Genomic DNA, 212,966 nt, shown 5'->3' on the forward strand with positions numbered 1-212,966 from the left:
CCCCCCAAGGATCGCTCCCCTATCAAAGGACCCTGCCATGCTCGTGCGCTACGCCAAGATCATCATGACCCTCGCGGTCGCCGCCTTCGCCCTGTTGGTGGCCTACAACAACATCAGCGACTACGGTTCCAACTTCGCCTTCGTCCAGCACGTGCTGAGCATGGACAGCGTCTTCCCCGGCAACAGCGCCACCGGCCGGGCCATCACCCAACCATTGCTGTGGAATGCCGGCTATTGGCTGATCATCGCCGGCGAAGCCGCGACCGGCGTGCTGCTGGTGCTCGGCGGCGCCCGCCTGTGGCGCGCCCGCCACGGCAAAGCCTGCGACTTCAATCGCGCCAAGCATTGGGCCATTGCCGGCTTCTGCCTGGGCTTCTGCGTCTGGTTCTTCGGTTTCATGGTGGTGGGCGGGGAATGGTTCATGATGTGGCAGTCCGCCACCTGGAACGGCCAGGAAGCGGCGTTCAAGTTCTACATGGCGATCCTTGGCGTGCTGATCTTCCTCAACCAGCCCGACGCTGAGCTGCACTGAGCCAAGCCCGCCACGGCCACCCTTCTCTACGTTCGCTCGCAGCCTGCTGCGGCTTCAGAAGGCGAAAAAAACGGCCCGCTGCGTCACCGCAGCGGGCCGTTTTCATTGTGTCCCCGAAAAAACAGGGGCCGGATCAGGCACTCAGTGGTTGAGCTTGAAATCCTTCTCGGCGGCTTCGAAGCGCTGGACCATGCCGGCACTCGGAGCGCCCAGCTTGCTCACCAGGACGATGGCCAGGCTGGCGAAGATGAAGCCCGGGATGATTTCGTACAGGCCCAGCAGGGCGAAGTGCTTCCACAGGATCACGGTCAGGGCACCGACCACGATACCGGCCAGTGCGCCGTTGCGGGTCATGCCTTTCCACAGTACCGAGATCAGTACCACAGGACCGAAGGCCGCGCCGAAACCAGCCCAGGCATAGCTCACCAGGCCCAGTACGCGGTTTTCCGGGTTGGCGGCCATGGCGATGGCGACCAGCGCCACCACCAGCACCATGGCCCGGCCGACCCATACCAGCTCCAGCTGGGACGCGCCCTTGCGCAGGAAAGCCTTGTAGAAGTCTTCGGTCAGGGCGCTGGAGCACACCAGCAGCTGGCAGCTCAAGGTACTCATGACCGCCGCCAGGATGGCCGACAGCAGTACACCGGCGATCCATGGGTTGAACAGCAGCTTGGCCAGTTCGATGAACACCCGCTCAGGGTTCTCGGTCACAGGACCGGCCACGTCGGGATGCGCCGAGAAGTAAGCGATGCCGAAGAAGCCCACGGCCACGGTGCCGCCCAGGCACAGGATCATCCAGGTCATGGAGATGCGACGGGCGTTGGCGATCGACTTGACCGAATCAGCGGCCATGAAGCGCGCCAGGATGTGCGGTTGGCCGAAGTAGCCCAGGCCCCAGCCCATCAGCGAGATGATGCCGATGAAGGTGGTGTTCTTGAGCATGTCGAAGCTGGTGGGATCCTTGGCCTCGATGGCCAGGAAGGTGGTATCGACGCCACCGGTGGCCAGCAGCACGATGATCGGCGTGAGGATCAGGGCGAAGATCATCAGCGTGGCTTGCACGGTATCGGTCCAGCTCACCGCCAGGAAGCCACCGACGAAGGTGTAGGCGATGGTCGCCGCCGCACCGGCCCACAGCGCTGTCTCGTAGGACATGCCGAAGGTGCTTTCGAACAGGCGGGCGCCGGCGACGATGCCGGAAGCGCAGTAGATAGTGAAGAACACCAGGATCACCACCGCGGAGATGATCCGCAGCAGGCCGCTCTTGTCTTCGAAGCGGCTGGAGAAGTAGTCCGGCAGGGTCAGTGCGTCACCGTTGTGCTCGGTCTGTACCCGCAGGCGACCGGCCACGAACAGCCAGTTCAGGTAGGCACCGGCGATCAGGCCGATGGCGATCCAGCTCTCGGACAGGCCGGACATGTAGATGGCGCCCGGCAGGCCCATCAGCAACCAGCCACTCATGTCGGAAGCGCCGGCGGAAAGCGCGGTCACCACGCTGCCCAGGCTGCGGCCACCAAGAATGTAGTCGGAAAGGTTGTTGGTGGAGCGATAGGCCATGAAGCCGATCAGCACCATTGCCGCGATGTAGATCACGAACGTGATCAGGGTTGGATTGCTTGCACTCATGAGTAACGCCCTGGCTTTGTTTTTATGGTGCGGCGGTCACTGCCCCACGCCGCCAAACGATAACGATTGGGAGACGTTCAAGCGTGCCGCGCATTTATGACTGATGTTTCCCCAGGAAAGCCATCAGCCGATGCCCCAGTCATGAAGACGGTTGCACCTTGGGCGCGAATCCTATGCAACAAAATGAACAAGGTGCAACCGATTTGACGTGAATCAGTTGCACCTTGTCGATAAATCGGCGGTTGGTGACGTTTTTGCTCCTTTTTGGAGCAAGGAAAATCTTTTTCAGAAGCGAATGCACCAGATCGATTCCCTACTTTGCGTAGCGGAATTTTATTCCTGACAAGCTGCGGTTTTTTCCCGGTAAAAATGGGTTGCACCCGGTTGCACCTATTTCGGCTCGCGGATAATCTTGCCGCCAGCTGATGCCACACTCGCGTGGCAAACATGAGGATAAAAATATGGCTACCACCACCCTCGGGGTCAAACTCGACGACCCTACCCGCGAACGTCTCAAGGCGGCCGCGGCCTCGATTGATCGGACTCCGCACTGGCTGATCAAGCAGGCGATCTTCAATTACCTGGAGAAACTCGAGGGTGGTGCAACCCTGACCGAGCTGAGCAACGCCATCGCCCGCGACGGCGACGACGCCGGTGACGTGATCACCGACCATGCTCACCAATGCTTCCTCGAATTCGCCGAGAGCATCCTGCCGCAATCGGTACTGCGCGCCTCCATCACCGCGGCCTATCGCCGACCGGAACCGGAAGTGGTGCCGATGCTGCTGGAGCAGGCGCGCCTACCGGCCGCCACCGCCGAGGCCGCGAACAAGCTGGCCGCCTCCATCGCCGAAAAACTGCGCAACCAGAAGAGCGCCGGTGGCCGGGCCGGTATCGTCCAGGGCCTGCTGCAGGAGTTCTCCCTGTCGTCCCAGGAAGGCGTGGCGCTGATGTGCCTGGCCGAAGCCCTGCTGCGCATCCCCGACAAAGGCACCCGCGACGCGCTGATCCGCGACAAGATCAGCACCGGCAACTGGCAGCCGCACCTGGGCAACAGCCCGTCGCTGTTCGTCAACGCCGCCACCTGGGGCCTGCTGCTCACCGGCAAGCTGGTGTCGACCCACAACGAAGCGGGCCTGACCTCTTCCCTGAGCCGCATCATCGGCAAGAGCGGCGAGCCGATGATCCGCAAGGGCGTGGACATGGCCATGCGCCTGATGGGCGAGCAGTTCGTCACCGGCGAGACCATCGCCGAAGCCCTGGCCAACGCCAGCAAGTTCGAAGCCAAGGGCTTCCGCTACTCCTACGACATGCTCGGTGAAGCGGCACTGACCGAGCACGACGCGCAGAAATACCTGGCGTCCTACGAGCAGGCCATCCACTCGATCGGCAAGGCCTCCCACGGTCGCGGCATCTACGAAGGCCCGGGCATCTCGATCAAGCTCTCGGCCCTGCACCCGCGCTACAGCCGCGCCCAGTACGAGCGCGTGATGGAAGAGCTGTACCCACGCCTGCTGTCCCTGACCCTGCTGGCCAAGCAGTACGACATCGGCCTGAACATCGACGCCGAGGAAGCCGACCGCCTGGAGCTGTCGCTGGACCTACTCGAGCGCCTGTGCTTCGAGCCGCAACTGGCCGGCTGGAACGGTATCGGCTTCGTGATCCAGGCTTACCAGAAGCGCTGCCCGTACGTGATCGACTACGTCATCGACCTGGCGCGCCGCAGCCGCCACCGCCTGATGATCCGCCTGGTGAAGGGCGCCTACTGGGACAGCGAGATCAAGCGCGCCCAGGTCGAGGGCCTGGAAGGCTACCCGGTCTATACCCGCAAGGTTTACACCGACGTTTCCTATATCGCTTGCGCGCGCAAGCTGCTGTCGGTACCGGAAGTCATCTACCCGCAATTCGCCACGCACAACGCCCATACCCTGTCCGCGATCTACCATATCGCCGGCCAGAACTACTACCCCGGCCAGTACGAGTTCCAGTGCCTGCACGGCATGGGTGAGCCGCTGTACGAACAAGTGGTGGGCAAGGTCGCCGACGGCAAGCTGAACCGCCCATGCCGCGTCTACGCTCCGGTGGGCACCCACGAGACCCTGCTGGCCTACCTGGTTCGCCGCCTGCTGGAAAACGGCGCCAACACCTCGTTCGTCAACCGTATCGCCGACCAGTCGATCTCGATCCAGGAACTGGTGGCCGACCCGGTCAGCCAGATCGAACAGATGGCCACCCTGGAAGGCGGCGTCGGCCTGCCACACCCGCGCATCCCGCTGCCGCGCGACCTGTACGGCGCCGACCGCGCCAACTCGGCCGGCATCGACATGGCCAACGAGCATCGCCTGGCATCGCTGTCCTGCGCGCTGCTGGCCACTGCCCATAACGACTGGAAAGCCGCGCCGCTACTCGGCTGCCCGGCCAGCGAAGAAACCCCGGCGCCGGTACTCAACCCGTCCGACCACCGCGACGTGGTGGGCCATGTCCAGGAGGCCACCGTCGCCGACGTCGACAACGCCATCCAGTGCGCCCTCAACGCCGCACCGATCTGGCAGGCGACCCCGCCGGCCGAACGCGCGGCGATCCTGGAACGCGCCGCCGACCTGATGGAAGGCGAGATCCAGCCGCTGATGGGCCTGCTGGTCCGCGAGGCCGGCAAGACCTTCGCCAACGCCATCGCCGAGGTGCGCGAGGCCGTGGACTTCCTGCGCTACTACGCGGTGCAGGCCCGCAACGATTTCAGCAACGACGCCCACCGCCCACTGGGCCCGGTGGTATGCATCAGCCCGTGGAACTTCCCGCTGGCGATCTTCTCCGGCCAGGTGGCCGCAGCCCTGGCCGCCGGCAACCCGGTACTGGCCAAGCCTGCCGAGCAGACCCCGCTGGTAGCCGCCCAGGCCGTGCGCCTGATGCTGGAAGCCGGCATCCCCGAAGGCGTGCTGCAACTGCTGCCAGGCCGTGGCGAGACCGTCGGCGCCGGCCTGGTCGGCGACGAGCGGGTCAAGGGCGTGATGTTCACCGGCTCCACCGAAGTCGCCCGCCTGCTGCAACGCAACATCGCCGGGCGCCTGGACAACCAGGGCCGGCCAATCCCGCTGATCGCCGAGACCGGTGGCCAGAACGCGATGATCGTCGACTCCTCGGCCCTGACCGAGCAGGTGGTGATCGACGTGGTGTCCTCGGCCTTCGACAGCGCCGGCCAGCGTTGCTCGGCCCTGCGCGTACTGTGCCTGCAGGAAGACTCCGCCGACCGCGTGATCGAAATGCTCAAGGGCGCCATGGCCGAAAGCCCCCTGGGCAACCCCGAGCGCCTGGCCGTGGACATCGGCCCGGTGATCGACGCCGAAGCCAAGGCCGGGATCGAGAAACACATCCAGGGCATGCGCGACAAAGGCCGTACCGTGTATCAGGTGGCCATTGCCGAAAGCGAGGAAATCAAGCGCGGCACCTTCGTCATGCCGACCCTGATCGAGCTGGAAAGCTTCGACGAACTGCAGCGCGAGATCTTCGGCCCGGTGCTGCACGTAGTGCGCTACAAGCGCAAGGACATCGACCAGCTGATCGCCCAGATCAACGCTTCCGGCTACGGCCTGACCCTGGGCGTGCATACCCGGATCGACGAGACCATCGCCAAGGTGGTGGACAACGTCAACGCCGGCAACATGTACGTCAACCGCAACATCGTCGGTGCCGTGGTCGGCGTGCAGCCATTCGGTGGCGAAGGCCTGTCGGGCACCGGCCCGAAAGCCGGCGGCCCGCTGTACCTGTACCGCCTGCTGTCGACCCGTCCGGTGGACGCCATCGAGCAGTCCTTCGTCCGTGCCGACGCCATCAGCGCCCCGGACCTGCGCCTGCGCGAGTCGCTGCTCAAGCCGCTGTCGGCCCTGCAAGCCTGGGCTGACAGCGCCAAGCTGGCGGAACTCTCGGCCCTGTGCAAACAGTTCGCCGGGCGGTCGCAGAGCGGGATCACCCGGCAGCTGGCCGGCCCGACCGGCGAGCGCAACAGCTACGCCATCCTGCCCCGTGAGCACGTGCTGTGCCTGGCGGAAATCGAAGGCGACCTGCTGACGCAACTGGCGGCGGTACTGGCCGTCGGCGGCTCGGCAGTCTGGCCGGAAAACGCCGTGTCCAAGGCTCTGTTCGGCCGCCTGCCCCGGGAAATCCAGGTACGCATCAAGCGCGTGGCCGACTGGACCAAGGATGAGGCCGTGTTCGACGCGGTCCTGCACCACGGCGACTCCGACCAGTTGCGCGGCGTCTGCCAGCAGGTGGCCCAGCGCGCCGGTGCCATCATCGGCGTCCAGGGCCTGTCCCAGGGCGAAACGACGATCGCCCTGGAACGCCTGGTGATCGAACGCGCCCTGAGCGTCAACACCGCTGCGGCCGGCGGCAACGCCAGCCTGATGACCATCGGTTAAGAGCAGCGGCAAGCTACAAGCGGCAAGCAGGGGCAACAGCCTTTGCTTGCCGTTTTTGCTTCTGGCTCTGGCTTGTAGCTTGGTTTCTCCTGCTTCATCACGCCTATCAATCTTCCTATCCGACCTTCATTCACAGGTCTAGACTCGGCTCATTTCCTCAATCAACAGGTAAGCCGCCATGTCCGAGACCTTGCTCAGTTCCCGCAATCTGGCTTTTGAACTGTATGAGGTGCTCGATGCCGAGGGCCTGACCCAGCGCGAACGGTTTGCCGAACACAATCGCGAAACCTTCGACGCCGCCCTGGGCACCGCCCGCAGCATCGCCGAGAAATATTTCGCCCCGCACAACCGCAAGGGCGACGAGCACGAACCGCGCTATGAAAACGGCCAGGCGATATTGATCCCCGAGGTGAAACCGGCGGTGGACGCCTTTCTCGAGGCCGGCTTCCTCAACGCCACCCGCGACTTCGAGGCCGGCGGCATGCAGTTGCCGACCCTGCTGTCCCAGGCCTGCTTCGCCCACTTCCAGGCGGCCAACGTCGGCAGCTCCGCCTACCCCTTCCTGACCATGGGCGCAGCCAACCTGATCGAGAGCTTCGGTAGCCAGGAGCAGAAACAGCGCTTTTTGCAGCCGATGATCGACGGTCGCTTCTTCGGCACCATGGCCTTGACCGAGCCCCACGCCGGCTCCTCGCTGGCGGATATCCGCACCCGTGCGGAACCGGCCGGCGACGGCAGCTACCGGATCAAGGGCAACAAGATCTTCATCTCCGGTGGCGACCACTCGCTGGCGCAGAACATCGTGCACATGGTGCTGGCCAAGCTGCCGGATGCGCCCCCCGGCGTGAAGGGCATCTCGCTGTTCATCGTGCCCAAGTTCCTGGTCAACGCCGACGGCTCGCTGGGCCAGCGCAACGACGTGCTGCTGGCCGGCCTGTTCCACAAGATGGGCTATCGCGGCACCACTTCGACTGCGCTGAACTTCGGCGATAACGGTGAATGCGTCGGCTATCTGGTGGGTAAGCCCCATGCGGGCCTGTCCTACATGTTCCAGATGATGAACGAGGCGCGCATCGGCGTCGGCATGGGTGCGGTGATGCTCGGCTATGCCGGCTACCTGTACTCCCTGGAGTACGCTCGTGAACGCCCGCAGGGACGCCTGCCAGATGGCAAGGACCCGAGCGCGCCCCAGGTGGCGATCATCCAGCACGCCGACGTGCGCCGGATGCTGCTGACCCAGAAGGCCTATGTCGAAGGCGCATTCGACCTAGGCCTGTACGCGGCCCGGTTATTCGACGACACCACCACCCTGGACGATGAAGCCGGACGCCAGCAGGCCCACGAGTTGCTGGACCTGCTGACCCCGATCGTCAAGTCCTGGCCTTCACAGTTCTGCCTCAAGGCCAACGAGCTGGCGATCCAGATCCTCGGCGGCCATGGCTACACCCGCGAGTATCCGGTGGAGCAGTACTACCGCGACAACCGCCTGAACCCGATCCATGAGGGCACCCACGGCATCCAGTCCCTGGACTTGCTGGGACGCAAGCTGGCACAGAATGGCGGCGCGGGGCTCAAGCGCCTGATCCGCCTGATCATCGAGACCTGCGGGCGCTCCCAGGCCCACTCCAGCCTGGACGCCTTGCGCCAGCCCTTGGAACAACTGGTGGCGCGCCTGCAAACCGTGACCCTGGGGCTACTGGGCGACCTGGCCACTGGCAAGGTCACCGCGACCCTGGCCAACTCGGCGCTCTATCTGAAAGCCTTCGGCCATGCGGTGATTGGCTGGCGCTGGCTGGAGCAGGCGATCCGCGCCGAGGAAGGCCTGGCCCGGGGAGATGCGGCGGATCGGGATTTCTACCTGGGCAAGCGGCAGGCTGCGCGCTACTTCCTCACCTGGGAAGTACCGGGCTGCGAGCATGAGCTGAGGCTCCTGGAGGCCCGGGACGATACTTGCCTGGCAATGCGCGACGAGTGGTTCTGAGCGCCACGGGCCCCGGCAAGCGCGTCGGGGCCATTGCGTGACTCCAGCCGCAACGGGCTGAGGCGGCTCAGCGGGATCAGTTCTGCTGGATGGTCTTGGCGATCACGTCGACCGTGGCGCTTACCTGTTCCTGGTAGCGCTCGAGCTCCTGCTCGTGGCGCTTCTGCATCTCCAGCTGCTGCGAGCACAGGTTCATCGCCGCCAGTACCAGCAGGCGCTCGCCGATCAGGGTCGGGAACTTCTTCTTGGTATCGGCCAGGGCGGCCTGGAGCATCTGCACCGCATCCATCAGGACCTGCTCCTGTCCGGCCGGCGCCTTGAGCGAATAGTCCTCGCCGAGGATCGAGACCACTCTCACTCCATCGCTGTGATGTCTCATGGATTGGCCGGGCTCGCAGTGACGCGCTCAACCAGGGCCTGGATGCGGGCAGCGGTGGCGCCGTGCTTCTCTTCCTGCTCCATCAGGTTTAGCTGCAGGCTTTCGTTCTCGTCCCTGGCCTGGGCCAGTTGTGCCTTGAGGGCTTCGTTAGTGCCGAGCAGCTCCTGGTTCTGTACCACCAGGTCACTGACCAGCTGCTCCAATTGGCTGAGGGATGCTTCCAACATTTTGATCTTCCGGGCTTTTTGCAAAGGGCGCGTACGATAAAGAAAAGTCACCCTGGATGCCAGGGTTATCCAGGCGCAAAGCCTTGATTTTGCTGGCGATGACCCTTCCGCGAGAGCTGCTAGAGACTGCCATTCTCCCCTGGGGTTCCTGACCCCCGGTCGGAGGCTAGGACTTTTCTCGAAAAATCGGACAAGCCAATGGAAATTTCCGAAACCGCTTTTGGCGATTCAAGAAGCATTTTCCCCACGCGATAGCCAGGGACTCATCCATTTTCCCAAAGCGCCAACCGCGCTTCACACAGGTGAAAACAATGTCCCTGCGCACTATGAACATCGCCCCGCGGGCCTTTCTCGGGTTCGCCCTGATCGGCTGCCTGATGCTGTTTCTCGGCATCTTTGCGCTGAACCGGATGGGCAAGATCCATGCGGCCACCGAGCTCATCACCCAAGACACCCTCCCCAGCATCAAGAGCGTCGATGACTTCACCCAGTTGAGCCTGCGCCTGCGGGTCAATGCCTATCGCCTGCTGGTCAATCGCGACGCCGAAGCCCAGCAAAGGGCACTGGAGACCATCGTCAAGCGCAACCAGGAGATCGACGATATCCGCCCACTCTACGAAGCGCTGATCAGCCTCCCCGAAGAGCGTGCCGCCTACGCCGAATACATCAAGGCGCTGACCCATCATCGCCAACTGGAGAGCCAGTTGATCGAACTGTCGCGCAACGGCCAGCTGGAGGCCATGCAAGCGTTGCTCAACGAGCAATTGATGGACAGCGCCGAGGCGATCAACAGCACCCTCAACCGCCTGGTGCAGATCAATACCCGCTACTCCACCGCCGCCGCCGAGGAGGCTGCCAGGCAGTACCACAACGCCTTCGACCTGGTGGTGGCGCTGCTGGTGCTGGCCAGCGGCCTGACCTTGCTGTTCGCCTGGCTGCTGACCCGCAGCATCACCCAGCCGATCGCCAAGGCCCTGGAAGCCGCCGAGGAGATCGCCGAGGGTAACCTGGCCTGCCCGGTCCAGGTCGATGGCAACGATGAGGCCGGCCGCCTGTTGCGGGCCATGGCCAAGATGCAGGAGAACCTGCGCACTACCCTGCAACGCATTTCCGGTTCCGCCACTCAACTGGCCTCCGCCGCCGAGGAACTCAACAGCGTCACCGAGGAAAGCGCCCGTGGCCTGACCCAGCAGAACAACGAGATCGAACAGGCCGCCACCGCGGTCAACGAAATGACCAGTGCCGTGGAAGAAGTGGCGCGCAACGCCGCCAGCACTTGCGAGGCCTCGAAGAACGCCACCGCTTCGGCCGGCGACGGCCGCGACCTGGTGCAGGAAACCCTGGCCGCCATCGAACGCATGAGCGGCGACGTGCAAGACACCGCCAGCCTGATCGGCGACCTGGCCAACGAATCCCGCGACATCGGCAAGGTCCTGGACGTGATCCGTGGCCTGGCCGACCAGACCAACCTGCTGGCCCTCAACGCCGCCATCGAGGCCGCCCGTGCCGGCGAGGCCGGACGTGGTTTTGCCGTGGTCGCCGACGAGGTCCGCGCCCTGGCTCATCGCACCCAGCAGTCCACCAGTGAAATCGAACGCATGATCGGCAGCATCCAGAACGGCACCGAACAGGCCGTGGACTCCATGCGCAACAGCACCGAGCGCGCCGAATCGACCCTGAACATCGCCCGGGGCGCCGGCCTGTCCCTGGACACCATCAACAGCGCGATCATCCAGATCAACGAGCGCAACCTGGTGATCGCCAGCGCCGCCGAAGAACAGGCCCAGGTAGCCCGGGAAGTGGATTGCAACCTGGTGAACATCCGTGATCTGTCGGTGCAGTCGGCCACCGGCGCCCACCAGACCAGCGCCGCCAGCAATGAACTGGCCAGCCTGGCCGTGGACCTGAACGGCCTGGTGGCGCGCTTCCGCCTCTGATCCGACGCCCTCGGCCCCGCCCCTGTTTGCAGGCTGGGGCCGGAATGAACGACCAGCGCAAGAGCCATCCGCGACACCCGCGCGAGACTGAAATCCACGACAGGACTCAAGACTTTAGTCGTACGACCGATAAGTCACGGTAGATCAGTCTCAAGCCCCGCATGGATGCGCTCTTCCTGGTACCTATCATGTCCCTTCGTAATATGAATATCGCTCCGCGGGCCTTCCTCGGTTTTGCCATGATCGGCGGCTTGATGCTGATCCTCGGGGTTTTCGCCCTGAACCAGATGAGCAAGATCCGTGGCGCCGCCGAAGACATCACCCTGAGCAGCGTGCCGAGCATCCAGAGCCTCGACGAGTTCACCCAGCTGACCCTGCGCCTGCGGGTGCTGTCCTATCGCCTGCTGGTGAACCGCGAGCCGGATGTGCAGCAAAAGACCATGGAACTGCTGGATATGCGCAACCAGCAGATCCGCACGGCCCAGGCCACCTATGAAAAGCTCATCACCGGCCCGGCGGAAAAAGCCGCCTATGACCAGTACATCCAGCTGCTGGGCCAGTACCGGCAGATCGAAGAGCGGATGAAGAGCCTGTCGCGCAACAACCAGGTGGATGAGTTGCGCAACCTGCTCAACACCGAGTTGCTGAACAACTCCGAGGCGATCAACGCCGTGCTCAACCGCCTGATGGAGATCAACACCCAGCAGACGGTGGACACCAACCGCCAGGCCGCCGAGCAGTATTCGGCCGCGTTCAAGCTGGTGGTGGTCCTGCTGCTCCTGGCCACTGGCCTGACCCTGCTGTTCGCCTGGCTGCTGACCCGCAGCATCACCCAGCCGATCGCCAAGGCCCTGGAAGCCGCCGAGGAGATCGCCGAGGGCAACCTGACCCGCCCGGTCCAGGCCGACGGTAGCGACGAAGCCGGCCGCTTGCTGCGGGCCATGGCCAAGATGCAGGAAAAACTGCGCGACACCTTGCAGCGCATCTCCGGCTCCGCCACCCAACTGGCCTCCGCCGCCGAGGAACTCAACAGCGTCACCGAGGAAAGCGCTCGCGGCCTGACCCAGCAGAACAACGAAATCGAGCAGGCCGCCACTGCGGTCAACGAAATGACCAGCGCCGTGGAAGAAGTGGCACGCAATGCCGTCAGCACTTCCGAGGCCTCGAAGAATGCCACCGCCTCGGCCGGTGACGGCCGCGACCTGGTACAGGAAACCGTGGCCGCCATCGAACGCATGAGCGGCGACGTGCAAGACACCGCCAGCCTGATCGGCGACCTGGCCAACGAATCCCGCGACATCGGCAAGGTCCTGGACGTGATCCGTGGCCTGGCCGACCAGACCAACCTGCTGGCCCTCAACGCCGCCATCGAGGCCGCCCGTGCCGGCGAGGCCGGACGTGGTTTTGCCGTGGTCGCCGACGAGGTCCGCGCCCTGGCTCATCGCACCCAGCAGTCCACCAGTGAAATCGAACGCATGATCGGCAGCATCCAGAATGGCACCGAACAGGCCGTGGACTCCATGCGCAACAGCACCGAGCGCGCCGAGTCGACCCTGAACATCGCCCGGGGCGCAGGCCTGTCCCTGGACACCATCAACAGCGCGATCATCGAAATCAACGAGCGCAACCTGGTGATCGCCAGCGCCGCCGAGGAGCAGGCCCAGGTAGCCCGGGAAGTGGACCGCAACCTGGTGAACATCCGCGACTTGTCGGTGCAATCGGCCACTGGTGCCAACCAGACCAGTGCAGCCAGCAACGAGCTGTCGCGCCTGGCCGTGGACCTCAACAGCATGGTCGCCCGCTTCAACCTCTGAAGGCCTTCGCAAATCCGGCCAAAGCCCCGACGGATACCGTCCGCCGGGGCCTGCGTCGCTGCCATGAAAAGCTTTTGACAGCGGCACATTTCAGCAGGTTAGAATCGATGGCACGCAGACTGCATGGTCAGTTCGCGCCCGCCTTTTCCGCTCTGGAGTACTGCCTTTGAATGCGACGACCATCAACAGCCTGTTCTTGATCGGCTCGTTGCTGGTAGGTGCGAGCATCCTGGTCAGTTCCCTCTCTTCCCGCCTGGGCATCCCGATCCTGGTGATCATCCTTGCCGTGGGCATGACCGCCGGCGTCGACGGCGGCGGGATCATCTTCGACAACTATCCGACCGCCTACCTGGTGGGCAACCTGGCCCTGGCAGTGATCCTCCTGGACGGCGGCTTGCGCACCCGGGTCGCGAGCTTTCGCGTGGCCCTGTGGCCGGCGCTGTCACTGGCCACGGTAGGAGTGCTGATCACCACCGGGCTGACCGGCATGGCCGCGGCCTGGCTGTTCGACCTCAACCTGATCCAGGGCTTGCTGATCGGCGCCATCGTCGGTTCCACCGACGCCGCGGCGGTGTTCTCGCTATTGGGAGGCAAGGGCCTCAACGAGCGGGTGACCGCGAGCCTGGAGATCGAGTCCGGCAGCAACGATCCGATGGCGGTGTTCCTCACCGTGACCCTGATCGACATGCTCGCCAATGGCCATACCGGCTTGCACTTCAGCCTGCTGGTGGAACTGGTCCGCGAATTCGGCATCGGCGCGGTGATCGGCCTCGGCGGCGGCTGGCTGATGCTGCAACTGGTCAACCGCATCCACCTGGCCAATGGCCTGTACCCGATCCTGGTGATCGCCGGCGGGCTGGTGGTGTTCGCCCTGACCAACGCCCTGCATGGCAGCGGTTTCCTCGCGGTGTACTTGTGCGGCCTGGTGATCGGCAACCGCCCGGTACGCAGCCGCCACGGCATCCTGCACATGCTCGACGGCATGGCCTGGCTGGCGCAGATCGGCATGTTCCTGGTGCTGGGACTGCTGGTCACTCCCCACGACCTGCTGCCCATCGCCCTGCCGGCCCTGGGCCTGGCACTGTGGATGATCCTCTTCGCCCGGCCGTTGTCGGTGCTGGTGGGGCTGCTGCCATTCCGGGCCTTCCATGGCCGGGAAAAGGCCTTCATCTCCTGGGTCGGGCTGCGGGGCGCGGTACCGATCATTCTCGCGGTGTTCCCGCTGATGGCCGGCCTGCCCAACGCCCAGCTGTACTTCAACCTGGCGTTCTTCATCGTGCTGATCTCCCTGCTGCTGCAAGGCACCAGCCTGCCGTGGGTGGCCAAGTGGCTGAAGGTCACGGTCCCACCGGAGCCGGCACCGATTTCCCGGGCCGCCCTGGAAGTCCATGTCACCAGCGAGTGGGAGCTGTTCGTCTACCGCCTGGGCGCGGAGAAGTGGTGCATCGGCGCGGCCCTGCGGGAATTGAAGATGCCCGAAGGCACGCGCATCGCCGCCCTGTTTCGCGGCCAGCAATTGCTCCACCCCTCGGGTAGCACGGTGCTGGAGGCCGACGACCTGCTATGCGTGATCGGCCATGAACACAACCTCCCGGCCCTGGGCAAACTTTTCAGCCAAGCCCCGGAACGCGGCCTGGACCTGCGCTTCTTCGGCGATTTCGTCCTCGAAGGCGATGCCCAGCTGGGCGCGGTCTCGGCGCTCTACGGACTCAAGCTCGACGGCCAGGATGCGGACATGCCGCTGGCGGCATTCATCGCCCAGAAGGTCGGCGGTGCACCGGTGGTCGGCGACCAGGTGGAGTGGAACAACACCACCTGGACCGTCGCGGTGATGGACGGGAACAAGATCGGCAAAGTCGGCGTCAGATTCCCCGAAGGAAGTCGCCCCGGCCCCGGACTCTTCCTCTAAACTCGGAAACGCGCCAGATTCTTGCCGTCGCATTCCCCCTATTCCTACTTGCTTGCTCGATCGATCCCTATGCCGACCCTGCGTAAAATTTTCGCCATTGCCCTGCTGGGCCTGAGTCTCTCTGTCGGCGCCGCACAGGGCGGCGATCCGCCCAGTGCCGAGGCGGTCCAGCAAAGCCTGGACAAGATCGCCGAGCGCAAGCTGTCGGAAGTCGATCAGAAGGCCCTGCAGACCGTCTTGCAGAACACCCTGAACCAACTGGCCAACCTGCAGGACTACGAACAGCGCCTGCCGGAGCTCAAGCAGCAGTTGGCCAACGCTCCACGCCAGACCCTGGAAAACCAGCGCGAGCTGGCACGCCTCAAGGCCAGCAAGGTGGTGCCGGTGACCCAGCGCTATGCCACGCTGAGCGTGACGCAGCTGGAGCAACTGCTGGCCGAGCGCACCACCGCCCAGGGTGAACTGCAAAAAGCCCTGGCCCAGGCCAACAGCCTGACCATCAGCGCCCAGACCCGCCCCGAACGGGCCCAGGCCGAGATCAGCAACGGCCAGACCCGGATCCTGCAGATCAACACCATCCTCAAGGCGGGCAAGGACAACGGCAAGCTGCTGAGCAGCGACCAGCGCAACCTGCTCAATGCCGAGCTCGCGGCGATCAATGCCTTGATCCCGCTGCGCCGCCAGGAACTGGCAGGCAACAGCCAGCTGCAAGACCTGGGCAGCAGCCAGCACGACCTGCTGGTGGAAAAGATCGCGCGCCTGGAACAGGAAACCCAGGACCTGCAGACCCTGATCAACCAGAAGCGCCTGGCCCAGTCCCAGGAGACGGTTACCCAGCAGTCCATCGAAGCACAGAAAGCCGGCGGCAGCAGCCTGCTGGCCACCGAGAGCGCCATCAATCTCGAAGCCTCAGACTATCTCCTGCACTTCACCGACCAACTCAACGAACAGACCCAGCGCAACCTGCAGACCAAGCAGCAACTGGACAACGTAACCCAGGTCGCCGCGGCGCTGGACGAGCAGATCAGCGTGCTCAAGGGCAGCCTGTTGCTGTCCAAGATCCTCTACAAGCAGAAACAGGCCCTGCCGCGGCTCAAGGTCGACCGCGACCTGGCGAACAATATCGCCGATATCCGCCTCTACCAGTTCGAGGTCAGCCAGCAGCGCGAGCTGCTCAGCAGCCCCACCGCCTACGTCGACAACCTGCTCAAGAACCAGCCGCCCGAGCAGGTCACCCCGCAATTGCGCAAGACCCTGCTGGAACTGGCCAATACCCGGGTCGACCTGCTGGACCGCCTGAACCGCGAGTTGAGCGCGCTGCTCAATGAATCCATCACCCTGCAGCTGAACCAGAAGCAGCTGCTCAGCACCACCCAGACCCTGCGGGCGACCCTCGACGAGCAGATGTTCTGGATCCCCAGCAACAAGCCACTGGACACTGCATGGCTGCGCCAGGTGCCCGATCGCTTGCAGTACCAGGTCACCACCTTGCCCTGGGCCTCGAGCTTCAGCGAGCTGATCGACGCGCTGGTGCAGCAGCCCTTGCTGTTCCTGCCCCTGCTGCTGTTGATCGGCGCCCTGCTGTGGCGACGCAAGAGCCTGTATGCGCGCCTGAGCAAGGTGCACAAGGATATCGGCCACTTCAAACGTGATAGTCAGTGGCACACGCCCCTGGCGATCCTGGTCAACGTCCTGCTGGCGATGCCCCTGGCCCTGGGCCTGGCGCTGTGCGGCTATGCCCTGCAGATCGATGCCCGGGGACAGAACGCCACCCTGGGCGCAGCGCTGCTGCAGATCGCCCAGGCCTGGCTGGTGTTCTACACCGCCTATCGGATCCTGGCCCCCGGCGGCGTGGCCGAACTGCACTTTCGCTGGGAGAAACCCCAGGTGGAGTTCCTGCGTGGGTGGATCCGCCGCCTGGGCCTGGTAGTCCTGGCCCTGGTGGCCGTGGTCACGGTGGCCGAGTTGCAACCCGCGGCCCTGGCCGAGGATGTACTGGGCATCGCCGTGGTGCTGACCTGCTATGCCCTGATGGCCTGGCTGCTCAGTCGCCTGCTGCTCAGCAGCCCGACCCACGAGAACGCCTCGCTGTTCCGCAAGGCCGTGGGCTTGCTGTTCACCCTGCTGCCGATCGCCTTGTTCATCGCCGTGTGCTTCGGCTTCTACTACACCGCCCTGAAGCTCAGCGATCGCCTGATCAACACCCTGTACCTCTTGATGCTGTGGCTGGTGGTCGAGGCTACCTTCGTGCGCGGCCTGGCCGTCGCGGCGCGGCGCCTGGCCTACCAGCGCGCCTTGAGCAAGCGCCAGGCGGCCAAGGAGGCCGGGGAAAGCGGCGAAGCGGTGGTCGAAGAGCCGACCATGGATATCGAGAAGGTCAACGAACAGTCCCTGCGCCTGATCCGCCTGGCCCTGCTGGGAGGCTTCATGGTGGCCCTGTACTGGGTCTGGGCCGACCTGATCTCGGTGTTCTCCTACCTGGACCGGGTGACCCTCTACGAGTACACCAGCGGCACCGGCGCCAACATGAGCATGGTGCCCATCAGCATCGGCGACTTGCTCGGCGCGCTGATCATCGTCGGCATCACCTTCGCCCTGGCGCGCAACTTGCCGGGCCTGCTGGAAGTATTGGTGCTGTCCAAGCTGAACCTGGCCCAGGGCAGCGCCTACGCCACCACCACCTTGCTCTCCTATGCCATCGCCGGGGTCGGCTTCGTCACCACCCTGTCGACTCTCGGCGTCAGCTGGGACAAGCTGCAATGGCTGGTGGCCGCGCTATCGGTAGGCCTGGGCTTCGGCATGCAGGCGATCTTCGCCAACTTCATTTCCGGCATCATCATCCTGTTCGAGCGCCCGGTGCGGATCGGCGACACCATCACCATCGGCAACCTGTCGGGCACCGTGAGCCGGATCCGCATCCGTGCCACCACCATCACCGACTTCGACCGCAAGGACATCATCGTCCCGAACCAGACCTTCATCACCGGACAACTGATCAACTGGTCGCTGACCGACACCATCACCCGCGTGACCCTGAAACTCGGCGTCGACTACGGTTCGGACCTGGACCTGGTCAAGGAACTGCTGCTCAAGGCCGCCCGGGAGAACCCACGGGTACTCAAGGAACCGGAACCCCAGGTGTACTTCCTCAGTTTCGGCGAGAGCACCCTGGACCACGAACTGCGCATGCACGTGCGCGAGCTGGGCGACCGCAACCCGGTGATCGACGAGGTCAACCGCTTCATCAGCCGCGAGTTCAAGAAGCAGCACATCAACATCTCGTTCCGGCAGATGGAGGTCTACCTCAAGAACCTCCAAGGCCAGGAGTACAAGATGGTGCCCATCGGCCCGGAGAAACCCCAGGACCCGCCAGCGCCGGAAAAGCCAGCCCCCTAACGCCCGGCGAACTCGACGCGAACGGCTTTGCCCAGCAGAATACTCGGACATTCTGCTGGGAGATGGCCGTTGAAAGCCCTCGACGAACTGACCTTCGACAATCGTTTCGCCCGCCTGGGCGACGCCTTCTCGACCCATGTGCTGCCCGAGCCCCTGGACAACCCGCGCCTGGTGGTGGCCAGCCCGGCAGCCATGGCCCTGCTGGACCTGGACCCCGCCGTCGCCGAAAGCCCGGTATTCGCCGAGCTGTTCGGCGGGCACAAGCTGTGGTCCGAGGCCGAACCCCGGGCGATGGTCTATTCCGGGCACCAGTTCGGCTCCTACAACCCCCAGCTGGGAGATGGTCGCGGCTTGCTGCTAGGGGAAGTGCGCAACGATGCCGGCCAATACTGGGACCTGCACCTGAAGGGCGCCGGCCAGACGCCTTACTCGCGCATGGGCGATGGCCGCGCAGTGCTGCGCTCGTCGATCCGCGAGTTCCTCGCCTCCGAGGCCCTGCATGCCCTGGGCATTCCCAGTAGCCGGGCGCTGTGCGTGATCGGCTCGGACACCCCGGTGTGGCGCGAGAAGCAGGAGCGCGGCGCCATGGTCCTGCGCCTGGCGCCCAGTCATGTTCGCTTCGGGCATTTCGAATACTTCTACTACACGCGCAAGTCCGAGCAGCACACCCAGCTGGCGGAGCACGTACTGGCCCAGCACTTTCCCGACTACCGGGACCAGCCCCAGCCCTACCTGGCGATGTTCCGCGAGATCGTCGAGCGCAATGCCGAGCTGATCGCCAAATGGCAAGCCTATGGCTTCTGCCACGGCGTGATGAACACCGACAACATGTCGATCCTGGGCATCACCTTCGACTTCGGCCCCTTCGCCTTCCTCGACGACTTCGACGCCCACTTCATCTGCAACCACTCCGATGACCAGGGTCGCTACTCCTTCAGCAACCAGGTGCCCATCGGCCAATGGAACCTCAGCGCCCTGGCCCAGGCCCTGACCCCACTGATTGCGGTCGAGGACCTGCGTGAAACGCTGGGCCTGTTCCTGCCGTTGTACCAGGCCCACTACCTGGACCTGATGCGCCGGCGCCTGGGCCTGACCCATGCCGAGGACGCCGACCAGCAACTGGTGGAACGGCTGCTGCAACTGATGCAGGGCAGCGCCGTGGACTACAGCCTGTTCTTGCGCCGCCTGGGGGACACGGCGCCGGAGCAGGCCGTGGCGCAGCTGCGTGACGACTTCGTCGATCTCAAGGGCTTCGATGCCTGGGCCGAGTCGTACGTGGCGCGGGTGGCCCGCGATCCGCAGCAGGGCCAGGAGCACCGCCGCACGCGCATGCACGCGGTCAACCCGCTGTACATCCTGCGCAACTACCTGGCGCAACAGGCCATCGAGGCCGCGGAATCGGGCGACTACAGCGAAGTGCGGCGCCTGCACCAGGTGCTGAGCCGGCCGTTCGAGGAGCAGGCTGGCATGGACCGCTACGCCAAGCGGCCGCCGGACTGGGGCAAGCACCTGGAAATCAGCTGTTCGTCCTGAGTCAGGCGAACACTTCCATCGCCACCTTGAAGCGCTCGGACAGCCAGCGCACCTGCCGCAGGTTGAGCTGGCGCTTGCCACTCAGCACTTCGGAAACCACCGATTGCGCCCCGACCCCGGGCAGGTCGCTCTGGGTCAGGCCGTGCTCGCGCATCAAGTAACGCAGTACATCGATGCCACTAGCCTTGGGGATAGGCCGGTGTTCGAGGTCATACGCCTCGATCCAGTCACCAATGATCTCCAGCAGGCTGTTCAGAGGATGAGCCTCATCATCCCCCGCAAGGTCCAGCAACTCATCCAGAGCCTGGACCAGTCGATCATAGTCTTCTTCGGTCCGAGGCTTGCGTAGCAATGGCGCAACGAATTGCCAGTGCTCGGCCGCCTGCTTGATCAACACACTCATTGTCATCCCTCCTTCCATTGCCCTCGGTCGTACTCACGGTGGTTCAATATGTACCTGATATAGAGTTTCTGGGTGGTGTAGCGCAGGACGGCAATCAACCTCAGCTTGTTGCCACCCACATCGAAGACATGCAATGGACCGACCTTGTCCACAGCCGGGAACATGGCCTTAATTGCCGAGAAATCGGCAAAGCTATTGCTCTTGATCAGTCGGTACCAATCATCCAGCGCCTTGGCTGACTGCGGCCATTTCTCCTTGGCCTCCCATATACGTTTTGCAGTGATCACTCGCATGCAATGTCCCTATCGCATATTGCTATGAAAGCTAGCCAGAAAGCCGGTCAATCGCAAGTTGCGATAATGATGAATAGACCAGCGGTCGATGCCCTCCCAATCCTGAGAGATAGGAGGCCAGGGACAGGGCTCCAATATGTGAGCGGATGCATCCACCGCCCCGCGGCTTGATAAATCCGCGCCACGACTCCAGATAGATGCCATTGGCCACTGACCCGGAGCTTCCATGACCGACCCACTGCTGATCCCCTGCCCGCACTGCAACGGCCTCAACCGCATCCCCGCCGAGCGCCTGGGCGACCATCCCAGGTGTGGGCGCTGCAAGGCCGAGGTGTTGCTGGACAAACCCTTTGACTTGCAACAGGGCGCTTACGCCAGCCAGGTCAAGGGCGACCTGCCGTTGCTAGTGGATGTGTGGGCAGACTGGTGCGGGCCGTGCAAATCCTTTGCACCGACCTTCCAGCAGGCCGCCGCGCAACTGAGCGGCAAATGCCGCCTGGCCAAGCTCGACAGCGAAGCCAACCAGCAGCTTTCGGCACAGTTGGGCATTCGCTCGATTCCAAGCCTGATCCTGTTCAGGAATGGCCGGGAAGTGGCCCGGCAAAGCGGCGCCCTGCCCTTGCCGCAGTTGATCGGCTGGTTGCGTAGCCAGGGGATTTGAGATGACGCCATGAAGCGCAGGTCACGCCCTGCGCCCATGGCAACTTGAAACTCAGGCGTTTTCCAGCAGGTTGTGCAGGTCGACGAACTGCTGGGTCAGCTTGTGCCGTGGGTCGAGATGGATCAGCGGCAGGCTGGCCTGGTGGGACTCACGCATGCGCACCGAGCTGGCCAGGTACACCGGCAGCACCGGCAGGCCTTCGCCAATCAGCTCGTCGAGCATTTGTTGCGGCAGGCTGGCCCGGGCCTGGAACTGGTTGACCACGATACCCTCGACCTCGAGCTCTTCGTTGTGGTCCTCCTTCAACTCCTCGATCTCGGCCAGCAGGCCGTACAGGGCCTGGCGGGAAAAACTGTCGCAATCGAAGGGAATCAGCACACGATCGGCCGCGATCAGCGCCGATACCGCATAGAAGTTCAGGGCTGGCGGGGTATCGAGGTAGATCCGCTCGTAATCCTCGGACAACTCGTCGAGCAATTTACGCAGCTTGTTGATCTTGTGCTTGGCCTCCAGCTTGGGCTGCAGGTCCGCCAGCTCCGCCGTGGCGGTCACCACATGCAGGTTGTCGAACGGCGTCTCGTAGATGTCCACCTGGTTCTTCCTGGAGAACGGCCCGGAAGACAGGGTCTGCTTGAAGAAGTCGGCGATGCCCATGGGAATGTCCTCGCCGGTCAGGCCGGTAAGGTATTGGGTCGAGTTGGCCTGGGCATCGAGGTCCACCAGCAAGGTGCGATACCCCTCGCTGGCGCTGACCGCCGCCAGATTGCAGGCAATGCTCGACTTGCCCACGCCACCTTTCTGATTGAACACCACGCGCCGCATAGCTAGACCTCCGTGTATCAAAGATCACCGAGTGTAGTAGCCGACGCCGCCCCTTAGCTACCTCGGCAACGCAAGTTCGGCCGGCTATCCCGGGACCGGTCGGCTACTGCGCCAGCCCCGCTGCCAGGCGCCTGCACAAGGCCTTGGCAGCCGGTGGTGGCGAAGGGACTTTCGCTCCACGGCAGATTCATCTCATTTGCGACCAGCAGTCCATCCGCTATTTGCTACATGACTGTTGCACCGGGATAATGCGCGCCACTGGCGCTTAAGCGTCATCCTGGCCAGGCGCCACCCCCAGCGCCGCACCACGTCAAGAAAGCCCGCAGGGGCGGGATGAAACCAAGTGATCAAGTTCAATATCGCTCAATGGCGTGCGTGGGCCCCTGGGCTCGAGGGCGTGGACGCCTGGCAGGCCTGGTGCCAGCAGCCGGCCCTGCCGGCCAGCAGCGATAGCGCTCCGGACGTTTCCTTCCTGCCCGCCATGCAGCGCCGTCGCCTCAGTCGCCTGGCCCGCATGGCCTTCAGCGTTGGCTGGCCCCTGGCCGAGGGCCTCGAGCGCCTGCCCCTGGTGTTCATTTCCCGCCATGGCGAAACCCCGCGAACCCTGGAGATCCTCAGCGACCTGGCCGCCGAGCAACCGTTGTCGCCCACCCAGTTCAGTCTCTCGGTGCACAACGCGGTGATCGGCCTGTGGTCCATCATGCGGGGCGAGACCAGCGAGATGACCGCCCTGGCTGCGGCCGGGGACGGCCTGGAGCACGGCATGCTGGAAGCTGCGGCGCTGTTGGCCGACGGCGCGTCCCACGTACTGCTGGTGATCACCGAGGAGCAGCCACCCCAGGCCTACGCCGACTGGATCGACGATGTGCCCTTTCCCTATGCCCTGGGCCTGCTGCTGACCCCCGGCGCGGATTGGCAGCTGTCCCTGGATGGCACCGGCGGCCGGCCCCAGGCTCCAGCCCAGTGGCCCCACGCCCTGAACCTGTTGCGTACCCTGCTTGGGCCGCAACCTTATTGCCAACATGCCTGGATGAATCGCACATGGACCTGGCAACGCAACCAGTGAAGACCAAGGGGCGCGATGCCTATTACTGGCGCCTGGTGGCCACGGCGCTGAGCTTTGCAGTGTTCGGAATAGGTGGTTTGTGCCTGCGCCTGGTGATCTTCCCGCTGCTGGCCTGCCTGCCCGGGGATGCCCCGGACCAGCGGTTGCGGGCGCGCAAGACCATCAGCCGGCTGTTCTGGCTGTTCATCCGCTGGATGGCCAGGTGCGGCGTACTCACCTACGAGGTCCAGGGCGCCGGGCAACTGGGGCGCCCGGGCCAGATGATCATCGCCAACCACCCGTCGCTGATCGACGTGGTGTTCCTGATCGACCTGGTGCGCGACGCCAACTGCGTGGTCAAGGAGAGCCTGTGGAACAACCCCTTCACCCGTGGCCCGGTGCGCGCGGCCCAGTACATCAGCAACGACGGCAGCCTGGAGATGCTCGAGAACGCCTGCGGGGCTCTGCACGAAGGCCAGACGCTGATCGTCTTTCCCGAGGGCACCCGCACCCTTCCTGGCGCAGCGCCGGCCTTTCATCGGGGAGCCGCGGCGATCGCCCTGCGCGGTGCCAAGCTCATCACTCCAGTGGTGATCCGGGTCAGCCCCAGCACGCTGACCAAGGCCGAGCCCTGGTACCGGATCCCGCAACGCCGGGTGCACTTCAGTTTTCACGTCGGTGCCGATATAGACCCACAGACCTTTGCCGCCCAGGGCCCGGCGCCCCAGGCTTCGCGCAAGCTCAATGAGCACTTGCACAACTATTTCACCAAGGAGCTCGCCAAAGATGAGCGATACGCACCCGGACCTGATGCTTGAAATCAAACTGCTGATCATCGATGCCCTGGGCCTGGAAGACATCAGCGCCCAGGACATCGGCGACCAGCAGACACTGTTCGGCGAAGGCCTCGGCCTGGACTCGGTGGACGCCCTGGAACTGGGCCTGGCGATCCAGAAGAAGTACGGCATCAAGATCGACGCCGACGCCAAGGACACCCGCAATCACTTCAGCAACGTGGCGAGCCTCGCGGCCTTCGTCAGCGCAAAACAGGCAGCTTGAGAACCGACCATGCAAACCCGTGACGACATCTTCAATACCCTGCGCGATGCCCTGGTCGAACTCTTCGAAGTGGAACCGTCGAACATCAGCCTGGACTCCAACCTGTACCAGGACCTGGAAATCGACAGCATCGATGCCGTCGACCTGATCGACCACATCAAGCGCCAGACCGGCAAGAAAATCGCCGCCGAGGAGTTCAAGTCGGTGCGTACCGTCAACGACGTGGTCGAGGCGGTCTATCGTCTGGTCCAGCCGGCCGCATGAACCGCCTGATCGGCCTGGGCTTGTTGCTGGCCGGCCTGCTTTATCCCTTCGCCGTGTACTTGGGCATGGAGCACTTCGCGCCATGGCAATTCGGCCTGTTGCTGGGCAGCCTGTGGCTGGTCCGGGCACTGACCGGTGAGCGCCGTCCCGGCAGCCTGTGGATGGCCGGTGCCGCGCTCGTCTTCTGCCTGTTGCTGGCCTGGTTCGACCGCCCGGGGCTGCTGCGCTGGTACCCGGTGCTGATCAGCGCCTGCATGCTGGGGGTGTTCGGCCTGAGCCTCAAGTACGGCCCGCCAGTGGCCGAGCGCCTGGCCCGCCTCAGCGAGCCGGAGCTGCCGCCACAGGCCATACGCTACACCCGCCAGGTGACTATCGCCTGGAGTCTGTTCTTCCTCTGCAATGGCCTGGTCGCCGCCGCGCTGACACTCTGGGCGCCGCTGGACTGGTGGATGCTGTACAACGGCCTGATCGCCTATGGGCTGATGGGCTTGCTGTTCGCCATCGAATGGCTGTTGCGCCAACGGGTAAGAGGCCGTAGATGAACTGGATTCCCCTTGAGCAGCTCTTGCTCGAGACACAAGGGCCACGGTTGGCCGCCGCCCATCCCGATATCGACCTTGCGGCCCTGCAGGCCCGGGCCCTTGGCCTGGCCGCGACCCTCCGGGAGCTGCACGTCGAGCGCGTGGCGATCCACCTGGAAGATGCAGTGGAGCTGGCGGTGGCCCTGCTCGGAGCCTGGCGTGCCGGGGCCAGCGTGCTGCTGCCCGCCGATCTGCAAGCCCAGACCCGCCAGCGCTGGGCGACGGAGGTCGACTTATGGCTGACCGACCAGGACCCGCCACTGCCGGCAACCGCGACCGGCCCCCTGGCGGCGGCCGACCTGGACCTGGACACCTGTCGCCTGAGCCTGTGCACCTCCGGTTCCAGCGGCGAACCCAAGCGCATCGACAAGCGACTGCGCCAGCTGGCCAATGAAGTACAGGCCCTGGAGCAGCTCTGGGGCCACGACCTGGGCCCGGCCTGGATCATCGGCAGCGTCGCCACCCAGCACATCTATGGCCTGCTGTTCCGGGTGCTCTGGCCGCTGTGCGCCGGTCGCCCGTTCCTGCGGCGCCAACTGGCGTTCCCCGAAGACCTGCAACGGGCCAGCCGCGAATGCCCGGCATTCGCCTGGGTGGCCAGCCCGGCACTGCTCAAGCGCATGGGCGACAACCTCGACTGGCCGGCCCTGAGCCAGGTCCGGCGGGTATTTTCTTCCGGCGGCGCCTTGCCCGCGCCCGCCGCCGCGAGCTTGCAGCAGCGCCTGGGGCAATGGCCCACGGAGATCCTCGGCAGCTCCGAGACCGGCGGGATCGCCTGGCGCCAGGGCGCGACACTGTGGCAACCCTTCGCCGATGTGCAACTGGGCCAGGATGCCGACGGTGCGCTGTTGATCGCCTCGCCCTACCTGCCGGCCGGACACGTGGAACACAGTGCCGATGCCGCGCGGATCGCCACCGACGGTCGCTTCGAACTGCTGGGGCGCCTGGACCGCATCGTCAAGCTGGAAGAAAAACGCATCTCCCTGCCCATGCTGGAGCAGGCCCTGGAAAGCCACGCCTGGGTCGCCGAGGCCCGCCTTGGGGTGATCGAGGAGAACCGTGCCTACCTGGGCGCCCTGCTGGTGCTCGACGAAGCCGGCCTGCATGTACTGCGCAACCAGGGCCGGCGCCACCTGGTCCAGGCCCTGCGCCAGCACCTGGCCCAGCACTGCGAGGCCCTGGCCCTGCCCCGGCGCTGGCGCCTGCTGCGCCAGTTGCCGCTCACCGCCCAGGGCAAGCTGCCCCAGGCCCAGGTCCAGGCCCTGCTCCAGGCACCGCGCCCGCGGGAGCCGGAAGTCCTGGCCCAATTGCAGCAGGACGACGAGTGGCAGCTGCAACTGGCGATCCCCCCGGACCTGGCCTATTTCAGCGGGCACTTTCCCCAGGCGCCGATCCTTCCCGGGGTGGTGCAGGTGGACTGGGCCCTGGCCCTCGGCCAGCGCCTGCTGGAACTGCCGGGCCGTTTCGCCGGGATGGAAGTGCTGAAGTTCCAGCAACTGATACGCCCCGGCGATCGCATCCAGTTGAACCTGCGCTTCGACACCCAGCGCCAGAAGCTGTACTTCGCCTACCTCAATGCCGGGGCTGCCTGTTCCAGCGGCCGTATCCTGCTGGAGGACAGCTGTGGATAAGTTGCCCAGCCAGGCGCCTGTGCATAACCCTTGCGCGGTGATCCCGGTCTACAACCACGAAGGCGCCGTGCCGGCGGTGGTCGACGCCCTGCGGGAACAGGGCCTGCCCTGCATCCTGGTGGACGACGCCAGCAGCCCCGGATGCGCCAGTGTGCTGCAACGCCTGGCCGAGCGCGAGCAAGTGTTCCTGGTGCGCCTGGCGGTCAACCAGGGCAAGGGCGGCGCGGTCATGGCCGGCCTGCGGGAGGCCGCACGCCTGGGCTTCAGCCATGCCCTGCAAGTGGACGCCGACGGCCAGCACGACCTGAGCGCTGTGGATAACTTCATCCACTGTTCGCGCCAGTCGCCCCAGGCCCTGGTCTGCGGTTATCCACAGTACGACGCCAGCGTGCCCAAGGGCCGCCTCTATGCCCGCTACCTGACCCACGTCTGGGTGTGGATCAACAGCCTGTCGTTGCAGATCCCGGACTCCATGTGCGGTTTCCGGGTCTATCCCCTGGCACCGACCCTGGCCCTGGTCGATTCAGTGGCCCTGGGCCGGCGCATGGACTTCGACCCGGAAATCCTCGTGCGCCTGTCCTGGCGCAACCAGGCCATGCTCTGGCTGCCGACCCGGGTCCACTATCCCCAGGACGGCCTGTCGCACTTTCGCCTGTGGCACGACAACGCCCTGATTTCCAGGATGCACGCCAAGCTGTTCTTCGGCATGCTCGCGCGCCTGCCTCTGATTCTCTGGCGGCGGTGGCGCACATGAACCGCGAGCCCTCCTCCAACAGGCATTGGGCCGAGCGCCGCGAGCGCGGCAGCTTCTGGCTGATGAAACTCACCGCCTTCGGCGTACGGACCCTGGGCCGCAGGGTGCTGAGCCCGCTGCTGTACGCCATCGTCCTGTACTTCTTCCTGTTTGGCCGCAGCGCCCGCCGCAGCATCTGGCAATACCAGCTGCGCCTGGCCCGCTTCCACCAGCGCGAAGACCTGCTGCCCAGCCAGCGCCGGGTATTCGGCCAGTTCATGGCCTTCGCCGAGGCCCTGCTGGACAAGCTCGATGTGTGGAACGGCAAGCTGCGCCTGGAACAGATCGAGATCCTCGACCCGGCTGGCCTGCGCCAGCAACTGCGCGGCGAACGCGGGCAACTGCTGGTGGGCGCCCACCTGGGCAACCTGGAAGTCTGCCGGGCCCTGGCCGAACTCGGCGAGCAGGTGACCATGAACGTGCTGGTGCATACCCGGCACGCCGAACGCTTCAACCGCCTGCTGGGCGAGGCCGGGGCCAGCAACCTGAGGCTGGTCCAGGTCAGTGAGCTGGACCCGGCGATCATGCTGCAACTGAGCCAGCGCCTGGAGCGCGGCGAGTGGCTGGCGATCGCCGGCGACCGAGTGCCGCTGCATGGCGGGCGCAACGTGCAGGTGGATTTCCTCGGCCAGCCGGCGGCCTTTCCCCAGGGACCCTGGCTGCTGGCCGGGCTGCTCAAGTGCCCGGTCAACCTGTTGCTCTGCCTCAAGCAGCAGGGGCGCTACCGAGTGATCCTCGAACCTTTCGCCGAGGCCGTGCAGTGGAAGCGCAGCGACCGCCAGCAAGTGATCGCCCAATGGGCCACGCGCTATGCCGAGCGCCTGGGCCATTACTGCCTGCAAGCCCCGCAACAGTGGTTCAACTTCTACCCATTCTGGAAAACCGATGACAACCTCGACCCATGAGCCGGTCACCTTCGGCGAACATCCCTTGCGCATCGAGGACGTGCTGGCCCTGGCCAACCGCCAGGCGCCAGCGCGCCTGCAAGCCGATGCGGCCTGGCGCCAGCGTATCGCCAAGGGCGCGCAGTTCCTCGACTCCCTGCTGGACAAGGAAGGGGTGATCTACGGCGTGACCACAGGTTACGGCGACTCCTGCGTGGTGGCGGTGCCACTGGAGCATGTCGAGGCGCTGCCCCGGCACCTGTACACCTTCCACGGCTGCGGCCTGGGCCAGTTGCTCGAACCCCAGGCGACCCGGGCGGTGCTCGCGGCGCGCTTGCAGTCGCTGTGCCACGGCATGTCCGGAGTGCGCGTGGAGTTGCTGGAACGCCTGCAAGCCTTCCTCGACCTGGACATCCTGCCGCTGATCCCCCAGGAAGGCTCGGTGGGCGCCAGTGGCGACCTGACGCCGCTGTCCTACGTGGCCGCCACCCTGTCCGGGGAGCGCCAGGTGCTGTTCCGTGGCGAACGCCGCGAGTCGGCCGACGTACACCGCGAGCTGGGTTGGCAGCCCCTGGTGCTACGGCCCAAGGAGGCCCTGGCGTTGATGAACGGCACCGCGGTAATGACTGGCCTGGCCTGCCTGGCCTTCGCCCGCGCCGACTACCTGCTGCGCCTGGCGACGCGGATCACGGCCCTGAACGTGGTGGCCCTGCAAGGCAACCCTGAGCACTTCGACGAACGCCTGTTCGCCGCCAAGCCCCATCCAGGCCAGACCCAGGTTGCCGCCTGGCTGCGCCAGGACCTGGCGATCGACGCCCCCACCGCGCCCCTGCATCGTCTCCAGGACCGCTACTCCCTGCGCTGCGCGCCCCATGTACTGGGGGTGCTGGCCGACAGCCTGGGCTGGTTGCGCTCGTTCATCGAAACCGAGCTCAACAGCGCCAACGACAACCCGATCATCGACGCCGAGGCCGAGCGGGTGCTCCACGGCGGGCACTTCTATGGCGGGCACATCGCCTTCGCCATGGACAGCCTGAAGAACCTGGTGGCCAACGTCGCCGACCTGCTGGACCGGCAACTGGCACTGCTGGTGGACGTGCGCTACAACCACGGCCTGCCGAGCAACCTGTCCGCCGCGACGGCTGAACGGGCAATGCTCAACCATGGCTTCAAGGCGGTGCAGATCGGCGCCAGCGCCTGGACCGCCGAAGCCTTGAAGAACACCCTGCCGGCCAGCGTGTTCTCGCGCTCCACCGAGTGCCACAACCAGGACAAGGTGAGCATGGGCACCATTGCCGCCCGCGATGCGCTGCGCGTGCTGGAGCTCACCGAACAAGTGGCCGCCGCGACCCTGCTGGCCGCCAACCAGGGCGTCTGGCTGCGCAGCCGCGAAGCCGATGCCCGAGCCTTGCCGGCGGCCCTGGCGGCCATGCGCGCGCAGCTGGCCGAGGATTTTCCACCGGTGATCGAGGACCGCGCCCTGGAGGGCGAACTGCGCCTGTGCCTGCAACGTATCGCCGAACAACACTGGAGGTTGCATGCGTAGCCAGGGAGCGATCTACGTCGATACCCAGATCCTGGTGCCGTTCTTCGATGTCGACACCATGCACGTGGTCTGGCACGGACATTACGTCAAGTACCTGGAGGTCGCCCGCTGCGCGCTGCTCGACAGGCTTGGCCACAACTATGAGCAAATGCGCGACTCCGGCTACGCCTGGCCGGTGATCGACCTGCAACTGCGCTATGTACGTGGCGCGGTGTTCGGCCAGACCCTGAACGTGCGCGCCAGCCTGGTGGAATGGGAGAACCGCCTGAAGATCAACTACCTGATCACCGACCTGGCCACGGGCGAGCGCCTGACCCGCGCCAGCTCGGTACAAGTGGCCGTGGCAATCGCCAGCCGCGAAATGCAGCTGGCCTCGCCCAAGATCTTCACCGACGCCGTGGAGCGCCTGTTGCCATGACCCTCTGTAAACACTTGCTGCTGGCCTGCCTGCTCCTGCTGGCCGTGCCGCCCATGACCCAGGCCCAGGACTTCGACCTGCAGCGATTGAGCGAGCAACTGTCGCGCCCCGAGGTGATCCATGGTCGTTTCATCCAGGAAAAACACCTGCGGGCCCTGCCCCAGCCACTGACCAGCAAGGGCCAGTTCGTCCTGGCCCGCCAGCATGGCCTGCTGTGGCTGTTGCAGACCCCGTTGCAACAGGACTACCGCATCACGCCCAAGGGCATCGCCCGCCGCGATGCCGAGGGCTGGCAGATGCTGCCGGGCAAGAGCGCCGGCGCCGAGCACAACCGCCTGTTCCTGGCCGTGCTGCAAGGCGACAGCAGCGGCCTGCAGCGGGACTTCGAACTGCGCCTGCAAGGCACCGCGCAAGACTGGCACCTGCAACTGCTGCCGCGTTCACTGCTGCTCCAGCAGATCTTCACCCGGATCGACATCGACGGCGGCGCCCTGGTGCAACGCATCGAGCTGCTGGAAACCCAGGGCGACCGCACGTTGTTGATCATGCAGGACAGCACCAGCAACCAACCCCTGAGCGACCTGGAACGCCATGACTTTGCCGAGTGAGCGCTGGTTGCCACGCCTCTTCCTGATCCTGCTGGCCCTGGTCCTGGCCACTGCCGCCTGGCAGTGGCGCCACGGCGCGCCCTTGTCGGCCGACCTCATGGAACTGGTGCCAGGCACGGCCCCGGACGCCCTGGAGTTGCAGGCCGAACAGCGCATGCAGGAACCGTTGAACCGCGAGATCCTGGTCCTGGTGGGCCACGCCCAACGCCAGCAGGCGCTGGACCTGGCTCGCGAGCTGGCCGGGCAGTGGCAGGCCAGCGGCCTGTTCGACAAGGTCCAGTGGACCCTGCAGGCCGACCTGCCGGCCTTGCGCAAGCAACTGTTGCAGGGTCGCCTGGCGATGCTCTCGGCCAAGGATCGCCAGCAGTTGCTCGAACAGCCCCGGGCCTTCATCCAGCAACGAGTGCAGAGCCTGTTCGATCCCTTTGCCGGCTTCACCCTGGTGCCCAGCCAGGATGACTGGCTGGGGCTGACCGGGCGGATCCAGGCCAACCAGCCACAACACGCCAGCGTGCAACTGGACATCGGCAGCGGCGCGCTGCTGGCCGAGGCCGACGGCAAGCACTGGGTGCTGCTGCGGGCCCATAGCGCCGGCAATGCCTTCGACCTGCAATTGCCGTTGCAGGTGGCCGGGCTGCTGCAGCACAGCCGCGAACACGCCACTCAACAGCAAGGACAGCTACTGGCGGCCAGTGGCTTGCTGTATGCCGCCAGCGGCCAGCAACAGGCCTCCCGGGAGATCTCCTGGGTCGGCGGAGGCGCGACCCTGGGCATCCTGGCGCTGCTGCTCCTGGCCTTTCGCCGCTGGCACGCCTTGCTGGCCTTCGTCCCGGTGCTGGTGGGCATGCTGTTCGGTGCCGTGGCCTGCGTCGCCCTGTTCGGGCACATGCACGTCATGACCCTGGTGCTGGGCTCGAGCCTGATCGGCGTGGCCGTGGACTATCCGCTGCACTACCTGTCCAAGAGCTGGAGCCTCAGGCCCTGGCGCAGCTGGCCGGCCCTGCGCCTGACCCTGCCGGGCCTGAGCCTGAGCCTGGCCACCAGCTGCATCGGCTACCTGGCCCTGGCCTGGACGCCATTCCCGGCCCTGACCCAGATCGCCGTGTTCTCCGCCGCCGGCCTGCTGGGCGCCTACCTGGCGGCCGTGTGCCTGCTGCCGGCGCTGCTGCGCAAGGTCGAGCTGCGTCCGGCGCAGTGGCCGCTGCGGGTCGCCGCCAGCTTGCTGCGGCTGCGCAGCGCCCTGCTGGCACGGGTGTCGAGCCCGGTGCTACTGGGGCTGCTGGGACTGTTTTGCGCGGCGGGCCTGTGGCAGCTCGACAGCAAGAACGATATCCGCCAGTGGGTCGGCGCACCGCCCCAGTTGCTGCAAGAGGCCCAGGCCATCGCCCGGATCACCGGCTACCAGCCCACCAGCCAGTTCTTCCTGGTGCGCGCAGCCGACCAGCAACAGCTGCTGGAACGCCTCGACCTCCTGGACGAGCGCCTGCAACCCCTGGTGGGCCTGGGCAAGCTCAAGGGCTATCTGTCGCTCAACCAGTTGCTCAGCCAGCCGGCGCAGCAACGCCAGGTCCGCGCGGCCCTCGAGCGCCTGCCCGAATACTGGCAGCCACTGCTGGCGCTGGGCGTGCCCGAGCAGGCGCTGCAGGCCGAACTCAAGCAATTGCAGGAGTTGCCCCTGGCAGACATCGACAGCGCGCTGGCAGGGCCGCTGGCCGAACCCTTCCGGCCACTCTGGCTCGGGGCCAATGCCCAGGGCGTGGCCGCCCTGGTCAGCTTGCAGGGCCTGAACGACGCGGCCTTGCTGCGGGTCCAGTCCGGCGACCTGCCGGGCATCCAGCTGGTGGATCGCCTGGGCGAGCTGAACCAGGTCTTCGCCGCCACCCAGGTCAGCGCCGCCGAGCTCAAGCTGGCCTCCTGCGTGTTGATCGTGCTGGTGCTGATCCTGCCCTTCGGTCTCGGCGGGGCCTTGCGCCTGGTGGCCCTGCCGCTGCTGGCGGCCCTGTGCAGCCTGGCCAGCCTCGGTTGGCTGGGGCAGCCGCTGACGCTGTTCAGCCTGTTCGGCCTGCTGCTGGTGACCGCCATCAGCGTCGACTACGCAATCCTCATGCGCGAGCGGATCGGCGGTGCGGCCGTGAGCCTGCTGGGCACCCTGCTGGCGGCGCTGACCACCTGGCTGTCGTTCGGCCTGCTGGCCATCTCCAGCACCCCGGCGGTAAGCAATTTCGGCCTGGCCGTCAGCCTCGGCCTGGCTTTCAGTTTCATCCTCGCCCCCTGGGCCGGCCATGAACCGCACCCCGCTGCGCCAGCGGAGCCAGCACCGTGAGCCGGCCGTCGGCCAGCATGGCCTACCCGAACCAGAATCCCGCCGCAGCGGCAAGGAGCCCCAATGCCAACAACTGAAATGGAATGCCGCCTGCTGGCGCAAAGCGCCAGCGTCCCTCCGGCAGCCGATGCGAGGGTTCGCCCATGACCGGCCAGGCCTCGCCCTACCTGAGCGACAGCTACGTCGAAGAAACCCGCTTCGGCTTCTGGTTCCTGCGCAGCCATACCTGGCAGCACCATGTGTTGCGAGTGGCGATCAACGATTTGCGTTCGCTGTTCGACGACGAGCCGCCGCAGGCTCCGGTACTGCTGGACGCCGGCTGCGGCCAGGGCAAGTCGTTCCAGCACTTGCGCCAGGTGTTCGCTCCCCAGCGCCTGATCGGCATCGATGCCGATCCCCACAGCCTCACGCTCAGCGCCGAGGAAGCCCGGCGCCAGCAATGGGAGGTGGAGCTGATCGGCAGCGACTGCGCGACCCTGAAGCTGGACGACGCCAGCGTCGACCTGTTGTTCTGCCACCAGACCTTCCATCACCTGGTGGAACAGGAAAAAGCCCTCGCCGAGTTCTATCGTGTGCTCAAGCCCGGCGGCTACCTGATGTTCGCCGAATCCACCCAGGCCTATATCGATACCTGGGTGATCCGCTGGCTGTTCCGCCACCCCATGCACGTGCAGAAAAGCGCCACCGAGTATTTGCAGATGATTCGCCAGCAAGGCTTCGAGTTCTCCGAGGACAATGTGTCATATCCGTACCTGTGGTGGAGCCGCGCCAAGGACTTCGGCCTGCTGGAGCGCCTTGGCCTGCGTCAACCGCCACCGGTGGGCCAGCGCGAGGAAACCCTGGTCAACGTGGTGGCTCGCAAGCCCCTCGCGGCGCCGGGTACCGGGCAAGGTCGAGCCTCATGATCCGTGCCCTGCTGCTCGGTTGTGTCCTGCTGCTGAGCGCCTGCGCCAGCCAGGCGCCACTGCCGCAACGCGCGCCCGCGCTGGACCTGCCGCTGCAACTGCATATCCAGCGCCAAAGCCAGGGCCAGCGCCAGGATTGGCTGCTGGTGCTGCAGGCCGAAGGTCCGGGACTGCGCTGGTCGCTGATGGATCCCCTGGGCATTCCCCAGGCCCGCCAGCGCCTGGTGGATGGCCAATGGCAAGCCGATGGCCTGCTGCCGCCCAATCCCGAGGCCAGGGAGCTGTTCGCCGCCCTGCTGTTCGCCTTGACCCCGGCGGCCCAATTGCCAGCCAGCTACCCCGGCGCTCAAACCCAAGACCAGCGCCGGGCCCTTGGCCAACGCTGGCAGGTCACTTATCGACAAACACTGGATTTCACCGTGCAACTGCCCCAAGGCCCGCACTATCACGTCACGGCGCTGACCACCGAGGCCACTCCATGACCGCCTACCTCAACGCCCTCGGGCTGATCTGCGCCCTGGGCCGCAATCGCCCGGAAGTCGCCCGCAGCCTGTTTGCCGGCGACTGCTCGGGCATGCGCGCAGAAAGCGGCTGGGTACCCGAACGCACGTTGCCGGTGGCCGCGGTGCGCGGGCCCCTGGCCAGCCTGCCACCGGACCAGCAGCTCCATGGCAGCCGCAACAACCAGCTGCTGCTGGAGGCCACGCTGCAGATCGAGGACGACATCCACCGGGCCATCGAGCGCTACGGCCATGGCCGGGTCGGCGTGGTCCTGGGCACCAGCACCTCGGGGATCGACGAGGCCAGCCGCGGCCTCGCCGGCTACCTGCGGGACCGGCAGTTCCCGGCGGACTACAACTATCGCCAGCAGGAGCTCGGCGCCCCGGCCAACTTCCTCGCCCAGTGGCTGCAATTGAGCGGGCCGGCCTACGTGATCTCCACCGCCTGTACCTCCAGCGCCCGGGCCCTGCTCAGCGCCCGACGCCTGCTGGACCTGGGGATCTGCGACGCGGTGCTGTGCGGTGGGGTCGACAGCCTGTGCAAGCTGACTCTCAATGGTTTCTCGGCCCTGGAGGCGGTCTCCGGCCAGCGTTGCAATCCGTTTTCGCGCAATCGCGACGGCATCAATATCGGCGAAGCCGCGGTGCTGTTCCTGATGACCCGGGAGCCCGGCACCGGCCCTTCCATCGCCCTGCTCGGCGGTGGCGCCAGTTCCGATGCCTACCATATATCCGCGCCGGCCCCCGACGGCCGTGGCGCCCTGCAAGCCATGGAGCTGGCGTTGCGCAGCGCCCGGCTGCAAGCCCGGCAGATCGCCTACCTGAACCTGCACGGCACCGCCACCCAGCACAACGACGCCATGGAAAGCCTGGCGGTGGCCGGGCTGTTCCCCGAGGGCGTGCCCTGCTCCTCGACCAAGCCCATGAGTGGCCATACCCTGGGCGCCGCCGGAGCCCTGGAAGCAGCGTTCTGCTGGCTGGCCCTGGGTGCCGACAACCCGGGTGGAGCCTTGCCGCCCCATGTCTGGGATGGCCAGGCCGATCCAGCGCTGCCAGGGCTGCACTGGGTCACCGCCGCCGACCGCCTGGAGCCCCGTTCACCCCGCCGCCTGATGAGCAATTCCTTCGCCTTCGGCGGCAACAACGTCAGCCTGATTATCGGAGACGCCCCATGATTGACTGGCCGCTCGCCGAACTGCTGCCCCACGCCGGCGACATGATCCTCATCGACCAGGTCCTGGCCTTCGATGAAGAGCAAGTGCGCACCCGCCTCCAGGTTCGCCCCGGCGGCCTGTTCAATCGGCCCGACGGCAGCCTGCCAGCCTGGGTCGGCGTCGAGCTGATGGCCCAGAGCGTCGCCGCCTACGCCGGTTGCCGTGCCCGCCAGCAAGGCCAGCCAGCGGAGCTGGGCTTCTTGCTGGGCACTCGCAAGTTCCAATGCAATGTCGAGTGCTTCCCCGCCGGCAGCGTGCTGGAAATCCATGCGCTGCGCTCCCTGGAGGACGACAACGGCATGGGCGTGTTCGAGTGCCACCTGAGCGGCCCGGGCATCGCCGCCAGTGCACGCCTGAACGTCTATCGCCCGCCCCGGGCCGCCGACTACCTGCATGAAACCGCCGATTCTTCCAAAGGAACCCCGTCATGACTGACTCCGTACTGGTCACTGGCTCCAGCCGTGGCATCGGCCGCGCCATCGCCCTGCGCCTGGCCCAGGCCGGTTATGACCTGGTGCTGCATTGCCGCACCGGCCGTACCGAAGCCGAAGCCGTCCGGGCCGAGGTCCAGGCCCTGGGCCGTACCGCCCGCATCCTGCAATTCGATGTCGCCGACCGCGCGGCCTGCAAGGCGGCCCTGGAAGCCGATGTCCAAACCCATGGTGCCTACTATGGCGTGGTGCTCAATGCCGGCCTGACCCGCGACGGCGCCTTCCCGGCCCTGGGCGAGGAAGACTGGGACCAGGTGCTGCGCACCAACCTCGACGGTTTCTACAACGTCCTGCATCCCGTGATGATGCCGATGATCCGGCGCCGCGCAGCAGGGCGAATCATCTGTATCACCTCGGTCTCGGGGCTGATCGGCAACCGTGGCCAGGTCAACTACAGTGCCTCCAAGGCCGGCCTGATCGGCGCTGCCAAGGCCCTGGCCATCGAGTTGGGCAAGCGCAAGATCACCGTCAACTGCGTGGCCCCGGGCCTGATCGACACCGCCATGCTGGATGAGGACGTGCCAGTGGAAGAACTGCTGAAGATGATTCCGGCGCAGCGCATGGGCACTCCCGAGGAGGTCGCCAGCGCGGTGAATTTCCTGATGTCCGCCGAAGCCGCCTACATCACCCGCCAGGTGCTGGCGGTCAACGGGGGCTTGTGCTGATGAAGCGCGTGGTCGTCACCGGCATGACCGGCATCACCGCCCTGGGCAACGACTGGGACAGCCTGGTCGAGCGCTTCGCGGCCAATCGCAGCGGCATCCGGCGGATGGACGAGTGGGACAGGTTCAGCGAGCTCAACACCCGCCTGGCCGGCCCCATCGACGATTTCCAGGTGCCCGGGCACTGGACCCGCAAGCAGCTGCGCAGCATGGGCCGGGTCTCGCGGCTGGCGGTCGCGGCCGCCGAACAGGCCCTGGCCGACGCCGGGCTGCTGGGCGATCCCTCGATCAAGGATGGGCGCATGGGCGTGGCCTGCGGCTCGTCCACCGGCAGCACCGAGGAGATCAAGGCCTTCGGCAACATGCTGCTGAACTCGGTGGCCGAAGGGCTCAACGCCAACTCCTACGTGCGCATGATGCCCCATACCACCGCGGCCAATATCAGCATCTTCTTCGGCCTCACCGGGCGCCTGATCCCCACCTCCAGCGCCTGTACCAGCGGTAGCCAGGGCGTCGGTTATGCCTATGAGGCGATCAAGTTCGGCCGCCTGCCGATGATGCTCGCCGGGGGCGCCGAGGAGCTGTGCCCCACCGAAGCCATGGTGTTCGATGCGCTGTATGCCACCAGCTTGAAGAACGACGCGCCCCACAGCAGCCCGCGGCCCTACGATTGCGATCGCGACGGCCTGGTGATCGGCGAAGGCGGCGGCATGCTGGTCCTGGAAGAGCTGGAGCACGCCCTGGCCCGGGGTGCGCGGATCCACGCGGAAATCGTCGGTTTCGGCAGCAACGCCGACGGCCAGCACACCACCCGTCCCGAGCAGGCCACCATGCGCCGGGCCATGGAGCTGGCGCTGGAAGACGCGGCCCTGGCGCCCGCCGCCATCGGCTACGTCAACGGCCATGGCACCGCCACCGAACAGGGCGACATCGCCGAGACCCAGGCCACCAGCAGCCTGTTCGGCAACCGCATGCCCATCAGCTCGCAAAAGAGTTTCCTCGGCCACACCCTGGGCGCCTGCGGGGCCCTGGAGTCCTGGTTCAGCATCGAGATGCTCAAGCGCGACCTCTACGTGCACACCTGCAACCTGGACCGGGTCGACCCTCGCTGCGGCGAGCTGGACTACCTGCAAGGCGGCTTGCGTGCCATGAGCCACGAATACGTGATGAACAACAACTTCGCCTTCGGCGGCGTCAACACCTCGTTGATCTTCCGCCGCTGGTCCTGACCCTTGCCCCCTCCTGGAGAAAATGGAATGTCCTCCCTGCTTCGCGCCACCTTGATCGTCCTCGTCTTGCTGGGCACCGCGGCCTGCACCAGCAAGCCGATGTACACCCCCAACCGCATCATCCCGGCCACCATCCAGACCGACCACGAGCAGGTTAAGCAAGCGATCCTGAAGAACCTGGTGGCCCGCCAGTGGACCGTGCGGCAAATCGGCCCCGAGCTGATCCAGGCGGATATCACCGTGCGCGAGCAGTTCTACGCGAAGATCGATATCCAGTACTCGGCCAACCACTACAAGATCGTCTATCGCGACAGCCGCGCCCTGGACTACCAGGACGGCAAGATCCACAAGAACTACATCCGCTGGGTACGCCTGCTGGACAAGGGCATCCTGCGTGACCTGCGCGACGGCCAGAACCAGCGCACCGCGCAGCAGTTGTCGGACTCGGCCAAGGCCTTTCCCGCAGCCCAATGACCCCTGTGGCCGCAGGCGAACGCCGGTGAGGCGACGGCTACAAGATCGATCAGCGTCTACACTCGCAACAGCGGGCCGACGCGCCATGACGGCTTGCCTTTCACATCCGTCAAGGAGCCGACCATGCAAGTGAAAGCGCTGATTGCCCTGGCCCTGCTGTCCGTCTTCAGCCCTGACAGCCGGGCCACCAACCTGATGTACATGCCCTTCGACAGCGTGGTGTCCGATGCCCTGCGCGCCGGGCGCCTGGACGGCAGCGTGAAGTTCTACCTGGCGGGCAACCCCCACCCGGCGGTACTCCAGGTCAAGGTCACCGAGCTGGCCACCAACAAGAAGACCAACGCCTTCAACAAGAGCGATATCGCCGCCTGCGAATGGGCCCTGCAATCGGCCCTGATCACCCTGCAGGCCGCAGCCAAGCGGGTCGGCGCCAATGCCGTGACCAACATCGTCAGCTACTACAAGCAGCGCGTGCGCAAGGACCTCAACACCTACGAGTGTCGCGCCGGGGTGTTGATGGCCGGCGTGGCGTTGCGCGGCGACCTGGTGTTCCTGCAAACGCCGCCCCGCCCCAACAGCCCTTCAGCACGCGGCCCCGGTCTTGCGCGTCAGTAGCTCGACGAAGGCCTTGGCCATGGGCGAGCACTGGTCCTTGCGCTGCACCAGCCACACCGCCGTCATGGCTTGCGGGTCCAGCAGCCGGCGATAGACCACGCCGTCGATACGCATGCGCTGGTAGGACGCCGGCAACACCGAGACCCCAAGGCCCGCGGCCACCAGGCCGATGATGGTCATGGCCTCCGAGGCCTCCTGGGCGAAATGCGGGGTGAACCCGGCATCCCGCGACAGGTTCAGCAACTGGGCGTACAAGCCGCTGCCATAGCTGCGGGGAAAGAACACGAAGGGCTCGTGGGCCAGCTCGGACAGGTACAGGCCTTCTTCGCGACCTTCGGCCAGCGGGTGCTTGGAGCTGAGCACCGCCACCAGTGGCTCGCGCAACAGCTCCACCACCGACAGCGAATCCGGCAGCGGCAAGGGCCGCATGATGCCGACCTGGATGGCCTGGTCCACCAGCGCCTCGGCCACCTGGGTGCTGCTCATTTCCTTGAGCTTGAGGTGCACGGCGGCAAAGCGTTGGCGAAAGGCGAAGATCGCCTGGGGAATCGTCGAGTTGAAGGGCGCCGACGAGGTGAAGCCGATCTTCAACTCGCCCAGTTCGCCCAACTGCGCGCGACGGGCCACATCGGCGGCCTTGTCCACCTGGGCCAGCGCCAGGCGAGCCTCTTCGAGGAACAGCCGGCCGGCCTCGCTGAGTTCGACCCGACGATTGGTCCGCTCGAACAAACGCGCGCCGATCTCTTGCTCCAGGGCCTGGATCTGCTGGCTCAGAGGCGGCTGGGAAATTCCCAGGGCCTGGGCCGCGCGGCCAAAGTGCAGCTCCTCGGCCACGGCGATGAAGTAACGCAGGTGACGCAATTCCATGGAAACCCCATTGAGTCGTAGAACCTATCAAACAGGTCGAACAATATATTGGAATGAATTATTAGCCGGCTATATGCTTTTTTCATTGCCTGCCTGGCTGCGTTCCCCCCGAGGTCCCCGTGAAAACCGCTGTCGCCCCGCTTGCCCACGAAATTCCCTCTACGCCCCTGGACGAGGTAGTCGCCCAACTCAACGACGCCTATATCGAGAAAGGCACGCCGCTGTTCATGCGCACGGTGCTGGCCCTGTTCTCCGGCGGCTTCGCCACCTTCGCCCTGCTGTACTGCGTACAACCGATGATGCCGCTGCTGTCCCTGGAGTTCTCCATCAACGCCGCCCAGAGCAGCCTGGTGCTGTCGGTCTCCACTGCCTTGCTGGCCGTGGGCCTGCTGGTCACCGGGCCGATTTCCGATCGGATCGGTCGCAAGCCGGTGATGGTGGCGGCCCTCTTGGCCGCGGCCCTGTGCACCATCGCCAGCGCCCTGATGCCCAGCTGGCATGGCGTGCTGGTGATGCGCGCGCTGGTTGGGTTGTCCCTGAGCGGGCTGGCGGCGGTGGCCATGACCTACCTCAGCGAAGAGATCCACCCCCAGCACATCGGCCTGGCCATGGGCCTGTACATCGGCGGCAACGCCATCGGCGGCATGAGTGGGCGATTGATCACCGGGGTGCTGATCGATTTCGTCAGCTGGCACACGGCGATGCTGGTGATCGGCGCTCTGGCGCTGATCGCCGCGGCGGTGTTCTGGCGCATCCTGCCCGAGTCGCGCAACTTCCGCCCACGCTCGCTGCACCCACGCAGCCTGCTGGACGGCTTCACCATGCACTTTCGCGATGCCGGCCTGCCGCTGCTGTTCCTCGAGGCCTTCATGCTGATGGGGGCCTTCGTGACCCTGTTCAACTACATCGGCTATCGCCTGCTGGCCGCGCCGTACCACATGGACCAGGCGTTCGTCGGCCTGCTGTCGGTGGTGTACCTGTCGGGGATCTACAGCTCGGCGAAAGTCGGCGCCCTGGCCGATCGCCTGGGGCGGCGCAAGATGCTCTGGGCCACCATCGTGCTGATGCTCGCCGGCCTGGCCCTGACCCTGCTGGAGCCGCTGCCGGTGGTGATCATCGGCATGCTGGTGTTCACCTTCGGCTTCTTCGGGGCGCACTCGGTGGCCAGCAGCTGGATCGGTCGCCGCGCCACCAGGGCCAAGGGCCAGGCCTCGTCGCTGTACCTGTTCAGCTACTACGCCGGCTCGAGCATCGCCGGCACCGCGGGCGGGGTGTTCTGGCACCTGGCGGGCTGGAACGGCATCGGCCTGTTCATCGGCGCCCTGCTGCTGGTGGCGTTGCTGGCGGCCTTGAAGCTGGCCAAGCTGCAACCCCTGGCAGCGCCCTGAGCCCAGGACGAGCATGCCGGCGCCCGACTCTCGCAAGGCATCTGCAAGGTCGGGCGCCGGCATCGGTATCGCCTGGGATGAGCGAGCGGCTTACTTGAGGATCTCCACCAAGTCGACGTCGATCTCGCGCTTCATCAAGCCCTTCTCCACCTCGCCGGTCAGCTTGACCAGGGTCTTCTCGTTGAAGGGCACCGGTGGCAGGTTCTCGTCGTCGATCTCGACGGTGATGGTGCCGCTGGAATCCTTGAATTCGTACTTGTCGTCGTTGTCCAGCTTCTTGGTGACATAACCCTGGAGCACCACCGGGGTATCGTCCGAGGCATCCTTGGCGGCGGCAACGGTAGTGACCGCCTGGGCCCCGGGGCCGGTATAGCCGGTAGCCAGGGCAGCGGTGCTGAACAGCGGGGCGAGCAACAGGGCGAGGTAACGGGTTTTCATGGCAGTGATCCATTCTGGGTTTCGATGCCGACAAGGTTAACCACCCAGGCTGAATTGAAACTTAATCGGCGCCCTTGCCTTTTCACCCGCAAGAAAAAGCCCGGCCAAGGCCGGGCTCGATCGCAGCAGGTGCGGTTACTCGTGGTACTGCGCCGACAGCTCGTGCACCGCCCGCAGGAAGGCGCCGGCGTGTTCCGGGTTCACTTCCGGGGTGATGCCATGGCCCAGGTTGAACACGTGGCCGCTGCCCTTGCCGTAGCTGGCGAGGATGCGCGCGACTTCAGCGCGGATCGCCTCCGGGTTGGCGTAGAGCACGGTGGGGTCCATGTTGCCTTGCAGCGACACCTTGGCACCGACCCGGCGCCGGGCTTCGCCGATATCGCAGGTCCAGTCCAGGCCCAGGCTGTCCGCGCCGGCATCGGCAATGCTTTCCAGCCACAGGCCGCCGCCCTTGGTGAACAGGATCACCGGCACCTTGCGTCCTTCATGCTCGCGGATCAGGCCGCTGACGATCTTGCGCATGTAGGCCAGGGAGAACTCCTGGTAGGCCGCCGCCGAGAGGCTGCCACCCCAGCTGTCGAAGATCTGCACCGCCTGGGCGCCTGCACGGATCTGCCCGTTCAGGTAGGCGGTGACCGACTGTGCCAGCTTGTCCAGCAGCAGGTGCATGGCTTGTGGGTTGTCGTAGAGCATGGCCTTGGACTTGCGGAAGTCCTTGGACGAACCGCCCTCGACCATGTAGGTCGCCAGGGTCCAGGGGCTGCCGGAGAAACCGATCAGCGGCACGCGGCCGTTGAGTTCGCGGCGGATGGTGCTGACCGCGTCCATCACGTAGCCCAGGTCCTTGTGCGGATCGGGGATCGGCAAGGCCTCGATGTCGGCCAGGGTGCTGACCACTTTCTTGAAGCGCGGGCCTTCGCCGGTCTCGAAGTACAGGCCTTGGCCCATGGCATCGGGGATGGTCAGGATGTCGGAGAAGAGGATCGCCGCATCCAGCTGTGGATAACGGTCCAGGGGCTGCAGGGTGACTTCGCAGGCGAACGCTGGATTCATGCACAGGCTCATGAAATCACCGGCGCTGGCGCGGCTGGCGCGATATTCAGGCAGGTAGCGCCCGGCCTGACGCATCATCCACACCGGGGTGACGTCTACGGGTTGCTTGAGCAGGGCACGGAGGAAACGGTCGTTCTTCAGGGCAGTCATGTCGGCATCCGGAAAAAAAGTGGGGGCATTTTCTCAGAGCGCGACATAAAAGGCACGGCAAGAGCCGTGCCTTTTATGTATCGGGTCAATTTGTCGCGGACTACAAGCAGCTATTTAAGCGTCGCGAGCGAAGGCAAGGCAAGGCGAAAACAGACGAGGAAGCGGAGTTGACTGCTGTCAATGAGCATTCCGAGTCTGTTTTCAACGCAGCATTTCCGAGCGCAGCAGCTTAAACGCCCAGGTAGTCGAGGATGCCTTCGGCGGCGTTGCGCCCTTCGAAGATCGCCGTCACCACCAGGTCGGAACCGCGCACCATGTCGCCACCGGCGAAGATCTTCGGGTTGCTGGTCTGGTGCTTGTACTGGCCCTGCTCCGGCGCCACCACGCGGCCCTGGCTGTCGGTCTGGATCTGGAACTGCTCGAACCAGGGCGCCGGGCTCGGACGGAAGCCGAAGGCGATGACCACGGCATCGGCCGGGATGATCTCCTCGGAACCCGGGATCGGCTCGGGGCTGCGCCGGCCACGGGCGTCCGGTTCGCCGAGACGGGTCTCGACCACCTTCACGCCTTCGACCTTGTCTTCACCGACGATGGCGATGGGCTGGCGGTTGTAGAGGAACTTCACGCCCTCTTCCTTGGCGTTCTTCACCTCTTTGCGCGAGCCGGGCATGTTGGCCTCGTCGCGGCGATAGGCACAGGTCACCGACTTGGCGCCCTGGCGGATGGACGTGCGGTTGCAGTCCATCGCCGTGTCGCCACCGCCGAGCACCACGACCTTCTTGCCGTTCATGTCGACGAAATCTTCCGGCGACTTCTCGAAACCCAGGTTGCGGTTGACGTTGGCCACCAGGAAGTCCAGCGCGTCGTACACGCCCGGCAGGTCCTCGCCGGCAAAACCGCCCTTCATGTAGGTGTAGGTGCCCATGCCCATGAACACCGCATCGAACTCGGCGAGCAGTTGCTCCATGGTCACGTCCTTGCCCACCTCGGTGTTGAGGCGGAACTCGATGCCCATGCCGCTGAAGACTTCCCGGCGATTGCTCAGCACGGTCTTTTCCAGCTTGAACTCGGGGATGCCGAAGGTCAGCAGGCCACCGATCTCCGGGTTCCTGTCGAATACCACCGGCGTCACGCCACCACGTACCAGCACGTCGGCACAGCCCAGGCCCGCCGGGCCGGCACCGATGATCGCCACGCGCTTGCCGGTGGGCTTGACCTTGGACATGTCCGGGCGCCAGCCCATGGCGAAGGCGGTGTCGGTGATGTACTTCTCCACCGAGCCGATGGTCACTGCGCCGAAACCGTCGTTGAGGGTGCAGGCGCCCTCGCACAGGCGGTCCTGCGGGCATACGCGGCCGCAGACTTCCGGCAGGGTGTTGGTCTGGTGCGACAGCTCGGCGGCGGCCAGGATGTTGCCCTCGGCCACCAGCTTGAGCCAGTTGGGAATGAAGTTGTGCACCGGGCACTTCCATTCGCAGTAGGGGTTGCCACAACCCAGGCAGCGATGGGCCTGTTCGACCGATTGCTGGGGTTTGAAGGGCTCGTAGATTTCCACGAACTCTTTCTTGCGCTGACGCAACAGTTTCTTCTTCGGATCCTTGCGCCCGACATCGATGAACTGGAAGTCGTTATTCAGACGTTCAGCCATTTTTCAAAACCTCTATACAGCAGCTGCAAGCTATGAGCTGCAAGCCGCAAGTCGATCACTAATGCCCGGCAAACCTCGTACTGCTTCGCTTGCAGCTTGAGGCTCGCCACTTGCAGCTGCTTTATTGCGGGTTGGCCCGGGTGCTGGAGAGCAGGTTCTTCAGGTTCGCCGCCTTCGGCTTGACCAGCCAGAAGCGACGCGCATAGTCGTCCAGGTTTTCCCAGAGCTCACGACCCCATTCACTACCGGTTTCCTCGACGTACTCGCCCAGCACGCGCGAAAGATGGCTGCGATAAGCCTCCATCGCCTCGCCGGTGATCCGCTGGATCTCCACCAGTTCATGGTTCAGCTTGTCGACGAAGCTGTTGTCCATGTCCAGCACGTAGGCGAAGCCGCCCGTCATGCCTGAGCCGAAGTTGTAGCCGGTCTTGCCCAGGACGCAGACAAAACCACCGGTCATGTATTCGCAGCAGTGATCGCCGGTGCCTTCCACCACGGTATGGGCACCGGAGTTGCGTACGGCGAAACGCTCGCCCGCGGTGCCGGCGGCGAACAGCTTGCCGCCCGTGGCGCCGTACAGGCAGGTGTTGCCGACAATGGCACTATCCTGGGTCTTGTAGGCGCTGCCCTGGGGCGGGACGATCACCAGCTTGCCGCCGGTCATGCCCTTGCCCACGTAGTCGTTGGCGTCGCCTTCCAGGTAGAGGTTCAGGCCGCCGGCGTTCCACACGCCGAAGCTCTGGCCAGCAGTGCCCTTGAAGCGGAAAGTGATCGGCGCCTGGGCCATGCCCTGGTTGCCGTGGACCTTGGCGATCTCGCCGGAAATCCGCGCGCCGATGGACCGGTCGCAGTTGCAGATATCCAGTTCGAACTCGGCACCGCTCTTGTCGTTGATGGCTGCGCGCGCCATCTCGACCATCTTCTCGGCCAGCAGGCCCTGGTCGAACGGCGGGTTGCGGTCCACCTGGCAGAACTGCGGCTTGTCCGCCGGTACGTGGTCGCTGCCCAGCAACGGGGTCAGGTCCAGGTGGTGCTGCTTGGCGGTCTGGCCTTCGAGCACCTGGAGCAGGTCGGTACGGCCGATCAGCTCTTGCAGCGAACGCACGCCCAGCCTGGCCAGCCACTCGCGGGTTTCCTCGGCCACGTAGGTGAAGAAGTTCACCACCATGTCGACGGTGCCGATGTAGTGGTCCTTGCGCAGCTTGTCGTTCTGGGTGGCGACGCCGGTGGCGCAGTTGTTCAGGTGGCAGATGCGCAGGTACTTGCAGCCCAGGGCGATCATCGGCGCAGTGCCGAAGCCGAAGCTCTCGGCGCCGAGGATGGCCGCCTTGATCACGTCCAGGCCGGTCTTGAGGCCGCCGTCGGTCTGCACCCGGACCTTGCCGCGCAGGTCGTTGCCGCGCAGGGTCTGGTGGGTTTCGGCCAGGCCCAGTTCCCATGGGGCGCCGGCGTACTTGATCGAGGTCAGCGGCGAGGCGCCGGTGCCACCGTCATAGCCGGAGATGGTGATCAGGTCGGCATAGGCCTTGGCCACGCCGGCGGCGATGGTGCCGACCCCGGCCTCGGCCACCAGCTTCACCGAAACCAGTGCCTGGGGGTTGACCTGCTTGAGGTCGAAAATCAGCTGCGACAAGTCTTCGATCGAGTAGATGTCGTGGTGCGGCGGAGGCGAGATCAGGGTCACACCCGGAACCGCGTAGCGCAGCCTGGCGATCAGGCCGTTGACCTTGCCGCCGGGCAGTTGGCCGCCCTCGCCGGGCTTGGCGCCCTGGGCCACCTTGATCTGCAGCACTTCGGCGTTGACCAGGTATTCCGGGGTCACGCCGAAACGGCCAGTGGCCACTTGCTTGATCTTCGAGCTCTTGATGGTGCCGTAGCGGGCCGGATCTTCACCGCCCTCACCGGAGTTGGAGCGCGCGCCCAGGCGGTTCATCGCCTCGGCCAGGGCCTCGTGGGCCTCCGGCGACAGCGCACCGAGGGAGATGCCGGCAGAGTCGAAACGCTTGAGGATCGCTTCCAGGGGCTCGACTTCGCCCAGGTCCAGCGGCTGCTCCAGGGTCTTGACCTGGAACAGGTCGCGAATCATCGACACCGGGCGGTTGTCCACCAGCGCGGTGTACTCCTTGAACTTGGCGTAGTCGCCCTGTTGCACCGCGGCTTGCAGGGTGTTGACCACATCCGGGTTGTAGGCGTGGTATTCGCCGCCATGGACGAACTTCAAGAGGCCGCCTTGCTGGATCGGCTTGCGCGGGCTCCAGGCTTCGGCGGCCAGGGCCTTCTGCTCGGCCTCGATATCGACGAAACGCGCACCCTTGATCCGGCTCGGTACCCCACGGAAGCTCAGGTCGCAGACCTCTTCGGACAGGCCGATGGCTTCGAACAACTGCGCACCACGGTAGGACGTGATGGTGGAGATGCCCATCTTCGACAGGATCTTCAGCAGGCCCTTGGTAATGCCCTTGCGGTAGTTCTTGAACACCTCGTAGAGGTCGCCCAGCACCTCGCCGGTACGGATCAGGTCGCCCAGCACTTCGTAGGCCAGGAACGGATAGACCGCCGAGGCGCCAAAGCCGATCAGCACCGCGAAGTGATGCGGATCGCGGGCAGTGGCGGTTTCCACCAGGATGTTGGAGTCGCAGCGCAGGCCCTTCTCGGTCAGGCGGTGATGCACCGCGCCGGTGGCCAGGGACGCATGGATCGGCAGCTTGCCCGGGGCGATATGGCGGTCGCTCAGGACGATCTGGGTGCGGCCGGCCCGGGCGGCTTCCTCAGCCTGGTCGGCGACATTGCGGATCGCCGCTTCCAGGCCGACGCTCTCGTCATAGTTGAGGTCGATGATCTGGCGCTCGAAACCCGGGCGCTCCAGGTTCATCAGCGAACGCCACTTGGCCGGGGAGATCACCGGCGAGCTGAGGATTACCCGCGAGGCATGCTCGGGGGATTCCTGGAAGATGTTGCGCTCGGCACCGAGGCAGATCTCCAGGGACATGACGATGGCTTCGCGCAGCGGGTCGATCGGCGGGTTGGTGACCTGGGCGAACTGCTGGCGGAAGTAGTCGTAGGGGGTGCGCACGCGCTGGGACAGCACGGCCATCGGCGTGTCGTCGCCCATGGAGCCTACCGCCTCGTAGCCCTGCTCGCCCAACGGCCGCAGCACCTGGTCACGCTCTTCGAAGGTGACCTGGTACATCTTCATGTACTGCTTGAGCTGGTCGACGTCGTAGAAGGCCGAGCCGTGGTCGTTGTCTTCCATGGTGGCCTGGATGCGCAGGGCATTCTTGCGCAGCCATTGCTTGTACGGATGACGGGACTTGAGACGGTTGTCGATGGCGTCGGTGTCGAGGATCTGCCCGGTCTCGGTGTCCACGGCGAAGATCTGCCCCGGACCGACCCGGCCCTTGGCGATCACGTCCTCGGGCTGGTAGTTCCAGACGCCGATTTCCGAGGCCAGGGTGATGAAGCCGTTCCTGGTGGTGACCCAACGCGCCGGGCGCAGGCCGTTGCGGTCCAGCAGGCAGACGGCATGGCGACCATCGGTCATGACCACGCCGGCCGGGCCGTCCCAGGGCTCCATGTGCATGGAGTTGTATTCGTAGAAGGCGCGCAGGTCGGCGTCCATGGTCTCGACGTTCTGCCAGGCCGGCGGAATGATCATGCGCACGCCACGGAACAGGTCGATACCACCGGTGACCATCAGCTCCAGCATGTTGTCCATGCTCGAGGAGTCGGAACCCACGCGGTTGACCAGCGGCCCCAGCTCTTCCAGGTCGGGGATCAGGTCGTTGGCGAACTTGGTACGCCGCGCCACCGCCCAGTTACGGTTGCCGGTGATGGTGTTGATCTCGCCGTTGTGGGCGAGGAAGCGGAAGGGCTGCGCCAGCGGCCACTTCGGCAGGGTGTTGGTGGAGAAGCGCTGGTGGAACACGCAAATCGCGGTCTGCAGGCGCGGATCGCCCAGGTCTGGATAGAAGGCGGCGAGGTCCGCCGGCATCATCAGGCCTTTATAGATGATGGTCTTGTGGGAAAAGCTGCAGATGTAGTGGTCGGTGTCGGCGGCGTTGGCCACCGAGGAACGACGGCGAGAGCTGAACAGCTTGATGGCGAAGTCCTGGTCGCTCAGGCCTTCACCGCCGATGAATACTTGCTCGATGTGCGGCAGGCGCTCAAGGGCCAGGCGCCCGAGCACACTGGTGTCGATCGGCACCTTGCGCCAGCCCAGCAGTTGCAGGCCGGCGGCCAGGATCTCGCGGTTCATGTTTTCCCGCGCAGCTTCGGCCTTGGCCGGATCCTGGTTGAAGAACACCATGCCCACGGCGTACTGCTTGGGCAGGTCGGTCCCGAAGTGCTCCTTGGCGACAGCGCGCAGGAACAGGTCGGGTTTTTGTATCAGCAGACCGCAACCGTCGCCGGTCTTGCCGTCCGCGTTGATCCCACCGCGGTGGGTCATACAGGTCAGGGCCTCGATGGCCGTTTTCAACAGGGTATGACTGGGTTCGCCCTGCATATGGGCGATCAGGCCGAAACCACAGTTATCCTTAAATTCATCGGGTTGGTACAGACCTGCTTTCATAGACACTTTCTCACCAGGCTGCCTCTCTTCGAGACAAATTTCTTTTCAATTCAACCTGTTACCTTCCACGTCGAACGTACGCCGACTTTGCAGGGGCAAAAGGGAGGTCATTGTACACACCGACACATAACCCCACAAATTTAACGACGATCTGCCGCAAATTCATGTCGCATTTATGAACGTTTTAAAGCGATACGCTGTGCTAGTCAAAAAGTTTTGTCTTTGACTGCAGCGACTCAAAAACTACTGTGACGCAGACACCACAAAGCACGCGGCCTGTAGGGCAGCATGCTGATGCGGAAATTTGAGGTTGCCTGGAGAGGCGGCCTGGGTAAGGCCGCCGAATCTTCAGCGGGCTGTTGCGAGTTCTTGTTGAACGCTGGCGACAGTGCGAGGCCAAGGTTTACCAGCCTGAACCTTCGCTGGCAAGGATTTGATAGCGCTGACCGCTGCATCGCGGCTTGCGAAGTTGCCGTAGGTGATCACATACAGCGGCTTGCCGTTGAGGACTTTCTTGAAGTAGCGGTACTCGCCGCCCTGTTCCTTGACGAAGTTCTGCGCGGTGGCTTCCGAGCTGGTACCCAGGATCTGCACCACGTAGTTGCCAGGCGCCTGGCCGGCGTACCAGCTGCCACCGGTGGCAGCCTTGGCCACGGTGAGTGGTTTATCGGCCGGCTTGGCGGCCGGAGCAGGCTTGGCGGCCACAGGCTTCTCCACAGGCTTGGGCGCTGGGGCTGGCTTGGCGGCGGCCACCTGGGTCGGTGCTGGAGCTGGAGTAGGACGTGGCGCCGGAGTGGCGGCCGGGCCAGCCGGTACGCCAGCCGGCGGTGCAGTCGTCGTTACCGTTGGTGGAACGGCGCTCGAACCCGGCACAGGCACCCCATCGTCGCCTTCGGTGATGCCACCTGCGGCTTCGGCCAGAGGCCCACGCATGACCGGTTGCGACTGGCCGACCAGCGGCAGTGGCATCGGTTGCGACGAACCGGCGAACTCTACAGCCGGGCCGCCATTGGCATTGGACGCCTGTCCCAGCGGCAGTTGCGCCTGCTCGTTGGCCGGCGTGCCGGTTGCAGGCGCCTTGCCGCGCCCAGGCATCAGCCAGGCTGCCGCTACGGCCACAACCACTACCGCGGAAATGGCCAATACGTGTTTCTTAGGCATGTTGAACCCCATACTTGGACGCTTTATCGCAGAGCGGCTGGCGATCATTGCTTCGATCATCGCATCCCTGGCGACCTGGTTGATGTTGCCCGGCCAGCCATCGGAGCTTTCGTGAATATCACTGATCTGATCTGCGGAGAAAAGTTCGATGCCCTGCCCCGCGCCCTCGAGGCGCTGCGCCAGGTATTCCCGGGTTTCTTCCTCGGTGTAGGGCTGCAGTTCGATGACGTGGAAGCGCTCCTGGTCGGTGCTGAACTGGTCCAGCGCCGCGATCAGCGACGACTCGCCGAACAGGAAGACATGGGGACGACCTTCCGGGGCGCCCGCCGCCAGCGCCAGCAGCGCCTCGAGCGCGGACTCGTCGAGCTGCTCGGCATCGTCCACCAGCAGGTAGACCTCCTGGCCGGTCAGGGCCAGTTGCACCACCTGGGCCAGGATCGCGCCGATCTCGGCCTGGGCCACGTTCAGCGCCTGGGCCACCTGGCGCAGTACACCGGCGGCATCGCCGGCGCCACGGGCGGAAACCACCACGCTCTGAACCGATTGCTTGTTGGTGCTGGCGACCAGCGCCTGGCGCAACAGGGTCTTGCCGCTGCCCTGGGGGCCGGTGACCACCAGCAGCAGCTGGCTGTAGCGGGCCAGATGGTGCAGTTGCCCCAGCACGGGCTTGCGCTGGGCAGGGAAGAACTTGAAGCCGGGGACCCGAGGAGCGAAGGGGTCGTGACTCAACTGGTAATGGCCGAGGAATGCCTCGTCCGCATGCAAACTAGTCATCGGAATCTATCAACCTTTAAGCTGAGCCAGGGCGCGGTAGTCCGCTCCCAGCGTGGCCTGTAGAACCTCTTTCGGATAGTCGTCGGTCACTACGGCTTCGCCCATGCGGCGCAGCAGTACCAGGCGCAAACGACCATCGATCACTTTCTTGTCTATTGCCATGTGTTCGAGAAAATCGGCCTCGGTCATCTCCTCGGGCGGAATGACCGGGAGGCCGGCGCGCTGGAACAGGGCGATGCCGCGATCACGCTCCTGCGCGCTGATCCAGCCCAGGCGCGACGACATCTCCAGGGCCATCACGGTGCCAGCCGCCACGGCCTCGCCGTGCAACCACACGCCATAGCCCATGTGGGTCTCGATGGCATGGCCGAAGGTGTGGCCGAGATTGAGGGTGGCGCGCACGCCCGACTCGCGTTCATCGGCACCCACCACTGCGGCCTTGGCCGCGCAGGAGCGTTCGATGGCGTAGGTCAGTGCCTGCGGATCCAGGGCCCGCAGGCGATCGACGTTTTCTTCCAGCCAGGTGAGGAACGGCTCGTCGCAGATCAGGCCGTACTTGATCACCTCCGCCAGGCCCGCCGACAGCTCGCGGCTCGGCAGGGTCTTGAGGCTGGTGGTATCGATCAGCACCACGTTCGGCTGGTAGAAGGCGCCGACCATGTTCTTGCCCAGCGGGTGGTTGATGCCAGTCTTGCCACCCACCGAGGAGTCGACCTGGGACAGCAAGGTGGTAGGGATCTGGATGAAGTCGACACCACGCTGGTAGCAGGCTGCGGCAAACCCGGCCATGTCGCCGATCACTCCGCCACCGAGGGCGATGACGGTGGTACGGCGGTCGTGGCGTGCAGTCAGCAGGCCATCGAAGATCAACTGCAGGGTTTCCCAGTTCTTGTAGGCCTCGCCATCGGGCAAGACCACCGAGATCACCGAAAACTGCGCCAGGGCACGGGTCAGACGCTCAAGGTACAGCGGCGCGACGGTTTCATTGGAAATGATCGCCACTTGCCGCCCGGCGATGTGCGGCACCAGCAGCTCGGGCCGGTCCAACAATCCTTCACCGATGTGGATCGGGTAGCTGCGCTCGCCTAGATCGACCTTAAGTGTCTGCATGTGTCCCCACAGAGAAGATGGAAGCAGGCATTGTGCCTTGCATTGACGATGGGCCTCGCCTGGTCATCTGACGCGGCCCGATAGCTCTGCGCCACACCTTGGCGGTCTGGCGCGACGCCGAGAATAGCGCATTTCATCCGGCGTATTAACGGGGAGGCAGCTGCTGCAGGCGCTCGAGGATGTCCAGCACCACCAATCGCGGTGGCCGCTCATCGGTTTCTACCACCAGGTCGGCGATTTCCCGATAAAGCGGATCGCGGATCTCCAGCAGGTCGCGCAGCGTCTTGGCCGGATCGGCGGTACGCAACAAGGGGCGATTGCGATCCCGGGCGGTCCGTCCGACCTGTTGCTCCACCGAAGCATGCAGGTACACCACTCGTCCGCCGGCATGCAACGCCCGACGATTGGCATCGCGCATCACAGCACCACCACCAGTGGCCAGTACTACGCCATCGGTGCTGCACAACTCGGCGATCATCGCCTGCTCACGGTCGCGAAAACCCGGCTCGCCTTCCTTGTCGAAGATCCACGGGATATTCGCGCCTGTGCGCAGTTCAATTTCCTTATCGGAATCTTTGAATGGCAGGCGCAACTCTTTGGCCAGCAAGCGGCCGATGGTGCTTTTTCCAGCCCCCATTGGCCCAACAAGAATCAAATTTCGCACAGAATCAATGACTCGCAGCAATCGCCTGGTTGTTCATGATACGCGGAGTGAGAAACACCAGCAGCTCGGATTTCTTCTCTGACACCACGTCTCGCCGGAAAAGGCGGCCAAGATACGGCACATCGCCCAGAAATGGCACTTTATCTACAACCTTGCTCTGCGTATTGGAAAAAACGCCGCCGATGACAATGGTTTGCCCGTCACGCACCAGAACCTTGGCATTGACTTCATTCTTGCGGATAGGCGGAACGTCCTGGACCTTGTTCAAGTAGTCCGGCTCATCCTTGGTGACCTTGACCTCCATGACCACCCGGTCGTCCGGGGTGATCTGCGGCGTAACCTCCAAGGACAGCGAAGCCTCCTTGAACGAAACCGAAGTCGCACCGCTGGAACTGGCCTCCTGATAGGGAATCTCGGTGCCCTTGAGGATCCTGGCGGTCTCTTTGTCGGAAGTGACCACTTTTGGCTGGGAGATGATTTCGCCGTTGCCGCTCTTCTCCATCGCCGTCAGCTCCAGATCCAGCAGCAGGTTGTCGGAGATATAGGCGATGCCCATGCCGGAAGTCCGGCCGACGACACCCAGGTCGACGAACGGCGAGTCGCTGCCACCGCCAAGACCGCTGGTCGGAGAGCCGCCGGCACCGGGCAGTTTCCAGCTCCCTCGGTTCTGCAACGAACCGCCCCAGCGCGTACCCAGGCCCTTGTCATAGTCGACGTTGGCCTCGACGATGCGCGCCTCGATCATCACCTGGCGTACCGGAACGTCCAGTTGGGTGACGATGCGCCGCAACTCGTCGAGGCGCTCCTGGTTCTGGTAGGCAATGATGTTGTTGGTGCGCTCATCGACACTGATGGACCCACGCTCGCCAATCCGCTCCTCGCTGCCGGTCACCGACTGGAACAGCCTGGCGATGTCGGCGGCCCTGGCGTAGTTGACCTGCAACAGCTCCCGACGCAAGGGCGTCAGGTCCTCCAACTGCTTTTGCGATTCCAGCTCCTGCAACTCACGGGCGGCGATCTCTTCAGCCGGAGCCACCAACAACACGTTGCCGACCCGGCGCTGATCCAAGCCCTTGGTCTTGAGCACCAGGTCCAGGGCCTGGTCCCAGGGCACGCCTTTCAGGCGCAGGGTGATACTGCCCTGCACCGTATCGCTGGCCACCAGGTTGAGCCCCGTGAAATCGGCGATCAACTGCAGCACCGATCGCACCTCGATATCCTGGAAATTCAAAGACAGCTTGTCGCCACCGTAGGCCGGGCTCCCGGTCGCAGGCCTGGCACCGACCACCTGGCGTCCATCGGCAGGCCTTGGCTCACCTGCACTCACCCATGGCGCCAGCAACGTTATCCACAGCACTACACCACAGGCAGGCACAGCCCTGTTCATCATCCTGACTCCATTCAAGAATGGGGCTTCAGCGCCAGGGTCCGTGGTCGGTCCAACCAGCCTCCCGAACCGTCGGGCACGATTTCCAGCACCTTCACCCATGATTCGTCGATGGCCACGATCCGTCCCTGATCGCGCCCCAGGTAGTCACCTATCCGCAGCCGATGTACCGCATCGCCTGCGCGCAGCAGGACGAAGCTCCCGGCATTACCGGACAAGGTCCCGACCATTTGCAGTTGCTCGAGATCGAAGGCCTCGAGCGGTCCGCGAACCCGCCCAGGATCGGACCAACCGCCTACCGCACCCCGGCCGGCAAGCGAGGTGGCCAACGGCGCCTGGAATGGACTGCGCAGCGCACCGGCACCGTAGCCAAGCGTCGGGAAGGCGCGAATGGTGGAGGCCGGTTCGATCCGGTTCGCAGCCTGCCCCCGCAGGGTTTCCAGGTAGGCATCCAGATCGGGAAATCCAGCCTCTGGCCCACATCCCGGCAGGCTCACCCAGATCACACCAGGCAGCAGCCAGCGAGTGCCCCTCACGAACTCGCCTGCGGGCCTGAATATTTGTAGGCCCGCGCCTCCAGCCGCATTCTCAAGCGCACCGGGTCGGCGGCATCCAGCGGCGCGATCCGGATATCGTGCACAGTGAGGACCCGTGGCAGGGCCGCAAGACCGCCGACGAAAATCGCCAGGTCGTGATAAGCACCGGTAACCGTGAGCTGAATCGGCAACTGCACCAGGAACTGCCAGGGTTGCTCCGGCTGCGGCCGGATCTCCTCGAAATCCAGGCCGACATCCAGCCCCACTCGACTGATGTCTTCCAGCAAGCCCGGAGCCTCTGCGCTAGCGGGAAACAGTTGCAGCCAACGCTGAAACTCGCCCTGCATGAGCAACAGCTGCTGGCGATAAGCCTCCAGGCCAGCCCCCTCGCGGACTTTGCCCGCGACCTGCTCCTTGAGCCGGGCTTCCTTGTGCCGCAACTGCTCCACCCGCTCCAACCCTGCTGCCAGATAAAAGCCGCGGCCCGCCAGCAACACCGCCAAGAGGAGCAGAATCGCCAGCAACGCCCTGAACGCCCCCGGCCAATCGCCGGGGCTATCGGATGCCAGCGCCCGCAGATCGGTATAGCGCACACGATCCCACCATGACCAACGACTCACGGCCCCGAATCCAGCGATGACACCGGTACTTGCTGCACCTTGAGCCGAAACCGGTTGGACAAGCCCGGCTCCCCATCTGCGGCATGCCGGACCTCACCCAGCTCAGGGACAGTAAAACCCTCGGCGAACTGCAGGTTGCGCAGCAATTCGGAAACCCGCTCGTTGGATTCGGCTGCGCCGCTGATATCCAGGCTCCGCCCCCGTTGCTCGACATCGGTGAGATAAACGCCATCAGGCAAGCTACGGGCCAGTTGCTCGAATATCTGCACTCCGGACGAACGGTTGCCCTGCAACTCCTCGATGTTCTTCATGCGCTCGAGAAGCTCCTGGCGCTGCGACTTGAGCTCGTGAAGGCTGGCGATACGATCGTCCTGACTTGCCACCACCTGCTGCAGATACTGGTTGCGCAGATGCAGCCGCTCGACCACCCGGGAGATATAGGCGTCCGCCAGCAGGATCACCGCGCCCCCCAACACCACCATCGCCGCCAGCACCTGGAAGAACCGCCGACGACGCAGTTCCCGCGAAGCTTCACGCCAGGGCAGCAGGTTGATCCGGGACATCAGTGCACTCCTCTCAAGGCCAGGCCGCAGGCGAGCAGCAAGCTCGGCGCCTGGTCGGCGAGCGCCCGGGCATCCACCCTGGCACCGCTGGACATGTCACGAAAAGGATTGGCGATACAGGTAGCCACAGCCAGGGACTGCTCCACGCAAAGCGCCAGGCCATGGAGGCGACTGGCGCTCCCCGCCAGCAGCAACAAGTCAACCTGGCGTCGCTGGGGTGAACCGGCGAACTGTTGTAACGAACGGGTCGCCTGATGCACAAGTTCCCCCTCGAAAGCACGCAGCACCTCGCCAATGCAGTCTTGGGGCAAACACTCCTGGCGTTGGGCCAGCAATGCCTCGTCCAGCGTCAACCCATGCCCTTGCAGGTCATCCAACAGTTGTCGGCTACCGAACGGCTGCTCGTGGCCATGGATGACTCGTTGCCCTTGCATCACCTTGAAGGTGCTGCGATCCAGGCCGATATCGAACAGGGCCAGGGTCGCTGCAAGGGGTTGGCTGCTGCCCAGCAGCGCCAGGCAACGCTCCAGGGCCAGGGGCTGGGTTTCCACCACCTGGACCCTGAGATCAACCAGGGCCAGTGCCGAGACCAGGGATTCGACATGCTCGTTGTGGCATGCCACCAGCAGCACATGGTTGCGCGGTGAGTTGCCAGGCACAGGCCCTCGCACTTCGAAATCGATGGCTACGTCTTCCAACGGGTAGGGGATGTACTGCTCGGCCTCCAGGGCGACCTGGCTTTCCAGCTCCTGCTCCGATAGCCCGGCCGGCATCTCGATCAGCTTGCTGATCACCACTTCACCAGGTAGCGCCACCGCAACGTTGCGCAGGTCGGTAGCACTTTTTAGCCAAACACGGGATAGGGCCTCGGCCAGGGCCTCGGGGTCGACGATCAAGGGTTCCTGCACCACCCCAGGCGGCAGGGGTTCCCGGGCATAGGCCTCGACCCGGTAGCCCGGGCCCTGGCGACTCAAGGCCAGGAGCATCACCGCCGTCGACTGGATATCGATTCCCACCAGGGAACCCGGCTTTCTGCTGAATAGTCCAAGCACGACCAATTCCTTATGACTATCCGTAACTTACGGATTCCTTGGGCCGCAGTGCGCTCGATCGTCGCATCTTGACAGACGGTCAAATGACGCTCTGGGCGGAAAATGCTTATAATGCCCGCGTTTTTTTCCGCGGTTACCCGCTGCGTGGGTCGGTCCTGATGACCGTAGATACCCCGACGCCTAATTCATTCCTTTCTCTGGAAATCCAAAAGCCTTGATTCGTCTGCTGAAGTTTTTCGGGTGGTCCATCGTAGCGGTATTCTGCGGGCTGCTCCTCGCCCTCTCCGGTGCGTTTCTCTATCTTAGTCCTGGCTTGCCTTCGGTAGAGGCCCTGAGAAGCATCCAGTTGCAGATTCCCCTGCGGGTGTACAGCAGCGACGGCAAGTTGATCGCGGAATTCGGCGAGATGCGCCGTACTCCTATCCGTTTCGCCGAAATTCCGCCTAACTTCATCAATGCGTTACTAAGTGCTGAAGACGACAACTTCGCTAACCATTACGGAGTTGATCCCAGCAGCCTGATGCGGGCCGCGACCCAATTGGTCAAGAGCGGACATATCCAGTCCGGCGGCAGCACCATCACCATGCAGGTAGCGAAGAACTTCTTCCTCACCAGCGAACGCAGCTTCTCGCGCAAGACCACGGAAATCCTCCTGGCCTTGCAGATCGAGCGACAGTTGACCAAGGACGAGATCCTCGAGCTCTACGTCAACAAGATCTACCTGGGCAACCGCGCCTACGGCATCGAGGCGGCAGCCCAGGTGTACTACGGCAAATCCATCCGGGAAGTGAGCCTGGCGCAGATGGCGATGATCGCCGGCCTGCCCAAGGCGCCTTCACGCTTCAACCCCCTGGCCAACCCGGCGCGCAGCAAGGAGCGCCGCGACTGGATCCTGGGGCGCATGTACAAGCTGGGCAAGATCAGCGAAGCGGACTACACCGAGGCGGTCAACGAACCGCTCAACGCTAGCTATCACGTTCCGACTCCGGAGGTTAACGCCCCCTACATCGCGGAAATGGCCCGGGCCGAAATGGTCGGACGCTATGGCAGCGACGCCTATACCGAGGGTTTCCGGGTCACCACCACGGTGCCCAGCGACCTGCAGGAAATGGCCAACACCGCCGTTCATGAAGGGTTGATGACCTATGACCAGCGCCACGGCTACCGCGGACCGGAATCGCGCCTGCCCGGCAAGACCCAGGCCGCCTGGGCCAACGAGCTGACCAAGCAGCGGACCATCAGCGGCCTGGAGCCGGCGATCGTTACCCAGGTCGAGAAGAACGGCATCCAGGTGCTGACGCGCAACGGCCAGGAACATGTGGCTTGGGACACCATGAAATGGGCCCGGCCGTTCCTCAATACCAATAGCATGGGCGCCGTTCCGCGCCAGCCGGCGGACGTAGCCCAGGTCGGCGACCTGGTACGGGTACAGCGCCAGGCGGACGACTCGCTGAAGTTCAGCCAGATCCCGGTCGCCCAGGGCGCCCTGGTGACCCTGGACCCGCAGAACGGGGCGATTCGCGCCCTGGTCGGCGGCTTCGCCTTCGAGCAGAGCAACTACAACCGTGCGATGCAGGCCAAGCGCCAGCCCGGCTCCAGCTTCAAGCCTTTCATCTACAGCGCTGCCCTGGACAATGGCTACACCCCCGCCAGCCTGGTGAACGACGCACCGATCGTGTTCGTCGACGAGTACCTGGACAAGGTCTGGCGGCCGAAGAACGACACCAATACCTTCCTCGGCCCGATCCGCATGCGTGAAGCGCTGTACAAGTCGCGCAACCTGGTGTCGATCCGCCTGCTGCAAAGCATGGGCGTGGACCGCACCATCGACTACATCAGCAAGTTCGGCTTCAACAAGCAGGACCTGCCGCGCAACCTGTCCCTGGCCCTGGGCACCGCGACCCTGACGCCGATGGAGATCGCTACCGGCTGGAGCACCTTTGCCAACGGCGGCTACAAGATCGCGCCCTATATCATCGACAAGATCGAAAGCCGCAACGGCGAGTTGCTGTTCAGCGCCAACCCGCCCAGCGTCCCCAATGGCGACTCCACCAGCAGCGGCATCGCCGCGCCGGAGCACAACTTCACGATCAATACCGTGGCCGGCGAGAATCCACAGCAACCGGCAGTGCAAGCCCCGGCCGTGGCCGAACGGGTAATCGACGGACGCACCGCCTACATCCTCAACAGCATGCTCGAGGACGTGATCAAGCTGGGCACCGGCCGCCGCGCCCTGGCCCTGGGCCGTTCGGACCTGGCCGGCAAGACCGGTACCACCAACGAATCCAAGGATGCCTGGTTCTCCGGCTACAACGCCGACTACGTGACCACCGTCTGGACCGGCTTCGATCAACCCGAGAGCCTGGGACGTCGCGAGTACGGCGGCACCGTGGCCCTGCCGATCTGGATGAACTTCATGGGCGCGGCCCTCAAGGGCAAGCCGCCGCATACCCTGGCCGAGCCGGAAGGCATCCTCAGCCTGCGGGTCGACCCGGTCAGCGGCCGTGCAGCCGCTCCGGGCACGCCGAACGCCTACTTCGAGCTGTTCAAGAGCGAGGACACCCCGCCCTCGGTCAACGAACTGGGCAATGGCGTCGCTCCTGGCAGCCCGTTGCCTGCGGACGAGGCGGCACCGATCGACCTGTTCTAGAACAGCGGCGCAAGCTACGAGCCTCAAGCGACAAGGAACCCTTGCAGCTTGAGGCTTGAAACTTCCCCATAAAAAAACCCGGCTCGATGGCCGGGTTTTTTATGGGCTGCAATTAGCCGTTGAACACGTCGTTCACGCTTTTCAGCGGGTAGTTCTTCGGATATGGCAGGGTAGCTACGCCAGTCTCGATGGCGGCCTTGGCCACGGCATCGGAGATCACGGTGATCAGGCGGGCATCCATAGGCTTCGGAATGATGTATTCACGGCCGTATTCCAGCTTGATGCCGCCGTAGGCGTCGCAGACTTCCTGTGGCACCGGCAGCTTGGCCAGTTCGCGCAGGGCGTTGGCGGCGGCGATCTTCATCTCTTCGTTGATGCGCTTGGCGCGAACGTCCAGGGCGCCACGGAAGATGAACGGGAAGCCCAGTACGTTGTTCACCTGGTTCGGGTAGTCCGAACGGCCGGTAGCCATGATCACGTCGTCACGGGTGGCACGGGCCAGTTCCGGGGCGATCTCTGGATCAGGGTTGGAGCAGGCGAACACGATCGGGTTCGGCGCCATGGACTTCAGGCCTTCAGGGCTCAGCAGGTTCGGGCCGGACAGGCCCACGAACACGTCGGCACCTTGCAGGGCGTCAGTCAGGGTGCGCTTGTCGGTAGCGTGGGCGAACACCGCCTTGTACTGGTTCAGGTCGTCACGGCCGGAGTGGATCACACCGGTACGGTCGACCATGAAGATGTTCTCGATCTGCGCGCCCATGCTTACCAGCAGCTTCATGCAGGAGATGGCGGCAGCGCCGGCGCCCAGGCAGACGATCTTGGCTTCGGCCAGGGTCTTGCCGGCGATTTCCAGGGCATTGATCATGCCGGCCGCGGTCACGATGGCGGTACCGTGCTGGTCATCATGGAATACCGGGATATCGCACTGTTCGATCAGGGCGCGCTCGATCTCGAAGCACTCCGGCGCCTTGATGTCTTCCAGGTTGATACCGCCGAAGGTGATGGAGATGCGCTTGACGGTGTCGATGAAGGCTTGCGGGCTTTCGGCATCGACTTCGATGTCGAACACGTCGATGCCGGCGAAACGCTTGAACAGCACGCCCTTGCCTTCCATCACCGGCTTGGAGGCCAGCGGGCCGAGGTTACCCAGGCCGAGAATAGCGGTGCCATCGGAAATGACGGCAACCAGGTTGCCTTTGCCGGTGTACTTGTAGGCCAGTTCCGGATCGCGAGCGATCTCACGTACCGGTTCGGCTACGCCAGGGCTGTAGGCCAGCGCCAGGTCGCGAGCGGTAGCAGTGGCCTTGGTGAGCTCGACACTCAGCTTCCCTGGGCGAGGATTGGCATGATATTCGAGAGCGGCAGTTTTCAAATCAGACATGTGGGCATTCCGCTTTTACTGTTGGACAGACGGACCGCCGAGGATACCCGTGTCGCATAGTCCCCACAAGACTGCCCAGTCACCCCTGTCAAGGCCCGTAGCCTACGACTTTGGGCCAAGAACCGCAGCCCACAAGGCTTTCGACTGTTCACAATTCAATTGAAAAATGTCTACAATTTTCTCGGTTTCAGGGAATCCTGAGCATCGAGGGGTCCTTCAGCGAGATCATCCAGCGCGCGCCGACAGACCGGGAAGCGCCCTGGCGGCGCCGCTCCACCACCCAGCCACGAGCCTCGACCCGCCGTCCTGCAAGGCGCTTGAGCCGCCCAGGGGCGAAGCCGTCCCGGATATTGGGGGCAATGCGCAATACAACCGAGCCGTGCAATGTGATCCAAACCCCACTGCGATTGTGCTCGACCTTGCTCACCCGCCCAGAGAGCAAGGCAAACCCCGGGGCACGGATCTGCTCCGCTTTCAGTACAGGTGATTGCCGCCATAATCCAAGCCGGGCCCGGCGCGCGTGGTCTTCGGCGGCCTGCTGGCAGGCGACCAGTGCGACATTCGGCGCCAGGGCAATGCGATAGGCGAGCCCCTCGGCGATCAACCGGGACTCGAAATTGAGGCCGCTGGCTCCATAGACGTGAGCCAGGGTCCGGCCATAGCGATCATGCCGCTCGCGCCCGAGGACCAGGCCGACCCGACCACCGCTCTGCGCCACCAGTTGCTCCAGGCGCCGGCGCGCCGCTATCGCCAGCGGCTCGGCCTTGCGCCCGCCCCTGGCCAGTTCCGGCGCGTTGAGACCGATCATGCGTACGCTGCGGCCGTCCTTGAGGCGCAAGGTGTCGCCATCCACCACCCGCAGCACGCTCGCAGGAACCACGGTCGCCGGCACGGGTGCCGGGCAGAATGCCTGGGCAGCTGTCAGCCAAATCGCAGGCACAAAAAAGGCGCCCACCAGGGACGCCTTTTTCATCAGCGAGGAAAGTCGGTATCGGCTTTCCAGAACGATCAGCCTCAGGCCTTTTTCGTTGCGCCGAAAGCACCGAAGCGCGACTTGAACTTGTCGACACGACCGCCAACGTCCAGAGTCTTCTGCTTACCGGTGTAGAACGGGTGGCACTCGTTGCACACGTCCAGGCTCAGAGGCTTGGCCAGGGTGGAGCGAGTTTCGATGACGTTACCGCAGCTGCAAGTAGCGGTAATGGCTTCGTATACTGGATGGATATCGGCTTTCATGATGAATTCCTCAGGCTAGCGTGCCGCCACCCAACACTATTGTTGAATACCGCACGAATTAGGGCGCGGATTCTACCAGACCCAAGCAATCGCGCAAGGGATCCGCATAACCCCCCATCAGAAAAAATCCTCGTGAGCTTGACAGGCCAGCCCTCGCCCTGGCTGGCCCTCCACGGCCCGCCCATACGCTTGTGCAGGACACTCCACCGCTCCTCTGTTAGGCTCCGGCCCCTATCCATCGCCTGTCTGTGAGACTCCCCCGCGTGCCCGACGCCATCCTGCGCCTCGCCCTGCCCTCGCCCCTGCGCCGCCTGTTCGACTATCGTGCCCCGGCCGGCGTGCTGCGCGCGCAACTGCAGCCGGGCATGCGCCTGCGGGTGCCGTTCGGCCGTCGCGAGATGATCGGCATCCTGGTCCAGGTGGCCGATCACAGTGAGGTGCCGGCGGACAAGCTCAAGCCGGCCCTGGCCCTGCTCGACCCCACGCCGCCGCTGCCGGCGGCCTTGTTCAAGCTGTGCCTGTGGACCGCCCAGTACTACCAGCACAGCCTGGGGGATACCCTGAGCTGGGCGCTGCCGGTGCTGCTGCGCCAGGGCGAACCGGCCGAGGCCCGCCAGGAGCGCTTCTGGTCGATAGCCCCCGGCGCCCGCCTTGACGATCCGCGCATCGCCCGTGCCCCACGCCAGCGCGACGCCCTGACGACCCTGGCCCAGCACCCTCACGGCGTCCCCCACGGGTTGCTGAGCAAGTTGATGTTGAGCAAGGACAGCCTGGACCTGCTGCTGGCCAAGGAGCTGGTCCAGGTGGAAGTGCGCAGGCATGCCCCCGGGGCCCGCCACGAACACTGGCTGGCCCAGCCGGAACTGCCACTCAACAGCGAACAACGTGCCGCCTACGAGGCCATCCGCGCCGGATTCGACAGCTACCATGCCTTTCTCCTGGCAGGGGTCACCGGCAGCGGCAAGACCGAGGTCTACCTGCAGCTGATCCGCGAAACCCTCGAAGCTGGCAAGCAGGCCCTGGTGCTGATTCCGGAGATCAACCTCGGCCCCCAGACCCTGGCGCGCTTCGAACAGCGTTTCAATGCGCGCATCGCCCTGCTGCACTCGGCGGTCAACGACCGCGAACGCCTGGACGCCTGGCTGGCCGCCCGGGACGGCGAGGCCGACATCATCATCGGCACCCGTTCCGCGCTGTTCACGCCGATGAAGAATCCCGGCCTGATCATCATCGACGAGGAGCACGACGGCTCCTATAAACAGCAGGAGGGCCTGCGCTACCACGCCCGGGACCTGGCCCTGGTCCGCGCCCGCCAGGAAGACATCCCGATCGTCCTGGGTTCGGCCACCCCTTCCCTGGAAAGCCTGCACAACGCCTACACCGGCCGCTATGGCCTGCTGCGCATGAACGAACGGGCCGGCGGCGCCAAGCCGCCGCGCTTCCTGCGCCTGGACGTCAAGAGCCGGCCGCTGGACAGCGGCATCTCCGGCCCCATGCAGCAGGCTATCGGCCAGACCCTGGCCGCCGGGCAACAGGTCCTGGTGTTCCTCAATCGCCGCGGCTTCGCCCCGACCCTGCTGTGCCATGACTGCGGCTGGATGTCCGAATGCGAGCGCTGCGACGCCCGCATGACGGTACACCAACGCTCGGGCGAGCTGCGTTGCCACCATTGCGGCCATGTGGAGCGAGTGCCGCGGCATTGCCCGCAGTGCGGCAAGGTCGATCTGCGGCCGGTGGGCGCCGGCACCGAACGGGCGGAAGAGCGCCTGGGCATCCTGTTCCCCGACTACCCGGTCCTGCGGGTGGACCGCGACAGCACCTCGCGCAAGGACGCGATGAACCAGCTGTTCGCCACCATCCAGAAGGGCCAGCCGTGCATCCTGGTGGGCACGCAGATGCTCGCCAAGGGGCATCACTTCCCCAGGGTGACCCTGGTGGCGATCCTGGATGCCGACGGCGGCCTGTTTTCCGGGGACTTTCGCGCCAGCGAACGCATGGCGCAATTGATCGTCCAGGTGGCCGGCCGCGCAGGCCGCGCCGAGGAACCGGGCAAGGTGATCATCCAGACGCACTTGGCCGATCACCCGCTGCTGGTGCAGCTGACCGAGCAAGGCTACTTCGCCTTCGCCGAGCAAGCCCTGAGCGAACGCCGCGCCGCCGGCCTGCCGCCCTTCGCCCACTTGGCGCTGCTGCGGGCCGAAGCCCACAAGCCGGGCCAGGCCGAGGCCTTCCTCGACGAAGCTTGCAGCGAGGCCGAGCGCCTGCTGGCCGAACAGCAGTCGGCAGGGATCGAATTGCTCGGACCGGTGCCCGCGCCCATGGAGCGCCGGGCCGGGCGCTATCGAGCGCAATTGCTGCTGCAGGCCAATGCCCGGGCACCGCTGCACCGCCTGCTCGGCAGCTGGCTGCTGGTGCTGGAGCAGATGCCCGGCGGCCGGCAGGTTCGCTGGTCACTGGATGTGGACCCGGTCGACCTGTACTGAGCCGCCGCCCCAGTTGCTCCAAGCTGTAATAAGCAGCCTGCGACCGGCTCGCTTGCCGCTCACCCCCCAAAGGTTGGCAACCTGCCCCCGGCAACGGATAATGCCCAGTTTTTCCACCTGCGCACCGAAGCGCCGCCGCGCCAGCGGTCGAAAGAGAAGACCATGAAAGACACCATTCGCCAGCTCATCCAGCAAGCCATCACCCAACTCGTCGCCGAAGGTGTGTTGCCCGAAGGCCTGGCGCCGGCGATCCAGGTCGAGAACACCCGCGACAAGACCCATGGCGACTTCGCCAGCAACATCGCCATGATGCTGGCCAAGCCGGCCGGCATGAAACCGCGCGACCTGGCGGAAAAGATCATCGCCGCCCTGCCGGCCGACGAGAACCTGAGCAAGGCGCAAATCGCCGGCCCGGGCTTCATCAACTTCTTCCAGAACACCCAGGCCCTGGCTGCCCGCCTGGACGCCGCGCTCGACGACGCCCACCTGAACGTGCGCAAGGCCGGCCCGGCGCAACGCACCGTGATCGACATGTCGGCGCCCAACCTGGCCAAGGAAATGCACGTTGGCCACCTGCGCTCCACCATCATCGGCGACGGCGTGGCGCGGGTCCTGGAGTTCCTCGGCGACACCGTGATCCGCCAGAACCACGTGGGCGACTGGGGTACCCAGTTCGGCATGCTGATGGCCTACCTGGAAGAGAACCCCATCACCAGCGACGAGCTGTCGGACCTGGAGAATTTCTACCGCGCCGCCAAGCAACGCTTCGACGAGTCCGAGGCCTTCGCCGACCGCGCCCGGAGCCTGGTGGTCAAGCTGCAGGCCGGCGACCCGGACTGCCTGGCCCTGTGGACCAAGTTCAAGGACATCTCCCTGTCCCACTGCCAGAAGATCTACGAGCTGCTCAACGTCAAGCTGACCATGGCCGACGTGATGGGCGAGAGCGCCTACAACGATGACCTGATCAACGTGGTCAACGACCTCAAGGCCCAGGGCATGCTGGTGGAGAGCAATGGCGCTCAGTGCGTGTTCCTCGACGAGTTCAAGAACGCCGAGGGCGAGCCGCTGCCAGTGATCATCGTCAAGGCCGGCGGCGGATACCTGTACGCCACCACCGACCTGGCCGCCGTGCGCTACCGCAGCGGCAAGCTCAAGGCCGACCGCGCCCTGTACTTCGTCGACCAGCGCCAGGCCCTGCACTTCCAGCAAGTGTTCGCGGTGGCCCACAAGGCCGGCTTCGTCACCCATCCGATGGACATGGAGCACATGGGCTTTGGCACCATGAACGGCGCCGACGGCCGTCCGTTCAAGACCCGTGACGGCGGCACCGTGAAGCTGATCGACCTGCTGACCGAAGCCGAGGAACGGGCCTACGCCCTGGTGAAGGAAAAGAACCCGCAACTGCCGGAAGCCGACCTGCGGCGCATCGCCAAGGTGGTGGGCATCGACTCGGTGAAGTACGCCGACCTGTCCAAGCACCGCACCAGCGACTACAGCTTCAACTTCGACCTGATGCTCAACTTCGAAGGCAATACCGCGCCCTACCTGCTGTACGCCTACACCCGCGCTGCAGGCGTATTCCGCAAGCTGGGCAAGGACTTCAGCCAGGTCCAGGGCAAGATCGAACTGCACGCCGCCCAGGAGCTGGAGCTGGCAGCGCGCCTGGCGCAGTTTGGCGAGATCCTCAACAACGTTGCCGAAAAAGGCACCCCACACGTGCTGTGCAGCTACCTGTACGATGTGGCCGGGCTGTTCTCCAGCTTCTACGAAAACTGCCCGATCCTGGCAGCCGAGACTCCCGAGCAGATGAATAGCCGCCTGCGCCTGACCGAGCTGACCCGGCGTACCCTCAAGCAAGGTCTGGAACTGCTGGGCCTCGAAGTCCTGGAGCAAATGTAAGTTGGCTGCCAAGAAAAAACCTGCACCCAAGCGTGGCGCCAGTCGTTACCAGCCCCCGGCCAAGAAGCCGATCCCGGGCTGGCTGTGGCTGGCCATCGGCCTGACCATCGGCGCCTTCATCGTGTTCCTGATGAAGCTCGAGCCAGGCAAGGGCGGCGACAGCGTCAAGCGCGAGAAGATCGAGCAGCAGAAGGCCAGCAAGATCGCCGAGGCCAACAAGACCCCACCCAGCCCGCAGCAGCCGGTGAAGCCCAAGTACGACTTCTACACCCTGCTGCCGGAATCGGAGGTCATTGTGCCGCCGGAAGCCGTGCCGGAAAAAACCCTGCCGACGCCACAAGTACCGCCGGTGCCGACCACTCCGGTGACACCAGCGGAAGCTGCGAAGATCGACACCGCCCGGGCCCAGGCGGCCCTGGCCGGCATCACCCCGCCACCTGCGCCACCGGTGGCCAAGGCCGCGCCGGTGACCAAGTTCTTCCTCCAGGCCGGATCGTTCCGCAAGGAAGCCGATGCCGACAAGGTTCGTGCGCAGATCATCCTGCTGGGCCAGTCGGTGTCGGTCGAATCCGGCACGGTGAAGGACGAGACCTGGTACCGGGTACTGGTCGGCCCGTTCAGCAATCGCGAGCAACTGACCGTGGCTCAAAAACAGCTCGCTGGCGCCGGCTTCAGCAACCTGCTGTTGCAACAACGCCAGAACCGCTGACGCCCTCGCCCTGTCCGGGCAATCCTGCCCTCTTTTGTGCGCTTATCGCGCCAAAAGAGGGCGCGCCCTCTCTCCCGCCGTCACCAAGCCACTCGTCTCTCTGCCATCCCGGCAGTTGAAAAAGCTCTCGCCACCCCCATATGAGTTTCCATCTGGGCACTTTCGCCCCGCTGCGTGGAGACTTTCCCTTGACCACCATCGTTTCAGTCCGCCGCCACGGCAAAGTCGTCATGGGCGGCGACGGCCAGGTTTCCCTTGGCAACACCGTGATGAAAGGCAATGCGAAAAAAGTTCGCCGCCTGTACCACGGCCAGGTCATTGCCGGCTTCGCCGGGGCCACTGCCGACGCCTTCACCCTGTTCGAACGCTTCGAAGGCCAGCTGGAAAAACACCAGGGCCACCTGATCCGTGCCGCCGTCGAGCTGGCCAAGGAGTGGCGTACCGATCGTTCCCTGAGCCGCCTGGAGGCCATGCTGGCCGTGGCCAACAAGGATGCCTCGCTGATCATCACCGGCAACGGCGACGTGGTCGAACCCGAGGACGGCCTGATCGCCATGGGTTCCGGTGGCGCCTACGCCCAGGCCGCGGCCAGCGCATTGCTGAAGAAGACCGACCTGTCGGCTCGCGAGATCGTCGAGACCGCCCTGGGCATCGCCGGCGATATCTGTGTATTCACCAACCACACTCAAACCATCGAGGAGCAGGATCTCGCGGAATGAGCCTGCTCCGGCCCGGACCTGCCGCCAGGCGGCAGGCTCCCCTGCCACGGCATTCATTCCTGCTTGAGAACCGCCAACTACTATGTCCATGACCCCCCGCGAAATCGTCCACGAACTCAATCGCCATATCATCGGCCAGGACGACGCCAAGCGCGCCGTGGCCATCGCCCTGCGCAACCGCTGGCGGCGCATGCAGCTGCCGGCCGAGCTGCGTGCCGAGGTCACGCCCAAGAACATCCTGATGATCGGCCCGACCGGCGTGGGCAAGACCGAGATCGCCCGGCGCCTGGCCAAGCTGGCCAACGCCCCCTTCATCAAGGTCGAAGCGACCAAGTTCACCGAAGTCGGTTATGTCGGCCGCGACGTCGAGTCGATCATCCGCGACCTGGCCGACGCCGCGCTGAAGATGCTCCGCGAGCAGGAGATCGTCCGTGTGCGCCACCGCGCCGAAGACGCCGCCGAGGACCGTATCCTCGACGCCCTGCTGCCCCAGGCCCGGGTCAGCAGCTTCGCCGAGGAAGCCGCGCAGACCAGCAGCGACTCCAACACTCGCCAGCTGTTCCGCAAGCGCCTGCGCGAAGGCCAGCTGGACGACAAGGAAATCGAGATCGAAGTCGCCGAGAACATGGGCGTCGAGATCGCCGCGCCACCCGGCATGGAAGAGATGACCAACCAGCTGCAAAGCCTGTTCGCCAACATGGGCAAGGGCAAGCGCAAGACCCGCAAGCTCAAGGTCAAGGAAGCGCTGAAGATGGTTCGCGATGAAGAAGCGAGCCGCCTGGTCAACGAGGAAGAGCTCAAGGCCAAGGCCCTGGAAGCGGTAGAGCAGCACGGCATCGTGTTCATCGACGAGATCGACAAGGTGGCCAAGCGTGGCAACGTCGGCGGTGCCGATGTCTCCCGCGAGGGCGTGCAGCGCGACCTGCTGCCGCTGATCGAGGGCTGCACCGTCAACACCAAGCTGGGCATGGTCAAGACCGACCACATCCTGTTCATCGCTTCCGGCGCGTTCCACCTGAGCAAGCCAAGCGACCTGGTGCCCGAGCTGCAAGGCCGGCTGCCGATCCGGGTCGAACTCAAGGCCCTGACCCCGGAAGACTTCGAGCGCATCCTCAAGGAGCCGCATGCCTCGCTGACCGAACAGTACTGCGCGCTGCTCAAGACCGAAGGCCTGGGCATCGAGTTCGCCGACGAGGGCATCAAGCGCCTGGCCGAGATCGCCTACCAGGTCAACGAGAAGACCGAGAACATCGGTGCCCGCCGCCTGCACACCCTGCTCGAGCGCCTGCTCGAAGAGGTGTCGTTCAGCGCCGGCGACCTGGCCAGCGCCCACAGCGAAGAGCCGATCCGCATCGACGCGGCCTACGTCAACAGCCACCTGGGCGAACTGGCGCAGAACGAAGACCTGTCGCGCTACATCCTGTAAGCGCCAGGCTGCGAGCTGCAAGCGACAGACCGATTCGCGTCGCTTGCAGCAACCCTTCCCTGCTGTTTTATCCGCGATGGCTTGAATCTCCCTTCTTGTGGCTTGAAGCTTAGGGCTTGAAGCTCAAGAGAGAACGTCCATGGCTCGCCTGCCCACCGGCATCAACCTGCACAAAGCCTCCAAGACCCTGACCCTGACCTACGGGCCGGACGAGGTCTACCACCTGCCTGCGGAGTTCCTGCGGGTCCACTCCCCCTCCGCCGAGGTCCAGGGCCACGGCAACCCCATCCTGCAGTTCGGCAAGCTCGGCGTCGGCCTGGACAAGATCGAGCCCGCCGGCCAGTACGCACTGAAATTGACCTTCGACGACGGCCATGACAGCGGCTTGTTCACCTGGGACTACCTGTACCAGTTGGCGCTGCGCCAGGAAGAGTTGTGGAGCGACTATCTGCAGCAACTCGAGGCCGCCGGCAAATCCCGCGATCCGAGCGAGTCCGTGGTCAAGCTGATGCTCTAGCTCAAGGCTCCGGCTGTTTAGAGGGCATTTTCTAATTTCATCTGTTTGAATGCAGGGCTGCATGGCCAATGAATGGCCTGCTTGCGAAAAAAAATAAACTCGGGTAACCAATGGATCTGGCAAGTTCCCTGCAGAGTTCTGCAAAGTAACCGCAGCAGTGGCAATCAACGGTCACCCGAGTAGTAGTGCCTGGCCTCGTGCTGTGTAACTACACAGCAGGTCCGGTACTCGTCTCAGGACAATGGAGCGTCGTAGATGAGTAACAAGAACAACGATGACCTGAAACGCCAAGCCTCGGAGAACACCCTGGGGCTCAATCCAGTCATCGGCTTGCGTAGAAAGGATCTGCTTACCTCTGCTCGCATGGTGCTCGCCCAGGCCATCAAACAACCCATCCACAGCGTCAAGCACGTCGCGCACTTCGGCCTCGAACTGAAGAACGTGTTGCTCGGCAAGTCGCCCTTGCAGCCCGACGGTGACGACCGTCGCTTCATCGACCCGGCCTGGAGCCAGAACCCGCTCTACCGGCGCTACCTGCAAACCTACCTGGCGTGGCGCAAGGAGCTCCACGACTGGATCGGCAGCAGCAGCCTGTCCGAACAGGACATCAGCCGCGGGCATTTCGTGATCAACCTCCTGACCGAGGCCATGGCCCCGACCAACAGCGCGGCCAACCCCGCCGCGGTCAAGCGGTTCTTCGAGACCGGCGGCAAGAGCCTGCTGGACGGCCTGTCACACTTGGCCAAGGACCTGGTGCACAACGGCGGCATGCCCAGCCAGGTCAACATGGATGCCTTCGAAGTGGGCAAGAACCTGGGCACCAGCGAAGGTGCCGTGGTGTTCCGCAACGATGTGCTGGAGCTGATCCAGTACCGGCCGATCACCGAGCAGGTGCATGAGCGACCACTGCTGGTGGTACCGCCGCAGATCAACAAGTTCTACGTCTTCGACCTCAGCCCGGACAAGAGCCTGGCGCGCTTCTGCCTGCGCAACAACGTGCAGACCTTCATCGTCAGCTGGCGCAACCCCACCAAGGCCCAGCGCGAATGGGGCCTGTCCACCTACATCGAGGCCTTGAAGGAAGCGGTCGACGTGGTCACCGCCATCACTGGCAGCGACGACGTGAACATGCTCGGCGCCTGCTCCGGCGGCATTACCTGCACCGCGCTGCTGGGGCACTACGCGGCCTTGGGGCAGAAGAAGGTCAACGCCCTGACCCTGCTGGTCAGCGTGCTCGATACCACCGTGGATACCCAGGTGGCGCTGTTCGTCGACGAGCAGACCCTGGAGGCGGCCAAGCGCCACTCCTACCAGGCCGGTGTCCTCGAAGGCCGGGACATGGCCAAGGTCTTCGCCTGGATGCGCCCCAACGACCTGATCTGGAACTACTGGGTCAACAACTACCTGCTGGGCAACGAACCACCGGTATTCGACATCCTGTTCTGGAACAACGACACCACGCGCCTGCCCGCCGCCTTCCATGGCGACCTGATCGAAATGTTCAAGAACAACCCACTGACCCGGGCCAATGCCCTGGAAGTGTGCGGCACGCCAATCGACTTGAAGCAGGTGACCGCCGACATCTTCTCCCTGGCCGGCACCAACGACCACATCACGCCCTGGAAGTCCTGCTACAAGTCGGCGCAACTGTTCGGCGGCCATGTGGAGTTCGTGCTGTCCAGCAGCGGCCATATCCAGAGCATCCTCAACCCGCCGGGCAACCCCAAGGCGCGCTACATGACCAGCTCCGAGATCCCGGAGTGTCCCGACCAGTGGCAGGAGAACTCGGTCAAGCACACCGATTCCTGGTGGCTGTACTGGCAGGCCTGGCAAGCAGAGCGTTCGGGGGAGCTGAAGCCGGCGCCAAGCGGGCTGGGCAGCAAGAAATACGTGGCCGGCGAGGCCTCGCCGGGCACCTATGTGCACGAACGCTAAACAGGCATCAACGGCGGCTACCCAAGGTGCCGCCACGCCCTATTCTTGATACGAGGCCTGGCCTCAGGAAATCCGGAGGTGGCCGGACCGGCGCCTCCAAAGGTTCAACACACAGGGCTACGGCATGCCACATTCCTTCATCTTCCGCACCGTCGACCTGGATGGCCAGACCATCCGCACCGCGGTTCGCCCCGGCAAGCCGCACTTGACGCCGCTGCTGATCTTCAACGGCATCGGCGCCAACCTGGAGCTGGTGTTCCCCTTCGTCCAGGCCCTGGACCCGGATTTGGAGGTCATCGCCTTCGATGTCCCGGGCGTGGGCGGCTCATCGACCCCGAGCCGGCCCTACCGCTTTCCAGGGCTGGCCAAGCTCACCGCGCGGATGCTCGACTACCTCGACTATGGCCAGGTCAACGCCGTGGGCGTGTCCTGGGGCGGGGCCCTGGCCCAGCAGTTCGCCTACGACTATCCCGAGCGCTGCAAGAAGCTGGTGCTGGCCGCCACGGCCGCCGGCGCCTTCATGGTCCCCGGCAAGCCCAAGGTGTTGTGGATGATGGCCAGCCCACGGCGCTACGTGCAGCCGTCCCACGTCATGCGGATCGCCCCGCTGATCTACGGCGGTGCCTTTCGCCGCGACCCGAACCTGGCGGCCGAGCACGCGGCGAAAGTGCGCTCGGCGGGCAAGCTGGGCTACTACTGGCAGTTGTTCGCCGGAGTGGGCTGGACCAGCATCCACTGGCTGCACAAGATCCACCAGCCGACCCTGGTCCTGGCCGGCGACGACGACCCGCTGATCCCCCTGATCAACATGCGCATGCTGGCCTGGCGCATCCCCAACGCCCAGCTGCACATCATCGATGACGGCCACCTGTTCCTCATCACCCGGGCCGAAGCTGTCGCCCCGATCATCATGAAGTTCCTCCAGGAGGAACGGCAACGCGCCGTGATGCACCCGCATCCGCTACCCGCGCAGCCCACCAAGTAAAACATCCCCGTCGACAGGACCGTCGCGCGCAAGAAGGGCCAGGACCGACTAAGGTATTTGTCTTGAATTGGTCTGCTTGTTAGTGGTTTGACGAAGGAGTGTTGACTCATGCAAGACAAGCCTGCACAGGGCTCGCTGCCCGCCCCTGCGACCTATATCACAGCGCAGAGCGCGATCACTGGCCTGCGGGGGCGGGACTTGCTCTCCACCCTGCGCAGCCTGGCCGCCCACAGCCTGCGCAACCCGCTGCACAGCGTTCGCCACACCCTGGCCCTGGGCAACCAGCTGGGCCGGGTGCTGCTGGGCGAGACGCTGCACAAGCCCAATCCCAAGGACAATCGCTTCGCCGACCCGGCCTGGAGCCTCAATCCCTTCTACAAGCGAGGCCTGCAGGCCTACCTGAGCTGGCAGAAGCAGGTGCGGGACTGGATCGACCACAGCGGCATGGAGGATGACGACCGGGCTCGCGCGCACTTCGCCTTCTCCCTGCTCAACGACGCGGTATCGCCGTCCAACACCCTGCTCAATCCGCTGGCGGTCAAGGAGCTCTTCAACACCGGCGGCAACAGCGTAGTGCGTGGCATCGGCAACCTGGTGGACGACCTGCTGCACAACAACGGCCTGCCCAGCCAGGTCACCAAGCACGCCTTCGAGGTCGGCAGGAACCTGGCCGTCACCCCGGGCTCGGTGGTGTTTCGCAACGAGCAGCTGGAGCTGATCCAGTACAGTCCCATGAGCGAGAAGCAGTACGCCAAGCCCCTGCTGATCGTGCCGCCCCAGGTCAACAAGTACTACATCTTCGACCTCAGCCCGGCCAACAGCTTCGTCCAGTACTGCCTGAAGAACGGCCTCCAGGTGTTCATGGTCAGCTGGCGCAATCCGGATGTGCGCCATCGCGAATGGGGTCTGTCGAGCTATGTCGAGGCCGTCGAAGAGGCCATGAACGTCACTCGCTCCATCACCGGCAGTCGTGATGTGAACCTGATGGGCGCCTGCGCTGGCGGCCTGACCATCGCCGCCCTGCAAGGCCACCTGCAAGCCAAGCGACAACTGCGCCGGGTCTCCAGCGCCACCTACCTGGTGAGCCTGCTGGACAGTCAACTGGATAGCCCGGCCACCCTGTTCGCCGACGAAAAGACCCTGGAAGCGGCCAAGCGCCGTTCCTACCAGCAAGGCGTGCTGGACGGTCGCGACATGGCCAGGGTGTTCGCCTGGATGCGGCCCAACGACCTGATCTGGAACTACTGGGTCAACAACTATTTGCTGGGCAAGGAGCCGCCGGTCTTCGACATTCTCTACTGGAACAACGACAGCACCCGGCTACCGGCGGCCCTGCACGGCGACCTGCTGGACTTCTTCAAGCACAACCCCATGAGCCACGTCGGTGGCCTGGAGGTATGCGGCACGCCAATCGACCTGCAGAAGGTCACGGTGGACAGCTTCAGCGTGGCCGGGATCAACGACCACATCACCCCGTGGGACGCGGTGTACCGCTCGACCCTGCTGCTGGGTGGCGAGCGCCGTTTCGTATTGTCCAACAGCGGGCATGTCCAGAGCATCCTCAACCCGCCAGGCAATCCCAAGGCGAACTACGTGGAGAGCCCCAAGCTCAGCAGCGACCCCCGGGCCTGGTACTACGATGCCAAGCATGTCGATGGCAGTTGGTGGAGCCAGTGGCTGGCCTGGATCCAGGAACGCTCGGGAGCGCAACGGGACACCCTGGCCGTCCTCGGCAGCCAGAAATATCCACCGATGGAGGCCGCGCCGGGCACCTATGTGCGCGTGCGCTGAATACCCCTTGCCCTGCGGCGCTCATCGCCGCGCCCTCAATGGACCGACAAGAAGTCAGGATGAAGACCCGCGACCGGATACTCGAATGTGCCCTGCAGTTGTTCAACCAGAAGGGCGAGCCCAATGTCTCCACCATGGAGGTGGCCAATGAAATGGGAATCAGCCCCGGCAACCTCTATTACCATTTCCATGGCAAGGAGCCGTTGGTCCTCGGTCTTTTCGAGCGTTTCCAGAACGAATTGACGCCGCTTTTGGACCCACCCTCCGATGCCCAGTTGGCACCGGAAGACTATTGGCTGTTCCTGCACCTGATCGTCGAGCGCCTGGCCCACTACCGCTTCCTGTTCCAGGACCTGTCCAACCTGGCCGGCCGCCTGCCGAAGCTGGCCAAGGGCATTCGCAACCTGCTCAACGCCCTCAAGCGCACGCTCGCGGCGCTGCTGGCGCGACTCAAGACCATGGGGCAACTGGTCAGCGGCACCCAGGCCCTGGGGCAATTGGTGGAACAGATCACCATGACCTTGCTGTTCTCCCTGGATTACCAGCGGATTCTCGATCGTGAAGGGGAAGTGCGCCTGGTGGTCTACCAGATCATGATGCTGGTGGCACCGCACTTGCTGCCGCCCGCCAAGCTGGCCACCGAACAAATGGCCCTGCGCTACCTGGACGAACATCCGTAGCAGGGCTGCCGGGCGCCCATGAAAAACGCCCGGTCTTCACAGGCCGGGCGTTTTCGTCTGCCTGATGGAATCAGGACTGGCTGCTTGGCGCCGCCGGGGTCGAGGTAGCGGCCGGGCTGGAAGCCGGGGCCGGCGCTGCGACGGAGTTCGCAGAGCTGGCCGAGGCTGCCGGGGCTGCGGTTGCAGGCTTGGCCGCGACGGCAGGTTTGGCTGCCGGCTTGGCCGCGGGCTTCTTGGCGGCTGGCTTCTTCGCCACGGCCGGCTTCGCTGCAGGCTTGGCGGCTGCGGTTTTCGCCGCAGGCTTGGCGGCCGGCTTGGCCGCTGCGGTTTTCGCCGCAGGCTTGGCGGCCGGCTTGGCCGCGGGTTTGGCCGCGACTGGCTTGGCTGCCGGTTTGGCCGCAGGCTTGGCAGCTGCGGTCTTGGCAGCGGGCTTGGCGGCCGGTTTCGCAGCGGCCTTGGCGGCTGGCTTGGCGGCTGGCTTGGCCAGGGGCTTGGCCGCTGCGGTCTTGGCCGCGACCGGCGCAACCTTGGCACCAGTGAGTTTCTCGATCTGCTTGGTCAGGGTATCGACCTTGTCGTGCAGCGCCTTCACTTCATTGCGGCTCGGTACGCCCAGGCGCGAAATGGCACTGTTCAGGCGCTTGTCGAAAGCTCCTTCCAGCTCATCCCACTTGCCCAGCGCGCGGTCCTTGACGTCGCTGATGCGCGACTTGGCCGAGTTCGCGGAGTCTTTGGCGGCGTCGACTTTCTTGCCGACTACATTCTTGGTCAGCTTCTCGGCTTTCTCGCCATCCTTGACCAAGGATTCGAAAAGCTTGCTGCCGTCAGAGTCGATTTTCGAGTACACGCCTAAACCAGCAAGCCAAATTTTACGGGAGTACTCTTCGACTTTCCCGATCCACGAGCTGCCTTCTTTTTCAGTATTCTTTTTACCAGCCATCCCGTTCTCCTTAATGTTTACGCGCGACACGTTCGAGCAGTGCGGTCAGCTCATCGAGCTTAGCAGAGAGTGTCTCAACGTCATGTTTAGACGGAATGCCGATACGATTCAAGGCACTGGCGACGCGCGTATCAAAAGCCTTCTCGACTTTATCCAGTTGCACTTCGACCCGACCTTTAAGAGTAGTGACATCCCCCTTGACGCTATCGATCTGACTGTTGGCCGCCTCAAGTTGTTCAGTCACAACTTTTTTGCCTTTCTTTTCAACGGATTGACCAGCCTTGATCAACTCCTGGAAGTAGTCGCTACCTTCCTGGCCGACTTTGGCATAGGCGCCCAGGCCAGCTAACCAGATCTTGCGAGCATAGGATTTGACTTCGCTCAGAGCAGTCGATTGAGCATCAACTTTTTTCTTCAGGATTACTTTGGCCATGGTGCACCTCATGCGCAGAAGGTTTGAGGAACTGTCCTCGGAAAGAGGACTTGAGGCACAACCTAGAGAGAAAAATTAGAATCGGCACCCTAACGAATGCAATAAAACAATGATCGCCCAGTTATGGGCCGACTTGCCGGTGATCGCTCTCGAGCCCCCTTGCAGTGCCCCGCGACTCACCGGCAAAGCACGCCAGGCGGCGTGCCGTCCGGGATCAGGCCAGGGCCTTGTCCAGGGCCTTCTCGATCTCGGCCTTGATGGTACCGCTCATGGCCGACATCAGCATGCCCAGCTCCACGTCGATGCGGATCGACGACTCGCCCACATGCACCGCGCCTTTGACCCCGGAGCGCTTGAGATTCAGGGTATCCCCCGCCCAGCGTGGCTCGAGGCCATATTGATCGGCGAGTTTCTGCGCCAGTTTGTCGGCCTTTTCACGGGCTGCCTGCTTACCCAGGCCATGGGCACGTTCAACACTAATACGGGCCATTGAAGGACTCCTGCTATTTCGGGACTCGCCAGAAACGCCTTGACCCTGAGTGCGTCAAATCGTCCCGGCGGATCGCTATCTTACATTCAGCCTTGCCAAGACAAAGACGGTCACCGGCATTAGAATGTCCCGCATTCTCTTTTGGTGACAGCGATATGACTGACCAGCGCAAAGGCAGCGATGCCGAACCCACCACTCACTTCGGCTTCAAGAACGTTCCCGAGAGCCAGAAAGCGGAAAAAGTCGCTGAGGTGTTCCACTCGGTAGCGGCCAAGTACGACCTGATGAACGACGTGCTGTCCGGCGGCATGCACCGCCTGTGGAAGCGCTTCACGATCGAGTTGTCGGGCGTGCGTCCAGGCAACCGCGTACTGGATATCGCTGGCGGCACTGGCGACCTGACCAAGCGGTTTTCCCACCTTGTGGGCCCTACCGGCCAAGTCGTCCTGGCGGACATCAACGAATCCATGCTCAAGGTCGGCCGTGACCGCCTGCTGGACCTGGGTGTGGCCGGCAATGTCGAGTTCGTCCAGGCCGACGCGGAAAAACTGCCCTTCCCGGACAACCATTTCGACTGCGTGACCATCGCCTTCGGCCTGCGCAACGTGACCCACAAGGAAGACGCCCTGCGCTCGATGCTGCGGGTACTCAAGCCCGGTGGCCGGTTGCTGGTGCTGGAGTTCTCCAAGCCGACCAACACGCTGATGTCCAAGGTCTACGACGCCTATTCGTTCGCCTTCATGCCCCTGGCCGGCAAGCTGATCACCAACGACTCGGAAAGCTATCGCTACCTGGCCGAGTCGATCCGCATGCACCCGAACCAGGAAACCCTGAAGTCGATGATGGTCGAGGCCGGCTTCGACCGGGTGACCTACCACAACATGACTGCAGGCATCGTCGCCCTGCACCGCGGCATCAAGCCCTGATGTTGTTCAGCGGCCTGCTCGCCAGCGTCGAGACCGGCATCAATCGGGTGCTGCGCCTGGACAGCACGGCGTTGCCGCGCCTGCAGCACCTGGGCGGCAAGGTGATCGCCGTGGACTGCCAGGCTCCGGCGCTGCGGCTGTTCATCCTGCCCAGCGACGAAGGCCTGATGCTGGCCTCCCAGTGGGCCGCCGATCCTGACTGTACCCTGCGCGCACCGGCAGCGAGCCTGGTGCGCCTGGCCCTGAGCAAGGACAAGACCGGCGTCCTGCATGGCCCGCAAGTGGAACTCGAAGGCGACAGCGGCGTGCTGCTGGACCTGGCGGCGGTCCTCCAGGACCTGGAGCTGGACTGGGAGTACGAACTCTCGCGCTGGCTCGGCCCGGTGGCCACCCAGCTGTTCAGCGGCCACGTACGCAGCCGCGCAGGCTGGTACCAGCAGGGATTCGCCAGCCTCAACCAGAGCCTGGCCGAATTCCTCGCCGAAGAATCGCGGGCCCTGGTGGGCCAGCATGAAGCCGAGGCGCGCTTTCGCGAACTGGACCAGGCCAAACTCGACCTGGAACGTCTAGAGGCGCGTGTCGAGCGCCTTTCCCGATCCCCTGACCCAAGCGATAACGCATGAAGCTGCTTGCCGTCCGCCGTCTGTTGCGCATCCAGCGCGTCGTGATCCGCTACCGCCTCGATGACCTGCTGTTCGCCCTGCCCCTGCCCTGGTTTCTCCTGGCCTTGCGCTTCGCCCTGCCCTGGCGCTGGTTTCCGCGCAAGCCGCTGGACCTGAGCCGTGGCGCACGCCTGCGCCTGGCGTTGCAGGACCTGGGACCGATCTTCATCAAGTTCGGGCAGATCTTGTCCACCCGCCGTGACCTGCTGCCGGAAGACATCGCCGACGAACTAATGCTGCTGCAGGACCGGGTGCCGCCGTTCGACTCGAAAAAATCCGTGGCCCTGATCGAAGAGCAGCTGGGCAAGAAGATCAGCGATGTGTTCAGCCGCTTCGACATCGAGCCCCTGGCCTCGGCCTCGGTGGCCCAGGTGCATGCCGCCAAGCTCAAGACCGGCGAGGAAGTGGTGGTCAAGGTGATCCGCCCGGGGCTCAAGCCGGTCATCGCCCAGGACCTGGCCTGGCTGTTCATCCTCGCCCGCGCTGCGGAGAAGGTCTCCGCCGACGCTCGCCTGCTGCACCCGGTGGATGTGGTCAGCGACTACGAGAAGACCATCTACGACGAGCTCGACCTGCTGCGCGAGGCGGCCAACGCCAGCCAGCTCAAGCGCAACTTCGAAGGCTCGCCGCTGCTCTACGTGCCCCAGGTCTACTGGGACTGGTGCCGGCCGAAGGTGCTGGTGATGGAGCGCATCTACGGGATCCAGGTCACTGACCTTGCGACCCTGGCCGACCAGCGCACCGACATGAAGATGCTCGCCGAGCGTGGCGTGGAGATCTTCTTCACCCAGGTGTTCCGCGACAGTTTCTTCCACGCCGACATGCATCCGGGCAACATCTTCGTCAGCACCGTGCAGCCCTGGAGCCCGCAGTACATCGCCATCGACTGCGGCATCGTCGGCAGCCTCACCCCGCAAGACCAGGACTACCTGGCGCGCAACCTGTTCGCCTTCTTCAAGCGTGACTATCGCCGTGTAGCCCAACTGCACATCGACTCGGGCTGGGTCCCGGCGGAAACCAAGCTCAATGAGTTCGAAGCGGCGATTCGTACGGTCTGCGAACCGATCTTCGAAAAACCGTTGAAGGACATTTCCTTCGGCCAAGTACTGATGCGCCTGTTCCAGACCGCCCGGCGCTTCAACATGGAAGTCCAGCCGCAACTGGTGCTGCTGCAGAAAACCCTGCTCAACATCGAGGGCCTGGGGCGCCAGCTGTATCCGGAGCTGGACCTGTGGAACACCGCGCAACCCTTCCTCGAACGCTGGATGCGCGAGCGGGTCAGCCCCAAGGCAGTGCTGGGCAATATCCACAGCCAGATCGAACAGTTGCCGCACCTGGCCAACATGACCCGCGACCTGCTCGAGCGCATGTCGCAACCCCATGCCGCCGACCCTCCGGCCCCCTGGCAGCGGCGCAAGGACGACTGGTTCCTGCGCCTGCTCGGCACCGCCCACCTGGGCGGCGGCGCGATCCTGGCCGCCGGCGGCCCGCTGCAGGAACTGGGGCACTGGCCCGCCGGCATCATGATCGCGGTGGGTCTGTATCTGATCGTGCGCCGATAGCCAGTGGCGCGGCCTGCTGGCAAACTGTCGAAATCGCCGAGGCGTCACCAGCGGGTCGAGCCCGGTTGTCGGAGTCGAAAATGAAAGATTGGCTGGACCAGATCAAATGGGATGAGCACGGCCTGGTGCCGGCCATCGCCCAGGATCACAAGACCGGGCGCGTACTGATGATGGCCTGGATGAACCGCGAAGCACTGAGCCTGACCGCCGCCGAGCAGCGTGCCATCTACTGGTCACGTTCGCGTGGCAAGCTATGGCGCAAGGGCGAAGAGTCCGGGCATGTGCAGAAGCTCCATGAAATGCGCCTGGACTGCGACGCCGACGTGATCATCCTGATGGTCGAGCAGATCGGCGACATTGCCTGCCATACCGGCCGCCACAGCTGTTTCTACCGCGTCTATGAAGATGGCGAGTGGAAAACCGTCGAACCGGTCCTCAAGGACCCGCACGCGATTTATTCTGCAGGACACTGACATGAGCGATACCCTCACCCGCCTGGCCCAAGTGCTGGAGGAGCGCAAGAACGCCGCTGCCGACAGTTCCTACGTGGCCAGCCTGTATCACAAGGGCCTGAACAAGATCCTGGAGAAAGTCGGCGAAGAATCGGTGGAAACCATCATCGCCGCCAAGGACGCCGCCGCCAGCGGCGACTGCAGCGATGTGATCTACGAAACCGCGGACCTGTGGTTCCATACCCTGGTCATGCTCGCGCAGCTGGGGCAGCATCCCCAGGCCGTGCTCGATGAGCTGGACCGCCGTTTCGGCCTGTCCGGACACGCCGAGAAAGCCTCGCGTCCGTCCGCCTGAACAATTTTCTAAGAGGAAACGCAGCATGGGCATTTTTGACTGGAAACACTGGATCGTCATCCTGGTGGTCGTGGTACTGGTATTCGGCACCAAGAAGCTCAAGAACCTGGGTACCGATGTCGGCGAATCGATCAAGGGCTTTCGCAAGGCCATGAACGACGACGAGAAACCAGCCGAACCCGTGGTACCTCCCGCCGCACAAGCTGCCCAGCCGGCCCAGCCACAACAGGGCGCGCCGCTGAACCAGCCGCACACCATCGATGTGCAGGCGCAGAAAGTCGAAGAGCCGACCCGCAAAGACTCGTGAGCACTGACTAATGTTTGGTATCAGCTTCTCTGAACTGCTGCTGGTGGGCCTGGTGGCCCTGCTGGTGCTCGGCCCCGAGCGCCTGCCCGGCGCTGCGCGCACCGCTGGCCTCTGGGTCGGGCGCCTCAAGCGCAGCTTCAACGCGATAAAACAGGAAGTTGAACGTGAGATCGGCGCCGACGAGATCCGTCGGCAGTTGCACAACGAGCACATCCTGTCGCTGGAACAGGAGGCGCGGAAAATCCTCGCCCCGACCCAGCAACAGCCTGCGCCCGTGGAGCCGGTAGCCGAACAGGTCGCAACGACGCCTGCCACCACTGCAGGTGAAGCCGCTGCGCCGGCCGAAGTACCTGCGACGCCGACCGCAGAGCCTGCAACCCCAGCGGCAACGCCCGCACCCGAGGCTCCCCAAGACCCTACTTTGCCGCCGCGAGCACCATGAGCGATATTCCAGAGAACGACCAACACATGCCGCTGGTATCGCACCTCACCGAGCTGCGGACCCGCCTGCTGCGCTGCGTAGCGGCGATCTTCATCATCTTCGCCGGGTTGTTCGCCTTCACCCAGCAGATCTACACCATCGTCTCCACGCCGCTGCGCCAGTACCTGCCGGCCGGCGCGACGATGATCGCCACCGACGTCGCCTCGCCGTTCCTCACGCCATTGAAGCTGACCATGATGGTCTCGCTGTTCCTGGCGATCCCGGTGATCCTGCACCAGATCTGGGGGTTCATCGCCCCGGGCCTGTACAAGCATGAGAAGCGCATCGCCGTGCCGCTGCTGGTGTCGAGCATCCTGCTGTTCTACGTGGGCATGGCGTTCGCCTATTTCCTGGTGTTCCCGCTGATCTTCAAGTTCTTCGCCGCCGCCACCCCGGCCGGCGTGGAAATGATGACCGACATCACCAGCTACCTCGACTTCGTCATGACCCTGTTCTTCGCCTTCGGCGTGGCCTTCGAGATCCCGGTGGCCGTGGTGCTGCTGGTGTGGATCGGCGTGGTCAACGTGGAGTACCTGAAGAAGATCCGTCCCTACGTGATCATCGGTTGCTTCGTGGTGGGCATGATCCTCACCCCGCCGGACATCTTCTCCCAGACCTTGCTGGCCGTGCCCATGTGGCTGCTGTTCGAGATCGGCGTCCTGTTCGGTGGGCTGATCAGCAAGCGCGGCGAGCATCCGGACGACACCCCGGCCGACGACCACAACGACCAGCCGCCAGCGACCCAAGCGTGAACCTGCTGCTGCTCGAGGAGGCCGACTTCATCGCGGCCGACCGTGTTGTGCTGCGCGACCGGCGCCTGGTCCACATGCAGGAGGTGCACCGCGTGGCAGTGGGCGACAGCCTGCGGGTGGGCCGTATCGGCGGCTTGATGGGCAGCGCCCGGGTGCTGCGCCTGGAAGCCGCCGAAGCCGAGCTGCAAGTGACCCTGGAGCAAGCGCCGCCGGCCAAGCTGCCGCTGACCCTGGTCCTGGCCCTGCCACGGCCGAAGATGCTGCGCCGGGTACTGCAGACCGTGGCCGCCATGGGCGTGCCCCGGCTGGTGCTGGTCAACAGCTACCGGGTGGAAAAAAGCTTCTGGCAAACGCCCTTCCTCGACCCCGAGGCCATCCGCGAACAGCTGGTGCTGGGACTGGAGCAGGCCCGCGACAGCATCCTGCCCGAGGTAGTCATCGAGAAGCGCTTCAAGCCCTTCGTCGAAGACCGCCTGCCGGCCCTGAGCGAAGGCACCCTGGGCCTGGTAGGCCACCCCGGCCCGTATCCGCCCTGCCCGCGCAACCTGGACCAGCCAGTGACCCTGGCCATCGGCCCGGAAGGCGGCTGGATCCCCTACGAGATCGACCTGTTGGGCAAGGCCGGCCTGCAACCGGTGCAGCTGGGCGAGCGCATCCTGCGGGTCGAGACGGCCGTCACCGCACTGTTGTCCCGCCTGTTCTGAACCGCCAGGGTCCGGCCAGCCGGACTTTGCGGTCGTAGTGGCAACCCGCCAGTCAGCTGTAGTAAAACCCTGCTCCCGCCGATAGCCTATGGTTAAGCCCAAACCGCTAAAGAGGGAGTTCGCAGCATGTACCGTTGGCTAGCCAGAAACTTGGGGAATGTGAGTGTCAGCCGCAAGCTTGGCATCGGCTTCGGCCTGGTGCTGTTGCTGACCCTGCTGATCACCGCCACCGGCTGGAACGGCCTGTCCCGGGTGATCGATCGCGGCGACAAGCTAGGCAATATCTCCTTGCTCAATGCCATGACCAAGGACCTGCGCATCGCCCGCCTCAGCTACGAGATGAACCATGGCGAGCAAGGTCCCGCCGCGGTCAGCGACATGCTCAAGCAACTCGACGAAGGCCTGCGCGCGGTCCGCGGCAAGCTGCAGCAACCTGGAAGCATCGCCCTGGTGGACCAGCAGGTGGATGCCGTGGCCGAGTACCAGAAGGCCTTCACCGACATGACCCGCGCCACCGCCAGCCGCGAGACCGCCCGCTCCCAGCTCGGTGCCACCGCGGACAACGCCGTGGCCAGGGTGGCCGAGGTCGAGAAAGCGCTGCTGCAAGGCGATAGCGTGGCCCAGTTCAATAGCGTCATCGACCTGTCCAAGCTGATCCAGCAGGCACGCTTCCAGGTGCGTGGCTACACCTACAGCGGCAAGGCCGACGCCCGGCAACCCGCCCTGGATGCCATCGACAATGCCCTCGGCAACCTGGCCAGCCTGCCGTCCCGGCTGCCGGAGCAGCACATCGCCAATCTGCAGCAGGCCAGCGACTCGCTCAAGGCCTATCGTGCCGCCGTCAGCGCCTTCAGCGACGCCGAGCAGGCCAGTGCCGATGCCCTCAAGCGCATGGCCGCCCAGGGCGATCGCCTGATGGACCTGAGCAAGCAACTGACCGTCGAACAGACCCACAAGCGTGACGCCGATGCCAGCCAGGCCCGCAGCACGCTGTTGATCGCCACGGTGCTGGCCCTGGTCTTCGGCCTGATCGCCGCCTGGGCCATCACCCGGCAGATCAACCTGCCTTTGCAACAGACCCTCAAAGCCGCCGAGCGTGTGGCCGCTGGCGACCTGAGCCAGAACCTGGCAGTGGACCGGCGCGACGAGCTGGGCCAGTTGCAGAAGGCCATGCAGCGCATGACCCAGGGCCTGCGGGAGTTGATCGGCGGCATCAGCGACGGCGTGACCCAGATCGCCAGCGCCGCCGAGCAGCTATCGGCGGTTACCGAACAGACCAGCGCCGGGGTCAACAGCCAAAAGGTCGAGACCGACCAGGTGGCCACGGCCATGAACGAGATGGCCGCCACCGTGCAAGAGGTGGCGCGCAACGCCGAGGAAGCCTCCGAAGCGGCCGTGGCCGCCGACCAGCAGGCCCGCGAGGGCGACCGGGTGGTCAACGAGGCCATCGCCCAGATCGAGCGCCTGGCCAGTGAGGTGAGTCACTCCACCGAAGCCATGGGCCAGCTCAAGCAAGAGAGCGACAAGATCGGCAGTGTCCTGGACGTGATCAAGTCGGTGGCCCAGCAGACCAACCTGCTGGCCCTCAACGCCGCCATCGAGGCAGCCCGGGCCGGCGAGGCAGGACGGGGCTTCGCCGTGGTGGCCGACGAAGTGCGTAGCCTGGCCCAGCGTACCCAGCAATCGACCGAGGAAATCGCCGAGCTGATCGTCAGCCTGCAGAACGGCACGCAGCAGGTGGCCAGTACCCTGGACACCAGCCGCAATCTCACCGACAGCAGCGTCGAGCTGACGCGCCGGGCTGGCGGCTCGCTGGACAACATCACCCGCACCGTCTCGGCGATCCAGGCGATGAACCAGCAGATCGCCGCAGCGGCGGAGCAGCAGAGCGCGGTGGCCGAAGAGATCAATCGCAGCGTCTTGAATGTGCGCGACGTGTCCGAGCAGACGTCGTCGGCCAGCGAGGAGACCGCCTCTTCGAGCGCCGAACTGGCGCGCCTGGGGATTCACCTGCAAAGCCTGGTGGGACGCTTCAAGGTCTGACCCGCAGGCTGTTAAGGAGCCTGCGGGGCGGATCGTCCGCTGGAAGGCCCTGTGGGCCTTCCAGCGATTACAAGGCCGGCTACAGGACCTGGCGCAGGAAGGCCTGGGCCCGAGGGTCCCGGGGGGCGCTGAAGAACACCTCGGGCGCGGCATCTTCCAGCAGCTTGCCGTGATCGAAGAACAGCACCCGATCCGCCACCTCCCGGGCAAAGCCCATTTCATGGGTCACGCAGACCATGGTCATGCCTTCCACGGCCAGGGTCTTCATTACATCCAGCACCTCGCCGACCATCTCCGGGTCCAGGGCCGAGGTCGGCTCGTCGAACAGCATCACCTTGGGCTCCATGGCCAGGGCCCGGGCGATCGCCACCCGCTGTTGCTGGCCGCCGGACAATCGCGAGGGGAACTCGTGGGCCTTCTGCGCAATGCCGACCTTCTCCAGCAAGGCCAGGGCCTTGGCCTCGCGCTCCTGCTTGCCGCGCTTGCGCACCACCTTCTGCGCCAGGCAGAGGTTATCCAGCACGGTCATGTGCGGGAACAGGTTGAAGTGCTGGAACACCATGCCCACCTCGCGGCGGTAGGCGTTCACATCGGTCTTGGGATCGGCCAGTTGCAGGCCATCGATGCTCACCGAACCGGAGTCGAAGGTCTCCAGGCCATTGAGGCAACGCAAGAAGGTCGACTTGCCGGAACCGGACGGCCCGATCACCACCAGCACTTCACCCTTGGCCACCTGGGTGGTGACGTTATCCACCGCGCGCACCACTTGACCACGGGTATCGAAGACTTTTACCAGATCGCGGACTTCAATCACTTTGCGCGAGCCTCCGCTCAAGCCGGCTGGCCATCTTCGACAGCGGCAGGTTGATCAACAGGTACAGGGCCGCCACGCAGAACAGGATCTCGAACGGCGAAAACGAAGTGGTGATGACTTCCCGGCCGCTCTTGAGCAACTCGGTGATGGCGATCACCGACACCAACGAAGTGTCCTTGACCAGGCTGATGAACTGCCCGGCCAGCGGCGGCAACACTCGCTTGAAGGCCTGGGGCAGCACCACATGGCGCATCGACTGGCCGGCGCTCAGGCCCAGGGAGCGAGCCGCCTCGTTCTGCCCACGGGCAATGGACTGCACCCCGGCACGGACGATTTCCGCCACATAGGCCCCGGTGAACAGCGACAGCGCGGCGATCCCGGCGAATTCCCGGGACAGGTTGAGCACCGTGCCGATGAAGAAGTAGAAAATGAAGATCTGCACCAGCAGCGGCGTGCCGCGCACCAGCTCGACATAGAGGGTCGACAGGTCGCGCAGGGTCGGGTTGCTGGACAGCCGGCACAGGCCGGTGGCCAGGCCGATCATCAAGCCCAGCACGCCGGACACCACCGACAGCCACAGAGTGGTCCACAAGCCCCACAACAACGGCCCCGCCGCCCAATGCCGGGTCACCCCGACCACATCGCCCTCGGCCACGTCGTCGCCGCTGGCCACCTGCAGGCTGCTTTCGTCGACGCTCAGGTGCTGCTCGCTGCCGGAGTCGCCCTTGAGGGTGACTTCAGCCTTGCCGCCCTTGCGCACCACCTCGGCGACGGTGGAAATCTCGGCCGCCCGCTGGGATTCCTCGGCCTGGTAGGCGAAGTACTGCGGGACGCGGTTCCAGCGCCATTCATAGGACATCAGCGAGGTGGCGTAGTACAGGGCGCCAGCCAGGCCGACCAGCACCAGCACGGTCAACACGTGCCAGGGCCATTGGGCTTTGTTCTGTTTCATTGGGTTTGCGGATTCCGAATGCTGGGTCGCCAGGGACACCGCCTTCGCCGGCAAGCCTCGCTCCTACATGGATTGCGCAAACCTGTAGAAACGAGGCTTGCCCGCAAGCGGGGCAGCCCGGTCTGGGTGAGCGAGTGTTATTCCATGTCCTTGAGCCACTCGGAACTCTTGAACCACTTGTCGTGGATCCGATCGTAGGTCCCGTCTTCGTGGATCTGGTGCAGGAAGTTGTTGATGAAGTTGATGCTGTCGTAGTCACCCTTCTTCAGGCCGAAGGCCAGCGGCTCGTAGGTGAACGGCTTGTCGAGGAATACCAGCTTGCCGTTGCCGACCTTGTTCACCGCCACCACGTTGTACGGAGCGTCATAGATGAAGGCGTCGGCCTTGCCATTGACCACGTCCAGCACCGCTTCCTGCTCGTTGTCGTAACCGTGATACTTGGCCTTGGCGATCAGCTTCTTGGCGACCATTTCCCCGGTGGTGCCCAGCTTGGAGGTGATGCGGTAGTCGGCGCTGTTCAGGTCCTTGTAGGACTTGATGGTGCCTTCCAGGTCCTTGCGGATCAGCAGGGTCTGGCCGACCACGATGAAGGGCTCACTGAAGTTCAGGCGCAGGTTGCGCTCCTGGGTCAGGGTCATGCCGCTGCCGATCATGTCGAACTTGTCGGTGAGCAGGGCCGGGATGATGCCGTCGTAGCCGGTGGAGACCATCTCCAGCTTGACCCCCATGGACTTGGCCATGGCCTTGAGCAGATCGACTTCGAAACCGATGATCTCGCCGCGCTTGTTGGTCATCTGGAACGGCATGTAGGTCGGGTCCATGCCCACCTTCAGCGATCCACGCTTGACCGCGTCGTCGATGGCGCCGGCCTGGGCCGTGCTGACCGCCAGCATGGCTGCGGCCCCCGCCAGCAGCAGCGAAAAATACTTCTTCATCTCAAGTCCCCTGAAAGCCATTTTATTGTGGTGTCTGCGCGTCGCAGTCCATTGTTGGCGAACCTTCGGATACCAGGTCGTGGTCGATCACGCACAGAAATTTGCGGGTGCGATGCTAACGCACTCGGGTATTTGCACAAGGTTTTTATTGTCGGACGAAAGCGCCGGGGATGAGCGGGGTGCAGAAAGCAAAACGCCCCCGGGCATGAACCCGGGGGCGTTGGCATTACGCCGGTTGTGGCGTCGCGGCTAGCGGCTGCAACGGCAACAGCGGGGCATGGGGATCGGCGGTCACCGACTCGCGCCAGGCATCCAGCCATTGGCTGTGGCCTTCGCTCCAGACCAGCTGGTGCAGGCGACCCAGGGCCACCGGATCGCTCAACAGCGCCAGGCGCTCGCTGTTGTTCAGGGCCGCAGGACCGACCTTGAGGGCATGGCGTACGCGCTCCTGGCGCAGCCACTCGATCGGCTCGGCCTGGGCATGGCGGGAAGTGGCCAGGGCACAGGCCAGGGCGTTCTGCTGCGGATCCACCACGGCCCGGATGAAGCCGTCGTTGAGCGCGTGCCAGCGGTTCTCGTGGGTGTACTGGTCCGTGGCCAGCAACGCCTGGGGCGGTGCATATTCCTCGGGGATCAGGAACAGGTTCTCGTCACGGGACTTCAGGCCCAGGCCGACGCGGCTGGAGATCACCGACACCGGGATCGACAGCATCAGCGAACCGACGATCGGCACCAGCCACCAGAGGAAGCTGGGGTTCAGCCAGATCACCAGCAGCGCCCAGCAGAAGCCCAGCAGGGTCTGCGGGCCATGGCGGCGCACCGCCTCGCTCCAGGGGGTGGAGTCGTCGTCACGCTGTGGCGAGTTCCAGGTCGCCGCCCAGCCGAGGAACGCGGCCAGCACGAAGCGGGTGTGGAAGATCATCCGCACCGGCGCCAGCAGCATGGAGAACAGCATCTCCAGGAGCATCGACAGGGTCACCTTGAACTTGCCGCCGAACTCCTTGGCGCCCTTGGCCCAGATCAAAATGATGCTGAGCAGCTTGGGCAGGAACAACAGCACGATGGTGGTGGAGAACAGCGCGATGGCCTTGTCCGGATGCCACTGCGGCCACAGCGGATACAGCTGCCGCGGCTCGAGGAAGTACTGCGGCTCCATCAGCGTGTTGACCGCCAGCAGGGCCGTGGACAGCACCAGGAAGAAGAACCACAACGGCGCCGACAAGTACGACATAACCCCGGTGAGGAACACCGCGCGGTGCACCGGGTGCATGCCCTTGACCAGGAACAGGCGGAAGTTCATCAGGTTGCCGTGGCACCAGCGGCGGTCGCGCTTGAGCTCGTCCAGCAGGTTCGGCGGCAGCTCTTCATAGCTGCCCGGCAGGTCGTAGGCGATCCACACGCCCCAGCCGGCACGGCGCATCAACGCGGCTTCGACGAAGTCGTGGGAGAGGATCGCACCGGCGAACGCGCCCTTGCCCGGCAACGGCGCCAGGGCGCAGTGCTCGATGAACGGCTTCATGCGGATGATCGCGTTATGGCCCCAGTAGTGGGACTCACCCAACTGCCAGAAGTGCAGGCCGGCAGTGAACAGCGGACCATAGACGCGAGTGGCGAACTGCTGCATGCGCGCATACAGGGTGTCCATGCCCGAGGCCTTGGGCGCGGTCTGGATGATCCCCGCGTCCGGCGTGGCTTCCATCAGGCGTACCAGGCTGGTCAGGCATTCGCCGCTCATCACGCTGTCGGCGTCCAGTACCACCATGTACTTGTAGTCGCCGCCCCACCGACGGCAGAAGTCGTCGAGGTTGCCGCTCTTGCGCTTCACTCGGCGGCGACGGCGACGGTAGAAGATCTTGCCGAAACCCTTGGTCTCGCGGCAGACATCCAGCCAGGCTTGTTGCTCGGCCACGCAGATATCGCTGTCGTTGCTGTCGCTGAGGACGAAGAAGTCGAAACGATCCAGGTCACCGGTGGCCGCCACCGACTCGAAGGTGGCGCGCAGGCCGGCGAATACCCGGGGCACGTCTTCGTTGCAGATCGGCATCACCAGTGCGGTGCGCGCGTTCTCGGCGATCGGCTCGTTGCCGGCGCTAGCGCCGGAGATGCGGTACTTGTCGCGACCGGTCAGCAGTTCCAGGAAGCCCATCAGCGCGGTCCAGAAACCTGCCGAGACCCAGCAGAACAGGATGCCGAACAGGATCAGGATGCTGGTCTGCAGTGCGTAGGGCAGGACCTGCTGCGCGGTCTGCATCAGCGGCTGGTGCGCCACTTCTTCCAGGTCGACGAAGGCCCAGCCCTGGTACGGCATGATGCCTTTCATGTACCAGCCGGCGACGATGGTCTGGCCAAGCATCAGCACCAGCAGGATGTAGCGACGGATCGAACCGACGGTGCGCCAGCGGGCAGCCGGCAGCACTCGCTCGTCCTTCGGCGGTGCCGGTGGGTTGGTGCGCCCGGTCAGGCGCCGCCAGCCACGCACCAGGATATTGGTGCGCCATGGCTCGGGCACTACCCGGGTACGACGGATCGGCGGCGCGGCCTTGAGGCAGATACGCCCCTCGGCATCGACGGCGAGCATTTCGGCATCGTTCAGCTCGGCCGCGGTGCTGAGGGTCAGGCGCTCGCCCACCGAGGCCTGGGCGGCATCGGCGGACTCATCGAAGGCCTTGGACGACAGGCGCTGGTGCAACTCGCTGAAGGACTGGCAGCTCGCGAGCTCCGCGCGCTGCTGGTCCGACATGGGCAGGTGGGCCAGGTACTCGGCAAGCGACTCTGGCTGTAGTTGAGAGTTACTCATCGGCAGGCAACTGGTAGCTCCAGGTCTCGGTCAGGACTTGCTCGGTCTTGGCCGGTTCCGGTGTGGCAGGGGCCGCTTCGGCAGCAGCAGGCTGCTTGGCGTCTTTAGGATCCTTGTCCTTGGCGTCCTTGTCCTTGGCATGCTTGGCGTCCTTGGCCGGCTTGGCTTCAGGCTGCTTGGCTTCAGCTTGTTTGGCCGCCGCGGCAGCGGCTTCCTTCTCTTTCTTCTCCTGTTGCTTGGCGGCGACTTTGTCGGCCTTGGCCACGGAGGAGCTGGAGTTCGGAGTCGAGGCCTTGGCCGGCTCGGCTGCCGGGATGTCGCGCACCAGGGCGGCACGCAGCTCGGTGGCCTTGCTCGGGTCCTTGACCTTCAAGCGCAGGGTCAGGCGCCAGCCTTTGGTTTCCGGGTTGTAGCGAACGTTGTTTTCCACCAGCTCGGCGTTGTCGCCGACGCTGACCTGGCTACGCACTTCGGCGCTCCCAGGCAGGGCCGCCAGGGACGGACCTTCGAAATCCACCAGGTAGGCAACGCTGCCATCGGGCTGGCGAATCAGGTTGGACTGCTTGACGTCACCAGTGGAACGCAGGGTCTGCTCGACCCAGGCGCTGTCAGGAGAATGCAGGGACGCTTCGTCCATGGTCCAGTGCAGGCGGTAGGCGAAATCCAGCGGCTGGCCAGGCTCTGGCTGCTTCTCCGGGTTCCAGAATGCCACGATGTTGTCGTTGGTTTCGTCCGCAGTCGGGATTTCCACCAAGTCGACGGTGCCCTTGCCCCAGTCGCCCTTCGGCTCGATCCAGGCGCTTGGGCGCTTGTCGTAGCGGTCGTCGAGGTCTTCGTAGTGGCTGAAGTCGCGGCCACGCTGCAGCAGGCCGAAACCGCGCGGGTTCTCAACCGAGAAGTTGCTCACGGCCAGGTGCTTCGGGTTGTTCAGCGGACGCCAGATCCACTCGCCGTTGCCGGCATGGATCGACAGGCCGCTGGAGTCGTGCAGCTCGCGACGATAGTTGAGGACCTTCGACGGCTGGTTGGCGCCGAACAGGTACATGCTGGTCAGCGGAGCCAGGCCCAGCTTGCCCACCTTGTCACGCAGGAACACCCGGGCCTTGACGTCGACGATGGTGTCGGCGCCCGGCCGCAGGGTCAGGCGATAAGCGCCGGTGGCCCGTGGCGAATCCAGCAGGGCGTAGATCACCAGGTGCTTGTCGGTAGGCTTGGGTTGCTGGATCCAGAACTCGCTGAAGCGCGGGAATTCTTCACCGGACGGCAAGGCGGTATCGATCGCCAGGCCACGGGCGGACAGGCCATAGACGTGGCCCTTGCCGACGACGCGGAAATAGCTCGCGCCCAGCATGGTCATGATCTCGTCTTGCTTATCGGCCTTGTTGATCGGGTACAGCACGCGGAAACCGGCATAACCCAGCTTCTCGGTGGCTTTTGGATCGAACGTCACGTCACCGAAGTCGAAACGGCTGGGATCGTACTTGATCTCGGAAACGCTGTTGGCGCTGATCTCGTTGATCTTCACCGGCGTGTCGAAGTGCATGCCCTGGTGGTAGAACGACAGCTTGAACGGGGTCTTCTGGTCGGCCCATTCGGCTTTTTCGGTGAGGAAGCGGATTTTCTGGTAGTCCGCGAACTTCATGTCGCGGAACTCGGCTGGCAGGTTACTGCGCGGAGCCTCGTACTTCTGCCCGGCCAGGTCCTTGGCTTTGGTCGATACGTCATCCAGGTTGAATGCCATGAGTGGACCGGCGCCAAGCAGGCAGACCAGCGCAGAGCCCGTCACCAGTACGTTTCGTAACCTTTTGGCAAACAAGTTTGGTGCATTACAGGGACTAACAATCACGAGCAACCCTCGCCGAAAACAGATCAAAAAACCAACGGCCAGCTATCTACATGCCAGGTTGGCGAGCATTGTTCCGACTCCGATGGGGCTAAATGATTCCCCAAACGGCCGTGGACAAGTCTCTACTTAAGTCAAAATGGACCAACGAACGCTGATCCCCGTAGCGCGCGATTATCTAGTAGGCCGCGTTACAACGCATCAGGGGTAACAAAGTATTTATCGTGAAAAACAGCAGTTTCCGGCCGAAAACGGTAGAAAAAGATGTTTCGGACACCTTCAGGTGTGTAACAGGAAGGTCACTGGCCCATCGTTGACCAGATGTACCTGCATGTCCGCACCAAAGCGTCCTGATGCCACTTTGCCATGCAACTGTTGCGCCTTCACTAACAAGTAGTCGAAAAGCTCCTCGCCAAGGGCCGGAGGCGCCGCCGTGGAAAAGCTCGGGCGCAACCCACTCTTGGTGTCCGCCGCCAGGGTGAACTGCGAGACCAGCAGCAGGCCGCCCTGCACATCGGCCAGGGACAGGTTCATCTTGCCCTCGGCATCACTGAACACCCGATAGTTAAGCAGCTTATGCAGGAGTTTGTCGGCGTTGGCCCGGGTATCCCCAGGCTCTACCGCCACCAGCACCAGCAGGCCCTGGTCTACCGCACCGACGATTTCACCGGCCACTTCCACGCGCGCGCCGGACACGCGCTGCAACAGCCCCTTCATGCTTCTTCGGGCGGCAGGTCGAGCAGGCGCCGGGCCAGCTGGTCGGTGGCCCGCACCAGGGCGTCGGTGATACCCGGCTCGGAAGCGGCATGGCCGGCATCGCGAATCACCTGCAGCTCGCTGTTGGGCCAGGCCTGGTGCAGTTCCCAGGCGTTGTCCAGCGGGCAGATCACATCGTAGCGCCCATGGATGATGATCCCCGGCAGATGGGCGATCTTGCCCATGTCGCGGATCAGCTGGTCAGGTTCGAGGAAGGCGTTGTTGATGAAGTAGTGGCACTCGATCCGGGCAATCGACAAGGCGCGCTGCGGTTCGGAGAAGCGATCCACCACCAGCGGGTTGGGACGCAGGGTCGCGGTGCGCCCTTCCCAGCCGGACCAGGCCTTGGCCGCGTGCATCTGGGCGATCTGGTCGTTGCCGGTCAGGCGCTTGTGGAAGGCGCTGACCAGGTCGTGCCGCTCCTCCAGGGGAATTGGCGCCACGTAGTCTTGCCAGTAGTCGGGGAACAGGCGGCTGGCACCGCACTGGTAGTACCACTGGATCTCCTGGGGACGGGCCAGGAAGATCCCCCGCACGACCAGGCCAAGCACCCGATCGGGATGGGTCTGGGCATAGGCCAGGGCCAGGGTCGAGCCCCATGAACCACCGAACAGTACCCACTTGTCGATGCCCAGGTGCTCGCGGATGCGCTCCAGGTCGGCCACCAGGTCCCAGGTGGTGTTGTTCTCCAGGCTGGCATGGGGACTGGAGCGTCCGCAGCCGCGCTGGTCGAAGGTGACGATGCGGTACAGGGTCGGATCGAAGTAGCAGCGGCTCGCGCCGTCGCAGCCGGCCCCCGGGCCACCATGAAGGAACACCACCGGCAAGCCTTCCGGCGAACCGCTTTCGTCGACATACAGCACATGGGGTTCGTCGACGGCCAGATCGTGCCGGGCATAGGGTTTGATCTGTGGGTACAAAGTCTTCATTACGCGCTCCGTGGAGGTCGGGGTCATCCCTGAAGGGACTTCATTCATGCTGCCGTCCGGCATCATAAACCCGAATTACGCAATGAGCATGTCCTTGAGAAAAATGGGGTTGTTGGCCTCATCCACAGCTCGAGCCCGGCGCTTGGCCGGGCTCGCTTCTGCCCTGGCAGCTCAGCGACCGTAGCGCTCGCGGCCCCAGGCCAGCAGGCCTTGTAGCAGTTCCTTGAGCACCACCTGGGTCGGCGCCGCCAGGTCCTCGCGGTAACGGAAGGGGTCGAACTCTTCCATATAGGTGCTTTGCGCCAGCTCCAGCTGTACCGCATGCACATGCTCCGCCGGATCGCCGTAGTGACGGGTGATGTGCCCGCCCTTGAAGCGCCCGTTGAGCACATGGGTGTAGCCGCCATGGCCAGCGCAGATGCCCTCCAGGCGCCCGGCCAGTTGCGGATCGCAGCTGGCGCCGTTGAAGGTCCCGAGGTTGAAGTCCGGCAGCTTGCCCTCGAACAGGTGCGGGATCAGCGAACGGATCGAGTGGGCATCGAACAGCATGGCATAGCCGAATTCGGCCTTGAGCCGCGCCAGCTCGTCTTGCAGGGTCCGATGGTATGGCCCCCAGATCTGCTCCAGGTACTCATCGCGCTCCGCCTTCGATGGAGCCTGGCCTTCGACGAACAGCGGCTCGCCGTCGAACAGGGTCGCCGGGTACAGGCCCGTGGTGGCGCCGACATACAGCGGCTTGTCGTCGGACGGCCGGTTCAGGTCGATGACAAAACGCGAGTACTCGGCCGCCAGGACGCTGGTCCCCAACTCCTGGGCGAACTCGTACAACCGCGGGATATGCCAGTCGGTGTCCGGCAGGCTCTGCGCCTGGGGTACCAGCCCGGCGGCCACCGCCGGGGTCAGGCGCGTACCGGCATGGGGCATGCTGATCAACAGTGGCACCCGACCTTGTTTGAAGCTCAGAACCTTTTCCACAAGCCTTCTCCTACACAGTCACTTCGACGCCGTGGCGCACCACGCGCTTTTCCAGGTCGCCGCCCAGCCAGTAGGCCAGGTCGGCGGGACGATCTATTTGCCAGGCGACGAAATCCGCCACCTTGCCCACCTCCAGCGAACCGTGGGTCTTGTCCATTCCCAGGGCCTTGGCCGCGTGCAGGGTGACTCCGGCCAGGGCTTCCTCGGGCGTCATGCGAAAACAGGTGCAGGCCATGTTCAGCATCAGGCGTACCGACAGCGCCGGCGAGGTCCCTGGGTTGAGGTCGCTGGCCAGGGCGATCTTCACCCCGTGCTTGCGCAGTGCCTCCATCGGTGGCAACTGGGTCTCGCGCAGGAAGTAGAACGCCCCCGGCAACAACACCGCCACGGTGCCCGAGGCGGCCATGGCGATGGCATCGTCCTCGGTCATGAACTCCAGGTGATCGGCGGACAGGGCCTGGTAGCGCGCCGCCAGGCTCGAACCATGCAGCGAGGACAATTGCTCGGCATGCAGCTTGACCGGCAGGCCGAGTTTTTGCGCGGCGATGAACACCCGCTCCACCTGGGCCGGGGAGAACGCCAGGTATTCGCAGAAGGCATCCACGGCGTCCACCAGCCCCTCGGCTGCCAGGGCCGGAAGCATCTCGCTGCAGATGTGCTCGATATAGTCGTCGGCACGCTCGGCATATTCCGGCGGCAGGGCATGGGCCGCCAGGCAGGTGCTGCGCACGCTGACCGGCAGTTCCTCGCCAAGCCGGCGGATCACCCGCAGGATCTTGCGTTCGCTGGAAAGGTCCAGGCCATAACCGGACTTGATCTCGATGCTGGTGACGCCATCGCGCATCAGGCTCAGCAAGCGCTTGCGGGCACTGGCGAACAATTCGTCCTCGCTGGCCGCCCGGGTCGCGCGCACGGTGCTGGCGATCCCGCCACCGGCGGCGGCGATTTCGGCATAGCTCACCCCTTGCAGGCGCTGCTCGAACTCGCCGCTGCGATTGCCACCGAACACCGTATGGGTGTGGCAGTCGATCAGGCCCGGGGTCACCCAGGCGCCCGCCAGGTCGTGGACCTGCTGGTAATCGCTGGCCGGCAGCTGTTCGCGCCGGCCGATCCACTCGATGTGCGCCCCTGACGTCACGATGGCCGCATCCTCGATGATCGAGTAGCTACCCAGGGCCATGCTGGCGACGTTGCAGTGTTGCCAAAGAGTCTTCATCCAAGGCCTCCGTCAATGATCAATAGTTAAAGAAGAGTGGCCGTCGCTGGAACGCGCCTGGCCAGCTACCGGCTTGACCCAGAGCCTGTAGGCCAGCACCAGCAGCACGATCCACACCACGCCTACCAGCAGCGCCGCCTGGGTCTTGGGGAAGTAGCCCAGGACAGCGAAGATGAACAGCATGAAGGCAATGGCCGCCGCCGGCGCCCAGGGCCAGAACGGTACCTTGAATTGCAGCCCGGCCACCTGCTCGGCGGTCATGGAGCGGCGCATGGCCACATGGGTCAGCAGGATCATCAGCCATACCCAGACCGTGGCGAAAGTGGCCAGGGAAGCGATCAAGAGGAAGATGTCCTCCGGAATCAGGTAGTTGAGCACCACGCCGATCAGCAGGGTCGCCGCCATCACCACCACGGTCATCCACGGCACCCCGTGCCTGGAGACCTGGGCAAAACCCTTGGGCGCCTGCCCCTGCTGGGCCAGGCCATACATCATGCGGCCGGCACCGAAGATATCGCTGTTGATGGCCGACACCGCCGCGGAGATCACCACGATATTGAGAATGGTCGCCGCCGAGCCGATCCCCAGGCTATCGAAGATCTGCACGAAAGGGCTGCCCTGGGTACCGATCTGCGGCCAGGGGAAGATCGCCATCAGCACCAGCAGCGTCAGCACGTAGAACAGCAGGATGCGCATGGGCACGGCATTGATGGCCTTGGGAATGACGCGCTGCGGGTCCTTGGCCTCGCCAGCGGTGACCCCGATGATCTCGATGCCGCCGAAGGCGAACATCACCACCGCGAAGGAGGCGATCACCCCGCTGATGCCATTGGGCATGAACCCGCCATGGCTCCAGAGGTTGCCGAGCCCTGTGGCCTGCTCCTGGCTCGCGCTGCCGATCCCGAACAGCATGATGCCGACGCCGCCGAGGATCATCGCCACGATGGCCCCGACCTTGAGCAACGACAGCCAGAACTCCATCTCGCCGAAGACCTTGACGTTGCACAGGTTCAGCGCTCCGATGAACAGCACGATGGACAGCACCCAGATCCAGCGCTCCACCTCGGGAAACCAGAAGCCCATGTAGATGCCGAGGGCAGTCACGTCCGCCAGGCAGACGATCAGCATCTCGAAGGCATAGGTCCAGCCCAGGATGAACCCCGGCAATGGCCCCAGGTACTGGCTGGCGTAGTGGCCGAACGAGCCGGACACCGGGTTGTGCACCGCCATCTCGCCCAGGGCGCGCATCACCATGAATACCGCCGCGCCACCGATCAGGTAGGCGAGCAACACAGCCGGCCCGGCCATCTGGATGGCCGAGGCGGAACCATAGAACAACCCGGTGCCGATGGCCGACCCCAAGGCCATGAAACGTATGTGGCGCGCCGTCAGGCCGCGCCGTAATCCTGTTTCTTGCGATTGCATGTCTTCGTCCCTTTTATTGTTATTGGACAACCACCGCGCACGCCGGTGCACGGTGGCTGAAGCAGACGTTCCGCGTCTGGCTGGACAGCGGCCCAGGGCCGCTGGCCGAGGTTACAGGCTCGGCAGCAGGCCGGCCGGCAGCAAGCCGGTCAGGCAGCGCGAGGCCAGCAAGTCACTGGCGGCATTGATATCCGGCGCGAAGAAGCGGTCCTTCTCGTAGTAGGCCACCTGCTCGCGCAGGGTGGCGCGGGCCTGCTCCAGGGCCGGCGAGGACTTCAGGCCTTCGCGCAGATCCAGGCCCTGGCAGGCCGCCAGCCATTCCACGGCGAGGATGCCGCGGGTGTTCTCGGCCATTTCCCACAGGCGCTTGCCCGCAGCCGGAGCCATGGACACGTGGTCTTCCTGGTTCGCCGAGGTCGGCAGGCTGTCCACCGAATGCGGGTGGGCCAGGGCCTTGTTCTCGCTGGCCAGGGCCGCGGCGGTGACCTGGGCGATCATGAAGCCGGAGTTGACCCCGCCATTGGCCACCAGGAACGGCGGCAACTGCGACATGTGCTTGTCCATCATCAGCGAGATGCGACGCTCGCTCAGGGACCCGATCTCGCTGATGGCCAGGGCCATGTTGTCGGCAGCCATCGCCACCGGCTCGGCGTGGAAGTTGCCACCGGAGATCACGTCGCCTTCGGCGGCGAACACCAACGGGTTGTCGGATACGGCGTTGGCTTCCACCACCAGCACCTCGGCGGCCTGGCGCAACTGGGTCAGGCAGGCGCCCATCACCTGTGGCTGGCAGCGCAGGGAATACGGATCCTGGACCTTGTCGCAGTTCTGGTGCGAAGCGGATACCTCGCTGCGCTCGCCCAGCAACGCGCGATAGGCCGCAGCGCTATCGATCTGCCCACGCTGGCCCCGGGCGGCATGGATCCGTGCATCGAACGGCGAACGCGAACCCAGCACCGCTTCCACGGTCAGGCCACCGCAAACCAGGGCCCCGGCAAACAGGTCCTCGGCTTCGAACAGGCCACGCAGGGCGAAGGCGGTGGATACCTGGGTGCCGTTGAGCAACGCCAGGCCCTCCTTGGCCGCCAGGGTCAACGGTGCCAGGCCGGCGACTTTCAAGGCCGCCGGGGCGTCCAGCCACTCACCCTTGTAGCGGGCCTTGCCTTCGCCCAGCAGCACCAGGGACATGTGCGCCAACGGCGCCAGGTCGCCGGATGCGCCCACCGACCCCTTGAGCGGGATATGCGGGTAGACCTGGGCATTGATCAGCGCGATCAGGGCATCGATCACCTGGCGGCGGATGCCGGAATAACCGCGGCTCAGGCTGTTGACCTTGAGCACCATGATCAGGCGCACCAGATCGTCGCTGATGGGCTCGCCGACGCCCGCGGCATGGGACAGCACCAGGGAGCGCTGGAGGTTCTCCAGGTCGGCGCTGGCGATACGGGTCGACGCCAGGAGGCCAAAACCGGTGTTGATCCCATAGGCGGTGCGTTTCTCGGCGAGGATCTGCTCGACACAAGCCACGCTGGCGTCGATCTGCGCCGAGGCGCTGTCGTCCAGGGTCAGGCTCAGCGGCTGCTGGTAGATGGCCCGCAGTTGGGCCAGGCTCAGTTGACCGGGAATCAGGTTTAGCGCAGTCACATTCATGCTCCTTTTGAGAGTTTTGTAATAACTACCAGTCGCTCCGGAAACATCCGTTATCCGTCGTCACCCACCAAGTCGGGCAGGCGGCGCCTTGGCACGCTGGCTATGGGAAGAACCTTTTATTGCAACTTCGGAAAATGCCTGCCCAGCAGCGCCGGCTCCTTGAGCAGCGCCGCCGCACTGGCGATGTCGGGGGCCAGCCAGCGGTCCTGGTGATAGGCCGGGACTCGTTCGCGCAGCAGGCTCCAGACAAGCCCGGTGCCGGCGCCGAAACGCTGTTCCTTGAGAAATTCGAAAGCCTGGGCCGCCAGCAGGTACTCGATGGCGAGGATCCGGGTGCAGTTCTCCAGCACCTGGTGCAGCTTCAGCGCGGCATTGGTGCCCAGGCTCAGGTGGTCTTCCTGCAGGCCTGAAGTCACGTAGTTGTCGAGCACCGCCGGCTGGGCCAACTGGCGGTTCTGCGCGCACAGCGAAGCGGCGACGTACTGCACGATCATCATTCCGGAATTGACCCCGGGCTCGCTCACCAGGAACGCCGGCAGGCCGCTGACATGGGGATTGATCAAGCGGTCCAGGCGCCGTTCGGCGATGGAGCCGATCTCGGCCATGGCGATGGCCAGCACGTCGGCCGCCATGGCCACCGACTGGCCATGGGGATTGGCCTGGGAGACCACCCGATAGTGTTCGGGAGTCCCCAGCAGCAGCGGGTTGTCGGTGGCCGATTCGAGTTCGGTCTGCACCTGCTTCGCGGCATGGGCCCACTGGTCCCGGGCAGCGCCATGGACCTGGGGAATGGAGCGGATGCTCAGGGCATCCTGGGTGCGCAGGCCCTTGCTGGCGGCGATCACCTCGCTGCGCTCGAGCAAGGCCAGCAGGTTGCCACCCACCCGCTGCATGCCGGGGTGGGCCTTGAGGGCAATGATCTCAGGGTCGAAGGCGGCGATCTGGCCACGCTGGGCCTCGAAGCTCATGGCGCCGATCACGTCGGCCCATTGCAGCAAGCGCTCGGCATCGGCCAGGGCCAGGCAGGCGAGGCCAGTCATGCAGGGCGTGCCATTGACCAGGCACAGCCCGTCCTTGGCGCCCAGTTGCACCGGCTGCAGCCCCTCTTCGGCCAGGGCCTGCGCCGCGGCCATGATGCGCCCGCGATAGCTGACCAGGCCGACCCCGAGCAGGGCGATGCCGATATGGGCCATGTGCGTCAGGTAACCCACCGAGCCCTGGGACGGCACCTGCGGGGTGATGCCGCGGTTGAGCAGCGCCAGCAGGGCCTCGACCACCTGCCGGTGGATGCCGGACTTGCCATGGCTGTAGTTGATCACCGCCGCGCAGAGGATGGCCCGGGCCTGCTCGTCGGGCAGCGCCGGCCCCACGCCACAGGCGTGGCTGAGCAGGGTATTGCGCGACAACTGGCTGAGCTGTTCGCCGGCCAGCAGTACGTTGCACAGCGCCCCCAGGCCGGTACTGATGCCATAGGCCCGCTCACCGTTCTCCACCACCTGGCGAACGATGGCCTGGGCGTTGTCGATTCGCGCCCAGGCCTGGGGCGATAGCTCCAGCCGCGCCCCGTGGCGGGCGATGGCCACCACATCCTGCCAACCCACCGGGGCGTCGGCGACAACGATAGTTTCAGCCTGGGACATGTCCAACCTCGTACTGGGTGATCCCGTGGTGTATTGCGAGGCGGCCCGTCATGCGGTCGCCGCCCGGCGCTGGACGAAGCGGTCGACGTAGTCGTCGGCCGGCGCATGCAGGATCTCCTTCGGCGTTCCCACCTGGATCAGCCGGCCATCCTTGAGAATGGCGATGCGATTGCCGATGCGTACCGCCTCGTCCAGGTCATGGGTGATGAAGACGATGGTCTTGTGCAGGGTCTTCTGCAGCTCCAGCAACTGGTCCTGCATTTCGGCGCGGATCAACGGGTCGAGGGCGCTGAAGGCCTCGTCCATGAGGATGATGTCGGTGTCCGCGGCCAGCGCCCGGGCCAGGCCGACCCGCTGGCGCATGCCGCCGGACAGCTGGTGTGGGTATTTCTTCTCGTAGCCCTTGAGGCCCACGGTGTTGATCCAGTGCTGGGCACGTTCGACGCACAGCTGCTTGCCCTCACCACGAACCTTCAGGCCATAGGCGACGTTGTCCAGCACATTGCGATAGGGCAACAGGCCGAAGCTCTGGAACACCATGCTGATCTTGCGCCGGCGGAAGTCGCGCAGGGCATCCATGTCGTACTGCAGGATGTCTTCGCCGTCCACCAGGATCTGCCCGCTGGTCGGGTCGATCAGGCGGTTGAAATGGCGCACCAGGGTCGACTTGCCAGAGCCGGACAAACCCATGATGACGAAGATCTCGCCGCTGCCGATGGACAGCGACAGGTCGTTGACCCCCACCACGCAGCCGGTCTCGGCCAGCACCTGCTCCTTGCTGCGTTGCTGCTGGATCAACCGCAGGGCGTCCTCGGCGCGGTTGCCGAAGATCTTGAAGACATTCTTCACCTCGATCTTGCTGACCTGCGCGCTCATTTGCTCACCTCATGCCGTGGCCGGCCGTAGGCCTGGGTAATGCGGTCGATCACCACCGCGAGAATCACGATCGCCAGGCCCGCTTCCAGGCCACGGCCGACGTTGAGGGTCTGGATCCCCACCAGCACGTCCTCGCCCAGGCCACGGGCGCCGATCATCGAGGCGATCACCACCATCGACAGGGCCATCATGGTGGTCTGGTTGATCCCGGCCATGATGCTCGGCAGGGCCAGCGGCAGCTGCACGCCGAACAGTTGCTGCCAGCGGTTGGCGCCAAAGGCGTTGATCGCCTCCATCACCTCGCCGTCGACCTGGCGGATCCCCAAGTCGGTGAGGCGGATCAGCGGCGGCGCGGCGTAGATCACCGTGGCGAAGATCGCCGGCACCTTGCCCAGGCCGAACAGCATCAGCACCGGGATCAGGTACACGAAGCTGGGCATGGTCTGCATGATGTCCAGCAACGGCATCAGCACCGAGCGCAGGCGGTCGCTGCGAGCCGAGAGGATCCCCAGGGGAATGCCGATCAGCACCGAGATCAGCGTGGCCACCAGCATCAGGGCCAGGGTCTGCATCAGCTTGTCCCACAGGCCGACGGCCCCCACCAGGAACAGCAGGCCGACGATCACCAGGGTGGTCAGCCACTTGCGGGTCGAATGCCAGGCCACGACGCCGACGATGCCCAGCATCAGCCACCAGGGCGCGATGCGCAGCAGGCCTTCGAGGTTGACGATGGCCCATAGCAGGGTATCGGAGATGTGCCGGAACACGTCGCCATAGTTGGTCACCAGCGAATCGACCCAGCCGTTGACCCAGTCGGCGATGGAAAACGTGAAGCTTTCTGGAAACATAGGAAACTCTCGATCAAAGGAGGTTGTAGTCCAGCTTCCGGCGACCTCCAGGGCCGCCGCAGAGGCCCGACCTACAGGGCCGCGTCGACCTTCCTGGCGGCTTCTTCGCTCACCCAGGCGTGCCAGACCTCAGGATGTTCCTTGAGAAAGGTTTTCGCCAGTTTCGGCGACTCGATGCGCTCCTTGGTCATGCGCGCCAGGTTCTGGTTGAGCAGGTCGATCGGCAGGTTGACCTTGGCCAGTACCTCCACCAGCTCCGGCGCCTCGTCGTGAAAGGTCCTGGACAGGCCGACCTTGATACTCACGCTCTTGTCGACGCCGGGTTTCTCCTCCAGCTTGACCACGTCCACCTGGCCCATGAGCGGGGTTGGCGTCCAGTAGTAGAACAGGATCGGCTCGCCGCGCTTGTAGCTCGACAGCACTGCGGCATCCAGGGCCGGGCCGGTGCCGGGGCGGAAGTTGGTGTAGCTGTTTTCCAGGCCGTAGCCCTTGAGCATCTCGCTGTTGTCCAGCTCGCAGGTCCAGCCGGCCGGGCAGTTGTAGAAGCGGCCCTTGGCCGGCTCTTCCGGGTCCTTGAAGACACTGGCGTACTTGGCCAGGTCGGCGACGTTCTTCAGGTCCGGGGCCTTGGCCTCGAGCTTGCGCTTGGCATCGCCCTCGATCACATAGCGCGGCACGTACCAACCTTCGACGGCACCCACCACCGGCGCGCCGACGCCGACCACCTTGCCGGCCTTCTCGGCCTTGTTCCAAACCTCGCTGCGCCCTACCCATTCTTCGGCGAAGACCTGGATGTCGTTGCTGCCCAGGGCGTTCTCCATGGTGATGGAGTTGCCCGGCAAGCTGTCGGTCTTGCAGCCGTAACCCTTCTCCAGGACGAACTGCAGGACATCGGTGAGCAGCATGCCGCTTTCCCAGTTCAAGCCAGCGAACTTCACCGGCTTGCCCGACTCGCACCAGCCAGCCGCCTGGGCGCCGGACGCAGCCAGAAGGCCCATGGACAACAACGTGGTCAGCAGGGTCTTGTGTTTTTTCATTATGTGACGCTCCTAAACATGGGTTGGCTTACGGCAGTCAAGAGGCATCCAGCCCTGTCCACGTCCAATCGGACTCACACCGCAGCGGCGCGGCGGGTTCCAGCGATTTCTTGTTCGTTGGCGGCGTCCTGCTCGGGCGGCAGGATCAGTTTTTCGGGCACCGCACCATGCCATTTCCTGGCACAGACGTAGTACAGCGCCGCCGGCACCACCAGGCCGATGATCCAGGAGATATCCACGCCACCCAGTACCTCCACCAGCGGCCCGGTATAGAACTTGGTGCTGATGAACGGCAGCTGTACCAGCACGCCGATCACATAGACGCTGATACCCAGCATGTTCCACCGGCCATAGCGGCCATTGGGATCGGCCAGCGCCGGCACGTCGTAGTTCTCGCGGGTGATGCAGTAGTAGTCCACCAGGTTCACCGCGCTCCAGGGGGTGAAGAAGGCCAGCAGGAACAGGATGAAGGACTTGAATGCCCCCAGGAACGAATGCTGGCCGAGCAGGGCGATCAGGGTCGCGGCGCCGACGATGACCAGCACGAACACCAGGCGCTGCAGGCGCGTCACCTCCAGGTGGCCACGCAAGCCGCTGATGATGGTGGCGATGCACATGAAGCTGCCGTAGGAGTTCAGCGTCGAGATGGTGATCTTGCCGAAGGCGATGCTGAAGTACAGCAGCGCCGCGGTGGCGCCACTGCCACTTAGGCCGACGATGTAGGCCACTTCACGCCCGGCGAACTGCCCGTTGGCCATGGCCGCGGCGAACACACCGAGGATCATCGCCACCTGGGCGCCGATCACCGAGCCGGCGCCCACGGCGAGGAAGGTCTTCACCGAGGACGTCTTGCTCGGCAGGTAGCGCGAGTAGTCGGCCACGTAGGGGCCGAAGGCGATCTGCCAGGAAGCGGCGAGGGATACCGCCAGCAGGAAGCTCGCCCAGCTGAAGTGACGGATCTCCAGGAGCGCGCCGACATCGGTCTGGCCCATGAGGCGGCTGAACAGGTAGACGAAGGCAATGACGCCGATGACGCTGGCGACCCGGCCGATGAAATGGATGACCCGGTAGCCAAGCACGGTCACCAGGACGATGACGCTGGCGAAGATCAGGATGCCGAGGCTGTCGCTGACGCCGAACAGCTGGCCCAGGGCCTGGCCGGACAGCACCGTGCCGGTGGCGGTGAAGCCCAGGTACATCAGGCATACCAGCACGATCGGGATCGCCGCGCCGTAGACGCCGAACTGCACCCGGCTGGAGATCATCTGCGGCAGGCCGAGCTTGGGTCCTTGCGCGGCATGCAGGGCCATGACGCCGCCGCCCAGCAACTGGCCGACGAACAGGCCGATCAACGACCAGAACACGTCGCCGCCCAGCACCACGGCCAGGGCGCCGGTGACGATGGCGGTGATCTGCAGGTTGGCGCCCAGCCACAGGGTGAACTGGCTGTAGAGCTTGCCGTGGCGTTCGGCTTCGGGAATGTAGTTGATCGACCGCCGCTCGATCAGGGGTTTGGAGCTATCACTGGCCGTGGACATCGTTATTGTTCTCCCGGGGGATTCTTGTCATGTCAAAGCTCTGCTACATGGACCGAACCGCCGCGCTGCGAGGTGCGGCGGCTCCTTCCCTGGTCCTGGCGGCGAACCGCCGGAGTGTCAATTGCCGGTGATCATCGGCAGGTTCAGGCCCTGCTCCTTGGCGCAGTCGATGGCGATCTGGTAGCCGGCATCGGCATGGCGCATCACGCCGGTGCCCGGATCGTTGGTCAGGACGCGAGCGATACGCTCGGCGGCTTCATCGCTGCCGTCGCAGACGATGACCATGCCCGAGTGCTGGGAGAAGCCCATGCCGACGCCGCCGCCGTGATGCAGGGAAACCCAGGTCGCGCCACTGGCGGTATTGAGCAGGGCGTTGAGCAGCGGCCAGTCGGACACGGCATCGGAACCGTCCTGCATCGATTCGGTTTCACGGTTCGGGCTGGACACCGAACCGGAGTCCAGGTGGTCGCGGCCGATGACGATCGGTGCCGACAGCTCACCGCGCCGGACCATTTCGTTGAATGCCAGGCCCAGCTTGGCGCGCTGGCCCAGGCCGACCCAGCAGATACGCGCCGGCAGGCCCTGGAAGCTGATGCGCTCGCGAGCCATGTCCAGCCAGTTGTGCAGGTGGGCGTCGTCCGGGATCAGCTCCTTGACCTTGGCGTCGGTCTTGTAGATGTCCTGCGGGTCGCCGGACAGCGCCGCCCAGCGGAACGGGCCGATGCCACGGCAGAACAGCGGGCGGATGTAGGCCGGGACGAAGCCCGGGAAGTCGAAGGCGTTGGCCACGCCCTCTTCCTTGGCCATCTGGCGGATGTTGTTGCCATAGTCGAAGGTCGGGATGCCCTGCTTCTGGAAGTCGAGCATGGCTTGCACGTGCACGGCCATCGATTGCTTGGCGGCTTTCACCACGGCAGCCGGTTCGGTCTGTGCGCGATCGCGGTACTGCTCCCAGGTCCAGCCGGCCGGCAGGTAGCCGTTGAGCGGGTCGTGGGCGCTGGTCTGGTCGGTGACCATGTCCGGGCGCACGCCCCGCTTGACCAGCTCGGGCAGGATTTCGGCGGCGTTGCCCAGCAGGGCGATGGAGATCGCCTTGCCTTCGGCGGTGTACTTGGCGATACGCGCCAGGGCGTCGTCCAGGTCCTTGGCTTGCTCGTCGACATAACGGCTGCTCAGGCGGAAGTCGATGCGGCTCTGCTGGCATTCGATGTTCAGCGAGCAGGCGCCGGCCAGGGTCGCGGCCAGTGGCTGGGCGCCACCCATGCCGCCCAGGCCCGCAGTCAGTACCCAGCGCCCCTTGAGGCTGCCGCCGTAGTGCTGGCGACCGGCTTCGACGAAGGTTTCGTAGGTGCCCTGGACGATGCCCTGGCTGCCGATGTAGATCCAGCTGCCGGCGGTCATCTGGCCGTACATGGCCAGGCCCTTGGCATCCAGTTCGTTGAAGTGTTCCCAGTTGGCCCAATGCGGCACCAGGTTGGAGTTGGCGATCAGCACGCGCGGGGCGTTGGCGTGGGTCTTGAACACGCCGACCGGCTTGCCGGACTGCACCAGCAGGGTCTCGTCGTCATTCAGGTGGGTGAGGCTCTCGACGATCTTGTCGTAGCACTCCCAGTTGCGCGCCGCGCGCCCAATGCCGCCGTAGACCACCAGCTCCTTGGGGTTCTCGGCGACTTCCGGATCGAGGTTGTTCATCAGCATGCGCAGCGGCGCTTCGGTCAGCCAGCTCTTGGCGGTCAGCTTGTTGCCACGCGGGGCACGGATTTCTACGTTCCGGTATTTGGTGAATTTGTTGTCAGCCACGGAAAACCTCCTCGACGATGAGCCCAAGGTGCGAAGAGGATGGCATCGACTCTTACGCACACATATTTACTTGTACATACAAGCATATGCAATCAAGCGGCCAACTCTGTCCAAGCCACCTGGAACAATCACCGAAAAACGCCTGGAAACCTTCTAGATCGGGCTCCTCGGCCTTGAATGAATTTTCCCTCGGGTATCAATCGACGCTCCCGCTGGTTGTTACCAGGGGCAGGTTTTGCCCACTGCTGGGGCATTCGGTAACAGATTGGCGCGCCGTCAGGAACAGGATCCGCCCCCGGGAACGGACAAGGGCCAGCCGCCTCGAGCAGGAGGCCGAAGCACGGATAGAAGAGTGATGGAGACTAGAAGGGAAGCTGGCAGGCCACGCCCTGGCCCGCCAGCAAGGGTGACTCAGATACTGGTGAGTTCGATCACGCAGCAGCGCCCGTCGAGGGCAACTTCCAGCAGGCCGGCATTGTCGTCCAGGCGCAGGCAATCGTAGCGGCCCAGGGCCTGGACCGCAGCGCCGGCCACATCGACCCAGGCCTGTTCGGCGGCACTGAACACCAGCACCGTATGGGCCTGGCTGAAGAAGCGCTGCTGGCCATCGAACCACTGCAGCCGCGCCATATAGCGCTCGGGGCTGTAGATCAGGTTGAAATCACGGATGGCGCCGTCCAGCAGGGTGCAGTTGACCTGGCTGGCGCCACTGAAGGCAAAGGGGTCCAGGGGCAGCAACGGGCGCACATCCTGGCCATCCACGCAAAGCTGCATGCCAGCGCCCTGCAGCACGGTGATGACCCGCTGGTAGCCGGCGAAGCTGGAGAAACCGCCGGATTCGCCGATGTCGGCGATCGACAGGCGCCAGCCGAAGCCTTCCAGGCCGGCCCCGCTGTCCCGGGTGATTTCCTCGGTACTGCCGCCGCCGTTCTTCCAGGGCATGCGCGGATAGTCGGCGGCGCGTAGCAGGCTAGACCGGATCATTTGTGAAAGCGTCCTTCGAGGCGATGCCGGGAACCGGGGTGGATCAGCCGCGCGGCGGTCACCGGCTGGCGCCCGGACCAGGTACGGCGGCGGATCAGCAGGCAGGGTTCGCCACGCTCGATCTGCAGCAACTTGCATTCTTCAGGTTCGGCGAGGATCGCCTCCACCACATGCTCGCCCTCGGTCAGGGGCGCGACCTGGGACAGGTAGGCATAGGGCGTTTGCAGGGTGAAGTCTTGCTTGAGGTATTCCGGCGCCACCAGGGCGTTGACGAAGCGATCCTCGATCTGCACCGGGATGTCGTTCTCGAAATGCACGATCAGCGAATGGAAGACCTTCTGCCCTTCGCGCATGTCCAGGGCCAGGGCCCGCTCGGAACCGGCGGCCTCCTCGCCCAGGGTGATGACCTGGCAGGTGTGGCGGTGACCGCGGGAGGCGATCTCGTCGGCGATGTTGTGCACCTCGAACAATGCCGACTGGGTCTTGGGCTCGGCGACGAAGGTACCCACGCCCTGCATGCGCACCAGCATGCCTTCGGCGGTCATCTCGCGCAGCGCACGGTTGATGGTCATGCGGCTGAAGCCCAGCTGGCTGACCAGTTCGCTTTCCGAGGGCACGCGATAGTGCGGCGGCCAGTTTCCGCTCTCGATCTGCTGGGTGATCATCTGTTTGACGCGGGCATACAAGGGCGCCGGACTATCGCTCAGGTGGGCGGCCAGCGGCGAGTTGGCAGTCGGGGTCGGCACGGGAAATCCTTGAGGGTCGGTGAAAGTGGTCAGGGTCGGTCGACGCCTGGCGACGAAAGCCTAGCTTGCCGGAGTTTACCGGGCAGGCAAACGTCTGTATATGTATATACAAATAACACACAATGGGGTACTCGAACCATGTCCGCCTTCTTTGCCGAACGCGCGCTGCTGCCTGACGGATGGGCCAATGATGTACGTCTTGAAGTCGATGCCGACGGCCAGCTGAGCCACATCCAGGCCAACGCTGGCGCAGAGGGTGCGGAACGACTCAAGGGCCCACTGTTGCCGGGGATGCCCAACCTGCACTCCCATGCCTTCCAGCGGGCCATGGCCGGCCTGGCGGAAGTGGCCGGCAACCCCAATGACAGCTTCTGGACCTGGCGCGACCTTATGTACCGCCTGGTGGGCAGGATCAGCCCCGAGCAACTGGAAGTCATCGCCCGCCAGCTGTACATCGAAATGCTCAAGGCCGGCTACACCTCGGTGGCCGAATTCCACTATGTGCACCACGACACCGACGGCCAGGCCTACGCCGACCCCGCAGAGCTGTCGCGCCGGATCAGCCGGGCCGCCACCGACACCGGCATCGGCCTGACCCTGCTACCGGTGCTGTACAGCCATTCGGGCTTCGGTGGCCAGGCGCCCAACGACGGCCAGCGCCGCTTCATCAACAGCACCGAGCACTACCTCAAGCTGCAACAGCAGCTACGTCCCCTGCTGGCCGGACAAGCCAACCAGCACCTGGGCCTGTGCTTCCACTCGCTGCGCGCAGTCACGCCACAGCAGATCAGCGAAGTGCTGGCCGCCAGCGACCCGGACTGCCCGGTGCATATCCACATTGCCGAGCAACAGAAGGAAGTCGATGACTGCCTGGCCTGGAGTGGCCGCCGGCCCTTGCAGTGGCTATATGAAAACGTCGCGGTGGACCAGCGCTGGTGCCTGGTCCACGCCACCCATGCCAACCCCGAGGAAGTCAGCCTCATGGCCAGGAGCCGGGCCATCGCCGGCCTGTGCCTGACCACCGAGGCCAACCTGGGCGACGGTATCTTCCCCGCAGTGGATTTCCTGGCCCAGGGCGGCCGCCTGGGCATCGGTTCCGACAGCCATGTCTCGTTGAGCGTGGTGGAGGAATTGCGCTGGCTGGAATATGGCCAGCGCCTGCGGGATCAGCGCCGCAATCGCCTGTACCGGGCAGGCCAGCCCATGGTCGGCCGCACCCTCTACGACGCGGCCCTGGATGGTGGCGCCCAGGCCCTGGGGCAAGCGATCGGCACGCTGGCGGTGGGCAACCGCGCCGACTGGCTGGTGCTCGACGGCAACGACCCTTACCTGGCCACCGCCAATGCCGACGGGATTCTCAACCGCTGGTTGTTCGCCGGTGGCGATCGCCAGGTACGGGATGTGATGGTTGGCGGGCGCTGGGTGGTGCGCGACGGTCGACATGCCGCAGAGGAAACCAGCAGCCGGGCCTTCGCCCAGGTCCTGCGCGACTTGCTGGGCTGAGTCCCGGCGGCCCGGCCAACCACCAGGCCCGCCTTGCGGGCCGTGAGCCAGGCTCCTGATCACCACGGCATCTCGCCAACGGTGCTCTTGCCACAGCGGGCCCCGCCTCGATGAAACCGGACTACTTGGAAGTCTTGGCCATGGCCGAGTCCGAGACCCGCCAGATCAAGCGCGTGGTGTCGTAGCCCTGCTGGCGCGCCTTGCTCAGCAACTCCTCGCGTACCGTCTCGTTGACTTCCTTGGTCCGCGACAGCAACCACAGGTAGCGCCGGTTCGGGTTGCCGACGATCGCCGTCTTGTAGTCATCGCTGACGTACAGCACCCAGTACTCACCCTTGGCCACTCCCGGCAGCAGGCGCGTGAACCAGTTGTCGAAGCGCACCCAGAGCTTGTCGGTCTGGCCCGGCACCTGGGGCGTGGCGGTGCCTCGGGCTTCTTCCCACTTCCATTCCGGGGTCAGGCAGCGGTTGAGCACCGCCATCGTCGCATCCGGCAACAGGGTGTAGCGGGCTTCGGATTGCGCGCAGTTGCGCTGGAAGTACATCGGCAGGCGCGCCAACTCGTACCAGGTCCCCTGGTAGCGCTTGAGTTCGACATGGCTAGCGGTCTTGGGCGCCAACGAATCGTCCCGGGACGTGGCGCAGCCGACCAAGAGCAGGCCGGCTAGAAGAGTGACAACGAAACGCATCATTATTTTTCTCCCGTGGGCCCCAGGCCCCGGTCTTTACTTCAGGCCTTGCCCGGAAAACATCAGGACCTTGTCACCGGCATACTGCACGCTGATAAAGCTGTTCTTGTCGCCCCAGGTGCAACTGGACATGCCCAGTGCCCCCGAGCAGTCGGTCGGCTTGCCCAGGAGCTGTTCGACATCGGCCTTGGGCATGCCCGTCGAGAGCTTGGAATAGTTTTCCTGATTGACCTTGCTGCATGCGGCCAACAGCACGCAGAACGACAACAGAGCGATGGAACGCAGGGACATGGTGAACTCCTGGACGAAAGGGGGAAGGCCTGTCAGCCAACCAGAAGCTTAGAAGAGAAAACCCCCTTCTGGTTCCCCGCCAGGCCGGGTATTTCTTGCCGATGAGCCAGGCATTTCCCACGCAAATCAACCACCTTCGATCAGCGCCCGGCTGTTCGTCGGTTTTGTGCCGGTCGGGCTCATTTTCACTGATGGCCAGTCGACATAACTGCAGCGCAAATACCACCACTGTGGCAAATTGACGCCCCTCGTTGACCACCCCCTCGCGGTAGTTCACTTAATGACCAGTAATATGAAGTTCAGCCACAAGATCCTGCTTGCCGCCGCCCTTGTGGTCGCCGTCGCGTTCGCCTGTTTCATTCTGTTCAACGACTACCGCCAGCGCGAAGCCTTGCGCAGCAGTACCGAATCCTCGATGCAGGAACTGGGCAGCCTGAGCACCAGCAATATCCAGACCTGGCTGGAAAGCCGCATCCAGCTCCTGCAATCCCTGGCGCAGCAGATCGCCGTGGACGGCAGCGGCGCCGATAGCCTCAAGCGCAGCGTCGGCCTGCCCGCCTACACCGGCAACTTCCAGCTCACCTACTTCGGCGGCCAGGACGGCATGATGTTCTCGGTCCCGGCCGGTAACCGCGCGGCCGACTACGACCCCCGCAGCCGTGGCTGGTACAAGGCGGCCAACACGGCGCAGCAGACCATCGTCACCGAGCCCTACGTCGCCGCCTCGTCGGGCAAGCTGGTGATCACCGTCGCCACTCCCGTGCAGCACCAGGGCCGGATGATCGGCGTCGCGGGTGCCGACATCGACCTGTCGAGCATCAGCGCCATCATCAACTCGCTCAACTTCGGCGGCCATGGCCACGCCTTCATCGTCGGCGCCGATGGCAAGATCCTGATCCACCCCGACAACAAGCTGGTGCTCAAGAACCTGGCCGAGGCCTACCCGGACGGCGCACCACGGGTGAGCCCCGGCCTGCAGGAAGTAGAGGTGAACGGCAAGACCCAGTTCATCTCCTTCACTCGCGTCAACGGCGTGAACTCGGCCAACTGGTACGTGGCCCTGGTCCTAGACCAGGATGCGGCCTTCGCCATGCTCGGTGAGTTCCGCACCTCGGCGCTGATCGCCATGGCGATCGCCGTGGTAATCATCATCGGCCTGCTGGGCATGCTGATCCGCTTGCTGCTGCAACCCCTGCACCTGATGGGCCGGGCCATGCACGATATCGCCGAAGGCGAAGGCGACCTGACACGGCGCCTGGAGATCCACAACCATGACGAATTCGGCACCCTGGGCGTTGCCTTCAACCGTTTCGTCGAACGCATCCACAGCTCCATCCGCGAAGTTTCCTCGGCCACCGGCCAGGTCAACGAAGTGGCCCTGCGTGTAGTCGCCGCCTCCAACTCGTCGATGCTCAACTCCGACCAGCAAGCCTCGCGCACCAACAGCGTGGCCGCAGCCATCAACCAGCTGGGCGCGGCCGCCCAGGAAATCGCCCAGAACGCCGCCCTGGCGTCGCAGCATTCCAGCGAGGCGCGCAACCTGGCACAAGATGGCCAGCAAGTAGTGGACCGGACCATCGACGCCATGCACCAGCTGTCGGCCAAGATCAGCAACTCCTGCGAGCACATCGAGACCCTCAACAGCAACACGGTGAACATCGGCCAGATCCTCGAAGTGATCACCGGTATCTCCCAGCAGACCAACCTGCTGGCGCTCAACGCCGCCATCGAGGCCGCCCGCGCCGGTGAGGCCGGACGTGGCTTCGCCGTGGTCGCCGACGAGGTGCGCAACCTCGCCCACCGCACCCAGGACTCGGCGCAGCAGGTGCAGAAGATGATCGAGGAACTGCAAGTAGGCGCCCGCCAGGCAGTCGGCACCATGACCGAAAGCCAGCGCGAGAGCGAAAGCAGCGTCGGCATCGCCAACCAGGCCGGCGAGCGCCTGGGCAGCGTGACCCAGCGCATCGGCGAGATCGATGGCATGAACCAGTCGGTGGCGACCGCGACGGAAGAACAGACCGCCGTGGTGGAGTCGATCAATGTCGACATCAACGAGATCAACACCCTCAACCAGGAAGGCGTGGAAAACCTGCAAGCCACCCTGCGCGCCTGCGCCGACCTGGAACAGCAGGCCCAGCGCCTGCAACACCTGGTGGGCAGCTTCCGGATCTGACGTCGGGCAACAGGGATAGCCTCGTGCAGCCGCTACTAGAGGCGGTACACGGCCCGCAAGGACGCGGGAGTCGCATCGGCAAAAGCGCCGCAAGCCCTGGGGGCCTTGGCGCAGCCTCACCCGCTCGGCAGCGGTTACAGGAAAAGGATTAGAAGCTTGAGCCGGGCTGGCTCAGGAAGGCCAGTTCCTCGGCGCTGGATTCACGTCCGAGAATGGCGTTGCGGTGGGGAAAGCGCCCGAAACGAGCGATGATCTTCTGGTGCCGTTCGGCATAGTCCAATTGGCTGGCGAAGACCGGGCGGTCTTGCTCCGGCTGCTCGTCGTGCAAGGCAGCCAAGCGCGATACGGCTTCATTCTGCACCGCCAGGTGTTCGCAATGCTCGAACACCAGGTAGATGAAGCAGCGCTGCATGGGCGTCAGGCGCCGATCGAAGTCTGCGGCAATACCCTGGGCCACCAGGGCCTGGGCCCGGGCGTCGCCGGAGAATGCCCCGGGGGTATCGCGGTGGATCATGCGCGGCAGCTGGTCCAGCAACAGCACCAGGGCCAGCCAGCCTTGGGGACTTTGCGTCCACTCGACCAGGCCGCCGGCCAGTGCCTGCTCCACCAGGTCACCGAAACGCTCTTGCGCCTGGCGATCCTGGCTGTCGCGCTTGCCGAACCACAAGCCACCCTTGGCAGCGACGATCTGTGCCGGCGTCTCGGCGTCGCCGAACCACCAGTCGAGCAGGGGCTGCCAGGGTGCGCTCATGAACTTACTCCTGGTGGTAGGCGGTAACCCGGGCCACTTCTTCCTTCGAGCCGAGGAACACCGCTACGCGCTGGTGCAGGCCTTCAGGCTGGATGTCGAGGATGCGCTGGTGGCCGTTGGTCGACGCGCCGCCCGCCTGCTCCACCAGGAACGACATCGGGTTGGCTTCGTACATCAGGCGCAGCTTGCCGGGTTTTTCCGGCTCGCGGCTGTCGCGTGGGTACATGAACAGGCCACCACGGGTCAGGATGCGGTGCACGTCGGCCACCATCGCGGCGACCCAGCGCATGTTGTAGTTCTTCTGCAGCGGACCGGTATCGCCGGCCAGCAGCTCGTCCACGTAGCGCTTGACCGGTGCTTCCCAGTGACGCTCGTTGGACATGTTGATGGCGAATTCCTGGGTGCTTTCAGGAATGGTGATGTTCTCGTGGGTCAGGACGAAGCTGCCCATCTCGCGGTCCAGGGTGAAGCCCTTGACGCCGTCGCCCAGGGTCAGCACCAGCATGGTCTGCGGGCCGTAGATCGCATAGCCGGCGGCCACTTGCTTGGAACCAGGCTGCAGGAAGGCCTTTTCATTCAGCGCTTCGTTCTGGCTCAGGTACTCGTTGGGGCAACGCTGTACCGAGAAGATGGTACCGACCGGGGCGTTGATGTCGATGTTCGACGAGCCATCCAGTGGGTCGAATACCAGCAGGTAGGCACCCTTGGGGTATTTGCCGGGGATCTGGTAGGCGTTGTCCATTTCTTCGGACGCCATGCCGGCCAGGTGGCCGCCCCACTCGTTGGCCTCGAGCAGGATCTCGTTGGAGATCACGTCGAGTTTCTTCTGCACTTCGCCCTGCACGTTTTCCGTGCCCATGCTGCCCAGCACGCCGCCCAGGGCGCCCTTGGAAACGGCATGGCTGATTTCCTTGCAAGCACGCGCCACCACTTCGATCAGGAAGCGCAGATCGGCAGGAGTGTTGTTGCTGCGGGTCTGCTCAATCAAATAGCGACTCAGGGTAACGCGGGACATGGAAGGCTCCGGAAGGATGGGGGGCTTGAAAAACCCGCGCAGTTTAACGCGAGTCGAGGCGCATTTCCTCCTCTGAGACAGGGAACGGGCAGATAGAGTTCAGGCGCCGGGTTCAGCGTAGTCGCAAAACCACGGGCACGGGTGGCGAGGGAGCGAACCCCCTCGCGCCGGGCTCAAGCCTTGGCTTGAGGCTTGCGCAGGAGACTGAAGGCCATCGCGCCCAGGGCCAGCACGCCCAGCAGCAGTACCGCCCACAGGCCGATCTTCTTCCAGTCCGGCCCGGGGGCTGCGGGCGTCGCGGCATCGCCAGGAGCGGATGCGCTCAGTTGCACATCACCCTCGATCCGGGCCTGGCCCAACTGCTTGAGGCGCTGCGGGCTGTAGTCGGGAATCAGGGTGGACAACGGCAGGTTGGCCGCGCTCACCCCGGGGTTGCCCAGCGCCAGGGTGTAAGGCCCGTCCCCACGCGCCAGGAACACCAGCTGCGCGCCACGCACGGCGAACTCCAGGGCCGGCGCCGCCGCTCCCAGGCCACCGCCACGCTCATCCACCACCAGCTTGAGTTGCTGTACGGTCTGCCCGGGCAATTGCAGTTCGTTCTGCTGCACGTCCTGGCCGTTCTGGGTCAGGCGATACAACAGGCCGTTGCCCAGCGGCTGCCAGGGCAGGCTGCTGTCGCGGCGCCCGTAGAGCCGGGCCGGGGCCAGGCTGTTGGCCTGCTTGAGTTCGACCCGTACCCGCTCGACGTTCAGGCCCATGGGCAATTGCCAGCTGTACTCGCCCGCCTTGGCCGCAGTGCCGGCCAGCGGCTGCGACCACACCAAGGGCGATGGCTGGTTGCTGGTGGTGCTGCTCTGCAACTGCGCGGCAGTCAGCGCCGGCGCCACCTGCGCAGATTTCCACAACAAGCGCAGGTAACGCGCCGACTGCCCGGGCAACGCCACTTCATGCTGCTCGACCCGCTCGTCGGCGAACGACAAACGCGCGACCTGCCCTTCGCCCCAGGCCTGCCAGTGCCGCAGGTCGTCGCTGGCCTCGATGCTGAAACGCTGGAAACCGTCATGCTCGCTGCTCCAATCCAGGACCAGCTGCTGAAGCGGTGCCTTGATCGCGCTGGCATCGAGCAACCAGCCGTGCAGTACCTGCTGCTCCGCTTGCGCCCGCGCCTCGGGTTGCACCTCCACCAGGGTACCGTTGGTGCCCGACTGCACCCGCACGCTGGCCGGGCTGTCGCCGGCCTGGGCGGAGCTGTACAGCGGGAACCACTTCACCGCGCTGAGGCTGCGCTGCTCGCTGGCCTGGGCCTGTTGGCGGGCCAGGGCATAAGCCTGGGGCTCGCCGGCGGCATTGAATACCCGGATGTCGCGCAGGTCGGTCTGGCTGGCGCGCATCTGCACCGCCAGGGGCAGCTCCAGGCGGTACCAGGGGCCCTCGCCGCTCAGGCTCAACGGCACCCGGGACTTGAAGTCCCCCGGTTGTTCCTGGGCCACGGCGGACAGCGCCACACACAGGCCCATGGCCCCCCACCAGCGCAGGTTCAGCTTCTGACTCAAGGCGACACTCCTTCATTCAACGACTTGCCGGCCTCAGGCTCGGCCTCCGCCCGCTTGGGCGGCAATGGGGCGAAATAACCCACCACCAGCAGCAACGCCCCGACCCCGATGAACGAGACGATCCGCGCCAGGCCGCCACGGTTGCTCAGCTCCACCAGGAACAGCTTGGCCACCACCACCGCGATCAACGCCGCGCCGATCAGCCAGATCTCGCGGCGATGGCGCAGGTGCCCGCCGATCATCAGGCCCAGGGCGATCAAGGTCCAGACGATGGACAGCCCGGCCTGGACCATCATCGAGGCCAGCAGGGCATCGGGATGGAACGGCACCCCGCTCCAGTGATGGGCAGCGCGCATCACCATTACGGTGAAGAAGGCGAACAGCGAGACCCCGGCCACCAACTGCGTGCCACGCTCGGCGTAGCCACTGCGAATCGCCAGCTCCAGCGCCGCGCTACGGGACCAGACATAGACCCCGAACAGGGCGAACAGCAGCCCCAGCTCCAGCGGGTTGAGCAACGGCAGGTAGGGCAGAGGATCGGCGCGTCCGTCGCTGAACAGGTTGGCCAGCCAGAACCAGCCAAGCATCAGCGCCGCCAGGGGTAGCGCGGCATACAGGCGATACTCCCGGGAGTGGCCGGCCACCGGCCACGGCCAGTTGCGCGGCGCGGCCATCGCCACCAGGTACAGGCTCGGCAGGATCGCCCAACCCAGCCAGCGCCAAGCGTTGTACTGCTCGGACAACAGCAGCAGGCCATAACGCAGCTGCAGCGCCAACACGCCAATCAACAACCAGCAACCCAGCACATGGGCGACGCTTGCCACCCGCGCCGGCAGCAGCGCAGCCAGGCGCCGCAGGCTGAAGAAATGCACGGCGAACAGCGCCGTCCAGGCCAGCCAGCCGAAATCTGCCGCCGGGTTGTAGCGGCTGGTCCAGCAAGCCATCAGCACCAGCCCGCCAGCCGGGATCAACAGGCTGCCCAGCAAGCCCAGGGACTTCCATTGCAAACGTACCGCCAGCAGCGTGGCGAGCAACACACTGGCCGTAGCCAGCGCCAACAGCAGCGCCGGCTGCCAATGCGCGGGAGCGAAACGCAATACTTCCTTGATCCAGGTGAACGCCCACCAACAGGCGCCCCAGGCCAGCAGCAAATCGGCCAGGCGGCCCAGGGCCAGGGCGTCGAACGCCGAGCCATGGTTGCCCCGCTGCAGGCGCCAGGCACCCACCAGCGCCGCCAGGGCCAGCACCATCGGCGTCCAGAAGTCGCCATTGGCCAGGGGCCGCACGCCCTCGGCCAGCGCCGCGTAGAACCAGTCCGAACCGACCAGCAGGAAGGCGCTGCCGCCGATCACCTGCAACGCCAGGCCGAAGAAGAAACTCACCCGCTGCTGCAGGTACAGGCTCAACCAGATGATCAACAAGCCACAGGCAGCCCAGACGCCACTGGCGGTGCGCCACGGCAGGACGAACAGCACCGCCAGGTTGATCAGCACCAAGCCCGCCAGCAGCACCACCGACAGGCCACGCAGCAAGCGCGGATCGTCGCGCACCATGGCATCGCGCGAGGCCACCAGCATGCCGCCGATCAGCGCCAGGCCGATCAGCGAGGCGCTCATCAACCCGCTCCAGCCACTGCTCAAGACCCCACCGGCATCGCCGTCAGCGCCCTTCAGGTGCAACAGGAACAACGCACCACCGAGCAACTGGATGGCGAACGCGCTGAACAGGAACGTCCGCGATTGCAGGCGCAAGCCGACGAACAGCGTCGCCAGCCCTGCCAGGGCCCAGCTGATGGCCGTGCCCTGGGCGGCGAAGAACAGCGGCGCCAGCAGATACAGGAAGCCCAGGCCAGCCACCGCCAACAGTGGGCGGATGCCTTCTTTCAGCCAGTTCGGCAGTTGCTCCTGCGGCGTGCGGCGCAACTGGTCGAAGCTGAACAGCAGGGCGCCACCGAGCAGCAACGCCCCCAGGGGCGCACCGGACAGCAGGCTGGTACTGGCAAAGCGCAATTCATTGAGGAAGGCCGCGGCAGAACCTGCCTGCAGCAGCAGGGCGAAGGCCTGGGCCAACGAGCGCCGCTGGCGCATGCCGAGCCAGAAGATCCCGGCGCCCTCCACCGCCCAGGCGGCGGCGGTCCAGCGCGCATCCAGGCCCAGGGGAATGGCCAGGCTGGCGAAGATCACGCCCAGGGCCAGGCAGGTCTCGCCCAGCAGCAGGGCCCGGCCCCCCATCAGCAAGCGGGCCAGCAGCATGTACACCAGGCCCAGGGCCAGGGCGCTGAAGGACGCGGCCAGCTCCAGGTGCTGGACCAGCGCCAGTTGCAGGCCGAAGCCCACCAGCGGCGGACCGAAGAGCATGCTGCCGTCGACGTAGTCGCCCTTGCGCGCCGACCATTGCAACAGCGCCTGGCGGTCACCATCGGCGGGGGCATCGTTCAGGTCCAGCAGCTTGCGCCGGGTGAACAGCAGGCCGATGGCCAGGTACATGAGGAAGAACAGGACCAGGAACGGTTCGGTGCTCCACAACAGTTCAGGGGTGTAGGAACGCATGCCCCAGGCGAAACCGATGCCGAAGGTACCGACGAAACCGATCAGGTTGAGCAGGCGCCAGGCCTTGAACCAGGCAATGGCGAGGATGCCGGCGTTGAGCAGGGCGAAGTAGCTGAACAACGCCACGTGGCTGCCTGCGCCGGTGGAGGTGAGGATCGGCGCCGCGAACCCGCCTAGTGCCGCCGCGGCGGCCAGGCCCAGGGCATCCTGGGTGATGGCCAGGATCGCCGAGAACAGCGTCACCGCCACCAGCAGGCCCAGGGCCGCGGAAGGATCGAGCAGCGGGTGCAGGCGCATGGCTGCGAACACGGTCAGGTACAGCACCGCGATCCCCGTGCCCTGGAGCATCAGCGCATAGGCACCGTTACGTCGGCGCAACCACCAGCCCAGGCCCAGCAGGCCCAGGGAACAGGCCGCGACCCCGGCATAGCGCAACTCGATGGGCACCACCACGCCTTCGGTGGCGTAGCGCAGGAGGAATGCCAAGCCGAGGAACAACAGCACCACCCCGACCCGCAGCACGGTGTTGCCACCGAACAGCCAATTGCGCGCACCGCTGATGGCGCGCTCGATCAGGTTCGGCTCGTACTCCACGGGTGCTGCCGGCGAAGGTGCCGGCTGCGGTTCGGCTTGCCGCTGCGGCTGCGAACGCCAGGCCGAGTCCGGCAGCGGCTCGCTGACGGCAGCCGGGGTGGCGGCGGGAGGCAGTTCCCAGACCAGGTCAGAGGCGGCGGGCACCGGCTGCACGGGGAGGATCTCGTCGAGGACGAACTGCGGCGGCGCGGCCGGCTCGGGAACCGGAGCACTGGCGACCTGGACCTCGGGAGCCGGTGCGCTGCGGGCCTCGGGCTGGGCCACAGGTTCGGCCGGCGAGCCGCTGCCGGCCTCCAGCAGCTCCAGACGCTGGCCCAGCCGGGACAAGTCCTGCCTGGCTTGCTGCAGCTCAAGCTGCTGGCCAGCCACCTGCTTGTGCAACAGGCCAAGACGAAAGGCCAGGCCAACCGCCAGGCCGAGGAAAGCGCCAATCAGTGCATCGCCCAAAGACTCATCGACGATCCACCCCAGCACCGCGCCCAGCAGCATGAACATCCATTGCATGTGTCGACATCCCTAAACAGTCCGGTAACGGACAGGTCCAGCTGTTGTTTTACCGCTTCGGCCGCGGCCCTGCCTGTGCGGGGCCGCCATTGCCATTGGAAGCCGGGCACGAGCGACGAGGCACGGGCCGGGACAAAAACGCCGCCCAGTATATCGACAAGGCCCGGCGAACGCCGGGCCTTGCTCACAGTTCCAGCGCCTGGCCGGCGGGCTTACTCCAGGGCCTTCCAAATATCCGTGGCGTACTCGCGAATGGTCCGGTCCGAAGAGAACCAGCCCATTCGCGCACTGTTGAGCACCGCCGAGCGCCACCATTCCTTGGAATCGTGCCAGCGCTCCTCGACTCGGGCCTGGGCGCTCCAGTAGGCATCGAAGTCGGCGCAGACCAGGAACCGGTCATAGTCCACCAGCGAATCCACCAAGCCGGTGTAGCGCGACGGATCGTCCGGGGAGAACACCCCGCCACGGATCGCCTGCAGGACATCGTTGAGCCGGTGGGACGCGGCGATATCCGGCGCCGCGCTGAACTCGCCGTTGCTCTTGCGTGCCTCCACCTGCTGGGCGGTGAGACCGAAGATGAACATGTGCTCGGCCCCGACCCGCTCGCACATCTCGACGTTGGCGCCGTCCAGGGTGCCGATGGTCAAGGCGCCGTTGAGGCCGAACTTCATGTTGCTGGTGCCCGAGGCCTCGAAACCGGCGGTGGAGATCTGCTCCGACAGGTCGGCGGCGGGAATGATGCTCTCCGCCAGGCTGACGTTGTAGTTGGGCAGGAACACCACCTTGAGCAAGCCACGCACCGTAGGGTCGTTGTTCACCGTGCGGGCGATATCGTTGGCCAGCTTGATGATCAGCTTGGCCTGGTGATAGCTGGCGGCGGCCTTGCCGGCGAAGATCTTCACCCGGGGCACCCGGTCGGTTTCCGGCTCGGCGCGGATCGCCTGGTAGAGCGCCACGGTATGCAGCAGGTTGAGCAACTGGCGCTTGTACTCGTGGATACGCTTGACCTGCACATCGAACATCGCCGCCGGGTTGACCGCGATTCCCAGGCGCTCATGGATGATCGCCGCCAGGGCCCGCTTGCTGTGCAGGCGCTGCTCGGCGAACTGCTTGCGAAACGCCGGCTTGTCGGCCAGGGGCTCGAGCGCCGGCAGCCGGTCCTCGGGGCTGTCGAGCAGCTCGGGGCCCAGGGCGTCCACCAGCATCTGGGTCAGTTGCGGGTTGGCCTGGTACAGCCAGCGGCGGAAGGTGATGCCGTTGGTCTTGTTGTTGATCCTTTCGGGGTACAGCTTGTGCAGTTCGGAGAACACCGTGCTGCGCATCAGCTGGGTATGCAGGCCGGAAACGCCATTGACGCTGTGGGAGCCGAGGAACGCCAGGTTGCCCATGCGTACCCGGCGGCCGTTGTCCTCTTCGATCAGCGATACCGCCCGCAGCACGTCGAAATCATGCAGGCCCTTGGCCCTGAGCGAATCGATGTGCTGGGCGTTGATCAGGTAGATGATCTGCATGTGCCGTGGCAGCAGGCGCTCCATCAGGCCCACCGGCCAGGTCTCCAGGGCCTCGGGCAGCAAGGTGTGGTTGGTGTAGGCCAGGGTTTCCACGGTGACCTGCCAGGCCGCATCCCAGGCGATGCCGTGCAGGTCCACCAGTTGGCGCATCAGCTCGGCCACGGCGATCGACGGGTGGGTATCGTTGAGCTGGATGGCCGCATGCTCGCCGAGGCTGAGCACCGAATCGTGCATGTTCTTGTGCCGGCGCAGCAGATCCTGCAGGGACGCCGAGACGAAGAAGTATTCCTGGCGCAGGCGCAGCTCCTGGCCAGCCTCGGTGCTGTCGGCCGGGTACAGCACCCGCGAGATGCTCTCGGCCCGCGCCACTTCGGCCACGGCGCCCAGGTGGTCGCCGGCGTTGAAGCGCTCCAGGTGCAACTCCTCCATGGCCCGTGCCCGCCACAGGCGCAGGGTGTTGACGCTGGCACCGCGCCAACCCACCACCGGGGTGTCGTAGGCCACCGCCCGCACGGTTTCCGCCGGCCACCAGACCTGGCGGGGCGCGCCGCTCTCGTCGACCACGGTCTCGACACCGCCGCCGAAACCTATGGAGTAGATCACCTCGGGACGCTCGAACTCCCAGGGGTTGCCGAAGTCCAGCCAGTGCTCGGTCTGCTCCTGCTGCCAGCCGTCGACTATGGCCTGGCGGAACAACCCGTGTTCATAACGGATGCCATAGCCATGGCCGGCAATCCCCAGGGTCGACATGCTCTCCATGAAACAGGCCGCCAGGCGCCCGAGGCCGCCATTGCCCAGGGCCGCGTCGGGCTCCAGCAGGCGAATGCGCTCCAGGTCCACGCCCAGGTCCGACAGGGCTTCACGAGCCACGTCCAGCAGCCCGAGGTTGCTCAGGCTGTCGATCAGCAAGCGGCCGATCAGGAACTCCAGGGACAGGTAGTACACCCGCTTCTGGCCCCGACGATAGATCTGCCGGGTGTGATCCATCCAGTGATCGACCATGTGGTCCCGGGCCGCCAGGGCGATGGCTTCGAACCAGTCATGGTCGAAGGCGTGGTCCGGGTCCTTGCCGACCGCATAGGTGAGTTTGGTCAAGACGGCTTCACGAAAAGCCGCTACCTCCGTGTCGCGAACAGGGGATTCCTGAGTCATCGTTAAGACCTCTGACGAGATACACAGTGAGCATGGAATTGACTGAGCCTAGTCGGTCTGACACGAGGTGAAGGCTCTGGTTCGGCCTTGATTCAAATGACCGGGCAAAAAGCGCCGTCCCCCGCTCCAGCGGGGAAAAAACAAGCAGAGGTCGTACCAGCACGAAATAACCGGCACATCAGTGCGAAAAATCCGACGCAAAGTTGTTCAAAAATCCAGCAGTCCCGGTATGATCGCGCGCCCCGAAAACATGCCGGAACCCACCTTGATGAACTCCAACCTGATTGCCGCCGCGGAAATCGATCGCCTCGATACCTGGGCCAAGTACTCCGCGCCCATGTGCGGTTCCTGCATGTCCAGTTGCTGCACGCTACCAGTGGAAGTGAAGATCAAGGACCTGATCCGCATCGGCATCGTCGACGAGTTCGAGCGGGGCGAGCCGGCGAAGAACATCGCCAAGCGCCTGCAGAAGGAAGGCATCGTCGAGCGCTACAACCAGAAGTCGGAAATCTTCACCTTGCAGCGCATGAGCAACAACGACTGCCTGTATCTGGACCGCAAGAGCCGCCTGTGCACCATTTACGACAAGCGCCCCGATACCTGCCGCAACCATCCCAAGATCGGCCCGCGCCCAGGCTACTGCGCCTACAAGCCCAAGCCCCTGGAACGCCCGAGCAACACCAGCCGACGGACCCTGGAACGCTTCTGACCCCCGCCCACCCTCTGCAACTCTGCCGCCATCGCCGGTGTAGACAGCGTCTTGGCCGGTAATGGGCAAGACGGTCCCTACAGGTTTTCTCCAGACACAAAAAAACGCCCCCGGCCTTGCGACCGGGGGCGTTTTTCATTCAGCCAGTCTTAGTTGGACTTGGCTTTCTTGGCAGCGCGGGTACGCTCGCCTTCGTCGAGGATCTTCTTGCGCAGACGGATCGACTTAGGAGTCACTTCGCACAGCTCGTCGTCCTGGATGAATTCCAGGGCCTGCTCGAGGGTGTGGCGAACCGGTGGTACCAGGGCGATGACTTCGTCCTTGCCCGAAGCACGCATGTTGTCGAGCTTCTTGCCTTTGGTCGGGTTCACGCCCAGGTCGTTGTCACGGCTGTTCAGGCCGATGATCTGACCGTTGTAGATCTCCTGGCCGTGCTCGACGAACAGCTTGCCGCGAGCCTGCAGGGTTTCCAGGGAGTAGGTCAGGGCCTTGCCGGTCTCGACCGAAACCAGAACACCGTTCAGGCGGCCGGACATCTGGCCGGACTTCATGGTGTCGTAGCGATCGAAGATCGAAGTCAGGATGCCCGCACCGTTGGTCAGGGTCAGGAACTGGTTACGGAAACCGATCAGACCGCGAGCAGGGATGTTGTATTCCAGACGAACACGGCCCTTGCCATCCGGCACCATGTTGGTCAGGTCGCCTTTACGCAGGCCCATCTCTTCCATGACCTTGCCCTGGGATTCTTCAGGAATGTCGATGGTCACGTTTTCGAACGGTTCCTGCTTGGTGCCGTTCACTTCGCGGATGATCACTTCCGGACGGCCTACAGCCATCTCGAAGCCTTCGCGACGCATGGTTTCGATCAGTACCGACAGGTGCAGCTCACCACGGCCCGATACCTTGAACTTGTCAGGGGAATCGGTTTCCTGGACGCGCAGGGCAACGTTGTACAGCAGCTCTTTGTCCAGACGGTCCTTGATGTTACGGCTGGTGACGAACTTGCCTTCCTTGCCGCAGAACGGCGAGTCGTTGACCTGGAAGGTCATGGAAACGGTTGGCTCGTCAACGGTCAGCGGCTTCATCGCTTCGACCGTATCCGGGGCGCACAGGGTGTCGGAGATGAACAGCTCATCGAAACCGCTGATGCAGACGATGTCGCCAGCCTGGGCTTCTTCGACGTCGACGCGGTGCAGGCCGTGGTGGCCCATCAGCTTGAGGATACGGCCGTTGCGCTTCTTGCCTTCGGTGTCGATGGCCACAACCGGGGTGTTCGGCTTGATGCGACCACGGGCGATACGGCCAACACCGATCACACCCAGGAAGCTGTTGTAGTCCAGGGCAGAGATCTGCATCTGGAACGGACCGTCACGGTCGACGCTTGGCGCAGGCACGTTGTCGACGATCGACTGGTACAGCGGGGTCATGTCTTCAGCCATGTCGGTGTGGTCCAGACCGGCGATGCCGTTCAGGGCCGAGGCGTAGACCACTTTGAAGTCCAGCTGTTCTTCGGTAGCGCCCAGGTTGTCGAACAGGTCGAAGATCTGGTCCAGAACCCAGTCAGGACGCGCGCCCGGACGGTCGACCTTGTTGATCACCACGATCGGACGCAGGCCGGCTTCGAAAGCCTTCTTGGTCACGAAACGGGTTTGCGGCATAGGGCCGTCTTGAGCGTCGACCAGCAGCAGAACGGAATCGACCATGGACATTACGCGCTCAACTTCGCCGCCGAAGTCGGCGTGGCCGGGGGTGTCCACGATGTTGATGTGGTAGCCGTTCCAGTTGATGGCGGTGTTTTTGGCCAGGATGGTAATGCCGCGCTCTTTTTCCTGGTCGTTGGAGTCCATCACGCGCTCGTCGTTGAGCTCGTTGCGCTCCAGGGTGCCGGACTGGCGCAGGAGTTTGTCTACCAGGGTGGTCTTACCATGGTCAACGTGGGCGATGATGGCGATGTTGCGTAGATTTTCGATCACTTGTGTATCTCGATCAGAGGATTCGGTGTGCTGACCAGTGCGGGCAGCGATGGACAGTAGATTCAGGCCTTGCCGTTACAGCTTGACGGCGGCGTCGGGGGGCCGGTGACGCAAGCCACAGGCGAACAGCCCCGGGCATTTAGCTCGGTCTATAAACGCGCACATTGGCATGTCCCTCGCTGAGCAGATGGTGAGCATGCAGGCGACTCATGACGCCTTTGTCGCAATACAGCAGGTACTGGCGGTTGGGGTCCAGCTCCTTGAAACGAGCGTTCACCGCATAGAACGGCAGCGCTTGCACTTCGATCCCCGGCAGTTCCAGCGGATCGTCTTCCTGGGCATCCGGATGGCGGATGTCGATGACGATCTGGCCGGCCAGGGCTTCGTCGACTTCCTCGACCTTGAGGTCCTGGCCCAGCTCGTCGATCACGCGATCGATCGGCACCAGCTTGGCCCGCTCGATCGCTCGCTCGAGCACGGCCATGTCGAATTCTTTCTCTTCATGCTCGACGCGATGGCGCTTGGCATTGGTCTTGGGGTTCACCGAGATGACCCCGCAGTATTCCGGCATGTGCCTGGCGAAATCGGCGGTGCCGATCTGGTTGGCCAGGTCGATGATGTCCTGCTTGTGGCTGGCGATCAGCGGCCGCAGCACCAGCTTGTCGGTCACGCAGTCGATCACCGACAGGTTCGGCAGGGTCTGGCTGGAAACCTGGGAGATCGCCTCGCCGGTAACCAGCGCGTCGATGTGCAGGCGCTCGGCGATGCTCGAGGCGGCACGCAACATCATACGCTTCAAGATGACGCCCATATGACTGTCGTCGACCTTGCCGAGGATCTCGCCGAGCACTTCCTCGAACGGCACGCTGACGAACAGCACGCGCTGGGAGCTGCCGTACTTCTTCCAAATATAGTGCGCGACTTCCATCACGCCCAATTCATGGGCACGACCGCCCAGGTTGAAGAAGCAGAAGTGCCCCATCAGGCCGCGGCGCATGATCTGGTAGGCCGCCACGGTGGAGTCGAAGCCGCCGGACATCAGCACCAGGGTCTGTTCCAGGGCGCCCAGCGGGTAGCCGCCGATGCCGTTGTGCTGGCTGTGGATCACGAACAACCGTTGGTCGCGAATTTCCATCCGCACTTCGATTTGCGGCTCTTTCAGGGAAATTCCCGCCGCACCGCACTGCCGGCGCAACTGGCTGCCGACGTACTTTTCCACATCCATGGAGCTGAATTCATGCTTGCCCGCCCGCTTGCAGCGCACGGCGAAGATCTTCCCTTCCAGGGCGTGGCCGAAGTGCTGCTTGCACTTGGCGACGATGTCGTCGAAATCCCCCAGGGGGTATTCATCGACCTGCAGGAAATGCGCGATGCCGGGCATGCAGCGCAGGCGCTCGGTCATCTCCTTCAGGGCCTTGGGCTCGCTGACGGCGGTTTCCAGCTCGAGGTTGTCCCACACACCATTGACCACCACGGCCGGGTCCAGGTCGCGGAGCACGGCACGGATGTTCTTGGCCAGCTGACGGATGAAACGCGTCCGTACCGGGCGGCTCTTGATGGTGATTTCCGGGAAAACTTTAACGATTAGTTTCATGAAAACAGCGCGCGCTGGGCCAGCCGAAAAAGGGGGGCGCGGATTATAGCGGAAATTGCTCAAGGTTTAACCAGTTAATGTGCAGAAGGTTTTCAATGCACCAAAACGGGTCATTCGTTCGAATAAGCGCTACATTGCAGTGCGCAAAAAGCCGGCGTTCGTTGCCATGGGTCGTACAAAGCGTGGTTTTGGAGCACAAAACCCATCCCAGGGCACTGGCATGCAATTTGCTCCCTTGTGAGGCAGGTTGCCATGGCAGAGTATTCGCGCCGGCATCACCCACATTCTAAGGGCACTCCAACATCAAGCCCGAAGCCACCCCGGAGGACACTATGTCGAAGTCGGTTCAACTCATCAAAGATCATGACGTCAAGTGGATTGATCTGCGCTTCACGGACACCAAGGGCACTCAACATCACGTGACCATGCCGGCTCGTGATGCGCTGGATGAGGACTTCTTCGAAGCGGGCAAGATGTTCGATGGTTCCTCCATCGCTGGCTGGAAAGGCATCGAAGCCTCCGACATGATCCTGATGCCGGACGACGAGACCGCCGTGCTCGACCCGTTCACCGAAGAGCCGACCCTGATCCTGGTGTGCGACATCATCGAGCCTTCGAGCATGCAGGGCTACGACCGTGACCCAAGGGCGATCGCCAAGCGCGCCGAAGAGCACCTGAAGGCCACCGGTATCGGCGACACCGTATTCGCAGGTCCAGAGCCTGAGTTCTTCATCTTCGACCAGGTGAAGTTCAAGTCCGACATCTCCGGCTCGATGTTCAAGATCTACTCCGAGCAAGGCTCGTGGATGTCCGACCAGGACGTGGAAGGCGGCAACAAGGGCCACCGTCCAGGCATCAAGGGCGGCTACTTCCCCGTGCCACCGTTCGACCATGACCACGAAATCCGTACCTCCATGTGCAACGCACTGGAAGAAATGGGCCTGACCGTCGAAGTCCACCACCACGAAGTGGCGACTGCCGGCCAGAACGAAATCGGCGTCAAGTTCAACACCCTGGTGAAGAAGGCCGACGAAACCCAGACCCTGAAGTACGTGGTGCACAACGTGGCCGACGCCTATGGCCGCACCGCCACCTTCATGCCAAAACCGCTGTACGGCGACAACGGCTCGGGCATGCACGTACACATGTCGATCTGGAAAGACGGCAAGAACACCTTCGCAGGTGAAGGTTATGCCGGCCTGTCCGATACCGCCCTGTACTTCATTGGCGGCATCATCAAGCACGGCAAGGCCCTGAACGGCTTCACCAACCCGGCCACCAACTCCTACAAGCGCCTGGTGCCAGGCTTCGAAGCTCCAGTGATGCTGGCCTACTCGGCCCGTAACCGCTCCGCTTCGATCCGCATCCCTTACGTGTCGAGCCCCAAAGCCCGCCGTATCGAAGCACGCTTCCCGGACCCGGCCGCCAACCCGTACCTGTGCTTCGCCGCACTGCTGATGGCCGGCCTGGACGGTATCCAGAACAAGATCCACCCAGGCGATGCCGCGGACAAGAACCTGTACGACCTGCCGCCTGAAGAGGCCAAAGAGATCCCGCAAGTTTGCGGCAGCCTGAAGGAAGCCCTGGAAGAGCTGGACAAGGGCCGTGCGTTCCTGACCAAAGGCGGCGTTTTCAGCGACGACTTCATCGACGCCTACATCGCCCTGAAAAGCGAAGAAGAGATCAAGGTCCGCACCTTCGTGCACCCACTGGAATACGAGCTGTACTACAGCTGCTGATCCGGTAGCGCTCGCGCAAGCGGCGTGATCGAAAGGCCTCCTTCGGGAGGCCTTTTTCATTCCCGGCACAAACGCCCCGGGGATTTTCCGTGGGCGTCCCGCCAGCTTGCAGGCATCATGGCCAGCCCATTACCCACCCGGAAGCCCGCCGATGAAATCTTCCCTGAGCCTGTTTCTCGCCCTGGCCTGCGCCCTGTCCGCCAGCCTGGCCCGGGCCGATGACACCCCGGCCAGCCTCGCCCCACTACTGGGCAGCATCGCTGAACGCCTGACACTCGCCGAGCAGGTGGCCTTGAGCAAATGGGACAGCCACAAGGCCGTGGAAGACCGGCCCCGGGAGCAACAGGTGATCGCCGCAGCCACGGCCCAGGCAGCCAGCCATGGCCTGGATGAAGCCATGGTGGAGCAGTTCTTCGCCGCGCAGATCGAGGCCAACAAGCTGGTGCAATACGCCAGGCTCTCGGCCTGGAACCTGCAAGGCCGGGCTCCGGACACTCCCCGCCAGGACCTGGCCGGACAGATCCGCCCGCAACTGGACCAGTTGCAAAAGCGCCTGCTGCAACAACTGGCCAGCTTCGCTCCCCGGCGCAGCGACCCGCACTGCCCGCAGTGGCTGGCCCGGGCCAACCAGGCCAGCGCCGGCGAACTGCTGCGCCAGCTGGCGATGATCCGGGCCACCGCCGAATTATGTGTATTCAAAGGTTAACCACGCCCGCCCCTGCCCGGTGCGCCCCTATGCTGAGGGCTCACCAGGAGGATCCGGACCATGCGTATCGCTGCTTTATGGCTGCTGTGGATAACCCTGCTGCCGGTTGATGCGGCCCCCTATCACCCCACCGCCGGCCATTGCACCGGCAGCGACCGAGGACCCAGCGACTGGCCGCCTTCGAACAGGGCACCGGCCGCCTGCCAGACCAGCCAAAGGCAGGCCTACCGCCGCCTGCAGCTCAACGGAGTGCCGGAGCAGGGCGCGCTGCGGGCCAACAACGGCAGCTTCAGCGTCCAGGTAGACCTGCACCCGCCGCTAAAGCCGTCCCATCGCCTGCGCCTGCTGCTGGATGGCGAACCCCACGGCGCCCCTGGCCGTGGCCCGCAGTTGCATTTGTCGAACCTCGACCGCGGCCTTCATCGCCTGGCGGTGCAAGTCCTTGAGGGCGAGCAAGTCCTGCAGCAAAGCGCGGAAATCAGTTTCTTCCTGCTGCGCGCCCACCGCTGAACGACTCCTTGGCCTGCACCGGTTGTTCCCGTCCGGCCAGGTGCATGCGTCGCTCATGCTCCAGCAGCCAGCGTTTGCGCCATAGGCCACCGCCATAACCGGTGAGCGAGCCATCGGCGCCGATCACCCGATGGCAGGCGATGACGATGGCGATCTGGTTGGCGCCATTGGCCCGGGCCACGGCGCGCACCGCCGTCGGCGAGCCGATATCCCGCGCCAACCCGGCGTAACTGCAGGTGCTGCCCAGGGGAATGGCCCGCAGCGCCTGCCATACCGTACGGGTGAAGGCCGAGGCCTGCATCGCCAATGGTGTCTGGAAAGACACCGGCTCACCGGCGAAATAACGGCGCAGTTCGGCCTCGATCTGGTCGATGGGGGCAAAACGCCCGAAGCCGATGCTCGAACCACTGCTGTCCTGCAACTTGCGCAGCTCCCCCGCCAGGGCCGGGCGGTCGAAGAACTCCAGCAGATGCAGGACCTGGGCATCGGCCACGGCCAGCATCACGCCGATGGGGGTCTGCAACCAATCCGCCTTGAGCAGCTCGCGCCCCCGCAAGTTCGAGGGTGGCTGGCCGACCAGCCGAAGGCCTTGCGAAAGCCGCTGTCGGAGTCGAAGCCGGCACTGATCTGGGCCTCGATCACCGGCTCGCCCGATGCCAGTTGCTGCATGCCCCGGCCCATGCGCCGCAAGCGGGCCATCTCCAGGAAGGTCACGCCGAAGTAGCGCTTGAAGGCACGCCGCACGGTGGACGGGTCCAAACCCAGGCGCACCAGGTCATCCTCGTACCAGCGGCGCTCGGCATCCGCGTGCAGTTGCTCGAGCAAGACCTTGACCCAGGGCTCCTGGACTCCCGCCTCGGCCAGTGGGCGGCAACGCAAGCAGGGGCGAAAACCCGCTTCGACACACCCCTTGATCGAGCCGAAGAACACCGTGTTATGGCGCTTGGGCTTGCGGGCGGCACAGGTCAGGCGGCAGAACACTCCGGTGCTTTTCACCCCGACATAGGCAAAACCTTCATAGGCCGGATCGCGATCCAGCAGTGCCTGGTACAGGGTGTCGTCGTCAGGGAGGCGAAACAGCAGGGGGGCGTGGTCCATGGTGCATCCTGGTTCTTCGAGCATCGGGTCCGGCACTCTAAACCCGCGCCCGGATGGTTGCCGCTGAAAAACGGGCGTCGATTCACCATCCAGCCGAAGGATCATGCACGGAGGCAGATCATGCACTATATTGGTGCACAACCTTGCACCCATGGCTCATCGGCCACCCATTTTGGGTCGAAAACCTTCGCCAGGGCTGGCAGCCCGCCAGGCAAGCGTCGTTCAAACGCCTGCTTCAGGGGCTCGGACGCTTCTTTTCGGAGCCTTGGTTTGGTTTTTGCATTTTCCCCATGACAGTGCTTCAACCCGTGCACGATCCGCGACCGGCCGCAGATCGCCCTGCTCCAAAAGAGGTCCGAATGACCATCAGCGACCCACTGCATCGCCTGTTACTGGACAACCTGACCACCGCCACCATCCTGCTCAACGCCGACCTGCGCCTTGAGTACATGAACCCGGCGGCGGAAATGCTCCTGGCCATCAGCGGCCAGCGCAGCCATGGGCAGTTCATCAGCGAGCTATTCACCGAGTCGGCCGAAGCCTTGAGCTCCCTGCGCCAGGCGGTGGAGCAGGCCCACCCCTTCACCAAGCGCGAGGCGATGCTCACCGCCCTGACCGGCCAGACCCTGACCGTGGACTATGCAGTGACGCCGATCCTCAGCAACGGCGACACCTTGCTGCTGCTGGAAGTCCATCCCCGGGATCGCTTGCTGCGCATCACCAAGGAAGAGGCCCAGCTGTCCAAGCAGGAAACCAGCAAGATGCTGGTGCGCGGCCTGGCCCACGAAATCAAGAATCCCCTGGGGGGAATCCGTGGCGCAGCCCAGTTGCTGGCCCGCCAGCTGCCTGAAGAAGGCCTCAGGGATTACACCAACGTCATCATCGAAGAGGCCGATCGCCTGCGGAACCTGGTGGACCGCATGCTCGGCTCGAACAAGCTGCCGGTCCTGGCGCCGACCAATATCCACGAGGTGCTGGAGCGGGTCTGCAGCCTGGTGGAGGCCGAGAGCCAGGGCTGCATCACCCTGGTCCGGGACTACGACCCGAGCATTCCCGACGTGCTGGTCGACCGCGAGCAGATGATCCAGGCAGTCCTGAACATCGTGCGCAACGCCATGCAGGCCATCAGCACCCAGAACGAATTGCGCCTGGGCCGCATCACCTTGCGCAGCCGCACCATGCGCCAGTTCACAATCGGCCACGTACGCCACCGCCTGGTGACCAAGATCGAGATCATCGACAACGGCCCGGGGATTCCCGCCGAACTGCAGGACACCCTCTTCTTCCCCATGGTCAGCGGCCGTCCGGATGGTACCGGGCTGGGCCTGGCCATCACCCAGAACATCATCAGCCAGCACCAGGGCTTGATCGAGTGCGACAGCCACCCAGGCCACACCACGTTCTCGATCTTTCTGCCACTGGAACAAGGAGCCCCATCGACATGAGCCGAAGTGAAACCGTGTGGATCGTCGATGACGACCGTTCAATCCGCTGGGTCCTGGAAAAAGCCTTGCAGCAGGAAGGGATGACCACCCAGAGCTTCGACAGCGCCGACGGGGTGATGAGCCGCCTGGCACGCCAGACCCCGGACGTGATCATCTCCGACATCCGCATGCCCGGGGCCAGCGGCCTCGACCTGCTGGCACGGATTCGCGAGCAGCACCCGCGCCTGCCGGTGATCATCATGACCGCCCACTCCGACCTGGACAGCGCCGTCGCCTCCTACCAGGGCGGCGCCTTCGAGTACCTGCCCAAGCCATTCGACGTCGACGAGGCGGTGTCCCTGGTCAAGCGCGCCAACCAGCACGCCCAGGAACAGCAAGGCCTGGAAGTGGCCCCGAGCCTGGCCCGCACCCCGGAGATCATCGGCGAGGCGCCGGCGATGCAGGAGGTATTCCGCGCCATCGGCCGGCTGAGCCACTCCAACATCACCGTGCTGATCAATGGCGAATCCGGCACCGGCAAGGAACTGGTGGCCCATGCCCTGCATCGCCACAGCCCCCGGGCGAGTTCGCCGTTCATCGCCTTGAACATGGCGGCCATCCCCAAGGACCTGATGGAGTCCGAGCTGTTCGGCCATGAAAAAGGCGCGTTCACCGGCGCGGCCAACCTGCGGCGCGGGCGCTTCGAGCAGGCCGACGGCGGCACCCTGTTCCTGGACGAGATCGGCGACATGCCGGCCGACACCCAGACCCGGCTGCTGCGGGTGCTGGCCGATGGCGAGTTCTACCGGGTCGGAGGCCATACCCCGGTCAAGGTCGACGTGCGGATCATCGCCGCCACCCACCAGAACCTGGAAACCCTGGTCCATGCCGGCAAGTTTCGCGAAGACCTGTTCCACCGCCTCAACGTGATCCGCATCCACATTCCCCGCCTGTCGGATCGTCGCGAGGACATCCCGACCCTGGCCAAGCACTTCCTCGGCCGCGCGGCCCAGGAGCTGGCGGTGGAACCCAAGCTGCTCAAGCACGAGACCGAGGAATACCTGAAGAACCTGCCCTGGCCGGGCAACGTGCGCCAGCTGGAGAACACCTGCCGCTGGATCACCGTGATGGCTTCCGGGCGTGAGGTGCATATCGGCGACCTGCCACCGGAACTGCTGAGCCTGCCCCAGGACTCGGCGCCGGTGACCAACTGGGAGCAGGCATTGCGCCAGTGGGCCGACCAGGCCCTGGCCCGCGGCCAGTCCAACCTGCTGGACAGCGCGGTACCGAGCTTCGAGCGGATCATGATCGAGACCGCCCTCAAGCACACCGCGGGCCGGCGCCGCGACGCCGCAGTCCTGCTGGGCTGGGGGCGCAATACCCTGACCCGCAAGATCAAGGAACTGGGCATGAAGGTCGACGGTGGCGACGAGGAGGACAGCGACGAGGCTTGAGCTGCCGTTCTGTAACCTCTATCGCGGGCAAGCCTTGCCCCTACGGATCTTGTGTTGCGTAGGCGCGAGGCTTGCCCGCGATGCTTTTCGTGCACCGAAATGGTGAGCCTGCACCAGCAAAAGGCTCAGCCAGACGCAGGATCTGCTTGCGAACGGCCGCACCAGGCCAGGCAAAAAAAACTCAACAAAACGGCGAAAGCCCCGAGAAACGGGGCCCTCAGCTTGAGCCTGCAATTAACTGAACCGTTTAATCCCGAATTGGCACGCCCCCTGCAATAACAAGATCACGAGCACCACCGCTCACCCGTTTCGGGGACCTTGGTACAGGCAGGCCAGGACTCCCCTCTTTAACACCCGGTCCGCCCGCGCCAAGCGAGCAGGCCAGAGTTTTGGGGACCCTGGTACAGGCAGGCCGGGAATCCCCTTCTTTACACCAGGGCTCGTCGCCGACAAAACGACCAGCCCTTCCCTTTTGGGGGCCTTGGTACAGGCAGGCCGGGGTTTCCCTCTTTTATTGCTCGCGCAGGCGGACTTCCAGGCGCCAACGCCCGTCCACCTCGCTTGCGCTCCATTCGCCCCGCAGCGGGCGAGCAGCCACCAGGTTCAGCAACAAGCCCTGGCCCGCCAGGCGTATCCGCCAGTTCGCGGTCCGCTGGTTGACTTGCAATTGACCCTGTTGTGCCTGGCCCGTGGCATCGAACAGCAGCGCCACCGCCCCCTCGATATGCTCGCCATGGACCTTGGGCTCACGGTCGAACCACACCACCAGGCCCTCGGCCACGCCTTCGACCTTGAGCAACTGCACCGGCTCGGTCTGGGTCAGGCGCCCGATCATCAAGCCAACCATCAACCCGACTATGGCCAGGGAGCCGAACACCCGCAGCATTAGCTTCGGCCGCGGGTCTTCTTCAGGCGTAGAATGCTGCCTGTCTTTCTCTTCGGAGCCGTGCATGTTTCACGTCATCCTCTTCCAACCAGAAATTCCGCCGAATACCGGCAACGTTATCAGGCTATGTGCCAACAGCGGCTGCCACCTGCACTTGATCGAGCCGCTGGGTTTCGAAATGGACGACAAGCGCCTGCGTCGCGCCGGCCTCGACTATCACGAATACGCCACCCTGCAACGCCACCCCGACCTCGCCAGCTGCCTGCAGAGCCTCGGCCACCCGCGCCTGTTCGCCTTCACTACCAAGGGCTCGCGGCCTTTCCACGACGCCAGCTTCCAGGAAGGCGACGCCTTCTTGTTCGGCCCGGAAAGCCGTGGCTTGCCGGCCGAAGTGCTGGACGCCCTGCCCGGCGAACAGCGCCTGCGCCTGCCCATGCGCGAAGGCTGCCGCAGCCTGAACCTGTCCAACACCGTGGCGGTGGCGGTCTATGAAGGCTGGCGCCAACTGGGCTTCAAATAAGCGCCTGCTCGTGCCGGAGCCAAGCGTGCCCGCGATGAATGGTAACGCGGTGCTCAGGCATTTCGCGTCGCCCTTGTCGCGGACAAGCCTCGCTCCTACCTGGAGGTTTCGCCCAGCCATGAAAAAAGCGCCGTCAAAGGCGCTTTTTTCATGGCTGGGCGAAGCTCTTATTGAACGGTGTTCTCGCCGGCCTGCACGCGTTGCAGCTCTTGGGCATACAGCGCGTCGAAGTTCACCGGAGCCAGCATCAGGGCCGGGAACGAACCACGGGTCACCAGGCTGTCCAGCGCTTCGCGAGCGTACGGGAACAGGATGTTCGGGCAGAAGGCACCCAGGGTGTGGCTCATGGAAGCCTCGTCCAGGTTCTTGATCAGGAAGATACCGGCCTGCTGCACTTCAGCGATGAAGGCCACTTCGTCGCCGTTCTTCACGGTCACGGACAAGGTCAGCACCACTTCGTGGAAGTCGGTTTCCAGGGCTTTCTGGCGAGTGTTCAGGTCCAGGGAGACGCTGGGCTCCCACTGCTGACGGAAGATCGCCGGGCTTTTCGGCGCTTCGAAGGACAGGTCACGCACGTAGATGCGCTGCAGGGAGAATTGCGGTGCGCTTTCGTCTTCGGCAGCAGCAGTGTTCTGTTGGTCAGTCATCTCAGATCCTTCTTGATCTCGGGGTCTATAAGGGAAGTTTCAGGCTGCCAGCAGCGCGTCGAGTTTGCCGGCGCGCTCCAGGGCAAACAAATCATCACAACCACCTACGTGGGTGGCGCCGATCCAGATCTGTGGCACGGACGTACGCCCGGCCTTCTGGGTCATTTCGGCGCGCACCTGCGGCTTGCCATCGACCTTGATCTCTTCGAAGGCTACGCCTTTGCTTGCGAGCAGATGCTTGGCCCGCGAGCAATAAGGGCAGTAATCACTGGAGTAGACGATGACCTGGGACATTACTTCACCAATGGCAGGTTATCGGCCTTCCAGCTGGCGACACCGCCGGACAGCTTGGCCGCGGTGAAGCCAGACTTCATCAGCTCGCGGGCGTGGGTGCCGGCGTGCTGGCCCTGGGCATCCACCAGGATGATGGTCTTGGCCTTGTGCTTCTCCAGCTCGCCGATGCGAGCGGTGAGCTTGTCCTGGGGAATGTTCAGCGCGCCGACGATATGGCCCGCGGCGTATTCCTTGGATGGACGGATATCGATCACCACGCCCTGCTCGCTATTGACCAGCGCAGTCAGCTCACCGGTGCTGAGGCTGCGACCACCGCGGCTCAGTTCGTGAGCGATCAGCAGGGCCAGGAGAATGACGAAGGCGCCGACGAGCAAGTAGTGTTCAGTAGCGAATTGAATCAGGTGAGCAACCATCTAAGGAGGTTCCAGGGCGTGAAAATGCCGGCCAGTATACACAGCCCTCAAGGCCGGCCAAACCCCGCCCGGCGGTGACGCCGATGGAACTTGCCTTTAAACTGCCACTCCCTTTTTCAACACCTCCTATTCCAGCCACGAGTGGACGCCATGACTACCACGCCTAAACCTTTGGTCCTGATGATTCTGGATGGCTTCGGTCACAGCGAGAGCCACGAATCCAACGCCGTCTATGCCGCCAACAAGCCTGTCCTGGATCGCCTGTGCGCCAGCGTGCCCAACGGCCTGATCTCGGGTTCGGGCATGGATGTCGGCCTGCCGGACGGCCAGATGGGCAACTCCGAGGTCGGCCACATGAACCTCGGGGCCGGCCGCGTGGTGTACCAGGACTTCACCCGGGTGACCAAGGCCATCCGCGACGGCGAATTCTTCGAGAATCCGACCATCTGCGCCGCCGTGGACAAGGCCGTGGCTGCCGGCAAGGCGGTCCATATCCTCGGCCTGCTGTCGGACGGCGGCGTGCACAGCCACCAGGACCACCTGGTGGCCATGGCCGAGCTGGCCTTCAAGCGTGGCGCCGAGAAAATCTACCTGCACGCCTTCCTCGACGGTCGCGACACCCCGCCCAAGAGCGCCCAGTCGTCCATCGAACTGCTGGACGAAACCTTCAAGACCCTGGGCAAGGGCCGTATCGCCAGCCTGATCGGCCGCTACTTCGCCATGGACCGCGACAACCGCTGGGACCGCGTGGCCCAGGCCTACAACCTGATCGTCGAGGGCCAGGGCCAGTTCAGCGCCGCCAGCGCCCAGGAAGGCCTGCAAGCGGCCTACGCGCGCGATGAGAGCGACGAATTCGTCAAGGCCACCACCATCGGCGAGCCGGTCAAGGTCGAGGACGGCGATGCCGTGGTGTTCATGAACTTCCGCGCCGATCGGGCCCGCGAGCTGAGCCGGGTCTTCGTCGAGGACGACTTCCAGGAGTTCGAGCGTGCGCGCCAGCCGAAACTGGCCGGTTTCGTCATGCTCACCCAATACGCGGCGAGCATCCCGGCCCCGGCGGCCTTCGCCCCCAGCAGCCTGGAAAACGTGCTGGGCGACTACCTGGCCAAGAACGGCAAGACCCAGCTGCGCATCGCCGAGACCGAGAAGTACGCCCACGTGACCTTCTTCTTCTCCGGCGGCCGCGAAGAGCCGTTCCCGGGTGAGGAACGCATCCTGATCCCGTCGCCGAAGGTCGCCACCTACGACCTGCAGCCGGAAATGAGCGCCCCGGAAGTCACCGACAAGATCGTCGACGCCATTGAGCACCAGCGCTATGACGTGATCATCGTCAACTACGCCAACGGCGACATGGTCGGCCATAGCGGTGTGTTCGACGCCGCAGTGAAAGCCGTCGAGTGCCTGGACCTGTGCGTCGGGCGCATCGTCGACGCCCTGGAGAAGGTCGGTGGCGAAGCGCTGATCACCGCCGACCACGGCAACGTCGAGCAGATGTCCGATGAAACCACCGGCCAGGCCCACACCGCCCACACCACCGAGCCGGTGCCCTTCATCTATGTCGGCAAGCGGCCGCTGAAGGTCCGTGAAGGCGGTGTCCTGGCGGATGTGGCGCCAACCATGCTCAAGCTGCTGGGCCTGCCGCAACCTGCGGAAATGACCGGTAAATCGATCCTGGTCTGATAGCAAATGGCCCAATAATTGGCCGCAAACGGCCTTTTATGACGAACGCCTCAAAGCAGTTGGCTTTGAGGCGTTTTTTTTGCGGCGATGGGCGGGCATACTAGGCCGTCCCTTTCCCTGGTGTCGCCCGCCTCTATGCTTCGCGCCTTGATTGCCCTTGCCCTGACCTGCCTGCTCCAACCGGCTTTCGCCGATGAGCGCGCGCAAACCCAACAACAGTTGGACGCCACGCGTCAGGACATTGCCGAGCTGAAGAAACTGCTGGGCAAGCTGCAGGAAGAAAAGTCCGGAGTACAGAAGGAGCTGCGCGGTACCGAGACCGAGATGGGCAAGCTGGAGAAGCAGGTCGAGGCCCTGCAGAAAGAGCTGAAGAAAAGCGAATCCGAGCTGCAGCGACTCGATGAGGAGAAAAAAAAACTCCAGAGCGCGCGCACTGAACAGCAGCGACTGATCGCCATCCAGGCCCGCGCGGCCTACCAGAACGGGCGCCAGGAATACCTCAAGCTGCTGCTGAACCAGCAGAATCCGGAAAAATTCGCCCGTACCCTCACCTATTACGACTACCTGAGCCAAGCCCGCCTGGAGCAGTTGAAGAACTTCAACGAGACCCTGCGCCAGCTGGCCAACGTGGAAAAGGAAATTTCCCTGCAGCAGGCCCAGTTGCTGGTGCAGAAAAGCAGCCTCGATACCCAGCGCGAAGAACTGGCCAAGGTCCGCAAGGAGCGCCAGCTGGCCCTGGCCAAGCTCAACGACGACGTCAAGGCCCGGGACCAGAAGCTGCAGCAGCGCGAACAGGACCAGGCCGATCTGGGCAAGGTTCTCAAGACCATCGAGGAAACCCTGGCACGCCAGGCTCGCGAGGCGGAAGAGGCGCGCCAGAAAGCGCTGATCGCCCAGCAGGAAGCCGAAAAAAAGCGCTTGCGTGAAGCCCAGGCCGACACCAGCGATGCGCCGCGCAAGCCGGTCCACTCCACCCCAGGGGCACTGGTTTCCAGCGGTGGGCCGTCCTATGGCGGGGCATTCGCTTCGGCACGGGGCAAACTTCCATGGCCAGTCGATGGTCGATTGCTGGCACGCTTTGGTGAAACTCGTGGCGACGATGCCCGCTCCAAGTGGGACGGGGTGATGATCAGCGCTGCCGCCGGCAGCCAGGTCCATGCCGTGCATGGGGGCCGGGTGGTATTCGCCGACTGGCTGCGCGGTGCCGGGCTGCTGGTGATCCTCGACCACGGCAACGGCTACCTGAGCCTCTACGGACACAACCAGACGCTGCTCAAGGAAGCTGGCGACGTGGTCAAGGCCGGAGAGTCCATCTCCACAGTGGGTAATAGTGGCGGACAGGACACTCCTGCGCTGTACTTTGCAATTCGTCAGCAGGGCCGCCCCAGCGACCCGGCACAGTGGTGCCACGCGCAAGGATAAGCGCTGCATCTAAATTAGGAGTTCGTTCGACATGCTGCATTTGTCCCGCCTTACCTCGCTGGCCCTGACGATCGCCCTGGTGATCGGCGCGCCCCTGGCGTTCGCCGCCGAAACCGCCCAGGCGACCAGCGCCGCGACCACCAAGGCGCCCTTGCCGCTGGAAGAGCTGCGCACCTTCGCCGAGGTGATGGACCGCATCAAGGCCGCGTATGTCGAACCTGTCGATGACAAGACCCTGCTGGAAAACGCCATCAAGGGCATGCTCAGCAACCTCGACCCGCACTCGTCCTACCTGGGGCCGGAAGACTTCGCCGAACTGCAGGAAAGCACCAGCGGCGAATTCGGCGGCCTGGGCATCGAAGTCGGCGCCGAAGACGGCTTCATCAAGGTGGTGTCGCCGATCGACGATACCCCGGCCTCCAAGGCCGGAATCCAGGCCGGTGACCTGATCGTCAAGATCAACGGCCAGCCGACCCGCGGCCAGACCATGACCGAGGCCGTGGACAAGATGCGCGGCAAGATCGGCCAGAAGATCACCCTGACCCTGGTCCGCGACGGTGGCACGCCATTCGACGTGACCCTGGCCCGCGCCACCATCCAGGTCAAGAGCGTGAAGAGCCAGTTGCTGGAGTCCGGCTATGGCTACATCCGCATCACCCAGTTCCAGGTCAAGACCGGCGAGGAAGTCTCCAAGGCCCTGGCCAAGCTGCGCAAGGACAACGGCAAGAAGCTCAACGGCATCATCCTCGACCTGCGCAACAACCCGGGCGGCGTGCTGCAGGCGGCGGTGGAAGTGGTCGACCACTTCATCACCAAGGGCCTGATCGTCTACACCAAGGGTCGGATCGCCAATTCCGAGCTGCGCTTCTCCGCCACCGGCAAGGACGAGAGCGAAGCCGTGCCCATGGTGGTACTGATCAACGGCGGCAGCGCCTCGGCCTCGGAGATCGTCGCCGGCGCCCTGCAAGACCAGAAGCGCGCCGTGCTGATGGGCACCACCAGCTTCGGCAAGGGCTCGGTACAGACCGTGCTGCCGCTGAACAACGATCGCGCCCTGAAGATCACCACCGCGCTGTACTTCACCCCCAATGGCCGCTCGATCCAGGCCCAGGGCATCGTCCCGGACATCGAGGTGCGACGCGCCAAGATCACCAGCGAGTCCCAGGACGGCGAGTACTTCAAGGAAGCCGACCTCCAGGGCCACCTGGGCAACGGCAACGGCGGCGCCGACAAGCCAAGCGGCTCGAACGGCAAGGTCAAGCCGATGCCGCAGGACGACGACTATCAGCTGGCCCAGGCCCTGAGCCTGCTCAAGGGCTTGAGCATCACCCGCGGAAAATGATTGAACCCTCGCCGGCCGGCCGACTCCCAAGCAGGGAGCCGGCTAGCCGGCGAAGCGTCCGCCAGGGCGTCCCACTGCCAAGGCCATTGCTGATTCCCATGCTGCACTTTCCTTCGACGCACAGCCGCCAGCCGCTCTCCAGGCTGCTCGGCGGCCTGCTGCTGGCCCTGCTCTGCTGCCTCCCGGCCCAGGCCGCCGCCCCACAGGCGCCCAAGGCCTACCTGAGCCTGATCATCGACGACCTGGGCCAGAACCTGCCCCGCGATCGCCGCGTGCTGGGACTGCCCGGCCCGGTGACCACGGCGATCATGCCCGATACGCCCCACGCCGCCGAATTCGCCCGGCAAGCCCACCGCGCGGGCAAGATCGTCATCCTGCACATGCCCATGGACCCGGCCACCGGGCCCTTCGCCTGGCACCCGGAGCTGCCGCAGGAAGAACTGCAGAAGCGCCTGGAAGCGGCGTTCCAGGCAGTGCCCTACACCAGTGGTATCAACAACCACATGGGCAGCCGCATGACATCCCAGCGACCGGCCATGGCCTGGCTCATGGGCGAGCTGCAACGGCGCAACAAGTTCTTCGTCGACAGCCGCACCAGCGCCCAGACCGTGGCCGCCGCCGAGGCGCAGAAGATCGGCCTGGCCAGCGTTTCCCGGGATGTGTTCCTCGACGATGAACGTACCGAGCCGGCGATTGCCCAGCAGTTGCAGACGGCAATCAAGCTGGCACACAAGCAGGGCTCGGCGGTGATGATCGGCCACCCGTATCCGCAGACCCTGGCGGTGCTGGAGCGCGAACTGCCCAAGCTCAAGGCCCAGGGCATCGAGTGGATCGATATCAAGTCGATGATCAGCCTGCGCAGCAACCAGGCCATGAGTGGGCATGGCAAGGATGGGGTGTACCGCTGAAGCAGCTGCAAGCCTCAAGCCACTTGCAGCTCCAAGCTTGCAGCTTGCGGCTGCCCCTCTACAGGTAGCGGCCCATGATCTCTTCCACCAGGCCTTCCTTGCGCATCTCGTCCAGGGCAGCCTGGAGCTTGGCTACCACCTCGTCGGATACGTCCTTGTTCAAGGCCAGGTACAGCTCGGCGCTGTTGAAGCGCAGCACCGTCTTGAGGCCGGTGATGCCTTCCTGCTTGGCCAGGTAGCGCCCGGCGGGATCACCGGTGGCCCAGAGATCGATCTGCCCCGCCACCAGCTTCCTGGCGTTGTCCTGGTCACGCAGTACCACTTGCGGGGCCAGGCCCTGCTTGGCCAGGGTCTCGGCGATGGCATCGCCCTTGTAGGCGCCGATCTTGTACTTGCGCGCCTGCTCCAGGGATTCGAGGGTGATCTTGCTGCCGGCCTTGGCCAGCATGATCCAGTCGTCCGGGCCGATGGGGCCGACCCACTTGAACAACGGCTCGCGGTCCGGCAGCCGGGCCGTGACGAACACGCCATAACCCGGCTGCTCCAGGGCCATCTTGTAGATGCGTTCCCAGGGAAAGCGCAGGGTCAGGCTGTAGTTGATGCCGGCGCGCCTGCACATCTCACGGACGATATCCACGGCGATACCGTTGATATTCTCGCCCTGGGCGAAGTTCTTGCCGTTGATGGCCATGTTGTAGGGAGGGAAGTTTTCCGTCAGCAACACCAGGGAGGTGTCGGCGGGTTCGGCGGCGCGGGCGAGGCCACCAAGCAGAAAACCGGCGCTGGCGACAACCACAAGAAGACGTTTGAGCATGACGGGTTACCGGGAACCATGGCGAACTCAAGAGTGCCGCGAGCCCGCCATGCTGTCCAGTGGCTATCGCACCACGATCCCGCGCTGGGCCATGTAGGCCTTGGCCTCGGGAACGGTGTACTCGCCGAAGTGGAAGATGCTGGCCGCCAGCACGGCGCTGGCGTGGCCCTCGATGATGCCATCGGCCAAATGCTGCAGGTTGCCGACACCGCCGGAGGCGATCACCGGGATACCCAGGGCATCGCTGATGGCTCGGGTGACGCCCAGGTCGAAGCCGTTCTTCATGCCGTCCTGGTCCATGCTGGTCAGCAGGATCTCGCCGGCCCCCAGGCCCTCCATCTTCTTCGCCCACTCCACCGCGTCCAGCCCGGTGGGCTTGCGCCCGCCATGGGTGAAGATTTCCCAGCGCGGTTCTTCGCCCGGGCCGGAAACCTTCTTGGCATCGATGGCGACCACGATGCACTGGGAACCGAAGTGCTGTGCGGCCTCGCCGACGAACTCCGGGTTGAACACCGCGGCGGTGTTGATCGAGACCTTGTCCGCACCGGCATTGAGCAGGTTGCGGATGTCTTGCACGGTACGCACGCCACCACCCACGGTCAGCGGGATGAACACCTGGCTGGCCATGCGCTCGACGGTATGCAAGGTGGTATCACGGCCATCGACGCTGGCGGTGATGTCCAGGAAAGTGATCTCGTCGGCACCCTGTTCATCGTAGCGCCGGGCGATCTCCACCGGGTCGCCGGCATCGCGGATGTTCTCGAACTTGACGCCCTTCACTACCCGGCCGTTGTCCACGTCCAGGCAAGGGATGATGCGCTTGGCTAGCGCCATAGACTTGATCTCCGATTAAGAAGCTTCAAGCTTCAAGCTGCAAGTAAGAGCAGGCCGAGGCCGCGCTTTCAACTTGCAGCTTGCAGCTTACGGCTTGTAGCTGTCGCAGAACGCCTGAGCCTCTGCCACATCCAGCGTGCCCTCGTAGATCGCCCGGCCGGTGATGGCACCGATGATGCCGGGAGCCTTGGCGTCCAGCAGGGCCTGGATGTCACCCAGGTTATGGATGCCGCCGGAGGCGATCACCGGGATCGAGGTGGCTTCGGCCAGGGCCTTGGTGAAGGGCACGTTGCAGCCCTGCATCATGCCGTCCTTGGCGATGTCGGTGTAGACGATCGCCGAGACGCCATCGGCCTCGAAACGCTTGGCCAGGTCGATGACCTGTACCGAGCTGACTTCGGCCCAGCCATCGGTGGCGACGAAACCGTCCTTGGCGTCCAGGCCGACGATGACCTTGCCCGGGAAGGCGCGGCAGGCCTCGGCGACGAACTCCGGCTCCTTCACCGCCTTGGTGCCGATGATCACGTAGCTGACGCCAGCCTTGACGTAGTGCTCGATGGTTTCCAGCGAACGGATGCCACCGCCGATCTGGATCGGCAGGGTCGGGTAGCGCTTGGCGATGGCGGTAACCACTTCACCGTTGACCGGCTGGCCCTCGAAGGCACCGTTGAGGTCAACCAGGTGCAGGCGGCGGCAGCCACCCTCGACCCATTTGGCGGCCATGCTCACCGGGTCGTCGGAGAATACGGTGGAGTCTTCCATGCGACCCTGGCGCAGGCGCACGCAGGCGCCGTCTTTGAGGTCGATTGCGGGAATGATCAGCATGCTTTTTCCTTCGTCAAAAGAGCTGCAAGCTGCAAGCTGTTAGCTGCAAGCAGGCACGCATTGGTATTTCTTGCAGCTTGCAGCCTGGAAGCTGGCCGCTGCCTTAATTCTTCTCGAGCGCCCACAGGTCGCTTTCGATGCTCTCGAACCGCTCCTTGAGGTGCAGCTGAACATCGGCAATCGCCCTGTTGTAGTAGTGGGGGGCAATTTCCTTGCTGAACAACTCGAGGACCTCGGCCACCTCGAACGACCCCAGCTGCAGGTCGAAGCGGTCTTCGAGCAAGCGCTTGAGCTTGTCGAGCGCCTCGCGCTCCTGCTCGGGGGTCAGCGTCAGTATCGGCGCCTTGGTCCGCGACCTGTTCATTTACCAGCGACCGTCCCAGGCCGCGAAGTTCTGCAGCAGCTGCAGGCCATGGGTATGGCTCTTCTCCGGGTGGAACTGCACGGCAAAGCGCGAGCCCTCGGCCAGCGCCGCGGCGAAATCCACGCCGTAGTGGCCGCTGCCCACCACCTGCCGGGCATTGCCGGCGGTGATGTAGTAGCTGTGCACGAAGTAGAAGCGCGCCAGGTCCGGGATGCTGTGCCACAGCGGATGGTCCACCGCCTGCTTCACTTCGTTCCAGCCCATGTGCGGCACCTTGAGGTGCTCGCCCTCTTCCACCAGGCCCTTGCCGAAGAACTTCACCTGGCCGGGAAACAGCCCGATGCAGTCCACGCCGTCGTTCTCTTCGCTGCGCTCCAGCAGGGCTTGCATGCCCACGCAGATCCCCAGGAACGGACGGTCCTGGCTGACTTCACGCACCAGGGCGTCGAAGCCCAGGCGGCGGATCTCGGCCATGCAGTCGCGGATCGCGCCCACGCCGGGAAACACCACCCGATCGGCTTCGCGGATCACGCTGGCGTCACTGGTGATCAGCACCTTGCCGGCGCCCACGTGCTCCAGGGCCTTGGCCACGGAGTGCAGGTTGCCCATGCCGTAGTCGATGACGGCTACCGTCTGCATTACAGCACGCCCTTGGTGGAAGGCATCTGCCCGGCCATGCGCTCGTCCAGCTCCACCGCCATGCGCAGCGCACGGCCGAAGGCCTTGAACACGGTCTCGATCTGGTGGTGGGTGTTGTGGCCGCGCAGGGTGTCGATGTGCAGGGTCACGTTGGCGTGGTTGACGAAGCCCTGGAAGAACTCCTGGAACAGGTCGACATCGAAGCCGCCGACGGTGGCACGGGTGAAGGGCACGTGCATCTGCAGGCCGGGGCGGCCGGAGAAATCGATCACCACGCGGGACAGGGCTTCATCCAGCGGCACATAGGCATGGCCATAGCGGCGGATGCCTTTCTTGTCGCCGATGGCCTTGCTGAACGCCTGGCCCAGGGTGATGCCGACGTCTTCCACGGTGTGGTGGTCGTCGATATGCAGGTCGCCCTTGCTTTCGATATCCAGGTCGATCAGCCCATGCCGGGCGATCTGGTCCAGCATGTGCTCGAGGAAAGGTACGCCGATATCGAATCGGGCCTTTCCGGTGCCATCCAGGTTGATCGAGGCTTTGATCTGGGTTTCCAGAGTGTCGCGCTCGACAGATGCCTTACGTTCGGCCATCACCAGCTCCGCAAAATCATTGGGCGAAAAAGGCGAGCAGTATAGGCCCGGGGAGGGCCAAACAGGAACACGTCGAACGACATCCTGACGGGCGCGAACCAATGGCTGCGGGGTTGTACCTGTCATGACAAGCAACCCCGGGCGCGAAAGCGAGCGACCTCGCTCCCGCGCCAGGCAGGATCCTAGTGGAACAGCACTGCGGTCTTCTGCAGGGTTATCCACACGCCCCATGCCAGGGGAATACCCACCACCAGCCAGGCGGCGATCACCAGCGGCTTGCTGCCAGGCGAAGCCTTCCACTCCAGGACGACGCTGCTGTCGGCGCCCTTGTCGTGGCCCAGGGCCTGCTCGGCCGCCAGTTGCTCGTCGGTCATGAAGTACTTGTCGGCCACCGGGCGCACCATCAGGTTGCACAGGAAGCCCAGCACCAGCAGGCCCGCGAGGATGTACAGGGTGATGTCGTAGGCCGCGGCGCGCTCGACGCCGATGCTCAGCTGGTATTCGCGCAGGTAGTTCACCAGCACCGGGCCCAGTACGCCGGCGGCCGCCCAGGCCGTCAGCAAGCGGCCGTGGATCGCGCCCACCATCTGGGTGCCGAACAGGTCCGCCAGGTAGGCCGGGACCGTGGCGAAACCGCCGCCGTACATCGACAGGATGATGCAGAACGCCGCCACGAACAGGGCGATGTTGCCCAGGTGGCCGAGGTTCGGGATCAGCGCATACAGGGCAAACCCGAGGGCGAAGAACACGAAGTAGGTGTTCTTGCGGCCCAGGTAGTCGGAGAACGACGCCCAGAAGAACCGGCCACCGATGTTGAACAGGCTCAGCAGGCCGGTGAAGCCGGCGGCGATGGCGGCGATCTGTGCCAGTTGCCCGGCGTCCAGCTGGCTGAAGCTCAGGCCGTTGCCCAGCAGTTTGCCGGCGAACACTTCCTGCAGCAGTGGCGAGGCCATGCCGAGGATGCCGATACCGGCCGACACGTTAAGGCACAGCACCAGCCATACCAGGCGGAACTGCGGGGTCTTCCAGGCCACGTTCACATGCACGTGGCGGTGGGTGATCATGGCGTTGGCGGCTTTCTTCACCGGCGCGCTCCAGCCCTCGGGCTTCCAGCCGGTGGGCGGTACGCGATACGCCAGGGCGCCGCCGATCATGAACACGAAGTAGATCGCGGCCATCACCAGGAAGCTCTGCCAGACGCCGACGCTGGTGGGGGTAGCGAAGTGGCTCATCAATGCGGCCGCCAGGGGCGCACCGACCATCGCACCGCCGCCGAAGCCCATGATCGCCATGCCGGTGGCCATGCCGCGCTTGTCCGGGAACCACTTGATCAGGGTCGACACCGGGGAGATGTAGCCCAGGCCCAGGCCGATCCCGCCGATCACCCCGGAGCCGATCCACATCAGCCAGATCTGGTGGGTATAGACCCCCAGGGCGGAAATCAGCAGGCCCCCGCACCAGCACAGGGCGGAGACCACCCCAGCCTTGCGCGGACCGGCGTGCTCCAGCCAGCCGCCCCAGATCGCCGCCGAGCAGCCCAGGAAGATGAAGAACAGGGTGTAGATCCAGCCGAGCATGGAGATCGGCCAGTCACACTGGGACGAGAAGACCTGGGCGATGAAGCCCATGCCCGGCTCGCAAGCCACGGGCGCGCTGATACCCAGCGCCTTGGACAGCGGCAGCCAGAACACCGAGAAGCCATAGGCCATGCCGATGCACAGGTGGATGGCCAGGGCGGCCGGTGGTACCAGCCAGCGGTTGAAACCGGGCTTGGCGATGATGCGTTCTTTGGACAAGAACGCCGGCTGGGCGGGCACGCTGGCCGCCACGTTGCTAGAGCTCATGGATGTTCCCCCAATTATTGGAATTGTTCATCGGCCACTCCCCTGCGACGACCTTGGCACGGGGGCACGGTCGTTCTGATTGAGTAAAGCTTCCTTTGGGCAGGCGCGACATTAAGTCGCAGAAGGACGGACGAACCGCCAGAGGTTACCATTTGCAAAACATTAAGAAAGCAAACTGCTATCTCCTTTTTTACCGCGACTGCTCTGGTGGTCGCCGCCCACACTCGCTCCAGGAACCCCAATGCCCATCGTTGTCCAAGCGCTGCACGACGCCAGCCCCCAGGACCAGCAGGACCTGCGCAAGATCTACCAGGACGCCCCGGACTGGCTGTTCGCCCCCCATGCCGATGCCCCGCAACTGATCGCCCATGCCCTGGAAGAGGCCAGCCTGCTGGTGGCGCGCTTCAACGACCGCCTGCTGGGGGCCGGATATCTGCAACGGCACTCGGACGGCTGGTCCCTGTCCCACCTTTGTGTGCGCAAGATCACCCGACGCCGCGGCGTGGCCGAACGCCTGGTGAGCCAGGCCCGGGAAATGGCCCGGACCGAGGGGGCGAACCTCTGCCTGCTGGCACCGGCCGGGCATCTCGAGGCCCAGGCCCTGGCGGCCAAGCTGCGACTGGAACTCAAGTACCCGTAGACGGTTTGGGTCAACAGTCGCCAGGTCCGGGGCGTTATACTGCCCCGCTAAATTTTGAATTCGACATACAAGGACTCGCCCATGAAAGCGCTCGGCAAAATCCTGGGTCTGGTAATTCTCGGGCTGTTACTGATCATCGTGGCTCTGGGCTTCGCCCTGACCCACCTGTTCGACCCCAACGACTACAAAGACGAAATCCGCCAGATCGCCCGGGACAAGGCCCACATCGAGCTGACCCTCAATGGCGACATCGGCTGGAGCCTGTTCCCCTGGCTCGGCCTGGAACTGCACGACGCCGGGGTGGCCACCCTGGCCAACCCCACGCAGCCTTTCGCCGACCTGCAGATGCTGGGCCTTTCGGTTCGCGTGCTGCCATTGCTGCGCCGCGAAGTACAGATGAGCGACGTCCGGGTCGAGGGCCTGAACCTGCGCCTGAACCGCGACAAGGACGGTCACGGCAACTGGCAGGACATCGGCAAGGCTGCGCCGGCCGACCGCCAGGCCGAGACGCCTGCCACCAGCACCGGCGAAACCGGCGAGGCTGCGGCCAGCGCGGAAAAACCCGCGCAGCCGATCCGCCTGGATATCGACAGCCTGACGGTGAACAACGCTCGGGTCGAATACAACGACGAACAGACCGGCAAGCAGTTCACCGCCGAGAGCATCCAGCTCAGCACCGGGCCGATCCACGAAGCCACCAACACTCCGGTCAAGCTCACCGCCTTCCTGGCCAGCAGCCAACCGGCAGTGCGCGTGCGCACCGAGCTCAACGGCGAACTGCGCTTCGACCGCGCCCTGCAGCGCTACCAGTTCGAGGACATGCGCTTGTCCGGCGAGGCGGCCGGCGACCCGTTGCAAGGCAAGACCCTGACCTTCTCCGCCCAGGGCCAGCTGCTGCTGGACAAGGCCGCCAACGTCGGCCAGTGGACCGGGCTGAAGCTCTCCCTCAACCAGCTGCGGGCCCTGGGCGAACTCAAGGTCAATGACCTGGACAAGACGCCACAGATCAGCGGCGGGATCTCCATCGCCCAGTTCGACCTGGCGAAGTTCGTCGACAGCATCGGCCAGACCCTGCCGGCCATGGCCGAGGGCAGCCTGAGCAAGGTCGAGCTGGCCAGCCGCCTGCAAGCCACGCCCACCAGCCTGGCCCTGGAAGATCTCAATCTGAAGCTCGACGACAGCAGCTTCAGCGGCCGCCTGGCCATCGAGGACTTCGCCAAGCAAGCCCTGCGCGCCCAGCTCAAGGCCGATACCTTCAATGTCGACCGCTACCTGCCGCCCAAGTCCGCCGCAGCCAACAGCGCCGCCGCGGCCCGCAAGGCCGAAGTACAGGGTAGCGAGGCGGCTGCCGCGGGCGGCACCACGCCGCTGCCCGACGCACCGACCAAGGGCGCCTGGAGCACCGACCGCCTGTTGCCGGTGGAGCGCCTGGCCCAGCTCGATGTCGACGCCGACCTGAACTTCGGCCAACTGACCCTGGACAAGCTGCCGATCCAGAATGCCGCGCTCAAGGCCTCCGGCCAGGGCGGCCTGCTGAAACTCGCCGACCTGCGCGGCGAGCTGTTCAACGGCAGCTTCGAGGCCAATGGCACCCTGGACGTACGCCAGAGCACACCGAAACTGAACCTGCAGACCCGGATCAACCGGGTGCCGGTGGAACGCATCCTGGAAAACCAGGGCCAGAATCCTCCGGTCAAGGGTCTGGTCACCCTGAGCAGCAACCTCACTGGCAATGGCAACAGCCAAAAAGCGCTGATCGACAGCCTCAACGGTACCGCCAGCTTCGCCATCAACAACGGTGTGCTGCTCAACGCCAGCATCGAGCAACAGCTGTGCCAGGGTATCGCCGTGCTCAACCGCAAGAACCTGACCAGTACCCCGCGCGGCAAGGACACCCCGTTCCAGGAGCTCAAGGGCAACCTGACCTTGCGTAATGGCGTGGCCAGCAACCCGGACCTGAAGGTGCGCATCCCCGGCATGACCGTCAACGGCAACGGCGACATCGACCTGCGCGTGCTGGGCCTGGATTATCGCGTGGGCATCATCGTCGAAGGCGACCTGAGCGATAACCCGGATCCGGCCTGCCAGGTGGGCGAGCGCTTCCGTGGCATCGAGCTGCCGCTGCGTTGCCGTGGCCCGCTGGAGCTGGGCGCCAAGGCCTGCCGCCTGGACAAGGACGGCCTGGGCCAGGTCGCAGCCAAGCTGGCCGGCGACCGACTCAAGGAAAAGATCGACGAGAAGCTCGGCGACAAGGTCAGCCCGGAACTGAAGAACGCGATCAAGGGGCTGTTCAAGCGATGAGAGCCGAGGCTTTTTCCAGCGCGGTGCTGGATTGGTATGACCGTCACGGGCGCCACGACCTGCCCTGGCAACAGGACATCAACCCGTATCGGGTCTGGGTCTCGGAGATCATGCTGCAGCAGACCCAGGTCAGTACCGTGCTCAACTACTTCGACCGCTTCATGGCCTCCCTGCCCACGGTGCAGGCCCTGGCCGAGGCACCGGAAGACGAAGTGCTGCACCTGTGGACCGGCCTGGGCTACTACACCCGCGCACGCAACCTGCAGAAGACCGCGAAGATCGTGATGGCCGAGCATGGCGGCGAGTTTCCCCGCGACGTGGAAAAACTCACCGAGCTGCCGGGTATCGGGCTCTCGACCGCCGGGGCCATCGCCAGCATCAGCATGGGCCTGCGGGCACCGATCCTGGATGGCAACGTCAAGCGGGTCCTGGCGCGCTTCACCGCCCAGGAGGGCTACCCGGGGGAACCCAAGGTGGCCAAGCAGCTATGGGCGGCCGCCGAACGCTTCACGCCCCACTCGCGGGTCAACCACTACACCCAGGCGATGATGGACCTGGGGGCGACCCTGTGCACCCGTAGCAAGCCCAGCTGCCTGCTATGCCCCCTGGAGCGGCACTGCGAGGCGCACATGCTCGGCCTTGAGACCCGCTACCCGGTGCCCAAGCCGCGCAAGGAGGTGCCACAGAAGCGCACCCTGATGCCCATGCTGGCCAACCGCGAAGGCGCCATCCTGCTTTACCGACGCCCCTCCAGCGGGCTCTGGGGCGGGCTCTGGAGCCTGCCGGAACTCGATGGACTGGACGACATCCAGCACCTGGCCATGCAGCACTCCCTGGAGCTGGGTCAACAACAGCAGATGCCTGCTCTGGTACACACCTTCAGCCACTTCCAGCTGGCCATCGAGCCCTGGCTGATCCGGGTCGAAGAGTCGGCCCTGCACGTCGCCGAGGCCGACTGGCTCTGGTATAACCTCGCCACCCCGCCGCGCCTGGGCCTTGCCGCCCCGGTGAAGACACTGCTCAAACGCGCGGCTGAAGTATTGAATGCAGGAGAGTCGTCATGACCCGCACCGTAATGTGCCGCAAGTACCAAGAAGAACTGCCAGGCCTGGACCGTCCGCCGTACCCGGGCGCCAAGGGCCAGGATATCTACGAGCACGTCTCGGCCAAGGCCTGGGGCGACTGGCAGAAGCACCAGACCCTGCTGATCAACGAAAAGCGCCTGAACATGATGAACGCCGAGGATCGCAAGTTCATCCAGGCGGAAATGGACAAGTACTTCTCCGGCGGGGAATACGCCAAGGCCGAAGGTTACGTGCCGCCAGCGGAGTGAAACCGCTGCAAATCCGGGGGGCGGATCGTAAGCGGCGGTAATAATTAAACTTTTTTTCAAAACTTGCTTGACGCCCCCCTGAAAAACCCGTTTAATGCGCCCCGTTGCCCAGATAGCTCAGTCGGTAGAGCAGGGGATTGAAAATCCCCGTGTCGGCGGTTCGATTCCGTCTCTGGGCACCACCTTCAGTTTTCAGGTGGTGCCAAGCACACCTGAAGACACACAGAAAGCCCGCCTAGTGCGGGCTTTTTGCTTTCTACGGTTTACCAACTCTTCCCCGCCGATTCGGCCCGGAGTCCCGCCCGCAGCACGGTAGCGATGCCGTGATCCGCCAGCGCATCGCTCCATAGCCAGCCTCAATGGATAACGCGCTACAACCTGCGCCTATTCACGATCGGTGAATACCATCCGCGCACCTGCCAGCTCCTCCGACTGCGGGGCTTCGAATACGCTTTCAGCGAAATCGAACATCTGCGGAGTGACCTCCATGGCGTACGTTTGCCCCCGCTGCTCATTGCGGCGCGCTACCCGATTGCGCCGAGCTTGCGCTTCCGCGGTGACGTAGTGGAGTACGGCCGGGCTGCCGTGCCGGGCGGCAAAGGCGTATGCCGTCTCGCGTCGCTGGCGACGAAGAAAGCCCAGGTCGAGGATGACGGAGCCGCCACAGCGCAATACCTCGGCAGCCACCGAGTAGATGACTGCCTCGCAACGATCCACTCGCTCGGCGAACCATGCCGGGTTCATTGTCTGGACAGTGGTGCCCGATGCGATGTCAGGCGCAAACAACTTGGCCATCCAGGCATCCATGGAGAAAACCACGGCGCTACCGCCGCTCGAGAGTTCATGGGCATAAGTGGACTTGCCCGCCCCCACGGGCCCGCAAACCAGGTGGACAGCGCTGTGTTCCATGATCGATTCCTTATTGAAAGTTCAGCGGCACGATTTAGATCAGCGCCAGGGCGCGGTGGATGAAATGCACCAGCGAGTCGTTCAGGCCGGTGTATGCACTCAAGCCAGGTTCTTGTGCGTAGGCATGGCGCACCTTGCGCTCAAGCTCCGGGTCGTCACCGTAATGGGAGGCACGAAACAACCCCAGCCACTGCCGGGCCAGCTCCTGCATACCAGGGGATGCGGCTTCGAGGCCGTTGCGCTGATGCTCGCGGGCCTGTGCGATCAAGGGCTGCCACTGCCAAAGATGCTCGAGTTGGCGCTGCGTCAGGTCTTGCTGCTCGGCGGGGGTCAGGTAGTTGACCATTAGCGCTGCTCGAGCATGGACGAAGGCCACCATGACCCAATCCAGCATGGCGTCATGAATCCCGTTGAGTTGCTGCGCTCGCCGGGAATTTCGCTGGAGCGCCGTCAGCTTGAAGGCCAGCTCGGCATCCTCGGCGACGGTCAAATGCACCAGGCGCATCCAGCGCCAGGCCAATGCTTGCGCGTGCGGACTGTGCCCTGGCGTCTGCGCCGCGATGGCTGACTGGACGTCGGCCACCAGCAGTTCCCAGTCCCGCTCGACATCATCCAGCCGCTCTTCGACGGCCAGCAAGGCCGCGATATCGCTTGCGGACAAGACTTCCTCTTGCAGGGCCAGCATCTCCAGCATGTCGATCCAGTCGATGCCGAGAAGCACGGTGCCCTTGCCTATCTTCTGGTTCAGCCTCAGCAGGCGCACACGCAGCTTCTCGATATGGCGTTGCTGCGCAGCCAGGGATTCAAGTTGCCGGGAAATGAGCTCTGCGGGAGACAGGCTGTCCGCTTGCAGCATCTGCTTGATCTGCTCCAGCGAATGCCCGCCCTGCTTGAGCACCTGGATACGCCCCAGACGAGCGGCGTCGGCCTCTGAATACAGCCGATTGCCGCCATTGGAGCGTGTGGAGGGAGAAAGCAGTCCCAGCCCATCGTAATGATGCAAGGTGCGCACTGTAACGCCAGCCCTGAGAGCCAGTTCACCGATCTTCAACATTCCTCATCTGCCTCCCTACGCCGAGCAATGGTTGAAGACAGGATAGATCCTCACGCTACGTCAGGTTCAAGCCCCCAGGGCTGCGCTCAAAAGTTATCCCAATGGACGTTGAGATCGCGCCGGGCGCTAGCGGCGACATCGATAGTGCTACGCCGCTCCAGGCCCTTGCGGGTAGTGACGACCTGGAACTTGCCGGGGGGCAGCTGCACATAGACGATCGGCCCCACCCCGGCCAGGCTCAACAGGGAATGCCCCTGGGCATTCTCGATGGCCACGTCCACATCCGAGGTGTACTGGTTCTGCGGGCCGACGGAAAACGTCAGGTGCAGGTTGTAGCCCGTTACCTGCTGGATGGCCCGCGACTCATCCAGGCCGATCCCGCCGCTGAGGTAGGCGATTCCGTTTTGCTGCTGCGGCACCAACTGGACGCCGGCCGGATCGATCGGCTCGCTGCTGGCGACGGCGCCCAGTACGCTGGGTGATGCCAACGCAAGCAGCAGCACGGCGAGCGCCGACATGACACTGATGGAAGAGCATTTCATGATGACCACTCCCGGGTTCGTTTCGAACCCCTGCAATGGGGCGCCACCATCAAGCCTCCAGCCCCAGGATCGGTAGCGCCCGGGCCTCCCCTATTGCATCGCGAATGGCCAAGCCACGGCAGCCCTGCACAACTGGCCCGCCTCAAGCTCCCAAACTTCAGTGTACGCCTCGATACCGGCGGTTTTAGACCGATTCGGCACCAGGGCTTGAGCGAAGACGCCTAAGGCACCTCAGTCCGCGCCTGCCTCCATCAGCCCCTCGAGCGCGGCGTCGGCCTCGGCCCGCTGCGCCGGGGTCGGCCCGGTGGCGAACCGGCTACGCCCCTGGTCCAGGGCCAGGTAGGCATTGTCGCCATCGCCCCAGATGTAGGAGTAGATGAACAGGAAGCTGTCGGATTCGGACTGGCAGAAGGCGGCGACGCCGCGCAAGGGCGCCAGCAACTGGATCATCTCGCCGTAGTTGTCGGTGAACTCCAGCAAGGCGAACTGCCAGCGACCAGCCTTGGGGTCATAACGTGAATACGCACCGGGGCCCATCCAGATCTCCACCGTTTCCTGCAGGCTGCGCGCCCCGGAGTCGCGCAACGACTCGGCGTCCACCAGGCCCGGGCCGTACATCTGCTTGCTGTTGAACCATTGCTGCCAGTCGCCATAGGCCAGTGCCGGGCGCGGCGTCGCCGCCATGGCCTTGGCATAGTCTTCCGGCGTCATGTTGCAGCGCAGATAGACCGAAGACGGCTCGTTCGCCCGCACCTGTGCGCCAGCGGCCATGAGCACCGCCAGCACCAGCCCCTTCCATGAGCACCACCGCATCATCGTCATTCCCGATCCTTGCAAAAAAAGAGCGCCAGCATACCTTTGCGCCGCCAATGACAGGCCACGGCGTTATCACCAAGGGTCTCTCGCAGAGTAAAGTGACCATCGCCTCGCAAAGGAACGGCCCGCAGTGAACCAGAAACGAACCCGCATCCCCCTGCCCCACCCCAAGCCCGTCGACAACCGTAGCGGCGCCTGGCTGCTGCTGGTAGTCGGGACCGTGCTGCTGTTGCTCAGCGGGCTGCTGGCCTGGACCCTGGCCGGCGCGCTGGTCGACGGGCAGATCGTCACCGGCAACCGCGCCGGCCCCAGGCACGTCTACAGCCTGGCGCTGCAGCCCACCCAGTTCTATGGCGAGCTGCTGTGGCAGGGCCTCACTACCCTGCTCCTGGGCGCACTGGCCGCTGCCGCCCTGTGGATCGGACGGTCATTGATGGTCGCCGATAGACCCCGCCGCTGAGCCAGGACCCCACTTCAGCCATTCAGGAACACGTTCCCATGTCCCTGTTATCCCCTCCCGAACAGCCAGCCACCCGCCACGCCACCGTCGAACCGGCCAGTGGCCCCAGCGAAAGCTTCAAGGAGCCCGCGGCCGACGGCGTCATGCTCGGCGGCTTTGCCTGGCGCCATGCCCAGCCGGATCCACAACGCCCGGTGGTGATCATCAGCGCCGCCACCTCGGTGCGCTGCCGCTACTACTTTCGCTTCGCCGACTACCTGTTTGCCCACGGCTTGGATGTCATGACCTACGACTACCGTGGCATCGGCGAATCGCGGCCGACATCCCTCAAGGGCTTCAAGGCCTCCTGGTCGGACTGGGGCGCCCTGGATTTCGAAGCGATGCTGCAACGTGCCCAGCGCGAATTTCCCGGCCAGCCGATCGACGTCGTCGGCCACAGCTTCGGCGGTTGCGCGGCAGGCCTGGGCAACTCGGCGGGGGTGATCCGACGCATGGCGACCATGGGCGCGCAATTCGCCTACTGGCGTGACTACGCCCCGGCAGAACGCTGGCGGATGCTGGGCAAATGGCACCTGGCGATGCCCCTGCTGACCCGCCTCTATGGTTATTTCCCCGGCAAGCGCCTGGGGTGGATGGAAGACACCCCGGCCGGGGTAGTCCGCGACTGGAGCACCCCGCACCCGCGCTACGAAGGGCGCCCCAGTGGCCGCAAGATCGCCACCGAGCGCAATGGCCAGCCTTTCGCCCATGTCACGGCACCGATCCTGGCCATCAGCCTCAGCGACGATCCGTTCGGCACCGTGGCCGCCATCGAACGCCTGCTGGACTATTTCCACAACAGCCCGCGCACCCATTTGCGTATCCGTCCGCAGGACATCGGCGAGACCGCCGTCGGCCACTTCGCGTTCTTCCACAGCCGTTTCGAGGCCCGGTTGTGGCCGATCATCCTCGGCTGGCTGCGCCACGGCGAACTGGATAGCCGCAGCCCGGGGCGCCTGATCCCCAGGAACTGAGCCCCGACCGACACCACCTCCCGGCCGAAGGCAGGTGCCCCACCGCCGATTTACTGGCATCCTTGCCCGCCTCACCGGCCGCCACTGCACGGCGGCCCATGCGATACATCTTCAGGCAACCAGGTAACACGCCCATGGCATCTGCGAACAAGCAACACAAAAGGGCCCAGCGGGCGAAAACCAAGGCCAAGCAAAACCGCGTCAAGCGCACTGCACCGACCTCGGAACTGGACCTGGACCCCAACGACAGCCGCATCGACTTCGAATCGGTAGACCTGACCGAGCTGTTCGTGAAAATGCGCGACGCCGAGAAAACCAGCCAGCAGGCCATGTGCGCGGCGTTCCTGGCGGACCCGTTGCTGGAACTGGTGTATGAGCAGGAGGGCGAACAAGGCGCCACCGACTTCATCCTCGCGGCACTGATCGAATACCGTAGCTGGTCCACCGAGGCCGACGAAGCCACGGCGCTGGCCTGGATCGAATCCGAGGCCTTCCAGGCCGATTACCTCGCCGCCTCCCAGGCCCTGTTCAGTACCGAAGGCTGAACGAGCGGCAAGAAAAAAGGGCGCATCCTGTGGATGCGCCCTTTTGCATTTCAGCTACTAGAACCGCCCGATACTCAGGCCGCTTCCAGCCGCGGGATTTCCATGCCGATGCGCGAGCTGGCGAAGCTCAGGTCACCGCTGGCGATGGATTGGGCCTTGAAGCCGGCGCCGATCAGGTCACGGACGAACAGCTTGTTGTAGATGAACATGAACACCAGGTTGCTCAGGCCGAAAGTGAACATGGACAGCAGGAACATGATGGCTGCCCATTTCCAGTCGGCGCGGAACAGGGCCGGGATGAAACCGAAGAAGAACACGGTCCAGGAGAAACCGACTGGCGCTTCCTTGATGGCTCCGGTGTTCGGGTTTTTGAAGATGATTTTGGTGAACGCCATGTGCGTCTCCTTGCCGCCCCGTTATGAGGAACCAATGACCGGGCGATCACCATTGGAACCAGTGCTAGGTTCTTCGGGCAGGGACCATCGACCACGCCAAGGGCGAGTGCAAACCGGTCAAGAGCTGGAAAGGCGAGGCGTTTCAAGGGAAAGCGGCGGACCTGCAGGTTCCGACAAGCGTTCAATCCCTTGTACAAAAGCGCTATTCCATAGCTCCTCTCACGCTGGCACGCAAGAGCTCTTATCGAAGAGCGCGCAGGCTACTATTTCGCCTGCATGCTGTCCACGAAACCTCATGTAACAAGTCACAAATCCAATAAAAACGCCCTCTGTCTATGTCGGCAACGGTCTTTTTGAATTCCAGGCGATCAATTGATCCGCCCCACCCCCACACGCAAGTGCGACCGACACGTCCCCGGATACCGCCACATCGGCGCCGGCAGCCCCACGCCGGATCAGAAGCTGGACACCCATGGCCTGCCGGAACAAAAAAGACTAACTCCACCCGGCCCGGGTTCGTTCTCGCAAAAGGGCAGTCTCGCAGCACGCCTTGATCACCCAGGCCATGAAGGCAAGTACAGAGCCGCGGCCCGGGATTGCCGAACCTTTCCGATAAAGATCGGCAACTCATTGAACTCGATGGCTTTTTTCCAGGTCATTGCTCGGCATCGCCGCCATCAGACGACCTCGTCCGGCAAAAACACGGTCAAAAAGCGTGGGATACCCAATTAACCGACAGATCCATGACCTTTGGCCCGTTAACCCTTCCAACACCCGGCCAAAGCTGGCACCATCGCGCCTTTTTTTACGCGACACCCGCCGGATCCAGGGTTCAAACGGGCGTTCGGTTGTTGATGGGGCGACAGTCAGCTGTGCCGATGCGACAACCTGCCACACGTCGCTCGTTTACCTCCGGCAGCGCTGTTGGCTGCGATTCGAACCCTATGCTAGCTTGGCGCCTCGCCAGGAAGGCAGCCCAACAGCAGGAGCACATTGAACTCTATGAGGACCGCACATGGCTGAGGCCACGCCCGCGCTTGAAATCCGCAACTTGCACAAACGCTACGGCTCCCAGGAGGTACTCAAGGGTATCTCGCTGACCGCTCGCGACGGTGACGTGATATCGATCCTGGGTTCCTCCGGTTCAGGCAAGTCCACTTTCCTACGCTGCATCAACCTGCTGGAAAACCCGCACCAGGGCCAGATCCTGGTAGCCGGCGAAGAGCTCAAGCTCAAGGCCGCGAAGAACGGCGAGCTGATTGCCGCCGACAGCAAGCAGATCAACCGCCTGCGCAGCGAAATCGGTTTCGTATTCCAGAACTTCAATCTCTGGCCGCACATGAGCGTGCTCGACAACATCATCGAGGCACCGCGTCGCGTGCTGGGCCAGAGCAAGGCCGAGGCCATCGAGGTGGCCGAGGCCCTGCTGGCCAAGGTCGGCATCGCCGACAAGCGCCACGCCTACCCGGCCCAGCTCTCCGGCGGCCAGCAACAACGCGCCGCCATCGCCCGGACCCTGGCGATGCAACCCAAGGTCATCCTGTTCGACGAGCCGACCTCGGCCCTGGACCCGGAAATGGTCCAGGAAGTCCTCAACGTGATCCGCGCCCTGGCCGAAGAAGGCCGCACCATGTTGCTGGTCACCCATGAAATGAGTTTTGCCCGCCAGGTCTCCAGCGAAGTGGTGTTCCTGCACCAGGGTCTGGTAGAAGAGCAAGGTTCGCCCGAGCAGGTCTTCGAGAACCCGCTTTCGGCACGCTGCAAACAATTCATGTCCAGCAACCGCTAACGGAGCTAAACGCATGCAGAGCTATAAGAAAGTCCTCCTGGCCGCTGCCGTCACCCTGGCCTTCAGCGCCAGCGCCGCCGCCGAGACCCTGAAGATGGGCATAGAGGCAGCCTACCCTCCCTTCAACAACAAGGACGCCAGTGGCCAGGTCGTCGGTTTCGACAAGGACATCGGCGACGCCCTGTGCGCCAAGATGAAAGTCGAATGCACCGTGGTCACCTCCGACTGGGACGGCATCATCCCGGCCCTGAACGCCAAGAAGTTCGACTTCCTGATCTCCTCGCTGTCGATCACCGACGAGCGCAAGCAGGCGGTGGACTTCACCGATCCGTACTACTCCAACAAGCTGCAGTTCATTGCCCCCAAGGCCAAGACCGACTTCAAGACCGACAAAGCCTCGCTCAAGGGCAAGATCATCGGGGCACAACGCGCGACCCTGGCCGGCACCTGGTTGGAAGACAACCTGGGTGACGACATCACCATCAAGCTCTACGACACCCAGGAGAACGCTTACCTGGACCTGACTTCCGGCCGACTGGACGCGATCCTGGCCGACAAGTACGTCAACTACGAGTGGCTCAAGAGCGATGCGGGCAAGCTTTATGAGTTCAAGGGCGAGCCTATGGTGGAAAGCGACAAGATCGGGATTGCCGTGCGCAAGAAAGATCCCCTGCGCGAGAAGCTGAACACCGCCTTGAAGGAAATCGTGGCCGACGGCACTTACAAGAAGATCAACGACAAGTACTTCCCGTTCAGCATCTATTGATACTGACTTGCCTGACCGGCGCTCACCCTCGGGGCGCCGGTCCTTAGCAAAGCCATCCAGACCCCATGAATATCGATCTCTTCGGATTCGGCCCGGCGCTCGCCGCCGGCGCGCTGATGACCGTCAAGCTGGCCCTCTCGGCGTTATGCCTGGGGCTGGTGCTCGGACTGCTCGGCGCCTTGGCCAAGACCTCCCCGTTCAAGCCCCTGCGTTGGCTTGGCGAAACCTATTCGACCATCGTGCGCGGCGTTCCGGAATTGCTCTGGGTGCTGCTGATCTACCTGGGCACGGTGAAGACGATGAACGCGCTGGGGGAGCATTTCGGTAACCCAGACCTGGCTCTCAGCCCGTTCGTAGCCGGGGTGACAGCCCTCGGGCTGTGTTTCGGCGCCTATGCCACGGAAGTGTTCCGCGGCGCGATCCTGGCCATCCCCAAGGGTCACCGCGAGGCCGGTACCGCGCTAGGCCTCTCCAAGTGGCGGATTTTCAACCGCCTGATCCTGCCGCAGATGTGGCGCATCGCCCTGCCGGGCCTGGGCAACCTGTTCATGATCCTGATGAAGGACACCGCGCTGGTGTCGGTGATCGGCCTTGAAGAAATCATGCGCAACGCGCAGAACGCCGTAACCTTCGCCAAGCACCCGTTCACCTTCTATATGGTCGCGGCCGTCATGTACCTGGGCCTGACCGTGCTGGCCATGATCGGCATGCACTTCCTGGAAAAACGCGCCGCCCGCGGCTTTGTGAGGACGACGTAATGGAATGGGAAGTCATCTACAAATGGCTGCCGAAGTTCATCCAGGGTGCAACGCTGACCCTGGAGCTGGTGGGCTTCGCGGTGATTCTCGGTCTGCTGCTGGCCATCCCGCTGGGCATTGCCCGCTCGTCCAGGCTCTGGTACGTGCGCGCCCTGCCCTACGCCTACATCTTCTTCTTTCGTGGCACGCCGCTGCTGGTGCAGCTGTTCCTGGTGTATTACGGCCTGGCGCAGTTCGATGCGGTGCGCGAAAGCTTCATGTGGCCCTACCTGCGCGATCCGTTCTGGTGCGCCACCGCCACCATGACCCTGCACACCGCGGCCTATATCGCCGAGATCCTGCGGGGCGCGATCCAGGCCATTCCGCCCGGTGAAATCGAAGCGGCGCGGGCCCTGGGCATGTCCAAGCCCAAGGCGCTGTTCTACATCATCCTGCCGCGTGCTGCGCGCATCGGCCTGCCGGCCTACAGCAACGAAGTGATCCTGATGCTCAAGGCCAGCTCCCTGGCCAGCACCGTGACCCTGCTGGAACTGACCGGTATGGCGCGGACCATCATTGCCCGCAACTACCTGACGGTGGATATGTTCTTTACCGCTGGGGTGTTCTACCTGTTGATGTCGTTCATCCTGGTCCAGGCCTTCCGCCAACTGGAACGCTGGCTACGGGTCGACGCCTGCCAGGGCCGTTGAGCCCTCCCGCTCCCGCCAGGGAGCGGGCCTGCCCCGGATTCGTCACCATGCCCGCCATCCTCCAAGGCCCTGCACTACTTACCCGCTTCCAGGCCTTGGATGCCTTCCTCCTGGAGCACCAGGGGCTCTGGCGCCCACGCCCGTTCCAGTATCTGCAACTGCCCTGGGAAGCCCGCTACCGCGAACTCGCCCAGTGGCTGCGCCAGCGTTCCCTGGCAGACGCCGAAACCGCCCACAATCACCCGGAACAGCTGGACGCGCCCGCCCCCTTCGCCCAGTTGGCGGCCCAGTCGCGGGCCCTGGCCGAGCTGACGGAGCTGCCCGCCAGCGATCTGCCGGCCATGCGAGCGCGGCTGAATGTCGATGTGCCTGGACGCAAATGGCAGCAGATCGAAGCCTTCGCCGCCCGCCTGCAATTCGACCAGGCTCCCGCCCACTGGCTCGACTGGTGTTCCGGCAAGGGCCACCTGGGACGGCGCCTGCTGCAACCGGGGCAATGCCTGACCTGCCTCGAATACGACCCGGCGCTGGTGGCCAGCGGCGAACAACTGAGCCGCCACCATGGCCTGGCCGCCAGCCATGTGCAGCAGGATGTACTGGCCGATACGGTCGCCGCGCAGCTGGCTGCCGGACACAGCCCGGTGGCGCTGCATGCCTGCGGCGACTTGCACGTGCGCCTGATGCAGCTCGCCAGCCAGGCCGGCTGCCGCCAGCTGGCCATCGCCCCGTGCTGCTACAACCGCACCAGCGCCAGCCAGTACCAGGGTTTATCCACAGCCGGCCAGGCGTCCGTCCTGCGGCTGTCGCTGGACGACCTGGGCCTGCCCATGAGCGAGACCGTGACCGCCGGGGCCCGGGTCCGGCGCCAGCGCGACCAGTCCATGGCCTGGCGCCTGGGCTTCGACCTGCTGCAACGCCAGTTGCGAGGCGTCGATGACTACCTGCCCACCCCCTCGCTGCCCAGTCACTGGCTGGACAAGCCGTTCGCCGAATACTGCCGCGACCTGGCGGCCCTCAAGAAGTTACCCACAATCGGCGCGCAAGACTGGCCGGCACTGGAAGCCGCCGGCTGGCAACGCCTGGCCCAGGTGCGCAACCTGGAACTGCTGCGCGGCCTGTTCCGCCGGCCATTGGAACTGTGGCTGGTGCTGGACCGGGCATTGTTTCTGCAACAGCAGGGCTATCAGGTAAGCCTGGGGACCTTCTGCCCTGCGCACCTGACCCCGCGCAATCTGCTGCTCCTGGCCCAGCGCTGAAGCCCTGCGACAGCCCGTCGCGACCTGTGGATAAGTCTGTTGATCAAATCCTGGCAAGTCCCCTAAAAACAGGGCGTGGACTCCCGACACAGAACTGGTCATTTTTTATTCATAAAAATAAACCATCGAAAAAACAGCCAGTTGCAAAAAGATGAGAATGGCTCCACAGATTCGTCATCTGCCTGGCCGAAAAACCCATCCATTGTGCATAAGCGCCTGAGCGAAGCGGCATAACGCCCCCTCGCCCAGGCTGCGGCGGCTACTCGTCGGCCCGCGCCGGAATCCACCATTCCTCGCCCCGCGCCGTGCTGATGTATTCCGGCCAGCGGAAGTCGTGGGGCACCTGGAAGTCCTTGGGCAGCAGCGGTGCCTGCCAGTGACTGCCACCGATCCCGCCACCCGTGCGCTCGACGAACTCGGCCTTGGCCGCCGCCAGCAATGCCTCGTCGGTGAGCAAGTCCACCAGGGTCGCGGCGATAGTCTTGGCCGCCACCTCGATCATCGGGTCGATGGTCTGGCGAATCCCGCCCAGGGCGTTGCAGACCCAGTCCGGATAGACCACTCCCGGCGGCGCGCTGAGCATCGGCCGGGCCACCAGCAAGCGCACGGTCGGGCAGTGCCAGGTGTATTCCGGGTAGTCGTCGGAGGTCAGGTGTTTCTGCCAGGCCGGCATTTGCAGGCGCAGCTGGCGCTCGCATTCCTGGGGTTCGATCAGCGCCTCGGTGGCCGGCAGGAAGGGCCGTTCCATGGCCTCAAGGCCCAGATTGCGCTGGATCTGGCGGGCGATCTCCCGGGCTTCTTCGTCCCACTGCGGGGCGCCCACCGCCGCCAGGTTGGCGTAGGTGGCCTGGGCCATGACATGGTTGGGCAGGCCACCGCGGGACTTGCACACCCAGGTCTTCTTCCAGCGGCAGCCGGTGGCCATGGCCGCCGCGGCGGCGTTGTTGTCCATGACCTGGGAAATGGTCTCGGCCTGCTCGATGGAATCGCAGCGCAGCAGGTACTGGATCTGCGACAAGTGCGGCGGCAGGTTGTCGGCCGTGGCTTGGCCTGCGGTGAGGATCGCCTCGTTGTAGCTCCACAACCCGGTGAACGGCAGGGTCGAGCGGCGCAGGCTTTCGTTCAGGGTATAGAAATGCACCAGGGCATCGTTGGCCCCCGGGGCCCGGGCCGCCAGGTGGTTCTGCGGGATCGGGCTGTAGCGATCGGCGGCGATCCACTGCTCCGGGTCTTCGCAGGTGAAGCTGTAGATGTAGGCGTAGGCGATGCCGCAGTGGGTGTCCCAGGTGGTGGTGTTGTTCAGTGGCAACATGTAGGTGGGGTGGAAGCTGATGGCCGCATCCAGGTCGTCGTAATAACCCTTGGCCGCGTGTACCGGCTTGGAGGCGCGGAGTTTTTCCGCCGGCTCGCCGAAGAAGCGAATGCTGCCCTGCAAGCCGAATTCCTGCATGGTCGCCTTGGCCGCCAGGGCCCCGCCCAAGGCACTGATGCCCAGGGCCGAGTGCGGATCGGTATGCCCCGGGGCGAAGCGCGACAGGCCATCGCGGGGCTGCTTGCAGGTGGTGGCGGCCTGGCAGTTGCCCGGTACCGCATCGTACTCGCCATAGGTGGCCAGCAACGGCCCCTGACCTTGGGTGAAGGTGGCGCAGAAGGCCGTGGGCATGCCACCGCTGGCGCGTTCGACAGTGAAGCCCTCGGCCTCCAGCAACGCCACGTACCAGGCACTGGACTTGTACTCGCGAAACGCCGGCTCGGCGTAGTGCCAGATCAGCTGGTGCCAGTCCGACAATTGCTGGCGGTGGCGTTCGACCCAATCCAGCGCGAATTCTTTGTAGCGCGACATCCTCGGCACTCCTGGTTATCCAGGTCCCGGCCAGTCACGAACTGGGCACATCGGCATCCACCCAGGCCGGCCGGACCTGTTGTTGTTATGGGAATGGTCCGGTTGGCTCAGCCCGGATCGAGGGCCAGTATTGGTGAAGCGCTGGCTACATCAATCAAATTATTTCGCCAGCAATGGGCAAAAAAACTAACCAATGCCACGCTGGCGCGACCCATACTTCGGCGCGACCTGATGCGCCGCAAGCGCCTGGACACACCAGGCCGGACGCATTCGAAGACCCGTCCCCCCGCCCCGGAGGTTGTATGCGTTTTCCCACGATCAGCGCCTTGCGCGCCCTCGACGCGGTCGCCCGGCTGGGCAGCGTGACCGCCGCCGCCCAGCAGTTGAGCCTGACCCGCAGCGCCATCAGCCACCAGATCATCAGCCTGGAACAGAGCCTGGGGTTCGCCCTGACCGAACGGGTCGGGCGCGGCATCGGCCTGACTCACCAGGGCCAGTGCTATGCCCGCGAGGTACGGCGCATCCTCGCCGATATCCAGGACGCCGGCCGGCTGTTCGATGGGCCGGCGGTATCCGGCAAGTTGCGTATCAGTTGCAATCCGGGGTTCACCAGCTTCTGGCTGTGCAACCACATCAACAGCTTCCAGCGCCAATACCCCGAGGTACGGCTGCATGTGGTCAACCCGCGCTCCTGGGACGATACCAGCGATCCCGAGGCCGACCTGTTCATCACCTACGGCATCGGCGACTGGCCCGGGCTGCTGGTGGAGCCGATCTTCACCCTGCATTTCTCGCCGGTATGCAGCCCGCGCCTGGTCAACGCCATCGGCGGCTTGAAAACGCCACAGGACCTGGCCGGCCTGCCCCTGATCCACATGAACGACACCAGCGACTGGCGCGCCTGGCTGGCCGCTGCCGGGGTCGACCAGGTCGATGCGGACAGTGGCATCACCTTCTCCGACGCCCACTGCGCGCAGTCGGCGTGCATCGCCGCCCAGGGCGTGGCCATCGGCGACAGCCTGCTCAGCGGCAACGCCCTGGCCCGGGGACTGCTGGTGCGGCCGTTCAATATCGCCATCAGCGCCCGGCGCGGCTACTTCCTGGCGATCGATCCGGCCAAGGCCGAGCGGCCGGCGGTGCGGGCCTTTTCGACGTGGCTGAAATACCAGCTGCAAAACACCACCCAAGGCATTACCGACAGCTTGCTGATCAAGCCTTGAACCTGGGCGAAGGCGGCAACGGCCCCTGGCCAATGGATAATTTCACTCACCAATGAGGCAAAAATTATTCCATTGATGTGCCGTTGCTTTTGCCAATAATGAGCCAACCGCCTGCTGTTCCAACAATAAAAACTCCACAGCGCAGGTCGGTTTCCGCAGGAGAACTCTGTAGTGTCCAGCAGTCCTTCGACCCAACTCAGCGCCCAGGGAATCAGCCAGTATTACGGCAACTTCACAGCCCTGGACGGCATTGACCTCGACGTTCGCCAAGGCGAATTCCTCACCCTCCTGGGCCCCTCCGGCTCAGGCAAGACCACCCTGCTGATGATCCTCGCAGGCTTCCTATCCCCCAGCGCCGGCAAGCTCATGGAGCGTGGTGTCGACATCAGCCGGCGCCCGGCGGAAAAACGCAACTACGGCATGGTGTTCCAGGGTTACGCGCTGTTCCCGCACATGAGCGTCGCCGACAACGTCGCCTACCCATTGCGCATCCGCGGGGTCAAGGCCGAGAAGCGCCAGCGCCGGGTCAAGCACATACTCGAAGTGGTGGGCCTGGGCGCCCACCTGCACAAGAAACCGTCCGAGCTTTCCGGTGGCCAGCAGCAACGGGTGGCCATCGCCCGGGCCCTGGTGTTCGAGCCGGACATGCTGCTGCTCGACGAGCCGCTCTCGGCCCTGGACAAGAACCTGCGCGAACAACTGCAAGCCGAGCTGCAACGCATCCATCGCCAGGTGGGCACCAGCTTCGTGTTCGTCACCCACGACCAGGGCGAAGCGCTGGCCCTGTCGACCCGCATCGCCATCTTCAACCAGGGGCGCCTGGCGCAGATCGACTCGCCCCAGGACATCTACGACCGCCCCAGCAACCGCTTCGTCGCCGAGTTCCTGGGCAAGATGAACCTGTTCCCGCTGCGCGACATTGCCCGCAATGGCGGCCACGCCAGCGGCCGCTGCGGCGACGTCGCCCTGCATGCCGCGCTCCCCGGTGAGCTGAGCAGCCAGCCACAGTTGCTGGCGGTACGCCCCGAGCACATGACGCTGCATACCGAACGACCGCAAGCAGGTGAGCACAACGTGCTGCCGGCGCACCTGGGCGAACGGGTGTACCAGGGCTCCAGCACGCATCTGGCACTGAACATCGCCCCGGAGCTGGCACCGGTGAACCTCTCGGTACCCGGCGATCACCCCGGCGCCCGATTGCCCAGCGGCACCCCGGTGTGGCTGAGCTGGCCGGTACGCCACAGCTTCCTGCTGGAAGCCTGAGCCCCGCGATCAGTCAGGCAATTGCAGGAGCGAGGCTTGCCCGCGATGGACTGCAGAGCGCTGGGTTGACCCCGTAACGTTCACGACCATCGCGAGCACTCGAGCGTCGACCGGCTGCTCCTACAGAGGACCACCACCCCGGTTTTCGTACAGAACAACAACAATCAACGGCTGGCGCCTCGGGCACCGGCCTGGCGAGGACTTGCCCCCATGAGCCAGCACCACCAGCGCGACTGCATCGAAATCCTCATCGAAAAAGCCCGTGGCGGGCAGATCAGCCGCCGCACCTTCGTCCAGGCCATGGGCCTGCTGGCCGCCGTGCCCCTGGCCCTGCGCAGCGGGATCAGTTGGTCGGCGGGCAAACCCCTGGTGCTGGTCAACTGGGGCGGCGATGCATTGAACGCCTTTCGCGCGGCCTGGTCCGACAGCTTCACCAAGAACACCGGCATCCCGGTGCGCATCGACGGCGCCGGCCCCACCGAAGGCGCGGTACGCTCGCAACTGGCCAGCGGTCAGCCCAGCTGGGACGTGGTGGACATGGAAGGCTACAGCGCCCTGAACCTGGGCCGCGAGAAGATCCTGCAACCCCTGGACTACAGCGTGGTGCAGCGCGACCAGGTAGCCCCGGGGATGAGCCATGACTACGGGATCGCCGGCTACATGCTCAGCTACGTGCTGGCCTGGGACAGCGAGAAATACGGCGACAACGGCCCCAGGGACTGGGCGGATTTCTGGAACGTGGAGAAATTCCCCGGCAAGCGCACCCTCTACAAGTGGATGAACGGCATGCTCGAGGCCGCCCTGCTGGCCGACGGCGTAAGCGTCGACAAGTTGTATCCACTGGACGTGCCACGGGCCCTGCGCAAGATCGACGAACTCAAGCCCCACGTCCTGTCGTTCTGGGGCTCGGGCGCGGAAAGCCAGCAACTGATGATCGAAGGCGAAGCCTCCATGGGCGTGCTCTGGCACACCCGCGCCACCTTGCTACGCGAGGACAGCGGGGGCCGGATCAAATGGGGCTACGACAACGCCTTCCTCACCAACAGCAGCTGGGCCGTGCTCAGCAACAACCCGGCGGGTACCGCCCCGGCCATGCAGTTCATCCAGCATGCCCTGCAGCCGGAAGGCCAGCTCAAGCTGTTCGAGATCCTCGGCAACGGCCCATCCAACCCTGCCACCCAGAAGCTGATGAGCCCCGAGCAGCTGGAGCTCAGCTGTGCGTCCGAAGCCAACATGAAGAAGCAGATCCTGCTGGATACCCAGTGGTACGCCGATCACTACTCCAGCACCCTGGAGCAGTACCTGACCCACCTGTCCAAGTGAGGCGCCGACCATGAGTGCGACCCAAACCGCGCGCCTGGAACGCAGCCTGCTGCTGGTACCGCTGCCGCTGTTGCTGGTGCTGTTCTACCTGCTGCCCTTCATCGGCGTGGTGAGCTGGAGCTTCACCCTGCCCGAACCCGGCATCGAGCAGTACCAGCGCATCGCCAGCGACCCGGCGATCCACGACATGCTGCTGCGCACCCTGCGCCTGTGCCTGACCGTCAGCCTGCTGGCCCTGGTCATCGGCTATCTGCTGGCCTACTGCTGGGTCTTCAGCCCGCCGTTCTGGCAGCGCATGGTGGAGATCTGCGTGTTCATCCCGTTCTGGATCTCGGTGCTGGTGCGGGCCTTCGGCTGGCTGATCGCCCTGCGCAGCAATGGCGTGATCAACGACAGCCTGCTGTCCCTGGGCTGGATCGAGCATCCACTGCAACTGACCCGCAACGAACTGGGGGTGGTGATCGGCATGCTCCACTTCATGATCCCCTATGCCTTGTTCCCGCTGCTGTCGAGCATGCGCCAGCTGGACCAGCGCGTGCTGCTGGCTTCCCGCGGGCTGGGCGCCGGGGCCTTGCGCACGTTCTGGCAAGTGCTGTTGCCACAGACCCTGCCGGGGCTGCTGGGGGCCTTCATCATGGTCTTCGTGTTCTGCCTGGGCTTCTTCATCACCCCGGTGCTGCTGGGTGGCGGGCAAACCGTGATGATCGCCGAGTACGTATTCCTGCAGATGTTCCAGACCAGCAACTGGGGGCTGGGCGCGGCCCTGAGCCTGGTGCTGCTGGCCCTGGTCAGCGCGCTGATCTGGCTGCTGATGCGCATCACCCGTGTCAATCGACTGGTGGGTTGAGGTCACTATGAATACACATCGCACTGCCCTGAGCACCCGGCTGATCGCCGTGGTCGCCATGGCCTTCATGCTGTTCCCGTTGCTGACGGTGATCCCGGTGTCCTTCACCGCCAAGCGCTACCTGTCGATGCCCGAGGGCAACTGGTCGCTGCGCCACTACGAAGCCTTGCTGAGCAATCCCGACTGGCTGTCGAGCATCGGCCAGAGCCTGGTCATCGCCACGGCCACCAGCCTGATCGCCACCTTGCTGGCGGTGAGCTTCAGCCTGGGCATCTGGTACCTGCGCTCGCGCCTGGCGACCCTGCTGATCGGCCTGGTGCTGCTGCCCATGGCGATCCCGCCGGTGATCTCGGCCCTGGTCCTGTATTTCATGGAAACCAAGCTGGGCAGCATCGCCCCGGGGTGGGGCTACGACAGCCTGCCCGGGGTGGTGATCGCCCACGTGGTGATGGTGGTGCCCTACGGCGTGGTGACCATGCTGGTGGCGCTGAGCCAGGTGGACCGGCGCATCGAGCTGGCCTCGAGCAACCTGGGGGCCAGCCTGATGCAGACCACCTTCCTGGTGATCCTGCCGAACCTGAAGCTGGGGATCTTCTCCACCGCGCTGCTGAGCTTCGCCCTGTCCTGGGAAGAGGTGGCAGTGACCCTGTTCATCACCAGCGTCGACGTCAACACCCTGCCCCGGCGGATCTGGAGCGGCTTGCGGGACAACGTCGACCCCAGCGTGGCGGCCATTTCCGTACTGCTGATCAGCCTGACCCTGCTGGTGCTCGTCGGCCGCCTGGTGCTGCAGTACTACGCCCAGCGCCGCGCGCGTTCCTGACCCACCCTCTGGTGGCGGGGGCGCTTGCGCGCTGGCTGGCAGCGCCGGCCCGATACCTGATTCCCGGCTCCCAACGACGCGCCGTGGAGCCAGGTTCTACGGTCGCTGCGCGCCCGAGCGCAAGCAAGCTCCCTCGCTACAACCGCCTCCGATCAACCGGATTATTCGGCCAGGAACTGACCGAAGTCACTTCTGGACCCATGGGTTTGGTTCCATAGTGCGCGGCTCGTCCCACGGGCTTGCGCCGTCTCTTCTAGACTCAATGGAGAGTCGCTTTCGGAACTGAGCACGTCGCTTTGGTGCGGAGCAATCAGAGGCAGCGTGTCAAGCTGCCCTTTATGCCCTGAACAGGTGCGGCGACGACCGCACCGGGTACGACAAGATACCCATTCAGGGTGCATGGCTACCGGCCGGATCGCCGCGCTACCGTGACGTGGCAACCAGGGCCGCAGCCGAGACTTTCGGACAACCGACAACCACCAGGTGTGTCCGTGACCGTGAGGAATGCTGTATGCCTGATGAATCGCTGCACCTGCCTGTGATCCACACCCTGCTGGAGCGCTACAAGGATGTTCCCGGGGCGCTGCTGCCGCTGCTCCACCAGATCCAGGAAGAGCTGGGCTACATCCCCGACGTGGCCATCCCCGCCATCGCCCATGGGCTCAACCAGAGCCAGGCCGAAGTGCGCGGCGTGATCAGCTTCTACCACGACTTTCGCACCGCGCCGCCCGCGCGGCACATCCTGCGCCTGTGCCGCGCCGAATCCTGCCAGAGCCGGGGCGCCGAGCAACTGGCGGCGCAACTGCGCGAGCGCCTGCAACTGGACGACCATGGCAGTAGCGCCGATGGCCGCATCAGCCTGCGGCCGGTGTACTGCCTGGGGGCCTGCGCCTGCTCGCCGGCCCTGGAGCTGGACGGCCAGCTGCATGCCCGGCTCAGCGCCGAACGCCTGGATGCACTGATCGACAGCTGCCGGGAGGATGCGTGATGAACCTCTACCTGTCCTGTGACTCCCTGGCCCGCGCCGTGGGCGCCGACCAGGTGGCCGACGCCCTGCTGGCCCGGGCCGGCCAGCGCCAACTGCCGCTGCAACTGCAACGCACCAGTTCCCGTGGCCTGTACTGGCTGGAACCGCTGCTGGAAGTCGATACCCCAGAGGGCCGCCTGGGCTTCGGTCCGCTGAAAGTGGCCGACGTGCCGGCGCTGCTGGACGCCCTGCAAGCCGACCCCACCAGCCACCCCTTGGCCCTGGGCCTGGTGGAGCAGATTCCCTACCTCAAGAGCCAGCAGCGCCTGCTGTTCGCCCGCGCCGGCATCACCCGGCCGTTGTCCCTGGAGGACTATCGGGCCCACGGCGGTTTCGCCGGCCTGGAGCGCGCCATCGCCCTGGGCGGCGAGCAGACCGTAGCCGCGGTGCTCGACTCCGGCCTGCGTGGCCGGGGCGGCGCGGCCTTCCCCGCGGGGATCAAGTGGCGCACGGTGCGCGAGACCTCGGCGCAGCAGAAGTACGTGGTGTGCAACGCCGACGAGGGCGACTCCGGGACCTTCGCCGACCGCATGCTGATGGAGGGCGACCCCTTTCTGCTGATCGAGGGCATGGCCATCGCCGGCATCGCCGTCGGTGCCAGCCAGGGCTATATCTATGTGCGCTCGGAATATCCCCAGGCAGTGGCCACCCTGCGCGCGGCCCTGGACCTGGCCCGGGACGCCGGCTACCTGGGGGCCGATGCCGGCGGGAGCGGCCAGCCCTTCGACCTGGAAGTGCGGGTCGGCGCCGGGGCCTACATCTGCGGCGAGGAAACCGCGCTGCTCGACTCCCTGGAAGGCAAGCGCGGGATCGTCCGCGCCAAGCCGCCGATCCCGGCCCTGCAAGGCCTGTTCGGCCAGCCGACCCTGGTGCACAACGTGCTGACCCTGGCCTCGGTGCCGCTGATCCTGGCCAAGGGCGCGCCCTTCTATCGCGACTACGGCATGGGCCGCTCCCTGGGCACCATGCCCTTCCAACTGGCGGGCAATGTCCGCCATGGCGGCCTGGTGGAACGGGCCTTCGGCCTGACCCTGGGCGAGCTGCTGCATGACTACGGTGGCGGTACCGCCAGTGGCCGGCCACTGAAGGCGGCCCAGGTCGGCGGCCCCCTCGGTGCCTGGGTCCCGCCCACGCAATTCGACACACCGCTGGACTACGAGGCCTTCGCCGCCATGGGCGCGATGCTCGGCCACGGCGGCGTGGTGGTGGCCGACGACAGCCTCGACCTGGCTCACATGGCGCGCTTCGCCATGCAGTTCTGCGCCGAGGAATCCTGCGGCAAGTGCACCCCGTGCCGTATCGGCTCGACCCGTGGCGTGGAAGTCATCGACCGCCTGCTGGCGGCTCCCGGCCCCGAGGAGCGCCAGCACCAGGCGCTGATCCTCAAGGACCTGTGCGACACCCTGCAATACGGCTCGCTGTGCGCCCTGGGCGGCATGACGTCCTACCCGGTGGCCAGCGCCCTCAAGCACTTCCCTGCCGACTTCGGTCTGCACACCACGGAGGCCGACCAATGATCACGCTCTTCGACCCCGCCAAGGACATCGACCTCAACGCCGTGGACCTGGGTACCCCGGCCCGCGACAGCCAGGTCCAGGTCAGCCTGAGCATCGACGGCCGCAGCATCAGCGTGCCCCAGGGCACCTCGGTGATGCGCGCCGCCGCGCTGCTGGGTACCAGCATTCCCAAGCTATGCGCCACCGACAGCCTGGAGGCCTTCGGTTCCTGCCGCATGTGCCTGGTGGAAATCGACGGCATGCGCGGCTACCCGGCCTCCTGCACCACCCCGGTCAGCGAGGGCATGGTGGTGCATACCCAGACGCCGAAACTCTCGAGCCTGCGCCGCAATGTGATGGAGCTGTACATCTCCGACCACCCGCTGGACTGCCTGACCTGCTCGGCCAACGGCAACTGCGAGCTGCAGACCGTAGCCGGCCAGGTGGGCCTGCGCGAAGTGCGCTATGGCTATGACGGCGCCAACCACTTGAGCGACCAGAAGGACAGCTCCAACCCCTACTTCGACTACGACCCGAGCAAGTGCATCGTCTGCAACCGCTGCGTGCGCGCCTGCGAGGAAACCCAGGGCACCTTCGCCCTGACCATCAGCGGCCGGGGCTTCGAATCCCGGGTGGCGGCGGCCGGCGGCGACAACTTCCTGGACTCCGAATGCGTGTCCTGCGGCGCCTGCGTGCAGGCCTGCCCCACCGCGACCCTGATGGAAAAGAGCGTAGTGGAAATGGGCCAGCCCGAGCGGGCGGTGGTCACCACCTGCGCCTACTGCGGCGTGGGCTGTTCGTTCCGCGCCGAGATGAAGGGCGAGCAACTGGTGCGCATGGTCCCGGACAAGAACGGCCAGGCCAACCATGGCCACTCCTGCGTCAAGGGCCGCTTCGCCTGGGGCTACGCCACCCACCCGGACCGCATCACCAAACCGATGATCCGCAAGCACATCAGCGACCCGTGGCAGGAGGTCAGCTGGGATGAAGCCGTGCAGTACGCCGCCAGCGAGCTGCGGCGCATCCAGCTCAAGTACGGTCGCGACTCCATCGGCGGCATCACGTCCAGCCGCTGCACCAACGAGGAAACCTACCTGGTGCAGAAACTGGTGCGGGCGGCCTTCGGCAACAACAACGTCGACACCTGCGCCCGGGTCTGCCATTCGCCCACCGGCTACGGCCTCAAGCAGACCCTGGGAGAATCCGCCGGGACCCAGAGCTTCGATTCGGTGATGCAGGCCGACGTGATCCTGGTGATGGGCGCCAACCCCAGCGATGCCCACCCGGTGTTCGGCTCCCAGCTCAAGCGCCGCCTGCGTGAAGGGGCGCGGCTGATCGTCATCGATCCTCGGCGCATCGACCTGGTGGACTCGGTCCACGCCCGCGCCGAGCTGCACCTGGCCCTGCGCCCGGGAACCAACGTGGCCATGCTCAACGCCCTGGCCCACGTGATCGTCACCGAGGGCCTGGTGGACCAGGCGTTCGTCGAGGCCCGCTGCGAGCCCGAGGCCTTCGCCCTGTGGAGCGCCTTCGTCAGCCGTGCGGACAACTCGCCGGAGATACTGGGCGCCATCTGCGGGGTCCCGGCGGCCGACATCCGTGCCGCTGCCCGGATCTACGCCACTGGCGGCAACGCGGCGATCTACTACGGCCTGGGCGTCACCGAGCACAGCCAGGGCAGCACCTCGGTGATGGGCATCGCCAACCTGGCCATGGCCACCGGCAACATCGGCCGCGAAGGGGTCGGGGTCAACCCGCTGCGGGGCCAGAACAACGTCCAGGGTTCCTGCGACATGGGCTCCTTCCCCCACGAGCTGCCGGGCTACCGGCACATCTCCAACCAGACCGTGCGCCAGGAGTTCGAGCAGGCGTGGAACGTCAGCCTGCAACCCGATCCGGGGCTGCGCATTCCCAACATGTTCGAGGCGGCCCTGGGCGGCAGCTTCAAGGGCCTGTACTGCCAGGGCGAGGACATCGCCCAGAGCGACCCCAACACCCAGCACGTGACCGCCGCCCTGTCGGCCATGGAATGCGTGGTGGTGCAGGACATCTTCCTCAACGAAACCGCCAAGTTCGCCCATGTGTTCCTGCCCGGGGCCTCGTTCCTGGAAAAGGACGGCACCTTCACCAACGCCGAGCGCCGCATCTCGCGGGTGCGCAAGGTCATGGAGCCGCTGGGCGGCAAGGCCGACTGGGAAGGCACCCTGGCCCTGGCAGCGGCGCTGGGGTATCCGATGCACTACGAGCATCCGTCGCAGATCATGGACGAGATCGCCCGCCTGACCCCGACCTTCACCGGCGTCAGCTATGCCAGCCTGGACCGTCACGGCAGCCTGCAATGGCCGTGCAACGCCCAGGCCCCGGACGGTACACCGACCATGCACATCGATGAATTCGTGCGCGGCAAGGGGCGCTTCATGCTCACCGGCTACGTGCCCACCGACGAGAAGGTCAACAGTCGCTATCCGCTGCTGCTGACCACCGGGCGCATCCTCAGCCAGTACAACGTCGGCGCCCAGACCCGACGCACCGACAACGTCGCCTGGCACGCCGAGGACCGCCTGGAGATCCACCCCACCGATGCCGAGAGCCGGGGCATCAGCGAAGGCGACTGGGTCGGCATCGGCAGCCGCGCCGGGCAGACCGTGCTACGCGCCCGAGTGACCGAGCGGGTAGCGCCGGGGGTGGTCTACACCACCTTCCACTTCCCCGAGTCGGGCGCCAACGTGATCACCACCGACAACTCCGACTGGGCCACCAACTGTCCGGAGTACAAGGTCACGGCGGTGGAGGTCAGCCGGGTCTACCATCCGTCCGAGTGGCAGAAGCGCTACCAGGCCTTCAGTGACGAGCAGCAGCGCTTGCTGCAAGCCCGCGACCGGTCCCGGGGCCACAAGGCGGAGGTGCGCCGATGAGCACCGCCAACCTGGTCAAGATGGCCAACCAGATCGCTTCGTACTTCGCCAACGAGCCGGACCAGGCCCAGGCGGTAAGCAGCGTGCGCAACCACATGCAGCTGTTCTGGACCCCAGCCATGCGCCAGGAGCTATTGGCCTGGCACCAGCAGCAACGGCAAAGCGAGCTGCATCCCTTGGTGTGCCAAGCCATCGACGCCCCCGGCAAGGCCACCTAGTCCAGCCGCGCCCGGGCCTGCCATCGCGGCAGGCCCGGGCGTCATCCCCTCACCGGCCGGAACAGCGCTGCTGCGCCGGCGCGCTGGTCTGCAACGCCAAAGGCATGCTGGCCCCCGGCTTGCTCAGGGGCAGCAGCTGGTACACGGTGAATACGCACAGCGCCTCCACCTCGCCGCCGGCCACCGGAATGTAGTTCAGGCCGGCATAGGCCTCGTAGCTCTTGCCCGGTTCGAACACCACCACCTTCTGTACCTGCGGGCAGGTGCGGTAGGCGTTGCCGGTTCCCCCGGCCGCCACCCCGCCGCCCTCCAGCAGGAACGGGCGTCCGGCGGGTACCCGGTATTCGGTGGCGATCTCGGAGTATTCGCCTTCACCGCGGCGAATGGCTCCGGGGTAGTCCGGCAGCTTCGGGGCGAATCGCGGCAGCATGTCGATCTGCCGCGGGGCCTCGGGAAACTGTGGATAGTTGACGTTCGCCCGGTGCTCGCTGCCAAAGCGCCCGGCCTTGGCCAGGCGCTGGTTGTCGCCGATGCAACCGGCATAGGCCCCACCGCGCACTTCACCGTTGGTGATCACCCGCAACTGCGCCACCGATGCGCCCAGGGGCGGCTCCGAATAGGGCTCCACCGGCTTGACGCTGCACGCGCCAAGCGAGCCCAACAACGCCACCAGGGCCAGACTTCTGACATTCATCGCTACTGCTTCCTTTGACTGATTGCGCCTCGTGGCCCGGGCAGGCTATCGGCAGGAATGGCGCAGACTTCATCGCTGTCCAGGCATTGGACCACTTGCGTGAAAACACAAGCCAGCTTGCGCCTGCCGGGATGTATCCCGGCCAATCCACGATCTACCCTGCGCTCACCTGCCTGCACAACAAGAACAACCAGGGAGCACCCGTTATGGCACTCGATTATGCGGTCATGTTGGTCTACGTCCTGCTGATGGCCGGCCTTGGCTGGTGGGGCATGCGCAAAGTGCGCAACCAGGACGATTTCCTGGTGGCCGGGCGGCGCCTGGGCCCGGCGCTGTACCTGGGCACCCTGTCGGCGGTGATGCTCGGCGGCGCCTCCACCATCGGCTCGGTACGCCTGGGCTACAGCTACGGAATCTCCGGGTTGTGGCTGGTGTTCATGCTGGGCCTGGGGATCATCGTCCTGAGCCTGGTGCTGTCCCGGCAGATCGCCCAGTTGCGGGTGTTCACCGTGACCCAGATCCTCGAACAAAGGTACCAGGCGTCGTCGCGCCTGATCGGCGGCTGCGTGATGGTGGCCTACGACCTGATGGTGGCGGTCACCGCGACCATCGCCATCGGCTCGATCACCGAGGTGGTGTTCGACATCCCGCGCATCCCGGCGATTCTCTGCGGCGGCGCGCTGGTGATCTTCTACTCGGTGATCGGCGGCATGTGGTCGCTGACCCTCACCGACATCATCCAGTTCGTGATCATGACCCTGGGCATCTTCTGCGTCCTGCTGCCCATGAGCGTCGGCCAGGCCGGCGGCCTCGAAGCCATGCAGGCGAGGTTGCCGGCGGGGTTCTTCGAGTGGGGCAACATCGGCCTGGACACCCTCCTCGCCTACTTCCTGCTGTACTTCTTCGGCGCGCTGATCGGCCAGGACATCTGGCAGCGATTGTTCACCGCCCGCAGCGAACGGGTGGTGCGCTACGCCGGCCTCGGCGCCGGGATCTACTGCATGTTCTACGGCGCCGCCTGTGCCCTGGTGGGGGCCGCTGCCAAGCTGCTGCTACCGGACCTGGCGGTGGCCGAGAACGCCTTCGCCGAAGTCACCCGCAACGTATTGCCGGCCGGACTGCGCGGGCTGGTGGTGGCGGCGGCCCTGGCCGCCATCATGTCCACCGCCAGTGCCTGCCTGCTGGCCTCGGCCACGGTGCTCAAGGAAGACATCTACAGCCGCTTCCTGACCCGTGGCCAGGAAAACCACCTGGCCAGCAGCCGCTGGATCACCCTCGGCCTAGGGGTGGCGATGCTGCTGATGGCCTGCCTGGTCAACGACGTGATCGCCGGCCTGAGCATCGCCTACAACCTGCTGGTGGGTAGCCTGCTGGTGCCGATCATCGGCGCCTTGCTGTGGCGCCGGGCCTCGGCGGCCGGGGCCATCGCCTGCATGGTCAGCGGCAGCCTGACGGTGATCGCCTGCATGGCCCGCGACGGCATCCTGGCCAACACCCCGATCTACTACGGCCTGGGCGTCAGCCTGCTGACCTTCGTCGCCGTCAGCCTGGTGAGCCAGCCGGCACCGGCCCTGCGCAGCAGCGCCGATTGATCCCTGAATCCACAACGAGGAATCGCCCATGTCCCAGTCTTTCCCGCAGCCGATAGACGCTGCCCTGGTCCCGCGCTTCGCCGGTATTCCAAGTTTCATGCGCCTGCCGCTGTTCGACGACCCGGCGCAGGTGCAGATCGCCCTGGTGGGGGTGCCCTGGGATGGCGGCACCACCAACCGCGCCGGGGCTCGCCATGGCCCGCGGGAGGTGCGCAACCAGTCGAGCCTGATGCGCAAGGTGCACCACGTCAGCCGCATCGCCCCCTATGACCTGGTGCGGGTCGGCGACCTGGGCGATGCCCCGGTCAACCCCATCGACCTGTTGGACTCGTTGAAGCAGATCGAGGGTTTCTTCAGCCAGCTGCACCAGGCCGGCGCGGTGCCGCTGTCGGTGGGTGGCGATCACCTGGTGACCCTGCCGATCTTCCGGGCCCTGGCCCGCCAGCGGCCGATCGGCATGGTGCACTTCGATGCCCATTCCGATACCAACGACCGCTACTTCGGCGACAACCTCTACACCCACGGCACGCCCTTTCGCCGGGCCATCGAAGAGGGCCTGCTGGACCCCAGGCGCACGGTGCAGATCGGCATCCGCGGCTCGATCTACTCGGCCGACGACGAAGACTTCGCCAAGGACTGCGGGATCCGCGTGATCCACATGGAGGAATTCGCCGACCTGGGCGTCGAGGCGACCCTGGCCGAAGCCCGGCGCGTGGTGGGCGCTGAGCCGACCTACATCAGCTTCGACATCGATGTGCTCGACCCGGCCTTCGCCCCCGGCACCGGCACCCCGGAGATCGGCGGCATGACCACCCTGCAGGCCCAGCAACTGATCCGCGGCCTGCGCGGCCTGAACCTGGTGGGCGCCGACGTGGTGGAAGTCTCGCCGCCCTTCGACCTCGGCGGCGCCACCGCCCTGGCCGGCGCGACCCTGATGTTCGAGCTGCTGTGCATCCTGGCCGAGTCGGTGGCGAATCGGGGTTGAAACGCGCCCATGAAAAAGCGCCTTGCCCGGCGACGAGTGATCGCCGCGCAAGGCGCCTCGGGTGCCGCGATCAACCTTGCAGGGCTTGCTTGAGCGCTGCCAGGCCATCGGCGTAGATGGTGGTGAACAGCTCGATGGCTTGTTCGTCGCTGATGCCGGCCGGCACGAACGAGCCGGACCACTCGACGCGCGAGCCCTTGCCGTTCTCTACCACGCGCAGGGTCGACTGGTAGTCGCGCACGGGGGCTGGCCCCTGGAGGATGGTGTAGCTGTAGCTGCGCCCGGCTTCGTTGAAGTCCAGCAAGCGCTCGATGATGGTGTCGCCTTCGGCGCTCTTGAGGCTGCGGACCCGGCCGCCTTCGCTCAGGGCGCTCTGGGGGATGAAGGGCAGCCAGTCGGGCAGCGAGTCGAAACCGCCGATCAGTTGCCAGACGCGTGCAGCGTCGATGTTCAGTTCGATGGAAGCTTTGGCCTGGGCCATGATGATTTCTCCTGGGGCAACAGCCCCTTCAATAAGGTCGTAAACGCTTGCGACAGGGCCGCCAGGCGGCCCCGCGCGGGTAGGATCACTGGGCTGGAACAGGCGCCACTGGGTTGATCAGGCCCTGCTCGCGCAGGTTCTGCCAGAAGGCGGCCGGGATCACCGCGCTCATGGCGGCGTGGTCTTCATTGGCGTGCAGTGGGCGGGTCGAACCGGGGATCACCGAAACCACCGCCGGATGGGCCAGGGCGAACTGCAGGGCAGCGGCCTTGACGTCCACATCGTGGGCACGGGCAACGGCGCGGATGCGCTCCAGCTTGGCCAGCACTTGCTGGTTGGCCTTCTGGTACTCGAAGTGCTCGCCACCTGCGGTGACACCCGAGCTGTACGGACCGCCGACGACGATGCCGACACCTTGCTCCACCGCTTGCGGCATGACCCGTTGCAGGGCGCGGTCGTGGTCCAGCAGCGAGTAGCGGCCGGCCAGCAAGAAGCCATCGGGCCGTGGTTCGTCCAGGTCCAGGGTCAGCTCGATCGGCTCGACGCGGTTGACGCCCAGGCCCCAGGCCTTGATCACGCCTTCTTCACGCAGGCGGGAAAGTACGCGGAAGGCGCCGGTACGGGCGATTTCGAACTGGGTCAGCCATTCGTCGCCGTAGAAGTCCTGGGCGATGTCGTGGATCCAGACGATGTCCAGGTGGTCGGTGCCCATGCGCTTGAGGCTGTCTTCGATGGAGCGCAGGGTGGCATCGGCGCTGTAGTCGTTGACGATGCGGTTGCGGTTGCCGTGTTCGAACAGGCCGCTCTTCTCACCCAGCTCACGGGCGGCAGGGTCTTCCAGTTCGTCGAGGATGATGCGGCCGACCTTGCTGCTCAGTACGTATTCGTTGCGTGGACGCTTGGCCAGTGCGGCACCCAGGCGGCTTTCGGAGAGGCCGGCACCGTAGAAGGGTGCGGTGTCGAAGTAACGCACGCCGTTGTTCCAGGCGGCATCGACGGTGGACTGTACTTCTTCGGCGGATACGGCGCGGAACATGTTGCCCAGTGGGGCGCTGCCGAAGCCTAGGCGGGTTGGGATCAAGGATTTGAGGCTCATGGATTGCTCCTGGTTGGGGGGAGTCGCTTGTGAACTCCAGTGAGCGCATCCTAAAACCAGCCGTCCGAGACCGTCCAAGTCATAATTCGACAGACTTGAGACCAAACAGGTCAAATCGCTCTACAACCGCCTCTCACCCCCAGCCAGGCCCCTCCAAGTTCAGCTTGCCGCCCCTGCCAGCACCATCTCGCGGAAATCCCCGACTATCGGCCGCAGGTCGACACGGTGCCAGGCCGCCCACAGGCCAGTGCTCTGCTGCAACCAGGGCAGCTCGCGCAAGACCACGTTCGGGTTGCCTTCACCATTGATGCTCTGCTGGATCAGCGCCAGGCCCAGGCCGGCGGATACCAGGCCCAGGGCGCTCAGCGGCTCGGCGGCTTCCAGGCGGATCTGCGGGGTGAAGCCCGCGGCCACGCAACTGGCCAGGAAGCGCTCGCGCCGGCTGGGCTGCAACTGGCCTTCGACCATGATCCAGTCCTGCTCGTGCAGGTCGGCCGGCTCGATGCTGGGCTTGTCCGCCAAGGGATGCCCCAGGGGCAAGGCCAGGCGCAACGGGTCGTCGAACACCCGGGCGGCCAAAAGCTCCGGATCGTCGGTGGCCGGCGGTTCGCAGACCAGGGCGATGTCCAGGCTGCGTTGGCGCAGCCCTTCGAACTGCTCCTGGGCCGACAGGTTGTACAGCGCGATATGGATACCCGGGCGCTCCTCGCGCACATGGCGCAAGGCACCTGGCAGCACCCCGGCATGGATCGCATGGCTGACGTAGCCGATGCACAACCCACCCGTCTCGCCACGCCCCAGGCGCCGGCCCAGGGACTCCAGGCGCTCGGCATGCTTGAGCAGGGCCCGGGTCTCGTGGAGGAAGGTGCGACCGTCGGACGTCAGGCGCAGGCGTTGTTGGCTACGCTCGAACAGTTGCAGGCCGAGGCGCTCTTCCAGCTGGGCGATCTGCCGGCTCAGCGGCGATTGGGAAATGTGCAGTTGCTCGGCCGCCTTGCCGACGTGCTCGACTTCGGCGACGGCAACGAAATAACGCAATTGTCTAAGATCCAGCATATGACCCTCAGGGACTCAAGTATGACCAATTAAGTCATATACGATCTTACTGGCGTTCAATAGGATGGCGCCATCTCGAATCGATCACCGGCACAGGTCTTGTGCCCCCAAGATGAGGAATCCGAACATGCAAATCGATCTGGGCGGCAAGACCGCCATTATCAGTGGCTCCACCGGCGGTATCGGCCTGGGCATCGCCCGTAGCCTGGCGGCCTCCGGCGCCAGCGTGGTCATCGTCGGCCGCAACGCGGCCTCGGTGGCAGAAGCCGTCGCCGGCATCCACGCCAGCAATGGCAGCGCCCGTGGCGTGGTCGCTGACCTGGGTACCGCGGCCGGCGCCGATATCCTGTTCGCCGCCGAGCCCCAGGCCGACATCCTGGTGAACAACCTGGGCATCTACAACGATGTCGACTTCTTCGACACCGACGACCAGCAATGGATGGATTTCTACGAAATCAACGTGCTCTCCGGCGTGCGCCTGTCCCGCCACTACACCCCGGGCATGGTCGAGCGCGGCTGGGGCCGGGTGATCTTCCTGTCCTCGGAATCGGGCGTCGCCATCCCGGCGCAGATGATCAACTATGGGGTCACCAAGGCCGCCAACCTGGCCGTCTCCCATGGCCTGGCCAAGCGCCTGGCCGGCACCGGCGTGACCGTGAACGCGATCCTGCCGGGCCCGACCTTCACCGAAGGCGTGGCCAACCTGGTGGCCGACGCGGTGCGCCAGTCCGGCCGCAGCGCCCGGGAAGAAGCCGACGCCTTCGTACGCCGCGAGCGCCCCAGCTCGATCATCCAGCGCGTGGCCGAAGTCGAGGAAGTGGCCTCCCTGGTGACCTACATCGCCTCGCCATTCTCCTCGGCCACCACCGGCGCGGCCCTGCGCGTGGACGGCGGCGTAGTGGACAGCCTGGCGATCTGAGTCGCCACACCAGGCGCCTAGCCCGCAACCACGACAGGTTGCGGGGCCACCCGGCGCCGAGGCCCGGGCAAAAATAGTCAGTTTTCAGGGGTTTACAGAACCCCGCCAATCGCTATAATCGTCGCCCTAACACGCCGGTATAGCTCAGTTGGTAGAGCAACTGACTTGTAATCAGTAGGTCCCGGGTTCGACTCCTGGTGCCGGCACCATATAAGACAAAGCCCTCGCAGCGATGCGAGGGCTTTGTCGTTTCCAGGATTAAGAAATCCTGTCCTAATGCCTTGAGCACGGTTTTGATCTCGGTGCCCGAGAGCTTCAGACCCGCCCCTGCCCCCTCGCCAGCCTCTGGCTTCACCTGTGAAGCCGCGCCCTGCCTGAAACCACGCGGATACTGTTGCCGGTTCGCCCCCTGTGGTTGCTGCGCGGCCGTCGGTACGGCTGTGTCAAACGTTTTGCGCTAGTGTTTCCCTGCGGACCAGGACGGTCCTTTGACGCAGGTGCAAACGCTCATGGCCTACCCAACGCCCTCCATCAAACTCAGCACTCTTCAGCAACTAGCGCCCTACTTGAGCATGCACGGGGTATCGCCGCTGGAATTCTTTCGACGTTACGGTATTTCCCCGCAGGTCTTTCAATACCCGGATGCCTGGGTGCCGCGAGCGACCTGCTTTCATATAGCCAGTGAAATGGCCGCGCTCACACAGGCCCCCTTCGCAGGTGCAACGGTGGGGCATTTGATCGAAGTACGCTCGCTCGGGGCCTGGGGCGAGTTGATCCTGGGTTCGTCCAACCTCGCTCAGACGTGCGCAGTGGCGGCGATCCATACGAACTTACTGCATCAAGGAAGCGACGTAAGAATCGTCACCGAAGGCCGTACGCTGAAACTGATCCGGCAATCCACCGGACAGCACGGGGCGAATCCGAAGCAGGTCATTCTCGGCACTCTGGCGCTGCTAAGAAAGGTGCCGCTCATGTCCGGTGAGCCAAGCGCCGTCCGCGTGCATTTGCAAAACCCGAGGCAACGGGGAAATGAGGCGCTGGAGAAATACCTGGGGCCGAATCTGCACATGAACGCGCAGCACAACATGATCGAATTCGATCGCGAGCTGCTCGACATCTCTCTGCCGCTCGGTCGGGATGACGCCTGGAAAGTCGCCGAGGCCTTGAGGTCGACCGCGAAAGCCGCCGGCATGCTTATCGAACGGATCGGGGATCAGGATCGATCCACACTTGCCGCCATAGCAAGAAACCTCGGCTTGTCTTCCCGAACGCTACAGCGTCGCCTCAAATACTGCGGCATCGACTTCGAAGACCTGCGGGACAAAACCCGTCGCAGCGAAGCGCTACAACTGATTGCCAGCGGCAAGTACAGCGCAACCGAGATTGCCTACATGGTTGGCTACAGTGACCAAGCGCACTTTACCCGAGCCTTCAAACGCTGGACCGGAAGTTCACCATCGCGCTACAGCGCACTTTTGAAAGATGGTCGTTAACCTCTTCGCCTGGCCCTCTCCCACTATCGGGCACCTTGCAATGGCGCACTTCGCGGTACTTGCTGGTTGTGCTTTTGGCATCAAATGGCAAGTTTCCAGAGGGGGGCTCTTATAAAGTCTGAAAGGAAATGCCCACTTGAAAGAGCTAGAGGTCTACATGCCCGATTTATCAACGGCCTGTATCGTCGCCCTGAAGCTGGCCACTTTTACCAATGCACACGCTCAGTCATCCGCTGACGCGACGGTGCAGCTAGATGGCGATAACTTTGCTCGTGCCGAGTCCAATCTTTATATGGGGTGGGCTCAGGCGAGCCAGATACAAGTGCGTGATGCCCTGGCTGTTCTGGGTTCGTCCCCTCCCGACTACGACCAGGCCTTTGGCCCTAAAGGCAGGGTCGATCCGATCCGCCACCTGCTCGGTGGTTGCGACGCAAAGGTCGTTAATTGTCTGGTTACGACACCCGGCTGAGCTATAGCGCCAGACTCTATCTACCAAACAACGAACTACTGCGCGGCAAAGGAGGTTTCCCAAACCAGAACCCGTCGATTTATAAGTTGGACTATTCGAGCAAAAGTGAGTTTGCCTGATCGATAGGCCACGGCCATCGGTGTTAATAACGAAAGGAGTTCACCATGAAGAAAGTAATGCTTTGTTTCGCCTTGTTATTTAGCTTTACATGCAGTTTTGCTATGGCAGCAGGCCGTCCCAGCTATCCCTTTAATGATAAAATCGCCAGTGGCTTGTCGCGCCACCATATTATTCCTTGGGAAGAACTGGTCAAGTTTGGTACCGACAACTTCACCAGCGATGCAGACAGAACGGACTTGATCAATGCCATTATCGGTACCCGTACTGTCAACCTCGGCTCATTCCAGGGCAATGTCCCGCAGTTGGTCGCCGGACTGCATACGCCGCAAAATCCCGAGGCTGTAGAAGTCTGGCAATCATTACTGGCCTGGACTCAGGGTAATCTGGTCGTGGGAACCAGTACTCGCCCAGATGACCCCGGTAGCAAGTTTGATCAGGTTGCCTATAACTGTCTAAAAGTTGTCAACCACGATGCGGCCTATACCGTTATTTTTGCTGATTGGGAAGCGCCGACAGCGACCACTGCAGCGAAAAAACAGTATTTCCTGACCATGGCAGCGCATGACATCGCGAATGCCGCAGGCCAGCCATGCTGGAAACCTTGAACTCATTCATCATGACGCGCAGGAAAGAATCATGGCTAATATTATTACCGTAGGCAGCATTACAACCCCTAACCCTTTTCTTTGGTTGAACCCGGACACATTGGGCCTGCCCGATGTTGTCTACGTCATTCAATCAAATGCTCCCAAAGGTGACTGGGTAGATGTAGGGCAGTTCTGCGCGGTGCTATCCAGCGCCTGGCTCAATGATGCCAAACATCCGGAAAAGTTCGACATTCGCAGTTTTGACGATCCGGGCAAGATCCAGTTGGCTCAGCAAGTGATTGATGCATCCAATAGTTTGGCCTCACAAGTAAAAGCGGCGGAACAGGCGATACACGGCAAGTCCAAGTCGAAGGACCAGGTTACCAAGGACTTCTCGACATACAAAACCGGCACTAAAGTTTGGGCGGGAAATGATAGGCATGTCATTGGCATCTACATCATCAGCGCCACACAAATGCAAGTTTATGATTCGAATCTAGGCACCGCAACCCAAAAGCCGCGCACCGCCTTTGCGCAAGTAGTGGCGGATTATCAATTGAACGCTTTTGTAGTAGCTATCGCTTAATGTTGGCAGGCGATGCGCATGAAATGCGCATCGTCGTTTTTTACATTATTCGGTTAGCGTTTTAACGGCCGAGCGTGCTGCATCCAGGCAAGATCAAAACCGCATTCCAATGCAGGAATGGGTGATGAGCGCCCCCCCTTCTTGCTGCATCACAAAGACAGCCATGCCCGCACCGACTCTATCCCAGCGACCGAGCGCTACTGCGCTTACCAGACCAAATAACGCGAGTGATCAATAAGGCCAGCATTTCCCAGTGAAACTCTAACGGGCTGTATCCACATAAAACCTAAACACCCAAGAGTTGGGAGTGCCTACAGGGCCAGGCTCCCCCCAGGCATGCGCTTCATGCTCCAATAGCCGCCGATTCCAGTTGCACGCAGGCCCCCCATGAAACCCATCGCAGCATCCATCCTCGCCCTGTTGCTCCACTCCATGCTGTTCAGCTCCCCGGCTGTGGCCGGCGATGCCGAAGTCGGCGCCAAGCTGTTCAAGCGCCTGTGCAGTGGTTGCCACAATATCGGGCCCTCGGTGCGCAGTTCGTTCGGTCCAGAGCTCAACGGCATCATCGACCGCCCGGCCGGCAGCGCCCAGGACTACCAGTATTCGACAGCGATGAAGTCCTCGGGCATCGTCTGGACCCGGGACAAGCTCACCCAGTACCTGCAAGATCCCAAGGGCGTGGTGCCCGGCACCCGGATGATTTTCTGGGGCTTGAGCGACGAAGAGAAAATCGACAACCTGCTGGCCTATCTACAGACCTTCCCCAATCCCTGATCCCGTTTCGCTTCCCTACAAGGATGTTTCGATGAAGCTTTCCCTGCTGTCCCTGGCGACCGCCGGCCTGGCCCTGGCCGTGCTCGCGCCGCAAGCGGGCGCCGCCGGTTTCGACTGTGCCAAGGCCTCGACCTCGGTCGAGAAGGCGGTTTGCAACGCGCCTAAGCTCTCCGCCCAGGACGATGAATTGAATCGTCGCTACAACGGGCTCAAGCACCTGCAGGTGTTTCGCCTGCTGCAAGTGCGCTGGTTGCGCGAGGTTCGCGATACCTGTACCTCGGACGACTGCCTGGAGGGGGCCTACCGCGCCCAGTTGAAGATGCTCGCGCCGCTGCCGATCCCCCCGGCCCCGGGCAAGAACCAGTTGCTGCCCATGGACCCGACGCGCCAGTACCGCCTGGATGAAGCCGAGCACTGGCAGCGCTTCCCACTGGCTTCCTTCCCTGCCGTGCCCCCTCGGGGCGACAAGCAGATCGTCGACGCCCAGGTGATCGATGGCGTGTTGCGCGTGGTGCTGTTCACCGGCCTGTACCAGCAGGAGCAAGGCGGCTTTGTCGGGACCCTGTATGAATATGCCGATGACCAGCCGGGCCTGTATCCCATCGCCCGGGACATCGCCTTCACCGGCTGGGCCGCCCAGGGCAGCAACGACCAGGGCCTGCGCTTCGCCGGGTTCGACGGTGGGTTACTGTATTACCGCCAGCGTATCGGTGGCGACTTGCAGCAAAGCATGAGCTACCGCCTGGGTTCACGCAGCGCGCCCGAGGCCAGCCTGAAGTCGTACCAGACGCCCTCCAATACCCTGCGCCATGCCCGGGCGCGGGTGGGCCAGGACTTGAATGTGGATAACTACAGCCTGTCCCTGGACTACGACCAGCAGAGCCACAATACCTACAGTGAAAATGTCACCGCGCACAACGACACCGAGGAGGGCTGGAGCATCGTCAACCCGACCTGGAGCGCTACCCGCCCGATCATGTACTTCGACAACGAAGGGCCGCGGGCCTGCATCTGGCGAGTCGACACGCAATACAAGACCTTGTTCAAGATCGTGCCCGAGCATGAAGCCGTCTCGGCACGCCCGATCGACCTGCATGGCCGCGAGGCGGTGGTCTACCTGGAAGGTGACCAGCTGAAGTTCGCCTTCAAGTACGACGACTGAGGGCAGGTGCCAGGGCAAAAAAGGCTCGTCAATGACGAGCCTTTTTTCATGGTGCGATCCGCCTCTGCCTCAGGGCAGGCTGATCTTGTATTGGGCCAGCTTGGCCTGGTGCTGGGGCTCGACGTACTTCTGGTTCACCAGCTTGGCGAACTTGCTGAAGTCATTACGGGCATCGTCGGTCAGGCCCAGTTTGTCGTAGGCAAGACCGCGGTGATAGAAGGCCCAGGCATAGTCTGGCTGGCGTAGCAGGCCGGTGCTGTAGGCTTCGGCGGCCTCGCGGTATTGCCCCAGGTCGTAGAGCGTCTGGCCCAGATGGTAGTAGGTCGGCATGTTGAAGCCGCCGCCCTTGCCCGTCTCGCCCAGATTGGCGTCGAGGTTGGATTGCACCAACTCCAGGGACTTCTGCGGGTTGCCCGCCTCACGATACAGGCGGCTCAGGTCCAGCACCGCGCGGGCATCGGGCTTGCCTTCCAGGGCGATGGACTTTTCCTTGGCGGCAATCGCTTGCGGATAGCGCTTGAAGCTGGCGTAGGCATCGGACTTGAGCCAGTACACCAGGCTCTGCATGCCCGGCGGCAGCTGGTTCTTCTCCAGGCACAGGTCGGCCTGTTGCAGCACCACGTCGAATTTCTCGGCCTTGGCGGCCTGGCCCACCATGCGGCAATGGGCATAGTTGATCTGGTCCTGGCTCTGCAGGCCGGCACAACCGGTCAGCAGCACGGATCCCAGGAGCAATAGCGCTCCACGAACAGACGATGAAGGCATGGCTTTCAATCCAGCAGATGGGCGTTGAGGTCAGGGCGATAGACTTGCAGCAACGGCGTGGTGACGGTGCCCTGCAAACTGCAGAAGATCGTGGTGCGGCCGGCGATCGGCTCCTTGTCGATACCTTTGTCGATACTCAGGACCCGCTCGACGAAACCGAACGGCGTAGCCACGCCACCACCGGCCTGGCCCTGGGTCCGCCATTGCAGGATCGGATCGCCGACCCGGCGAATTTCCACTCGGCTGAAAGCACCGCGGTCGTCCTTCAAGCGGGCGTTATCCGCCAGCAGCGGCTTGAGGCGCGCGGCCACGTCCTGGGGCGTGCCGTCGGCGACGAAACCCCAGAACAGCATGTTGCCCACCGACTTCATCGACATGGCTTCGTTGTAGTAGCCCACCAGGCGCACGCCCTTGACCACCAAGGGCTGTGCGAACGGCTGGTAGCGACCGCCTTCCTGCAGCGGGTTCATGACCTGGGGCGCCTTGACCGCGCCGTACTGGGCCAGGCTCAAGGTACCGGCCGGCAGTTGGGCGGTGTTCAAGCTCTGGAAGAACTGCGCGTCGCAGCGGGAGAAATCACTCAGCAACTGCTCGGGCGAGGTCGCTTGCTGGCCCTGGGCGATGCTGGCGACACCCAGCAGGCACAGGCCGGACAACAGGGAACGGAACATCAAGATCATCCGTGAGGGGGAAAGTGGGAACGGAATTTAGCAAGATCGATATCAAACGGCCACAAGTCGTCCGCGACCCTATAGGCATGAAAAAGCCCCGAACCAGTCGGGGCTTCTTGCATTGCGCCACCTGTCGCCAGGTGGTGATCAGGCGTTCATCAGAACACGTTGATCGGGTAGTCGACGAATACGCGCAGCTCGTTGCCGCTGTCGTTGTACTCGCTGGACTTCTGCGATACGCGCAGGATCGAGCTGCGAACCTTCACGCTCAGGTCCTTGGCCGGGCCGCTCTGTACCACGTATTTGAGCTGGTTGAAGATTTCCCGCTCAGTACCGCCAGAGGACGTCGAAGTGGTGATGTTGTCACCACGCACGTAGGCCACGTTGTAGGTCAGGCCCGGTACGCCGAAGGCGCCGAAGTCCAGACCGTAGCCCAGCTGCCAGCTGCGCTCGTCTTCGGCGTTGAAGTCGGACCAGTAGGAGTTGGCCAGGTAGATGGTGTTGCCGCCATCGCCCACGCGACGCTGCTCACGCTGGTAGCCGCCGTAGGCATAGCCCAGGTGGCTGTCGCCGGTGCTGCGCTGGTGCGCCAGGGTGAAGGAGTGCGGGCCGGTGGCGTAGGTGGCTGCCAGGCTCCAGATCTTGTTGTCCTGGCCGCCGGCGTTCTTGAACTCGGCGTAGGACTTGTCCAGCTTGGTGCGGTAGCCGTTGAAGTCCAGGGTCAGGGACTGGTCGGTGGCCAGCGGGAACACATAGTTCAGGTTCACGTACTGTTTCTTCAGCACGTCTTCGACGTCGGAAGCGTACAGGGCGCCCTTGAACTGCTCGGTGAACTGGTAGCTACCGCCCAGGACGTTGATCGACTTCAGGCCACCGCTGTCACGACCTTCAGCGCTCTTGCGCGATTCGGCGGTGAAGCGACCGGCGTTCAGTTCCAGGCCCTTGATCTCCTTGGAGGTGATCAGGGTACCGGTGTAGCTTTCCGGCAGCAGGCGCGCGTTGTCGTAGTTCAGCACCGGCAGGGCCGGCATCTGGTCGCCGTAAGCCAGCACAGTGTTGGAGAAACGGAACTTGACCGCGGCGCCAGCCTTGGCCAGGTCGCCCGCTGGGGTCTTGTTACCGTGTTCACTGCGCTTGAAGAAGTCGATGCCCTGGCCGCCGCTGTGGCTGCCCTTGTCCAGGCGCAGCGCGTACAGGCCAAAGGCGTCAACGCCCACGCCCACGGTGCCCTGAGTGAAGCCCGACGAGAACGTACCGATGGCTGCCTGACCCCACTCACGCTGGTCGTCGTTGCCATCTTTCTTGTCACGGTTGATGTAAGCATTGCGCAGCAGCACTTTCAGGCTGCTGTCTTCAACGAAACCCTTGGCGTCGGCCTGGCCGTCGGCCATGGCTTGTGTAGCGCTCAAAATCCCCAGTGCAATCAAGCAGATCCGCTGTTTAGACATTTTATTTTCCTTATTACGGTTTGATGACGCGCTGTGAGCTTGTGCGGCTATGGCGTTTGAACGCTCTTCTACCGTCGAAACAAAAAGCCCGCCCACATGGGATGGTGGCGGGCCTTTTATCATTCTGAAATATGGCTCTTAGCCACAGGCGTTGGGGCGAATCCTATCTGCGCCCTCAATAACGTGTCAATTTCGTGAATCGTCTTTGAATAGCTGAAAATGTTCTAAGAATAGCGGGCTAGAGCATCGCCAGCTGCACGCTGTGACTGTCTACGAACTGCTCGAAATGAGTCGCCTTGCCATCCTTTAGCGTCCACAGGTGGGCGACCCGCACATCGATAGGTTTACCCGAGGCCTTATAGATGCCCCGGTAGTTGCCATAGGCGAAGACCTTGTCACCCTGGGCCACATAGTTCTCGACCTTGAAAGTGAAGTCTTGCCACTCGCTGCCAAGGCGCTTGAAGACATGCTCCAGCACTTCTTCGAAGCCGATGTAGGTACCGGCATAGGGGAAGCCCGCCGCTTCGGTCCAGCGCGCATCGGGAGCCAGGGCCGCCGCGGTATTGCGCGCGTTTTCCTGGGAGTTGGCACCTTCATAGGTGCTTTTGATCAACGCAAGGTTATCCATGGGTGACTCCACTGGGTTCAGGTGAATTCAGGGTGTGCAACCGTCCAGGCCACAGGTTGGGGCCGCACCGGCGCGCACGCCGCTGTCCAGGCCCAGTGAATCCTGCAGCCATCGGGCGAAGGCCTCGGGCTTGCCCAGCCAGGGGCTGATGTCGAGCAACTGGTAGCGCCCGTCGCGCTCCAGGGCCAGGGTCGGGAAGCCCTGGCCGCCAACCTCGGACAGCAGTGCCCGGCTGGCCTTTATATGTTCGTCCACCTCGTGGGCCAGCGCCTGGTCGAAAGCCGCGGCAAAAGCTTCCCGGGAAAAACCCAAGGTTTGCGCCAGCTCCAGCAGCACCACAGGCTCGGCAATCCGCCGCCCCTCCACGTAGTGGGCGGTTTGCAACCGGCCAAGCATTTCCAGGCCACGGCCAGCCAGGGCCTGGGCCGCCAGTACGGCGGCAATCGGCGGCGCCGAGTCGAAGACCGCCGTGTGATCGCGCAACAAACCTTCGAAATAGGCCCCGCCGAACGGCTGCCCGGTGTACTCGGCAATGCGCCGATCATGGGGCATGACGTAGTCGCGCAATTGCGGCGATACCGGCTGGCGGTTGCGACCGGTCATCATGCCGCCACCATGGGCCACCACCGGCAGCACTGCCTGGGCGGCCTGGACCAGTGGCTTGGCGCCATAGCACCAGCCACACAGGGGGTCGTGAATGTAATGAAGGGTGGCTGAGGACATACGGGGGCTCCAGCAGGATCTTGAAAATTCGACAGGTGCAGCCTATGCCCCAAAGGCCAGGGGAAAAACCTCGAAATGCCTTCCAGACTGTTTCAGGATCCGGTCGAATCGCGCCGCTAGATGCCCATGAATGGGCAGGTGGATGCCAGGAGATGAACCGTTACAGCTTTGACATAATTAGAAACAATAGAAGCGGAATAGTTTTAGCAAATAGTTAACACAAGCAAATAGCAACCATTACCATTCGCGCCTTCCCGAATCACCCCCCTCTCGGATGCGCGACAAAAATGCCTGCCCATTTCCGCCTCACTCCCCTGTCCCTGGGACTTTGCACCCTGCTGGCCGCCGGTTTCGCCTGCGCCGCCGGTACCACCCTGCCGACGACTTCCATTCGTGCCCAGGCAGAGTCCGACCCTGATGATCCGCGGGTCAGGGAAGTCAGTACCGCGACCCGCACTTCGACTCCCGCACGCTACGTGCCCCAGGCCATCGACACGGTCAAGACCGCCAACCTGCGGGATTACGGCACCAACGACCTGGGCAGCGCCCTGAGCGACATCCCCAACGTCAGCAGCGGTGCCGACACCCGCTTCGACAGCGTGCGCATCCGTGGTTTCGACGCCAGCAACGACTTCTACCTGGATGGTGTCCGTGACGACAGCCAATATGTGCGCGACCTGCACAACATCGAGCGGATCGAAGTACTCAAAGGTCCTGCGGCAGTGCTCTATGGCCGTGGCAGCCAGGGCGGCATCATCAACCGGGTGAGCAAGCTGCCCGAAGCCGGCCGCCGCTCCAGCGTCGAAGTCCAGGGCGGCAGCCAGGACCTGCGCAGCCTGTACGCCGATCTCAGCGCTGACCCGACGGACAACATCAGCCTGCGCCTGAACCTGGGCAATGAGGACAAGAACAGCTTTCGCGATGGCATCGACGGCAATCACCGCCAACTGTTCGCCCCCTCGATGAGCTGGCAACTGACACCGGAGCTGAACTGGCTGGTGCAGTACGAGTACAGCCGCTACGACCGCACCCCGGATCGCGGCATCCCGGGCAACCCGCTGACCGGGCGCCCCGCCGACGTCAGCCGCAAGACCACCTATGGCGATACCCAGCGCGACTACATCAACGACCGCGCCCAATCGCTGCGTTCGCGCCTGAACTATGAGCTCAACGAGCAGTGGCAACTGCGCCATACCTTCAGCCTGTTCAAGCTGGAGAGTGACTTCGACAATACCTACCTGACCACCTACAAACCGGCGACTGGCCTGGTGGACCGCCAGCGCTGGCAACAGGACCTGAGCACCCGCAACCTGTACAACACCGTCGAGCTCGAAGGCCATGTCCAGACCTACGACATCGAACACACCTTGCTGGTGGGCCTGGAGATGGGCGAGCAGCGCCGTCACTCGCTGCTCAACCAGGGAGTCGGCGTGCCCTCGGTGCCATTGAGTGGTTCCACGCCAAGTGCCCAGCACAATGGCGCGATGAAAGCGTTCAGCAACAACCTGACCCAGGTCGACAGCACTGGCCTGTACCTGCAAGACCAGATTCGCCTGAACGATGAGTGGCAACTGCTGGCCGGCGCACGCTTCGACCGGTTCGAAGTGGACACCACCAGCAGGCTTTCAGGCCTGCGGGAGAAGCAGGACAGCACCAGCACCAGCCCGCGCGTGGGCGTGGTCTACACCCCCTGGAAAGATCACTCGTTCTACGCGTCCTGGAGCAAATCCTTTGCCCCGGTCGGTGGCGGCCTCATCGGCATCACCCCGGGGGCCAAGGGCAACACCAACCAGACCGATCCGGAGCTGACCCGGCAGAAGGAAATCGGGGTCAAGAGCGAATGGCTCGACGAGCGCCTGAGCACCACCCTGGCCCTGTACGAAATCGAGTTGTACAACCGCCGCACCGAGGATCCGCTGAACAAGGGGACCTACCTGATGACGGGCCTGCAGCGCTCGCGAGGCATCGAGCTCACCGCCACCGGCAATGTGATCGGCAACTGGTATGTGCGCGGCGGCATGGGCCTGCAGGACGCGACTATCGTCAAGGACGACAACGGCAACCAGGGCAACCGTGTCAATGATGTGGCCAAGCGCAATGCCAGCCTGTTCGTCACCTGGAAGCCGGAACTGGGCTGGTATGCCGAGACCGGCCTGACCCTGGTAGGCGACCGCTATGCCGATCCGCAGAACAAGTTCGTACTCCCCGGCTACGGCCGCTGGGATGCCCTGGCCGGCTACCGGCACAAGGATTGGGATGTACGCGCGGCGCTGAACAACATCGCCAACCGCGACTACTACAGCTCCGCCACCAGCGCTTCCCAGATCCAGCCGGGCGATCCGCGCAGCCTGGTGGTCACCGGTACCTACAGCTTCTGATCCACCCGGATCACCGGCGAAAAAAAAGCGCTGCCATCCTGGCAGCGCTTTTTCACGATCCTTGTCTTTCTATCCTTTCACCACGTCCCACAACGCTTGCAGTTCCGCCTCGCTGAGCAAACCAGCGGGGTAACGCTCAATGATGATCCGGCGCGGATCAGGTTCCCTGATCTGACGCGTTCCATTGGATTTCAACCATTGCACCAGAACTTGCAGCGCTTCATTGCTCATTGCCAAGGGATGCGATGCCCGCTCGCTGACTATATTCATTCCAGCGCTCTCTCCCGGTTTCTGAGCGGCCTAACTTATCCAAGGTTTATGACAGAACATCAGAGTTCCACATGTCTCAGAATCACTACCAGGCAGATACAAGAGCTATGCCAATGTGCCTGGCGCGCCGATGTGCGGCCATGAAAAAGCCCGCGGCCCATCTGGGCCGCGGGCTGGCTGGAAGACCCCGGGGCAGGCCCGGGGTCGAGGCCGTCGAACAGGCAACAAGTTCTGTTACAACGGCACTCAAACCCGGCGCGGGGCGGGCTGTTGTTGGGTAAGGCAGTGGATATTCCCGCCGCCCAGTAACAGTTCGCGCCCAGGCACCATCACCACTTCGTGCTCGGGAAACAATTGCTGCAGGATCGCCTTGGCTGGCGCGTCCATCGGATCATCGAAACTCGGGGCGATGATCCCGCCGTTGACGATCAGGAAGTTCACGTAGGAACCGGCCAGGCGCACCGAGGGGTTGCGCTCCTGGCTACCGGCCACCACATCGACCCCGGCGCACTCTTCTTCGGTGGCGAACAGCGGGCCGGGAATCGGCATCTTGTGCACCTTGAAGGCGCGTCCCTTGGCGTCACGGGTGTTTTCCAGGACCTTCATGGCCGCCTGGCAACGCGGATAGTTCGGGTCCTGTGGATCGTCGGTCCAGGCCAGCAGCACTTCACCCGGGCGCACGTAGCAGCAGAAGTTATCCACATGGCCGTCGGTCTCGTCGTTGTACAGGCCATCGGGCAGCCAGACGATCTGCTCCACCGCCAGGTGATCGCGCAACACCGCTTCGATCTGCTCGCGGGACAGGTGTGGATTGCGGTTGTGGTTGAGCAGGCATTCCTCGGTGGTGATCAGGGTGCCTTCGCCATCGACGTGGATCGAACCGCCCTCGAGCACGAAGCCTTCGGTGCGGTATTCCTGGCAACGCTCGATCTCCAGCACCTTGCTGGCTACCTGCTCGTCGCGGTTCCACGGCGCGTACAGGCCGCCCTCGAAGCCACCCCAGGAATTGAAGCCCCAGTGCACGCCACGCACTTCGCCGGCGTCGTTGATGACGAAGGTCGGGCCGGTGTCGCGAACCCAGGCATCGTCGCTGGACATTTCCACCACACGGATGTTGGGTACGTCCAGGCGCGCCCGGGCGTTTTCATATTGAGCCGCGGAGACTGCCACGGTCACAGGCTCGAAGCGGGCGATGGCCTTGGCCACCGCGGCGTGGGCCGCCTGGGCCGGCTTGCCGCCCAGGCGCCAGTTGTCCGGGCGCTCGGGCCAGATCATCCAGGCCTGGGTCTGGGGGGCCCACTCGGCCGGCATGTAGAAACCGTCGGCGCGCGGCGTGCTGTGCAAAGTACTCATAGTGTTCAGGACTCCAGGGAACCGTCGAGGGTTTTCAGGGCGCCATAGAGGTTCGGACGGCGGTCACGGAAACTGCCCCAGGCGCTGCGGATGTGCTCGAGCTCGTCGAGGTCGAAACTGTGCACAAGGATACCTTCTTCGGTCTGGTTGAGCTCCTGGACCTTCTCGCCGAACTGGTTGGCGATGAAGGACGAACCGTAGAAGGTGATGTCGTAGCCGTCCTGTTCCTCGTTGCCGATGCGGTTGCTGGCCACCAGCGGCATCAGGTTGGCACCGGCATGGCCCTGTTGCACCCGCTGCCAGTGGTCGCGGGAGGAAATGCTCGAATCGTGGGGCTCGCTGCCGATGGCGGTGGGGTAGAACAGGATCTCTGCCCCCTGCAAGGCCATGCTGCGTGCGCACTCGGGGAACCACTGGTCCCAGCAGATGCCCACGCCGATCTTGGCGTAGCGGGTGTTCCATACCTTGAAGCCGGTATCCCCCGGGTTGAAGTAGTACTTTTCGTGGTAACCGGGGCCGTCCGGGATATGGCTTTTGCGATAGATCCCAAGGTTGCTGCCATCGGCATCGATGATCGCGATGCTATTGAAACGCGCCCGGCCGGCCAGCTCGAAGAAGCTGACGGGCAACACCACCTGCAGCTCCCGGGCAAGCTTCTGGAAATGCGCGATGGCCACATTGGACTCGGCCGCAGTGGCCAGTTGCAGGTAGTGCGGATTGGGTTTCTGGCAGAAGTACGGGGTCTCGAACAGCTCCTGGACCAGGATGATCTGCGCACCCTTGGCGGCGGCTTCGCGCACCAGCTTCTCGGCGGTTTCGAGGTTGGCCTCAAGGTCCCAGGAACAGGCCATCTGGGTAGCGGCGACGGTAACGGTACGGCTCATGGATCAACTCCTGGACGAATGGACGCAGTCGATGACGACGGTAATGGGCAGGACGCAGCACTGCGGGCCCGATAACGGCCATTTTATATCCGATAAAAATCGACTTTAGAAGCCTATAAATCAGCCTGATAAATAAATAATTGATAAAACACAGATATAAATCGATTTTTAGGCCACGTAATCGGCGGATAAAACATTTGGCCGGCCTCCTCTCCCGCAGGCAGGACGCTGCGGGCGGATGGCCGGCCAGGAAAGGACCGGGATGGGCAAGGATCCTAGAGGTCCTCGCCGAGCACCTTGGACAGCATGTCGACAAAAAAATCGACGCTCTGCCGGGTGGTGACCATCGGCGGCTTGATCTTGAGGATGTTGAGATAGTCGCCGGTGGGCTGCATGAAGATCCCCAGCTCGCGCAGGCGCTCGCAGAGCAGGGCGGTTTCCTCGGTGGCCGGCTCCAGGGTCTGGTGATCGCGGATCAACTCCAGGCCCAGGTAGAACCCCGAGCCATGCACCGCGCCCACCAGCGGATGCCGCTCCTTGAGCGCTTCCAGGCGCTGGCGGAAATGCTCGCCTACTACCCGCGCGTTGTCCCAGAGCCCTTCGTCGCGCATCACATCCAGCACCGCGATGCCGATGCGGCAACTGACCGGGCTTCCGCCGGAGGAGGAGAAGAAGTACCCCTCGGCCTCCAGCGCCTCGGCGATCTCGCGCCGGGTGATCACCGCGCCCAGGGGCTGGCCGTTACCCATGCCCTTGGCCATGGTGATGATGTCCGGCACCACGCCTTGCTCCTGGAAGCCCCAGAAGAATTCGCCCATGCGGCCATAACCCACCTGGACCTCGTCGGCGATGCACACCCCGCCCCGCTCCCGGACCCGCTGGTAGACCTCGTGCAAGTAGCCGCGGGGCAACGAGATGCCGCCGGCGTTGCCATATACCGGCTCGCAGATGAAACCGGCCAGCTGGCGGCCCGTCTCGTCGAGCTTGGCCAGTTGCTGGTCGACGCTGCGCAGGTACTGTTGCGTGGTGTCCGGGCCACGGAATTGGCCGCGGTAGGTGTTGGGCGCGGTCACCGGATGGACCCAGTCCGGACGGCTGTCCAGGGCCCGGGGGTTGTCGGCGATGGAGGTGGAGACCGCATCGGCGGCTACCGACCAGCCGTGGTAGGCCTCCAGCACGCTGAGCATGTCGCGGCCGCCGCTGTAGGCCCAGGCCAGGCGGATCGCCAGGTCGTTGGCCTCGGTGCCGCTGTTGACCAGGAACACCCGGTCCATGGAGTCCGGGGCCAGGGCCAGCAGGCGCTCGGAAAACTCGGCGATGGCCGCGTAGTGAAAGCGCGAGTTGGTATTGAGCAACGACCACTGGCGCGCCGCCTCGGCGGCCATGCGCGGGTGGCCATGACCGAGCACCGCGACGTTATTGAGCATGTCCAGGTAGGAACGCCCCTGCATGTCGATCAGGTGGTTGCGCCAGCCGCGCTCGATCCGTGGCGGATCGACGTAATAATGCTTCTGGGTACGGGCAAAGCTGGCGTCGCGCCGGGCCAGCAGGGCCTGGGCGTCCATTTCCGGCTCGGCATCGCAGGCCAGTCCCAGCAGCGCCGCCGGCGACGGACACAGGGCCTGCCAGGCCGGGGCCCATGAAGGGCTGCAGAACAGCGGCGGCGCGAGTTCGGCACTGCGGCAGAGCTGGACCTTGAGCCGGCCGTCGGCGGCCACTGCTCCCAGCACCTGGCCCTTGACCAGCGCCGCCCCTGCATGCACCGAGGCCTCGACGCCCCACAGGCGCAGGCTCGAGCCCGGGCCGTCCAGGCGTAGCAAGCCATCCGCGGCCGCGTGCAGGACGCCGGCGAACGGCGCCTCCACCGTTGTGCCCGCAGGCACTTGCAACTGCACATGCAACGGGCAGGTCTGGGGTTCGTGCGCGCAGTCGGGCTGGGTCCGGGACAAGCGGTACTGACCGTAGCGGCTGGCGGCCAGGCCATGGGCAGCCCCGGCTTCGGCCAGCAAGCGGTCGTCGATGCCTGGCTGCTCCCAGTTGCCCGCCTCGAAATGCGGGCTTAGCACCCCCAGGTCGATCAGGGCGAACTCACGTCCCACCAGGCTCGGCAACAGCGCAGCGAAGCCTTCGCTGGCAATGGCCGGCAGTACGTGGCCGACGGCGCTGAGAATGGCCGCCTCCATCAGCTCGAACGGCACCGAGGCGGCGACCCGGAAGATCTCCCACTCATGGTTCAAGTTGGCGCGGCTGTATTGGTTGTCCGGGTCGATAGCCAACTGCTGCTCGCCACTGAGCACCAGCACCGCGGCCCGGGCCACGATCAGCGGCCAGAGCGCCAGCAGCTCCGCCCGTTGCAGCGGATTGACCCGGTGATAAGCCTGGATCGCCGGCAGGATGCGCAGCGGATCGCCCTCGGCATGGTGCAGCAGTGAGGCACAGGTCACCGACAGGTCGGTGATGCGCCAGGTACGGACCAGGTCGCCGAAGTCGATCACTCCCTGCACCTGCCAGTGACGCGCCGCGTCACGCTGCCAGACCACGTTGTCATCGGTGATGTCCATGTGGATCGCCTGCACTGGCAACTGCTCGACCAGCGGGCGCAGGCGATGCTCGGCGCGCTGGGCGGCAGCGGCGAGCTGGGCACGCTGCTGGGGATCCTCAATGACCGGCAACAGGTGTTCGATCAGGGCCTGGGCATGCCGGGCGTCCCACTGCAGGGTGCGCTCCAGTCCTGGGTGCTGGAAATCCGCCAGGGCCAGGTCCATCTGCCCGCAGAGCCGGCCCAGGCCGGCCACCAGTTCCCCCCCCAAGTGCGGCAAGTGGGTCAGGGAGCGACCGTCTATATAGTCGAGCAGGCGCACATGCAGGGCTTGCCCGGCAATCTCCAGGGTCAGCAGTTCTTCGCCGTTGCTGGCCGGGATGACGCGGGGAACCCGCAGCCCGGGATATTGGCGCAAATGCCTGAGGCCCTCGTGCTGGGCCTGCAACTCCAGGGCGGCATAGTCGCCACGGCAGATCTTCAGGACAAAGCGGCCTTGGGCAGTGTCGACGCGATAGTTGAGGTCCTGCTGGCTGCCCAGGGACTGCAAGGTGCCGTGCAGCCCATAGTGGGCCTGCAGCAACTCCAGCGCTTGCTGCGCCGTGACCTGTGGACTGGGCAGGCTGGCACGATGGATCAAAGTGGCGAGCAACATACGACGACCCCTGGAAATTGTCATTGGCCGCCTATATCGCCACTGGCCGGAACGTTGCGCAACCCCCGTGGGCTGCTGGACAAAAAGCAATCACGACGACGGCACGACTCTTCCTCAGAATTTTCAAACCATTCGCAATGTAATTCATGGTCAATGCCTATTGCACCACAGGCTTCATGCCGACAAGCTATGCTGCTTTTCTTGCAGCAACCGATCTACTCAAGGACACAGGCCACTTCACATGCGCATTCTCGTTACCGGCGGAGCCGGTTTTATCGGCTCGGCCCTGGTCCGTTACCTGATCCAGCACACGGAACATGAAGTGCTGAATCTGGACAAGCTGACCTATGCGGGCAACCTGGAATCGCTGCATAGCATAGCCAGCAACAGCCGCTATGAATTCGTCAAGGCCGACATCGTCGACCAGGCCACCGTCAGTGCCGTGCTGGCCCGCTTCCAGCCCCACGCCATCATGCACCTGGCAGCCGAGTCCCATGTGGACCGCTCCATCGACGGACCGTCGGACTTCATCCAGACCAACATCGTCGGCACCTACAGCCTGCTGGAAGCGACCCGCGCCTATTGGCACCGGTTGCCCGAAGCGGAAAAAGCCGCCTTCCGTTTCCACCACATCTCCACCGACGAGGTCTACGGCGACCTGCATGGCGTCGACGACCTGTTCACCGAAACCACGCCCTATGCCCCCAGTTCGCCCTATTCCGCGAGCAAGGCCGCGTCCGATCACCTGGTCCGCGCCTGGCAGCGCACCTACGGCCTGCCGGTCCTGATCACCAACTGCTCCAACAACTATGGCCCGTTCCACTTCCCCGAGAAGCTGATCCCGTTGGTGATCCTCAATGCACTGGCGGGCAAGCCACTACCGGTCTATGGCAATGGCCTGCAAGTACGGGACTGGCTGTACGTCGAGGATCATGCCCGGGCCCTGTTCAAGGTGGTTACCGAGGGCGTGGTGGGCGAGACCTACAACATCGGCGGCCATAACGAACAGAAGAACATCGACGTGGTGCGCGGCATCTGCAGCCTGCTGGAAGAGCTGTCCCCACACAAACCCGAGGGCGTGGGCCACTACGCCGACCTGATCACCTTCGTCCAGGACCGTCCCGGCCACGATCTGCGCTATGCCATCGACGCCGGCAAGATCGAACGTGAACTGGGCTGGGTACCCCAGGAGACCTTTACCAGCGGGCTGCGCAAGACCGTGCAGTGGTATCTGGAAAACCTCGAATGGTGCCGTCGGGTACAAGACGGCAGCTACCAGGGCGAACGCCTGGGCTCCACCGACATCAAGGATCTGATTGCATGATCAAGGGCATCGTATTGGCAGGCGGATCCGGCACCCGTCTGCATCCCATCACCCTCGGCGTTTCCAAGCAACTGCTGCCGATCTATGACAAGCCGATGATCTACTACCCGATCTCGGTGCTGATGCTGGCTGGCATCCAGGACATCCTGATCATCTCCACCCCCCATGACCTGCCCCAGTACCGCAACCTGCTGGGCGACGGCAGCCAGTTCGGCGTGCGCTTCAGCTACGCCGAGCAACCTTCGCCAGACGGCCTGGCCCAGGCCTTCCTGATCGGTGAGCAGTTCATCGGTGATGACCCGGTCTGCCTGATCCTGGGCGACAATATCTTCCACGGCCAGCATTTCAGCGACCAGTTACTCAACGCCGTAAAACGCGCCAACGGTGCCACGGTTTTCGGTTACAGGGTCAAGGATCCAGAACGCTTCGGGGTCATCGACTTCGATAGCGCAGGTCGGGCTCTGTCCATCGAGGAGAAACCCAGCAAGCCCAAGTCCAACTATGCCGTCACCGGCCTGTACTTCTATGACAACGACGTGGTGGAGATCGCCAAGCAGGTCAAGCCCTCGCCACGGGGCGAGTTGGAGATCACCGAAGTCAACAATGCCTACCTCAAGCGTGGCGACCTGCATGTGGAATGCTTCGGCCGCGGCTTCGCCTGGCTCGATACCGGCACCCACGACAGCCTGCTGGAAGCCTCACAGTACGTGCAGACCATCGAGCACCGCCAAGGCCTGAAGGTTGCTTGCCTGGAAGAGATCGCCTACGAAAACCGCTGGATCAGCCGCGAGCACTTGCTCGAGCGTGCGACCTATTTCGGCAAGACCGGCTACGGCCAGTACCTGTTCACCCTGGCTGGAGAAAACCAATGAAAGTCATTACCACCGAGTTGCCCGGCGTGTTGATCATCGAGCCCAAGGTGTTCGGCGACGAACGTGGTTTCTTCTACGAAAGCTTCAATGCCAAAGTCTTTGCCGAAGCGACCGGGGTCGATGTGCAGTTCGTCCAGGACAACCACTCGCGCTCACAGAAGGGCGTGCTGCGCGGCCTGCACTATCAGTTGCAGAACACCCAGGGCAAGCTGGTGCGCGTGACCCAGGGCGAAGTGCTCGACGTCGCCGTCGATATCCGTCGCAGCTCACCGCACTTCGGCCAGTGGGTAGCGGTACGCTTGTCGGCGGCCAATCACCGCCAGTTGTGGGTACCCGAAGGCTTTGCCCATGGTTTTGTGGTGCTGAGTGATTTCGCCGAATTCCTCTACAAGACCACCGATTACTACACGCCATCGGCAGAGCGCAGCATCCGCTGGGATGATCCGACGCTGGCCATCGACTGGGAGCTCAGCGAGCCCCCGCAACTCTCCGCCAAGGACCAGGCAGGAAGCCTGTTGACTGAGGCCGACCTGTTCCCATGAACACTCCACTGAAGATCCTCATCAGCGGCCAGCACGGCCAGGTTTCCCGCGAACTGCAAAAGCGCCTGGGCGACCTGGGCGAACTGCTGGTCCTGGGCCGCGACCAGCTGGACCTGAGCCATCCGGAGCAGATCCGCCAGCAGGTGCGCACACTGCGCCCCGACCTGATCATCAACGCCGCCGCCCACACCGCGGTCGACCAGGCCGAAAGCGAGGCGGAACTGGCCTACGCGATCAACGCCACCGCGCCCGGGATCTTCGCCCAGGAAGCCTTCGAACTGGGCATCCCCTTGATCCACTACTCCACCGACTATGTATTCGACGGCAGCAAGGACAGCCCCTACGTCGAGGAAGACGAGCCCCATCCGCTGAGCGTCTATGGCCAGAGCAAGCTGGCCGGCGAACGGGCCATCAACCTGGTGCAGGGCCAGCACCTGATCCTGCGCACCAGCTGGGTCTATTCCAGCCATGGCAAGAACTTCCTCCTGACCATGCAGCGCCTGTTGCAGGAACGCCCGGAACTGCGCGTGGTAGCCGACCAGGTCGGCGCCCCGACCTGGGCCGGCACCATCGCCAATAGCACCCGGGCCCTGATCGAACGCTGGCAGGCAGGAAACCCCGGAGCCTGGGGCACCTACCACCTGACCGCCCATGGCGAGACGTCCTGGTTCGGCTTTGCCCAGGCCATCGGCGAGCAGCTGTTGGCCATGGACAAGCCTTGCGCGGTACTGGAGGCCATTCCCTCCAGCGCCTACCCGACCCCGGCGCCACGACCGCTGAACTCGCGCCTGGACTGCAGCCGCCTGGAGCGGGAGTGGGGCGTGATCCAGCCGGACTGGCACACCGCATTGCGCGAGTGTCTTGCCGAGCAGGGCTAGGCATAATGCGCCTGTAACCACAGGCGCCGTTTCCATGACCCCACCCCTTCCCCGTCGTCCCCGCTGGCGCAGCCTGGCCCTGCTGGCGCTGTGCCTGGCTCCACTGCTGTGGCCACTGCAGCACCTGGCGGAACGCTACTACCGCAATGAGCTGGCCGGGCAGAATCGCCAGACCCTGGACCTGTACGTGGCCAACCTGCTGGGCACCCTGCACCGCTACGAGGTGCTGCCGCAGATCCTCGGCGACCTGCCCGCACTACGGGCGGTACTGGGCGCCCCGGACGATGGCGTGACCCAAGGCAACGCCAACCGCCTGCTGAAGAACATCAGTGCCCAGACCGGTGCCGAGGTCATGTACCTGATGGACACCAGCGGCAATACCCTGGCGGCCTCCAACTGGGACAAGCACGACAGCTTCGTCGGGCGCAACTTCGCCTTCCGCCCCTATTTCAGCGAAGCCATGGCCGGGCGCCTGGGGCGCTTCTTCGGCCTGGGCACCACCTCGGCCAAACGTGGCTATTTCTTCGCCGCCGCGGTGCGCGACGGCGAGCGCATGCTCGGCGTGCTGGTGGTCAAGGTGGACCTGGACCACACCGAGAGACTCTGGGGCAAGACCCCGGAGCAGTTGCTGGTGACCGACCACAATGGCGTGGTGATCCTGACCTCGCGCCAGGAATGGCGCTTTCGCGCGACCCGGGCCCTGAGCGAGCAGGAACACCAGGCGATCATCGCCATCCAGCCCTACCCGACCCGCGACCCGCGCCCACTGAACCTCACTCCCGATGCCTGGCTGACCCAGACCCAGCAGATCGAGGAGACCGGCTGGAGCGTCAGCATCCTCGCCCCGCGCACGCTCATCGACCGTCCAGTACGAACCGTGGTGGCGGTGGGCGCCGCCGCGCTGCTGGTGCTGATGCTGCTGCTCGGGCTGATGATGCAGCGGCGCCGGCACTACCTGGAACGGATCGCCTTCGAAGGCAAGGCGCGGCGCGAGCTGGAGATGCGCGTGGTCGAACGCACCAGCGACCTGGAAAACCTCAACCGACGCCTGAAACAGGAAGTGCTGGAGCGTGAGAACGCCCAGCAGGATCTGGTGCGCGCCCAGGACGATCTGGTCCAGGCCGGCAAGCTCTCGGCACTGGGCACCATGTCCGCCAGTATCAGCCACGAACTCAACCAGCCCCTGGCAGCGATCCGCAGCTACGCGGAAAACGCCGAAGTGCTGCTGGACCATCAACGCACCGACGACGCCCGGGGCAACCTCAAGCTGATCAGCGAACTGACCGGACGCATGGCCTCGATCATCACCCACCTGCGGGCCTTTGCCCGGCGCGATCACCACGCACCGGAGAGCGTCGCCCTGCAGCCGGCCCTGGACGATGCCCTGGCCCTGCTGGCCAAGCGGCGCCGGGCCATGGATGTGGAGCTGATCCGCGACCTGCCGGCCGCTACCCTTTGGGTCCAAGCCGGGGAAACCCGCCTGCGCCAGGTGCTGGGCAACCTGCTGGCCAACGCCCTGGATGCCCTCACTGAAAAAGGCCCACCGCGCAAACTGTGGCTGAGTGCCGAATCCACCGCCACGGGCGTCAACCTGTGCATTCGCGATAACGGCCCGGGCTTCTGCATGGAAGCCCTGGGCCGTGCTGGCGAACCGTTCTACACCACCAAGACGCGCACCCAGGGCCTGGGGCTCGGACTGGCGATCTGCGACACCCTGATGCGGGCCTTCGGCGGCGAGCTGTCGTTCGCCAACCACCGCGAAGGCGGTGCGCTGATCACCCTGCGCCTGCGTGCCGGGGCTCCGGGCGTCAGCCCGCAGCCGTCCGAGGATCGCGGAGTATGAGACACGGCGCAGCCCGCAAGCCGATAATCCATGGACCGGCCTGGCATGGCCGGCCACGACACGATCTGGAAAGCCACCGATGACCCGTCCCGACAGCCTCGACCCCCAGTTGCAAGTGGTGTTGATCGACGACGACCCGCACCTGCGCCAGGCCTTGAGCCAGACCCTGGACCTGGCCGGGCTCAAGGTCTTGTCCCTGGGCGAGGCCCAGGGCCTGGCCGAGCGCCTGGAGCGGGATTGGCCGGGGGTGGTGGTCAGTGACATCCGCATGCCCGGCATCGACGGCATGGAACTGCTGAGCCAGTTGCATGCCCAGGACCCGGAACTGCCAGTGCTGCTGATCACCGGGCATGGCGACGTGCCCCTGGCGGTACAGGCGATGCGCGCCGGGGCCTACGACTTCCTGGAAAAACCCTTCGCCAGCGATGCCCTGCTGGACAGCGTGCGCCGCGCCCTGGCCTGGCGCCGCCTGGTGCTGGACAACCGCAGCCTGCGCCTGGCCCTGAGCGATCGCCAGGAACTGAGCGCCAGGCTGGTGGGACAGTCGGCTTCCATCCTGCGCCTGCGCCAGCAGATCGGCGCCCTGGCGGCGACCCGCGCCGATGTGCTGATCCTCGGCGAAACCGGGGCCGGCAAGGAGGTGGTGGCCCGGGCCCTGCACGATCTGTCAGGAAGACGTAACGGACCGTTCGTCGCGATCAACGCCGGGGCCCTGGCGGAGTCGGTGGTGGAGAGCGAGCTGTTCGGCCACGAACCTGGAGCCTTCACCGGCGCGCAGAAGCGGCGCATCGGCAAGTTCGAGTTCGCCAATGGCGGCACGCTGTTCCTCGATGAAATCGAAAGCATGAGCCTGGATGTCCAGGTCAAGCTGCTGCGCCTGCTCCAGGAGCGAGTGGTGGAGCGCCTGGGCGGCAACCAACTGATCCCGCTGGATATCCGCATCATCGCCGCGACCAAGGAAGACCTGCGCCAGGCGGCGGACCAGGGGCGTTTCCGGGCCGACCTCTACTACCGCCTGAACGTGGCGCCACTGCGGATTCCGCCACTGCGCGAGCGCGGCGAGGATGTGCTGATGCTGTTCCAGCACTTTACCGATGAAGCCAGCAGCCGCCACGGCCTGCCGGTCCAGGAGCTGCAACCGGGGCACCGTGCCCTGCTGCTGCGCCACACCTGGCCGGGCAACGTGCGCGAGTTGCAGAACGTCGCCGAGCGCTTCGCCCTGGGCCTGGAGTTGGCCCTGGACAACGGCGATCCGGGACAGGCCCCAGCCGCGACCGCACCGCTGATCAGCGGCGGCCTGAGCGAACAGGTCGAGCATTTCGAGAAATCGCTGATCGCCGCCGAAATGGCCCAGCCCCACAGCTCGCTGCGCAGTCTCGCCGAGGCTTTGGGCATCCCGCGCAAGACCCTGCACGACAAGCTGCGCAAGCATGGCCTGAACTTCGCAGACAGCGGCGCCGGACAACCCGGCGACGAATCGGAATGAACCACTCCCAGCCAACTCCCGACCCCCGAGGCCCATGCATGAACCGCGACAGTCGATACCTGGAATCCATCCTCCACCATGACATTCCCCTGACTCGGGAAATGGGCCTGAAGGTGCTCGACTGGCAGGCGCAGCAACTACGCCTGCAATTGCCCCTGGAAGCCAACGTGAACCACAAGAGCACCATGTTCGGTGGCAGCCTCTATTGCGGCGCGGTACTGGCTGGCTGGGGCTGGCTGCACCTGCGGCTGCGGGAGGAGGGAATCGAGGACGGGCACATCGTCATCCAGGAAGGGCAGATCAGCTACCCGCTGCCGGTCACCGGTGACGCCCAGGCGATCTGCGCGGCCCCCGAGGACAAGGTCTGGAAGAGATTCCTGTCGATGTACCAGCGCTACGGTCGGGCACGCCTGACCCTGCACACCAAGGTGGTGAATGCCGGCAGCGAAGAAGACGCGGTGCTGTTCGCCGGCCAGTACGTGCTGCACCGCTGAAATCGGCCTGCCCCGGGACTTTACCCGGGGCTCGGCTCGCCTGTGGTATCAGCGCTGCCCGTCCTGGGCGCCACAGAGTTCCAGCAGCCTGGACCGCCAAGGGGCCTTGGCGGGCAACGCCACGAAGAAGTCGTTGAGCAGCGACTCCCGAGGCGGATAGCAGAACGGCGCGCCGGCAAGATCCAGCACCTCGCCCCCGGCGCCTTCAAGCACGCCCTGGGCCGCCGCCGTGTCCCATTGCGACGTGGGCGCCAGCCGTGGATAACAATCCGCCGTCCCTTCGGCCACCAGGCAGAACTTCAACGAGCTGCCGATGTTGGCCAGTTGCAGCTCACCCAGGGTAGCGCTCAAGCCACCGAGCAGGCGTTCTTGCGCCGGGCTCGAATGGCGCCGGCTGGCCACCACGGTGAAGGCCTGGCCCACCGGCTGCTCCCGCACGGCGATCGCCTGCAGCGCCTGGCCACGCTCGGCACGCCAGGCACCCAGGCCGGCGCCACCCAGGTAGCAACGGCCATTGGTGGGCATCGCCACCACGCCGAACACCACGCGCCCCTGCTCGATCAGGGCGATGTTGACGGTGAACTCCTCGCTACCGGCAATGAACTCCTTGGTGCCGTCCAGCGGGTCCACCAGCCACCAGCGCTGCCAGCTGGCCCGGGTCGCCTGGGGAATGTCGGCGTCTTCCTCGGACAGCACCGGGATGTCCGGGGCCAAGGTCTTGAGGCCGGCCACGATCAGGTGGTGCGCGGCCAGGTCGGCCGCCGTCACCGGGGATTCGTCGGCCTTGTGCTCGACCGCCACATCGGCGCGCCAGAACGGCAGGATGGCGTCGCCGGCACGCAGCGCCAACTCCATTACCGGAGCCAGGAAAGGATGGGGAAGCGTCATCGCTATCTCACTCATGCTTGAAAGACCCCGCGCTGGCTCAGCAGGTCGCGGGCCAGGTACAACGCGGCCAGGGCCCGGCCTTCGCTGAACTGGGGATTCTGCGCCAGGACGGACAACTCTCGCAGGTTGACCTTGTCGACCCGCATCGGCTCGGGTTCATCGCCCTCCAGGCGTTCTTCGTACAGGTCGGTGGCCAGCACCACCTGGATCTTCTGGCTCATGTAGCCCGGGGACAACGACAGCTCGGTCAGGTGCTCCAGCTGGCGCGCCCCGAAGCCGGCTTCCTCCTTGAGCTCACGCTCGGCCGCCGCCAGCACGTCCTCGCCAGGCTCGATCAGGCCCTTGGGCAGGGACAGCTCGTAGGCATCGGTGCCGCCGCAGTATTCCTCCACCAGCACCGCGTGCTCGGCATCGAGCATGGCCACGACCATCACCGCGCCATAACCCGCGCCCCGCCCCACCAGCCGCTCGTAGGTACGTTCGGCACCATTGGCGAACCGCAGCTGCAACTGTTCGACACAGAACAGGCGACTGGAAGCGACGATCTCTCGGGCAAGTACGGTGGGTTTCTGACGCATGGCGGGCTCCTTGGCGATAGCGGGTTACTATACAGCCTGTTTGAAAGTGACTGGGTTGCAGATTGCGGCAGCGCACAGGCGCTGCGAGGCCTATTGTCTACTGCATCTGATCGCCCCTGCCGGGGGCGTTTTTTTACGCCGGGTGCACGGCCTCGGCCCCTCCCGCTTCGTCGGCCCTGCCGGTCGACCGTTTTCCATTGGAGAAGTAGTCAATGGCCCTGATGCCCTGGCGCGATATCGATACCGTCCTGCTGGACATGGACGGCACCTTGCTGGACCTGCACTACGACAACCATTTCTGGTTGGAGCACCTGCCCCAGCGCTATGCCGAGCTGCACGGGGTGAGCCGGGCCATGGCGGAGCTGGAACTGCGCCCGCTGTTCGAGCGTAACGCCGGTCGGTTGCAGTGGTATTGCCTGGACTTCTGGAGCACCGAGCTGAAGCTGCCTGTGCGCGAGCTGAAGCTGGAGACCGCCCACCTGATCGCCCTGCGTCCGGACGCCGACACCTTCCTCGCAGCACTGGGACGCGCCGGCAAGCGGGTGATCCTGATCACCAACGCCCACCGCGACTCCCTGTCGTTGAAGCTGGAGCGGATCGAGCTGGCGCCCTACTTCGAACGCCTGATCAGCTCCCACGACTACGGCTTTCCCAAGGAGGACCCGCAGTTCTGGGAAGCCCTGCAGGCCGATATCCGCTTCGATCCGACCCGCAGCCTGTTCATCGACGACACCTTGCCGATCCTGCGCAGCGCCCGGGACTTCGGGGTCGCGCAATTGCTCGCGGTCAGCCAGCCGGACAGCCGCAAGGGGCCGAAGGACACGGCGGAATTCGCTGCGGTAGGGGATTATCGGGAATTGCTCGACGGGTTGGCCGAGTAACAGGCCCGCATCCGTGCGGGCCTGTTGGCAACCCGGGCTATCGGCTCACTCGGGAATGCGCAGGACCTGGCCCGGATAGATCTTGTCCGGATGGGACAACAGGGGCTTGTTGGCCTCGAAGATCTTGTTGTACTTGTTGGCATCGCCGTATTGCGCCTTGGCGATGGCGCTCAGGGTATCGCCCTTCTTCACGGTGACGAAGACCGCCGTAGCGGCGACCGGGCCGCTGACGATGATCTGGTCCTCGACGCTGCCGACGCCGGCGATGTTGCCCAGGGCCAGGAGGATCTTTTCCTTCTCTTCCTGGCTCGCCACTTCGCCCTTGACGATGACCTTGTCGCCTTCCACCGTCGCCTGGACGTTGGGGTTGCCCAGGCCGACCTTGGCGATGTGCTCCTTGAGCTGCTCACTGGCGTTGGCGTTACCGGGGGTCAGCAGGTCGATCAGTTTCTCGCCCGCTTCCTTCACAAAGCTGAAAATGCTCATGTCGCACACTCCTTGGTTGATAGATCCAGATGCGAAAGACTAGACCAGCCCGGCCGATCGTGGTTCCCGGCCGACCACTGACCAAGGCCGCGCCGGCACGGTAGAATCCCGGCCTTTTGTCGCACCGGAGCGAAGATGGACATCAAGCAGCTGAAATTCCTCATCGCCCTGGACGAAACCCGCCACTTCGGCCAGGCCGCCGCGCGCTGCCATATCACCCAGCCGACCCTGTCGATGCGCCTGCGCAACCTCGAGGAAGAACTCGAACTGCCGCTGGTCAATCGTGGCCAGCGTTTCGAAGGTTTCACCGCACCCGGCGAGCGCGTCCTGGCCTGGGCCCGCACCGTGCTCACCGCCTATGACGGGCTGCTGGCCGAAGCCGCTGCCTGCCGCGGCAACCTGGTGGGCACCCTGCGCCTGGGAGTTGTCCCGTTGTCGAGCTTCGACCCACAGCCACTGATGCAGCGCCTGCACGCCGAGCACCCGCACTTGCGCTTCGAACTCTCGTCCCTGAGCTCGGAACAGATTCTCGAGCAGTTGGCGAGCAATCGCCTGGACCTCGGGGTTTCCTACCTGGAACGCCTGGACGGCGAGCACTTCGACTCCCTGACCCTGGCCCAGACGCATATGGGACTGCTGTACGACCAACGGCACTTCAGCTTCGGCGAGCAACCGCTGAGCTGGGAGGCGCTGACCGAATTGCCCCTGGGCCTGCTGACCAGCGGCATGCATTTTCGCCAGTCCATCGATCACAACTTCCATATCCGCGGGCTGCACCCACGCCCCGTCCTGCAGACCGATGCCGTCCATCAGCTGGTGCAGATGGTCCACGGCGGCCTGTGCTGTGCGGTGATGCCCCTGGACAGCGGCCTGGAAGCCATGACCGAACACCTGCGCCTGCAGCCGATAGAGGATGCCCAGACCCTGGCCCGCCTGGGCTTGATCATGCGCCGCAGCGCGCCACGCTCGGCCCTGGCCGAGGCCTGCTTCGCCCTCTACCGCAAGCTCCTCGGCGGTCTTTGATCGACGCCATCTATCAAAGGATCAGTACTAGCAATTAGACGCGACACAATGCCGCGCTTAGGCTTGGCCCCCAGTACGCCGCTGATCCCCCGATGAACGCCAAACGCCCGCCCTGCGCAGCGCCAGCTCCTGCGAGGCCCGCCCCCCCCCCCCCCC

The 212,966-nt window shown here is 64.4% G+C and carries 189 protein-coding genes, 2 tRNA genes and 4 pseudogenes; 108 read left to right on the top strand and 87 right to left on the bottom strand.

The annotated features are described in order from the left end of the window. The first annotated feature begins 37 nt into the window (after positions 1-37). The gene (locus tag AC3WK8_RS08710) at positions 38-532 is read left to right on the top strand and encodes a DUF2165 family protein (RefSeq protein WP_103324584.1); all 495 of its coding nucleotides are present in this window, start codon (positions 38-40) and stop codon (positions 530-532) included. A 141-nt stretch (positions 533-673) separates the two neighbouring features. Here the strand turns inward: AC3WK8_RS08710 and putP are convergent, their stop codons facing one another. Continuing rightward, positions 674-2,158, bottom strand: a complete 1,485-nt coding sequence (gene putP / locus AC3WK8_RS08715) for a sodium/proline symporter PutP (protein WP_085595581.1) — start codon at positions 2,156-2,158, stop codon at positions 674-676. 461 nt (positions 2,159-2,619) lie between these two features. Between putP and putA the strand changes: the two genes are divergently transcribed. Both putA and AC3WK8_RS08725 read left to right on the top strand, forming a co-directional pair. After that, a complete protein-coding gene (putA, locus tag AC3WK8_RS08720; protein WP_103324585.1) occupies positions 2,620-6,573 on the top strand; it encodes a trifunctional transcriptional regulator/proline dehydrogenase/L-glutamate gamma-semialdehyde dehydrogenase in 3,954 nt (1,317 codons plus the stop codon). Positions 6,574-6,751: 178 nt separating this feature from the next. After that, on the top strand, positions 6,752-8,554 hold the full coding sequence (locus AC3WK8_RS08725; RefSeq protein WP_085595585.1) for an acyl-CoA dehydrogenase: 1,803 nt from the start codon (positions 6,752-6,754) through the stop codon (positions 8,552-8,554). 76 nt (positions 8,555-8,630) lie between these two features. On the opposite strand, the gene AC3WK8_RS08730 is transcribed toward AC3WK8_RS08725, so the two are convergent. Together AC3WK8_RS08730 and AC3WK8_RS08735 are read right to left on the bottom strand one after the other, a co-directional pair. Continuing rightward, positions 8,631-8,933: a cell division protein ZapA gene (locus AC3WK8_RS08730; RefSeq protein WP_031320336.1), complete on the bottom strand. Its 303-nt coding sequence runs from the start codon at positions 8,931-8,933 to the stop codon at positions 8,631-8,633. After that, positions 8,930-9,160 carry a hypothetical protein gene (locus tag AC3WK8_RS08735; protein WP_022640306.1) on the bottom strand — a complete coding sequence of 77 codons (231 nt, stop codon included), beginning with the start codon at positions 9,158-9,160 and terminating at the stop codon, positions 8,930-8,932. The genes AC3WK8_RS08730 and AC3WK8_RS08735 overlap by 4 nt, the downstream gene beginning before the upstream one ends. Positions 9,161-9,486: 326 nt before the next feature. On the opposite strand from AC3WK8_RS08735, the pseudogene AC3WK8_RS08740 reads away from it, so the two are divergent. The 7 genes and pseudogenes from AC3WK8_RS08740 to selO form a co-directional block, all read left to right on the top strand. Next, positions 9,487-10,242 (top strand): annotated as a pseudogene (locus AC3WK8_RS08740) (MCP four helix bundle domain-containing protein); the annotation flags it as partial. After that, positions 10,234-11,097: a methyl-accepting chemotaxis protein gene (locus AC3WK8_RS08745; RefSeq protein ID WP_404943305.1), complete on the top strand. Its 864-nt coding sequence runs from the start codon at positions 10,234-10,236 to the stop codon at positions 11,095-11,097. The pseudogene AC3WK8_RS08740 and the gene AC3WK8_RS08745, both read left to right, overlap by 9 nt. Before the next feature lie 203 nt (positions 11,098-11,300). Then, a pseudogene (locus AC3WK8_RS08750) lies at positions 11,301-12,056 on the top strand (MCP four helix bundle domain-containing protein); the annotation flags it as partial. Beyond that, complete coding sequence (locus AC3WK8_RS08755; RefSeq protein WP_371263446.1) at positions 12,048-12,911, top strand: methyl-accepting chemotaxis protein; 864 nt, start codon at positions 12,048-12,050, stop codon at positions 12,909-12,911. The pseudogene AC3WK8_RS08750 and the gene AC3WK8_RS08755, both read left to right, overlap by 9 nt. A gap of 166 nt (positions 12,912-13,077) precedes the next feature. Beyond that, complete coding sequence (locus AC3WK8_RS08760; protein WP_103324587.1) at positions 13,078-14,820, top strand: potassium/proton antiporter; 1,743 nt, start codon at positions 13,078-13,080, stop codon at positions 14,818-14,820. Positions 14,821-14,889: 69 nt separating this feature from the next. Next, a complete protein-coding gene (gene mscK / locus AC3WK8_RS08765; RefSeq protein ID WP_022640302.1) occupies positions 14,890-18,216 on the top strand; it encodes a mechanosensitive channel MscK in 3,327 nt (1,108 codons plus the stop codon). A gap of 69 nt (positions 18,217-18,285) precedes the next feature. Then, entirely contained in the window at positions 18,286-19,749 is a 1,464-nt protein-coding gene (gene selO, locus AC3WK8_RS08770; protein WP_103324588.1) for a protein adenylyltransferase SelO, read from the top strand. Between the two features lies 1 nt (position 19,750). Here selO and AC3WK8_RS08775 read toward each other — a convergent pair whose 3' ends face one another. Together AC3WK8_RS08775 and AC3WK8_RS08780 are read right to left on the bottom strand one after the other, a co-directional pair. Next, positions 19,751-20,152, bottom strand: a complete 402-nt coding sequence (locus tag AC3WK8_RS08775) for a helix-turn-helix domain-containing protein (protein WP_085595593.1) — start codon at positions 20,150-20,152, stop codon at positions 19,751-19,753. 2 nt (positions 20,153-20,154) lie between these two features. Then, entirely contained in the window at positions 20,155-20,445 is a 291-nt protein-coding gene (locus AC3WK8_RS08780; RefSeq protein ID WP_085595595.1) for a type II toxin-antitoxin system HigB family toxin, read from the bottom strand. Positions 20,446-20,671: 226 nt separating this feature from the next. Here AC3WK8_RS08780 and trxC point away from each other — a divergent pair, with 226 nt between their 5' ends. After that, positions 20,672-21,106: a thioredoxin TrxC gene (trxC, locus tag AC3WK8_RS08785; protein WP_085595597.1), complete on the top strand. Its 435-nt coding sequence runs from the start codon at positions 20,672-20,674 to the stop codon at positions 21,104-21,106. Between the two features lie 51 nt (positions 21,107-21,157). On the opposite strand, the gene AC3WK8_RS08790 is transcribed toward trxC, so the two are convergent. Then, complete coding sequence (locus AC3WK8_RS08790) at positions 21,158-21,928, bottom strand: ParA family protein (RefSeq protein WP_022640297.1); 771 nt, start codon at positions 21,926-21,928, stop codon at positions 21,158-21,160. Positions 21,929-22,271: 343 nt separating this feature from the next. Between AC3WK8_RS08790 and AC3WK8_RS08795 the strand changes: the two genes are divergently transcribed. The 20 genes from AC3WK8_RS08795 (at position 22,272) to AC3WK8_RS08890 (ending at position 39,170) form a co-directional block, all read left to right on the top strand. Beyond that, positions 22,272-22,994, top strand: a complete 723-nt coding sequence (locus tag AC3WK8_RS08795; RefSeq protein WP_103324589.1) for a beta-ketoacyl synthase chain length factor — start codon at positions 22,272-22,274, stop codon at positions 22,992-22,994. Next, positions 22,970-23,791 carry a lysophospholipid acyltransferase family protein gene (locus AC3WK8_RS08800; RefSeq protein ID WP_103324590.1) on the top strand — a complete coding sequence of 274 codons (822 nt, stop codon included), beginning with the start codon at positions 22,970-22,972 and terminating at the stop codon, positions 23,789-23,791. Before AC3WK8_RS08795 ends, AC3WK8_RS08800 begins: the two co-directional genes overlap by 25 nt. Then, positions 23,760-24,032, top strand: coding sequence for a phosphopantetheine-binding protein (locus AC3WK8_RS08805; RefSeq protein ID WP_022640294.1), 273 nt, complete (start codon positions 23,760-23,762; stop codon positions 24,030-24,032). Before AC3WK8_RS08800 ends, AC3WK8_RS08805 begins: the two co-directional genes overlap by 32 nt. Before the next feature lie 9 nt (positions 24,033-24,041). After that, on the top strand, positions 24,042-24,296 hold the full coding sequence (locus AC3WK8_RS08810; RefSeq protein ID WP_085595603.1) for an acyl carrier protein: 255 nt from the start codon (positions 24,042-24,044) through the stop codon (positions 24,294-24,296). Further along, positions 24,293-24,838 carry a COG4648 family protein gene (locus tag AC3WK8_RS08815; RefSeq protein ID WP_103324591.1) on the top strand — a complete coding sequence of 182 codons (546 nt, stop codon included), beginning with the start codon at positions 24,293-24,295 and terminating at the stop codon, positions 24,836-24,838. Before AC3WK8_RS08810 ends, AC3WK8_RS08815 begins: the two co-directional genes overlap by 4 nt. Further along, positions 24,835-26,508: an ApeI family dehydratase gene (locus AC3WK8_RS08820; protein ID WP_085595607.1), complete on the top strand. Its 1,674-nt coding sequence runs from the start codon at positions 24,835-24,837 to the stop codon at positions 26,506-26,508. Before AC3WK8_RS08815 ends, AC3WK8_RS08820 begins: the two co-directional genes overlap by 4 nt. 19 nt (positions 26,509-26,527) lie before the next feature. Then, a complete protein-coding gene (locus AC3WK8_RS08825) occupies positions 26,528-27,262 on the top strand; it encodes a glycosyltransferase family 2 protein (RefSeq protein ID WP_085595779.1) in 735 nt (244 codons plus the stop codon). Beyond that, entirely contained in the window at positions 27,259-28,206 is a 948-nt protein-coding gene (locus AC3WK8_RS08830) for a lysophospholipid acyltransferase family protein (RefSeq protein WP_103324592.1), read from the top strand. The genes AC3WK8_RS08825 and AC3WK8_RS08830 overlap by 4 nt, the downstream gene beginning before the upstream one ends. Next, positions 28,187-29,731 (top strand): HAL/PAL/TAL family ammonia-lyase, encoded by a 1,545-nt coding sequence (locus AC3WK8_RS08835; RefSeq protein WP_103324593.1) that lies wholly within the window; start codon positions 28,187-28,189, stop codon positions 29,729-29,731. The genes AC3WK8_RS08830 and AC3WK8_RS08835 overlap by 20 nt, the downstream gene beginning before the upstream one ends. Continuing rightward, a complete protein-coding gene (locus tag AC3WK8_RS08840) occupies positions 29,724-30,149 on the top strand; it encodes an acyl-CoA thioesterase (protein WP_022639936.1) in 426 nt (141 codons plus the stop codon). Before AC3WK8_RS08835 ends, AC3WK8_RS08840 begins: the two co-directional genes overlap by 8 nt. Continuing rightward, positions 30,146-30,757 carry an outer membrane lipoprotein carrier protein LolA gene (locus tag AC3WK8_RS08845; RefSeq protein WP_103324594.1) on the top strand — a complete coding sequence of 204 codons (612 nt, stop codon included), beginning with the start codon at positions 30,146-30,148 and terminating at the stop codon, positions 30,755-30,757. The genes AC3WK8_RS08840 and AC3WK8_RS08845 overlap by 4 nt, the downstream gene beginning before the upstream one ends. Continuing rightward, on the top strand, positions 30,741-33,080 hold the full coding sequence (locus AC3WK8_RS08850; protein ID WP_103324595.1) for an MMPL family transporter: 2,340 nt from the start codon (positions 30,741-30,743) through the stop codon (positions 33,078-33,080). Before AC3WK8_RS08845 ends, AC3WK8_RS08850 begins: the two co-directional genes overlap by 17 nt. 143 nt (positions 33,081-33,223) lie before the next feature. Continuing rightward, positions 33,224-33,985 carry a class I SAM-dependent methyltransferase gene (locus AC3WK8_RS08855; protein WP_103324667.1) on the top strand — a complete coding sequence of 254 codons (762 nt, stop codon included), beginning with the start codon at positions 33,224-33,226 and terminating at the stop codon, positions 33,983-33,985. Beyond that, positions 33,982-34,467: a DUF3261 domain-containing protein gene (locus tag AC3WK8_RS08860; RefSeq protein ID WP_103324596.1), complete on the top strand. Its 486-nt coding sequence runs from the start codon at positions 33,982-33,984 to the stop codon at positions 34,465-34,467. Before AC3WK8_RS08855 ends, AC3WK8_RS08860 begins: the two co-directional genes overlap by 4 nt. After that, positions 34,464-35,660 (top strand): beta-ketoacyl-[acyl-carrier-protein] synthase family protein, encoded by a 1,197-nt coding sequence (locus AC3WK8_RS08865; RefSeq protein WP_103324597.1) that lies wholly within the window; start codon positions 34,464-34,466, stop codon positions 35,658-35,660. The genes AC3WK8_RS08860 and AC3WK8_RS08865 overlap by 4 nt, the downstream gene beginning before the upstream one ends. Beyond that, the gene (locus AC3WK8_RS08870) at positions 35,657-36,130 is read left to right on the top strand and encodes a hotdog family protein (protein ID WP_085595622.1); all 474 of its coding nucleotides are present in this window, start codon (positions 35,657-35,659) and stop codon (positions 36,128-36,130) included. The genes AC3WK8_RS08865 and AC3WK8_RS08870 overlap by 4 nt, the downstream gene beginning before the upstream one ends. Beyond that, the gene (gene fabG, locus AC3WK8_RS08875) at positions 36,127-36,855 is read left to right on the top strand and encodes a 3-oxoacyl-ACP reductase FabG (protein ID WP_103324598.1); all 729 of its coding nucleotides are present in this window, start codon (positions 36,127-36,129) and stop codon (positions 36,853-36,855) included. Before AC3WK8_RS08870 ends, fabG begins: the two co-directional genes overlap by 4 nt. Continuing rightward, positions 36,855-38,081 carry a beta-ketoacyl-ACP synthase gene (locus tag AC3WK8_RS08880; RefSeq protein WP_103324599.1) on the top strand — a complete coding sequence of 409 codons (1,227 nt, stop codon included), beginning with the start codon at positions 36,855-36,857 and terminating at the stop codon, positions 38,079-38,081. The genes fabG and AC3WK8_RS08880 overlap by 1 nt, the downstream gene beginning before the upstream one ends. Before the next feature lie 27 nt (positions 38,082-38,108). Next, complete coding sequence (locus AC3WK8_RS08885) at positions 38,109-38,555, top strand: hypothetical protein (protein WP_103324600.1); 447 nt, start codon at positions 38,109-38,111, stop codon at positions 38,553-38,555. A gap of 123 nt (positions 38,556-38,678) precedes the next feature. Beyond that, positions 38,679-39,170 carry an excinuclease gene (locus AC3WK8_RS08890; protein WP_103324601.1) on the top strand — a complete coding sequence of 164 codons (492 nt, stop codon included), beginning with the start codon at positions 38,679-38,681 and terminating at the stop codon, positions 39,168-39,170. On the opposite strand, the gene AC3WK8_RS08895 is transcribed toward AC3WK8_RS08890, so the two are convergent. Further along, positions 39,138-40,037, bottom strand: a complete 900-nt coding sequence (locus AC3WK8_RS08895) for a LysR family transcriptional regulator (protein ID WP_053132459.1) — start codon at positions 40,035-40,037, stop codon at positions 39,138-39,140. The two genes, AC3WK8_RS08890 and AC3WK8_RS08895, sit on opposite strands and share 33 nt — an antisense overlap. 152 nt (positions 40,038-40,189) lie before the next feature. Here AC3WK8_RS08895 and AC3WK8_RS08900 point away from each other — a divergent pair, with 152 nt between their 5' ends. Next, on the top strand, positions 40,190-41,425 hold the full coding sequence (locus tag AC3WK8_RS08900; protein ID WP_371857915.1) for an MFS transporter: 1,236 nt from the start codon (positions 40,190-40,192) through the stop codon (positions 41,423-41,425). A 90-nt stretch (positions 41,426-41,515) separates the two neighbouring features. On the opposite strand, the gene AC3WK8_RS08905 is transcribed toward AC3WK8_RS08900, so the two are convergent. From AC3WK8_RS08905 to pilM, 12 genes and pseudogenes are all read right to left on the bottom strand, one after another. Further along, complete coding sequence (locus tag AC3WK8_RS08905; protein ID WP_085595636.1) at positions 41,516-41,863, bottom strand: YgiW/YdeI family stress tolerance OB fold protein; 348 nt, start codon at positions 41,861-41,863, stop codon at positions 41,516-41,518. Positions 41,864-41,998: 135 nt separating this feature from the next. Further along, positions 41,999-43,066, bottom strand: coding sequence for a uroporphyrinogen decarboxylase (gene hemE, locus AC3WK8_RS08910; RefSeq protein ID WP_085595638.1), 1,068 nt, complete (start codon positions 43,064-43,066; stop codon positions 41,999-42,001). Between the two features lie 229 nt (positions 43,067-43,295). Further along, a complete protein-coding gene (locus AC3WK8_RS08915; protein WP_022639922.1) occupies positions 43,296-44,714 on the bottom strand; it encodes an FAD-dependent oxidoreductase in 1,419 nt (472 codons plus the stop codon). A gap of 121 nt (positions 44,715-44,835) precedes the next feature. Beyond that, the gene (gene gltB, locus AC3WK8_RS08920) at positions 44,836-49,284 is read right to left on the bottom strand and encodes a glutamate synthase large subunit (RefSeq protein WP_103324602.1); all 4,449 of its coding nucleotides are present in this window, start codon (positions 49,282-49,284) and stop codon (positions 44,836-44,838) included. 348 nt (positions 49,285-49,632) lie between these two features. Next, positions 49,633-51,219, bottom strand: a complete 1,587-nt coding sequence (locus AC3WK8_RS08925) for an AAA family ATPase (RefSeq protein ID WP_103324603.1) — start codon at positions 51,217-51,219, stop codon at positions 49,633-49,635. 9 nt (positions 51,220-51,228) lie between these two features. Further along, a complete protein-coding gene (gene aroB / locus AC3WK8_RS08930) occupies positions 51,229-52,329 on the bottom strand; it encodes a 3-dehydroquinate synthase (protein WP_103324604.1) in 1,101 nt (366 codons plus the stop codon). A 145-nt stretch (positions 52,330-52,474) separates the two neighbouring features. Next, on the bottom strand, positions 52,475-52,993 hold the full coding sequence (aroK, locus tag AC3WK8_RS08935) for a shikimate kinase AroK (RefSeq protein WP_053132472.1): 519 nt from the start codon (positions 52,991-52,993) through the stop codon (positions 52,475-52,477). A 4-nt stretch (positions 52,994-52,997) separates the two neighbouring features. Further along, positions 52,998-54,293, bottom strand: a pseudogene (locus tag AC3WK8_RS08940) (type IV pilus secretin PilQ); the annotation flags it as partial. 101 nt (positions 54,294-54,394) lie between these two features. Continuing rightward, on the bottom strand, positions 54,395-54,916 hold the full coding sequence (locus tag AC3WK8_RS08945) for a pilus assembly protein PilP (RefSeq protein ID WP_146043251.1): 522 nt from the start codon (positions 54,914-54,916) through the stop codon (positions 54,395-54,397). After that, complete coding sequence (locus AC3WK8_RS08950) at positions 54,913-55,536, bottom strand: type IV pilus inner membrane component PilO (RefSeq protein ID WP_085595650.1); 624 nt, start codon at positions 55,534-55,536, stop codon at positions 54,913-54,915. Before AC3WK8_RS08950 ends, AC3WK8_RS08945 begins: the two co-directional genes overlap by 4 nt. After that, a complete protein-coding gene (locus tag AC3WK8_RS08955; protein WP_085595652.1) occupies positions 55,533-56,099 on the bottom strand; it encodes a PilN domain-containing protein in 567 nt (188 codons plus the stop codon). The genes AC3WK8_RS08950 and AC3WK8_RS08955 overlap by 4 nt, the downstream gene beginning before the upstream one ends. Further along, positions 56,099-57,151 (bottom strand): type IV pilus assembly protein PilM, encoded by a 1,053-nt coding sequence (gene pilM, locus AC3WK8_RS08960; RefSeq protein ID WP_103324606.1) that lies wholly within the window; start codon positions 57,149-57,151, stop codon positions 56,099-56,101. The genes AC3WK8_RS08955 and pilM overlap by 1 nt, the downstream gene beginning before the upstream one ends. Positions 57,152-57,368: 217 nt before the next feature. On the opposite strand from pilM, the gene AC3WK8_RS08965 reads away from it, so the two are divergent. After that, entirely contained in the window at positions 57,369-59,801 is a 2,433-nt protein-coding gene (locus AC3WK8_RS08965) for a penicillin-binding protein 1A (protein WP_371263449.1), read from the top strand. Between the two features lie 112 nt (positions 59,802-59,913). Here AC3WK8_RS08965 and AC3WK8_RS08970 read toward each other — a convergent pair whose 3' ends face one another. The 3 genes from AC3WK8_RS08970 to rpmE form a co-directional block, all read right to left on the bottom strand. Further along, positions 59,914-61,182, bottom strand: a complete 1,269-nt coding sequence (locus AC3WK8_RS08970) for a malic enzyme-like NAD(P)-binding protein (RefSeq protein WP_103324607.1) — start codon at positions 61,180-61,182, stop codon at positions 59,914-59,916. 187 nt (positions 61,183-61,369) lie between these two features. Beyond that, positions 61,370-62,155, bottom strand: a complete 786-nt coding sequence (locus tag AC3WK8_RS08975) for a thermonuclease family protein (RefSeq protein WP_022639731.1) — start codon at positions 62,153-62,155, stop codon at positions 61,370-61,372. Between the two features lie 41 nt (positions 62,156-62,196). Beyond that, positions 62,197-62,418, bottom strand: a complete 222-nt coding sequence (rpmE, locus tag AC3WK8_RS08980) for a 50S ribosomal protein L31 (protein WP_011058815.1) — start codon at positions 62,416-62,418, stop codon at positions 62,197-62,199. A gap of 263 nt (positions 62,419-62,681) precedes the next feature. Here rpmE and AC3WK8_RS08985 point away from each other — a divergent pair, with 263 nt between their 5' ends. The 10 genes from AC3WK8_RS08985 (at position 62,682) to AC3WK8_RS09030 (ending at position 75,562) form a co-directional block, all read left to right on the top strand. Next, positions 62,682-64,901: a primosomal protein N' gene (locus AC3WK8_RS08985; protein WP_103324608.1), complete on the top strand. Its 2,220-nt coding sequence runs from the start codon at positions 62,682-62,684 to the stop codon at positions 64,899-64,901. 162 nt (positions 64,902-65,063) lie between these two features. Beyond that, positions 65,064-66,800: an arginine--tRNA ligase gene (gene argS, locus AC3WK8_RS08990; RefSeq protein WP_085595662.1), complete on the top strand. Its 1,737-nt coding sequence runs from the start codon at positions 65,064-65,066 to the stop codon at positions 66,798-66,800. A gap of 1 nt (position 66,801) precedes the next feature. Further along, entirely contained in the window at positions 66,802-67,509 is a 708-nt protein-coding gene (locus AC3WK8_RS08995; protein WP_022639727.1) for an SPOR domain-containing protein, read from the top strand. Between the two features lie 188 nt (positions 67,510-67,697). Continuing rightward, complete coding sequence (gene hslV, locus AC3WK8_RS09000) at positions 67,698-68,228, top strand: ATP-dependent protease subunit HslV (RefSeq protein WP_007968352.1); 531 nt, start codon at positions 67,698-67,700, stop codon at positions 68,226-68,228. Between the two features lie 82 nt (positions 68,229-68,310). Next, a complete protein-coding gene (gene hslU / locus AC3WK8_RS09005; protein ID WP_022639725.1) occupies positions 68,311-69,654 on the top strand; it encodes an ATP-dependent protease ATPase subunit HslU in 1,344 nt (447 codons plus the stop codon). A gap of 139 nt (positions 69,655-69,793) precedes the next feature. Then, on the top strand, positions 69,794-70,171 hold the full coding sequence (locus AC3WK8_RS09010) for a gamma-butyrobetaine hydroxylase family protein (protein WP_053132484.1): 378 nt from the start codon (positions 69,794-69,796) through the stop codon (positions 70,169-70,171). 255 nt (positions 70,172-70,426) lie between these two features. Further along, positions 70,427-72,106 carry a class II poly(R)-hydroxyalkanoic acid synthase gene (gene phaC / locus AC3WK8_RS09015; protein WP_022639723.1) on the top strand — a complete coding sequence of 560 codons (1,680 nt, stop codon included), beginning with the start codon at positions 70,427-70,429 and terminating at the stop codon, positions 72,104-72,106. Between the two features lie 124 nt (positions 72,107-72,230). Beyond that, the gene (phaZ, locus tag AC3WK8_RS09020; RefSeq protein ID WP_022639722.1) at positions 72,231-73,091 is read left to right on the top strand and encodes a poly(3-hydroxyalkanoate) depolymerase; all 861 of its coding nucleotides are present in this window, start codon (positions 72,231-72,233) and stop codon (positions 73,089-73,091) included. A gap of 108 nt (positions 73,092-73,199) precedes the next feature. Next, positions 73,200-74,882 (top strand): class II poly(R)-hydroxyalkanoic acid synthase, encoded by a 1,683-nt coding sequence (gene phaC / locus AC3WK8_RS09025; RefSeq protein WP_103324609.1) that lies wholly within the window; start codon positions 73,200-73,202, stop codon positions 74,880-74,882. Between the two features lie 59 nt (positions 74,883-74,941). After that, a complete protein-coding gene (locus AC3WK8_RS09030; RefSeq protein WP_022639720.1) occupies positions 74,942-75,562 on the top strand; it encodes a TetR/AcrR family transcriptional regulator in 621 nt (206 codons plus the stop codon). 70 nt (positions 75,563-75,632) lie between these two features. Here the strand turns inward: AC3WK8_RS09030 and AC3WK8_RS09035 are convergent, their stop codons facing one another. From AC3WK8_RS09035 to AC3WK8_RS09045, 3 genes are all read right to left on the bottom strand, one after another. Next, a complete protein-coding gene (locus AC3WK8_RS09035) occupies positions 75,633-76,502 on the bottom strand; it encodes a phasin family protein (protein ID WP_103324610.1) in 870 nt (289 codons plus the stop codon). A gap of 10 nt (positions 76,503-76,512) precedes the next feature. Next, on the bottom strand, positions 76,513-76,935 hold the full coding sequence (locus AC3WK8_RS09040) for a phasin family protein (protein WP_083456918.1): 423 nt from the start codon (positions 76,933-76,935) through the stop codon (positions 76,513-76,515). Between the two features lie 214 nt (positions 76,936-77,149). Next, positions 77,150-77,425 carry a polyhydroxyalkanoic acid system family protein gene (locus tag AC3WK8_RS09045; RefSeq protein ID WP_022639553.1) on the bottom strand — a complete coding sequence of 92 codons (276 nt, stop codon included), beginning with the start codon at positions 77,423-77,425 and terminating at the stop codon, positions 77,150-77,152. A 155-nt stretch (positions 77,426-77,580) separates the two neighbouring features. On the opposite strand from AC3WK8_RS09045, the gene ubiE reads away from it, so the two are divergent. From ubiE to AC3WK8_RS09095, 10 genes are all read left to right on the top strand, one after another. Beyond that, on the top strand, positions 77,581-78,351 hold the full coding sequence (gene ubiE, locus AC3WK8_RS09050; RefSeq protein WP_022639552.1) for a bifunctional demethylmenaquinone methyltransferase/2-methoxy-6-polyprenyl-1,4-benzoquinol methylase UbiE: 771 nt from the start codon (positions 77,581-77,583) through the stop codon (positions 78,349-78,351). Further along, positions 78,351-78,974, top strand: coding sequence for a ubiquinone biosynthesis accessory factor UbiJ (locus tag AC3WK8_RS09055; protein ID WP_085595670.1), 624 nt, complete (start codon positions 78,351-78,353; stop codon positions 78,972-78,974). The genes ubiE and AC3WK8_RS09055 overlap by 1 nt, the downstream gene beginning before the upstream one ends. After that, a complete protein-coding gene (ubiB, locus tag AC3WK8_RS09060) occupies positions 78,971-80,575 on the top strand; it encodes a ubiquinone biosynthesis regulatory protein kinase UbiB (RefSeq protein ID WP_053132493.1) in 1,605 nt (534 codons plus the stop codon). The genes AC3WK8_RS09055 and ubiB overlap by 4 nt, the downstream gene beginning before the upstream one ends. Positions 80,576-80,655: 80 nt before the next feature. Continuing rightward, positions 80,656-81,048 (top strand): phosphoribosyl-AMP cyclohydrolase, encoded by a 393-nt coding sequence (hisI, locus tag AC3WK8_RS09065; protein WP_022639550.1) that lies wholly within the window; start codon positions 80,656-80,658, stop codon positions 81,046-81,048. Between the two features lies 1 nt (position 81,049). Further along, on the top strand, positions 81,050-81,382 hold the full coding sequence (locus AC3WK8_RS09070; protein WP_022639549.1) for a phosphoribosyl-ATP diphosphatase: 333 nt from the start codon (positions 81,050-81,052) through the stop codon (positions 81,380-81,382). A gap of 25 nt (positions 81,383-81,407) precedes the next feature. Further along, complete coding sequence (locus AC3WK8_RS09075; protein WP_085595672.1) at positions 81,408-81,689, top strand: twin-arginine translocase TatA/TatE family subunit; 282 nt, start codon at positions 81,408-81,410, stop codon at positions 81,687-81,689. A 10-nt stretch (positions 81,690-81,699) separates the two neighbouring features. Beyond that, complete coding sequence (tatB, locus tag AC3WK8_RS09080) at positions 81,700-82,131, top strand: Sec-independent protein translocase protein TatB (protein ID WP_085595674.1); 432 nt, start codon at positions 81,700-81,702, stop codon at positions 82,129-82,131. Next, positions 82,128-82,922 (top strand): twin-arginine translocase subunit TatC, encoded by a 795-nt coding sequence (gene tatC / locus AC3WK8_RS09085; RefSeq protein WP_022639546.1) that lies wholly within the window; start codon positions 82,128-82,130, stop codon positions 82,920-82,922. Before tatB ends, tatC begins: the two co-directional genes overlap by 4 nt. Next, positions 82,919-83,626 (top strand): 16S rRNA (uracil(1498)-N(3))-methyltransferase, encoded by a 708-nt coding sequence (locus AC3WK8_RS09090; RefSeq protein WP_085595676.1) that lies wholly within the window; start codon positions 82,919-82,921, stop codon positions 83,624-83,626. The genes tatC and AC3WK8_RS09090 overlap by 4 nt, the downstream gene beginning before the upstream one ends. A gap of 126 nt (positions 83,627-83,752) precedes the next feature. Next, positions 83,753-85,669: a methyl-accepting chemotaxis protein gene (locus tag AC3WK8_RS09095; protein WP_085595678.1), complete on the top strand. Its 1,917-nt coding sequence runs from the start codon at positions 83,753-83,755 to the stop codon at positions 85,667-85,669. Between the two features lie 79 nt (positions 85,670-85,748). On the opposite strand, the gene AC3WK8_RS09100 is transcribed toward AC3WK8_RS09095, so the two are convergent. The 19 genes from AC3WK8_RS09100 to hutC all read right to left on the bottom strand — a co-directional run bounded on the left by AC3WK8_RS09100 (position 85,749) and on the right by hutC (position 109,349). Continuing rightward, entirely contained in the window at positions 85,749-86,483 is a 735-nt protein-coding gene (locus AC3WK8_RS09100; RefSeq protein WP_053132503.1) for an amino acid ABC transporter ATP-binding protein, read from the bottom strand. Continuing rightward, complete coding sequence (locus tag AC3WK8_RS09105; protein WP_085595781.1) at positions 86,476-87,435, bottom strand: amino acid ABC transporter permease; 960 nt, start codon at positions 87,433-87,435, stop codon at positions 86,476-86,478. Before AC3WK8_RS09105 ends, AC3WK8_RS09100 begins: the two co-directional genes overlap by 8 nt. Before the next feature lie 137 nt (positions 87,436-87,572). Then, complete coding sequence (locus AC3WK8_RS09110) at positions 87,573-88,370, bottom strand: transporter substrate-binding domain-containing protein (RefSeq protein ID WP_022639542.1); 798 nt, start codon at positions 88,368-88,370, stop codon at positions 87,573-87,575. Between the two features lie 226 nt (positions 88,371-88,596). Then, a complete protein-coding gene (gene mdoH / locus AC3WK8_RS09115; RefSeq protein ID WP_103324611.1) occupies positions 88,597-91,167 on the bottom strand; it encodes a glucans biosynthesis glucosyltransferase MdoH in 2,571 nt (856 codons plus the stop codon). Beyond that, positions 91,160-93,013, bottom strand: a complete 1,854-nt coding sequence (locus tag AC3WK8_RS09120) for a glucan biosynthesis protein G (RefSeq protein ID WP_031320099.1) — start codon at positions 93,011-93,013, stop codon at positions 91,160-91,162. Before AC3WK8_RS09120 ends, mdoH begins: the two co-directional genes overlap by 8 nt. 276 nt (positions 93,014-93,289) lie before the next feature. Further along, entirely contained in the window at positions 93,290-93,727 is a 438-nt protein-coding gene (gene dtd, locus AC3WK8_RS09125) for a D-aminoacyl-tRNA deacylase (protein WP_103324612.1), read from the bottom strand. Beyond that, the gene (pip, locus tag AC3WK8_RS09130; protein ID WP_022639538.1) at positions 93,724-94,695 is read right to left on the bottom strand and encodes a prolyl aminopeptidase; all 972 of its coding nucleotides are present in this window, start codon (positions 94,693-94,695) and stop codon (positions 93,724-93,726) included. Before pip ends, dtd begins: the two co-directional genes overlap by 4 nt. Before the next feature lie 171 nt (positions 94,696-94,866). Beyond that, positions 94,867-95,670, bottom strand: coding sequence for an N-formylglutamate deformylase (hutG, locus tag AC3WK8_RS09135; RefSeq protein ID WP_103324613.1), 804 nt, complete (start codon positions 95,668-95,670; stop codon positions 94,867-94,869). Positions 95,671-95,680: 10 nt separating this feature from the next. Beyond that, positions 95,681-96,886, bottom strand: a complete 1,206-nt coding sequence (hutI, locus tag AC3WK8_RS09140) for an imidazolonepropionase (RefSeq protein WP_053132508.1) — start codon at positions 96,884-96,886, stop codon at positions 95,681-95,683. A gap of 12 nt (positions 96,887-96,898) precedes the next feature. Further along, positions 96,899-98,311 carry an amino acid permease gene (locus tag AC3WK8_RS09145; RefSeq protein ID WP_103324614.1) on the bottom strand — a complete coding sequence of 471 codons (1,413 nt, stop codon included), beginning with the start codon at positions 98,309-98,311 and terminating at the stop codon, positions 96,899-96,901. Positions 98,312-98,422: 111 nt separating this feature from the next. After that, a complete protein-coding gene (gene hutH / locus AC3WK8_RS09150; protein ID WP_103324615.1) occupies positions 98,423-99,961 on the bottom strand; it encodes a histidine ammonia-lyase in 1,539 nt (512 codons plus the stop codon). A gap of 116 nt (positions 99,962-100,077) precedes the next feature. Continuing rightward, positions 100,078-101,601 (bottom strand): HAL/PAL/TAL family ammonia-lyase, encoded by a 1,524-nt coding sequence (locus tag AC3WK8_RS09155; RefSeq protein WP_103324616.1) that lies wholly within the window; start codon positions 101,599-101,601, stop codon positions 100,078-100,080. Between the two features lie 48 nt (positions 101,602-101,649). Continuing rightward, positions 101,650-102,477, bottom strand: a complete 828-nt coding sequence (locus AC3WK8_RS09160; RefSeq protein WP_103324617.1) for a quaternary amine ABC transporter ATP-binding protein — start codon at positions 102,475-102,477, stop codon at positions 101,650-101,652. Further along, positions 102,474-103,325: an ABC transporter permease gene (locus AC3WK8_RS09165; RefSeq protein WP_103324618.1), complete on the bottom strand. Its 852-nt coding sequence runs from the start codon at positions 103,323-103,325 to the stop codon at positions 102,474-102,476. The genes AC3WK8_RS09160 and AC3WK8_RS09165 overlap by 4 nt, the downstream gene beginning before the upstream one ends. A gap of 71 nt (positions 103,326-103,396) precedes the next feature. Further along, positions 103,397-104,362, bottom strand: a complete 966-nt coding sequence (locus AC3WK8_RS09170; RefSeq protein WP_022639531.1) for an ABC transporter substrate-binding protein — start codon at positions 104,360-104,362, stop codon at positions 103,397-103,399. A 74-nt stretch (positions 104,363-104,436) separates the two neighbouring features. Further along, the gene (locus tag AC3WK8_RS09175) at positions 104,437-105,900 is read right to left on the bottom strand and encodes a purine-cytosine permease family protein (RefSeq protein WP_103324619.1); all 1,464 of its coding nucleotides are present in this window, start codon (positions 105,898-105,900) and stop codon (positions 104,437-104,439) included. A gap of 117 nt (positions 105,901-106,017) precedes the next feature. Next, positions 106,018-107,700 (bottom strand): urocanate hydratase, encoded by a 1,683-nt coding sequence (hutU, locus tag AC3WK8_RS09180; RefSeq protein ID WP_103324620.1) that lies wholly within the window; start codon positions 107,698-107,700, stop codon positions 106,018-106,020. A gap of 411 nt (positions 107,701-108,111) precedes the next feature. Next, complete coding sequence (locus tag AC3WK8_RS09185; protein WP_085595691.1) at positions 108,112-108,684, bottom strand: HutD/Ves family protein; 573 nt, start codon at positions 108,682-108,684, stop codon at positions 108,112-108,114. After that, positions 108,681-109,349: a histidine utilization transcriptional repressor HutC gene (gene hutC, locus AC3WK8_RS09190; RefSeq protein ID WP_235777293.1), complete on the bottom strand. Its 669-nt coding sequence runs from the start codon at positions 109,347-109,349 to the stop codon at positions 108,681-108,683. Before hutC ends, AC3WK8_RS09185 begins: the two co-directional genes overlap by 4 nt. A gap of 219 nt (positions 109,350-109,568) precedes the next feature. Here hutC and AC3WK8_RS09195 point away from each other — a divergent pair, with 219 nt between their 5' ends. Next, positions 109,569-110,933, top strand: coding sequence for a formimidoylglutamate deiminase (locus AC3WK8_RS09195; RefSeq protein ID WP_103324621.1), 1,365 nt, complete (start codon positions 109,569-109,571; stop codon positions 110,931-110,933). Positions 110,934-111,054: 121 nt separating this feature from the next. On the opposite strand, the gene AC3WK8_RS09200 is transcribed toward AC3WK8_RS09195, so the two are convergent. Beyond that, complete coding sequence (locus AC3WK8_RS09200; RefSeq protein ID WP_031320095.1) at positions 111,055-111,624, bottom strand: lipocalin family protein; 570 nt, start codon at positions 111,622-111,624, stop codon at positions 111,055-111,057. 33 nt (positions 111,625-111,657) lie between these two features. Continuing rightward, positions 111,658-111,912: a hypothetical protein gene (locus AC3WK8_RS09205; RefSeq protein WP_022639525.1), complete on the bottom strand. Its 255-nt coding sequence runs from the start codon at positions 111,910-111,912 to the stop codon at positions 111,658-111,660. A gap of 280 nt (positions 111,913-112,192) precedes the next feature. Between AC3WK8_RS09205 and AC3WK8_RS09210 the strand changes: the two genes are divergently transcribed. Continuing rightward, positions 112,193-114,085 carry a methyl-accepting chemotaxis protein gene (locus AC3WK8_RS09210; protein WP_207245033.1) on the top strand — a complete coding sequence of 631 codons (1,893 nt, stop codon included), beginning with the start codon at positions 112,193-112,195 and terminating at the stop codon, positions 114,083-114,085. Positions 114,086-114,233: 148 nt separating this feature from the next. On the opposite strand, the gene AC3WK8_RS09215 is transcribed toward AC3WK8_RS09210, so the two are convergent. From AC3WK8_RS09215 to AC3WK8_RS09235, 5 genes are all read right to left on the bottom strand, one after another. Then, positions 114,234-114,836, bottom strand: a complete 603-nt coding sequence (locus AC3WK8_RS09215) for a DUF924 family protein (protein WP_022639523.1) — start codon at positions 114,834-114,836, stop codon at positions 114,234-114,236. Between the two features lie 4 nt (positions 114,837-114,840). Further along, positions 114,841-115,851 carry a class 1 fructose-bisphosphatase gene (locus AC3WK8_RS09220; protein ID WP_022639522.1) on the bottom strand — a complete coding sequence of 337 codons (1,011 nt, stop codon included), beginning with the start codon at positions 115,849-115,851 and terminating at the stop codon, positions 114,841-114,843. Positions 115,852-116,024: 173 nt separating this feature from the next. Continuing rightward, the gene (locus AC3WK8_RS09225; protein ID WP_103324623.1) at positions 116,025-117,404 is read right to left on the bottom strand and encodes a DUF3999 domain-containing protein; all 1,380 of its coding nucleotides are present in this window, start codon (positions 117,402-117,404) and stop codon (positions 116,025-116,027) included. After that, complete coding sequence (locus AC3WK8_RS09230; protein ID WP_103324624.1) at positions 117,401-121,051, bottom strand: DUF2339 domain-containing protein; 3,651 nt, start codon at positions 121,049-121,051, stop codon at positions 117,401-117,403. The genes AC3WK8_RS09225 and AC3WK8_RS09230 overlap by 4 nt, the downstream gene beginning before the upstream one ends. 212 nt (positions 121,052-121,263) lie before the next feature. Further along, positions 121,264-123,714 (bottom strand): glycogen/starch/alpha-glucan phosphorylase, encoded by a 2,451-nt coding sequence (locus tag AC3WK8_RS09235; protein WP_103324625.1) that lies wholly within the window; start codon positions 123,712-123,714, stop codon positions 121,264-121,266. Between the two features lie 265 nt (positions 123,715-123,979). Between AC3WK8_RS09235 and AC3WK8_RS09240 the strand changes: the two genes are divergently transcribed. Beyond that, a complete protein-coding gene (locus AC3WK8_RS09240; protein ID WP_031320092.1) occupies positions 123,980-124,423 on the top strand; it encodes a YkgJ family cysteine cluster protein in 444 nt (147 codons plus the stop codon). 149 nt (positions 124,424-124,572) lie between these two features. Here the strand turns inward: AC3WK8_RS09240 and typA are convergent, their stop codons facing one another. Further along, complete coding sequence (gene typA / locus AC3WK8_RS09245; RefSeq protein ID WP_085595703.1) at positions 124,573-126,396, bottom strand: translational GTPase TypA; 1,824 nt, start codon at positions 126,394-126,396, stop codon at positions 124,573-124,575. Between the two features lie 139 nt (positions 126,397-126,535). After that, positions 126,536-127,990, bottom strand: a complete 1,455-nt coding sequence (gene thiI / locus AC3WK8_RS09250; protein ID WP_053132543.1) for a tRNA uracil 4-sulfurtransferase ThiI — start codon at positions 127,988-127,990, stop codon at positions 126,536-126,538. A 332-nt stretch (positions 127,991-128,322) separates the two neighbouring features. On the opposite strand from thiI, the gene glnA reads away from it, so the two are divergent. The 3 genes from glnA (at position 128,323) to AC3WK8_RS09265 (ending at position 130,945) form a co-directional block, all read left to right on the top strand. Beyond that, positions 128,323-129,729, top strand: coding sequence for a glutamate--ammonia ligase (gene glnA, locus AC3WK8_RS09255; protein ID WP_053132545.1), 1,407 nt, complete (start codon positions 128,323-128,325; stop codon positions 129,727-129,729). Positions 129,730-129,880: 151 nt separating this feature from the next. Then, positions 129,881-130,435 (top strand): chorismate mutase, encoded by a 555-nt coding sequence (locus tag AC3WK8_RS09260; RefSeq protein WP_103324626.1) that lies wholly within the window; start codon positions 129,881-129,883, stop codon positions 130,433-130,435. Between the two features lie 60 nt (positions 130,436-130,495). After that, the gene (locus tag AC3WK8_RS09265) at positions 130,496-130,945 is read left to right on the top strand and encodes a DUF4124 domain-containing protein (RefSeq protein ID WP_178088007.1); all 450 of its coding nucleotides are present in this window, start codon (positions 130,496-130,498) and stop codon (positions 130,943-130,945) included. On the opposite strand, the pseudogene AC3WK8_RS09270 reads toward AC3WK8_RS09265, so the two are convergent. Beyond that, a pseudogene (locus tag AC3WK8_RS09270) lies at positions 130,914-132,043 on the bottom strand (bifunctional transcriptional activator/DNA repair enzyme AdaA). The gene AC3WK8_RS09265 and the pseudogene AC3WK8_RS09270 overlap by 32 nt on opposite strands. Before the next feature lie 359 nt (positions 132,044-132,402). Between AC3WK8_RS09270 and glnL the strand changes: the two are divergent. Both glnL and ntrC read left to right on the top strand, forming a co-directional pair. Beyond that, entirely contained in the window at positions 132,403-133,488 is a 1,086-nt protein-coding gene (gene glnL, locus AC3WK8_RS09275; RefSeq protein ID WP_022639255.1) for a nitrogen regulation protein NR(II), read from the top strand. Next, positions 133,485-134,921: a nitrogen regulation protein NR(I) gene (gene ntrC / locus AC3WK8_RS09280; protein WP_103324627.1), complete on the top strand. Its 1,437-nt coding sequence runs from the start codon at positions 133,485-133,487 to the stop codon at positions 134,919-134,921. Before glnL ends, ntrC begins: the two co-directional genes overlap by 4 nt. A 511-nt stretch (positions 134,922-135,432) precedes the next feature. Here ntrC and AC3WK8_RS09285 read toward each other — a convergent pair. Then, a complete protein-coding gene (locus AC3WK8_RS09285; RefSeq protein ID WP_103324628.1) occupies positions 135,433-135,873 on the bottom strand; it encodes a hypothetical protein in 441 nt (146 codons plus the stop codon). On the opposite strand from AC3WK8_RS09285, the gene AC3WK8_RS09290 reads away from it, so the two are divergent. Next, complete coding sequence (locus AC3WK8_RS09290) at positions 135,872-136,327, top strand: tRNA (cytidine(34)-2'-O)-methyltransferase (RefSeq protein WP_022639252.1); 456 nt, start codon at positions 135,872-135,874, stop codon at positions 136,325-136,327. The two genes, AC3WK8_RS09285 and AC3WK8_RS09290, sit on opposite strands and share 2 nt — an antisense overlap. 167 nt (positions 136,328-136,494) lie before the next feature. Here the strand turns inward: AC3WK8_RS09290 and secB are convergent, their stop codons facing one another. From secB to AC3WK8_RS09305, 3 genes are read right to left on the bottom strand one after another with little or no spacing between them, the layout of a single operon-like run. Continuing rightward, positions 136,495-136,974 carry a protein-export chaperone SecB gene (gene secB, locus AC3WK8_RS09295; protein WP_103324629.1) on the bottom strand — a complete coding sequence of 160 codons (480 nt, stop codon included), beginning with the start codon at positions 136,972-136,974 and terminating at the stop codon, positions 136,495-136,497. Between the two features lie 39 nt (positions 136,975-137,013). Continuing rightward, positions 137,014-137,268 (bottom strand): glutaredoxin 3, encoded by a 255-nt coding sequence (gene grxC / locus AC3WK8_RS09300; protein ID WP_022639250.1) that lies wholly within the window; start codon positions 137,266-137,268, stop codon positions 137,014-137,016. Beyond that, positions 137,268-137,681: a rhodanese-like domain-containing protein gene (locus AC3WK8_RS09305; protein ID WP_022639249.1), complete on the bottom strand. Its 414-nt coding sequence runs from the start codon at positions 137,679-137,681 to the stop codon at positions 137,268-137,270. The genes grxC and AC3WK8_RS09305 overlap by 1 nt, the downstream gene beginning before the upstream one ends. A gap of 150 nt (positions 137,682-137,831) precedes the next feature. Here AC3WK8_RS09305 and gpmI point away from each other — a divergent pair, with 150 nt between their 5' ends. From gpmI to AC3WK8_RS09325, 4 genes are all read left to right on the top strand, one after another. After that, positions 137,832-139,361, top strand: coding sequence for a 2,3-bisphosphoglycerate-independent phosphoglycerate mutase (gene gpmI / locus AC3WK8_RS09310; protein WP_031319998.1), 1,530 nt, complete (start codon positions 137,832-137,834; stop codon positions 139,359-139,361). A gap of 135 nt (positions 139,362-139,496) precedes the next feature. After that, positions 139,497-140,783 (top strand): murein hydrolase activator EnvC family protein, encoded by a 1,287-nt coding sequence (locus AC3WK8_RS09315; RefSeq protein WP_053132556.1) that lies wholly within the window; start codon positions 139,497-139,499, stop codon positions 140,781-140,783. Between the two features lie 31 nt (positions 140,784-140,814). Further along, positions 140,815-142,125 carry a S41 family peptidase gene (locus tag AC3WK8_RS09320; protein WP_103324630.1) on the top strand — a complete coding sequence of 437 codons (1,311 nt, stop codon included), beginning with the start codon at positions 140,815-140,817 and terminating at the stop codon, positions 142,123-142,125. Between the two features lie 98 nt (positions 142,126-142,223). After that, entirely contained in the window at positions 142,224-143,033 is an 810-nt protein-coding gene (locus AC3WK8_RS09325) for a divergent polysaccharide deacetylase family protein (RefSeq protein WP_103324631.1), read from the top strand. A gap of 58 nt (positions 143,034-143,091) precedes the next feature. Here AC3WK8_RS09325 and AC3WK8_RS09330 read toward each other — a convergent pair whose 3' ends face one another. From AC3WK8_RS09330 to AC3WK8_RS09360, 7 genes are all read right to left on the bottom strand, one after another. Then, positions 143,092-143,847 (bottom strand): substrate-binding periplasmic protein, encoded by a 756-nt coding sequence (locus AC3WK8_RS09330; protein ID WP_103324632.1) that lies wholly within the window; start codon positions 143,845-143,847, stop codon positions 143,092-143,094. 63 nt (positions 143,848-143,910) lie between these two features. Beyond that, the gene (hisF, locus tag AC3WK8_RS09335; RefSeq protein WP_022639244.1) at positions 143,911-144,681 is read right to left on the bottom strand and encodes an imidazole glycerol phosphate synthase subunit HisF; all 771 of its coding nucleotides are present in this window, start codon (positions 144,679-144,681) and stop codon (positions 143,911-143,913) included. 87 nt (positions 144,682-144,768) lie between these two features. Continuing rightward, positions 144,769-145,506 carry a 1-(5-phosphoribosyl)-5-[(5-phosphoribosylamino)methylideneamino]imidazole-4-carboxamide isomerase gene (gene hisA, locus AC3WK8_RS09340; protein ID WP_068589461.1) on the bottom strand — a complete coding sequence of 246 codons (738 nt, stop codon included), beginning with the start codon at positions 145,504-145,506 and terminating at the stop codon, positions 144,769-144,771. Between the two features lie 103 nt (positions 145,507-145,609). Continuing rightward, positions 145,610-145,870 carry a DUF2164 domain-containing protein gene (locus AC3WK8_RS09345; RefSeq protein WP_053132563.1) on the bottom strand — a complete coding sequence of 87 codons (261 nt, stop codon included), beginning with the start codon at positions 145,868-145,870 and terminating at the stop codon, positions 145,610-145,612. After that, on the bottom strand, positions 145,871-146,509 hold the full coding sequence (gene hisH, locus AC3WK8_RS09350) for an imidazole glycerol phosphate synthase subunit HisH (RefSeq protein ID WP_053132565.1): 639 nt from the start codon (positions 146,507-146,509) through the stop codon (positions 145,871-145,873). It lies immediately after the preceding gene. Beyond that, complete coding sequence (hisB, locus tag AC3WK8_RS09355) at positions 146,509-147,102, bottom strand: imidazoleglycerol-phosphate dehydratase HisB (RefSeq protein WP_010453482.1); 594 nt, start codon at positions 147,100-147,102, stop codon at positions 146,509-146,511. The genes hisH and hisB overlap by 1 nt, the downstream gene beginning before the upstream one ends. 182 nt (positions 147,103-147,284) lie before the next feature. Then, positions 147,285-148,946: an OFA family MFS transporter gene (locus tag AC3WK8_RS09360; protein WP_103324633.1), complete on the bottom strand. Its 1,662-nt coding sequence runs from the start codon at positions 148,944-148,946 to the stop codon at positions 147,285-147,287. Between the two features lie 241 nt (positions 148,947-149,187). Here AC3WK8_RS09360 and AC3WK8_RS09365 point away from each other — a divergent pair, with 241 nt between their 5' ends. From AC3WK8_RS09365 to AC3WK8_RS09385, 5 genes are all read left to right on the top strand, one after another. Next, the gene (locus tag AC3WK8_RS09365) at positions 149,188-149,586 is read left to right on the top strand and encodes an acetyl-CoA sensor PanZ family protein (protein WP_103324634.1); all 399 of its coding nucleotides are present in this window, start codon (positions 149,188-149,190) and stop codon (positions 149,584-149,586) included. Positions 149,587-149,667: 81 nt separating this feature from the next. Then, positions 149,668-151,887, top strand: coding sequence for an AsmA family protein (locus AC3WK8_RS09370; RefSeq protein ID WP_103324635.1), 2,220 nt, complete (start codon positions 149,668-149,670; stop codon positions 151,885-151,887). After that, a complete protein-coding gene (mutY, locus tag AC3WK8_RS09375; protein WP_085595724.1) occupies positions 151,884-152,951 on the top strand; it encodes an A/G-specific adenine glycosylase in 1,068 nt (355 codons plus the stop codon). Before AC3WK8_RS09370 ends, mutY begins: the two co-directional genes overlap by 4 nt. Further along, entirely contained in the window at positions 152,948-153,220 is a 273-nt protein-coding gene (locus AC3WK8_RS09380) for an oxidative damage protection protein (protein ID WP_103324636.1), read from the top strand. The genes mutY and AC3WK8_RS09380 overlap by 4 nt, the downstream gene beginning before the upstream one ends. A gap of 106 nt (positions 153,221-153,326) precedes the next feature. Further along, positions 153,327-153,402 (top strand) — tRNA-Phe (locus tag AC3WK8_RS09385). 202 nt (positions 153,403-153,604) lie between these two features. Here the strand turns inward: AC3WK8_RS09385 and AC3WK8_RS09390 are convergent. The 4 genes from AC3WK8_RS09390 to AC3WK8_RS09405 form a co-directional block, all read right to left on the bottom strand. Then, positions 153,605-154,129, bottom strand: a complete 525-nt coding sequence (locus tag AC3WK8_RS09390) for a P-loop nucleotide/nucleoside kinase family protein (RefSeq protein ID WP_103324637.1) — start codon at positions 154,127-154,129, stop codon at positions 153,605-153,607. A gap of 34 nt (positions 154,130-154,163) precedes the next feature. After that, positions 154,164-155,183 (bottom strand): MerR family transcriptional regulator, encoded by a 1,020-nt coding sequence (locus AC3WK8_RS09395; protein WP_103324638.1) that lies wholly within the window; start codon positions 155,181-155,183, stop codon positions 154,164-154,166. An 86-nt stretch (positions 155,184-155,269) separates the two neighbouring features. Then, on the bottom strand, positions 155,270-155,725 hold the full coding sequence (locus tag AC3WK8_RS09400; RefSeq protein ID WP_085595785.1) for a hypothetical protein: 456 nt from the start codon (positions 155,723-155,725) through the stop codon (positions 155,270-155,272). A gap of 231 nt (positions 155,726-155,956) precedes the next feature. Next, positions 155,957-156,547, bottom strand: coding sequence for a hypothetical protein (locus tag AC3WK8_RS09405; RefSeq protein ID WP_256592262.1), 591 nt, complete (start codon positions 156,545-156,547; stop codon positions 155,957-155,959). 124 nt (positions 156,548-156,671) lie between these two features. On the opposite strand from AC3WK8_RS09405, the gene AC3WK8_RS09410 reads away from it, so the two are divergent. From AC3WK8_RS09410 to AC3WK8_RS09420, 3 genes are all read left to right on the top strand, one after another. Then, positions 156,672-157,001 carry a hypothetical protein gene (locus AC3WK8_RS09410; protein WP_085595730.1) on the top strand — a complete coding sequence of 110 codons (330 nt, stop codon included), beginning with the start codon at positions 156,672-156,674 and terminating at the stop codon, positions 156,999-157,001. Positions 157,002-157,039: 38 nt separating this feature from the next. Next, positions 157,040-158,014, top strand: coding sequence for an alpha/beta hydrolase family protein (locus AC3WK8_RS09415; protein ID WP_103324639.1), 975 nt, complete (start codon positions 157,040-157,042; stop codon positions 158,012-158,014). A gap of 134 nt (positions 158,015-158,148) precedes the next feature. Continuing rightward, positions 158,149-158,559, top strand: coding sequence for a hypothetical protein (locus AC3WK8_RS09420; protein WP_103324640.1), 411 nt, complete (start codon positions 158,149-158,151; stop codon positions 158,557-158,559). 74 nt (positions 158,560-158,633) lie between these two features. On the opposite strand, the gene AC3WK8_RS09425 is transcribed toward AC3WK8_RS09420, so the two are convergent. Beyond that, entirely contained in the window at positions 158,634-158,954 is a 321-nt protein-coding gene (locus AC3WK8_RS09425) for a hypothetical protein (protein ID WP_022639227.1), read from the bottom strand. Positions 158,955-159,969: 1,015 nt separating this feature from the next. On the opposite strand from AC3WK8_RS09425, the gene AC3WK8_RS09430 reads away from it, so the two are divergent. From AC3WK8_RS09430 to AC3WK8_RS09450, 5 genes are all read left to right on the top strand, one after another. Continuing rightward, positions 159,970-160,743, top strand: a complete 774-nt coding sequence (locus AC3WK8_RS09430; protein WP_022639226.1) for an ABC transporter ATP-binding protein — start codon at positions 159,970-159,972, stop codon at positions 160,741-160,743. A 13-nt stretch (positions 160,744-160,756) separates the two neighbouring features. After that, on the top strand, positions 160,757-161,509 hold the full coding sequence (locus tag AC3WK8_RS09435) for an ABC transporter substrate-binding protein (RefSeq protein WP_103324641.1): 753 nt from the start codon (positions 160,757-160,759) through the stop codon (positions 161,507-161,509). A 65-nt stretch (positions 161,510-161,574) separates the two neighbouring features. Beyond that, positions 161,575-162,267 carry an ABC transporter permease gene (locus tag AC3WK8_RS09440; RefSeq protein WP_103324642.1) on the top strand — a complete coding sequence of 231 codons (693 nt, stop codon included), beginning with the start codon at positions 161,575-161,577 and terminating at the stop codon, positions 162,265-162,267. Next, a complete protein-coding gene (locus AC3WK8_RS09445) occupies positions 162,267-162,956 on the top strand; it encodes an ABC transporter permease (RefSeq protein ID WP_085595738.1) in 690 nt (229 codons plus the stop codon). Before AC3WK8_RS09440 ends, AC3WK8_RS09445 begins: the two co-directional genes overlap by 1 nt. 47 nt (positions 162,957-163,003) lie before the next feature. Continuing rightward, positions 163,004-164,212, top strand: a complete 1,209-nt coding sequence (locus tag AC3WK8_RS09450; RefSeq protein WP_103324643.1) for a methyltransferase — start codon at positions 163,004-163,006, stop codon at positions 164,210-164,212. A gap of 259 nt (positions 164,213-164,471) precedes the next feature. Here AC3WK8_RS09450 and AC3WK8_RS09455 read toward each other — a convergent pair whose 3' ends face one another. After that, positions 164,472-166,055 carry a zinc-binding metallopeptidase family protein gene (locus AC3WK8_RS09455; protein WP_103324644.1) on the bottom strand — a complete coding sequence of 528 codons (1,584 nt, stop codon included), beginning with the start codon at positions 166,053-166,055 and terminating at the stop codon, positions 164,472-164,474. Positions 166,056-166,357: 302 nt separating this feature from the next. Between AC3WK8_RS09455 and AC3WK8_RS09460 the strand changes: the two genes are divergently transcribed. The 9 genes from AC3WK8_RS09460 to AC3WK8_RS09500 all read left to right on the top strand — a co-directional run bounded on the left by AC3WK8_RS09460 (position 166,358) and on the right by AC3WK8_RS09500 (position 177,187). Beyond that, a complete protein-coding gene (locus tag AC3WK8_RS09460) occupies positions 166,358-167,275 on the top strand; it encodes a LysR substrate-binding domain-containing protein (RefSeq protein WP_022639220.1) in 918 nt (305 codons plus the stop codon). Between the two features lie 171 nt (positions 167,276-167,446). Then, a complete protein-coding gene (locus AC3WK8_RS09465; protein ID WP_103324645.1) occupies positions 167,447-168,538 on the top strand; it encodes an ABC transporter ATP-binding protein in 1,092 nt (363 codons plus the stop codon). A gap of 210 nt (positions 168,539-168,748) precedes the next feature. Beyond that, positions 168,749-169,861, top strand: a complete 1,113-nt coding sequence (locus tag AC3WK8_RS09470) for an ABC transporter substrate-binding protein (RefSeq protein WP_085595744.1) — start codon at positions 168,749-168,751, stop codon at positions 169,859-169,861. Positions 169,862-169,871: 10 nt separating this feature from the next. Then, complete coding sequence (locus AC3WK8_RS09475) at positions 169,872-170,708, top strand: ABC transporter permease (protein ID WP_022639217.1); 837 nt, start codon at positions 169,872-169,874, stop codon at positions 170,706-170,708. A 7-nt stretch (positions 170,709-170,715) separates the two neighbouring features. Further along, positions 170,716-171,531, top strand: coding sequence for an ABC transporter permease (locus tag AC3WK8_RS09480; RefSeq protein ID WP_103324646.1), 816 nt, complete (start codon positions 170,716-170,718; stop codon positions 171,529-171,531). A gap of 511 nt (positions 171,532-172,042) precedes the next feature. Continuing rightward, positions 172,043-172,519, top strand: a complete 477-nt coding sequence (locus AC3WK8_RS09485; RefSeq protein ID WP_103324647.1) for a formate dehydrogenase subunit gamma — start codon at positions 172,043-172,045, stop codon at positions 172,517-172,519. Continuing rightward, a complete protein-coding gene (locus AC3WK8_RS09490; RefSeq protein WP_219738363.1) occupies positions 172,519-174,075 on the top strand; it encodes a formate dehydrogenase beta subunit in 1,557 nt (518 codons plus the stop codon). The genes AC3WK8_RS09485 and AC3WK8_RS09490 overlap by 1 nt, the downstream gene beginning before the upstream one ends. Then, the gene (fdhF, locus tag AC3WK8_RS09495) at positions 174,072-176,969 is read left to right on the top strand and encodes a formate dehydrogenase subunit alpha (protein ID WP_103324649.1); all 2,898 of its coding nucleotides are present in this window, start codon (positions 174,072-174,074) and stop codon (positions 176,967-176,969) included. The genes AC3WK8_RS09490 and fdhF overlap by 4 nt, the downstream gene beginning before the upstream one ends. Further along, complete coding sequence (locus AC3WK8_RS09500; RefSeq protein ID WP_053132601.1) at positions 176,966-177,187, top strand: formate dehydrogenase subunit delta; 222 nt, start codon at positions 176,966-176,968, stop codon at positions 177,185-177,187. The genes fdhF and AC3WK8_RS09500 overlap by 4 nt, the downstream gene beginning before the upstream one ends. Positions 177,188-177,236: 49 nt before the next feature. Here the strand turns inward: AC3WK8_RS09500 and AC3WK8_RS09505 are convergent, their stop codons facing one another. Continuing rightward, positions 177,237-177,881 (bottom strand): amidase, encoded by a 645-nt coding sequence (locus AC3WK8_RS09505; protein WP_085595750.1) that lies wholly within the window; start codon positions 177,879-177,881, stop codon positions 177,237-177,239. Between the two features lie 206 nt (positions 177,882-178,087). Here AC3WK8_RS09505 and AC3WK8_RS09510 point away from each other — a divergent pair, with 206 nt between their 5' ends. Continuing rightward, the gene (locus AC3WK8_RS09510) at positions 178,088-179,473 is read left to right on the top strand and encodes a sodium:solute symporter family protein (RefSeq protein WP_103324650.1); all 1,386 of its coding nucleotides are present in this window, start codon (positions 178,088-178,090) and stop codon (positions 179,471-179,473) included. A 28-nt stretch (positions 179,474-179,501) separates the two neighbouring features. Beyond that, positions 179,502-180,458 carry an agmatinase gene (gene speB / locus AC3WK8_RS09515; protein WP_022639209.1) on the top strand — a complete coding sequence of 319 codons (957 nt, stop codon included), beginning with the start codon at positions 179,502-179,504 and terminating at the stop codon, positions 180,456-180,458. A 70-nt stretch (positions 180,459-180,528) separates the two neighbouring features. On the opposite strand, the gene AC3WK8_RS09520 is transcribed toward speB, so the two are convergent. The 3 genes from AC3WK8_RS09520 to AC3WK8_RS09530 form a co-directional block, all read right to left on the bottom strand. Next, on the bottom strand, positions 180,529-180,939 hold the full coding sequence (locus tag AC3WK8_RS09520) for an SRPBCC family protein (protein ID WP_022639208.1): 411 nt from the start codon (positions 180,937-180,939) through the stop codon (positions 180,529-180,531). 85 nt (positions 180,940-181,024) lie between these two features. Next, positions 181,025-182,035: an aldo/keto reductase gene (locus tag AC3WK8_RS09525; protein WP_103324651.1), complete on the bottom strand. Its 1,011-nt coding sequence runs from the start codon at positions 182,033-182,035 to the stop codon at positions 181,025-181,027. Between the two features lie 159 nt (positions 182,036-182,194). Next, complete coding sequence (locus AC3WK8_RS09530) at positions 182,195-183,091, bottom strand: LysR substrate-binding domain-containing protein (RefSeq protein ID WP_068589583.1); 897 nt, start codon at positions 183,089-183,091, stop codon at positions 182,195-182,197. A 127-nt stretch (positions 183,092-183,218) separates the two neighbouring features. Between AC3WK8_RS09530 and AC3WK8_RS09535 the strand changes: the two genes are divergently transcribed. From AC3WK8_RS09535 to AC3WK8_RS09570, 8 genes are all read left to right on the top strand, one after another. Then, complete coding sequence (locus tag AC3WK8_RS09535) at positions 183,219-184,010, top strand: SDR family NAD(P)-dependent oxidoreductase (protein WP_085595762.1); 792 nt, start codon at positions 183,219-183,221, stop codon at positions 184,008-184,010. A 133-nt stretch (positions 184,011-184,143) separates the two neighbouring features. Then, positions 184,144-184,219: transfer RNA gene (locus AC3WK8_RS09540), tRNA-Thr, on the top strand. A gap of 300 nt (positions 184,220-184,519) precedes the next feature. Beyond that, positions 184,520-185,503, top strand: a complete 984-nt coding sequence (locus tag AC3WK8_RS09545; protein ID WP_103324670.1) for an AraC family transcriptional regulator — start codon at positions 184,520-184,522, stop codon at positions 185,501-185,503. A gap of 136 nt (positions 185,504-185,639) precedes the next feature. Beyond that, a complete protein-coding gene (locus AC3WK8_RS09550; protein ID WP_256592263.1) occupies positions 185,640-185,972 on the top strand; it encodes a hypothetical protein in 333 nt (110 codons plus the stop codon). A gap of 164 nt (positions 185,973-186,136) precedes the next feature. Next, positions 186,137-186,697, top strand: a complete 561-nt coding sequence (locus tag AC3WK8_RS09555) for a hypothetical protein (protein ID WP_103324652.1) — start codon at positions 186,137-186,139, stop codon at positions 186,695-186,697. Further along, on the top strand, positions 186,666-187,265 hold the full coding sequence (locus AC3WK8_RS09560) for a hypothetical protein (RefSeq protein WP_146043252.1): 600 nt from the start codon (positions 186,666-186,668) through the stop codon (positions 187,263-187,265). The genes AC3WK8_RS09555 and AC3WK8_RS09560 overlap by 32 nt, the downstream gene beginning before the upstream one ends. 387 nt (positions 187,266-187,652) lie before the next feature. Next, on the top strand, positions 187,653-188,039 hold the full coding sequence (locus AC3WK8_RS09565) for a c-type cytochrome (RefSeq protein WP_085598162.1): 387 nt from the start codon (positions 187,653-187,655) through the stop codon (positions 188,037-188,039). A gap of 31 nt (positions 188,040-188,070) precedes the next feature. Further along, positions 188,071-189,201, top strand: coding sequence for a lysozyme inhibitor LprI family protein (locus tag AC3WK8_RS09570; RefSeq protein ID WP_085598161.1), 1,131 nt, complete (start codon positions 188,071-188,073; stop codon positions 189,199-189,201). A gap of 69 nt (positions 189,202-189,270) precedes the next feature. On the opposite strand, the gene AC3WK8_RS09575 is transcribed toward AC3WK8_RS09570, so the two are convergent. From AC3WK8_RS09575 to AC3WK8_RS09595, 5 genes are all read right to left on the bottom strand, one after another. Then, positions 189,271-189,966, bottom strand: coding sequence for a tetratricopeptide repeat protein (locus AC3WK8_RS09575; protein ID WP_103324654.1), 696 nt, complete (start codon positions 189,964-189,966; stop codon positions 189,271-189,273). 5 nt (positions 189,967-189,971) lie between these two features. Further along, positions 189,972-190,637 (bottom strand): hypothetical protein, encoded by a 666-nt coding sequence (locus AC3WK8_RS09580; protein WP_256578700.1) that lies wholly within the window; start codon positions 190,635-190,637, stop codon positions 189,972-189,974. Positions 190,638-190,795: 158 nt separating this feature from the next. Continuing rightward, a complete protein-coding gene (locus AC3WK8_RS09585; RefSeq protein ID WP_085598159.1) occupies positions 190,796-192,085 on the bottom strand; it encodes an OprD family porin in 1,290 nt (429 codons plus the stop codon). A gap of 238 nt (positions 192,086-192,323) precedes the next feature. Continuing rightward, on the bottom strand, positions 192,324-192,713 hold the full coding sequence (locus AC3WK8_RS09590) for a nuclear transport factor 2 family protein (protein ID WP_103324655.1): 390 nt from the start codon (positions 192,711-192,713) through the stop codon (positions 192,324-192,326). A 27-nt stretch (positions 192,714-192,740) separates the two neighbouring features. Beyond that, the gene (locus AC3WK8_RS09595; protein ID WP_103324656.1) at positions 192,741-193,436 is read right to left on the bottom strand and encodes a DsbA family protein; all 696 of its coding nucleotides are present in this window, start codon (positions 193,434-193,436) and stop codon (positions 192,741-192,743) included. 287 nt (positions 193,437-193,723) lie between these two features. On the opposite strand from AC3WK8_RS09595, the gene AC3WK8_RS09600 reads away from it, so the two are divergent. After that, a complete protein-coding gene (locus AC3WK8_RS09600) occupies positions 193,724-195,814 on the top strand; it encodes a TonB-dependent receptor (RefSeq protein ID WP_103324657.1) in 2,091 nt (696 codons plus the stop codon). A gap of 69 nt (positions 195,815-195,883) precedes the next feature. On the opposite strand, the gene AC3WK8_RS09605 is transcribed toward AC3WK8_RS09600, so the two are convergent. The 4 genes from AC3WK8_RS09605 to AC3WK8_RS09620 all read right to left on the bottom strand — a co-directional run bounded on the left by AC3WK8_RS09605 (position 195,884) and on the right by AC3WK8_RS09620 (position 201,515). After that, a complete protein-coding gene (locus AC3WK8_RS09605) occupies positions 195,884-196,084 on the bottom strand; it encodes a hypothetical protein (protein ID WP_085598155.1) in 201 nt (66 codons plus the stop codon). 246 nt (positions 196,085-196,330) lie between these two features. Continuing rightward, positions 196,331-197,437 (bottom strand): agmatine deiminase, encoded by a 1,107-nt coding sequence (gene aguA / locus AC3WK8_RS09610; RefSeq protein WP_085598154.1) that lies wholly within the window; start codon positions 197,435-197,437, stop codon positions 196,331-196,333. A gap of 5 nt (positions 197,438-197,442) precedes the next feature. Continuing rightward, positions 197,443-198,321, bottom strand: a complete 879-nt coding sequence (gene aguB / locus AC3WK8_RS09615; protein ID WP_085598153.1) for an N-carbamoylputrescine amidase — start codon at positions 198,319-198,321, stop codon at positions 197,443-197,445. Positions 198,322-198,596: 275 nt separating this feature from the next. Then, the gene (locus AC3WK8_RS09620) at positions 198,597-201,515 is read right to left on the bottom strand and encodes an aminotransferase (RefSeq protein ID WP_103324658.1); all 2,919 of its coding nucleotides are present in this window, start codon (positions 201,513-201,515) and stop codon (positions 198,597-198,599) included. Positions 201,516-201,756: 241 nt separating this feature from the next. On the opposite strand from AC3WK8_RS09620, the gene rfbB reads away from it, so the two are divergent. From rfbB to AC3WK8_RS09655, 7 genes are all read left to right on the top strand, one after another. Then, positions 201,757-202,839 carry a dTDP-glucose 4,6-dehydratase gene (rfbB, locus tag AC3WK8_RS09625; protein ID WP_103324659.1) on the top strand — a complete coding sequence of 361 codons (1,083 nt, stop codon included), beginning with the start codon at positions 201,757-201,759 and terminating at the stop codon, positions 202,837-202,839. Next, entirely contained in the window at positions 202,836-203,711 is an 876-nt protein-coding gene (gene rfbA / locus AC3WK8_RS09630) for a glucose-1-phosphate thymidylyltransferase RfbA (RefSeq protein ID WP_103324660.1), read from the top strand. The genes rfbB and rfbA overlap by 4 nt, the downstream gene beginning before the upstream one ends. Then, positions 203,708-204,253, top strand: a complete 546-nt coding sequence (gene rfbC / locus AC3WK8_RS09635) for a dTDP-4-dehydrorhamnose 3,5-epimerase (protein WP_103324661.1) — start codon at positions 203,708-203,710, stop codon at positions 204,251-204,253. The genes rfbA and rfbC overlap by 4 nt, the downstream gene beginning before the upstream one ends. Continuing rightward, entirely contained in the window at positions 204,250-205,131 is an 882-nt protein-coding gene (gene rfbD, locus AC3WK8_RS09640; RefSeq protein WP_022644231.1) for a dTDP-4-dehydrorhamnose reductase, read from the top strand. Before rfbC ends, rfbD begins: the two co-directional genes overlap by 4 nt. A gap of 34 nt (positions 205,132-205,165) precedes the next feature. Then, a complete protein-coding gene (locus tag AC3WK8_RS09645) occupies positions 205,166-206,974 on the top strand; it encodes a sensor histidine kinase (RefSeq protein ID WP_103324662.1) in 1,809 nt (602 codons plus the stop codon). 79 nt (positions 206,975-207,053) lie between these two features. Further along, positions 207,054-208,460: a sigma-54-dependent transcriptional regulator gene (locus AC3WK8_RS09650; RefSeq protein ID WP_103324663.1), complete on the top strand. Its 1,407-nt coding sequence runs from the start codon at positions 207,054-207,056 to the stop codon at positions 208,458-208,460. A 38-nt stretch (positions 208,461-208,498) separates the two neighbouring features. Then, the gene (locus AC3WK8_RS09655; protein ID WP_103324664.1) at positions 208,499-208,954 is read left to right on the top strand and encodes a YiiD C-terminal domain-containing protein; all 456 of its coding nucleotides are present in this window, start codon (positions 208,499-208,501) and stop codon (positions 208,952-208,954) included. Between the two features lie 48 nt (positions 208,955-209,002). Here AC3WK8_RS09655 and cysQ read toward each other — a convergent pair whose 3' ends face one another. Both cysQ and nudE read right to left on the bottom strand, forming a co-directional pair. Next, complete coding sequence (gene cysQ, locus AC3WK8_RS09660; protein ID WP_103324665.1) at positions 209,003-209,842, bottom strand: 3'(2'),5'-bisphosphate nucleotidase CysQ; 840 nt, start codon at positions 209,840-209,842, stop codon at positions 209,003-209,005. Between the two features lie 11 nt (positions 209,843-209,853). Next, a complete protein-coding gene (gene nudE / locus AC3WK8_RS09665) occupies positions 209,854-210,420 on the bottom strand; it encodes an ADP compounds hydrolase NudE (RefSeq protein WP_103324666.1) in 567 nt (188 codons plus the stop codon). A gap of 212 nt (positions 210,421-210,632) precedes the next feature. On the opposite strand from nudE, the gene yrfG reads away from it, so the two are divergent. Beyond that, the gene (yrfG, locus tag AC3WK8_RS09670) at positions 210,633-211,301 is read left to right on the top strand and encodes a GMP/IMP nucleotidase (RefSeq protein ID WP_022644225.1); all 669 of its coding nucleotides are present in this window, start codon (positions 210,633-210,635) and stop codon (positions 211,299-211,301) included. A gap of 45 nt (positions 211,302-211,346) precedes the next feature. Here yrfG and lysM read toward each other — a convergent pair whose 3' ends face one another. Continuing rightward, a complete protein-coding gene (lysM, locus tag AC3WK8_RS09675) occupies positions 211,347-211,787 on the bottom strand; it encodes a peptidoglycan-binding protein LysM (protein WP_085598144.1) in 441 nt (146 codons plus the stop codon). Positions 211,788-211,922: 135 nt separating this feature from the next. Between lysM and AC3WK8_RS09680 the strand changes: the two genes are divergently transcribed. After that, complete coding sequence (locus tag AC3WK8_RS09680; protein ID WP_085598143.1) at positions 211,923-212,810, top strand: LysR family transcriptional regulator; 888 nt, start codon at positions 211,923-211,925, stop codon at positions 212,808-212,810. Positions 212,811-212,966: the final 156 nt, after the last annotated feature.

The organism is Pseudomonas sp. FW507-12TSA (assembly GCF_058781435.1).

Coding starts and splice junctions, on each gene's coding strand:
- AC3WK8_RS08710 (WP_103324584.1), top strand. CDS start 38: ATGCTCGTGCGCTACGCCAAGATCATCATGACCCTCGCGGTCGCCGCC.
- putP (WP_085595581.1), bottom strand. CDS start 2,158: ATGAGTGCAAGCAATCCAACCCTGATCACGTTCGTGATCTACATCGCG.
- putA (WP_103324585.1), top strand. CDS start 2,620: ATGGCTACCACCACCCTCGGGGTCAAACTCGACGACCCTACCCGCGAA.
- AC3WK8_RS08725 (WP_085595585.1), top strand. CDS start 6,752: ATGTCCGAGACCTTGCTCAGTTCCCGCAATCTGGCTTTTGAACTGTAT.
- AC3WK8_RS08730 (WP_031320336.1), bottom strand. CDS start 8,933: ATGAGACATCACAGCGATGGAGTGAGAGTGGTCTCGATCCTCGGCGAG.
- AC3WK8_RS08735 (WP_022640306.1), bottom strand. CDS start 9,160: ATGTTGGAAGCATCCCTCAGCCAATTGGAGCAGCTGGTCAGTGACCTG.
- AC3WK8_RS08745 (WP_404943305.1), top strand. CDS start 10,234: ATGCAGGAGAACCTGCGCACTACCCTGCAACGCATTTCCGGTTCCGCC.
- AC3WK8_RS08755 (WP_371263446.1), top strand. CDS start 12,048: ATGCAGGAAAAACTGCGCGACACCTTGCAGCGCATCTCCGGCTCCGCC.
- mscK (WP_022640302.1), top strand. CDS start 14,890: ATGCCGACCCTGCGTAAAATTTTCGCCATTGCCCTGCTGGGCCTGAGT.
- AC3WK8_RS08775 (WP_085595593.1), bottom strand. CDS start 20,152: ATGAGTGTGTTGATCAAGCAGGCGGCCGAGCACTGGCAATTCGTTGCG.
- AC3WK8_RS08780 (WP_085595595.1), bottom strand. CDS start 20,445: ATGCGAGTGATCACTGCAAAACGTATATGGGAGGCCAAGGAGAAATGG.
- trxC (WP_085595597.1), top strand. CDS start 20,672: ATGACCGACCCACTGCTGATCCCCTGCCCGCACTGCAACGGCCTCAAC.
- AC3WK8_RS08790 (WP_022640297.1), bottom strand. CDS start 21,928: ATGCGGCGCGTGGTGTTCAATCAGAAAGGTGGCGTGGGCAAGTCGAGC.
- AC3WK8_RS08800 (WP_103324590.1), top strand. CDS start 22,970: ATGGACCTGGCAACGCAACCAGTGAAGACCAAGGGGCGCGATGCCTAT.
- AC3WK8_RS08805 (WP_022640294.1), top strand. CDS start 23,760: ATGAGCGATACGCACCCGGACCTGATGCTTGAAATCAAACTGCTGATC.
- AC3WK8_RS08810 (WP_085595603.1), top strand. CDS start 24,042: ATGCAAACCCGTGACGACATCTTCAATACCCTGCGCGATGCCCTGGTC.
- AC3WK8_RS08815 (WP_103324591.1), top strand. CDS start 24,293: ATGAACCGCCTGATCGGCCTGGGCTTGTTGCTGGCCGGCCTGCTTTAT.
- AC3WK8_RS08820 (WP_085595607.1), top strand. CDS start 24,835: ATGAACTGGATTCCCCTTGAGCAGCTCTTGCTCGAGACACAAGGGCCA.
- AC3WK8_RS08830 (WP_103324592.1), top strand. CDS start 27,259: ATGAACCGCGAGCCCTCCTCCAACAGGCATTGGGCCGAGCGCCGCGAG.
- AC3WK8_RS08835 (WP_103324593.1), top strand. CDS start 28,187: ATGACAACCTCGACCCATGAGCCGGTCACCTTCGGCGAACATCCCTTG.
- AC3WK8_RS08840 (WP_022639936.1), top strand. CDS start 29,724: ATGCGTAGCCAGGGAGCGATCTACGTCGATACCCAGATCCTGGTGCCG.
- AC3WK8_RS08845 (WP_103324594.1), top strand. CDS start 30,146: ATGACCCTCTGTAAACACTTGCTGCTGGCCTGCCTGCTCCTGCTGGCC.
- AC3WK8_RS08850 (WP_103324595.1), top strand. CDS start 30,741: ATGACTTTGCCGAGTGAGCGCTGGTTGCCACGCCTCTTCCTGATCCTG.
- AC3WK8_RS08855 (WP_103324667.1), top strand. CDS start 33,224: ATGACCGGCCAGGCCTCGCCCTACCTGAGCGACAGCTACGTCGAAGAA.
- AC3WK8_RS08860 (WP_103324596.1), top strand. CDS start 33,982: ATGATCCGTGCCCTGCTGCTCGGTTGTGTCCTGCTGCTGAGCGCCTGC.
- AC3WK8_RS08865 (WP_103324597.1), top strand. CDS start 34,464: ATGACCGCCTACCTCAACGCCCTCGGGCTGATCTGCGCCCTGGGCCGC.
- AC3WK8_RS08870 (WP_085595622.1), top strand. CDS start 35,657: ATGATTGACTGGCCGCTCGCCGAACTGCTGCCCCACGCCGGCGACATG.
- fabG (WP_103324598.1), top strand. CDS start 36,127: ATGACTGACTCCGTACTGGTCACTGGCTCCAGCCGTGGCATCGGCCGC.
- AC3WK8_RS08880 (WP_103324599.1), top strand. CDS start 36,855: ATGAAGCGCGTGGTCGTCACCGGCATGACCGGCATCACCGCCCTGGGC.
- AC3WK8_RS08885 (WP_103324600.1), top strand. CDS start 38,109: ATGTCCTCCCTGCTTCGCGCCACCTTGATCGTCCTCGTCTTGCTGGGC.
- AC3WK8_RS08890 (WP_103324601.1), top strand. CDS start 38,679: ATGCAAGTGAAAGCGCTGATTGCCCTGGCCCTGCTGTCCGTCTTCAGC.
- AC3WK8_RS08895 (WP_053132459.1), bottom strand. CDS start 40,037: ATGGAATTGCGTCACCTGCGTTACTTCATCGCCGTGGCCGAGGAGCTG.
- AC3WK8_RS08905 (WP_085595636.1), bottom strand. CDS start 41,863: ATGAAAACCCGTTACCTCGCCCTGTTGCTCGCCCCGCTGTTCAGCACC.
- hemE (WP_085595638.1), bottom strand. CDS start 43,066: ATGACTGCCCTGAAGAACGACCGTTTCCTCCGTGCCCTGCTCAAGCAA.
- AC3WK8_RS08915 (WP_022639922.1), bottom strand. CDS start 44,714: ATGGCTGAACGTCTGAATAACGACTTCCAGTTCATCGATGTCGGGCGC.
- gltB (WP_103324602.1), bottom strand. CDS start 49,284: ATGAAAGCAGGTCTGTACCAACCCGATGAATTTAAGGATAACTGTGGT.
- AC3WK8_RS08925 (WP_103324603.1), bottom strand. CDS start 51,219: ATGACTAGTTTGCATGCGGACGAGGCATTCCTCGGCCATTACCAGTTG.
- aroB (WP_103324604.1), bottom strand. CDS start 52,329: ATGCAGACACTTAAGGTCGATCTAGGCGAGCGCAGCTACCCGATCCAC.
- AC3WK8_RS08955 (WP_085595652.1), bottom strand. CDS start 56,099: ATGTCCCGGATCAACCTGCTGCCCTGGCGTGAAGCTTCGCGGGAACTG.
- AC3WK8_RS08970 (WP_103324607.1), bottom strand. CDS start 61,182: ATGTCTGATTTGAAAACTGCCGCTCTCGAATATCATGCCAATCCTCGC.
- AC3WK8_RS08975 (WP_022639731.1), bottom strand. CDS start 62,155: ATGAAAAAGGCGTCCCTGGTGGGCGCCTTTTTTGTGCCTGCGATTTGG.
- rpmE (WP_011058815.1), bottom strand. CDS start 62,418: ATGAAAGCCGATATCCATCCAGTATACGAAGCCATTACCGCTACTTGC.
- argS (WP_085595662.1), top strand. CDS start 65,064: ATGAAAGACACCATTCGCCAGCTCATCCAGCAAGCCATCACCCAACTC.
- hslU (WP_022639725.1), top strand. CDS start 68,311: ATGTCCATGACCCCCCGCGAAATCGTCCACGAACTCAATCGCCATATC.
- AC3WK8_RS09010 (WP_053132484.1), top strand. CDS start 69,794: ATGGCTCGCCTGCCCACCGGCATCAACCTGCACAAAGCCTCCAAGACC.
- phaC (WP_022639723.1), top strand. CDS start 70,427: ATGAGTAACAAGAACAACGATGACCTGAAACGCCAAGCCTCGGAGAAC.
- phaZ (WP_022639722.1), top strand. CDS start 72,231: ATGCCACATTCCTTCATCTTCCGCACCGTCGACCTGGATGGCCAGACC.
- phaC (WP_103324609.1), top strand. CDS start 73,200: ATGCAAGACAAGCCTGCACAGGGCTCGCTGCCCGCCCCTGCGACCTAT.
- AC3WK8_RS09030 (WP_022639720.1), top strand. CDS start 74,942: ATGAAGACCCGCGACCGGATACTCGAATGTGCCCTGCAGTTGTTCAAC.
- AC3WK8_RS09035 (WP_103324610.1), bottom strand. CDS start 76,502: ATGGCTGGTAAAAAGAATACTGAAAAAGAAGGCAGCTCGTGGATCGGG.
- AC3WK8_RS09040 (WP_083456918.1), bottom strand. CDS start 76,935: ATGGCCAAAGTAATCCTGAAGAAAAAAGTTGATGCTCAATCGACTGCT.
- AC3WK8_RS09045 (WP_022639553.1), bottom strand. CDS start 77,425: ATGGCCCGTATTAGTGTTGAACGTGCCCATGGCCTGGGTAAGCAGGCA.
- ubiE (WP_022639552.1), top strand. CDS start 77,581: ATGACTGACCAGCGCAAAGGCAGCGATGCCGAACCCACCACTCACTTC.
- AC3WK8_RS09055 (WP_085595670.1), top strand. CDS start 78,351: ATGTTGTTCAGCGGCCTGCTCGCCAGCGTCGAGACCGGCATCAATCGG.
- ubiB (WP_053132493.1), top strand. CDS start 78,971: ATGAAGCTGCTTGCCGTCCGCCGTCTGTTGCGCATCCAGCGCGTCGTG.
- hisI (WP_022639550.1), top strand. CDS start 80,656: ATGAAAGATTGGCTGGACCAGATCAAATGGGATGAGCACGGCCTGGTG.
- AC3WK8_RS09070 (WP_022639549.1), top strand. CDS start 81,050: ATGAGCGATACCCTCACCCGCCTGGCCCAAGTGCTGGAGGAGCGCAAG.
- AC3WK8_RS09075 (WP_085595672.1), top strand. CDS start 81,408: ATGGGCATTTTTGACTGGAAACACTGGATCGTCATCCTGGTGGTCGTG.
- tatB (WP_085595674.1), top strand. CDS start 81,700: ATGTTTGGTATCAGCTTCTCTGAACTGCTGCTGGTGGGCCTGGTGGCC.
- tatC (WP_022639546.1), top strand. CDS start 82,128: ATGAGCGATATTCCAGAGAACGACCAACACATGCCGCTGGTATCGCAC.
- AC3WK8_RS09095 (WP_085595678.1), top strand. CDS start 83,753: ATGTACCGTTGGCTAGCCAGAAACTTGGGGAATGTGAGTGTCAGCCGC.
- AC3WK8_RS09105 (WP_085595781.1), bottom strand. CDS start 87,435: ATGAAACAGAACAAAGCCCAATGGCCCTGGCACGTGTTGACCGTGCTG.
- AC3WK8_RS09110 (WP_022639542.1), bottom strand. CDS start 88,370: ATGAAGAAGTATTTTTCGCTGCTGCTGGCGGGGGCCGCAGCCATGCTG.
- mdoH (WP_103324611.1), bottom strand. CDS start 91,167: ATGAGTAACTCTCAACTACAGCCAGAGTCGCTTGCCGAGTACCTGGCC.
- dtd (WP_103324612.1), bottom strand. CDS start 93,727: ATGAAGGGGCTGTTGCAGCGCGTGTCCGGCGCGCGCGTGGAAGTGGCC.
- pip (WP_022639538.1), bottom strand. CDS start 94,695: ATGAAGACTTTGTACCCACAGATCAAACCCTATGCCCGGCACGATCTG.
- hutI (WP_053132508.1), bottom strand. CDS start 96,886: ATGAAGACTCTTTGGCAACACTGCAACGTCGCCAGCATGGCCCTGGGT.
- AC3WK8_RS09145 (WP_103324614.1), bottom strand. CDS start 98,311: ATGCAATCGCAAGAAACAGGATTACGGCGCGGCCTGACGGCGCGCCAC.
- hutH (WP_103324615.1), bottom strand. CDS start 99,961: ATGAATGTGACTGCGCTAAACCTGATTCCCGGTCAACTGAGCCTGGCC.
- AC3WK8_RS09155 (WP_103324616.1), bottom strand. CDS start 101,601: ATGTCCCAGGCTGAAACTATCGTTGTCGCCGACGCCCCGGTGGGTTGG.
- AC3WK8_RS09160 (WP_103324617.1), bottom strand. CDS start 102,477: ATGAGCGCGCAGGTCAGCAAGATCGAGGTGAAGAATGTCTTCAAGATC.
- AC3WK8_RS09165 (WP_103324618.1), bottom strand. CDS start 103,325: ATGTTTCCAGAAAGCTTCACGTTTTCCATCGCCGACTGGGTCAACGGC.
- AC3WK8_RS09170 (WP_022639531.1), bottom strand. CDS start 104,362: ATGAAAAAACACAAGACCCTGCTGACCACGTTGTTGTCCATGGGCCTT.
- AC3WK8_RS09175 (WP_103324619.1), bottom strand. CDS start 105,900: ATGTCCACGGCCAGTGATAGCTCCAAACCCCTGATCGAGCGGCGGTCG.
- AC3WK8_RS09185 (WP_085595691.1), bottom strand. CDS start 108,684: ATGATCCGGTCTAGCCTGCTACGCGCCGCCGACTATCCGCGCATGCCC.
- hutC (WP_235777293.1), bottom strand. CDS start 109,349: ATGATCACCCAGCAGATCGAGAGCGGAAACTGGCCGCCGCACTATCGC.
- AC3WK8_RS09195 (WP_103324621.1), top strand. CDS start 109,569: ATGTCCGCCTTCTTTGCCGAACGCGCGCTGCTGCCTGACGGATGGGCC.
- AC3WK8_RS09200 (WP_031320095.1), bottom strand. CDS start 111,624: ATGATGCGTTTCGTTGTCACTCTTCTAGCCGGCCTGCTCTTGGTCGGC.
- AC3WK8_RS09205 (WP_022639525.1), bottom strand. CDS start 111,912: ATGTCCCTGCGTTCCATCGCTCTGTTGTCGTTCTGCGTGCTGTTGGCC.
- AC3WK8_RS09210 (WP_207245033.1), top strand. CDS start 112,193: ATGACCAGTAATATGAAGTTCAGCCACAAGATCCTGCTTGCCGCCGCC.
- AC3WK8_RS09215 (WP_022639523.1), bottom strand. CDS start 114,836: ATGAGCGCACCCTGGCAGCCCCTGCTCGACTGGTGGTTCGGCGACGCC.
- AC3WK8_RS09220 (WP_022639522.1), bottom strand. CDS start 115,851: ATGTCCCGCGTTACCCTGAGTCGCTATTTGATTGAGCAGACCCGCAGC.
- AC3WK8_RS09230 (WP_103324624.1), bottom strand. CDS start 121,051: ATGCAATGGATGTTCATGCTGCTGGGCGCGGTGCTGGGGTGGATCGTC.
- AC3WK8_RS09235 (WP_103324625.1), bottom strand. CDS start 123,714: ATGACTCAGGAATCCCCTGTTCGCGACACGGAGGTAGCGGCTTTTCGT.
- thiI (WP_053132543.1), bottom strand. CDS start 127,990: ATGAAACTAATCGTTAAAGTTTTCCCGGAAATCACCATCAAGAGCCGC.
- glnA (WP_053132545.1), top strand. CDS start 128,323: ATGTCGAAGTCGGTTCAACTCATCAAAGATCATGACGTCAAGTGGATT.
- AC3WK8_RS09260 (WP_103324626.1), top strand. CDS start 129,881: ATGAAATCTTCCCTGAGCCTGTTTCTCGCCCTGGCCTGCGCCCTGTCC.
- AC3WK8_RS09265 (WP_178088007.1), top strand. CDS start 130,496: ATGCGTATCGCTGCTTTATGGCTGCTGTGGATAACCCTGCTGCCGGTT.
- glnL (WP_022639255.1), top strand. CDS start 132,403: ATGACCATCAGCGACCCACTGCATCGCCTGTTACTGGACAACCTGACC.
- ntrC (WP_103324627.1), top strand. CDS start 133,485: ATGAGCCGAAGTGAAACCGTGTGGATCGTCGATGACGACCGTTCAATC.
- AC3WK8_RS09290 (WP_022639252.1), top strand. CDS start 135,872: ATGTTTCACGTCATCCTCTTCCAACCAGAAATTCCGCCGAATACCGGC.
- AC3WK8_RS09285 (WP_103324628.1), bottom strand. CDS start 135,873: ATGCACGGCTCCGAAGAGAAAGACAGGCAGCATTCTACGCCTGAAGAA.
- secB (WP_103324629.1), bottom strand. CDS start 136,974: ATGACTGACCAACAGAACACTGCTGCTGCCGAAGACGAAAGCGCACCG.
- grxC (WP_022639250.1), bottom strand. CDS start 137,268: ATGTCCCAGGTCATCGTCTACTCCAGTGATTACTGCCCTTATTGCTCG.
- AC3WK8_RS09305 (WP_022639249.1), bottom strand. CDS start 137,681: ATGGTTGCTCACCTGATTCAATTCGCTACTGAACACTACTTGCTCGTC.
- gpmI (WP_031319998.1), top strand. CDS start 137,832: ATGACTACCACGCCTAAACCTTTGGTCCTGATGATTCTGGATGGCTTC.
- AC3WK8_RS09315 (WP_053132556.1), top strand. CDS start 139,497: ATGCTTCGCGCCTTGATTGCCCTTGCCCTGACCTGCCTGCTCCAACCG.
- AC3WK8_RS09320 (WP_103324630.1), top strand. CDS start 140,815: ATGCTGCATTTGTCCCGCCTTACCTCGCTGGCCCTGACGATCGCCCTG.
- AC3WK8_RS09325 (WP_103324631.1), top strand. CDS start 142,224: ATGCTGCACTTTCCTTCGACGCACAGCCGCCAGCCGCTCTCCAGGCTG.
- AC3WK8_RS09330 (WP_103324632.1), bottom strand. CDS start 143,847: ATGCTCAAACGTCTTCTTGTGGTTGTCGCCAGCGCCGGTTTTCTGCTT.
- hisF (WP_022639244.1), bottom strand. CDS start 144,681: ATGGCGCTAGCCAAGCGCATCATCCCTTGCCTGGACGTGGACAACGGC.
- hisA (WP_068589461.1), bottom strand. CDS start 145,506: ATGCTGATCATTCCCGCAATCGACCTCAAAGACGGCGCCTGCGTGCGC.
- AC3WK8_RS09345 (WP_053132563.1), bottom strand. CDS start 145,870: ATGAACAGGTCGCGGACCAAGGCGCCGATACTGACGCTGACCCCCGAG.
- hisH (WP_053132565.1), bottom strand. CDS start 146,509: ATGCAGACGGTAGCCGTCATCGACTACGGCATGGGCAACCTGCACTCC.
- hisB (WP_010453482.1), bottom strand. CDS start 147,102: ATGGCCGAACGTAAGGCATCTGTCGAGCGCGACACTCTGGAAACCCAG.
- AC3WK8_RS09360 (WP_103324633.1), bottom strand. CDS start 148,946: ATGAGCTCTAGCAACGTGGCGGCCAGCGTGCCCGCCCAGCCGGCGTTC.
- AC3WK8_RS09365 (WP_103324634.1), top strand. CDS start 149,188: ATGCCCATCGTTGTCCAAGCGCTGCACGACGCCAGCCCCCAGGACCAG.
- AC3WK8_RS09370 (WP_103324635.1), top strand. CDS start 149,668: ATGAAAGCGCTCGGCAAAATCCTGGGTCTGGTAATTCTCGGGCTGTTA.
- mutY (WP_085595724.1), top strand. CDS start 151,884: ATGAGAGCCGAGGCTTTTTCCAGCGCGGTGCTGGATTGGTATGACCGT.
- AC3WK8_RS09380 (WP_103324636.1), top strand. CDS start 152,948: ATGACCCGCACCGTAATGTGCCGCAAGTACCAAGAAGAACTGCCAGGC.
- AC3WK8_RS09390 (WP_103324637.1), bottom strand. CDS start 154,129: ATGGAACACAGCGCTGTCCACCTGGTTTGCGGGCCCGTGGGGGCGGGC.
- AC3WK8_RS09395 (WP_103324638.1), bottom strand. CDS start 155,183: ATGTTGAAGATCGGTGAACTGGCTCTCAGGGCTGGCGTTACAGTGCGC.
- AC3WK8_RS09400 (WP_085595785.1), bottom strand. CDS start 155,725: ATGAAATGCTCTTCCATCAGTGTCATGTCGGCGCTCGCCGTGCTGCTG.
- AC3WK8_RS09405 (WP_256592262.1), bottom strand. CDS start 156,547: ATGACGATGATGCGGTGGTGCTCATGGAAGGGGCTGGTGCTGGCGGTG.
- AC3WK8_RS09415 (WP_103324639.1), top strand. CDS start 157,040: ATGTCCCTGTTATCCCCTCCCGAACAGCCAGCCACCCGCCACGCCACC.
- AC3WK8_RS09420 (WP_103324640.1), top strand. CDS start 158,149: ATGGCATCTGCGAACAAGCAACACAAAAGGGCCCAGCGGGCGAAAACC.
- AC3WK8_RS09425 (WP_022639227.1), bottom strand. CDS start 158,954: ATGGCGTTCACCAAAATCATCTTCAAAAACCCGAACACCGGAGCCATC.
- AC3WK8_RS09430 (WP_022639226.1), top strand. CDS start 159,970: ATGGCTGAGGCCACGCCCGCGCTTGAAATCCGCAACTTGCACAAACGC.
- AC3WK8_RS09435 (WP_103324641.1), top strand. CDS start 160,757: ATGCAGAGCTATAAGAAAGTCCTCCTGGCCGCTGCCGTCACCCTGGCC.
- AC3WK8_RS09440 (WP_103324642.1), top strand. CDS start 161,575: ATGAATATCGATCTCTTCGGATTCGGCCCGGCGCTCGCCGCCGGCGCG.
- AC3WK8_RS09445 (WP_085595738.1), top strand. CDS start 162,267: ATGGAATGGGAAGTCATCTACAAATGGCTGCCGAAGTTCATCCAGGGT.
- AC3WK8_RS09450 (WP_103324643.1), top strand. CDS start 163,004: ATGCCCGCCATCCTCCAAGGCCCTGCACTACTTACCCGCTTCCAGGCC.
- AC3WK8_RS09455 (WP_103324644.1), bottom strand. CDS start 166,055: ATGTCGCGCTACAAAGAATTCGCGCTGGATTGGGTCGAACGCCACCGC.
- AC3WK8_RS09460 (WP_022639220.1), top strand. CDS start 166,358: ATGCGTTTTCCCACGATCAGCGCCTTGCGCGCCCTCGACGCGGTCGCC.
- AC3WK8_RS09470 (WP_085595744.1), top strand. CDS start 168,749: ATGAGCCAGCACCACCAGCGCGACTGCATCGAAATCCTCATCGAAAAA.
- AC3WK8_RS09475 (WP_022639217.1), top strand. CDS start 169,872: ATGAGTGCGACCCAAACCGCGCGCCTGGAACGCAGCCTGCTGCTGGTA.
- AC3WK8_RS09480 (WP_103324646.1), top strand. CDS start 170,716: ATGAATACACATCGCACTGCCCTGAGCACCCGGCTGATCGCCGTGGTC.
- AC3WK8_RS09485 (WP_103324647.1), top strand. CDS start 172,043: ATGCCTGATGAATCGCTGCACCTGCCTGTGATCCACACCCTGCTGGAG.
- AC3WK8_RS09490 (WP_219738363.1), top strand. CDS start 172,519: ATGAACCTCTACCTGTCCTGTGACTCCCTGGCCCGCGCCGTGGGCGCC.
- fdhF (WP_103324649.1), top strand. CDS start 174,072: ATGATCACGCTCTTCGACCCCGCCAAGGACATCGACCTCAACGCCGTG.
- AC3WK8_RS09500 (WP_053132601.1), top strand. CDS start 176,966: ATGAGCACCGCCAACCTGGTCAAGATGGCCAACCAGATCGCTTCGTAC.
- AC3WK8_RS09505 (WP_085595750.1), bottom strand. CDS start 177,881: ATGAATGTCAGAAGTCTGGCCCTGGTGGCGTTGTTGGGCTCGCTTGGC.
- AC3WK8_RS09510 (WP_103324650.1), top strand. CDS start 178,088: ATGGCACTCGATTATGCGGTCATGTTGGTCTACGTCCTGCTGATGGCC.
- speB (WP_022639209.1), top strand. CDS start 179,502: ATGTCCCAGTCTTTCCCGCAGCCGATAGACGCTGCCCTGGTCCCGCGC.
- AC3WK8_RS09520 (WP_022639208.1), bottom strand. CDS start 180,939: ATGGCCCAGGCCAAAGCTTCCATCGAACTGAACATCGACGCTGCACGC.
- AC3WK8_RS09525 (WP_103324651.1), bottom strand. CDS start 182,035: ATGAGCCTCAAATCCTTGATCCCAACCCGCCTAGGCTTCGGCAGCGCC.
- AC3WK8_RS09530 (WP_068589583.1), bottom strand. CDS start 183,091: ATGCTGGATCTTAGACAATTGCGTTATTTCGTTGCCGTCGCCGAAGTC.
- AC3WK8_RS09535 (WP_085595762.1), top strand. CDS start 183,219: ATGCAAATCGATCTGGGCGGCAAGACCGCCATTATCAGTGGCTCCACC.
- AC3WK8_RS09545 (WP_103324670.1), top strand. CDS start 184,520: ATGGCCTACCCAACGCCCTCCATCAAACTCAGCACTCTTCAGCAACTA.
- AC3WK8_RS09555 (WP_103324652.1), top strand. CDS start 186,137: ATGAAGAAAGTAATGCTTTGTTTCGCCTTGTTATTTAGCTTTACATGC.
- AC3WK8_RS09560 (WP_146043252.1), top strand. CDS start 186,666: ATGCCGCAGGCCAGCCATGCTGGAAACCTTGAACTCATTCATCATGAC.
- AC3WK8_RS09565 (WP_085598162.1), top strand. CDS start 187,653: ATGAAACCCATCGCAGCATCCATCCTCGCCCTGTTGCTCCACTCCATG.
- AC3WK8_RS09570 (WP_085598161.1), top strand. CDS start 188,071: ATGAAGCTTTCCCTGCTGTCCCTGGCGACCGCCGGCCTGGCCCTGGCC.
- AC3WK8_RS09575 (WP_103324654.1), bottom strand. CDS start 189,966: ATGCCTTCATCGTCTGTTCGTGGAGCGCTATTGCTCCTGGGATCCGTG.
- AC3WK8_RS09580 (WP_256578700.1), bottom strand. CDS start 190,637: ATGTTCCGTTCCCTGTTGTCCGGCCTGTGCCTGCTGGGTGTCGCCAGC.
- AC3WK8_RS09585 (WP_085598159.1), bottom strand. CDS start 192,085: ATGTCTAAACAGCGGATCTGCTTGATTGCACTGGGGATTTTGAGCGCT.
- AC3WK8_RS09590 (WP_103324655.1), bottom strand. CDS start 192,713: ATGGATAACCTTGCGTTGATCAAAAGCACCTATGAAGGTGCCAACTCC.
- AC3WK8_RS09595 (WP_103324656.1), bottom strand. CDS start 193,436: ATGTCCTCAGCCACCCTTCATTACATTCACGACCCCCTGTGTGGCTGG.
- AC3WK8_RS09600 (WP_103324657.1), top strand. CDS start 193,724: ATGCCTGCCCATTTCCGCCTCACTCCCCTGTCCCTGGGACTTTGCACC.
- AC3WK8_RS09605 (WP_085598155.1), bottom strand. CDS start 196,084: ATGAATATAGTCAGCGAGCGGGCATCGCATCCCTTGGCAATGAGCAAT.
- aguA (WP_085598154.1), bottom strand. CDS start 197,437: ATGAGTACTTTGCACAGCACGCCGCGCGCCGACGGTTTCTACATGCCG.
- aguB (WP_085598153.1), bottom strand. CDS start 198,321: ATGAGCCGTACCGTTACCGTCGCCGCTACCCAGATGGCCTGTTCCTGG.
- AC3WK8_RS09620 (WP_103324658.1), bottom strand. CDS start 201,515: ATGTTGCTCGCCACTTTGATCCATCGTGCCAGCCTGCCCAGTCCACAG.
- rfbB (WP_103324659.1), top strand. CDS start 201,757: ATGCGCATTCTCGTTACCGGCGGAGCCGGTTTTATCGGCTCGGCCCTG.
- rfbA (WP_103324660.1), top strand. CDS start 202,836: ATGATCAAGGGCATCGTATTGGCAGGCGGATCCGGCACCCGTCTGCAT.
- rfbC (WP_103324661.1), top strand. CDS start 203,708: ATGAAAGTCATTACCACCGAGTTGCCCGGCGTGTTGATCATCGAGCCC.
- rfbD (WP_022644231.1), top strand. CDS start 204,250: ATGAACACTCCACTGAAGATCCTCATCAGCGGCCAGCACGGCCAGGTT.
- AC3WK8_RS09645 (WP_103324662.1), top strand. CDS start 205,166: ATGACCCCACCCCTTCCCCGTCGTCCCCGCTGGCGCAGCCTGGCCCTG.
- AC3WK8_RS09650 (WP_103324663.1), top strand. CDS start 207,054: ATGACCCGTCCCGACAGCCTCGACCCCCAGTTGCAAGTGGTGTTGATC.
- AC3WK8_RS09655 (WP_103324664.1), top strand. CDS start 208,499: ATGAACCGCGACAGTCGATACCTGGAATCCATCCTCCACCATGACATT.
- cysQ (WP_103324665.1), bottom strand. CDS start 209,842: ATGACGCTTCCCCATCCTTTCCTGGCTCCGGTAATGGAGTTGGCGCTG.
- nudE (WP_103324666.1), bottom strand. CDS start 210,420: ATGCGTCAGAAACCCACCGTACTTGCCCGAGAGATCGTCGCTTCCAGT.
- yrfG (WP_022644225.1), top strand. CDS start 210,633: ATGGCCCTGATGCCCTGGCGCGATATCGATACCGTCCTGCTGGACATG.
- lysM (WP_085598144.1), bottom strand. CDS start 211,787: ATGAGCATTTTCAGCTTTGTGAAGGAAGCGGGCGAGAAACTGATCGAC.
- AC3WK8_RS09680 (WP_085598143.1), top strand. CDS start 211,923: ATGGACATCAAGCAGCTGAAATTCCTCATCGCCCTGGACGAAACCCGC.